General features: G+C 39.3%; 253 protein-coding genes, 5 tRNA genes, 1 rRNA gene and 1 pseudogene (2 of these 260 running past the window's edge). 103 read left to right on the top strand and 157 right to left on the bottom strand.

Annotated features, from left to right (window positions below):
- Positions 1-1,797, bottom strand: the 5' portion of a protein-coding gene (gene alaS / locus RE471_RS02280) for an alanine--tRNA ligase (RefSeq protein WP_309215159.1). It extends 876 nt beyond the left edge of the window; the window shows 1,797 of its 2,673 coding nt (coding positions 1-1,797); it begins with the start codon at positions 1,795-1,797; its stop codon lies beyond the left edge, outside the window.
- A 113-nt stretch (positions 1,798-1,910) separates the two neighbouring features.
- Here alaS and RE471_RS02275 point away from each other — a divergent pair, with 113 nt between their 5' ends.
- The 4 genes from RE471_RS02275 (at position 1,911) to RE471_RS02260 (ending at position 4,196) form a co-directional block, all read left to right on the top strand.
- Positions 1,911-2,429 carry a cytidine/deoxycytidylate deaminase family protein gene (locus RE471_RS02275; protein WP_309215158.1) on the top strand — a complete coding sequence of 173 codons (519 nt, stop codon included), beginning with the start codon at positions 1,911-1,913 and terminating at the stop codon, positions 2,427-2,429.
- A gap of 115 nt (positions 2,430-2,544) precedes the next feature.
- A complete protein-coding gene (hsp20, locus tag RE471_RS02270; RefSeq protein WP_309215157.1) occupies positions 2,545-3,084 on the top strand; it encodes an archaeal heat shock protein Hsp20 in 540 nt (179 codons plus the stop codon).
- 30 nt (positions 3,085-3,114) lie between these two features.
- Positions 3,115-3,696 (top strand): ArsR family transcriptional regulator, encoded by a 582-nt coding sequence (locus RE471_RS02265; RefSeq protein WP_309215156.1) that lies wholly within the window; start codon positions 3,115-3,117, stop codon positions 3,694-3,696.
- Between the two features lie 83 nt (positions 3,697-3,779).
- Entirely contained in the window at positions 3,780-4,196 is a 417-nt protein-coding gene (locus RE471_RS02260; RefSeq protein WP_309215155.1) for an OsmC family protein, read from the top strand.
- Here the strand turns inward: RE471_RS02260 and RE471_RS02255 are convergent.
- From RE471_RS02255 to tuf, 4 genes are all read right to left on the bottom strand, one after another.
- A complete protein-coding gene (locus tag RE471_RS02255) occupies positions 4,193-5,209 on the bottom strand; it encodes a pyridoxal-phosphate dependent enzyme (RefSeq protein WP_309215154.1) in 1,017 nt (338 codons plus the stop codon). The two genes, RE471_RS02260 and RE471_RS02255, sit on opposite strands and share 4 nt — an antisense overlap.
- A gap of 48 nt (positions 5,210-5,257) precedes the next feature.
- Positions 5,258-7,456 carry an elongation factor EF-2 gene (locus RE471_RS02250; protein ID WP_309215153.1) on the bottom strand — a complete coding sequence of 733 codons (2,199 nt, stop codon included), beginning with the start codon at positions 7,454-7,456 and terminating at the stop codon, positions 5,258-5,260.
- An 84-nt stretch (positions 7,457-7,540) separates the two neighbouring features.
- Positions 7,541-7,852 carry a 30S ribosomal protein S10 gene (gene rpsJ / locus RE471_RS02245; protein WP_298275625.1) on the bottom strand — a complete coding sequence of 104 codons (312 nt, stop codon included), beginning with the start codon at positions 7,850-7,852 and terminating at the stop codon, positions 7,541-7,543.
- Positions 7,853-7,858: 6 nt separating this feature from the next.
- Positions 7,859-9,139: a translation elongation factor EF-1 subunit alpha gene (gene tuf, locus RE471_RS02240; protein WP_309215152.1), complete on the bottom strand. Its 1,281-nt coding sequence runs from the start codon at positions 9,137-9,139 to the stop codon at positions 7,859-7,861.
- Between the two features lie 194 nt (positions 9,140-9,333).
- Here tuf and RE471_RS02235 point away from each other — a divergent pair, with 194 nt between their 5' ends.
- Together RE471_RS02235 and RE471_RS02230 are read left to right on the top strand one after the other, a co-directional pair.
- Positions 9,334-9,648: a DNA-directed RNA polymerase subunit L gene (locus RE471_RS02235; RefSeq protein WP_309215151.1), complete on the top strand. Its 315-nt coding sequence runs from the start codon at positions 9,334-9,336 to the stop codon at positions 9,646-9,648.
- The gene (locus RE471_RS02230; protein WP_309215150.1) at positions 9,638-10,609 is read left to right on the top strand and encodes a DNA methyltransferase; all 972 of its coding nucleotides are present in this window, start codon (positions 9,638-9,640) and stop codon (positions 10,607-10,609) included. The genes RE471_RS02235 and RE471_RS02230 overlap by 11 nt, the downstream gene beginning before the upstream one ends.
- Here the strand turns inward: RE471_RS02230 and ileS are convergent.
- The gene (gene ileS, locus RE471_RS02225) at positions 10,602-13,676 is read right to left on the bottom strand and encodes an isoleucine--tRNA ligase (RefSeq protein WP_309215149.1); all 3,075 of its coding nucleotides are present in this window, start codon (positions 13,674-13,676) and stop codon (positions 10,602-10,604) included. The two genes, RE471_RS02230 and ileS, sit on opposite strands and share 8 nt — an antisense overlap.
- Before the next feature lie 71 nt (positions 13,677-13,747).
- Positions 13,748-14,065 (bottom strand): hypothetical protein, encoded by a 318-nt coding sequence (locus tag RE471_RS02220; protein WP_309215148.1) that lies wholly within the window; start codon positions 14,063-14,065, stop codon positions 13,748-13,750.
- 109 nt (positions 14,066-14,174) lie between these two features.
- Here RE471_RS02220 and RE471_RS02215 point away from each other — a divergent pair, with 109 nt between their 5' ends.
- The 8 genes from RE471_RS02215 (at position 14,175) to RE471_RS02180 (ending at position 18,815) form a co-directional block, all read left to right on the top strand.
- On the top strand, positions 14,175-14,456 hold the full coding sequence (locus tag RE471_RS02215) for a 50S ribosomal protein L44e (protein WP_309215147.1): 282 nt from the start codon (positions 14,175-14,177) through the stop codon (positions 14,454-14,456).
- Positions 14,453-14,659, top strand: coding sequence for a 30S ribosomal protein S27e (locus tag RE471_RS02210; protein WP_309215145.1), 207 nt, complete (start codon positions 14,453-14,455; stop codon positions 14,657-14,659). The genes RE471_RS02215 and RE471_RS02210 overlap by 4 nt, the downstream gene beginning before the upstream one ends.
- Positions 14,660-14,666: 7 nt before the next feature.
- Positions 14,667-15,428, top strand: coding sequence for a translation initiation factor IF-2 subunit alpha (locus tag RE471_RS02205; protein ID WP_309215144.1), 762 nt, complete (start codon positions 14,667-14,669; stop codon positions 15,426-15,428).
- Positions 15,425-15,604, top strand: a complete 180-nt coding sequence (locus RE471_RS02200; RefSeq protein ID WP_309215143.1) for an RNA-protein complex protein Nop10 — start codon at positions 15,425-15,427, stop codon at positions 15,602-15,604. The genes RE471_RS02205 and RE471_RS02200 overlap by 4 nt, the downstream gene beginning before the upstream one ends.
- Positions 15,585-16,337, top strand: a complete 753-nt coding sequence (locus RE471_RS02195; RefSeq protein ID WP_309215142.1) for a proteasome assembly chaperone family protein — start codon at positions 15,585-15,587, stop codon at positions 16,335-16,337. Before RE471_RS02200 ends, RE471_RS02195 begins: the two co-directional genes overlap by 20 nt.
- Before the next feature lie 225 nt (positions 16,338-16,562).
- Entirely contained in the window at positions 16,563-17,180 is a 618-nt protein-coding gene (locus RE471_RS02190) for a hypothetical protein (RefSeq protein ID WP_309215141.1), read from the top strand.
- Positions 17,181-17,283: 103 nt separating this feature from the next.
- The gene (locus tag RE471_RS02185; protein WP_309215140.1) at positions 17,284-18,549 is read left to right on the top strand and encodes an FAD-dependent oxidoreductase; all 1,266 of its coding nucleotides are present in this window, start codon (positions 17,284-17,286) and stop codon (positions 18,547-18,549) included.
- Positions 18,546-18,815, top strand: coding sequence for a ferredoxin family protein (locus RE471_RS02180; protein WP_375379260.1), 270 nt, complete (start codon positions 18,546-18,548; stop codon positions 18,813-18,815). Before RE471_RS02185 ends, RE471_RS02180 begins: the two co-directional genes overlap by 4 nt.
- Positions 18,816-18,817: 2 nt before the next feature.
- Here the strand turns inward: RE471_RS02180 and RE471_RS02175 are convergent, their stop codons facing one another.
- Genes RE471_RS02175 through RE471_RS02165 form a run of 3 tightly spaced genes read right to left on the bottom strand, consistent with a single transcriptional unit; the run spans position 18,818 to position 22,145 of the window.
- Positions 18,818-20,212, bottom strand: a complete 1,395-nt coding sequence (locus tag RE471_RS02175; RefSeq protein ID WP_309215138.1) for a hypothetical protein — start codon at positions 20,210-20,212, stop codon at positions 18,818-18,820.
- 40 nt (positions 20,213-20,252) lie between these two features.
- Positions 20,253-20,900, bottom strand: coding sequence for a phosphoribosyltransferase (locus RE471_RS02170; RefSeq protein WP_309215137.1), 648 nt, complete (start codon positions 20,898-20,900; stop codon positions 20,253-20,255).
- Positions 20,901-20,954: 54 nt separating this feature from the next.
- Positions 20,955-22,145: an MFS transporter gene (locus RE471_RS02165; protein WP_309215136.1), complete on the bottom strand. Its 1,191-nt coding sequence runs from the start codon at positions 22,143-22,145 to the stop codon at positions 20,955-20,957.
- 98 nt (positions 22,146-22,243) lie between these two features.
- Here RE471_RS02165 and RE471_RS02160 point away from each other — a divergent pair, with 98 nt between their 5' ends.
- From RE471_RS02160 to RE471_RS02140, 5 genes are all read left to right on the top strand, one after another.
- On the top strand, positions 22,244-23,401 hold the full coding sequence (locus RE471_RS02160) for an acyl-CoA dehydrogenase family protein (protein ID WP_309215135.1): 1,158 nt from the start codon (positions 22,244-22,246) through the stop codon (positions 23,399-23,401).
- Positions 23,402-23,510: 109 nt separating this feature from the next.
- Entirely contained in the window at positions 23,511-23,729 is a 219-nt protein-coding gene (locus RE471_RS02155) for a DUF167 domain-containing protein (RefSeq protein ID WP_309215134.1), read from the top strand.
- A 123-nt stretch (positions 23,730-23,852) separates the two neighbouring features.
- Entirely contained in the window at positions 23,853-24,686 is an 834-nt protein-coding gene (locus RE471_RS02150; protein WP_309215133.1) for an SDR family oxidoreductase, read from the top strand.
- 65 nt (positions 24,687-24,751) lie between these two features.
- Positions 24,752-25,117 carry a hypothetical protein gene (locus RE471_RS02145; RefSeq protein WP_309215132.1) on the top strand — a complete coding sequence of 122 codons (366 nt, stop codon included), beginning with the start codon at positions 24,752-24,754 and terminating at the stop codon, positions 25,115-25,117.
- Between the two features lie 1,072 nt (positions 25,118-26,189).
- A complete protein-coding gene (locus RE471_RS02140; protein ID WP_309215734.1) occupies positions 26,190-26,972 on the top strand; it encodes an MFS transporter in 783 nt (260 codons plus the stop codon).
- Positions 26,973-27,280: 308 nt separating this feature from the next.
- Here RE471_RS02140 and RE471_RS02135 read toward each other — a convergent pair whose 3' ends face one another.
- Entirely contained in the window at positions 27,281-29,044 is a 1,764-nt protein-coding gene (locus RE471_RS02135) for a S9 family peptidase (RefSeq protein WP_309215131.1), read from the bottom strand.
- Between the two features lie 165 nt (positions 29,045-29,209).
- Here RE471_RS02135 and RE471_RS02130 point away from each other — a divergent pair, with 165 nt between their 5' ends.
- From RE471_RS02130 to RE471_RS02120, 3 genes are all read left to right on the top strand, one after another.
- Positions 29,210-30,409, top strand: coding sequence for an amidohydrolase family protein (locus tag RE471_RS02130; RefSeq protein WP_309215130.1), 1,200 nt, complete (start codon positions 29,210-29,212; stop codon positions 30,407-30,409).
- 1 nt (position 30,410) lies between these two features.
- Complete coding sequence (locus RE471_RS02125; RefSeq protein ID WP_309215129.1) at positions 30,411-31,718, top strand: M20/M25/M40 family metallo-hydrolase; 1,308 nt, start codon at positions 30,411-30,413, stop codon at positions 31,716-31,718.
- Between the two features lie 66 nt (positions 31,719-31,784).
- Entirely contained in the window at positions 31,785-32,936 is a 1,152-nt protein-coding gene (locus tag RE471_RS02120; protein ID WP_309215128.1) for an amidohydrolase, read from the top strand.
- 86 nt (positions 32,937-33,022) lie between these two features.
- Here RE471_RS02120 and RE471_RS02115 read toward each other — a convergent pair whose 3' ends face one another.
- Complete coding sequence (locus RE471_RS02115) at positions 33,023-34,261, bottom strand: MFS transporter (protein ID WP_309215127.1); 1,239 nt, start codon at positions 34,259-34,261, stop codon at positions 33,023-33,025.
- Between the two features lie 86 nt (positions 34,262-34,347).
- Complete coding sequence (locus RE471_RS02110; protein ID WP_309215126.1) at positions 34,348-34,539, bottom strand: hypothetical protein; 192 nt, start codon at positions 34,537-34,539, stop codon at positions 34,348-34,350.
- Positions 34,540-34,764: 225 nt separating this feature from the next.
- Between RE471_RS02110 and RE471_RS02105 the strand changes: the two genes are divergently transcribed.
- From RE471_RS02105 to RE471_RS02075, 7 genes are all read left to right on the top strand, one after another.
- Entirely contained in the window at positions 34,765-35,982 is a 1,218-nt protein-coding gene (locus tag RE471_RS02105; protein WP_309215124.1) for a YeeE/YedE thiosulfate transporter family protein, read from the top strand.
- 1 nt (position 35,983) lies between these two features.
- Positions 35,984-36,259, top strand: a complete 276-nt coding sequence (locus tag RE471_RS02100; protein WP_309215123.1) for a hypothetical protein — start codon at positions 35,984-35,986, stop codon at positions 36,257-36,259.
- Positions 36,260-36,432: 173 nt separating this feature from the next.
- Positions 36,433-37,575, top strand: a complete 1,143-nt coding sequence (locus RE471_RS02095) for an amidohydrolase (RefSeq protein WP_309215122.1) — start codon at positions 36,433-36,435, stop codon at positions 37,573-37,575.
- Positions 37,576-37,651: 76 nt separating this feature from the next.
- Positions 37,652-38,254, top strand: a complete 603-nt coding sequence (locus RE471_RS02090) for a hypothetical protein (RefSeq protein ID WP_309215121.1) — start codon at positions 37,652-37,654, stop codon at positions 38,252-38,254.
- Positions 38,255-38,295: 41 nt separating this feature from the next.
- Complete coding sequence (locus tag RE471_RS02085; protein WP_309215120.1) at positions 38,296-39,288, top strand: proline racemase family protein; 993 nt, start codon at positions 38,296-38,298, stop codon at positions 39,286-39,288.
- A gap of 114 nt (positions 39,289-39,402) precedes the next feature.
- The gene (locus RE471_RS02080) at positions 39,403-39,675 is read left to right on the top strand and encodes a hypothetical protein (RefSeq protein WP_309215119.1); all 273 of its coding nucleotides are present in this window, start codon (positions 39,403-39,405) and stop codon (positions 39,673-39,675) included.
- Complete coding sequence (locus RE471_RS02075) at positions 39,648-40,220, top strand: hypothetical protein (RefSeq protein ID WP_309215118.1); 573 nt, start codon at positions 39,648-39,650, stop codon at positions 40,218-40,220. The genes RE471_RS02080 and RE471_RS02075 overlap by 28 nt, the downstream gene beginning before the upstream one ends.
- On the opposite strand, the gene RE471_RS02070 is transcribed toward RE471_RS02075, so the two are convergent.
- Positions 40,210-40,725: a hypothetical protein gene (locus tag RE471_RS02070; protein ID WP_309215117.1), complete on the bottom strand. Its 516-nt coding sequence runs from the start codon at positions 40,723-40,725 to the stop codon at positions 40,210-40,212. The two genes, RE471_RS02075 and RE471_RS02070, sit on opposite strands and share 11 nt — an antisense overlap.
- A gap of 547 nt (positions 40,726-41,272) precedes the next feature.
- On the opposite strand from RE471_RS02070, the gene RE471_RS02065 reads away from it, so the two are divergent.
- Together RE471_RS02065 and RE471_RS02060 are read left to right on the top strand one after the other, a co-directional pair.
- The gene (locus RE471_RS02065; protein ID WP_309215116.1) at positions 41,273-41,509 is read left to right on the top strand and encodes a hypothetical protein; all 237 of its coding nucleotides are present in this window, start codon (positions 41,273-41,275) and stop codon (positions 41,507-41,509) included.
- Positions 41,506-41,913 carry a PIN domain-containing protein gene (locus tag RE471_RS02060; RefSeq protein ID WP_309215115.1) on the top strand — a complete coding sequence of 136 codons (408 nt, stop codon included), beginning with the start codon at positions 41,506-41,508 and terminating at the stop codon, positions 41,911-41,913. The genes RE471_RS02065 and RE471_RS02060 overlap by 4 nt, the downstream gene beginning before the upstream one ends.
- Before the next feature lie 9 nt (positions 41,914-41,922).
- Here RE471_RS02060 and RE471_RS02055 read toward each other — a convergent pair.
- The 3 genes from RE471_RS02055 to RE471_RS02045 form a co-directional block, all read right to left on the bottom strand.
- Positions 41,923-41,994: transfer RNA gene (locus tag RE471_RS02055), tRNA-Ala, on the bottom strand.
- Positions 41,994-42,950, bottom strand: coding sequence for a replication factor C small subunit (locus tag RE471_RS02050; protein WP_309215114.1), 957 nt, complete (start codon positions 42,948-42,950; stop codon positions 41,994-41,996). Before RE471_RS02050 ends, RE471_RS02055 begins: the two co-directional genes overlap by 1 nt.
- Before the next feature lie 45 nt (positions 42,951-42,995).
- Entirely contained in the window at positions 42,996-43,418 is a 423-nt protein-coding gene (locus RE471_RS02045) for an AsnC family transcriptional regulator (RefSeq protein ID WP_309215113.1), read from the bottom strand.
- A gap of 149 nt (positions 43,419-43,567) precedes the next feature.
- On the opposite strand from RE471_RS02045, the gene RE471_RS02040 reads away from it, so the two are divergent.
- From RE471_RS02040 to katG, 3 genes are read left to right on the top strand one after another with little or no spacing between them, the layout of a single operon-like run.
- Complete coding sequence (locus tag RE471_RS02040) at positions 43,568-44,263, top strand: peroxiredoxin (RefSeq protein WP_309215112.1); 696 nt, start codon at positions 43,568-43,570, stop codon at positions 44,261-44,263.
- Position 44,264: 1 nt separating this feature from the next.
- Positions 44,265-44,549, top strand: a complete 285-nt coding sequence (locus RE471_RS02035) for a ferritin (RefSeq protein ID WP_309215111.1) — start codon at positions 44,265-44,267, stop codon at positions 44,547-44,549.
- Between the two features lie 48 nt (positions 44,550-44,597).
- A complete protein-coding gene (gene katG / locus RE471_RS02030; protein ID WP_309215110.1) occupies positions 44,598-46,784 on the top strand; it encodes a catalase/peroxidase HPI in 2,187 nt (728 codons plus the stop codon).
- 137 nt (positions 46,785-46,921) lie between these two features.
- Here the strand turns inward: katG and RE471_RS02025 are convergent, their stop codons facing one another.
- Together RE471_RS02025 and RE471_RS02020 are read right to left on the bottom strand one after the other, a co-directional pair.
- Positions 46,922-47,467, bottom strand: a complete 546-nt coding sequence (locus RE471_RS02025; protein ID WP_309215109.1) for a hypothetical protein — start codon at positions 47,465-47,467, stop codon at positions 46,922-46,924.
- A gap of 3 nt (positions 47,468-47,470) precedes the next feature.
- On the bottom strand, positions 47,471-47,737 hold the full coding sequence (locus RE471_RS02020) for a hypothetical protein (protein ID WP_309215108.1): 267 nt from the start codon (positions 47,735-47,737) through the stop codon (positions 47,471-47,473).
- Between the two features lie 124 nt (positions 47,738-47,861).
- Between RE471_RS02020 and purN the strand changes: the two genes are divergently transcribed.
- The gene (gene purN, locus RE471_RS02015) at positions 47,862-48,470 is read left to right on the top strand and encodes a phosphoribosylglycinamide formyltransferase (RefSeq protein WP_309215107.1); all 609 of its coding nucleotides are present in this window, start codon (positions 47,862-47,864) and stop codon (positions 48,468-48,470) included.
- On the opposite strand, the gene RE471_RS02010 is transcribed toward purN, so the two are convergent.
- Complete coding sequence (locus tag RE471_RS02010; RefSeq protein WP_309215106.1) at positions 48,471-49,034, bottom strand: LysE family translocator; 564 nt, start codon at positions 49,032-49,034, stop codon at positions 48,471-48,473.
- 30 nt (positions 49,035-49,064) lie between these two features.
- Positions 49,065-49,955 (bottom strand): ornithine cyclodeaminase, encoded by an 891-nt coding sequence (locus RE471_RS02005; protein WP_309215105.1) that lies wholly within the window; start codon positions 49,953-49,955, stop codon positions 49,065-49,067.
- Between the two features lie 149 nt (positions 49,956-50,104).
- Here RE471_RS02005 and RE471_RS02000 point away from each other — a divergent pair, with 149 nt between their 5' ends.
- A complete protein-coding gene (locus RE471_RS02000) occupies positions 50,105-51,127 on the top strand; it encodes a nicotinate-nucleotide--dimethylbenzimidazole phosphoribosyltransferase (RefSeq protein ID WP_309215103.1) in 1,023 nt (340 codons plus the stop codon).
- 50 nt (positions 51,128-51,177) lie between these two features.
- Here RE471_RS02000 and RE471_RS01995 read toward each other — a convergent pair whose 3' ends face one another.
- The 3 genes from RE471_RS01995 to pyrF are packed head-to-tail and all read right to left on the bottom strand — an operon-like array spanning position 51,178 to position 53,698.
- Entirely contained in the window at positions 51,178-52,260 is a 1,083-nt protein-coding gene (locus tag RE471_RS01995) for an alcohol dehydrogenase catalytic domain-containing protein (protein ID WP_309215101.1), read from the bottom strand.
- A 57-nt stretch (positions 52,261-52,317) separates the two neighbouring features.
- On the bottom strand, positions 52,318-53,046 hold the full coding sequence (gene sppA, locus RE471_RS01990; RefSeq protein WP_309215100.1) for a signal peptide peptidase SppA: 729 nt from the start codon (positions 53,044-53,046) through the stop codon (positions 52,318-52,320).
- A 16-nt stretch (positions 53,047-53,062) separates the two neighbouring features.
- Positions 53,063-53,698 (bottom strand): orotidine-5'-phosphate decarboxylase, encoded by a 636-nt coding sequence (gene pyrF, locus RE471_RS01985; protein ID WP_309215099.1) that lies wholly within the window; start codon positions 53,696-53,698, stop codon positions 53,063-53,065.
- Positions 53,699-53,775: 77 nt separating this feature from the next.
- On the opposite strand from pyrF, the gene pyrE reads away from it, so the two are divergent.
- On the top strand, positions 53,776-54,276 hold the full coding sequence (pyrE, locus tag RE471_RS01980) for an orotate phosphoribosyltransferase (protein WP_309215098.1): 501 nt from the start codon (positions 53,776-53,778) through the stop codon (positions 54,274-54,276).
- 191 nt (positions 54,277-54,467) lie between these two features.
- Here the strand turns inward: pyrE and RE471_RS01975 are convergent, their stop codons facing one another.
- The 9 genes from RE471_RS01975 to RE471_RS01935 all read right to left on the bottom strand — a co-directional run bounded on the left by RE471_RS01975 (position 54,468) and on the right by RE471_RS01935 (position 60,553).
- Positions 54,468-55,124: a translation initiation factor IF-6 gene (locus RE471_RS01975; RefSeq protein ID WP_309215097.1), complete on the bottom strand. Its 657-nt coding sequence runs from the start codon at positions 55,122-55,124 to the stop codon at positions 54,468-54,470.
- A 4-nt stretch (positions 55,125-55,128) separates the two neighbouring features.
- The gene (locus RE471_RS01970; RefSeq protein WP_309215096.1) at positions 55,129-55,401 is read right to left on the bottom strand and encodes a 50S ribosomal protein L31e; all 273 of its coding nucleotides are present in this window, start codon (positions 55,399-55,401) and stop codon (positions 55,129-55,131) included.
- Between the two features lie 10 nt (positions 55,402-55,411).
- The gene (locus RE471_RS01965) at positions 55,412-55,567 is read right to left on the bottom strand and encodes a 50S ribosomal protein L39e (protein WP_298279604.1); all 156 of its coding nucleotides are present in this window, start codon (positions 55,565-55,567) and stop codon (positions 55,412-55,414) included.
- A gap of 2 nt (positions 55,568-55,569) precedes the next feature.
- Positions 55,570-55,914, bottom strand: a complete 345-nt coding sequence (locus tag RE471_RS01960; RefSeq protein WP_309215095.1) for a DNA-binding protein — start codon at positions 55,912-55,914, stop codon at positions 55,570-55,572.
- Between the two features lie 48 nt (positions 55,915-55,962).
- Complete coding sequence (locus RE471_RS01955; protein WP_309215094.1) at positions 55,963-56,415, bottom strand: 30S ribosomal protein S19e; 453 nt, start codon at positions 56,413-56,415, stop codon at positions 55,963-55,965.
- A gap of 21 nt (positions 56,416-56,436) precedes the next feature.
- Positions 56,437-57,993 (bottom strand): hypothetical protein, encoded by a 1,557-nt coding sequence (locus RE471_RS01950; RefSeq protein WP_309215093.1) that lies wholly within the window; start codon positions 57,991-57,993, stop codon positions 56,437-56,439.
- A 32-nt stretch (positions 57,994-58,025) separates the two neighbouring features.
- On the bottom strand, positions 58,026-58,802 hold the full coding sequence (locus tag RE471_RS01945; protein ID WP_309215091.1) for an ABC transporter ATP-binding protein: 777 nt from the start codon (positions 58,800-58,802) through the stop codon (positions 58,026-58,028).
- A gap of 67 nt (positions 58,803-58,869) precedes the next feature.
- A complete protein-coding gene (locus RE471_RS01940) occupies positions 58,870-59,859 on the bottom strand; it encodes a VIT1/CCC1 family protein (protein WP_309215089.1) in 990 nt (329 codons plus the stop codon).
- A gap of 250 nt (positions 59,860-60,109) precedes the next feature.
- On the bottom strand, positions 60,110-60,553 hold the full coding sequence (locus RE471_RS01935) for an ATP-binding protein (protein ID WP_309215088.1): 444 nt from the start codon (positions 60,551-60,553) through the stop codon (positions 60,110-60,112).
- A 161-nt stretch (positions 60,554-60,714) separates the two neighbouring features.
- Between RE471_RS01935 and RE471_RS01930 the strand changes: the two genes are divergently transcribed.
- Positions 60,715-62,067 carry an acetyl ornithine aminotransferase family protein gene (locus RE471_RS01930; RefSeq protein WP_309215086.1) on the top strand — a complete coding sequence of 451 codons (1,353 nt, stop codon included), beginning with the start codon at positions 60,715-60,717 and terminating at the stop codon, positions 62,065-62,067.
- Here the strand turns inward: RE471_RS01930 and RE471_RS01925 are convergent.
- Positions 62,062-62,577 (bottom strand): hypothetical protein, encoded by a 516-nt coding sequence (locus RE471_RS01925; RefSeq protein ID WP_309215085.1) that lies wholly within the window; start codon positions 62,575-62,577, stop codon positions 62,062-62,064. The two genes, RE471_RS01930 and RE471_RS01925, sit on opposite strands and share 6 nt — an antisense overlap.
- Positions 62,578-62,587: 10 nt before the next feature.
- Positions 62,588-63,070 carry an acyl-CoA thioesterase gene (locus RE471_RS01920; RefSeq protein WP_309215084.1) on the bottom strand — a complete coding sequence of 161 codons (483 nt, stop codon included), beginning with the start codon at positions 63,068-63,070 and terminating at the stop codon, positions 62,588-62,590.
- 62 nt (positions 63,071-63,132) lie between these two features.
- On the opposite strand from RE471_RS01920, the gene RE471_RS01915 reads away from it, so the two are divergent.
- Entirely contained in the window at positions 63,133-63,909 is a 777-nt protein-coding gene (locus tag RE471_RS01915; protein ID WP_309215082.1) for a hypothetical protein, read from the top strand.
- Positions 63,910-63,915: 6 nt separating this feature from the next.
- Here RE471_RS01915 and RE471_RS01910 read toward each other — a convergent pair whose 3' ends face one another.
- Positions 63,916-64,518, bottom strand: coding sequence for a thymidine kinase (locus RE471_RS01910; protein ID WP_309215081.1), 603 nt, complete (start codon positions 64,516-64,518; stop codon positions 63,916-63,918).
- Positions 64,519-64,679: 161 nt separating this feature from the next.
- Between RE471_RS01910 and RE471_RS01905 the strand changes: the two genes are divergently transcribed.
- From RE471_RS01905 to RE471_RS01890, 4 genes are all read left to right on the top strand, one after another.
- On the top strand, positions 64,680-64,979 hold the full coding sequence (locus RE471_RS01905; RefSeq protein WP_309215080.1) for an Lrp/AsnC ligand binding domain-containing protein: 300 nt from the start codon (positions 64,680-64,682) through the stop codon (positions 64,977-64,979).
- A 4-nt stretch (positions 64,980-64,983) separates the two neighbouring features.
- Positions 64,984-65,241, top strand: a complete 258-nt coding sequence (locus RE471_RS01900) for a UPF0147 family protein (protein WP_298279584.1) — start codon at positions 64,984-64,986, stop codon at positions 65,239-65,241.
- Between the two features lie 99 nt (positions 65,242-65,340).
- Positions 65,341-65,697 (top strand): MarR family transcriptional regulator, encoded by a 357-nt coding sequence (locus tag RE471_RS01895; RefSeq protein ID WP_309215079.1) that lies wholly within the window; start codon positions 65,341-65,343, stop codon positions 65,695-65,697.
- Positions 65,698-65,754: 57 nt separating this feature from the next.
- On the top strand, positions 65,755-66,231 hold the full coding sequence (locus RE471_RS01890) for a hypothetical protein (RefSeq protein WP_309215078.1): 477 nt from the start codon (positions 65,755-65,757) through the stop codon (positions 66,229-66,231).
- Here the strand turns inward: RE471_RS01890 and RE471_RS01885 are convergent.
- Positions 66,219-67,391, bottom strand: a complete 1,173-nt coding sequence (locus RE471_RS01885; RefSeq protein ID WP_309215077.1) for an AMP-binding protein — start codon at positions 67,389-67,391, stop codon at positions 66,219-66,221. The two genes, RE471_RS01890 and RE471_RS01885, sit on opposite strands and share 13 nt — an antisense overlap.
- A gap of 23 nt (positions 67,392-67,414) precedes the next feature.
- A complete protein-coding gene (locus RE471_RS01880; protein WP_309215076.1) occupies positions 67,415-68,788 on the bottom strand; it encodes an NAD(P)H-hydrate dehydratase in 1,374 nt (457 codons plus the stop codon).
- A gap of 66 nt (positions 68,789-68,854) precedes the next feature.
- Here RE471_RS01880 and RE471_RS01875 point away from each other — a divergent pair, with 66 nt between their 5' ends.
- Positions 68,855-69,088: a CDGSH iron-sulfur domain-containing protein gene (locus tag RE471_RS01875; protein ID WP_309215733.1), complete on the top strand. Its 234-nt coding sequence runs from the start codon at positions 68,855-68,857 to the stop codon at positions 69,086-69,088.
- 126 nt (positions 69,089-69,214) lie between these two features.
- On the opposite strand, the gene RE471_RS01870 is transcribed toward RE471_RS01875, so the two are convergent.
- The 7 genes from RE471_RS01870 to RE471_RS01840 form a co-directional block, all read right to left on the bottom strand.
- Positions 69,215-69,287: transfer RNA gene (locus RE471_RS01870), tRNA-Pro, on the bottom strand.
- A 38-nt stretch (positions 69,288-69,325) separates the two neighbouring features.
- Positions 69,326-70,399, bottom strand: coding sequence for a hypothetical protein (locus tag RE471_RS01865; protein ID WP_309215075.1), 1,074 nt, complete (start codon positions 70,397-70,399; stop codon positions 69,326-69,328).
- Positions 70,400-70,404: 5 nt separating this feature from the next.
- Positions 70,405-71,904, bottom strand: coding sequence for a cytochrome ubiquinol oxidase subunit I (locus RE471_RS01860; RefSeq protein ID WP_309215074.1), 1,500 nt, complete (start codon positions 71,902-71,904; stop codon positions 70,405-70,407).
- A gap of 118 nt (positions 71,905-72,022) precedes the next feature.
- Complete coding sequence (locus RE471_RS01855) at positions 72,023-72,838, bottom strand: MqnA/MqnD/SBP family protein (protein WP_309215073.1); 816 nt, start codon at positions 72,836-72,838, stop codon at positions 72,023-72,025.
- 78 nt (positions 72,839-72,916) lie between these two features.
- The gene (locus RE471_RS01850; protein WP_309215072.1) at positions 72,917-73,318 is read right to left on the bottom strand and encodes a Zn-ribbon domain-containing OB-fold protein; all 402 of its coding nucleotides are present in this window, start codon (positions 73,316-73,318) and stop codon (positions 72,917-72,919) included.
- Between the two features lie 2 nt (positions 73,319-73,320).
- Positions 73,321-74,493, bottom strand: coding sequence for a thiolase domain-containing protein (locus RE471_RS01845; protein ID WP_309215071.1), 1,173 nt, complete (start codon positions 74,491-74,493; stop codon positions 73,321-73,323).
- On the bottom strand, positions 74,477-75,532 hold the full coding sequence (locus tag RE471_RS01840; protein WP_309215070.1) for a hydroxymethylglutaryl-CoA synthase: 1,056 nt from the start codon (positions 75,530-75,532) through the stop codon (positions 74,477-74,479). The genes RE471_RS01845 and RE471_RS01840 overlap by 17 nt, the downstream gene beginning before the upstream one ends.
- Before the next feature lie 145 nt (positions 75,533-75,677).
- Here RE471_RS01840 and RE471_RS01835 point away from each other — a divergent pair, with 145 nt between their 5' ends.
- Entirely contained in the window at positions 75,678-76,523 is an 846-nt protein-coding gene (locus RE471_RS01835; protein ID WP_309215069.1) for an SPFH domain-containing protein, read from the top strand.
- Here the strand turns inward: RE471_RS01835 and rsmA are convergent.
- The 14 genes from rsmA to RE471_RS01765 form a co-directional block, all read right to left on the bottom strand.
- Positions 76,501-77,220 carry a 16S rRNA (adenine(1518)-N(6)/adenine(1519)-N(6))-dimethyltransferase RsmA gene (gene rsmA / locus RE471_RS01830; protein WP_309215068.1) on the bottom strand — a complete coding sequence of 240 codons (720 nt, stop codon included), beginning with the start codon at positions 77,218-77,220 and terminating at the stop codon, positions 76,501-76,503. The genes RE471_RS01835 and rsmA overlap by 23 nt on opposite strands.
- Positions 77,217-77,765, bottom strand: coding sequence for a DUF655 domain-containing protein (locus RE471_RS01825; protein WP_298279173.1), 549 nt, complete (start codon positions 77,763-77,765; stop codon positions 77,217-77,219). Before RE471_RS01825 ends, rsmA begins: the two co-directional genes overlap by 4 nt.
- Positions 77,766-78,074, bottom strand: a complete 309-nt coding sequence (locus RE471_RS01820) for a hypothetical protein (RefSeq protein WP_309215067.1) — start codon at positions 78,072-78,074, stop codon at positions 77,766-77,768.
- Positions 78,071-78,367, bottom strand: coding sequence for a 50S ribosomal protein L21e (locus RE471_RS01815; RefSeq protein ID WP_298279169.1), 297 nt, complete (start codon positions 78,365-78,367; stop codon positions 78,071-78,073). Before RE471_RS01815 ends, RE471_RS01820 begins: the two co-directional genes overlap by 4 nt.
- 6 nt (positions 78,368-78,373) lie before the next feature.
- On the bottom strand, positions 78,374-79,516 hold the full coding sequence (locus tag RE471_RS01810) for a tRNA pseudouridine(54/55) synthase Pus10 (RefSeq protein WP_309215065.1): 1,143 nt from the start codon (positions 79,514-79,516) through the stop codon (positions 78,374-78,376).
- 13 nt (positions 79,517-79,529) lie between these two features.
- Entirely contained in the window at positions 79,530-79,661 is a 132-nt protein-coding gene (locus RE471_RS01805) for a DNA-directed RNA polymerase subunit P (protein ID WP_298279164.1), read from the bottom strand.
- A complete protein-coding gene (locus RE471_RS01800) occupies positions 79,654-79,911 on the bottom strand; it encodes a 50S ribosomal protein L37ae (RefSeq protein WP_298279162.1) in 258 nt (85 codons plus the stop codon). Before RE471_RS01800 ends, RE471_RS01805 begins: the two co-directional genes overlap by 8 nt.
- A gap of 4 nt (positions 79,912-79,915) precedes the next feature.
- Positions 79,916-80,698 carry an exosome complex protein Rrp42 gene (gene rrp42 / locus RE471_RS01795; protein ID WP_309215064.1) on the bottom strand — a complete coding sequence of 261 codons (783 nt, stop codon included), beginning with the start codon at positions 80,696-80,698 and terminating at the stop codon, positions 79,916-79,918.
- Between the two features lies 1 nt (position 80,699).
- On the bottom strand, positions 80,700-81,422 hold the full coding sequence (gene rrp41 / locus RE471_RS01790; RefSeq protein WP_309215063.1) for an exosome complex exonuclease Rrp41: 723 nt from the start codon (positions 81,420-81,422) through the stop codon (positions 80,700-80,702).
- Positions 81,422-82,090, bottom strand: a complete 669-nt coding sequence (rrp4, locus tag RE471_RS01785; RefSeq protein WP_309215062.1) for an exosome complex RNA-binding protein Rrp4 — start codon at positions 82,088-82,090, stop codon at positions 81,422-81,424. The genes rrp41 and rrp4 overlap by 1 nt, the downstream gene beginning before the upstream one ends.
- A 106-nt stretch (positions 82,091-82,196) precedes the next feature.
- Positions 82,197-82,889: a ribosome assembly factor SBDS gene (locus RE471_RS01780; RefSeq protein ID WP_309215061.1), complete on the bottom strand. Its 693-nt coding sequence runs from the start codon at positions 82,887-82,889 to the stop codon at positions 82,197-82,199.
- A gap of 29 nt (positions 82,890-82,918) precedes the next feature.
- Entirely contained in the window at positions 82,919-83,995 is a 1,077-nt protein-coding gene (locus RE471_RS01775; RefSeq protein WP_375379267.1) for an OFA family MFS transporter, read from the bottom strand.
- 77 nt (positions 83,996-84,072) lie between these two features.
- Positions 84,073-84,315 (bottom strand): hypothetical protein, encoded by a 243-nt coding sequence (locus tag RE471_RS01770; protein ID WP_309215058.1) that lies wholly within the window; start codon positions 84,313-84,315, stop codon positions 84,073-84,075.
- Between the two features lie 31 nt (positions 84,316-84,346).
- Entirely contained in the window at positions 84,347-84,943 is a 597-nt protein-coding gene (locus RE471_RS01765) for a hypothetical protein (RefSeq protein ID WP_309215057.1), read from the bottom strand.
- Between the two features lie 107 nt (positions 84,944-85,050).
- On the opposite strand from RE471_RS01765, the gene RE471_RS01760 reads away from it, so the two are divergent.
- Positions 85,051-85,659, top strand: a complete 609-nt coding sequence (locus RE471_RS01760; RefSeq protein ID WP_309215056.1) for a sulfite oxidase-like oxidoreductase — start codon at positions 85,051-85,053, stop codon at positions 85,657-85,659.
- 4 nt (positions 85,660-85,663) lie between these two features.
- Here RE471_RS01760 and RE471_RS01755 read toward each other — a convergent pair whose 3' ends face one another.
- The 7 genes from RE471_RS01755 to RE471_RS01725 all read right to left on the bottom strand — a co-directional run bounded on the left by RE471_RS01755 (position 85,664) and on the right by RE471_RS01725 (position 92,713).
- Positions 85,664-86,419 (bottom strand): exodeoxyribonuclease III, encoded by a 756-nt coding sequence (locus RE471_RS01755; RefSeq protein WP_309215055.1) that lies wholly within the window; start codon positions 86,417-86,419, stop codon positions 85,664-85,666.
- Positions 86,420-86,528: 109 nt separating this feature from the next.
- Entirely contained in the window at positions 86,529-88,061 is a 1,533-nt protein-coding gene (locus tag RE471_RS01750) for a hydantoinase B/oxoprolinase family protein (RefSeq protein WP_309215054.1), read from the bottom strand.
- Positions 88,058-90,013, bottom strand: a complete 1,956-nt coding sequence (locus tag RE471_RS01745) for a hydantoinase/oxoprolinase family protein (protein WP_309215053.1) — start codon at positions 90,011-90,013, stop codon at positions 88,058-88,060. The genes RE471_RS01750 and RE471_RS01745 overlap by 4 nt, the downstream gene beginning before the upstream one ends.
- Positions 90,014-90,124: 111 nt before the next feature.
- Positions 90,125-91,180 (bottom strand): DUF763 domain-containing protein, encoded by a 1,056-nt coding sequence (locus RE471_RS01740; RefSeq protein ID WP_309215052.1) that lies wholly within the window; start codon positions 91,178-91,180, stop codon positions 90,125-90,127.
- 60 nt (positions 91,181-91,240) lie between these two features.
- Positions 91,241-91,591 carry a peptidyl-tRNA hydrolase Pth2 gene (pth2, locus tag RE471_RS01735; protein ID WP_309215051.1) on the bottom strand — a complete coding sequence of 117 codons (351 nt, stop codon included), beginning with the start codon at positions 91,589-91,591 and terminating at the stop codon, positions 91,241-91,243.
- Complete coding sequence (locus RE471_RS01730; RefSeq protein WP_309215050.1) at positions 91,585-92,142, bottom strand: CDP-2,3-bis-(O-geranylgeranyl)-sn-glycerol synthase; 558 nt, start codon at positions 92,140-92,142, stop codon at positions 91,585-91,587. The genes pth2 and RE471_RS01730 overlap by 7 nt, the downstream gene beginning before the upstream one ends.
- Positions 92,135-92,713 carry an XRE family transcriptional regulator gene (locus RE471_RS01725; protein ID WP_298279121.1) on the bottom strand — a complete coding sequence of 193 codons (579 nt, stop codon included), beginning with the start codon at positions 92,711-92,713 and terminating at the stop codon, positions 92,135-92,137. The genes RE471_RS01730 and RE471_RS01725 overlap by 8 nt, the downstream gene beginning before the upstream one ends.
- Before the next feature lie 94 nt (positions 92,714-92,807).
- Between RE471_RS01725 and tmk the strand changes: the two genes are divergently transcribed.
- Positions 92,808-93,419 carry a dTMP kinase gene (tmk, locus tag RE471_RS01720; RefSeq protein WP_309215049.1) on the top strand — a complete coding sequence of 204 codons (612 nt, stop codon included), beginning with the start codon at positions 92,808-92,810 and terminating at the stop codon, positions 93,417-93,419.
- Here the strand turns inward: tmk and map are convergent, their stop codons facing one another.
- Together map and RE471_RS01710 are read right to left on the bottom strand one after the other, a co-directional pair.
- Entirely contained in the window at positions 93,420-94,295 is an 876-nt protein-coding gene (gene map / locus RE471_RS01715) for a type II methionyl aminopeptidase (RefSeq protein WP_309215048.1), read from the bottom strand. It lies immediately after the preceding gene.
- A gap of 57 nt (positions 94,296-94,352) precedes the next feature.
- Positions 94,353-94,880 carry a DUF6789 family protein gene (locus RE471_RS01710; protein ID WP_309215047.1) on the bottom strand — a complete coding sequence of 176 codons (528 nt, stop codon included), beginning with the start codon at positions 94,878-94,880 and terminating at the stop codon, positions 94,353-94,355.
- Between the two features lie 117 nt (positions 94,881-94,997).
- Here RE471_RS01710 and RE471_RS01705 point away from each other — a divergent pair, with 117 nt between their 5' ends.
- Positions 94,998-95,771: a HesA/MoeB/ThiF family protein gene (locus RE471_RS01705; protein WP_309215046.1), complete on the top strand. Its 774-nt coding sequence runs from the start codon at positions 94,998-95,000 to the stop codon at positions 95,769-95,771.
- Here RE471_RS01705 and RE471_RS01700 read toward each other — a convergent pair.
- The gene (locus RE471_RS01700) at positions 95,766-96,536 is read right to left on the bottom strand and encodes a sulfite exporter TauE/SafE family protein (RefSeq protein ID WP_309215045.1); all 771 of its coding nucleotides are present in this window, start codon (positions 96,534-96,536) and stop codon (positions 95,766-95,768) included. The genes RE471_RS01705 and RE471_RS01700 overlap by 6 nt on opposite strands.
- Before the next feature lie 98 nt (positions 96,537-96,634).
- Between RE471_RS01700 and RE471_RS01695 the strand changes: the two genes are divergently transcribed.
- On the top strand, positions 96,635-97,108 hold the full coding sequence (locus RE471_RS01695) for a PIN domain-containing protein (RefSeq protein WP_309215044.1): 474 nt from the start codon (positions 96,635-96,637) through the stop codon (positions 97,106-97,108).
- 1 nt (position 97,109) lies between these two features.
- Here the strand turns inward: RE471_RS01695 and RE471_RS01690 are convergent, their stop codons facing one another.
- Genes RE471_RS01690 through RE471_RS01680 form a run of 3 tightly spaced genes read right to left on the bottom strand, consistent with a single transcriptional unit; the run spans position 97,110 to position 99,722 of the window.
- Entirely contained in the window at positions 97,110-97,691 is a 582-nt protein-coding gene (locus RE471_RS01690) for a hypothetical protein (protein WP_309215043.1), read from the bottom strand.
- Between the two features lie 40 nt (positions 97,692-97,731).
- On the bottom strand, positions 97,732-99,405 hold the full coding sequence (locus tag RE471_RS01685; RefSeq protein WP_309215042.1) for an FAD-binding protein: 1,674 nt from the start codon (positions 99,403-99,405) through the stop codon (positions 97,732-97,734).
- Positions 99,402-99,722, bottom strand: coding sequence for a Rieske 2Fe-2S domain-containing protein (locus RE471_RS01680; protein ID WP_309215041.1), 321 nt, complete (start codon positions 99,720-99,722; stop codon positions 99,402-99,404). The genes RE471_RS01685 and RE471_RS01680 overlap by 4 nt, the downstream gene beginning before the upstream one ends.
- A 286-nt stretch (positions 99,723-100,008) precedes the next feature.
- On the opposite strand from RE471_RS01680, the gene RE471_RS01675 reads away from it, so the two are divergent.
- Positions 100,009-100,839, top strand: a complete 831-nt coding sequence (locus tag RE471_RS01675) for an SMP-30/gluconolactonase/LRE family protein (RefSeq protein WP_309215040.1) — start codon at positions 100,009-100,011, stop codon at positions 100,837-100,839.
- Positions 100,840-100,930: 91 nt separating this feature from the next.
- Complete coding sequence (locus tag RE471_RS01670; protein ID WP_309215039.1) at positions 100,931-102,328, top strand: MFS transporter; 1,398 nt, start codon at positions 100,931-100,933, stop codon at positions 102,326-102,328.
- 11 nt (positions 102,329-102,339) lie between these two features.
- Here the strand turns inward: RE471_RS01670 and RE471_RS01665 are convergent, their stop codons facing one another.
- From RE471_RS01665 to RE471_RS01650, 4 genes are all read right to left on the bottom strand, one after another.
- Positions 102,340-102,912 (bottom strand): DUF99 family protein, encoded by a 573-nt coding sequence (locus tag RE471_RS01665; RefSeq protein ID WP_309215038.1) that lies wholly within the window; start codon positions 102,910-102,912, stop codon positions 102,340-102,342.
- Positions 102,909-103,772 (bottom strand): ribose-phosphate diphosphokinase, encoded by an 864-nt coding sequence (locus RE471_RS01660; protein WP_309215037.1) that lies wholly within the window; start codon positions 103,770-103,772, stop codon positions 102,909-102,911. The genes RE471_RS01665 and RE471_RS01660 overlap by 4 nt, the downstream gene beginning before the upstream one ends.
- A gap of 92 nt (positions 103,773-103,864) precedes the next feature.
- On the bottom strand, positions 103,865-104,878 hold the full coding sequence (locus RE471_RS01655; RefSeq protein WP_309215035.1) for an alcohol dehydrogenase catalytic domain-containing protein: 1,014 nt from the start codon (positions 104,876-104,878) through the stop codon (positions 103,865-103,867).
- A 63-nt stretch (positions 104,879-104,941) separates the two neighbouring features.
- Positions 104,942-106,351, bottom strand: a complete 1,410-nt coding sequence (locus RE471_RS01650; protein WP_309215034.1) for an MFS transporter — start codon at positions 106,349-106,351, stop codon at positions 104,942-104,944.
- A 240-nt stretch (positions 106,352-106,591) separates the two neighbouring features.
- On the opposite strand from RE471_RS01650, the gene RE471_RS01645 reads away from it, so the two are divergent.
- From RE471_RS01645 to RE471_RS01630, 4 genes are all read left to right on the top strand, one after another.
- Positions 106,592-107,047: a peptidylprolyl isomerase gene (locus tag RE471_RS01645; protein ID WP_309215033.1), complete on the top strand. Its 456-nt coding sequence runs from the start codon at positions 106,592-106,594 to the stop codon at positions 107,045-107,047.
- 112 nt (positions 107,048-107,159) lie between these two features.
- Positions 107,160-107,510, top strand: coding sequence for a hypothetical protein (locus tag RE471_RS01640; RefSeq protein ID WP_309215032.1), 351 nt, complete (start codon positions 107,160-107,162; stop codon positions 107,508-107,510).
- 3 nt (positions 107,511-107,513) lie between these two features.
- On the top strand, positions 107,514-107,750 hold the full coding sequence (locus RE471_RS01635) for a hypothetical protein (RefSeq protein ID WP_309215031.1): 237 nt from the start codon (positions 107,514-107,516) through the stop codon (positions 107,748-107,750).
- Positions 107,719-109,632, top strand: a complete 1,914-nt coding sequence (locus RE471_RS01630) for a type B DNA-directed DNA polymerase (RefSeq protein ID WP_309215029.1) — start codon at positions 107,719-107,721, stop codon at positions 109,630-109,632. The genes RE471_RS01635 and RE471_RS01630 overlap by 32 nt, the downstream gene beginning before the upstream one ends.
- Here RE471_RS01630 and RE471_RS01625 read toward each other — a convergent pair.
- Positions 109,597-110,685, bottom strand: a complete 1,089-nt coding sequence (locus RE471_RS01625) for an orc1/cdc6 family replication initiation protein (RefSeq protein WP_309215028.1) — start codon at positions 110,683-110,685, stop codon at positions 109,597-109,599. The genes RE471_RS01630 and RE471_RS01625 overlap by 36 nt on opposite strands.
- A 280-nt stretch (positions 110,686-110,965) precedes the next feature.
- On the opposite strand from RE471_RS01625, the gene RE471_RS01620 reads away from it, so the two are divergent.
- On the top strand, positions 110,966-112,402 hold the full coding sequence (locus tag RE471_RS01620) for a cytosine permease (RefSeq protein WP_309215027.1): 1,437 nt from the start codon (positions 110,966-110,968) through the stop codon (positions 112,400-112,402).
- A gap of 51 nt (positions 112,403-112,453) precedes the next feature.
- On the opposite strand, the gene lysS (RE471_RS01615) is transcribed toward RE471_RS01620, so the two are convergent.
- From lysS (RE471_RS01615) to RE471_RS01605, 3 genes are read right to left on the bottom strand one after another with little or no spacing between them, the layout of a single operon-like run.
- Entirely contained in the window at positions 112,454-113,968 is a 1,515-nt protein-coding gene (gene lysS, locus RE471_RS01615) for a lysine--tRNA ligase (RefSeq protein WP_309215026.1), read from the bottom strand.
- Positions 113,969-113,970: 2 nt separating this feature from the next.
- Positions 113,971-114,552, bottom strand: a complete 582-nt coding sequence (locus RE471_RS01610; RefSeq protein ID WP_309215025.1) for an orotate phosphoribosyltransferase-like protein — start codon at positions 114,550-114,552, stop codon at positions 113,971-113,973.
- On the bottom strand, positions 114,549-114,974 hold the full coding sequence (locus RE471_RS01605; RefSeq protein WP_309215024.1) for an HIT family protein: 426 nt from the start codon (positions 114,972-114,974) through the stop codon (positions 114,549-114,551). The genes RE471_RS01610 and RE471_RS01605 overlap by 4 nt, the downstream gene beginning before the upstream one ends.
- A gap of 248 nt (positions 114,975-115,222) precedes the next feature.
- On the opposite strand from RE471_RS01605, the gene RE471_RS01600 reads away from it, so the two are divergent.
- Complete coding sequence (locus RE471_RS01600) at positions 115,223-116,119, top strand: ribokinase (RefSeq protein ID WP_309215023.1); 897 nt, start codon at positions 115,223-115,225, stop codon at positions 116,117-116,119.
- A 43-nt stretch (positions 116,120-116,162) separates the two neighbouring features.
- A complete protein-coding gene (locus tag RE471_RS01595; RefSeq protein ID WP_309215022.1) occupies positions 116,163-116,993 on the top strand; it encodes an Mrp/NBP35 family ATP-binding protein in 831 nt (276 codons plus the stop codon).
- A 103-nt stretch (positions 116,994-117,096) separates the two neighbouring features.
- Here RE471_RS01595 and RE471_RS01590 read toward each other — a convergent pair whose 3' ends face one another.
- From RE471_RS01590 to RE471_RS01580, 3 genes are all read right to left on the bottom strand, one after another.
- A complete protein-coding gene (locus RE471_RS01590; RefSeq protein ID WP_309215021.1) occupies positions 117,097-117,675 on the bottom strand; it encodes a class I SAM-dependent methyltransferase in 579 nt (192 codons plus the stop codon).
- A gap of 117 nt (positions 117,676-117,792) precedes the next feature.
- Positions 117,793-120,702 (bottom strand): 23S ribosomal RNA (locus RE471_RS01585).
- A 418-nt stretch (positions 120,703-121,120) separates the two neighbouring features.
- Positions 121,121-121,366 carry a hypothetical protein gene (locus RE471_RS01580; protein WP_309215020.1) on the bottom strand — a complete coding sequence of 82 codons (246 nt, stop codon included), beginning with the start codon at positions 121,364-121,366 and terminating at the stop codon, positions 121,121-121,123.
- A gap of 85 nt (positions 121,367-121,451) precedes the next feature.
- Between RE471_RS01580 and RE471_RS01575 the strand changes: the two genes are divergently transcribed.
- The 3 genes from RE471_RS01575 to RE471_RS01565 all read left to right on the top strand — a co-directional run bounded on the left by RE471_RS01575 (position 121,452) and on the right by RE471_RS01565 (position 122,705).
- Positions 121,452-121,676: a winged helix DNA-binding protein gene (locus RE471_RS01575; RefSeq protein ID WP_309215019.1), complete on the top strand. Its 225-nt coding sequence runs from the start codon at positions 121,452-121,454 to the stop codon at positions 121,674-121,676.
- Between the two features lie 66 nt (positions 121,677-121,742).
- The gene (locus RE471_RS01570; RefSeq protein WP_309215018.1) at positions 121,743-122,357 is read left to right on the top strand and encodes a peroxiredoxin; all 615 of its coding nucleotides are present in this window, start codon (positions 121,743-121,745) and stop codon (positions 122,355-122,357) included.
- Complete coding sequence (locus RE471_RS01565; protein WP_309215017.1) at positions 122,358-122,705, top strand: carboxymuconolactone decarboxylase family protein; 348 nt, start codon at positions 122,358-122,360, stop codon at positions 122,703-122,705.
- Here the strand turns inward: RE471_RS01565 and RE471_RS01560 are convergent.
- Both RE471_RS01560 and purM read right to left on the bottom strand, forming a co-directional pair.
- Complete coding sequence (locus tag RE471_RS01560; RefSeq protein WP_309215016.1) at positions 122,702-123,055, bottom strand: hypothetical protein; 354 nt, start codon at positions 123,053-123,055, stop codon at positions 122,702-122,704. The two genes, RE471_RS01565 and RE471_RS01560, sit on opposite strands and share 4 nt — an antisense overlap.
- Positions 123,056-123,113: 58 nt before the next feature.
- Complete coding sequence (gene purM / locus RE471_RS01555; RefSeq protein WP_309215015.1) at positions 123,114-124,121, bottom strand: phosphoribosylformylglycinamidine cyclo-ligase; 1,008 nt, start codon at positions 124,119-124,121, stop codon at positions 123,114-123,116.
- A gap of 145 nt (positions 124,122-124,266) precedes the next feature.
- Here purM and zfx point away from each other — a divergent pair, with 145 nt between their 5' ends.
- Positions 124,267-124,701, top strand: coding sequence for a zinc-containing ferredoxin (gene zfx / locus RE471_RS01550; protein ID WP_298278018.1), 435 nt, complete (start codon positions 124,267-124,269; stop codon positions 124,699-124,701).
- Positions 124,702-124,713: 12 nt separating this feature from the next.
- On the opposite strand, the gene RE471_RS01545 is transcribed toward zfx, so the two are convergent.
- On the bottom strand, positions 124,714-125,304 hold the full coding sequence (locus RE471_RS01545) for an aspartate kinase (RefSeq protein WP_309215014.1): 591 nt from the start codon (positions 125,302-125,304) through the stop codon (positions 124,714-124,716).
- A gap of 121 nt (positions 125,305-125,425) precedes the next feature.
- Here RE471_RS01545 and RE471_RS01540 point away from each other — a divergent pair, with 121 nt between their 5' ends.
- The 3 genes from RE471_RS01540 to RE471_RS01530 all read left to right on the top strand — a co-directional run bounded on the left by RE471_RS01540 (position 125,426) and on the right by RE471_RS01530 (position 130,436).
- A complete protein-coding gene (locus tag RE471_RS01540) occupies positions 125,426-126,616 on the top strand; it encodes an argininosuccinate synthase (RefSeq protein WP_309215013.1) in 1,191 nt (396 codons plus the stop codon).
- Between the two features lie 21 nt (positions 126,617-126,637).
- A complete protein-coding gene (locus tag RE471_RS01535) occupies positions 126,638-127,957 on the top strand; it encodes a lyase family protein (RefSeq protein WP_309215012.1) in 1,320 nt (439 codons plus the stop codon).
- A 166-nt stretch (positions 127,958-128,123) separates the two neighbouring features.
- Positions 128,124-130,436, top strand: coding sequence for a valine--tRNA ligase (locus RE471_RS01530; protein WP_309215011.1), 2,313 nt, complete (start codon positions 128,124-128,126; stop codon positions 130,434-130,436).
- On the opposite strand, the gene glnA is transcribed toward RE471_RS01530, so the two are convergent.
- Positions 130,433-131,758, bottom strand: a complete 1,326-nt coding sequence (gene glnA / locus RE471_RS01525) for a type I glutamate--ammonia ligase (protein WP_309215010.1) — start codon at positions 131,756-131,758, stop codon at positions 130,433-130,435. The two genes, RE471_RS01530 and glnA, sit on opposite strands and share 4 nt — an antisense overlap.
- Before the next feature lie 356 nt (positions 131,759-132,114).
- Between glnA and RE471_RS01520 the strand changes: the two genes are divergently transcribed.
- Genes RE471_RS01520 through cca form a run of 3 tightly spaced genes read left to right on the top strand, consistent with a single transcriptional unit; the run spans position 132,115 to position 134,713 of the window.
- A complete protein-coding gene (locus RE471_RS01520; protein WP_309215009.1) occupies positions 132,115-133,074 on the top strand; it encodes a hypothetical protein in 960 nt (319 codons plus the stop codon).
- A 24-nt stretch (positions 133,075-133,098) separates the two neighbouring features.
- Complete coding sequence (locus tag RE471_RS01515) at positions 133,099-133,431, top strand: nascent polypeptide-associated complex protein (protein ID WP_309215008.1); 333 nt, start codon at positions 133,099-133,101, stop codon at positions 133,429-133,431.
- 1 nt (position 133,432) lies between these two features.
- A complete protein-coding gene (cca, locus tag RE471_RS01510; RefSeq protein WP_309215007.1) occupies positions 133,433-134,713 on the top strand; it encodes a CCA tRNA nucleotidyltransferase in 1,281 nt (426 codons plus the stop codon).
- 1 nt (position 134,714) lies between these two features.
- Here the strand turns inward: cca and RE471_RS01505 are convergent, their stop codons facing one another.
- From RE471_RS01505 to RE471_RS01470, 8 genes are all read right to left on the bottom strand, one after another.
- Positions 134,715-134,909: a MoaD/ThiS family protein gene (locus RE471_RS01505; protein ID WP_309215006.1), complete on the bottom strand. Its 195-nt coding sequence runs from the start codon at positions 134,907-134,909 to the stop codon at positions 134,715-134,717.
- Positions 134,910-134,911: 2 nt separating this feature from the next.
- Positions 134,912-134,984 (bottom strand) — tRNA-Gln (locus RE471_RS01500).
- A 69-nt stretch (positions 134,985-135,053) separates the two neighbouring features.
- Positions 135,054-135,701, bottom strand: a complete 648-nt coding sequence (locus RE471_RS01495; RefSeq protein WP_309215005.1) for a DUF1641 domain-containing protein — start codon at positions 135,699-135,701, stop codon at positions 135,054-135,056.
- A 6-nt stretch (positions 135,702-135,707) separates the two neighbouring features.
- Positions 135,708-136,943: an FAD-dependent oxidoreductase gene (locus tag RE471_RS01490; RefSeq protein ID WP_309215003.1), complete on the bottom strand. Its 1,236-nt coding sequence runs from the start codon at positions 136,941-136,943 to the stop codon at positions 135,708-135,710.
- A gap of 185 nt (positions 136,944-137,128) precedes the next feature.
- On the bottom strand, positions 137,129-138,199 hold the full coding sequence (locus RE471_RS01485) for an isocitrate/isopropylmalate family dehydrogenase (protein ID WP_309215001.1): 1,071 nt from the start codon (positions 138,197-138,199) through the stop codon (positions 137,129-137,131).
- Positions 138,193-138,675, bottom strand: a complete 483-nt coding sequence (locus tag RE471_RS01480) for a 3-isopropylmalate dehydratase (protein WP_309215000.1) — start codon at positions 138,673-138,675, stop codon at positions 138,193-138,195. Before RE471_RS01480 ends, RE471_RS01485 begins: the two co-directional genes overlap by 7 nt.
- Entirely contained in the window at positions 138,676-139,917 is a 1,242-nt protein-coding gene (locus tag RE471_RS01475) for a 3-isopropylmalate dehydratase large subunit (RefSeq protein WP_309214998.1), read from the bottom strand. It abuts the gene before it with no gap.
- Positions 139,910-141,073 carry a homoaconitate hydratase gene (locus RE471_RS01470; RefSeq protein WP_309214997.1) on the bottom strand — a complete coding sequence of 388 codons (1,164 nt, stop codon included), beginning with the start codon at positions 141,071-141,073 and terminating at the stop codon, positions 139,910-139,912. The genes RE471_RS01475 and RE471_RS01470 overlap by 8 nt, the downstream gene beginning before the upstream one ends.
- 543 nt (positions 141,074-141,616) lie before the next feature.
- Between RE471_RS01470 and RE471_RS01465 the strand changes: the two genes are divergently transcribed.
- Complete coding sequence (locus RE471_RS01465) at positions 141,617-141,787, top strand: hypothetical protein (protein ID WP_309214996.1); 171 nt, start codon at positions 141,617-141,619, stop codon at positions 141,785-141,787.
- Between the two features lie 166 nt (positions 141,788-141,953).
- Here RE471_RS01465 and RE471_RS01460 read toward each other — a convergent pair whose 3' ends face one another.
- From RE471_RS01460 to RE471_RS01445, 4 genes are all read right to left on the bottom strand, one after another.
- Positions 141,954-142,871, bottom strand: a complete 918-nt coding sequence (locus RE471_RS01460; RefSeq protein ID WP_309214994.1) for a carbohydrate kinase family protein — start codon at positions 142,869-142,871, stop codon at positions 141,954-141,956.
- Positions 142,855-143,868 carry an ADP-ribosylglycohydrolase family protein gene (locus RE471_RS01455; protein ID WP_309214993.1) on the bottom strand — a complete coding sequence of 338 codons (1,014 nt, stop codon included), beginning with the start codon at positions 143,866-143,868 and terminating at the stop codon, positions 142,855-142,857. Before RE471_RS01455 ends, RE471_RS01460 begins: the two co-directional genes overlap by 17 nt.
- On the bottom strand, positions 143,865-145,136 hold the full coding sequence (locus RE471_RS01450) for an MFS transporter (RefSeq protein ID WP_309214992.1): 1,272 nt from the start codon (positions 145,134-145,136) through the stop codon (positions 143,865-143,867). The genes RE471_RS01455 and RE471_RS01450 overlap by 4 nt, the downstream gene beginning before the upstream one ends.
- A gap of 182 nt (positions 145,137-145,318) precedes the next feature.
- A tRNA-Phe gene (locus RE471_RS01445) sits at positions 145,319-145,391 on the bottom strand.
- A 115-nt stretch (positions 145,392-145,506) separates the two neighbouring features.
- On the opposite strand from RE471_RS01445, the gene RE471_RS01440 reads away from it, so the two are divergent.
- The 4 genes from RE471_RS01440 to RE471_RS01425 all read left to right on the top strand — a co-directional run bounded on the left by RE471_RS01440 (position 145,507) and on the right by RE471_RS01425 (position 147,484).
- Complete coding sequence (locus RE471_RS01440; protein ID WP_309214991.1) at positions 145,507-145,734, top strand: hypothetical protein; 228 nt, start codon at positions 145,507-145,509, stop codon at positions 145,732-145,734.
- A gap of 94 nt (positions 145,735-145,828) precedes the next feature.
- Positions 145,829-146,002 (top strand): hypothetical protein, encoded by a 174-nt coding sequence (locus tag RE471_RS01435; RefSeq protein WP_309214990.1) that lies wholly within the window; start codon positions 145,829-145,831, stop codon positions 146,000-146,002.
- Positions 145,993-147,099 carry a glycine cleavage system aminomethyltransferase GcvT gene (gene gcvT, locus RE471_RS01430; RefSeq protein WP_309214989.1) on the top strand — a complete coding sequence of 369 codons (1,107 nt, stop codon included), beginning with the start codon at positions 145,993-145,995 and terminating at the stop codon, positions 147,097-147,099. The genes RE471_RS01435 and gcvT overlap by 10 nt, the downstream gene beginning before the upstream one ends.
- A gap of 313 nt (positions 147,100-147,412) precedes the next feature.
- A tRNA-Ala gene (locus RE471_RS01425) sits at positions 147,413-147,484 on the top strand.
- A gap of 138 nt (positions 147,485-147,622) precedes the next feature.
- On the opposite strand, the gene RE471_RS01420 is transcribed toward RE471_RS01425, so the two are convergent.
- Complete coding sequence (locus RE471_RS01420; protein ID WP_309214988.1) at positions 147,623-148,000, bottom strand: type II toxin-antitoxin system VapC family toxin; 378 nt, start codon at positions 147,998-148,000, stop codon at positions 147,623-147,625.
- An 11-nt stretch (positions 148,001-148,011) separates the two neighbouring features.
- Complete coding sequence (locus tag RE471_RS01415; protein ID WP_309214987.1) at positions 148,012-148,209, bottom strand: antitoxin VapB family protein; 198 nt, start codon at positions 148,207-148,209, stop codon at positions 148,012-148,014.
- Positions 148,210-148,324: 115 nt separating this feature from the next.
- On the opposite strand from RE471_RS01415, the gene RE471_RS01410 reads away from it, so the two are divergent.
- The gene (locus RE471_RS01410) at positions 148,325-148,618 is read left to right on the top strand and encodes an MTH1187 family thiamine-binding protein (RefSeq protein ID WP_309214986.1); all 294 of its coding nucleotides are present in this window, start codon (positions 148,325-148,327) and stop codon (positions 148,616-148,618) included.
- A gap of 2 nt (positions 148,619-148,620) precedes the next feature.
- Here the strand turns inward: RE471_RS01410 and RE471_RS01405 are convergent, their stop codons facing one another.
- The 16 genes from RE471_RS01405 to RE471_RS01330 all read right to left on the bottom strand — a co-directional run bounded on the left by RE471_RS01405 (position 148,621) and on the right by RE471_RS01330 (position 163,609).
- Positions 148,621-149,799, bottom strand: a complete 1,179-nt coding sequence (locus RE471_RS01405; protein ID WP_309214985.1) for a mandelate racemase/muconate lactonizing enzyme family protein — start codon at positions 149,797-149,799, stop codon at positions 148,621-148,623.
- Positions 149,800-149,850: 51 nt separating this feature from the next.
- Entirely contained in the window at positions 149,851-151,779 is a 1,929-nt protein-coding gene (locus tag RE471_RS01400) for a V-type ATP synthase subunit I (protein ID WP_309214984.1), read from the bottom strand.
- The gene (locus tag RE471_RS01395) at positions 151,780-152,106 is read right to left on the bottom strand and encodes a hypothetical protein (RefSeq protein ID WP_309214983.1); all 327 of its coding nucleotides are present in this window, start codon (positions 152,104-152,106) and stop codon (positions 151,780-151,782) included.
- 96 nt (positions 152,107-152,202) lie between these two features.
- Positions 152,203-152,835: a V-type ATP synthase subunit D gene (locus tag RE471_RS01390; RefSeq protein WP_309214982.1), complete on the bottom strand. Its 633-nt coding sequence runs from the start codon at positions 152,833-152,835 to the stop codon at positions 152,203-152,205.
- Complete coding sequence (locus tag RE471_RS01385; protein ID WP_309214981.1) at positions 152,835-154,211, bottom strand: V-type ATP synthase subunit B; 1,377 nt, start codon at positions 154,209-154,211, stop codon at positions 152,835-152,837. Before RE471_RS01385 ends, RE471_RS01390 begins: the two co-directional genes overlap by 1 nt.
- Positions 154,204-155,973, bottom strand: coding sequence for a V-type ATP synthase subunit A (locus tag RE471_RS01380; protein WP_309214980.1), 1,770 nt, complete (start codon positions 155,971-155,973; stop codon positions 154,204-154,206). The genes RE471_RS01385 and RE471_RS01380 overlap by 8 nt, the downstream gene beginning before the upstream one ends.
- Positions 155,974-156,282: a V-type ATP synthase subunit F gene (locus tag RE471_RS01375; protein WP_309214979.1), complete on the bottom strand. Its 309-nt coding sequence runs from the start codon at positions 156,280-156,282 to the stop codon at positions 155,974-155,976.
- Positions 156,283-157,344, bottom strand: coding sequence for a V-type ATPase subunit (locus RE471_RS01370; protein WP_309214978.1), 1,062 nt, complete (start codon positions 157,342-157,344; stop codon positions 156,283-156,285). It abuts the gene before it with no gap.
- Entirely contained in the window at positions 157,344-157,913 is a 570-nt protein-coding gene (locus RE471_RS01365; protein ID WP_309214977.1) for a hypothetical protein, read from the bottom strand. Before RE471_RS01365 ends, RE471_RS01370 begins: the two co-directional genes overlap by 1 nt.
- 12 nt (positions 157,914-157,925) lie before the next feature.
- Positions 157,926-158,153, bottom strand: coding sequence for an ATPase (locus tag RE471_RS01360; protein WP_298276489.1), 228 nt, complete (start codon positions 158,151-158,153; stop codon positions 157,926-157,928).
- Between the two features lie 104 nt (positions 158,154-158,257).
- The gene (locus RE471_RS01355) at positions 158,258-159,736 is read right to left on the bottom strand and encodes an ABC transporter permease subunit (protein ID WP_309214976.1); all 1,479 of its coding nucleotides are present in this window, start codon (positions 159,734-159,736) and stop codon (positions 158,258-158,260) included.
- 1 nt (position 159,737) lies between these two features.
- Positions 159,738-160,634 carry an ABC transporter ATP-binding protein gene (locus tag RE471_RS01350; RefSeq protein WP_309214975.1) on the bottom strand — a complete coding sequence of 299 codons (897 nt, stop codon included), beginning with the start codon at positions 160,632-160,634 and terminating at the stop codon, positions 159,738-159,740.
- A gap of 50 nt (positions 160,635-160,684) precedes the next feature.
- On the bottom strand, positions 160,685-161,185 hold the full coding sequence (locus RE471_RS01345; RefSeq protein ID WP_309214974.1) for a ZPR1 zinc finger domain-containing protein: 501 nt from the start codon (positions 161,183-161,185) through the stop codon (positions 160,685-160,687).
- Positions 161,186-162,235, bottom strand: coding sequence for a type 2 isopentenyl-diphosphate Delta-isomerase (gene fni, locus RE471_RS01340; protein WP_309214973.1), 1,050 nt, complete (start codon positions 162,233-162,235; stop codon positions 161,186-161,188).
- Positions 162,236-162,964 (bottom strand): isopentenyl phosphate kinase, encoded by a 729-nt coding sequence (locus RE471_RS01335; protein WP_309214972.1) that lies wholly within the window; start codon positions 162,962-162,964, stop codon positions 162,236-162,238.
- 81 nt (positions 162,965-163,045) lie between these two features.
- A complete protein-coding gene (locus RE471_RS01330; protein ID WP_309214971.1) occupies positions 163,046-163,609 on the bottom strand; it encodes an NAD(P)H-dependent oxidoreductase in 564 nt (187 codons plus the stop codon).
- An 84-nt stretch (positions 163,610-163,693) separates the two neighbouring features.
- Between RE471_RS01330 and RE471_RS01325 the strand changes: the two genes are divergently transcribed.
- Positions 163,694-165,115 (top strand): rhodanese-like domain-containing protein, encoded by a 1,422-nt coding sequence (locus tag RE471_RS01325; RefSeq protein ID WP_309214970.1) that lies wholly within the window; start codon positions 163,694-163,696, stop codon positions 165,113-165,115.
- A gap of 3 nt (positions 165,116-165,118) precedes the next feature.
- On the opposite strand, the gene RE471_RS01320 is transcribed toward RE471_RS01325, so the two are convergent.
- Positions 165,119-165,748 carry an N-glycosylase/DNA lyase gene (locus RE471_RS01320; RefSeq protein WP_309214969.1) on the bottom strand — a complete coding sequence of 210 codons (630 nt, stop codon included), beginning with the start codon at positions 165,746-165,748 and terminating at the stop codon, positions 165,119-165,121.
- Between the two features lie 17 nt (positions 165,749-165,765).
- The gene (locus RE471_RS01315) at positions 165,766-166,398 is read right to left on the bottom strand and encodes a Fe-Mn family superoxide dismutase (protein WP_309214968.1); all 633 of its coding nucleotides are present in this window, start codon (positions 166,396-166,398) and stop codon (positions 165,766-165,768) included.
- Between the two features lie 178 nt (positions 166,399-166,576).
- Between RE471_RS01315 and RE471_RS01310 the strand changes: the two genes are divergently transcribed.
- On the top strand, positions 166,577-167,185 hold the full coding sequence (locus RE471_RS01310; protein ID WP_309214967.1) for a mevalonate-3-phosphate 5-kinase: 609 nt from the start codon (positions 166,577-166,579) through the stop codon (positions 167,183-167,185).
- Here RE471_RS01310 and RE471_RS01305 read toward each other — a convergent pair.
- Together RE471_RS01305 and RE471_RS01300 are read right to left on the bottom strand one after the other, a co-directional pair.
- Complete coding sequence (locus RE471_RS01305) at positions 167,160-168,260, bottom strand: aminotransferase class V-fold PLP-dependent enzyme (protein WP_309214966.1); 1,101 nt, start codon at positions 168,258-168,260, stop codon at positions 167,160-167,162. The two genes, RE471_RS01310 and RE471_RS01305, sit on opposite strands and share 26 nt — an antisense overlap.
- Complete coding sequence (locus RE471_RS01300) at positions 168,253-169,161, bottom strand: homoserine kinase (RefSeq protein WP_309214964.1); 909 nt, start codon at positions 169,159-169,161, stop codon at positions 168,253-168,255. Before RE471_RS01300 ends, RE471_RS01305 begins: the two co-directional genes overlap by 8 nt.
- A 149-nt stretch (positions 169,162-169,310) precedes the next feature.
- Here RE471_RS01300 and vat point away from each other — a divergent pair, with 149 nt between their 5' ends.
- The gene (gene vat / locus RE471_RS01295) at positions 169,311-171,545 is read left to right on the top strand and encodes a VCP-like ATPase (protein WP_309214963.1); all 2,235 of its coding nucleotides are present in this window, start codon (positions 169,311-169,313) and stop codon (positions 171,543-171,545) included.
- Here vat and RE471_RS01290 read toward each other — a convergent pair whose 3' ends face one another.
- Positions 171,546-172,535 (bottom strand): potassium channel family protein, encoded by a 990-nt coding sequence (locus RE471_RS01290; RefSeq protein WP_309214962.1) that lies wholly within the window; start codon positions 172,533-172,535, stop codon positions 171,546-171,548.
- Between the two features lie 76 nt (positions 172,536-172,611).
- Entirely contained in the window at positions 172,612-173,850 is a 1,239-nt protein-coding gene (gene prf1 / locus RE471_RS01285; protein WP_309214961.1) for a peptide chain release factor aRF-1, read from the bottom strand.
- Positions 173,851-173,892: 42 nt separating this feature from the next.
- Here prf1 and pyrH point away from each other — a divergent pair, with 42 nt between their 5' ends.
- Positions 173,893-174,570: a UMP kinase gene (gene pyrH, locus RE471_RS01280; RefSeq protein ID WP_309214960.1), complete on the top strand. Its 678-nt coding sequence runs from the start codon at positions 173,893-173,895 to the stop codon at positions 174,568-174,570.
- Here the strand turns inward: pyrH and RE471_RS01275 are convergent, their stop codons facing one another.
- Genes RE471_RS01275 through RE471_RS01260 form a run of 4 tightly spaced genes read right to left on the bottom strand, consistent with a single transcriptional unit; the run spans position 174,571 to position 177,808 of the window.
- A complete protein-coding gene (locus RE471_RS01275) occupies positions 174,571-175,374 on the bottom strand; it encodes an ABC transporter permease (RefSeq protein ID WP_309214959.1) in 804 nt (267 codons plus the stop codon).
- Positions 175,375-175,376: 2 nt separating this feature from the next.
- Positions 175,377-176,360 carry an ATP-binding cassette domain-containing protein gene (locus RE471_RS01270; protein ID WP_309214957.1) on the bottom strand — a complete coding sequence of 328 codons (984 nt, stop codon included), beginning with the start codon at positions 176,358-176,360 and terminating at the stop codon, positions 175,377-175,379.
- A gap of 7 nt (positions 176,361-176,367) precedes the next feature.
- Entirely contained in the window at positions 176,368-176,784 is a 417-nt protein-coding gene (locus RE471_RS01265) for a PadR family transcriptional regulator (protein ID WP_309214956.1), read from the bottom strand.
- 52 nt (positions 176,785-176,836) lie between these two features.
- A complete protein-coding gene (locus tag RE471_RS01260) occupies positions 176,837-177,808 on the bottom strand; it encodes a BadF/BadG/BcrA/BcrD ATPase family protein (RefSeq protein ID WP_309214955.1) in 972 nt (323 codons plus the stop codon).
- Between the two features lie 120 nt (positions 177,809-177,928).
- Here RE471_RS01260 and lysS (RE471_RS01255) point away from each other — a divergent pair, with 120 nt between their 5' ends.
- The gene (gene lysS / locus RE471_RS01255) at positions 177,929-179,050 is read left to right on the top strand and encodes a homocitrate synthase (RefSeq protein ID WP_309214953.1); all 1,122 of its coding nucleotides are present in this window, start codon (positions 177,929-177,931) and stop codon (positions 179,048-179,050) included.
- Between the two features lie 137 nt (positions 179,051-179,187).
- On the opposite strand, the gene arsB is transcribed toward lysS (RE471_RS01255), so the two are convergent.
- Positions 179,188-180,489 (bottom strand): arsenical efflux pump membrane protein ArsB, encoded by a 1,302-nt coding sequence (gene arsB, locus RE471_RS01250; protein ID WP_309214952.1) that lies wholly within the window; start codon positions 180,487-180,489, stop codon positions 179,188-179,190.
- On the bottom strand, positions 180,489-180,803 hold the full coding sequence (locus tag RE471_RS01245; RefSeq protein ID WP_309214951.1) for a metalloregulator ArsR/SmtB family transcription factor: 315 nt from the start codon (positions 180,801-180,803) through the stop codon (positions 180,489-180,491). The genes arsB and RE471_RS01245 overlap by 1 nt, the downstream gene beginning before the upstream one ends.
- A gap of 88 nt (positions 180,804-180,891) precedes the next feature.
- On the opposite strand from RE471_RS01245, the gene RE471_RS01240 reads away from it, so the two are divergent.
- Positions 180,892-181,581: a metallophosphoesterase family protein gene (locus tag RE471_RS01240; protein ID WP_309214950.1), complete on the top strand. Its 690-nt coding sequence runs from the start codon at positions 180,892-180,894 to the stop codon at positions 181,579-181,581.
- Positions 181,582-181,630: 49 nt separating this feature from the next.
- On the top strand, positions 181,631-182,800 hold the full coding sequence (locus RE471_RS01235; RefSeq protein WP_309214949.1) for an MFS transporter: 1,170 nt from the start codon (positions 181,631-181,633) through the stop codon (positions 182,798-182,800).
- Here RE471_RS01235 and RE471_RS01230 read toward each other — a convergent pair.
- Together RE471_RS01230 and RE471_RS01225 are read right to left on the bottom strand one after the other, a co-directional pair.
- Positions 182,795-183,298 (bottom strand): 3-isopropylmalate dehydratase, encoded by a 504-nt coding sequence (locus RE471_RS01230; protein ID WP_309214948.1) that lies wholly within the window; start codon positions 183,296-183,298, stop codon positions 182,795-182,797. The two genes, RE471_RS01235 and RE471_RS01230, sit on opposite strands and share 6 nt — an antisense overlap.
- Positions 183,291-184,541, bottom strand: coding sequence for an aconitase/3-isopropylmalate dehydratase large subunit family protein (locus tag RE471_RS01225; RefSeq protein WP_309214947.1), 1,251 nt, complete (start codon positions 184,539-184,541; stop codon positions 183,291-183,293). Before RE471_RS01225 ends, RE471_RS01230 begins: the two co-directional genes overlap by 8 nt.
- Before the next feature lie 363 nt (positions 184,542-184,904).
- Between RE471_RS01225 and RE471_RS01220 the strand changes: the two genes are divergently transcribed.
- Positions 184,905-186,014, top strand: coding sequence for an MFS transporter (locus RE471_RS01220; protein ID WP_309214946.1), 1,110 nt, complete (start codon positions 184,905-184,907; stop codon positions 186,012-186,014).
- A gap of 36 nt (positions 186,015-186,050) precedes the next feature.
- Here the strand turns inward: RE471_RS01220 and RE471_RS01215 are convergent, their stop codons facing one another.
- Positions 186,051-186,599: a hypothetical protein gene (locus RE471_RS01215; RefSeq protein ID WP_309214945.1), complete on the bottom strand. Its 549-nt coding sequence runs from the start codon at positions 186,597-186,599 to the stop codon at positions 186,051-186,053.
- A gap of 91 nt (positions 186,600-186,690) precedes the next feature.
- Here RE471_RS01215 and RE471_RS01210 point away from each other — a divergent pair, with 91 nt between their 5' ends.
- Positions 186,691-187,032, top strand: a complete 342-nt coding sequence (locus RE471_RS01210; RefSeq protein ID WP_309214944.1) for a nitrite reductase — start codon at positions 186,691-186,693, stop codon at positions 187,030-187,032.
- On the opposite strand, the gene RE471_RS01205 is transcribed toward RE471_RS01210, so the two are convergent.
- A complete protein-coding gene (locus RE471_RS01205) occupies positions 187,027-188,430 on the bottom strand; it encodes a DNA-directed DNA polymerase II small subunit (RefSeq protein WP_309214943.1) in 1,404 nt (467 codons plus the stop codon). The genes RE471_RS01210 and RE471_RS01205 overlap by 6 nt on opposite strands.
- A 155-nt stretch (positions 188,431-188,585) precedes the next feature.
- Here RE471_RS01205 and guaB point away from each other — a divergent pair, with 155 nt between their 5' ends.
- The 3 genes from guaB to truD all read left to right on the top strand — a co-directional run bounded on the left by guaB (position 188,586) and on the right by truD (position 191,719).
- Complete coding sequence (gene guaB / locus RE471_RS01200) at positions 188,586-190,043, top strand: IMP dehydrogenase (RefSeq protein WP_309214942.1); 1,458 nt, start codon at positions 188,586-188,588, stop codon at positions 190,041-190,043.
- 106 nt (positions 190,044-190,149) lie between these two features.
- On the top strand, positions 190,150-190,398 hold the full coding sequence (locus tag RE471_RS01195; protein ID WP_309214941.1) for a hypothetical protein: 249 nt from the start codon (positions 190,150-190,152) through the stop codon (positions 190,396-190,398).
- A gap of 76 nt (positions 190,399-190,474) precedes the next feature.
- Entirely contained in the window at positions 190,475-191,719 is a 1,245-nt protein-coding gene (truD, locus tag RE471_RS01190) for a tRNA pseudouridine(13) synthase TruD (RefSeq protein ID WP_309214940.1), read from the top strand.
- On the opposite strand, the gene RE471_RS01185 is transcribed toward truD, so the two are convergent.
- Complete coding sequence (locus tag RE471_RS01185; RefSeq protein WP_309214939.1) at positions 191,711-192,265, bottom strand: TATA-box-binding protein; 555 nt, start codon at positions 192,263-192,265, stop codon at positions 191,711-191,713. The genes truD and RE471_RS01185 overlap by 9 nt on opposite strands.
- Before the next feature lie 73 nt (positions 192,266-192,338).
- A complete protein-coding gene (locus RE471_RS01180; protein ID WP_309214938.1) occupies positions 192,339-192,641 on the bottom strand; it encodes a metal-sulfur cluster assembly factor in 303 nt (100 codons plus the stop codon).
- A gap of 120 nt (positions 192,642-192,761) precedes the next feature.
- On the opposite strand from RE471_RS01180, the gene RE471_RS01175 reads away from it, so the two are divergent.
- Positions 192,762-193,670, top strand: coding sequence for a DMT family transporter (locus RE471_RS01175; RefSeq protein ID WP_309214937.1), 909 nt, complete (start codon positions 192,762-192,764; stop codon positions 193,668-193,670).
- Here the strand turns inward: RE471_RS01175 and RE471_RS01170 are convergent.
- Together RE471_RS01170 and RE471_RS01165 are read right to left on the bottom strand one after the other, a co-directional pair.
- Positions 193,646-194,623, bottom strand: a complete 978-nt coding sequence (locus tag RE471_RS01170; RefSeq protein ID WP_309214936.1) for a pantetheine-phosphate adenylyltransferase — start codon at positions 194,621-194,623, stop codon at positions 193,646-193,648. The two genes, RE471_RS01175 and RE471_RS01170, sit on opposite strands and share 25 nt — an antisense overlap.
- Positions 194,624-194,657: 34 nt before the next feature.
- Positions 194,658-195,860 carry a PLP-dependent aminotransferase family protein gene (locus tag RE471_RS01165; protein ID WP_309214935.1) on the bottom strand — a complete coding sequence of 401 codons (1,203 nt, stop codon included), beginning with the start codon at positions 195,858-195,860 and terminating at the stop codon, positions 194,658-194,660.
- Between the two features lie 271 nt (positions 195,861-196,131).
- Between RE471_RS01165 and RE471_RS01160 the strand changes: the two genes are divergently transcribed.
- Together RE471_RS01160 and RE471_RS01155 are read left to right on the top strand one after the other, a co-directional pair.
- Positions 196,132-196,635, top strand: a complete 504-nt coding sequence (locus RE471_RS01160) for a GTPase domain-containing protein (protein ID WP_309214934.1) — start codon at positions 196,132-196,134, stop codon at positions 196,633-196,635.
- Positions 196,636-196,644: 9 nt separating this feature from the next.
- A complete protein-coding gene (locus RE471_RS01155; protein ID WP_309214933.1) occupies positions 196,645-197,511 on the top strand; it encodes a hypothetical protein in 867 nt (288 codons plus the stop codon).
- Here RE471_RS01155 and rpsB read toward each other — a convergent pair.
- Both rpsB and guaA read right to left on the bottom strand, forming a co-directional pair.
- The gene (rpsB, locus tag RE471_RS01150; RefSeq protein ID WP_375379266.1) at positions 197,508-198,107 is read right to left on the bottom strand and encodes a 30S ribosomal protein S2; all 600 of its coding nucleotides are present in this window, start codon (positions 198,105-198,107) and stop codon (positions 197,508-197,510) included. The two genes, RE471_RS01155 and rpsB, sit on opposite strands and share 4 nt — an antisense overlap.
- Positions 198,108-198,150: 43 nt before the next feature.
- A complete protein-coding gene (gene guaA, locus RE471_RS01145; RefSeq protein ID WP_309214931.1) occupies positions 198,151-199,071 on the bottom strand; it encodes a glutamine-hydrolyzing GMP synthase in 921 nt (306 codons plus the stop codon).
- A 165-nt stretch (positions 199,072-199,236) separates the two neighbouring features.
- Here guaA and RE471_RS01140 point away from each other — a divergent pair, with 165 nt between their 5' ends.
- Positions 199,237-200,196 carry an ion channel gene (locus tag RE471_RS01140; RefSeq protein ID WP_309214930.1) on the top strand — a complete coding sequence of 320 codons (960 nt, stop codon included), beginning with the start codon at positions 199,237-199,239 and terminating at the stop codon, positions 200,194-200,196.
- A gap of 6 nt (positions 200,197-200,202) precedes the next feature.
- Here RE471_RS01140 and RE471_RS01135 read toward each other — a convergent pair whose 3' ends face one another.
- From RE471_RS01135 to RE471_RS01120, 4 genes are all read right to left on the bottom strand, one after another.
- A complete protein-coding gene (locus RE471_RS01135) occupies positions 200,203-200,508 on the bottom strand; it encodes a hypothetical protein (protein ID WP_309214929.1) in 306 nt (101 codons plus the stop codon).
- 8 nt (positions 200,509-200,516) lie between these two features.
- Entirely contained in the window at positions 200,517-200,750 is a 234-nt protein-coding gene (locus RE471_RS01130; RefSeq protein WP_309214928.1) for an Lrp/AsnC ligand binding domain-containing protein, read from the bottom strand.
- Between the two features lie 80 nt (positions 200,751-200,830).
- On the bottom strand, positions 200,831-202,120 hold the full coding sequence (hisS, locus tag RE471_RS01125; protein WP_309214927.1) for a histidine--tRNA ligase: 1,290 nt from the start codon (positions 202,118-202,120) through the stop codon (positions 200,831-200,833).
- Positions 202,117-202,314 carry a DUF1059 domain-containing protein gene (locus tag RE471_RS01120; RefSeq protein ID WP_021787545.1) on the bottom strand — a complete coding sequence of 66 codons (198 nt, stop codon included), beginning with the start codon at positions 202,312-202,314 and terminating at the stop codon, positions 202,117-202,119. The genes hisS and RE471_RS01120 overlap by 4 nt, the downstream gene beginning before the upstream one ends.
- A gap of 58 nt (positions 202,315-202,372) precedes the next feature.
- On the opposite strand from RE471_RS01120, the gene RE471_RS01115 reads away from it, so the two are divergent.
- From RE471_RS01115 to RE471_RS01095, 5 genes are all read left to right on the top strand, one after another.
- Positions 202,373-203,329 carry an NAD-dependent epimerase/dehydratase family protein gene (locus RE471_RS01115; RefSeq protein ID WP_309214926.1) on the top strand — a complete coding sequence of 319 codons (957 nt, stop codon included), beginning with the start codon at positions 202,373-202,375 and terminating at the stop codon, positions 203,327-203,329.
- Between the two features lie 88 nt (positions 203,330-203,417).
- Entirely contained in the window at positions 203,418-203,936 is a 519-nt protein-coding gene (locus tag RE471_RS01110) for an HPP family protein (protein WP_309214924.1), read from the top strand.
- A gap of 32 nt (positions 203,937-203,968) precedes the next feature.
- Complete coding sequence (gene metG / locus RE471_RS01105) at positions 203,969-206,074, top strand: methionine--tRNA ligase (RefSeq protein ID WP_309214923.1); 2,106 nt, start codon at positions 203,969-203,971, stop codon at positions 206,072-206,074.
- A gap of 101 nt (positions 206,075-206,175) precedes the next feature.
- The gene (locus RE471_RS01100) at positions 206,176-206,346 is read left to right on the top strand and encodes a DNA-directed RNA polymerase subunit K (protein ID WP_298276774.1); all 171 of its coding nucleotides are present in this window, start codon (positions 206,176-206,178) and stop codon (positions 206,344-206,346) included.
- 77 nt (positions 206,347-206,423) lie between these two features.
- Positions 206,424-206,957, top strand: coding sequence for a cob(I)yrinic acid a,c-diamide adenosyltransferase (locus RE471_RS01095; protein ID WP_309214921.1), 534 nt, complete (start codon positions 206,424-206,426; stop codon positions 206,955-206,957).
- On the opposite strand, the gene lipB is transcribed toward RE471_RS01095, so the two are convergent.
- The 8 genes from lipB to RE471_RS01055 form a co-directional block, all read right to left on the bottom strand.
- A complete protein-coding gene (gene lipB, locus RE471_RS01090; protein WP_309214920.1) occupies positions 206,941-207,600 on the bottom strand; it encodes a lipoyl(octanoyl) transferase LipB in 660 nt (219 codons plus the stop codon). The genes RE471_RS01095 and lipB overlap by 17 nt on opposite strands.
- Positions 207,578-208,867, bottom strand: a complete 1,290-nt coding sequence (gene lpdA, locus RE471_RS01085; protein WP_309214919.1) for a dihydrolipoyl dehydrogenase — start codon at positions 208,865-208,867, stop codon at positions 207,578-207,580. The genes lipB and lpdA overlap by 23 nt, the downstream gene beginning before the upstream one ends.
- Positions 208,868-210,025, bottom strand: a complete 1,158-nt coding sequence (locus RE471_RS01080; protein WP_309214918.1) for a dihydrolipoamide acetyltransferase family protein — start codon at positions 210,023-210,025, stop codon at positions 208,868-208,870.
- Positions 210,026-210,038: 13 nt separating this feature from the next.
- Positions 210,039-211,004, bottom strand: coding sequence for an alpha-ketoacid dehydrogenase subunit beta (locus RE471_RS01075; protein WP_309214917.1), 966 nt, complete (start codon positions 211,002-211,004; stop codon positions 210,039-210,041).
- Complete coding sequence (locus RE471_RS01070) at positions 211,001-212,035, bottom strand: thiamine pyrophosphate-dependent enzyme (RefSeq protein WP_309214916.1); 1,035 nt, start codon at positions 212,033-212,035, stop codon at positions 211,001-211,003. The genes RE471_RS01075 and RE471_RS01070 overlap by 4 nt, the downstream gene beginning before the upstream one ends.
- Positions 212,028-212,882, bottom strand: coding sequence for a lipoyl synthase (gene lipA / locus RE471_RS01065; protein ID WP_375379265.1), 855 nt, complete (start codon positions 212,880-212,882; stop codon positions 212,028-212,030). The genes RE471_RS01070 and lipA overlap by 8 nt, the downstream gene beginning before the upstream one ends.
- A gap of 85 nt (positions 212,883-212,967) precedes the next feature.
- Positions 212,968-213,957, bottom strand: a complete 990-nt coding sequence (gene folP, locus RE471_RS01060; RefSeq protein WP_309214914.1) for a dihydropteroate synthase — start codon at positions 213,955-213,957, stop codon at positions 212,968-212,970.
- Positions 213,958-213,994: 37 nt separating this feature from the next.
- Positions 213,995-215,401, bottom strand: a complete 1,407-nt coding sequence (locus tag RE471_RS01055; protein ID WP_309214913.1) for an MFS transporter — start codon at positions 215,399-215,401, stop codon at positions 213,995-213,997.
- 204 nt (positions 215,402-215,605) lie between these two features.
- Here RE471_RS01055 and RE471_RS01050 point away from each other — a divergent pair, with 204 nt between their 5' ends.
- The 4 genes from RE471_RS01050 (at position 215,606) to RE471_RS01035 (ending at position 220,051) form a co-directional block, all read left to right on the top strand.
- Positions 215,606-216,013: a DUF6015 family protein gene (locus RE471_RS01050; protein ID WP_375379264.1), complete on the top strand. Its 408-nt coding sequence runs from the start codon at positions 215,606-215,608 to the stop codon at positions 216,011-216,013.
- Positions 216,014-216,029: 16 nt separating this feature from the next.
- Positions 216,030-217,802 (top strand): ribosome biogenesis/translation initiation ATPase RLI, encoded by a 1,773-nt coding sequence (locus tag RE471_RS01045; protein ID WP_309214911.1) that lies wholly within the window; start codon positions 216,030-216,032, stop codon positions 217,800-217,802.
- 76 nt (positions 217,803-217,878) lie between these two features.
- Positions 217,879-219,612, top strand: a complete 1,734-nt coding sequence (locus tag RE471_RS01040) for an MFS transporter (RefSeq protein WP_309214910.1) — start codon at positions 217,879-217,881, stop codon at positions 219,610-219,612.
- A 4-nt stretch (positions 219,613-219,616) separates the two neighbouring features.
- Complete coding sequence (locus RE471_RS01035) at positions 219,617-220,051, top strand: MarR family transcriptional regulator (protein ID WP_309214909.1); 435 nt, start codon at positions 219,617-219,619, stop codon at positions 220,049-220,051.
- On the opposite strand, the gene RE471_RS01030 is transcribed toward RE471_RS01035, so the two are convergent.
- The 3 genes from RE471_RS01030 to RE471_RS01020 all read right to left on the bottom strand — a co-directional run bounded on the left by RE471_RS01030 (position 220,032) and on the right by RE471_RS01020 (position 222,741).
- On the bottom strand, positions 220,032-221,036 hold the full coding sequence (locus RE471_RS01030; protein WP_309214908.1) for an alcohol dehydrogenase catalytic domain-containing protein: 1,005 nt from the start codon (positions 221,034-221,036) through the stop codon (positions 220,032-220,034). The genes RE471_RS01035 and RE471_RS01030 overlap by 20 nt on opposite strands.
- Before the next feature lie 251 nt (positions 221,037-221,287).
- On the bottom strand, positions 221,288-222,538 hold the full coding sequence (locus RE471_RS01025; protein WP_309214906.1) for a divalent metal cation transporter: 1,251 nt from the start codon (positions 222,536-222,538) through the stop codon (positions 221,288-221,290).
- A 29-nt stretch (positions 222,539-222,567) separates the two neighbouring features.
- Positions 222,568-222,741: a hypothetical protein gene (locus tag RE471_RS01020; RefSeq protein ID WP_309214905.1), complete on the bottom strand. Its 174-nt coding sequence runs from the start codon at positions 222,739-222,741 to the stop codon at positions 222,568-222,570.
- A gap of 135 nt (positions 222,742-222,876) precedes the next feature.
- Here RE471_RS01020 and tgtA point away from each other — a divergent pair, with 135 nt between their 5' ends.
- Complete coding sequence (gene tgtA / locus RE471_RS01015) at positions 222,877-224,754, top strand: tRNA guanosine(15) transglycosylase TgtA (protein ID WP_309214904.1); 1,878 nt, start codon at positions 222,877-222,879, stop codon at positions 224,752-224,754.
- Here the strand turns inward: tgtA and RE471_RS01010 are convergent, their stop codons facing one another.
- A complete protein-coding gene (locus RE471_RS01010; protein ID WP_309214903.1) occupies positions 224,755-225,384 on the bottom strand; it encodes a GNAT family N-acetyltransferase in 630 nt (209 codons plus the stop codon).
- Positions 225,385-225,565: 181 nt separating this feature from the next.
- Here RE471_RS01010 and RE471_RS01005 point away from each other — a divergent pair, with 181 nt between their 5' ends.
- Genes RE471_RS01005 through RE471_RS00995 form a run of 3 tightly spaced genes read left to right on the top strand, consistent with a single transcriptional unit; the run spans position 225,566 to position 227,688 of the window.
- Positions 225,566-226,087, top strand: a complete 522-nt coding sequence (locus RE471_RS01005) for a magnesium-dependent phosphatase-1 (protein WP_309214902.1) — start codon at positions 225,566-225,568, stop codon at positions 226,085-226,087.
- 52 nt (positions 226,088-226,139) lie between these two features.
- A complete protein-coding gene (locus RE471_RS01000) occupies positions 226,140-226,784 on the top strand; it encodes a hypothetical protein (RefSeq protein ID WP_309214901.1) in 645 nt (214 codons plus the stop codon).
- Positions 226,785-226,794: 10 nt separating this feature from the next.
- Positions 226,795-227,688 carry a hypothetical protein gene (locus RE471_RS00995; protein WP_309214900.1) on the top strand — a complete coding sequence of 298 codons (894 nt, stop codon included), beginning with the start codon at positions 226,795-226,797 and terminating at the stop codon, positions 227,686-227,688.
- A gap of 10 nt (positions 227,689-227,698) precedes the next feature.
- Here the strand turns inward: RE471_RS00995 and RE471_RS00990 are convergent.
- Positions 227,699-229,018: pseudogene (locus RE471_RS00990) on the bottom strand (MFS transporter).
- Positions 229,019-229,193: 175 nt separating this feature from the next.
- Positions 229,194-229,781, bottom strand: the 3' portion of a protein-coding gene (locus RE471_RS00985) for a DMT family transporter (RefSeq protein ID WP_309214899.1). Its footprint extends 294 nt past the window's final position; only the last 588 of its 882 coding nucleotides appear in the window; its start codon lies off the right edge, out of view; the stop codon is at positions 229,194-229,196.

The following is a 229,781-nucleotide window of genomic DNA, read 5'->3' as shown; positions in this document are numbered from 1 at the left end:
ATGGGTTGCAGAGTGGTGTATCATTAACTGCCTTCTTCTGGCATAGTCAATTACGCCCTTTATCCTGGAATTTTGAGGTATATCACCATCGAGAAAATGCACTATGGAGTTGCCGTATTTCTGAACATCCGTGACATTTACCCTTTTCCCGTTTGCAATAAAGTAGCCTAGGTCACATGGCTGGCCCCCTCCTTCCGGGTAAAATGCAGTCTGGTTAGGTATTATTCTTTTATCGCCTGAATACAGTGCAATGGCAGTGAACTCAGAAATTTCCGTGTTGTCATAATAAAGGGGTCTGGTATGGACAGGAGGGTACTGTTCATGCTTTTTCTTCTTCACATTTTTCTTTTCATGCCCTGCAATAACTATTTCCTGAAAATTATCGGGCAGTTCCATGTCATTTCCAGTAATTTTTCTGTAGCTCTCTTTTATGAGTTCCTCATTTATGCCCTCAGATTCATACAGGGTGATCGCATCTTCCAGCCTCAATTCTCCTGATTTTATGTATTTTCTTACCTTTATTTCTGCACTTCTTGTTATCTCTTCATATTTTTCTTTTTCTATGGATATGATATCAGATATGAACCCCCTGTCATAATTTTTAATTATTTTTGAAAATACGCCGTACTGAAAATCCATTAGGTCCATGAAATCCTTTTTGAACCCTGTGTCCTCAATAAATTTCAGGGATCTCCTTATTAGTGTCCGCGCCAGATAGCCTACCTTCACATTAGATGGTATAACATAATCTGAAAACATCAGGAGCAGAGTTTTCGTGTGATCTGCGAGGGAATACAGGGCCCTGAGTTTTTTCAGCCTCTGGAGAAATTCTTCCCCCATTTGCAGATTATTCTCTTCCATATAGGGCCTTAACTGTTTCAGAAGATCGGATTCCCTGTATGGATCTATTTCGGCAGATAGCTCAGATATTTTTTGAATTATCTTATCATCAATGCCACTGACGGAGGAATTCCCCATTATGTGGCTGATGGTTTCCTGGAATATTGATTCATATACTGTGGGAGTTCCGGCGGAGAGCCATACCAGTCTTTCAAGACCGTACCCGGTATCAACGATCTTCAATGGCATGGGAGAATATTTGGTTCCTTCTATGTCTATATCGCCCTCCGGATCTTCTTTCAGATCCATGAAAACCAGTGTGGCAACCTCAAGTCCCCTAACGAAAACCTCAACTGCATTGCCCGCATTGCCACCACCGAACCATGGCTTTTCCTTGTATGTTATTATTTTACCATCTATACCAAGCCTGTCAGTCAAAAATCTGTATGAATACTCAACAGTTTCGTTTTTCCAGTAAACATATTTATCTTCATAATTGAATGCATCATGGCATAGCATCTCGAATGAGGTGAGATGCCTTCCGGTTTTCCCAACAAGATCCAGGTCAAGCATTCTTATACTGGGCTGTGACATTGCAATGGGATTGCCAGGAGGTGGTACCATGCCTGATGTAACCTGGGGCTGGAAGTCATAAATTGAGGCGTTTACAAGCAGCACATCCTCGCGCCATCTCGGAACAACCGGGTAAAAATCAAGGATTTTATGCTTCATGCTGCCTTCCCTGAAAAAGTTGAGGAATTCATCACGCATTTCGTCCAGCGTGTATCGCCGTTTTACAGGAGAGTTCCCTATAAATGAGTAACTTTCACATGCGGGGTCCCCACATGTAGTTTTACCCGGATCCGAAGTCCAGAAGTAGGATGAACATACTGAACATTGCTTCCTGATAAATTTATTATCCCTGAAAAAATCCAGATCAAATTCTCCCTGTGCCATTTTACATATAATGCATCTCCATAAATAAATATAATTGTCATGCTGATTATTTATATTAACTGTATTTCATAATGATAAACAATATTTATATTCTTATTATCTATTTATATAGCATGGAGGAAGAATTAAAGAGGCCCTCATGGGATGAATATTTCATGCGGATGGCATATCTTGCCGCTTCACGTTCTAACTGTACAAGAAGAAAGGTGGGGGCTGTTATTGTCAGGGACAATAATGTACTGGCAACCGGATACAATGGTCCACCAGCACATACTGTCAATTGTGATATAGTTGGCTGCATAAGAGACGAGTTGAATGTCCCCTCTGGGGAAAGGCATGAACTCTGCAGGGGATTGCATGCTGAGCAGAACGCAATAATACAGGCAGCGGTCAATGGATCATCGATTAAAGGATCAAAGATATATGTTACAACACATCCCTGTGTGGTATGTTCTAAAATGATTATGAACTCGCATATTGATGAAATCATATTTGCCGAAGGTTATCCGGATGACCTCGCAGAACTGATGCTTCTGGAAAGTGATATAAAGATCAGAAAATTCAATCTTTCGGACAGGGAGGTAGAATCCATGATCGGTGTCCAGTATATACATAAAACAGGCGAGGATTAATTTTTTACTAATTTTATATATATAATTTTATACTTATTTTGAATATAATAAAAATTTAAATATAAGTTAATAATATACAGTTAACAACTAAAGGTTGTTAACTGAGGTGATAATAATGAATGGAAGAAGAGATGATGACTGGGACGATATATTTAACGACATGTACGATGAGTTTGGCCTGGATATGAGAAAAATTAACAAGGAAATTGCCAGGTTCTGGGAATCCATAATGAAGGACGACTCGAACAGCAAGATAATGGGTCCGTACGTGTATGGGTTCAGCTATAAGGTCGGGCCTGATGGGAAACCGGTATTCCAGGAATTCGGAAATGTTCCAAGAAATTCTATTGGACAGAGAAACGATACCCAGGAAGGTTACAGGGAACCACTGACAGACCTCAACGAGGACAAAGAAAATGTGTACATAACCTATGAACTGCCGGGAGTGGACAAAAAAGACATAGACCTGATTGTAAATGAGAACAACATAGAACTGAAAGTTGACAAGGGATCCAGGAAATACTATAAAAATATTGAATTCAACACAGGCGTGGATATTGACAGTGTAATAGCAAAATTCACCAATGGCGTCCTTGATATAACTATTAAGAAGCTGAACAGCAAAAGCGGTGGAAAGGCAGTTAGAATAGATTAAATATCTATTTTTATTTTTTCGGGTGTTTTTATGGATGACGAACTATGGAATATTTTAATGGCACTGGAAAACGGTACCAGAAGGGAAATGCTGAAAACACTCGCCAATTATGATTCATATGCCCTTGAACTTAGTAAGATGATTGGAGTTTCCCAGCAGGCGATAAATAAACAGCTTGACATTCTGGAGAAACTGGGATTTATAACCACCAGTGGAAGCATCCCATCCACCATTGGCCCGCCAAGGAAAGTGTACAGGTCCATGGGCTTTTCAACCATTACCATAGATTATTCTAGAAATTTCATGGAAATCAAAAAGAGGGAGATAAGTTATCCTGACCAGGATACCGAAGGCGATACAATCAGCCTTATAGACAGGCTTAAATCGGTAAATGATGAGATAGAAACCCTGGACAGGAAAAGGAGTGAGGCTGTGGGAAGGAAGGATTTAATAATTGAAAAACTGCGGCAGCAGGCCTCAGAATACGATGGGTTTTACAGAAATGTGATTTATGAATACCTTGAAAAACTGGATTTCTCTGAAGTTGCTGAAGAAACTGGGCTGCCGGAGGATATGGTTGAAAGGATTATAGGGAAATTTATCTCACCTTAATTTATAATTTGCCTGTATCTGGTATGTGTCATATCCAAATTTCAAAGTTAAATGTTTTATATCAATGATATATATTGTGACATATGAAAGTATCTTTCAAGTTTGATAAGGATGTGGGCTTTATATCAGATGATGGAAAATATGATGTAAAAATAAAGAATTCTATTGTTGGAAATGATCAGTATCATTCACCCACAGAGCTTTTAATGCTGGCCATGGGCGCATGCAGCAGCGATGATGTGCTGAATATACTTAAAAAAATGAGAAAGGATGTAAAAAATTATAGGTGTGAGGTTACCGCTGAGAAAAGGGATACCGATCCAAAAATGCTGAAATTTGGAGAGATACATTATATCTTCGATGGAGATGTTGACCAGGATTCTGTAAAAAAGGCAATAAATCTTTCACTGGAAAAATACTGCTCTGTATCACTTACAGTAAAGAATGCAGGAATACCGGTATCCTACTGTTATACCATCAACGGAAAGGACTACCGTTAATTTTTCAACCCATTTCCAGTTAACACCAGCATGGATTTTCCATTGTAGTGCCCCTTCCTGTATGCAGCATATACCGTGGCGGAACTGTATTCTGTGTAAAAACCTTTCTGGGCAAGGTCTTTCCTTGCATTCATGATTTCACTTTCTGATACAGAAACACAGCTATTCCCACTATTCATTATCCTCATCATGAGCTTCATGAGTACCGGGCGCTTCGCCACAAGAGCATCTGCAATTGAGGAGAGGCTGTTATCTGGATTATACTGCAAACCGTTTGCCAGAGAGCATAGTGGGGAAATATTTTCAGGCTGCACTCCTATAATTTTTGGGATTTTGGCAATTTCCCCTGACATGTAAAGGTGGGAAAGGCCGCTATAAAGCCCAGATAGCAGGGTTCCCGCAGAGACCGGTACAAATATGTTGTCTGGCATCCTCTGAGATTGGAGGAATATTTCATATGCCAGCGTTCTTATCCCATCACGGAATTCAGGATTAAGTATGTGTGATGCGTAAAAACCCGGGGATTTTTCGGCAGCCTCCTGAACAGCATCCCTGGTACCATCAATCTTTATAATGCTGGCACCATAACTGCTTATCTGCCTGAGCTTGTTTTCATTTGCATTTCTGGGCACGTATATGTTTACCCTGTAACCCGCACGGGCCCCGTATGCCGCCACAGAGGCACCGGCGTTTCCAGATGAATCCTCATTTATTGCATCCACATGAAATTCCTTTTCGTTAGTTTTTATATATGATATAAGATTTCTTGTGCCACGGTCTTTATATGAATAGGTGGGAGAAAAATAATCCAGCTTGAGATATAGATTGCTGTCCAGATCAACAACAGGAGTAAAAACTTCGCCCAGTGTTATTCTCTCTTTAACATAATCAAAATTCAGATCCATGTTGTCAGAGAACTTTTTTTCTGGTATGATTTCAAAGGGTTCATTGCACACAGTGCATCTTAATTCATGTTTTATTCTTGGATGTCCGTTCAGACATATTGATTTCATAAAAAATGTAATACGTTAAAAAATAAAATACTATGCAAAAAATATGGTTTATAGAGATGAGTAATAGGTCTCGTCGTATGGTTCTGGCTTGAGTCCCTTCCTCTCCCTTATCTTGGCCACAATTCCAGCCTGCAGTTCATAGGGCACACGCTGGTATCCTGAGTTTTCTGAGCTCCATATGGCCTTTCCACCTGTGGCGCTTCTTATTGCTGAGGCAAATCCGATCATGCCGGATACAGGAGCGTTTGCTACTACTGTGATCTCATCACCGGTCTGCTGCATGTCCTCCACAACGCCACGCCTCTGCTGGAGCTCGCTTGTAACAGGTCCCATTAATTCCTGTGGCACGCTAATGTAAACCTTCTGCATGGGCTCCATAAGAACCCTTCCGGCCTGGCACATTGCACCGTATATTGAATTTCTGCCAGCCGGTATTACCTGTGCCGGGCCCCTGTGTATGCTATCCTCATGAAGTTTAGCATCCATGAGGCTTACCTTTAGTCCATATACCTTTTCATTTGCCAGTGGTCCCTTATCAAGGGATTCATTGAATGATTCTATTAAGAGCTCCATGGTCTCGTCAAGGTACTGTATTCCCTTTGTCATATCTAGCATTATATTGGCTCCGTGCACTGAAACCAGGCTTCTTGCCTCGTTATGATCAAGACCTGCCTCTTCCAGTATTGCTGCAACTGCTTTCTTATCCTTTATTTTGGATCCATCGGGTACCTTACCATCAAGTATTGCCTGGACAACACCCTCCGGCAGTGGCTCTACCTTGAAGTAGAATCTGTTATGTTTGTTGGGTGATTTTCCCTCAAATGGGCCCCCTACTTTATCAACAGTTTCACGGTATACAACAAGCGGTGCAGATGTAACAACGTCAACGTGATAATCATTTTTTATCCTGTACATTGTTATTTCCAGATGCAATTCTCCCATTCCAGATATAAGATGCTCACCGGTTTCCTGGTTTATATCAACCTGTATGGATGGGTCTGCCTTGGACACAGATCTTAAAACATCAATAAGCTTAGGAAGATCTGCAGTGTGCTTTGCTTCAATGGCAAGTGTAACCACCGGGTCTGAATAATGTGACATTGGTTCAAAATCTTCCATTTCTGGAATGGATGATACTGTTGAACCTGCTATTGCGCCCTTGAGCCCAACAACAGCCGCTATGTTCCCTGCTGCTATTTCATCTATAGATATCCTATCAGGACCCACCATCATGGATAGCAACTGAACCTTGGATTTTCCTGCTCCAGTAACATAGAGCTCACTACCTTTTCTTATTATTCCAGAGAAAACCCTGCCAACGGCTATTTCTCCTGCGTGCGGGTCTATAAGAATCTTGGTGATCATCATGCTCACGGGGCCATTATCGTCGCACATTTCCATGGCCTTCCCTATCTCGCTGTTAAGATCTCCATGCCATATCTGTGGTATTCTGTATTTCTGGGCTACTGCTGGATTGGGAAGGTTCTTAATTACCATATCCAGAACTACTTTATGTAATGGGGCCCTTTTGGCCAGTTCCTTCTGTTTGCCAGCTGCAACCAGATCTGCTATATCTTTGAATGTAACCTTAAACAGGCCCATGGCCGGAACTGAAAGTGCCCAGTTATGATATGCAGAACCGAAGGCAACTGTTCCATTTTTTACATTGACGAGCCAGTCGTTTGCAAATTCCTTTGGAGCATATTTTGTTATTAGCTTATTTACATCAGTAATAACTTTTATGAAACGCTTCTGCATTTCGTCGCCATTAAGCTTCAGTTCATTGATCAGCCTGTCAACCTTATTAATGAAAAGTACAGGCTTAACCCTTTCCCTCAGTGCCTGCCTTACAACAGTTTCTGTCTGTGGCATTACACCCTCAACTGAATCAACTACAATGACTGTTCCATCAACTGCTCTCATAGCCCTTGTGACATCCCCCCCAAAGTCAACATGCCCGGGAGTATCTATAAGGTTTATGAGGTACTCTTTTCCCTCAACTTCATGAACCATGGAAGCATTAGCCGCGTTTATTGTTATTCCTCTTGCCTGCTCCTGTTCATCGTAATCCAGCAGCAACTGTTTTCCAGCAAGTTCCTCGCTCATCATTCCTGCACCGGCAATAAGGTTATCACTGAGTGTAGTTTTCCCATGGTCTATGTGAGCCGCTATATCAATATTCCTTATTAACTCTGGATGTTCTACTAATTTCATTGCCTTTGCAACATTCTCTTCTTTTCGCCCCATTAATAACACCGTTTAAATTCTATAATCCTGTATGAAAAATCATTATTTAATTATTGTTAAAATTTATTTAAAAGCTAAAATAATTTAACTTTTTATCTGTATTTCTATTCTAACACCATCAGGTATGGATATCCTCATTAATTGCCTTAAGGTTCTTTCGTCAGCATCCACATCCATCAGGCGTTTATGTACTCTCATTTCCCATCTATCCCACGTGGGAGAACCTTCTCCGTCCGGGCTCTTCCTCACAGGAACCTTGAGTTTTTTTGTAGGCAGTGGAACAGGTCCATGTATCTCTACCCCTGTTCTTTTTGCTATTGATTTGATTTCATCGCAGACAACGTCAACTATTTTGTTTTCTGTGCCACTCAGTGAAATCCTTGCTTTGTATGCCATATATCATCACGCTACAGTTGACTTTTCAAGGTCTATGCACTGACCGGCTGCAACGGTCATGCCCATATCCCTGATTGCGAACCTTCCCAGCTGTGGGAATTCAGATACTTTCTCTATTACAAGAGGCTTGTCCGGTATAACCTTTACCACGGCTATGTCCCCTGCCTTAATGAAATCGGGTTTGTCCTTCAATGTGGTTCCATCCTTAGGATTTATGGTTCTTATGATTTCGTCAAATCTGCATGCTATCTGTGCTGTATGGACATGGAATACTGGTTTGTATCCTGCAGCGATAACACTGGGATGCTGTAGAACCACTATCTGGGCTGTAAATGATTTTACAACGGTAGGTGGTGCAGATGAAGGCCCACAGACATCTCCTCTCTTCAGGTCATTCTTTGCTATTCCCCTTACGTTGAATCCTATGTTATCTCCTGGTTCTGCCTTTGGCATTGTTGTGTGGTGCTCCTCTATTGATTTAACCTCACCGGATTTGTTAGCAGGCATGAATGTTACCTTGTCGTTTATTTTTATGACTCCGGTTTCCACTCTTCCTACAGGGACTGTTCCTATTCCGGTAATGGAGTATACATCCTCAACAGGTATCCTGAGTGGTTTGTCTGTTGGTTTTGGCGGGACCTTAAGGTTGTTAAGTGCTTCCATAATTGTTGGGCCCTTCCACCAGGAAAGGTTTGCACTTGCCTTCATTATGTTGTCTCCCTTGTAACCGCTCATGGGTATGATCGGAACATCCTTGTAACCTATAGGTGCAAGAAGTTTTGTTACCTGATCCTTTACCTCGTTGAATCTCTTTTCACTGTATGGTGGCTGTGTTGAATCCATTTTGTTTATTGCCACAATGAGCTGGGGTACACCGAGTGTCCTTGCAAGGAAAGCATGCTCCCTTGTCTGTGCCATAACTCCTTCTCCCTCTCTGGCTGAGACTACAAGAACTGCGGCATCTGCCTGGCTTGTTCCTGTTATCATGTTTTTAACGAAGTCCCTGTGGCCCGGAGCATCAATAATTGTAAAGTAATATTTGTCAGTCTCGAATTTCCTGTGTGTAAGATCGATTGTAACTCCTCTTTCCCTTTCTTCCTTAAACCGGTCCATAACCCAGGCAAACTCGAATGTTGCCTTGCCCTTCTCCTCGGATTCCTTCTTGTACTCATCAATTATGTGCTGCGGTATTTCTCCGTGCTCAAACAATAGTCTGCCTACGAAGGTAGATTTTCCATGATCGACATGCCCTATTATAACTAAATTCAGATGTGGTAATTCTGCCATTTTCTTTCACCTTTAACCAGGATTAAATATCCTTTCTTTACCATATAATACTTTAATATTTAAATATCTTTCTTTATGTGTTACATATATCAGGAGGGAGTAACGTGACATAGTGTAACATTGACAGATGCCTTAACCTCCACATAAAGGCATATTGATAATAATAAATATATACTAATTTAAAATAAGGCTGTATGGATACCAAATTTAACATTATTTCAAAGGATAAAGATTCAATTAAACTGGAAATGATAAATTATGATAATACTCTCCTCAGGCCCCTGGCCGAAGAAATATTAAAAGATGACAAGGTTGTAGATTCTTATTATTATATAAAACATCCTGAGATCGACAATCCGCAGATATATGTAAAAGTAAGCACCGGAAAACCACAGGCTGCCATAAAGAGGACAATAAAAAGAATGAACAAGATTTATGAATCACTTTACTCGGACCTCGAAAAGGAACTTGAAAAATCAAGCCTGAAAAAAGAAAAAAATGAACAGTAAATACGTTCTTGAAATATCTGGGGAGAACATTGAAATTGCCCGGACAGAGATAGGGTATATAGAGCAGACATACCATAATTTTAATATAATTGAATGCAGGCAAAAATATGTGCTTGTTGAAGGGAATCCTGATAGGTTAAAGGATTCTGCCTTTGTGAATTTTATTTCGCAGGTTATTGAGGAAAACACAGACTACCAGAAATTTACTGGAACAGGAATACCGGATGGGCTATTTTATGTAAGAGTTTCGGGGACCCTGAAGGAAAAGGCAGAAAATCTGGAATCTGAAATAGGAAAACTTATCGGTGGCCCTGGAAGGGTATCTTTCAAAAATCCTGATTTCAGAATAAGGGCAGTATTGATGGATAAATGGTACCTCTGCATGGTGGTTTATGAAAGGAATAAAAAAGCCTTTGAGGAAAGGCGTGCCCCCATGAGGCCGTTTTTCTCACCTGTATCTCTTCATCCGAAATATGCCAGATATCTCGTAAATACTTCAGTTACAGTTGAGGGAGAAACTGTACTGGACCCTTTCTGCGGAACAGGGGGGATACTAATTGAGGCAGCAATGATCGGCAGGAAGATAATAGGCAATGATTCTTCACTTAACATGGTGATGGGGACAAAACTCAATTTCAAATATTTTAAAATTGAAGATTATACTGTTTACAACAGGGACATATCAGAACTTGACACGGGGTATCCTGTGGATGCAATAGTTACAGATATGCCGTACGGGAGGAGCTCTGGCATAGACAATCATGATATAATTGATCTATACAGGGAATCGTTCAAAAAATTCTATGAACTTTTGAAAAGCGGGCGGAGGTGTTCCATTATAATAAATAACATGGAATTCCTTGAATATGCAAAGGATTATTTTTCCATAGAAAATGTTGTGCCTGTGTACCAGCACAAATCACTGGTAAGGCAGTTTGTTGTCTTAAAAAGGATCAACTGACAGGTTTTACATAGATTCCTACATTTTCACCGGAAATATCCCAAACTTTGCCCTGTGGGTTGTTTGAAATTCTTATTTCTGTGCTGAGGGTTTCATTCTTTATCAGATCCATGAACTTTTCAACAGATTTCATAATATCCCCATCTGCATTTATCTCGGTAACAATGTTCTGTGAGTATTCAAGATCCAGGTCCTTTCTCATTATCTGAATTCTTCTTATGATTTCTCTTGCATATCCCGCCAGCATAAGATTTTCATCTATTTTCCTGTTTATATAAACAGATATGCCAGTTTTTTCATCGCCTGCGTATGCATAAGTTTCCAGTGGCTCTTCATGGACATCCAGGTATTCCGCTGTGAATTCATGGCCTTCATATGTTATTTTGCCCTTTGTTTTGAGTTCACTGTATAGATTTGTTTTTGACAGGTATTCTGTAAAATTGTTGGTATCTCCCCTTAATAAAGGTGCAACCTTTGAGAATACCGGTTTTATTGTTACCTTTACAGGTTTTTCGTCCTCTTTGATAAATTTGATTCTCTGTGAATTGAGTTCCGGTGATATTATATCAAGTATGGATTCTTCTATGTTCATGTCACTGTAAATTAGCACCTCACTTACAACCTGCCTTCCCTTTATATTAGATTCCTGCCTGGCCCTCCTGGAAAGCTCCATCACAGATATTGCATATTTGAATTCATTCTCCAGTTCTGTGTCTATATAATAGGTGTCAGGTTCAGGATATTTCTCAGAATGTACTGATCTTTCAGGCCCGGAAAGTTTCAGGTACATATATTCTGTGTAAAATGGTGCCAGTGGCGCGAGCATTTTTATAATGTTTATCAGTGTATAATAAAGGGTTTCGTATGCCTTTCTTTTGCTGTCGTCCAGATTTCCCTCCCAGAATCTTTTTCTTGAGAGTCTCAAATAGTAATTTGAAAAATCATTGATAAGGTCCATAAGGTTCCTGAGGGCTATATGCATATCGAATTCATCCATGTTCTTCCTAACATTTGCAATGGTAGAATTAAGCCGCGAAAGAATCCATTTATCCAGAAGGTTGTCCGGTGCCTCAAGCTTTTCAAATACGAACCCATCTAGATTTGCATTGGAGGCGAAAAACGAGTAGACATTGGACAGGGTGCCGAATACCTTCCTGCTTGTATCATTTATAAGTTTTTTGTCTATGGATTTTGAATTCCATGGTGCCCCGGTATAGAAGAACAGCCTGGCCGGATCAGCACCGTACATGGATATGAAATCATTTGCTGTAACGAAGTTGCCCTTGCTTTTGCTCATCTTCTGCCCATGCTCGTCCAGTATAAAGCTCATGGACATGACATTTTTATATGCATTCCTGCCGAAGAGCAATGAGGCAATTACATGCAGCGTGTAGAACCAGCCCCTTGTCTGGTCGATGGCCTCTGTTATAAAATCTACCGGTATGCTTTCCGTATTGAATTTTTTATTGAACGGGTAATGCATGGCCGCGTATGTTGCACTTCCCGAGTCGAACCATGTATCTATAACATATGGTTCCCTGGTCATGGATTCTGAGCATTCAGGGCATTTAAGCTTCACCTCATCTATGAATGGCCTGTGCAGGTCGTCCGGGACGGTTCCGCCATATTTCTCCAGATCGTCCCTGCTTCCTACTGCAAGGTAATGCCCATTGCTGCATTTCCATACCGGCAATGGGGTCCCCCAGTAACGGTTCCTGCTCAGGGCCCAATCCTTGGCGTCATCTAGAAAGTTCCCGAACCTTCCATACTTCAGGTATTCTGGATACCAGTTTACACGGTCATTGTTTTTCTTGAGCAAATCCCTTATGGTGGACACCTTTATGAACCAAGCATCCAGAGGATAGTACAGGAGCTTTGTTGAGCACCTGTAGCAGAATGGATATGTATGCTTTATTTTCTGGCTTTTGAATAGAAGCTTGTTTTCCTTTAGATAGCCTATGATTTCTGGATTTGCATCCATAACAAATTTTCCCTTCCATGGGACACGGGAATCAAATTTTCCTTCGGTATCCACCGGATTCACAAGCTCAATACCGTACTTTTTTGCTATGTCAAAGTCATCAGCACCGAATGCAGGGGCTGCGTGCACTATTCCTGTTCCGTCCTCTGCAGTTACGAAATCCCCTGTAACAACTTTAAGAGCGTTCTTGCCCACGCCCAGAAATGGCATGAGCTGCTCATATTCCAGCCCCTCCAGATCCTCGCCCCTGACCGTTTTAATTACAGTCGGGTTTTTGAAGAGTGAGCCAACCATGTCTGAAAGGAGATAATACTCATTTCCCTCAAAGGACACCAATGAATACTGGAAATCTTTGTTTACAACCAGAAGTTCATTTGATGGGAGTGTCCAGGGTGTTGTGGTCCATGCCAGCAGGTACCTGTTTGTGCTCCCCTTTATTCGGAATTTTACATAAACTGACGTATCGTCTGTGTTTTTATATCCCTGTGCAACCTCATGCGAGCTCAATGAGGTCCCACATCGGGGGCAGTATGGAACAATTTTATAGTCCTTTACAAGCATGCCCTCGTCGAACATTTTCTTGAGGGCGTACCATTCACTTTCCATATAATCATTTCTCAGGGTAACATAGGAATCCTTTTCATCTATCCAGTATCCTATTTCACTGTCTATTCTGTTCCATTCATCTATATATGTGAAAACACTGTTGCGGCAGTATTCATTGAACTTCTCTATGCCGAAACTTTCTATCTCCTTCTTTGTATTAAACCCGAAATGCTTCTCTGCCTCAAGTTCTACTGGCAAACCATGGCAGTCCCATCCACCGGTCCTTCTTCCTATGTCATAGCCTGACATGTATTTGTACCTCATTACTGTATCCTTTACAGTTCTGGTCATGAGGTGCCCAACATGTGGCCGCCCATTGGCAGTTGGTGGGCCCTCCAGAAATGTGTATTGCTTGAGCCCACGATCTTTATGTAATATATTTTCTATTATTTTATTATCCTGCCAGTATTTCCTGATTTCATTCTCGATATCAATTGATCCCTTATTTACATCTATATTCTGGTAAAAATCTTCAGTCATTAGCAGATTAGTAATAAAATGTATTTATTATTTTTTATAAATGCCGTAATATTAACTGAAAAAGCTTTGCCTCAATTTCTGTACTTACTGTAAGAATATATAAGATCAATCAGGCTTTTTTCCATTTTTTCATTTATTGTGCCATCATTTTTCTTTTTAATTATGTAATCCTTTGCGTCCTTTATCCCTTTCTTGGATGTTATTGAGTATATACTTCCCCTAACCGCCCCTCTAACACTATCGGGCAGTTCTTTCAGGATGGTTCCTAACATATAGTTGAACTCATCTTCCCGGCGCATGTCAAGTTTTTTGACGGCTTTTTCACCATTATTTTCCTTGTAATTCTTATTTACCCTGGTACCATACCTTTTGTATCTGTAATTGGACATTCAATTTTATAGGTTAAATTTATATTTAAGATTTGTTAATTTTTCTTTTGCCTGCTGAATTGTATAAACATTATATATCAGGAAAAAATATAGTTTAAGGTTTGATATTATGAAAATGCCAAAGCAAATAAAAACTTACTGTCCATATTGCAAAACACATACGGTACATGATGTTGAAAGAGTACGTAAAAGAAAGGCCAGCGAATTAAGGGCCGGGCAGAGGAGGTTCAGAAGGGTTACTTCTGGATATGGAGGTTTCCCAAGGCCCAGATACGAAGGAAGGGAAAAGCCAACCAAAAGAATTGCACTGAGATTGAAATGCACAGTATGCAAGAAATCGATAACACCGCCGACACAGAGGGCAAAGAAATTTGAAATAGTGGAGGCATGAATATGGCAGATGAGTTCAAAAAATTAAAGGATACAGGAAACAACTTCCTGAAAATAAAATGCAAGAGCTGTGGAAATGAGCAGATTGTTTATTCAAAGATATCCTCAGTTGTCGTTTGCAATATATGTGGTGCCACTATAGCCAAACCCACGGGGTCCACCCTCGCAACATCAGGGGAACTTGTGGAGAAGGTAAAATTATAGGTATATTATGACCAGAGAAATGCCTGAGGTTGGGGACCTTGTAGTCGTTACAGTAAAGGAGGTACAGAACTACGGAGCTATTGTACAGCTTGATGAATATCCCGGAGTTTCAGGGTTTATTCATATTGCCGAGGTTGCGACAGGCTGGATAAAGCATATAAAAGACTTTGTCAGGGTTAACCAGCGTACTGTGTGCAAGGTATTGAATGTAGACCCGAACAGAAGGCATGTTGACCTATCCCTGAAGAGGGTGAATGAACACCAGAAAAGGGAAAAGATAGAGGAATGGAAAAACGACCAGAAATCATATAAATTACTGGAAATAGTTGCAAAAGAGGCAAACATCAGTGATAACGGTAAGGTAAAAAACATAGAGAATTACCTTATATCTGAATATGGAAGTGTCTATGATGCCTTTTTTGAGGCTGCGTCTTCAAAGGATTTTATGAAAGACAGGGATGAGCCCTGGAAGGATGTTTTTATTAAAGTTTCAAAGGAAAATATATCCATACCCATGGTTAAGATAGGGGGTGAAATTGATATGTATTCACTTGCATCCAATGGAATAGAATTAATTAAAAATGCCCTGGATATAGAGGATGATGACAGTATAGAAATTACATATGCAGGTTCTCCAAGATATAGAATTTCTGTGGTAGATGAGGATTACAAATCCGCCGAGGAAAAACTGAAGAATGTTCTTGATACGGTTTCCACAAGATGCAAGAAAAACAATATATCTTATAGTTTTACCAGGGATGAACAATGAAGACACTTATAAGAAAATGCCCGCATTGTGGATTGTATACAATGAAGGATTTGTGCCCGGTGTGCAGCAGTAAAACAGTGATGGCCATTCCAATGAAATATTCACCATCAGATAAGTTCCAGAAGTACAGAATAAAATTGATAGAGGAGGATAACAGTGCAAAAAATAATGATTAAAACCTATGAAGAACCAGAGTTAAATTCCCCGGTATTCGTAGGAGGACTTCCGGGCATCGGAAATGTGGGAAAGATTACAGCAGATTATTTTATAGATAAACTAAAAATGAAAAAGATGGCAGATATATACTCAGAATTCCTGCCGCCACAGGTATTCATTTTTGATAATGTGATACACCTGGTAAGGGTATCTCTTTATTATAAAAAGACAGGCAAAAAAAACGACCTGATATTCCTGACAGGGGATTTCCAGGGAACAACGCAGGAAGGGCAGTATGAGCTGTCATATGCCATACTGGAATTACTCAAAAAGTACGATGTTTCCAGAGTTTACACACTGGGAGGATACAGTGTTGGAAAAATAGTAGAAAAACCCAGAGTGCTTGGGGCAGTAAGCGATAAAAAGCTCATAAAGCCTCTTGAGAAGAATGGTGTTGTCTTCCCTTCAGGAGAACCCAGTGGCGGGATAGTAGGATCTGCGGGACTTATACTTGGGCTTGGGACCGAAATGTTTTCAGTTCCCGGTGCATGTTTTATGGGTGAAACCTCAGGATATTTTGCGGATCCAAAAAGTGCCAGGGAAATAATAATGGTTCTCTCCAGGGTTTTAAAAACAAAGATTAACCTCAGCGACATTGACGAAAAAACTAAACAGCTTGAGGATATAACAGAGAAGATGAAACAGGAAGCCCAGAACAAAAACTCAAAAGAGGATCTTGGGTATTTCGGATGAATATCTTTCAAATGATGTATATGATAACAATATAAAGTAATTAATGAGGTACCTTGCCTCTTTTTACTATAAATTTAAATTATTCTTAATCGCCCTCTGTATTTACACAGGATATTGTACGAAAACCCTTTCTGATATTAATATCATTCGTAATAATTATCATAGTGTTAGCTTAAAATTGAGATTCGTAATATATTATATATTTTGATTGCATTACAATAACTGATGAAAGCCGAAGTTTTTAAGGCAGGCAATATCAAAAAACTCAAAAAAAATTTTAATGACATTAATGATTCTGAAAAACCTGTGTATGCAATGGTAATTAACCTATTCGATGCATTTCCAGAACGCATATCTGTTATAAAAGTTTACAGGGACAGTGACATAGACCTGAAAATAAGGATGGGGAATAAGGACTATAAATATATAAAAATCCTGACATCCAGTGATGGTATGTTTGAAATCATGAAACTCCCGCTTGACGAACGAAAAATAGGTAAAACCAGCCTTTACGATTTGATTCACAGGGACATGGATGAGGGAAATCAGCTTTCACGTGGAACAAGAAATGAAATACTGAAATACATAGATTTTAACAGAAACAGGAAGAAACTTCTTTACATACTGAATGACAGGGAGAACAACAGCCATTATATTATGAAGGAATCAACAATAAAAGATATAGTCCTGCATGATATTGAATACATGTATGCCAGGGATAGTTCCTACAGGGTTTACAACGGCACTGTGCCTGTTAAATTCATAAACGATTACTGGACTGGCTACCTGAAAAGGCGGAAGAAAACGGAAAAGGACGTGTGGAAATCATTGATTACCGGATGACTACATGGCAGCAGGGACCCATGAATTTTCCCGATCTGCAATGGCATTATAAAGGTTAACATCCAATACCAAAAATTATTAAAGTTATTGATTATACGCAATCATGGATTATGATGTTGATGTGGCAGTGATTGGTGGGGGCCTTGCCGGAATTTCAGCGGCAATTACCGCTGCAAATAAGGGCCTTTCTGTTATAGTTCTTGAACGGGGTGAGCATTCCGGGTCAAAGAACGTATCAGGTGGAAGGATGTATATTCATTCCCTGAAGAAACTTCTGGGTACAAAATTCAAAGATGCACCCCTTGAACTACCAATAAAGAAAGAGACATTTGAGATTTACACTGGAGAAAAGAAGATAAGTTTTTCATTCGAAAATAAGGAAACTGAAAACAGTTATTCTATACTGAGATCAAAGTTCGATGCATGGTTTGCATCAGAGGCGGAAAATCTGGGTGTTCCCATATCATACTCCACACTTGTTAGCGGTATTGACCACGAGGATGGGGGCCTTGTATTGAGAAGCGACAGGGGGGATATAAGAACGCCACTGGTGATAGAAAGTGACGGCGCTGCTGCATTTGCATCCCGGTACCTTGGACTTGTGAAGGAAAGAAAGTTTCCCATGCAGCCTGTTGAAAAAATTGAGGATAACCCGGATTTCATGCCAAAGCAGTTCATGGTGGGAATTAAGGAAATAATAGACAAAAAAACAGAGGAGGATTACGGGGAGGCCAGAACTATTCTGGGCCTTTCCGATGGCATAAAGGGTGGTGGCTTCTCCTATACAAATAAAGAAACAACCTCTATCGGGCTTACACTAAAGCTGGATTCACTGGAAAAGCATAAAGAGAAGGCTTTTAATATAATTGAGGACTTCAGGGAAAAACTTGGGATAGAGGGAAAACTGCTTGAATATTCTGCACATTTGATACCGTTTTACCGTTTTGACAGCCTGCCTCCCAGATATGCGGATAATTTAATGGTTACAGGGGATGCTGCAGGATTCCTGATCAATGATGGCTTCACCATCCGTGGCATGGATAATGCCATAGAATCCGGAAGGCTTGCAGGAGAGGCTGCTAAGAAGATATTCGATTCCGGCAACTACAGGGATACCTTCATCTATGAACAGATGCTGGAGGATAGCTTTATACTCAAGGATATGAAGGCAGCTTCAAGGATATCGACACTGTTCGGAAATGAGAGGACTTTTGATGCATACCCGAAAATGATGGCAGGAATCATGGAGAGAATGTTCTCTGTTACTGATGATCCCAGGGATAACATAAAAGATGTTATTCGTGGTGAGGTCAAAAAGAACGGTATCGGATACTATACCCTTATAGAAGATATGCTAAAGGTGATATGATGGATTTAATAAAACGTCTGGGATTAAATAAGAATGAGGTTGGCAACACCAGCCATATAACCGTAAATACGGATATATGCAAAACATGCGTGGACAAGCCATGCACAAAGGTATGCCCGGCAGGCACCTACGAAGAGGACAAGGAAAATGGAATAACTGTTCATTACGAGAGATGCCTGGAATGTGGTGCCGCACTGTATGCATGCCCATTCGGCGCGCTGGAATTTAAATATCCTGAGAAAGGCGTGAGCTATATATACGGATAAAATTACCTGCTCTTTTCACGACCTTTTATAATCTCTTTTTTGCAGCTGCAGGATGAAAAATCACAGGATTTTATTGCAAATTCAGGGCACAGATCCAGTTTATCTGGATTCCTGCTTTCTATGGCCTCCACTATTTCCCCTATGGCCTTACTGCATATGCCTATAATTTTGTCTGTATCAAAATGGATATCCCTTGCCACCACAATGTTGCCCAGCCTTGGGTAAACAGTTATCAAAGCCCCTTCTTTTCTGTTTCTCCTGGCACACATTATTGCGAGCTCAGAGTAATAGGTATCAGGAAACCTGCCTGGATACATGGAATTGTTAATTTTCAGTAGATATGGCATAATGGAGTTTTCGTCATACATATTTTTAATAATATACTTGTCGTCACCATACAGGGGAAGGGTTGAAACCCTGTTTATCTCTGAAATTTCACTTCCACTTGCGCTGAGAACCGACCCATTGATGGAATCTATGACGAAGAACTTGATATTGTTTTTTTCATAATATGATGATGGTATGGATGCGCCACTGTCGGAATTTCTGGAATCGCCTGTTATTTTATGATAATATTTTCTGGGATATATCAGATCATAAAACCTCAGATCAATATTTTTTGTATCCTCTGTGTACAGTGTTTCCAGGGTTGATTCCATTTCATGATCCTCTGCAACGGTTGCCACATTTTTTATCCATGCTGGATCTTCCGGCCTCAGGGAATGGCACATGCACACTCCCGCCTCTGAGAACTGGCATCCGTATCCGAAATATGAGCATCTTGGAAAATCGCTTATATCCCCATTTTCTATTCCCCTCTTTATAAGAGAAAACCTGAATACCATTTCATTTTCAACGGCTGCAGGGTCTCTGACAGATACGCGGTAAACATGGAATTTTCCCCCGGTGAAAAACACGAGAAAATTATCTGCTGTGAAATTCCTGTTCATGGCTGCATAGAACAGCAGCTGCTCCAGGTCGGATCTGTACACAGTGTATATGTTTTCCATGTTTACCCTGTCCACATTTTTTGTTTTGAATTCCACAATGGAATCGTAAATCATGAAATCCGCTCTCCCAACAACGTTTAATCCTATATGGGTTGCCGTAAGTATTACCTCTGACCCGGAAAATCCTGGCATCTGTTCAAACCACTGCCGGGCAAGGAAATGAATCTCCTCCCCATATTTCATTCTTGAATTGACGCTTTCTGGAACTGCGATATCGGGATATTTTCTTGAAAAATACGAATGAACAGGATTTATCAGATCCGTTACATAAAGGTAATCTGGAACGGTAAAGCTTTTTATCTTTATTCTATCCTCCAGTATCCTTGATATATAGGTATCATCCTCCTCACTTATGATTGAGGATTTTATAGCCTGTAAAAATGACATATTTATATATTGAAACCTGGTTAAATAAATTTTGTTTATTTCATGGCAGGGAAAACTTTTCTCCATGCTTTTTCAGCATTTTCAGTGCGGCTATGTCATTAAGTACTTCCAGGAGATTCACATCCTCCACATTCAGATTGTAGTTTTCACGCAATTTTTCACTTAAGGTGTTTACATCAACAGGCACATCCATGAACTTCTTTGAAAGGTTGTATGTATCCTCATAAACGTTCCAGGGGAATACGAACCATGCCCATTCTTCCTTGGAAAGCCCTTTTCCGTAATAATCAGGTGTATAGCTTGATCCGTTCACATAGAGCATGGATGTTGTCTTCAGTTCTGAGGGATTGAGCGATTTTATATAATTATATGAAAGCCTCATGCTCTCGCCGGTATCGGTTATATCATCAACTATTAGGACCTTCTTTCCAGACACATCATAATTCAATTTTTCCTTGAGAACAGCTTTTCCGTCCATGGTTGCAGTTACTCCCCAGTGCTCGGTTTTTATTGAAAGCAGGTCTTTCTTGAAAAGGTAATCTGCCACCATCCTTGCCGGGACTAATCCTCCTCGGGCAATGCCAACTATAATGTCGGGATTATAGCCATCCTTGACGATCATTTTCATTATTCCCTTTGTCCAGTCCTCTATGTCTTTCCATGAAACATATGTAGCTTTGAATTCCATCCTTATCTATGGATAAGTGGATATTGTTATTTTAATGTTCTTTAATGCATATTATTAAGCCTCCTGAGCCGTCTCAACCGAGCTCTTCCGCCTTCCTGCAAGTATTGTAGGGGAAATCGCAAAAGCAATAAGGACTATGACAACTGCTGGAATTATACCGTATATGGATTTCGTTATGCTGACGAAATCTGCACTGAGAACCACCGGTATGATGGCTACCCCTATGTTTGTGGCAACACTGTACATTGAGGTTGCAAAACCTGCCCTGGCAGGATCATCAACATAGTTTATTATGGAATTCAATGCCATGACCCAGAATGCATTTCCGAAAAATCCGAATATAAAGAAGGATGCCGTGATGATGGATGCAATATCTGTATACACCAGGGTATAGAGCAGTACAATCGCGAATATAAAGGAAACCAGGCCTGCCAGGACTGTACCGGATCTTATTAAGTGGTAGCGTTCAAAAAGGAATGGCAGTATGAGGGCACCCAGGGCTGATCCCATAAATTCAACACCACCCATAACACCGGATAGTTTCAGCAGGAATACACCTGTAAAATGGAATCCCAGTGCAGTGGCTGCTATATCACCGAATAATATGGATATTGAGGCCATGGAAAGCCCTATGTACCAGTTTTTGACCATGCCCGGCTTAAATGCACCCCTCAGTGATTTGCCACGGTATTTTTCCGGGTACTGGGGAAGGTAAACAAAGAGCCATATAGATGCAATTACTGTCAATGCCGCGGGAAATGCCATTATTCCTGCAAGCGAAAAGGCCAGGTATATATATGGGCCAAGGAGTGCTCCGGCTGACATTCCCAGGAAGAGAAAGCCTATGCTCAATCCTGTTATTGTGGCAGATCTTTTTTTATCCATGGATTCTGCTATGCTGCCAACCGGTGCAAGTGAAAATGGATATGCACTTGCAGCTATTATGGATAAAATAAGGAATTCTGAATAATCGGTTGCGAATATCCGTATGAATAGCCCTGCTATGGAGAATGCCATGGCAAGGTATATGGATGATTTTACCGTAAATTTGGCAGAAAGTACGCCGGCTACAAGCCCTATGATGGCCATTGTATACCCGTATACTGAAAGCACCAGCACTATTTCTGACAGTGACGCTGAGAGATGCGCCATAAGCTCCGGAATAACCGGCGAGAGGATGAACCACCCGAAACCTATTGTGAAAACAAAGAACCAGTATGGCACAAGTTTCTTCAAATTATCCATGACAATGTATGTCATTCACATAAATAAAAGTTTACGTTCATGGGCATTTATTTTCAACCTATCAGATATATTTAATAAGGACTAAATAATAAAATCCCATGGACTTTTCATTCAGCGATGAGCAGCAATTATTGAGAGAAAATACGGCAGAGTTTCTGGAAAAAAATCTGCAGCCTTTTGTCAGGTCTATAGATGACAATGGGGAAATCCCGGAAAACTTTTTCAAAAAAGCAGGTGAAAACGGCATTATATCCCCATTAATCAACGGAAAATACGGTGGGCCTGGACTTTCCTTCATGGATTCTGTAATAATATCAGAGGAAATTGCAAAGGTAGATACAAGCATGGCAACCTCTGTCTACTATTTGCTGAATACATCATGGGCATATATATTGCAGAAATACGGAAAGGAAGAACTGAAGGGCAGGCTGCTCCCGGATATTGCCAACGGAAATAGATTCATAGGGATTGCATCCACTGAGCCATCAGGAGGAAGCGATGTGGCAAACATAACCACAACCGGTGAAATAAAGGATGGGAAGGTAATTATCAACGGCGAGAAGATGTACATAAGTGGTGCAGTGGAAGCCAGAAAAAACGGTGGCGGGCATCTGACACTGGTTAAGACAGACAAAAGCAGGGGGCATAAGGGAATAACCATGGTATATGTCCCGGCAGATACTGAGGGTGTGGAGATAACAAAGCTGCAGAACATGGGAAGAATGGGCATATCAACTTCTGGAATCAAATATGATAATGTTGAAGTCCCTGAGGAGAACATAATAGGCAAAATAAACGAGGGGTTTTATTACTCCATGGACGGATTCAACCATGCAAGGATAATGGTGGCAGCGGCATGCAACGGCCTATCAGTAAAGATGCTTGATGAGGGTGTGAAATATATAAAGGAAAGGAGTGCATTCGGAAAGAAACTTGGCGACTTTGAGGCGATAGCCTTCGAGGCAGCGGACCTGAATACAGAAATTGAAATGGCATCACTGCTGAATTATAAATCAGCCTACATGGCAGATATGAATGACCCGGATTTTTATATATTCAGCTCAATGTCAAAGCTAACATCGCCGCAGATTGCAATGGATACTGTAAAAAAGGTAATGATGTGGTTCGGGGCATATGGATATACCAGGGATTCCGGCATAGAAAGAAGTGCCAGGGGCATATTTTCATACCTGGTCGGTGCGGAAGGGGCGTTGAATATAATGAAAATGATAATTTCACGTGCCATGCTTAAATAGCTGCATTTTGCACCCAGGGCAGGAGACAGGAAATGTGGCAATAACACCGCCAACCTTACCTTCCATAATCCCGGGGATAAATTAAATACAGTGGTGCTGATGCAATTTCATGGCTGATTATATCAATGTGCATGTGCACAGGGGAAAATCCAGGATTAGCCCGGAAAAAGAATGGTTCGATGTTTACACCATGGAGCCATTTGAGAATAACAGGGCAAACAGGGATATAATAAACCAGCTTTCAAAATATTTCAATGTTGATTACCGGAACATAGAAATTGTCAGAGGATCAACATCAAGAAAAAAGGTGGTAAAAATAAATGATTAATTTTACTTTTGACGTTTTCTATTTTTATATGGCACCCTAAGGATAGAATGCCAGTGCATAAAATGGGCAATATAATAGGTATCCATCAATAGGATTTTATACAGATAACAGGTATAGAGAATTATGTTCAAAAATAATTTGCTGGAGGGCAAAAATATTCTTATAACAGGCGGCGGCACTGGACTTGGAAAACAGATGTCAGAAACGTTTCTTAAACTTGGAGCATCGGTATCCATAATAAGCAGGAGGGAAAGCCACCTCATAGAGGCGACGGAGTACTTCAATGAAATGGGATACAGGATCGAGGCAGAAAAATGTGATGTAAGAAATCCAGATGAACTGAAAAAAGCTATTGATACTATAGAGGACAGAACAGGGAGCATAAATGTGCTTGTTAACAATGCAGCAGGAAATTTTATCAGCAAAACAGAGGACCTGAGCCCTAAAGCCTTTGATACGATAATAGGGATAGTTCTTAATGGCAGCTCCTATGCATCTCTGGAGATGGGAAAGCGATGGATCAAAAATTCTGTAAAGGGTACAGTGCTTAGTATAGTAGCAACCTATGCATGGACAGGGTCAGGGTATGTTGTGCCATCGGCAGTGGCCAAGGCAGGTGTACTTGCCCTGACAAGGTCACTGGCTGCTGAATGGGGGCATTATGGGATAAGAACTGTTGCAATTGCACCAGGGGCATTCAAAACAGAGGGCGCCTGGTCCCGGCTTTTACCTGGAGAACAGTATGAAAATGAGATAATAGAAGGGAATCCTGAGAGAAGGCTCGGAACAAAGGAGGAAATAGCAAGCATTGCCGCGTTCCTAATATCTGATATGGCGTCATACATAAACGGGGAGGTAATTACAGCAGATGGCGGGCAATCCCTGTATGGAGCCAGCATGTTCAATATGATGGAAAAGCTACCAGAAGACGTATGGAAGATCATGCGACAGAGATAATAAATGAAAATTGTTTTGATAATGTATTTACGTATATTTTTATATAAAGATTATTATGTAGTAGAATGGCCTCTAATGCCAGAATACGGTATCTCATAACAACGCTCGGTTCAATTATAATAATGCTTTCAGGAATCATTGGATTGCTTGTTCTATTTATTTCCGGGCTTGCAGGCGCTGCCCAGCTCATGTTTTTCAATCCGGCCGGATTCTCAGTGATAGGAAGCTCAGTGCTGATGGCAATTTTTCCCGTGATATGGATAATACTTGCCTATATCATATATTCCATGGCCAGGGGAACACGCAGAAAGGATAAACTAGTCAATGGAGTCATTATAATAATTCTCGGTTTCATCATATTATTTATGGGTGGTGGATTTGTGATAGGCCCTGTCCTAGACATAATCGGTGGATTCCTGCTGATACTATGAATTAACACTTAATTTTTTAATGTATCATAAATTTTATTTTGTATTATAACAGTAGGATACCCCAACATACTTAGAATTGCCATGTACATTATTTCCTCTTGGTGTAGCAGCAATTTTATTGGCCATTACCATGCAGTTCTATTCAACTATTATTTGGATCGTTGAATTACCATTATCTCTGTATTTAACATACTAGGTATATCCCATTTCTAACATACAATTAAAAGTAGAAAAAGTCCTTTATAACTCATATCTGAGCCTGCACATGATGATTCCTTTTCATTGTTCCTAGCTATAGTTTCTATCTTATGTTAATTCATTATCAACAATACTTCATTTCTTATCTGTATCAATGACACCAAGATAACATATAATATTAAAAATATACTTATATATACAAGAGGGATCGTCCCGAAATCTGTTAGGTATTCATTATAGTTCGCTATATCTGTGATATCTAGTAGTTCTATGAAATTTTTTGGTTGTTGAAGAAGTACTATTATGACCTGTATGATAATTCGTATATCTCTAAATTACAATAATATTCACAATAAGTTTGGGAGCATACTTCATTACTCAATCTTCATTAACTATTTTATCCCAAATTTGCATGATTAATGAGATATGGTTTTCTGCTATATCCCGCTAATGTTTTTAAAATTAATAAATATGACAATTGTCATACGCATTATAAAAGTTAGGACACATTATAGATATATTAACTTGAACAATCTAAAAATTTAGGTTAGAACAGAGTTCACAGTAAAAATAAATCTACAGTGCCATAGAAAGAATGATTACAAAGTTCATGTCAGATGCAAAAGCATATTACTTCAAAGAGTTTCTTGGTAGCGATGTTTATTTAATAATTACATGGGATAGGAAATGATGCCAGAAATCTTCGAAATAGAAAAGTCTTTAAGCTAAATAAGATTTGGTTTCTATGATTCCTACAGCTAGAGAGTTAGGAGTAAAAAGTAGACTTGGACTTTTTACAATTTTTGTGGCAGGGGCCCTTCCAGCGATAATAGTAGATTTTGATGGATCAGCATATTAATATGCTGCCCCGTTTATTATAAATGCAGTTAACCTTCCCATATTCTATCTCTGTATATTGATCAGTGGTTATGCTGCAGGTATTGCAATATTCAGTGTCATTGGAGGTTTTTTGTTTGATAAGGTTTCACCTAAAATTACAGTTTCATTATCGATAATTATATTTTCAATATTTACTATAACGACAGGCTATTCAACTACTGCTATTGAAGTTCTTCTTTCAAGGTTGATTGTGGGTTTCGGTGTCCGTATGTTTCAGGCTTCGTCAATAGGTGTGTTAGGAGATACAAATCCAGAATTCAGAGGTACAGGGACAATGTTATGGGGTGTTTTTGCTGGAGTAGGAACCACAGCTGCACCATATATATTCCTTCCATTTCTTCCTGCCTATCATATCCCATTTCTTATATCAGGAATCCTTGGATTTATAGTAGCCGCTATTTTCTTCGTAATTATCCCACCAGTGTTTAAAAAAGAAGAGAAAGCCAAAAATCCCTTGAAATTGGCACTTAACCGTTATACAATATTCCCTATAGTTGCAATGTTTTTCTTCGGCTTTACACTGTTAAACATACTTGGATATTATTCAGAATATTTGATCAATGTTGTAACCTTTTCAAGTGCCGAAGCAGCGGTTTTAATTTCTATGCTAGGTGTTGGAGGCATAATTTTTGGGTTGCCTGCAGGATTTTCAAGTGACAAAATAGGAAGAAAACCTATCCTAATTGTTGGCATACTTTTAGTTTTTATATCTATTATTTTCATTACCTATTCACCAAAAATTATATCCTGTTTATAGTTTTAACAATAATGTTCGGTACAGGTTGGTCAATTTATTCTGTTTTAACCCCGACTGCTGGTCAGGATATGGTTAAAGATGAAGCGGTTGGAAGCGCTAGCGGTGCAATACTGATGGCATTCAATATTGGGGGATTATTGGCCCACTTTTACTGGCTTCATATATTAGTATCAAAACGTTCAGAACGGGTATGCTATACTTTATGGTTATTCCTGCGGCTATCTCAGTGATAATCACGATTTTTATGAAATTTCCAGGGAGAACATCGGAAATTGTAAAAGAGCAAACAAAAGAGGGTTTGTAAATATTTAATTTTTCATATATTTATTGAACCATGCAAGTTTTCTCTCAAGCCTGTCGACCATATTGTTAGGCACCCCTGCTCTCGCATGTTCATGGTTATCTCCCTGGTATCTTATCAGTTCGCTATCTACCATATTAAGTTTCAATCCCACAAAAAATTGCTCCGCCTGTTCTATTGGACACCTGTAATCCTCTTCTCCAGTGATTAATAAAACTGGGGTTTTTACATTTTTAACATAAGTTATAGGAGAGTATTCCATGAGTTTTTTCATGCCTTCCTTACTATATGGATCTTTTATATTCATTTGTAGTGAATTGAACCAAAATCCAATATCACTAGTACCTATCATACTCAGCAAATTTGATATGCTCCTTTCAGAGATGGCACATTTAAATATATTACTATGTGTTACGATCCAGTTTGTCATAAAACCTCCATATGACCCTCCTGTAAGGGCAAAACTATCTGATATGCCATATTTATTCACTACAAATTTCATTGCTTTCTTTATATACTCAAAATCATTTCCTCCCCAGTCTCCAACACATTCTTTTTCATATTCTTGCCCGTATCCTGTGCTTCCTGGCGGATTTGTATAAAGTATGTTATAGCCATTAGAATAGAAGTACTGAAATTCAATATAGTATATATGCCCATAGGCCGTCTGTGGACCCCCGTGTATAAATACTATGGTAGTGGAATTTTTATCCTTGAACATAAAGAAAACTTCACCACCATCAAGTGCAATTTTATCTGCTATACTTGGATTAATGCCCTCGTTAAAATTATAACCAGTTTTATATTTAATTATAGATGGGTGAGTGGCATCAGTATAGGTATAAACCAGTTTACCATCATCTACAATGTCAAAATCTATAATTTTCCCATCTATTTCTGTTATTTGGCTTACTGTGTTTCCTGATACACGATATATATTAGATGAAGACTCTTTCTGACCTATGCAGTACAAATCATCACCATAAAATTTTATTTTGTAAGCAGAGGTAAAGAATAGATCTGACAACACGGAATCATAGGAATCGTTTGCAATTTTAATGGTTTTTCCCTCCTCAGGATAAATAATAGTATTGATTTCCCATGGATCAAGATCGATATGCCCACTTAGGGCAATTTTACCAGAATCCGAAACTGCAAACCCATTAATCACCAAAGATTTTTCAGTAATTCTTATCAGCTTGTTCCCATCTTTATCAATCTCATACAGATCCGCCATGCCATAATCATCCATATTTTCTGTTGTTTTTATTACTATCCTATTCTTCCCTGATTGTATATCCTCTACATCAAAATTCCCAGAGTAAATTTTTGAAATGCTCTCTCCTATTTTATACAACGCGTATCGGCTTCTGAATAACCCTACACCGTTGAACCTATATTTAATTTTAGTGGTTATAAATGGTTCATCATTTTTCTCATTTTCACTTGCAATCACAAAAACCCATTCATCCATGACTATAAATTTTTTAATTTTTCTAAATCTAGCAACTTCAATAGGTTCTGATTGGTGATCCATTTTCATTAGGCTTTCTCCTTTTTCGTCATATCTTACATAATACAGCATACCGTCTCTATATGCTGGTAAATGTTCATTTACACCTGAGGTGACCTGTTTTAATTTATCGCCTAATTCCATTATATGTGAGGTATACTTTCCATTCTCTATTCCTCTTTTGGTAAAGAATATTCTCCCCTCACTGGAAAAAATCTCTCCAACTAAGGTTATTTTATAAGCATCGTTCCCTTTCATAATCACTTATTGAATACTAAATTAAATAAATTTACAATGAGTATTGGAAACTCTGATGCGCTCTAATGGAAATTTTGGTATATCAGATTTAATAATATCAGCAATATTATACACAATCAAGGATAGTTACCGATACATTTATAGTTAAATTAACGTTATAATTTTATGAAGTATGTTATAAAGGGAGAAACTCTATTTGATGGAAATAATATTTTGAACGCGAATTCCGTGTTAATTGAAGATGGCATAATTAAAGAGGTGGGGAATAACATTAAATCTGATGATGTGAGAGAGTATAAAGGTGCATTTATAATGCCGGGTATGATTGATTCACATATACATCTTACTGGGGCCAAATCTGGGAATCTGATTATGGAATCGTTAATAGAAGATCCCAATATTAAGCTCCTTGCTACCATTCCATGGCTAAATAAGATATTGAAGGCTGGATTTACCACTGTACGCGACTGTGGTGGAACAAACGCAATCTACCTTAGAAATGCAATAAAAAATGGCTATTTAACCGGGCCAGATATAATTGCAGCCGGAAAACCTTTAAGCCAAACATTCGGACATGGAGAATTTTCACATACTATACCTATAAAATGGAACGAGGATCGTGGAATGTCGGAGATATGTGATGGAACTGAAGGATGCATTAAAGGAGCTAGAACTGTACTAAGGCAGGGAGCCGATTTCATAAAAATTTTCAGTACAGGAGGTGTGCTTTCACAAAGTGATAGACCAGACCAAGAACAATTTACAGTTGAAGAGATAAGAGCCATTGTTAACGAAGCAAGAAAATCTGGAACTTATGTTGCAGCTCATGCACACGGTGATCAGGGTGTAAAAAATGCAGTAATATCTGGAGTTAAATCCATAGAACATGCCACCATGGCATCCGATGAAACTCTTAAATTAATGGCGGAAAAAAATGTATCACTAACCCCAACACTTTCAATACAGGAACTACTGTTTAAATATGGTAGGGAAATCGGCGTAAATTCATGGGGCTTAGAAAAAATTACAAACGTAATAGATGGTATAAAGCAGGTATTACCAAAAGCCAAAAATCTTGGAATAAATATCTTGTGTGGCACCGATCTTGGGTTTGAAACAGGAAAAGATATAGATATTGGAAAAAACTGGAATGAACTTATACTTATGACCAAATATGGCAATATGAATGCCATTGAAGCCTTAAGATCTGCTACAGGAAATGTCAATAATATTGGAATCCACAGAGGGCGTTTATCCATAGGGTATAAAGCAGACGTTTTAATTATTAATGGGGAACCATCTGAAAATATTTCAGATATCGCTAAAATTGACCATGTATACCTAGGCGGAAATGAGGTGTTTTAGAATGGATTTTAATAAAATGCTAGATGAGTACAAAAAAATTCTTAAAATCCCATCGATATCTGCGAAGGCAACAGGTATAAATGAAACAGCATCGTACCTCAATTCGTTACTCAAAAATATGGGAATTAAGGGTGAAATAATGCACACATCAGGAAACCCAGTTGTCTATGGAGAGTATTTTATAGATGCTCCTAGAACACTTTTAGTGTATAACCATTATGATGTTCAACCAATAGACCCAGAAAATAAATGGACACATGCACCTTTCGGGGCAACAGAAGAAAATGGGAGGATTTACGCTAGGGGGGCAGCAGACAATAAGGGAACACTAATGGCTAGAATTTTCGGAGTTATGGAAGCTATCAAGGACAATGAACTACATGTAAATTTAAAATTTTTGTACGAGGGGGAAGAAGAAATCGGAAGTCCGCACCTTAAGGATTTTATAATAAAAAATAAAAATAGGTTTGCTGCTGATGATGTGATAATGGAAGGAAGTCAGATAGGAGAGGAAAATAGACCAGTTATTGCACTAGGAGTCAAAGGCCTCTTATACATAGAACTTAAAAGTAGAACTGGCACAACAGATCTACATTCTTCACTGGCTGCCATAGCACCGAGCCCGGCGTGGAACTTGATAAATGCATTAAAAAGTATACAGGATTGTGAAAAAGTGCAAATACCCGGTTTTTACGATAATATTACTCCATTATGCAATAAGGACATGAACATTTTAAAAGATTACCCGTTTAATATTGAAAAAATGAGAGATTCATACGGGTTAAAAAATTTCAAATTTAATGAAAAAGATAATTTAATTAGAGAATTATTTACAAGTCCCACATGTAATATAGCTGGTATTATATCTGGATACATAGAAGAAGGCACAAAAACCGTATTACCAGCCGAGGCTATGGCAAAAATAGATTTCAGGCTGGTTCCCGATCAGGATCCTGAAACAATATTTAAATCAATGAAAGGATATTTACATAATCTGGGTTTTGATCTTGAAATCAATGCATTAGGTATGGAGAACCCAGTAAGAACAGCACCTGACACAGAGCTGGCGCAAAAAATGATTTCATCGGCTATACAAACTTATGGTAGCAAACCGATTATTATGCTCAATTCTCCGGGTACACAGCCAATGGCCCTATTTACTAGGGAACTTGGAATCAAAAACGCGATCAGTGCCATTGGAGTTGGCGACAACCTATCAAAGGCACATGCGCCCAATGAAAGCATTAGTATAGAAAATTTTAAACTAGCAGTAGAACATACAAAAAACTTTTTATCAAAATTTCAATAATAGAAAACAAAATATATTCCATTAAGAGAATGAATTAGTTTATATACACATAACTATTGAAGATATATGGGTTCAGAAATTGAAGATTATACAGTAAAAATTAGGAGATATATTCATGCCCATCCTGAATTATCCTTTAAAGAAGAAAAAACATCAGAGTTCATTGTAACAGAGCTTAAAAAGATGGGGCTAAAACCAGTAAGAATAGCAGGTACGGGTGTTTATGCCGACGTACTAGGAGAGGGTAAAGGCAAAACTGTTGCAGTTAGAGCAGATATAGATGCGTTGCCTGTTCAGGAAGCAAATAAGTTGGAATATAAATCTTTAAATAAAGGTGTTATGCATGCCTGTGGCCATGATGCCCATACTGCCATGGTTCTTGGTCTGGCTAAGAAATTAACATCCCAAAAAATTAAATTTGGTGGAACTATAAGAGTGTTTTTCCAACCTGCTGAGGAAAACCCCCCGGGTGGTGCAATAAAAATGATAGAGGATGGTCTTTTAAATAATGTAGATTACGTAATAGGTCAGCATGTAGATTCTAGGCTCCAAAGTGGATTTGTTGGGTATAGGGCTGGTCCAGTTTCTGCAAATTCAGATACTTTTTATATTAAAATTAAAGGTAAAGGTGGACATGGCTCCATGCCAGAAAGGGGAATCGATGCAATTTATGTCGCTGCTCAATTTGTTGTTATGCTTCAGTCGATTATATCGAGAATTCTTTCTCAAACATCTGCTTCCACAATAACTGTTGGAACATTTAACGGAGGATATAGACATAATGTACTTGCAGATAGGGTTGATCTATCCGGTACAGTAAGAACAATTTCAGATGAAGAGCGAGATAAGGCAAAGCGATCTATAGAAAATATTATGAACGGATTAAAGGCGGCGTATGGCATAGATTATGAGTACATATATGAATATGGTTATCCAGTGATGATAAATGATTCATATGTAACATCGATACTTAAGGAGGAAGCTGAGAACTTAATTGGCAAGGATCATGTTATAGAAGTCAATCAGGCACTTGGAGGAGAAGATTTTGGTTATTATCTCCAACATAGAAAAGGCACATTTTATCGCTTAGGAATATCAAATAAAGAAAAGGGTATAATTGCACCCAATCATAGCCCGGAGTTTAATATTGATGAGGCTGCTCTTCAAATGGGTGTATGTCTTTTGTTAAAAGTTGCTTTAAGACTTACAGAATCTTAAAAAGTTAAAAATTTTACCAACATGATATTTTTATAAGAATTGAAATATGGATTATTATCTTTATACAAGTATATAAAATAATATTATTACTCCGCCTCCATTGCTTTGTTTGGTTTAGCAGATTTATCTCCCGATGGAATCTTAATCTTTGGGGTTAATGTTATCAATATGAAGCTCAATAACATAGGTATAATCATCACATACAAGCCTGCCAGCTGGTACCCGAATAGACTCACCGCAGCACCCATTAGAGTGCCCCCTATAAGTGAGCCGATATTAAATATTAAAAACATAAAGCCTACAGCAGAGCCCCTCCACTGATCTTCTACTGTTTCCTGAGCAAAGGCTGATACATTTCCATATATGCCATAGCCAGCTCCAAATAGAATTATACTTATTGTAATTACAAGAAATATGGGTGTGTGTACGAACATTATTACATTGGCTATTAACATTATAAGCGCTGAAACTATGATCACAAATTTTCTTTTAAATTTGTCTCCAATAATGCCCCCCGGAAGTGTTGCTATTAGTAGTGCCAGTCCAAATGTCGAGAATGCCACTGCCGCAGCCCCCTTCGAAAATCCATAAAATTCCATGTAGGGAGTTGCATAACTATCAAAAGCAAAATAGGAAATACCAAAAAATAAAAATGACGCTGATATAAATATGAGGGGTTTGTTTATGATTTCAATCATACTTTTTTCTGGCTTCTTATAAGCTTTGTACTTGGATGGAACCAAAGCTAATACAACAACTATTAAAATAGCCCCGGCAATACCCGCTATTATAAATGGTATATCAAAGGTTGCCAAGGTTGAGTACGCAGAAAATATGTAAGGTGCGACAAATAATCCAAGTCCAAATGCTATGCCTTCAGAGGCTATAACAGTTTGTCTTCTTTTCGGCCTTATATCTCCAAGGAAAGCGATTATCTCCGGTTGAATCATGCCTGTTCCGAATCCAACGAGGAATCTATATGCAACAAGTTCATATTCATTTGTCACAAAACCAGTCATTGTAGAAAAAATTGATATTATGGCAAGAGAGATAATTATGCCATTTCTTGTAGTAATTTTATCAAATATAAACCCTCCTATAATACTAAATATTGCAATACCTGCTGCAAATCCAGAGGACGCTACGCCGATATAAAACGCATTTACATGTATTATACTAGTTATAAATGTACCGCCAAAAAAGTACAGATCAGCATCAAAGCCAACAAGGAACATACCTAAAGCCACGGGTATAATCACCTTTAAGGCGCCACCAACTGTCTGCGCCTCCTTAACTACGTCGATTTGCGTGTGATTCTCACTCATATATAAACTAAATCATACATGATATTTAATTCTTCCGTTAATGGGAACCATCATAATAACGGATATTAATACTATAGGTGATTTTTTTAATTTGAATTTCTCAATTTGTATATATGCCTGTGCAAAAGATACAGTGGCACCAGAATTATCAGGGTTGGCAGTGCGGCATAGTAAGTGAAATATTTGAATGAAAAGAAAATGTTTGATATGGCACTGTAAATTACCAGAATAACCGCTACAGCACCGATAGCATAATCTGCCATGGCAAGCCTGTCCATGATAAACCCATTTACACCCTGTATATTAATCTTTATGCTGTTTAAGTATAGCGCTTATTTTTATTTTAGTAGTTGTCAGAGAAGGTGAGTGCCTGTTCGGTTACAACAAAGTAACGTGAATTTAATTGATTCACAAGCTGAACCATTTTAATATTTAAATAAATCAGTTAACATATAAGGTAACGAATTAAAATACTTTTTAGAAATAATTCGTTGTGAACTAAAATGATTTCCGTAACAGCATGGGAATGGATTGGCCTATTCATCGGCATGTTAATTGGTGGCCTGGCAGAGGCATGGGGTATTTCAAACCCGGAAGTTTTGATCAGGCTAGGCAGATGGAAAGACCGTTTATTTGTAGGATGTATAGCAATTGCAATCGGTGCAGGTGCACTGGCATTATACGGACTTGCAGCGCTTGGAGTATCCTTCCACTGGGGAGTTAAGCCTGACTATGTATGGGGAGTTGCACTGGGTGCAGCCATATTCGGAACAGGAATAGCAATATCAGGATACGTCCCGGGTACAGTCTGGATGGCCCTCGGTGAAGGCAGGAGAGATGCGGTATATGCTGTCCTGGGCGGACTGCTTGGTGCGGCATCATGGACATTGATTTATCAGACATCCTTCGGGCACTGGCTTGTAACATACGATAATTTTGGCCAGATCTACTTCGGTGGAACCGTTGACACAGATCTGTATGTAGGTTTCGGTATAGCAATTGTATGGGCAATTATCATGTTTTCAGTGGCGTACTTCCTTCCAAGATATAAGGGCGGGAAAAGCTGTGCTTATAATTCGCTTCACAAGGAGAAAACCCTAAGTCCGGAGGAACAGGGCAAATACGTGGAAACGGCGGGAATGCTTCTTGAAGGTGCCTCAATGCCCCTGGGCAAGCATAATCTTCCGGAGAAGGTGAATTACCATTGGACGGTTTCATCCAAGCTCTTCGGAGTTGTCATGATGTCTGTGGGCATAATAATAGGATTGACTGTGGTGCTTGAAATGTTCCTGCACCAGATATTCGGAGAATCAACAACATATTCGTGGATAGTTGCAAAAATCTGGCTTCCTGCAGGCACATGGAAATACAGCACACTGGTTGTACATACTATAGGATGGGAGCCATTCAGTGATATAGGCACATTATTCGGTGCATTCCTGGCATCCATATTCTTTACAAGGAGGTTCCAGTCATTCAATAATGTGATACCCCCTTCATGGGAGAAGAGATTCGGGAACAGCCAGATAAAAAGAGCAGCAGGTGCATTCTCCGGTGCTTTCCTTATGCTACTGGGTGCAAGAATGGCAGATGGATGTGCATCAGGGCATATACTTAGCGGAGATTTGCAGATGGCAGTAAGCAGCCTGGAATTCTTCATAATCGTGATGATATCACTGCTGATTGTTGCACACATAATATACAGAAAGGTGGTGGATTAAAATGGAAACCATAGAAAATAATGAAAAGGACAGAGAGGAAAAAGAACCTAAATGCAGGAGCGAGGCGGGGATAAAGGCATTTATCATAGTAATGACAGGAATTACCATAATTACCGCAGCACTTACATCGGGAACATACAGCGGTTATGACCCTGATGCCTATTCTGTAGCCATAACCGGCTTCTTTGTAATAGTAACAATAATCATGACTGCCGTATGGTACCGCTCTAAATACAATAATTATGCATACAATCCCAATAAGAAAGGCAAAAAATAATTTTTATTTTTATATTACTCGACACAATTTTTTTGTGATAAATATTCAGGTTCAGGGTAATGAATACAGAGATTTGTGCATAAGCAAGCATGGTAACATATTCAGAAATTGTTTTTACCGATTTGCCGGTTTTAAATCAAAATAATTAATATGCCTTATTGAATTTATTACCTATGGAAATAGATGAATATATAATAAAGACCAGGGAATATTTTCATGAATATCCTGAACTGAGCTTCAAAGAATATAAGACAGCAGATAAAATTGAGGAGGAGCTGAAGGCAATGGGCCTTGCCCCTAAAAGGATAACCGAAACAGGAATAATAGCAGATATAAAGGGGAAGGGAAACAAAACCGTGGCAATCAGGGCAGATATAGATGCATTACCGGTAACAGAGGAAAATAAGGTGCAGTATGTATCCAGGAATGAGGGAGTTATGCATGCCTGCGGTCATGATACACACATGGCAATGCTTCTGGGCGCAGCCAAAATGCTTATTGCAGATAAGGAAAAATTGAATGGGAATATAAGGCTGATTTTCCAGCCTGCTGAGGAATTGCCTCCAGGAGGTGCCGTGGATATGATAAAACACGGTGCACTTGATAATGTTGATTACATCATCGGACAGCATATAATGGGATTTCTGCCAGCCGGCCATGTGGCAATATACTATAAGGAGATGATGGCAAATGCTGATGAGTTTGATATCACAGTACATGGAAAGGGCGGACATGGTTCTGCCCCGCAGGATGCAATAGATGCCATATATATCACTGCACACCTGGTAGAAATGCTGAATACTATAGTATCCAGGGAAATAGACCCCAGGGACCCTGCAGTGATAACAGTTGGAACCATAAATGCAGGATATAGATATAACATAATAGCTGCACATTCCAAACTAACGGGTACAGTGAGAACGTTCAGCCTGGAGGTGCAGGAAAAGATAATAAAAAGAATTAAAGATGTCTTGGAGGGATTGAAATCAACCTATGGAATAGAATATGAGTATGAATATAAGAAAGGTTACCCTGTTTTAATAAATAATGAAAAAATATCCAGAGATATAGAAGAGGTGGCTGAAAAAATTTTGGGAAAGGAGAATATCGAACATCCGAAGCCGGATATGGGCGGGGAAGATTTTGCATACTACCTCCAGAAGATACCGGGAGCCTATTATTTCTTCGGTGCCAAGAATGTTAAGAAAGGGATAAATTCACCAAATCACTCTCCCACATTTGATGTGGATGAGGATCAGCTATATACAGGAGCCAGAATACTGAAAGAGGCGGCAATGAGCATTCTTAATAAATAGTTCAACATTTATTTTTATATTTTCTTCTGAAAATTGTGATTAAATTTATTTACCCTGAAATTATAAAACATATAGAATGCCTGAGGAAATATATACATATGAAAACCGAAAAATCACGGGGGAGAATGGCTTCTCTGCAGAAATTATACAGGAAAACCGCTGGAGGGAAATTTCTATAGAAGGCAGCATCAATATCAGTCTCTCACTTGAAAATGGAGTGTACATAATAAGGCATAATTATCTTGAAGAGGGATATGTTAAAAAGAATTCTGTAATGGAATATGAAGGGAAAACTTTCAATATTGATCGTGAGGGGCTTAAAAATTTAAAGATGAACAAAATAAATTTTTATATCTTTTCAGGAGAAACAGAGGTAGCTTTTATCAATGTTTTCAGAAAAGAGGTAAACATAGATGTGGATGATCCTCAGTATATAGTTCCGGTAATGATTTACATAGCCATACTCTCTAAAAGATTAAAAACCCGTGGAAATAAAATTTACCTGAAGAACAGGAATCTAATAGCTTTCAGTTCTACGATATATCTATTTACCGGCATCCTATCATTAACAGGCCTGGATATCGAGAATAATTATGAGATGTTGCTGGTATTAACCCCGATAGCTATTTTAGCGGTGCAGATGCTTTATTATATTTTAATAAAGGGCCAGTTATTTTAGATGCATCCCAAACTATTTAAGAAAGCAATAATTTCAATATCATGAGCCTCAAATCTGAATTAACCCTTGATGTTATAGATACACATACTGAGGGTGAACCCACACGTATAATTTTCTGGAATGATATACCTAAAAATCTGCCGGACGCATTATCAGTAAGGAACTATTTCATCCAGCACTATGATTATATAAGGACAACTTTACTTCAGGAGCCCAGGGGGCACAAGGACCAGTTCGGTGCTGTGCTGCTTCCTCCGGTAAATCCGGGAAGCAACTACACGGTAATATACCCGACAACAGATTCATATCTGGATATGTGCGGGCATGCCACAATAGGCGTAAGCACCGCACTGGTTGCACTTGGATATGTTGAATATGAAGGAAGTGAAAAAGTAATTACATATGATACCGTGGCAGGTACGGTGAAGGCAAGGGTGAGGGTAGAGAATGGAGAACCGGTCTCAGTATCCATAGTGGATGTAAAATCCTATTTTGTAAAGAAAATCAGCATAGACATTGAGGGAAAAAGCATACCTGTAAACATATCATACGGTGGCAATTTCTATGCCATAGTGGAGTCTGATTCTTTAGGAATTGGTGTTGAACCTGCAAACATAGGAAAACTTCTGGAATACGGAAAAATCATCAGGGAAAAATCAAAGCAGACCATCAGGGAGATGTACCGGGATAGTAAAAAAAATCTCGAGCCTTTAGCGATGATTACAGATAGCAGGCACGATTACCGTGCAGTTGTTACCTTTGCAGGGAATAGCTTTGACAGGTCTCCATGTGGAACAGGTACAGCTGCAAGGGCTGCATTGCTTGTCCATGATGGAAAACTGGATGTGAACGGGCAGTACACCAATGAATCCATAATAGGGTCCAGATTTACGTGCAGAATAATCTCATCTGAAAAGGTTAACGGCAATATTATCATTGTGCCGGAAATTACAGGAAGGGCATGGATTACACAGCTATGCAAAATTATAGTGAATCCTGAAGATCCATTGAAACATGGATTTCTTGTACAGTGATGGTTATGGTTGGAATGGTGCAATAGATTATTCTTGACTATAAGCAGATAACAGGCATAGTTTTTATATTCCAGAATTATTATTAGAATCAATTATAGGGCGGATTACAGATGGATGAACATAAAAATGCTGTATATCAGCAAAGATAAAAATAAACGTAAGAAGGGCATTTCAACTGCACAACTCCTGTTCCATATTGACCCTGATGTGGGTCCAGATCAGGACATAAATAAGTTTATCAGGATACTGGAGGGACAAACAGATTCGGTACTAACAGCCTATGGATGGACATCTGGAAACGAAGTGGCACAGTTGATTCTGGCAGAGGGGCTGGATACTGAAGAGGTAAAGCCAGGATTTTGCAATATAGAGGCAGAAGGCGTTTAGCCGATAAGAAGAAACGTAAGGATCTTAAAAGCGATATTTCTGATTATTTATCCGGGTACTGCCAGAAGTCTAAAACTTATGATGGATTGTTTGATCAGATTCAATTCTTTCCTGAGACCAGAATTAATTATTATGATTCAGATATTCACATAGACAGAGAGAATATAGTCGAAATGATGAAAACATTAACTGAAAAGGAAAAATCAGAAATTGTCAGGAATGTTAATGCAAGAATTGACCAGGGAGATGCCAGTGACAGACTGGGAAATGAATTGGAAAAATATCTCAATGATGTTGGGGAGGAATACGGGATCGAATCCTATATTGATGAATTTGAGATCGAAAGCAAGAATTATTTTTCATTCAAAATTTTTATTGGAAACCGTGGATTACTCAGTTCTTTTTATGGTACTTTCAAAGAATTAGAAAAAGCACTGGGAGAAGAAGTGAAGGTAGAGGCTGCAGATAAAGTGACCTGTCCGTTCTGTAAAAGAAAAATAATTAGGTATGTCGCAAGTTACATGGCGCTAAAGGCTAATTCTTAACAGTAAGCTTATCACCAAATATTTCCCGCAGGATATTTTCATAACTTAAAAATACCTCATCTTGCAGCTTTCCCCTTCCCTTGAAATTATTGTGTACAAGGTGAAATTTAATTTTTTCTCCCTTTGATTCCAGTAAAAGGTGGGGTAAGGAAAATGGAGTTCCGTTTGTGAGTTCAACTCTATCAATACTCGAACACTGGATAACTGTGAATTTTGGGGGTACTTCCTTTAGTTTTGATTCAAGATTGGCTTCTATTTCTTTTCCTCTTTCTAGATTTTCTGTAACCAGGTTTCTAACAGCATCCTGATTTACCTTATAATTTGAAATCTCGCCTTCCACGGGGACCATTCTGGAAGGATTACCCATATATGAATAATACAAATCCGAGCGCCTCTCTTTTTTATCCATTACCAGGAATTGGTATATTTCCTCCTTTGTGAATATAAGATGGTAGGTCGTATCCCATATGGATGCATTATCAATTGATCCGATCACCGTAATCATATTTTCTTAATTAGCCATATATATTAAACTTTTTGATTTTTTGAGGATAGTCAAAATTTGGTCGATTTTTTATGATTAATGAGGGAATATATGTTTATATAAAGTATATGTTATATAATCTCTTTAGGTTTGTTTAACTTTAAACTATCCAGATCTAAGATGGCATAGAAATATCTAGGGAATATTTGGTGTTTGAGCTGGGTTTCAAGCATGGAAATGGTTGTTGTACTTCCAGAACTTGAACAGCCTTTAAGAATATCGATTTATAGTCTTCAAAGTGGATTGATCAGGTGGGGGTATTATGACAGTATTCTCTGGTTAGAATCAGATTTAAGCCATGAAAGGAAATTTAAAAAATCCATAGAAATTCAGTGCAAACAAAGTTTACGAAATGGACCGGTCGGGATCTGATTAAAGTTTTAAGCGAATACCTTGACAGAGAACTTCAAGACTGGCAATAGTATGAAGTTAGTGGAGTGTTTTTGTTGAGTTGTTTTCCTACGCCAGTTAACCGTTAAATGTTTATATGTCAACACAATCAATGTTCATGGTCAAAACTACGATTAATCTTGATGATGAAATCTATGCAGAAATAGTCAAAGAATCAATAGAAAAGTATGGCAGCACCAAGAATATATCAAAAATCATTAACCAGCGCCTTAGGAATAAAAAAGCAGATGCGAGGAAAAGTGGAAAGCGAATCGTGTTCAAGGTCCGGGAAGACCTTGCATCGCTCGATGCGGACAACGAGATAAGAAAGGGATGGGAGGAGAGCAGTAAATGACAATACTGGTTGACACAAATGTTCTGGTATATGACTCTATAGAAAATTCCCCACATCATGACAATGCAAGTAAGATTATCGATAAGTCTGGGGATCCCCTGATAAATTCGCTTTCGATCATTGAACTTGGCTTCGTGCTTCCTAGATACGGACTAGACAATGAAAGTGTTCAGATGAAGCTTGAAGAGTTATTGCACAGCGATTACTTCACAGTTTCCTGGCTATCGAGGGGCATGCTCGAAGGGGCGTCTACATTCATTGCTGAAAACGGCCTCACTTTCAGGGATTTCAACGATTGGATAATCGCCTTTGACGCACATTCAAGAAATGTACCCTTAGTGACTTTTGATAAGACCCTGTCCAAAAAATGCAAGAAGATGGGCGTACAAGTTATTGAGATATGAGCTACAGAATGGACCGGTCGGGATTTGAACCCGAGCCCTCTTGCTTGCGAAGCAAGCGATCTACCGCTGATCTACCGGCCCTAATTGATCTCACTGCCGATGTGGGAAAGCCGGGCAAGAAGTGCATCCATCTGTATGCTGTCAGTTCCACCCTCTACTATCCTGAATTCAGCCTCGGCCAGTGCCATAATAATGGCAAGCTTCTGCTTAGGTGCTATATGCTCTGCCCTTATGGATGAGTGCATACCCTTTATTATATCTATCCCGGAAAGGCCGTATTCAATGAGCATCTTGTCAAGGTAGTTCCTGGCATCGTTGAAATTGCCTTCAACTGCCATATTTATTAAATTCTTGAACTCATCTCTATTTACCTCACCGGAAATTTCGTATATTCCGGTGGCACTGACCTTCCCTGACAATTTAACAGCCTGGAGAATATTTATTGCCTTTCTCATATCCCCATCGGAAATCTCGTATATGGCATCCAGGGAATCATCATCTATTTCAAAACCCTCCTTCGATGCTATATCCTTCAACCTGCCCTTCATTGATTCACGGTCAATGGGCTTGAACCTCAGTACAACGCATCTTGACTGGATCGGTGGTATAATCTTCGATGAGTAATTGCATGAGAATATGAATCTTGTTGTATTGTAGAACATTTCCATGGTTCTTCTCAGTGCTGCCTGGGCATCGCCTGTCAGGTGGTCAGCCTCATCCAAAAATATTATCTTGAAGCCTAGATCGTTGGATGGCCTTATCTTTGCAAAATTCTTGATATTTTCCCTTATAATATCTATGCCCCGGTCATTTGATGCATTCAATTCCATAAAATTTTCTTTCCATGAATCTCCAAATAATGAAATTGCAAGTGCGATGGCAGTAGATGTTTTGCCTGTGCCCTGTGAACCTGCAAATATGAGATGTGGTATATTCTTATCTTTGACATAGGCATTTAATCTGTTGATATTTTCTTTTTCACCTATGACATCGGATAGTTTTGTTGGCCTGTATTTTTCTGTCCAGATATTTAGCATACTTTTTTTTGATAATTACTTTATTTATAAACCTATCTATGCAGTTTATTTCAGGGTGCTGTTTACAATTGAGGGGTAAACATTTCTTACACCGGCTGTGTTTTCTATTTCCAGTATGCACTGGTTAAGATCCATTCCATACAGCCCCGATACAATTATCGCTATTGCAGAATGGTCTCCAGATGTTGAAAATAAGCTCTTTACAAAAACGAAATCCTTTAGTGTTTCCAGTGTCTTTGTATACTGTTCAGGCATGATGTCGAGTCCCAGTATTGCCTCGTCTATGCCCAGTTTTTTGACCTGAAACCTTGTGGTATATGCTATTATTTCCTTATCGCCTTCCATCTTCTGAAGACGATTCCGTATTGTCCCAGGGCTTACGCCACAGAGCTTTCCCAGATCCCTTATTGACAGCTTAGAATTGTCAAGCAGATACCTGGCTATTTCCATATCCAGCCTGTCAGCCATATTACCTCTATTATGTTAAAGAATAAAAATTTATGTTTATAAAGTTATAAATAATAATCAAATGTTCATTAATTTATTATTTAATGTATAATTTTACTAAACAAATACACAATACTTTTATACTTATAACCAATTGAGTATGGATAACAATGGAAAACAGAATGCCTTTGATAGGAGAGAAGTTCCCAGAAATGGAAGTTGTAACCACACAGGGAACAAAGAAATTGCCGGACGATTACAAGGGAAAATGGTTCATGCTGTTCAGCCATCCCGGAGATTTTACACCGGTGTGCACCACAGAGTTCTTCTCATTTGCACAGAGAAGCGATGAATTCCAGAAGCTGAATACAGAACTTATAGGCCTCAGTGTTGATTCAAAGATATCGCATATGGAATGGATCAACTGGATACATGACAACCTGAAAATAGATGTAAAGTTCCCCATAATAGCAGACCCTATGGGTAATGTTGCAAGGTCACTGGGAATGATCCATGCAGAATCTGCAACATCCACAGTAAGGGCTGTATTCATAGTAGACGATAAATCCATTGTAAGGGCAATATTATACTATCCACTGGAAATAGGGAGGAACGTATCTGAAATACTGCGTATGATAAAGGCACTGCAGATGGTGGATAAGTTCAAGGTTGCAACCCCTGCGAACTGGCCTGACAATGAAATAATAGGGAACTCTTTCATAAATCCCCCGCCGGCAACCATGGCTGATATACCGGAAAGAATGAAAAAGTACAAGGGATACGCCTGGTGGCTTACCTATAAGGATGCACCGAAAGAGGATGTTGATGAGGCAAAGAAGGTTTCAAGAATGAAGGAGGTGAATTAAAATGCCAATGTATGAAACAGAAAACAGCTTAGATGAGAAAACAAAGGATATGTCAAGGGCCAGGCAGTCCTTAATAGAGGAAATGCAGGCAATAATGTTCTATGATGAGAGATTAGATGCAACAAAGGACCCTGTATTGAAGGATGTAATAAAACATAACAGGGATGATGAGAAGGAGCATTTCTCGCTTCTCCTTGAGTACCTGAGAAGGAATGACCCTGAGCTAGACAGGGAATTAAAAGAAATACTATTCTCCAAAAAGGAATTAAAAGAACTAGGAGATTAAATAAGTAATAATTTTTTATTTTTTAAATAAAATGAAGGATGTGAAAATATGGAAAATGATGATAATAAATGCCCTGTGATTCATTCAGCAGGAAGAGGAATGTCATTGAGAGAGTGGTGGCCTGAAAGACTTGATCTCTCAATACTGAGGCAAAATTCAGTGGAATCCATTCCATACGGTAGGGATTTTGATTATGCAAAAGAATTTAGCAGGCTGGACCTGGACAATGTAAAGAAAGACATAATTGGCATTTTTAGTGATTCACAGGGATGGTGGCCAGCAGATTTTGGCAATTATGGGCCCCTATTAATAAGGATGGCCTGGCATGCAGCTGGAACATACAGAGTTACAGATGGAAGGGGTGGAGCCGGACATGCACAGCAGAGATTCCCTCCTGTAAATAGCTGGCCCGACAACATTCTGCTTGATAGGGCTAGAAGGATTCTCTGGCCAGTGAAGCAGAAGTATGGAAGGAAACTGTCATGGGGAGATCTGATGATCCTTGCGGGCAATACAGCCCTTGAGAGCATGGGTTTCAAGACATTTGGATTTGGAGGTGGTCGTGAAGACGTATACGAATCGGACATTTCCGTATATTGGGGACCAGAAAAGCAGTGGCTCTCAAACGAAAGACATACAGGTGAGGGTAACCTCATGGTACCTCTAGCTGCGGATCACATGGGACTCATATATGTTAATCCCGAAGGCCCAAATGGAGAACCAGATCCGGAGAAAGCGGCGAGGTATATTAGACAAACATTTGCAAGAATGGCGATGAACGACGAGGAAACAGTTGCGCTCATAGCGGGTGGTCATACCTTTGGAAAAACCCACGGGGCGGGGCCAACATCATATGTGGGACCTGAGCCCGAGGCTGCACCAATTGAAAACCAGGGGATTGGTTGGGTCAGTTCATATAAATCGGGTAAGGGTGATGACACAATAGGCGGTGGCCCTGAAGTAACCTGGACGGAAACGCCTACGAAATGGAGCATGGGGTTTCTGGAAAATCTGTTCAAGTATGAGTGGGAACTAGAAAAGAGTCCAGCAGGTGCGTGGCAGTTTGTTGCCAAGGACGCTGAAGCAAATATACCATACGCGCATGACATCCAAAAGAAAAAAAAGCCAACCATGCTTGTGACCGATCTTGCTCTAAGATATGACCCAATCTACGAGAAAATATCAAGATTTTACCTTGAAAACCCGGATAAATTTGCAGAGGCATTTGCAAGGGCTTGGTTTAAGCTTACACATCGTGACATGGGGCCAAAGTCAAGACTGCTTGGACCATATGTACCAAAGGAAGACCTGATCTGGCAGGATCCCATTCCCGCTGTAGATCATAGATTAGTTGATAGGGAGGATATTTCCAAACTGAAATCTTCTATACTGCGTTCTGGCCTTATCATAAGGGATTTGGTGTATACCGCGTGGTCTTCCGCTTCAACATTCAGGGGTTCCGACTATAGAGGGGGAGCCAATGGTGCAAGATTAAGACTTGAACCGATGAAGAGCTGGAAGATAAATCAGCCTGAACAGTTGAAAAAGGTTCTGCAGACATTGGAGAATATAGGAGAAAATTTTAACGAAACAGCAAAGGACGGCAAGAAGATTTCAATGGCTGATCTAATAGTTCTCGGTGGTTGTGCCGCAGTGGAGGAGGCTGCGAGAAGAGCAGGGTTCAATATTGAAGTGCCATTCATACCTGGAAGAACAGATGCTCGACCTGATCAGACAGATCCTGACAACGTAGCAGTACTTGAACCGAGAGCTGACGGTTTCAGAAACTATCGAGACCCTGAATATATGAGGGGTGTTCAGGACGAGTTTCTCTTGGTGGATAAGGCACAGCTATTAACCTTAACCGTTCCGGAGATGACTGTACTGCTTGGGGGCATGAGAGTTTTAGATTCCAATTATGGACATTCTCAGGATGGAGTGTTTACAGAAACTCCAGGGGTGCTTACCAATGACTTCTTCCTAAATCTTCTTGACATGAACATTGAATGGAAGCCGATGGATGAATCCAGGAATCGCTTTGAGGGAATAGAAAGGAATACCGGGAAACGCCTGTTCACTGCTAATCGTGCTGACCTCATCTTTGGAGCACATTCAGAACTTAGAGCTGTAGCAGAGGTTTATGGAAGCAATGATGGAAAAAAGAAATTTGTCGAAGACTTCGCTAAAGCCTGGGAAAAGGTAATGAACCTTGACAGGTTTGATGTCCACCATTAAAATTTAAAAATTGTTAATTTTTATTAATTTATTAAAAGGATTTCTATAGTCAATATTTTTGAATTTGTCCTGAGAACAGTGGACAAGGATAATGTAATACTTTTACTGTAAATTCAAATGACACTTTACCATTATCCTTAATCAACCTCTATATTTATATATTTCCTTAACAGCCATTCTTCATTGATGCCCATTGCTATGGCAACAACCAGCCTTAGCAGGGAGTCACTAGCAGGAAATGCACCTTCCTCTCCATACACTCCTATTTCATCAAAATTCCACCATTTTGTGCCCCAGCTTACACCCAGGTCAAAATATACTGTAGGGTCATGGTTAGAATGGGCAGATGCACTAAGTGCTACATAGTCACCTATTGGTAATGGTAGAATAGTAACAGCTATTTCTGAACTCACTGCTAAATATGCTGGAATGGATAACCCCTCTACAGTTGACCCGAGTTCCCCTACCCCTCTGGAAACTGATGTCCCAAAAACAGCAATTATATCAGCAGGAGAAACCCCAAATATTTCTGGTATTTTTACAACTTCCAGCGCTGCCTCATGATTTTTGGGTAATTTATAGTAGGTCCCACTGCAGTCACCGGCAACCCCCTTAATATTCTTGGCAATTCTGACTGTTAAATCCATATTTATGGTATTGCCATGAGAATATACAGACACCATACCCTAATCCCCATTTTTAACCACATGCTGGGCACCCAATGGCTTTCCACTGTAATGAAAGGTAAAGTTGATTGTCAGATCATTATTTCTGAAATAATGTGAATATCCCTCAATGGTTAGCAAAGTTTTAACCTGCTTACCATTAAAACTTATTTCCTCCGGTTTGTTAACTATGTGTGTATTGTCAACTGCAGGCATGCATGCCAGTGCTATAAATATTATCACCACCAGAGCACTAATCACCAATTTTTTATTAACCCTTTCTCTCATAATAATATTAATGCATGTTTATATATATTTAGGTAATAATATTAATAAATAGTTTACCAGTATGGTATACTGAATTTATTGAAAATCAGCAAATAATTTTTAACTTAAAAGGCAATGACATGCCATGTTCAGTATAGTGGTACTTGCATCAGGCAATGGTTCAAATTTTCAGGCAGTTGTGGACGCAATTGATAACGGTGTCATAGGCAATGCAAAAATTTCTAAACTTATATCCAACAACAAAAGGGCTTATGTTCTTGAACGGGCCAGGGAAAATGGGATAGAATCTATCATTGTGGACACAAAAAACAGTGATTACAATAAAATTATATCCACAGTTCTGGAGGCAGAAAATCCAGATATCATCCTGCTTGATGGATACATGAGGATTCTTCCAGATTATATAATAGATAGGTATCCATTCAAAATCATAAACCTGCATCCATCACTTCTTCCTGCCTTCGGTGGGAGGGGCTATTATGGGTCAAAGGTTCATGAGGCTGTAATAAAATCTGGTACAAGATATTCTGGATGCACGGTGCACTTTGCCACAAATGATGTTGACAATGGCCCCATCATAGACCAGAGGATTGTGGAAGTAACAGATGACGATACCCCTGAAAGCCTTGAGGAGAAGGTTCACGTGGAAGAGCATAAATCCCTGGTATACTCTATTAATCTGATCATGACAGGAAAGTACAGTATTAATGGAAAAAGGGTTTTAAGAGAATGATCATTTTATAATCAAAAGTGTTCCTGCATAGAGTATGTATATTGCAAAGCCGAATATAATAGCGGCAGAGATAATTTTAATGTATTTTTCGTATCCTGTTCCGAAGCGCCATACCACATAGGGAAATATGAATATCCATATAATTATTCCAGAGAATAATCCTGTAACGGAAAATATGCTTAGCTCCTTCAGTAGAAAGAAACCTGCTGTAAACCACCATATTATCTGGAATGGATTGGTAAGTCCCATTGTCAGGCCAAGAAAGTAATTCCCCTTCCTGGTCTTTGATGGCATTCTTGACCTCATCACGGAGAATCCGAGATAGAGCATGAAAGCCCCTCCGGCAATATAAATTATCTTGAGTATTACGGGGCTTATAATGCCATTTGTTATATACACTATAAAAAAGAAGGTCAAATCGGCGGTCATTGCACCAAATCCTACCCCCATGCCATGAAGTCTTGATTTTAATGATTCATTTGCTATTATAGAATTCACTGATCCTGGAGGGCCTGCCAGCGATAGGCCCAGAATTATACCCAGTGCATAGGAATAAAGGAACATCCTTGTTTATATAATTATGATATTTTAAAATTATAGTAAATTCATATTTTTCAATAATATATACCCGGCAGCAAGATCCTCGAGCCCGATTCCCAGGCATTTGAAAACTGTTTTATTCCCCTGGTATTTGCCTGGTTGCAGCAGAAATTCAGAGAGATTGACAACATTGTGCCTGTTCCCTATTTCAGAAATTTCTGATGATTCCAGCTCAGACTGTTCTGAGTTTTCCTCCAGGACAGTATCGGATTTTTCCATTACATCCTTATCTGCCTCACGGCTTCCAAGAACATTTGCTCCTATTAAGTTTATATGGTAATTTTTCCCGAGCATGGAATAATTAAAAATTGGTTTTACTGTATCTGTTGCCGATGAAATTACATCTGATTCGGAAAGGCATTCCAAACTTTTTACTGGTTTTATTTTATTCCCGAATTTTTCAGCAAATTTTCTTGCATGATCAATGTTCCTTGAATATACATACGCATCATCAATATCATAAAACTCTGAAATTGCTGCGAACTGGGATTCTGCCTGAAATCCAGACCCTATCACTGTATAGTTTATTCTTTTCTTTTTCACAATTTCTGATGTTACCATGGCGGCAACTGCTCCTGTCCTGATCTGGCCAAGTACGTTTGCGTCAATGGCAAACAACCTTTCAGGGTGTTCTGATTCAAATATTAAAACAAAGAATCTGTATCCATTCTTTCCCGCTATATATGTCTTCAGCCCTGCTATTCCACGTTTACCGTAAAATGCAGGCATCGTGCTGAAAACAAAATCCTTCCTGCATATTCTGTCCCTGGGAGAAGAGGATGATTCGTTTTTTCCACATGAGATAAATGCCTCCCTTAGCTCAGAGGCGCATTCTTTCACGGGAAGATTATTTTTAACGTCGGAGTCATTCAGATAGGTTATCATATTACTGATACCAGTGTTAGTTATTATTAGAACTTTATGCTTATTTTCCATATTTACCCTGTTTATTTTCGTGGTCCAGGAAAGATGATTTCAGTAGAAATAAAAGGGATTTCAGCACAAATATTATAATGTGCTGGCAATCAAGCCCTATGGCAATACTGCATGGAAATAAAATATACAGTGAAATAAAGGACAGGAATAGCATATTATTCATATTGCTGGCTGGAACCACTGAAATATCGAAGATACGGGGAATATCTGCTGCAGGGGAAACTCCTGAGTTAACAGCTTTGACACCGGTACTGGATTCCGAAATAATATGGTCCGGAAAATGCATAAGCTATGATGTTGTTCCCATGACTGAAAACGGGATTCCCACACCATCAATAATTACAAGGGCCGCCATAGAAGCATCGAGAATAGAGACACTCATTGTGGATGCAGGCCTGGTGGAAGACCCAAAAATTCCATTTATGAAAACAGGGCTCGGCCCGGCATTGAATGGTTCCGAGAGGACCGCACTTCCTGACTATGACAGGGCACTGGAATTCGGAAAATACATAGGCGGTTTAATTGATGGAAGATACAGATACATATTCATTGCAGAGAGCGTCCCGGGTGGCACAACCACAGCATATTCTGTGCTTTCATCACTGGGTATTATGGACATGACAAGCAGCTCCATGAAAGACTCACCTGACAGCATGAAAAGAGAAATTGCCATGAAAGTGCTTGAAAGAATAGATAAAAAGGCAGGCGTGGAAGAAAAAATAAGGGAAACCGGTGATTACATGATGCCAGTGGCACTGGGCATAAGCAGTGCAGTAAAAAATTCCAGTATATTCTTTTCTGGTGGTACCCAGATGGCCACAGTATTATATCTCGACAGCCTAGTCAATGGTGGAAAAAACAGGTATGTATTCACAACAGGCTATATTATGAAGGATAAAAAGGACCTGATGGAAAAGCTTGCCGGGGATAGGATAATTTATTCTACCACAGATTTCACCGGCATGAGGGGCCTTGAATATTACGAGGAGGGATATGTGAAGGAAGGAACAGGTTTCGGGGCTGCCTTTGGAATTGCACATATTCTTGGAAATGATAGTAAATCTATCTATAACAGTATTGGGAAGGTGTACAGGAGGCTGGCTGGTAGCACCGGTAAGTAAAAGCCGGGAACAACTTTGGGAGATATCCAGTGGGTTGAGTTTTTGTTAATTCAGAATACCACAACCTGCCTGCCCAGCGCCTTTCCATCTTCCAGATTCTGAAGGCCCTTAGAAGCATTTTCCAGGGCAATTCTTGAACTGACAGGCTTTCTGTAATTGATCAGCCCCTTTCTGGCAAGGTCAACCACCTCATGCTGCTCTGACAGGGTGCCCACATATGAACCGGTTATGGTCTTTTCCATAGACACGGTGAAGAAAGGAGAAATTGATTCCTGGATGCCCGTTCCCATTAGCCCGACCATGACATATATGCCCTCCTTAGAAAGGGCCCTGCTGTATATAGATAAAGTTCCTTTTCCCACAAGGTCAATTACTCCCCGGAAACCATGCCCCCTTGTTATTTCTGTTATAGCCTTATTTGTGTCCCCGGAGGCCGGGTTGATGTAACCATCCATCCTGCATATGCCCTCAGCAAATTCAATTGAATCTTCCCTTATATCTGCGCCTATTATATTCACCTGAGGAAACAGCAGGCGCAGGTACTGAACCGCATAAGATCCCAGGCCTCCCAGCCCCACAACAGCAACATAATCATCAGGCTGTAGTTTTCCATCCAGCTTTTTAACTGCCCTGTAGGTGGTAAGGCCTCCACATGAAAGCGGTGCAAGTGCTGGCAGATCTTCGATGCCTCTGGCATCTACAAGGTACCTGTAATGTGATACCAGAAAATATTCCTGAAATCCCCCATCTATATTTATCCCTGGAACCACAGGCCTATCAGGGACGTTGGTCAGCCCTGCTGCAGTGTAGCGGTCGTCCTCAAGCCACTGCCATGGATATACAAGAACGGGGTCTCCAGGCTTAATCCTTTCAGGTACAGAATCACCTATGGCAGCTACTGTGCCTGAAATTTCATGTGACTGTATGTGTGGCAGTTTTCCCGGAGAACCGCCCTTATACCATATACCCTCCCATACATGAACATCACTGTGGCATATTCCTGCCCCACTGACCCTGATAAGTACCTGGTTTCCCACTGGTATGGCAGTATCTGTATATCCCATTTCCAGCGGAGATTTGAAATCGACGAGAAATGCAGCCCTGTGCCTATCGGGTATTCCAATTTTATTCATAAAATAAATGAAGATTACTGGATATATATGTTTTATCAAATGAACAGTTGCATTCCATTATCTAATATTTTCAACAATGCCCGATAGTGCCTCCATAGACATGGACATTATCCTGGATACAAATGGCCTTTTTGGGGTAAGGTTTTTTATGGAACCGGTTCCGGTTCTCTCCTTGAACTGATCCATCACCGTGTCCATATTCCCTATGCCATCAATCAACCCCTCTCCCTTTGCCTGATCCGCTGAGAAAACTAATCCTGTGGCTATGCTGTCCATTTTTTCATCTGTAAAGTTTCTCCTTATTTTCACCTGTTCCCGGAAGGCGAGGTAAATATCGTTCATTATGCTGCTGTATATTTTGCTCTCCTCATCAGTCATGGCCCTGAATGGAGAATTGATATCCTTGTATTTCCCGATTTTATTAATCCTCATTTTGATTCCTAAATTTTCCAGAAATTCAGAGAAATCAGGTGACATGCTTATAACACCTATGGAACCCACAATGGATGTACGCATTGCAAATATTTTCTCTGCCGAGCATGCAAGCCAGTATGCACCGGAGGCACCCACACCCTCTATCAATGCATATACAGGTTTCTTGTCAGATATTTTTAGCAGCTGGTTATATAAAATTTCAGTAGAATTTGCATCGCCCCCACCGGAGTTTATTACCAGCAAAAGGCCTTTTACCTTATTTTTCTTCTCCATATATTTCAGTGCAGGCATATATGAGTTCAGCATCCCTCTGTTAATGGTACCGTTCACATTTAAAATGGCTGTATACATGTATTAATATATACATTCATCTATTTAAATTATTGTTAAGATTTTTATTATAATTATCAAGTGCCCCCACAGGGTCAGGGGAGGAGTATATGGATCTCCCAATTATGACATAGTCTGCACCAAGCATAATGGCACTTACTATGTCTCCCCCCTGAGCACCCACGCCCGGGGATATTATTTTCATGCCCTCTGAGTGTTCCCTTACCTTTTTTAGGTAGTATGGGCGGTTTCCAGGAGCAACAAGCCCGAAAACTCCGGCGTCACGTGAGGTTTTTATTAGTTCTTCAGTTATGCTGTCCAGATACGATTCCTGGGACATTGAAACAACAGAAAAAACCTTCATGTTACCTGCACTTTTTACCACAGCCCTAAGGGATCCCAATCCTGTGAATGAATGGCTGATTATCCCGTAGGCACCGTTATCCCTGGCCTTTTCAGTAATTAATCTTACAGTATTATCTATATCTGCCAGCTTGAAATCACATATAATGCTGGAGTATCTTGACAGTTCATTTACAATTTTAATCCCGTTTTCAAGAATTATGGGCCAGTTCACCTTAATGGCGAATACCCTGTCCCCTATAGATTGGGCCAGGCTTATGGCAGTATCATGGTCATACACATCCAGGGCAAATATGATTCTGTTATCCATTAAAAACTGTATACCAGAACTATATAATAATCCTACCTGTATGAATACAGTTATATAAAAATGAATAATCAGCAGCCATGGACAGGGAAAAATTTATAGAATCAGGAATGATAAAATTCGGTGATTTTACACTAACATCCGGGAAAAAATCCAGCTACTATGTAGACATAAAGGAGGCGTGCACGGATCCTCAGACACTATCCTCAATATGTGATGACCTTGCCAGGCATACAGTATATGAAACAGTGGCTGGCATGGAGCTCGGGGCTGTTCCACTGATAGTTGGGGTTGCCCTCAAGACCGGAAAAAAGTATATTATTGTGAGGAAAGGGGAACGTACACATGGCACAGGCAGCAGGATTGTGGGAAAAGTTGAACCTGGATCCAGAATAGACATCATCGAGGATGTGGTGACCACCGGCAATTCAATACTGAAAACAGCCCAGATTCTAAGGGATGCAGGTGCTGTAATTGACCATGCTGTGTGTGTTGTGGACAGGGAGTCTGGCGGATCTGAACTGCTCAGTGAAAACGGAATCAAACTGGTATCTGTTGCCAAAATATCAGAACTCCTATAATTTTGATGGAAATTTAAGGGAATCTGCAAAAATACCCACCTTAGAGCGGAAATACAATGATTTCCCCGTAGAAAATACAGTATAATTTACTGTAGAATAAGATCAATGCCCCATGGGTAGAAATTTATGCCAGCAATGTCAGGTTTTTCCTGGGGACCTGACATCCAGCATGCCTTAACGGGGAGATGGCCTTAGGAAAAGGTATCGTCGATACGCCCTATTTCTATGGATGTGGTGGCGTTTCCCACCATTATGCCATTGCAGTTTGCCAGTATTGATGCACCGATATAGTAACTTCCGTAGTTGGCTGTTCCGGTTTTAACCTGGACATGGAAGAGCTCACTGAGGTTTTTTATTTCATCCTCTGTCGCCTCAGGAGATACAAGCATTCCTTTATTATTCAGAACCGCAACACTTCCCACTGTTTTTACCCCGGCTATGGTGGATTTAATAACCTCCACTCCCAGTGTATCCGCTATAACTTTTTCAGATGATTCGGTGAAGGAGGGATGTACTATGGCAACCTTATCGCTGGTTATAATATTATTGCCTATTGCATTCAGCCTATCCTTCAGAAAAACTATTCTTCTTCCGCCCAGATCAACATGTGAAAAATCAGCCATTCCGGATAGTCCGGAAACTACTATGCCGTTTGAATTGAAAACAACCATTGTGCCAACTAGGCTGAAGTTATCTACTATGACACCAGCTGTTTTGACCTTTAATGTTTCCTCAATAGAGCTCCTTGCCTCGTCAGAAATGTTTTTCGGGACGAATGCAAAATCGTTGAACACCTTTACGTATACACCAATGAAATCGCTGTCAAATATGGATAATTTTTTAATCATAGGATTACGGGAGAATTACTTCGGTTGTGCCATCTTCGAGTTTGATTATTTTCAGGCTTACCTTTGTAGGTATGTGCTCTCTCCCACGCTTCCATATAAACTCATTAACCTTATTATCCACCCATATCATGCCTGGCTCAGATTTTGTGTATTTGGCTACAGCATCTTTTATTATTTCTATAGCCGTATCTGCCCTTCTTCTTCTGGATGATGCCCTTGCAGGCCTCAGTGATATGTTTATAAGCTCCTCTGTTGATAATTCATTATTTTCTACCATTGCTAACACCTTAAAGTTTTAAGTTTGACCTTCTCCAGTTCTTCCTTTTCGGATTCTGGGTCATCTTCCTGTCGGTTCTAAGCATAACCCATCCGGGTACCCTTCTATTTGAGTTAACGTGTTTCATTAACCTTAATTTTTTTCCAAGTGGTTTGTTTTTACTCATATTCATCTCCTCTCTATTTTTGTTTCCCTTTTAGTTCCTATTAGACGTGATAGTATACCCTTTAATTCCTCGTCTCCTATAACCCTGTTGATTCTGCCCATGCCTGCCAGCTGTATCAACTGGTTTTCAACGTTGTTTACCAGGTCTGGCCTCACGAGTTTTAATGTGCTTAATCTTTCACGTGCTTCAGTGGTTAGTATCTGCCTCAGGATCTGCTGCCTTCTTGCCTCCTCCTGTTCCATCTGCCTTTTGCTTTCATCATCTATTTGATTCTGCTGCTGGGCATTTCTCTGCATTTCCTCGAGTTTTCGCTTCCGGATATTATTTAACTCGTCATCCTCATCCATTTACAACACCAGAGTTAGATATTAATCCAATATTCATAAGATTTGTTATTAAAGGTATTTCTCAAAAACCTTGTCCTTTTCAGCAAGGTTTTTCATTACCTCCTTTGCGGCCTTATCCACCAGGGACTGGCCAGCAGGTGTAAGCGACCTGCCGGTTTTTGTGTCGTTTTTTAAATATCCCAGCTTTTCAAGTGTCTGCAGTATGTTCCTTACTATGTACCTGCTTCCCTCCACCGGGTGGTAGCGTTTTGTGCCCCTGTCCTGGCGCCCGCCATACTCCTGGCTCAATCTGGATATGCCTATGCTGCTGTTCAGCGCAACCTTTCTCATTATGGATGCCATTCTTGTATAATACCAGTCGTCCTGTACCCATGACCTCTCCTTGCCGATGCCATCCTTGAGATAGTTTACCCATTCTGGCATCTTAACATCTTTCTCCTTGAATTCTGACGCAAGCTTATTTAACAATAAATCTGCAGGAACTTCTTTAACATTCACCATATTATCACGATGCAGGTTTATTTATAAACTATTTATAACATTTTCGTTATTTTTAAAAAATTTCGGTTTTGCCATAATAAATAGCAGGATAATTATATTGACAGGAAGATCCATGTAAACATAGTAAAATAAGGAACGAAAAGCAATAAATGATAGGCCAACTGCAAAAACCATGGATATGGCAAGTATCGCCAGTGACAGTATAAAAATAAAAAGCATGGGATATGTACCAAAAGAATAATAATTGAGGTTTGATGTGCCCGGTGGAAGTTTATTTAGAAGCCTGCTGATATTTATGCTTATTATAGCATAAAAAAGGGTAACCCCATCAAAAAATTCAAAAAAGTCATATATGGAAACCTGCCGTGAAATTATTGCAGTAACCAGGACGAAGGCAGCGGCTATCACAGAGAATATAATGAGCCCGAAAATGCTTTTATAGAGAGTTATTTCTCTCTTCGTTACTGGAAGTGAATTCAACACCTCTATGCCCTTGCCCTCAACAACCAGAAGGAAAATGGCATAAAATGATGATACAAACTCCACCAGATAGAGCAGGGAAAAAAACCCGGAATCGAGGGCAGATGCGCTGTCAACTGCGAAGAAGAATGGTATTACGAAAAGCACGGGTAGGAATATATATGAGAGATTCTGTGTTTTCCTGAAAGTGCTCTTTATATCCTTATTCAGAAAAGCCCTTAGCATTCCATGGGTTTTCACAGTGGAAAATATTTTTTCGCTGGACTGGTTCTCCTCGGAAGTCATTAGAATTTCATAAATTTTGTACCTTATTTTTGAATAGACAAAAAGGATAATGCCAAGGAACAATATGGACAGGAATAGTTCCAGAACCCTGTAAAGCAAGGGCAGCTGGTAATTGTAGAATACAATATACTCGGTATTTATGGGAAACGCAAAAATGCGTACGTAATATGGCAGAGAGGATATTGCTGCACTGACATATCCGAAATATGCAGGATTTTCCAGCAGGAGATAAAACAGCCCGAGAAACACAAATAACATCAGGATACGGATGACATTTCTGATTGATGTATGTTTTTTGGCTTTCTTTCCTGAATAGATAAAAAGCACGGATGATATGATAAAGCTGAGCATCATAACCAGAAAAGCATACAGCAATGCAAGGAATATGGTTTCATAATCCCCGGTTAAAATATAAAAGAACACTGCAGATGGAAGTACTACAAAAATGTATGAGGATGAATTGTAAATGAACCATGAGGCAAATGGAACATTGACATTGACCTTTATTGGTATTGATTTAAGTGGGGCCATTATATTATTGTTATATACAGAGTTGAGGAAAACTATTGAATTATATATTCCTATTATGAAAAGATAAAGGAATATTATGAGGCCAAATGATGCCAGGGCCGCGGTATCACGTTCGGCAAAATAAACTGAATCCAGCAGTAGAAATATCATGGTAAAGAGCACTGCATTGGATAAATAGGACATGAGGATGTTTCGCATGAAATATGACTGTTTATTGCCTGAATTCACATTCTGCTGAAATTTCGGCGTATCCTTTAAAGCAAGGTAACGCTGCTCTACCATTATTAGTTTACTCAGAAATAATGTTTTATTATTCATTTTATGGAATCCCTCAACGAATCCAGGAGGTTATCAAGGTCCTCATCGCCTGTTAATTTCAGGAAGATTCCCTCAAGGTCATTATTGCTTGAACCTGCCTCTTCCCTGAGCTGTGCGAGATTACCGGTTCCTGCAATGTTCCCGTTATAGAGTATGGAAATTGTATCACACACAGTTTCCGCTATTTCCATTATATGCGTTGAGAAGATCACAGTTTTCCCCCTTGCCGTTATATCTTTCAGCAGCTCCTTTATTATTTTAGAAGATTTTGGATCAAGCCCGTTCATGCCCTCATCCATTACTATTACCTGGGGATCGTGTATAAGGGAACCTATGATAGCAACCTTCTGCTTTGTCCCGAAAGATAGCGAGCCTATGAATTCATCCAGATATTTTCCTATTTCCAGGGCGTTTGCGAATGCAGTAATCCTGTCCTTGAGTACGTGTTCATCTATTTTAAATACAGAGGCAAGGAAGTTAAAATATTCAACAGGCGTCAATGACTCATAAAGTGCAGGTGTTTCCGGTATATAGCCTGTTATGGATTTTATGGCATCTGGATTTGCATTGACTGAGATGCCATTGACAGATACATCCCCTGATGAGGCAGGCAGTATTCCTGCTATTATCTTTAGAAGCGTTGTTTTTCCAGACCCATTAGGGCCGAGCACACCGTATATCTGGCCACCCTGAATTGATAAGTTTATGCCATTCAATGCATTAGTGGTACCATAACGCTTGTAAATATTATTTATCTCTATGGTGTTCAACACTATAAATAGTGAGCAATATTATAAATATTTTTGTTGCTATATCATTATTTGCTGGATTACTACAAAATTATAATAGAGATATGTGGAATATTAAATGGAATATTTCCCCGGCAGTAAATGTAACAGCGGCCGCCCCCAGTGCCAGAAAAGCTGCCCTCAGTCCTGATTTCAGTATTGGTGTGTTCAGCGAGAGGGCAACGATAGAATTTGAAATGCCCTGTGCAACAAAAACAAGGATTACTGCAAGAATAACTGCTATGAATTTAGAGAGGAATATAAAAGGGAGTATGGGTATAACAGCCCCGGTAATATATGAAAGTGCTGTATTCAATGCCGAATTTGTGGCTTCCGATGAGTAACGATCTATCATTTTCTGGACGCCCTTGCTTTTAGAGAATATATGCTTTCTGTTGAGCATGGCAATCTTATATTCAGATTCTGATTTCTGGGCCAGGTAGGCACCCAGGGTCATGCTAAATGTTCCGCTGATTCCCACCACAACGCCGCTCAATGCAATATCTATATGACTGGTAATTATGGCAGAGAGCCCGGCAAGCGTGGCAAGAACCTCCACCAGCCCGTCACTCATGCCGTAGAGGAAATCCCTGCTCTTTTGAATATTCTTTGCACTGCTTGAAATTTTATTTGCGAATATTTCCTCATGTTGCATTTCCGAGACTATAAGCTCGTTGACTTTGTTCCTGTATTTATCATCCTGTGTATAATTATCTAAATATTCCTTATATTTTTTAATAGACTGGTATTCGCCGTGCTCCAGAAGATTAATAATCAGGCTACCACCAATCAGGTTTCTTATTATTTTCATGAAAAAATACTTTATCTTCCTGTAGGATACCTTATTGACATTCACATCTGTCGACTTTAATTCCTGGCCCCAGAAATTGGCATGCTCATTCTCTGTGGTTGCGAGCTTACGGAAGTCTTCCTTCAGTTCTGGATCACTGGTTTTTCTGTAGAGATAAGTATAAAATACCATATCGGTTAATTCATCACGTAAAAATTTTAGCTGATATTTGGTGTTGGTATCTGTAGCCATATCATGTTATAATATAATTATATAAAAGTCCTTTCAGGAAGTTCGGTGTGCCTATTGAAATTTTTTCAGTAAAGCTTTTGGTTTTATTTACTTCCATTATATATGCAGGTGTTCTGCCATAAACACTATAGTACTTTACAGCTAATTCTGGATCGCCGAAGTAACGTAAGACCTCAACAAATGGGAATTCTTTTAATGTTATCTGTCCGGTTCTTCTTCCATATAATGGAGACCTATAATCAGATAGATTTTACATCATGGATATATTGGACCCAGAAAGTATAAGAAATATTCTTGTGCTTTTCAATTTATTGTCCAAGTAATCCTGCAAAAGGGATTGTAATGACTTATTATTAAGAGCGTATGAAAATTCATCTATTGCTATTATTGATTTTTCATTTAAAGTATTTTTATACCGATATTCGAAAAAGGAATCCCAGCTTTTTATGGAATTTTTAATTATAAAATCATCTTGAAAATAATTTCCCAGAATAATAGAAGACCTTTCAAGCATTAATTTTTCTGATTCCTCCCTGCAGGTAAGCAAAACACCTTTATGTTCATTTATACATTTTTTGATTAATTCGGTTTTTCCCATCCTTCTTCTACCGGTTATCAAAACCAGTTCTGCCATGGATCTTTTATATGCTGAGTAAAGCATATTCAGCTCATTTTTCCTGTCTATAAAAAGCACATATACTCTAAAGTATAATAGCGTATTGCAGTTAATGTATTATTGCATGACTTTGATAATTTATAACAAAAATTGAGAATCCAAATTTATTTAGATAATTTAATAATATTATGTAAATGTATCAATAAGAAAGTATTTAATTATCCTACCATTATATTTTTATGGATAGCAGTGCAGTACTAAAGGGAGTGAAAATTGTTACAGACCTGCCAGGACCAAGGGCAAAACAGGTTATTGCCGAGGATGAAAAATACCTTGCAACCTCCACCAAGTCCCTGCCGGTTGTTGCATCAAGAGGCTATGGATGTTACATAGAAGATGTTGATAAAAATGTATTTCTAGACTTTTCCAGCGGCATAAGCACAACAAATATAGGGTATGGCGATGAATATGTAATTTCTAAGGTCGAGGAACAGTTGCATAAGCTCTGGCATTTTGCCGGCACAGACTTCTTTTATGAGGAGCAGGTAGAGGCTGCAAAGGCACTCATAGGCGTGGCACCCGGGAGCCATGATAAAAAGGTCTTTTACGCAAACAGCGGTGCAGAAAGCAATGAAGCGTCCCTGAAACTTGCCAGGAGTTATACAAAAAGACCCCAGTTTATAGGCTTTATCGGAGGATTCCACGGCAGAACCATGGGCGCCCTTGCGTTCACAGCCTCACAGCCTGTGCATCATGAGGGTTTCTTCCCTGAAATGAATGGCGTAACACATATACCATTCCCTGACCCATACAGGAATCCTTTCAACATAGATGGATATGAAAACCCGGAAGATCTTACAAACGCAGTGCTGGATTACCTGGAGGATTATGTTTTTGGACGCTTCCTGCCATCTAATAGTGTTGCCGGGATACTGGTAGAGCCAATACAGGGTGAGGGTGGATACATAGTGCCTCCCAGGGACTTCCATAAGAGACTCATGGAACTGGCACACGATAATGAGATACTTTACATAATGGATGAGGTACAGACAGGGTTCGGAAGAACAGGGACTTTCTTTGCATCTGAATACTTTGATGTTGATCCGGATATCATGTCAGTGGCGAAATCCATAGCATCCGGCATACCCATGGGTGCATCTGTTGTCAAAAGCAAGTATGATTTTGAGAAATCTGGGCTGCATTCAAACACATTCGGCGGTAATCTTCTTGCTGCTGTTGCAAGCAGGGCGACAATAGAGGAGATAAAGAATAAGGATATGCTTACAAATTCTAAAAATGTCGGAAACTATCTGAATAAAAGACTTAAAGAGCTCAGTGAAAAATATGATGCCATAGGCGATGTTAGGGGGCTGGGGCTCATGCAGGCAATAGACTTCGTTAAAAATAGAAGGACAAAGGCACATTTTGCAGCTCTGAGAGACAAAACTATTGAAAATGCATATAAGAGAGGATTAATACTTCTGGGGGCCGGGGAAAGTGCCATAAGGTTCATACCACCCCTGATCATAAATGAAAAACAGGTGGATGAGGCCATTGACATACTGGACAGCTCCATAAAGGCAGGCCTATGAGTTAAGATAGGATATTAGTGTTGTCAACGGGAGCCCGTCCTCCCATTTCAAAATAAAATTCCCTGTTTTTGTTATTTTCTGTTTAGGAAGAAGCTCATAAAGCCCTTTCATTTTTCCACTGTATTTGTAATCGCTTTCTATTGAAAAGAATCTCCAGAAATCACCCTTATAGTTCTTGAGCCGGTATGCGTAGGTTATAAAAAGTCCAGAGGAAATGCACCTGTTATGAAGTTTTATTGCCTGTTCCTGTTTCGTCCCTGAGGATTCACTGAATGCGAGCTGTTCCCTGGATGAGGATTTTACCTCTATAATCAGGGAATAATCATCCCTGAGCGCGACGAGATCTGCACCGAATGACCCTGCGGCCCTTGCCACATAAAATGGCCTATCCATTATTGTGTATACAGTATCCCTTGATACTGGATCAAGATTTTTGGCAATTCTTTCCACGGTATTCTTTGTGCCATTCAGGATGTTCATTAATTCCCTTTCATATATGCTACCATTCATTATTATCAGCTTATTTCAGGCCATTTTTTATATCGTTCAATAGCTGTAATCTATGTTCGGATCTTAATTTCCCCTCGTTGAATTTTGCTTTTTCAGCGTCATTCTCCGGAATTAACTGTGGTATCTCTACAGCATGGCCGTTCTCATCCAGCGCAACGTAGGTAAAGAATGCCCTTGTTGTGACATTAGTAGTTCCTGTTGTTACATTTTCAGATGATACATCTATTTCTATTTCCATGGTTGATCTGGTAGTAAAAGTAACAAAGGAATGCAGATGTACTATGTAACCCAGTTTAATGGGAGAAAGAAAGAACAGGTTGTCTATACTGCCTGTTACCACCTTCATTCTGCTGTGCTTGAATGCTGTTATGCTGCCTATATTATCCATCCATTCAACAAGCCTTCCTCCGTAAAGGTCCCCGAACATGTTTGTATCTCCGGGAAGAACAATGATTTCAGAATGTACTTCAGATTCGCTAACCTTTTTTCCCATACTAGCTTATTGCAGATAATTTAATAATCTTATCATATATGCATATTTATGGATGGTTTTCCATGGAAAGATTTGTAATAGCAATAGATGGTGGAAATTCGGTCAAAAATGGTGATTGCCAGATTACCAAAAGGCTTGAGGATGTATTCGCTGGCACGGGAAAAATAATATCAGAAAATGAGGTAGCTCTTGTATTGATGAACATGGAAAATAAATACACAGACATGCAGAGTATACTGGAAACCCTGAATAACTATGACAGGGTAAAGTATATAAACGGGTATTCCAGGGACATTATAAGCATTTTTACAAGGGTTGAAGTAGGTGATCCCAAGAGGATAGATGTTAATGAGGATTCAGGAATGGCAGATCGAAACAGCGTGGAAGGACCACACTCATCTTATAAGGGCGATTACCTCGAGCCAGTTGATATACTGGAAAAATCAGCCATAATGGCTCTCATGGCCGATGGCTATCTGCCCCTAATATCTGCACCAGGCGCGCCTGTAGTGAAGAATTTGCAGTACTACAGATTCATTAAGGGGAATGTAGATCCCAATATGTATTCATCACTTCTGGCCACCCTCCTGGAGGCTGATACCCTGATGATTATAGCAGATGTCCCTCTAAAGTCCATAAACACATGGCATAACAATAATGGCGGTGTAATAAAAATAAATTATAAGGACCTGCAGGAAAGGTATGCGTCAGGATATTATAGGGACACTGGTTTCAGCAGCATGATAAAAGCGATTATAAGCTTCATTTCTAAAGGCGGAAGAAGATCATTAATAATACCTGCTGGCAGCATGGATAGCGGCATAGAGATCTCACACTAGCCCATCCTATGCCTTATTAATTTCATTTTCTTCCGGATATACAAAGCATTTTCTGCATCGTGGCTCATAGCTTTCAGTGCCGCCGATTTTTATCTGCTCCCCGAATACCTCTTTTCCATTCATGACCCTCTGGGTGAATGTGGCATCCTCACCACATTTTGCACACACAGCTGTAAGGGAATAAACCTGATCCGCACGTGCAATTATTTCCATTGACGTTTTAAAAGGTGACCCGGTGTGGTTTTTATTCAGGGCTGCAACATAGACAATTTTATCCTCACTGGCTATCCTGTCGGCAACTTCTGGAAGTATGGAATCATGATCCCAGAACTGTGCCTCATCTATTCCTATTACATCCACGTTTTTTGATAATTCATACATCTTTTTTACAGCATCATTATCTGTATTAAGAACAATAGCAGGCAGCCTCATGCCCTTGTGGGTTGTAACAAATGTGGTGTCATATCTTTTGTCAATTTCCGGTTTGAAGAGCAGTGTATTCCTTCCAGCAAGTATTTCCCGCTCAAGAAGCTCAATTAACCGTGATGTCTTTCCAGAGAACATGGGGCCGGTTATAAGCACCAGTCTGCCCATACTGATATTCTTCATACCATTGTATTGTTAACTTGTATATGTTTTTCACTGCAAGATTCTGTGGTGCATTATTTCTATGAAAGAATCGCGGTATAATTACCACAAAAAAGGATTAAATGTATTTTAGAAAATATTATGTGGATGGAAATAATAATGAATGCATAGAGGGTTGATTAATGGAGGCAGAAATAACAAATTTCAGGGAATATTATGATAATAAGATTATAACGGCGTTAATAGGCATAGAGGCTGATGTAAACAATGTTGACAACATAGGTAGGATTATTGGAGAAAACAAGAATGTGGAGGAGGTTTTTGTTGTAACCGGTGAGTATGACCTGATAATAAAGGTGAGATTCCCTGACTATATTGCACTGGAGAAGTTTATAGTTAATAACCTTAATGCAATACAGGGTATAAGGAGATCCAAAACAATGATGGTACTGTCCATCATTAAGGATATTTATATGAGGTGAGACCATGGATGAAGATTTGTATAATGAGGTTATGGCATTGATGGATGATCTGGAGGATGATTCTTCCATACCTAGAAATGTGAGAAAGATGTCTTCGGACGCAAAGGAGAAAATGAAGGATACCAAGGAAAGCCTGGATCTGAGGTGTGCCACTGTCATATCAGAGCTTGATGACATATCAAATGATCCCAATGTACCATCCCATGGAAGGGCGGCTATTTATACCATAATAAGCAAGCTTGAAGCACTTGCAAAGTCATGAGATGCCTGGCAGTATAGGGAAAACCTTTATTTTTATTATATTAATTTTTTTTTGTATAGTTAAATATATATAACATTATAATATTATTATACGATTGGAATGGCACTTTCAGAAGAAGTTAACAAATTAGCCAGGTATTTAATGATGTCCGACATACCCAGAAGCGTGGCATACACACTTGTATATATAAAAGACAAGGGTGAAATAACATCTGTGGAAATAGAGCGTGAAACAGGCCTTAGACAGCCAGAGGTATCTATTGCAATGCAGTGGTTGCGGAGAAAAAACTGGATAGTAAAAAGAAATATGAAGAAGGAAGGCAAGGGAAGGCCGATTCACGGTTATAAATTATCAAGGGACTTCAATGAAATTCTTGAGGAGATAATAAATGAACGTGAGAAAAAAATAGATGACATAAAAAATACCATCAACCAGCTCAAAAATTTCAAGGATTAATGATGATCATGGTATTTTTGATATAAAGGTATTAATCCAATACAGGCATCAGTATATATGTCATCCATAAAGGAAGGTATATTTGCCGGTCTTAAGGCCGGATTTCTATATTTTGTCATTGCCTCAATAATAAATGTTATAGTAATTTATATCTTTACAGGGGAATTTGCCATAGCCTATGGCGTTTCCACATCATCCTCAAAGCTTTCCCTATTATTTACATTACTCACCATATATCAGGTTCGTGATATATTCATACTCGGCCTTCTTTTCGGCGTTATATTCTCCCTGCTTCTTGCCAAATATTTTGAAATTATACCCAGAACAACTTTGAACGGGAAAATCAGATTCATGGTGATAGCATACTGGCTTGTGTTCTTTGTAATAACAACTGCCTACAGCCTTGGGATAACAGGAATATATGATCTGATCTATTATTTTATATCCTACGCTGTTGTCAATTTCTTTCTATCACTTTTATTCGGAAAATTTCTGTACAGGTACAATTCAAGGTATATTGTTCAAACAGAATAGAAATAACCATCCACTATCTTTACCCTTATATGGGTATTGACCCATTCTTCGGAAATTTTTTTGCCATCCATAAAAATCTCTGGCATGTAAGGTGTTTTTACAAGCATTTCTCCAATATTATTAATGTCATATTTCACATAATTCAGGGGCATCCCGAATGACCCTTTCCTTATATCATCGAAGGGGTTCATATGGGTTGTTAATGTTATGTTATCTGATCTTCCTGTTATCAGTGGGACGCCTGTAAATTTATTAAACTCTGTCTCTGTTTTAACATCATTAAATGGCATTATACAGTATTTTACACCATTCAGGTATATGTGTTTGTCAATTATGGAAGAATAGAGTTTTTTATCTCCTATAATAAAATCCGGGCTGTTTTTCAGTATTCCGCCGATTCGGTTAACCACGGTGGCGCCTGAAAATGATACTGGAAGTGTAATTGAATAAACCAGCCCCAGGGGAGTGGAGTGCCTGATGTTTGAATAAAATACCGGCCTGCCATCTATCTTGGGCATCCAGTAATTGAGGATAAAAGTAAAGGAAATTATATCCTTCATGCTGAATTTTATAAGTCTGCTATCACTGTAAAACATAATGCAGGACGTTTCTGGATTCTCGGACTTATCTGATTTTTTGCCGCTATATATAAACTCGTAAAATTTCAGGATATTTTCACTGTACCTGACTCTTGAACGATATTTTATTCTTCTTATTACGGCCTTGCCGAGGGTAAGGAAATCATTTGGGTCTGATATAATATATTTCACATCACTGGCTGTGGCAAGCCTAGCCATTCTTTTGCACATTATGAGAACCTTTATTTTATGATACTCCACATAATTATTTATAATCTTTTCATCCGTGTTTTCATCAATTACCAGAACCTTTGCGCCTATTTTTATGGAAGAAATAATAGAAATAACATATTCAGGGGAAAAATCAAGTAATATTCCCACTGTATCGCCCTTCCCGATATTCAGCCGGTGCTCCAACTGATATGCCATGGAATCTACATATGAGAGAATTCGCGAGTATGTTATGTATTTATCATAATATATCATCACAGGCCTGCTTCCACTTACCTCTGTATTCCTGCTAAGCAGTGTGTATATAGATAAATCAGGTATGTTAACGGGTCCTTTAATGGCACCAATCATTATATTATAATAGCAGGATGGTTTTAAATTTTATTATTTAAAACGTATTTTATATTCTTTATCACATCTGTAATGCTATAATAATATCCATATTTATTATAGGACATTTCCCCGCTCCTTTTATTTACATATGAAGATGCCACTGCAGCCCTGAAAGGAGGCATTCCCCTGGATAATAAGCCTGCTGCAATACCTGCAAGGACATCCCCGGTCCCGCCCATGGCCATCCTGCCATTTCCCCCGGTGGAGTATTTGGTATTTTTCCCATCAGTTATTATATCTGTTACACCCTTCAATAGCACAGTAATGCCATATTTGCCTGCTATTTTAATAGCATTCTCTGCTGTTGGATCAAGTCCCGTAAATGCCCTGAATTCAGCACTATGCGGCGTAATTATTGCATTTCTTCTGGCTATCCTGTCAGGTGAAAGAAGCCTGAGGGCATCCGCATCTACAACCACCTGTCCGGTAAAGTTATCCAGGACATAATTTATAAGTCTCCTGGATGGGTCATTTCTCCCCATTCCCGGGCCTATAAGCATGGATGTGATCCCATCCATATCCTCTTTGCGAATTGTATCAGCGTCATAAAACATCAGTCCAGGATTCCGGGAAACTATCATATCCCTATTTAATTTCGATGAGAATACCTTTACAAGGTCAGGGCCGGTGCTGTATGCTGCCATGGAGGCCATTATAGCTGCACCGGGAAATGTGTTTCCTGCAAAAATTCCTGCCACGCCATTGATGCCCTTATGTGCCATGGGATTATGCGGCGGAATATATACAAGATCTCCCGGCCCGGTAGATGTTTTTACGGCGTCCGGTACACCTATGTCTGCAACTATAATTTTCCCGCTATTTGATTTTTCCATCCCGGTTTTTACATCTGTGAATGTAACAGTAAAGCCAGGTTTTATGGCCAGACCTGATGGGAATCCTGAGGGCACATCTACAGAAACTATAGTTTTTCCAGACCTGTTTATGGTGCTGATAACCTCATTATATGGTTCCCTAGGTTCCCCTTTTATTCCTATTCCCAATATTGCATCTATTATAATATCACTTTGTGATATAACGTTCTCCAGGGATGAAATCCCATAATAGATGCCCTGATAGTCATTAATAGCCCTTCTAGCTTCCTGGGTTTTTAGCCCTGCTATACCCTTTATGAGGGCAACAGAAACTTTATAATTTTCCCTGAGCAACTCTGCACAGCAGATTCCATCACCGGCATTATTGCCAGTTCCACAGACCACAGCCACTGCTTTTCCCTTTGAAAATGTGGTTTCAATGAAATGTGCGATGGCCTTTCCTGCATTCTTCATAAGTTCGTAGGTATCACCGTATATACAGGAATAATTAATATCCATAGACTTCTCATCAAGATTGTCCATAATAAAATATTGAATGGAAATACTTAAATGTACCATATTTAGCTGATAATAAAACGTTAAAAATTTATAGTAATACCATATATTATAACTATGTCCAGAATAGTAATGCATGAAAGAAACAAGCCGTATATGATAAAAGTTGGAGATAAAGAATTGCATCTGTGCGCCTGTGGCCTTTCAGAGAACAAGCCATACTGCGATGGCCATCACATGAAAACCACCGATGAGGGCGACAAGTTATATCTCTACGATCATGAAGGCAACAGAATAGAGGTAACCTCATTTTATAAAAAAGAGTGAAATTTTTAACCGCTCAGCTTGCCCGTCATTAATCATTTTTTCATTTTTGTATAAATATCATCATCGCGGTATTTGATTATTATTTTATTGTATATTAATCTTATAAGATATTATAATATTGAATAATGGGGCTGCCCGAATTTGAATCGGAGTCTCAGGCTCCCAAAGCCCGTAGGATACCAAGCTACCCCACAGCCCCTTGCATCTACAGTTTAAAAAAGTATATAAAATTTATATTTATTGCTTTGGCGCGGGATTTTTATTTTCATCCGGGCGTTTCGGTATAAGCCCAGCAATTCTGTGATTTGATACATAACCATAATATATCATCATCAGAACCAGCCATATTCCGCCCACAACGGAGATTATAAAAGCCAGGTACTCCATAGCAGAATCAGTTGTTACTGCCGGTATATAGGCTGAAATATTGGCATTTCCGAATACGTATGGGTATTCCCTCAATTCAATGAAAGTTAGTGATATTATTGTAACAAGTATAACGAATGGCTTATATGAAGCGATATAGGTTGTCTGCCTGAATGCATAGAGTATTGGTATGATTAAAGCCAGTATTATGGGTATTATTATCAGGGACGAATTAACTGTATAGTCCTTTGATGTGATAGAATAATAGGATGGCATAAATATTGCCAGCCCTATTATAACCAGTATCAGGGGCATGAATCTGCCAAGGGCGGTTTTTATGTCAGAAAGCCTGTAGAATACCATTCCTATTCCATTCGCCAGGATCAATGCGCCTATAATGAACCCTATAACCCCAAGATGTGAATAGAAAACACCAAAGTTTGTATAACTGCTCGAGTAAGCTATTGCTGATTCTGTTCCGAATCCATAAAGATGTACGCCGTAACCACTCGCTATAGCAGCGAGTATTGATAATGCCATAATTCCCATTATGAATGTTGCCACTGAATATATAACATATAACTTCCTTTCATCAAAGTATTTATTCTCATGCCATACGAATTCTGCATATATTATAAAGGAGTTCCGCGTAACCAGGAAAAATATGAATACTGCAAATAATGGAAACAGTGCATATGATATTGATGGCATCAGTATTGGTATTATATTTTCCATATCCACAAGCCACAGGACGAAGAATGTACCTACAACCTCCCATACAGGGACGATGTATGAAAGAACGTTGACACGTATCTTATTATCCCTGAACCTTGTTGCTATGGGAACCACTGCCATTAGCTCGGTTGCAAACATTGTAACCATTGATGCTATTACCACGATTAAAAAGAGCACGTCGAAATTTATGCCATAAAGTAAGTTTGTCATTTAATTCACCTCATCCCTGCCTTTGCTGTAACGCCCTTTCTGTTCTTTCTTTCCTCTTCCATTTTGATATCGTCTTCTCCCAGCTTAAGATCTTCCTCCACATTTGATAGTTTCATAACCTTTGCCGCAAAGTAGAAGGTTACCGGGAAGATGATCAAATAGAACGCTATAATGGCTATGCCAAGCGGGAACACAATTGGAGATGTTGAGGCAGCCTGTGCTATTGTCATGGTACCATAATACTTGACCCCGTTTACGACGAAGCCGCCGGGGACAGGAGATCTAATAATGAATGGAACCCTGCCAACCTCAGCAGTGTACCAGCCATCCTCCATTGTAAGCACACCCATTATTGAAACAACCATACCGCCAAGTAGGGTGAATCTGTGGCTCAACGGATCTTTTTTCCTGAAGTACTGTACTACAACATAAAGCCAGTAGAAGCCCATCAAAACACCAAATCCTACCATGATATCCAGTGTGTCGTGAACAGCGTATGGTGGCCATACACCGTAATCAGTAACCCCTTTATACGTGGTTAACGGAATTAGTCCAGGAATGCTTCCCTTGCCGAATGTCAATGGAAAGGCGAGCAGTGATTGGGCATAAGGAAGTGATGGCGCATATGCCAGTTTATGGTTTATCAGTATTCCAAATATGTGCTCGGGTGCCATTGTAGCAAAGGATGTTCCTACAGTTGCGTGTAAGTCAAGCTCCAGCGCAGTGTATTTTATTGGCTCTATAACCATTAATGTGGACAGCTCGTTGGATCCTGTTATGCCCAGATATATAATATCGAGTATCATGAAAACTGCGGCTATATTTATGCCTCTTCTGTAAATCATTTTTTCTGGCATGTTGTTTGTCTTCATGTATTTATATATAAGATAACCCAGTATCATAGCAATTCCGGCATAATAAACTGCTCCGGACATATGAAGTTCTTCTGCTGCAGTGGACGCTGTTATGAAGGGTGCAAATGGGTTCACGTTTGTAACAGCTCCTGTTGTTACAAATTTCTCCACGTTGAATCCATTAGGTGTGTTCATCCACGCATTTATTTCTGTAACAGTGAAAGCAGAGAGGTAGGTTCCTATAGTCACTGCAAGGCTTAAACCCCAGTGCTCCCATCTATTCTTGAAGTCCTTCCAGAAGTATACGTACATTGGAAGGGCTATGGCCTCAAGAAGGAATGAAAATACCTCCACATAGAATGGCCCCATGGCAACTTCACCAACAAGCTTCATAAACGCTGGCCAGAACAGGAACAACTCCATTGCCATTACTGTTCCTGAGGCTGTACCCACGGCAAAGAAAATAACCAGGGCCTTTGAAAGTTTATATGCCAGCGTATCATAATACTTATCCTTCTTTTTCAGTGCAAGGAATTCTGCAATTGTGACCATAATTGCCAGTCCCATACTAAGGGACACAAGCAGTATGTGCGAGGATATTGTATAAGCGAACATTGCACTATCCCATACCGGATATGATATGTTGAACATGTTTATCTTTTATAAATTACAAAGTCATATTTAAAGGTAATTTTATACTGATAAATAAAGAAATTAATAAAGTATCATATCTATGAATTTTTAGTCATAATAACGCAATTATGAAAAATTAAACTATGGTGGGTGTAAATGGCTTCACAATATTCCTGTCTGCCGCCCTCTTATAGTAGAGAGTCAATGCCTCCCTGCCCTTATCCCCGAAGTCTACAGAAAGGGAATTGACGTACATTAATATAAACCTCTTTTCCAGTTCGAAATCATCATACCTTGAATATTTCATAGCATATTTCACGGCGTCATCCTGATGTTCCTGTGCATATTTTATTGAATTTTCGAAATCCTTTTTATATTTCAGTTTATTTTCAAGGGGCATATTTTTTCTGATCGCATTGAATCCTAGTGGTATGGGAAGGTCTCCTGCGTATTTCTTCCACTCATCGTAAAGTTTCAGTACTGGAACCAGGCCTTTCTCCTGGAATGTGAGCTGTTCATCGTGTATAAGAATTCCTGCATCTACCTCATCATTCATTATAGCATTAACGATCCTGTCGAATCTTATTTCCTTGTATTCGCCTGCTTCAGGTGCGAACATTCTGTATAGAAGTTCAGCTGATGTGTATCTTCCAGGAGTGGCAATTACCTTTCCCTTTAAATCAATATTCTTTTTGGCTATTACCAGAGGACCGTAAGATAAGCCAAAACTTGCTCCAGACGTTGTCAGATCATATATATCAGAAACATGCATGTATCCATTCGCAGATATTGCGGTTACATCATATTTTCCGTCTATTGATTCCTTATTAAGTGTTTCTATATCTTTCACTACCTGTTCATATTCGAAGGAGGTTTCTATTTTGTGTTCGAACATGGCATAAAACATAAATGCATCATCTGGGTCAGGTGTATGTGCTATTATCATTTTCATAAAATATTAATTGCAACATGGTTAAAAGTGTTTTTTATTTCTTTGAAAATTATTCAAAATTTATAAATTTTTTGGCAATCAGTTAACTGCGAACTTATAGCCATACTCAATTATTCCGCTATCGCCATCCTGCCTTATTTTCCTGAATACCATATGCACCTTTGTGCCGATATCGATATTTTCTTCAGGCGAATCAACTATCTGGGCAGTTATAACTGGCCCTTCTGAAAGCTTTATAAGTGCCAGTACATAGGGAACCTGCCTTTTAAAGGATGGTGGTGCATCATGCACAACTGTGTATGATATTACCTCCCCATTGCCGCTGAATTTTACCTTTTCCATTTTTCCTATGGATTCTCTATGGCATTTCGGGCATACGTCCCTGGGTGGAAAATATGAATTCCCACAGTTTTTACATTTATACCCTATAAGATTATACCTATATTCAGTTTCCCTCCATATTCTTGATAGTTCCGTCATTTTTATTCACCCAATATATGAATTATTGATGAGGCACCGGTGCCTGCCATGTTATGCAGCAATCCATATCTTGCGTCCTTTATCTGATTGTCCCCCGCCTTTCCTGTTAACTGGCGGTAAGCATCAACTGCCTGCCCGACTCCAACTGCACCATAAGGGTCTCCCTTTGCCTTAAGTCCACCAGATGGGTTTACAGGGAGGCGCCCTTCAAGTTTAATATCATCGTATACCATTTTGCTGGCCTTACCCTTTTCTGCAAATCCCAGGTCTTCAAGTTCTAGTAGCCCGTATATTGAAAATGAATCATGCACCTCCATGAATGAGATGTCATCCCTCTTTATGCCTGCCTTCCTGAATGCCTTTTCAGCTGCGAGTTTTGTGGATGTGAGCGTATATATTGACTGCCTTGATCCAACAGATAGATAGTCCTCTGCCACTGCTGAACTCAGTATGTGCACTCCCTCCTTTTTATTTTTCTTCATATAATTTTCCGAGGCAAGAACCACTGCTGCAGCGCCGTCGCTCAGGGGGGAACAGTCCATCATATTAAGCGGGTCTGCCACGGCGGTTGCGTTCATGGCCTGCTGCAGTGTCAGTTTGTTCCTGAACTGTGCATCCGGATTTCTAGACCCGTTCAGATGGTCATTAACGGAAAACATTGATAATGCTTCCTTATCAACATTAAAATCATGCATATACTTTCTGGCTATCAGTGCGGCCATGGCAGCAGGTGTGGCACCAAAAAAGGCCTCCCATTCACGATCAAGTATGGAGGATGATTTTTCAAGTATGTCGCTGCCATGGATATCTGTCATTTTTTCAACTCCTCCTACAATCACCACATCATACTCCTCAGATTTTATAGAAAGGTATGCATCCCGCAGGGCAGCTGCTCCCGAAGCTGTGGACGACTCGACCCTCAACGATGGGATTCCATCAGCTGAAAGACCGGAAAAATCTGCTATCAATGCACCAATATTTTCCTGTTTATTTATAATGCCTGCCAGTGAATTGGCACCGTAAATGGCATCCACATCCTTTGAGTATATGCCCGCATTTTCAACTGCCTTCAATCCTGCCTCAACAGCCAGGTTTCTCAGAGACTTATCCCACAACTCACCGAATTTTGTTTCTCCGGCTCCAATAATATATACCTCATTACTCAAGACTTTCACCCATAACAATTATTTTTCTGAACTTTGTGTATATTGCATAATCAATAAATGTAACATTCTCTATCATCTTTCTCACACCAGGTGCGTTTTCCCGCTTATAGGTTTTCATGTTCTCCGTTATGGTTATATCAAAAGCGTCAGAACCTGCCCCGGAACCGAAGGAGACTGCCAGTATTCTATCCCCTGGCTTTGCCTCATCAAGTATTGCTGAAAGCCCGGTCATGGTTGACCCGGAATATGTGTTTCCTATATACGGCGTAAGCAACCCGGTTTTATACTGATCTTCAGTGAAACTCAGCATTTTTGCAACCCTTGTTGGGAATTTCCCATTGGGCTGGTGGAAAACAACGTAATCATAGTCACTGCTCTTTGTCCCCATTCTTGACATCATGGCCTTTGCCGCAGCAACAACATGTTTGAAATAACCAGGTTCGCCGGTAAATCTTTCACCGTGCCTTGGATATGGCTCTCCTTCTCTTCTCCAGAAATCAGGTGTATCGGTTGATACAGATAAAGTATCGTTGATTTCTGCAATAACATCATCCTTGCCAATAAGCATGGCTGTACCTCCTGCTGATGCGCTGTATTCAAGGGCATCTCCCGGGGCACCCTGTGATGTGTCTGACCCTATGGCAAATCCGTATTTTATATAATTGGCATCAACCATTGCCTTTACATTCTGCATTCCTGCGGTACCGGCCTTGCAGGCAAATTCATAATCAGCAGCGAAATATTCCAGCGGCATCCCTATAGCGGCTGCAACAACCGTTGCTGTGGGTTTTACAGCGTACGGATGGGATTCTGATCCGACATAAATGGCACCAATATCATGAGGATTTATCTTTTTTCGCTTCAGGGCATTCCTTGCCGCCTCCACAGAAATTGTGGCAACGTCCTCATCCGGTGCAGGCACTGATTTGCTCAGTATAAAGAGATTGTTTTTCATTTTTTCCGGATCATCGCCCCATATTCTGGCAATTTCCTCGGGTTTAATTCTGTATACAGGAACATATGAACCGTAACTAACTATTCCAGACATAAGTGGATAGTATTAGGAAATATATAAAAATTCACGTTAGATAATTCGTTGATTAACGATTTAAAATTGTTTTTTCTGCCATGAAAGTATTATAGTTTAAATGGTTTATTAAAAATATTTAAATAGAACTTCTCGTTGTTATAGTATGGTAGCTATAGATGTGGGAGAAGTGATATTAATTCTTGTCCTGATAATAATTGTTGCAGTTATACTCTCTGGTATACATATATTAAAGGAATGGCAGAGGGCACCGGTTTTAACACTTGGAAGATACACGGGATTGAAGGGGCCTGGAATTGTTTATGTGACGCCAATTATAAGTAAGATTACAGTAGTTTTATCAACGAGAATACAGGCGGTTGCGTTTAAGACAGAGTCTACATTTACACAGGATAACGTTCCGGTAAATGTTGATGCAGTTATGTATTTCCAGATAATCGACCCGGACAAGGCAGTGCTTAATGTTGAGAATTATGCAGCAGCAACACAGCTTGCAGCACAGACAACATTGAGGGAGGTCCTGGGAAAATCATCTTTCGATGAAATACTGTCAGAGAGGGAGAAAATAGGTGAGGCGGCAAGGCAGATAATTGATGAGAAAACAGAGCACTGGGGAGTGAAGGTCTCATCCGTGGAAATCAGGGATGTCCTTGTACCGCAGACACTGCAGGACGCAATGTCCAGGCAGGCTGCTGCTGAGAGGGAAAGAAGGTCCAGGGTAACACTTGCACTGGCAGAGGTAGAGGCAGCCGGTAAAATGGTTGATGCAGCCAAACAGTATGCAAACAATCCAACAGCCTTCCAGCTGAGATGGATGGATATAGTATACCAGATCGGGCTTGAAGGAAAGGGATCTCTTATAATGATACCTCAAAATGTACCCACAGTAGGAGATACATCACAGTTCTTTACAGCAACCGCGCTGAATAATATATTGAGCAAGAGTACCGGAAATGTTGGCAACAGCACTATATCCGGGAGTAAACCATAATTAACTGGTCTATTGTGAGTTCCCCGGGCCTCTTTTCTGAGAAAGGCCCGTTATAATTTAGTATTGTTGATAATTTTTTTCTTCTCATTGTAAATATTTTTATCAGAAATGCATCAAAATTTTTTATATCAATATCGTAGGGTTTTTTCCTGATTTCTATTATTGAGGAATCCACACCGGGCACCGGAGAGAATACCTGCCTGTTAACACTGGAAATTATTTTTATATTTGACCTTAGGCCAGCGTTTACAGATAACCTGGAATAATCTTTTGTGCCAGGTTTGGCAACCAGCCTTAATGCGAATTCTTTCTGGACCATCATTACTGCCGATTCAAAGTTAAAATCCAGCAAGTGGAAAAGTATTTGCGATGATATATTGTAAGGTATATTTCCTATTATGTGGCTATAATTTGCAGGCTGGATATCCAGGAAACTTTCTTTTAGAATTTTAAACTTACCTGTATAAATGGATTCTGCATGCTTTATTGCAAGGCTTTCGTAAAATCTATGATCAGGTTCAACTGCAGTAAGTTTTACAGGATATGAAAGAAGTATATCCGTAAGTATTCCATCTCCCGGGCCTATTTCAAGAACCTCATCACCGTCCTTAATTGCCAGTAACCTTATCTCCTTGGCCGCAATATTCTTATCCCGTAAAAAAACCTGCCCGAATTTTTTGGGAAAATTTCCGGTCATTTTGCAACAAATAACTTATATTTCTCGTATCTGTTCTGCAGTTCGTCCATGATCCTGTTAACGATCATCTTTTTCGGGTTATGCACGCTCTTCACCCGTTCCATAATATCATCAAATGAGGTGAATGGCCCATTTTTCCGTTCTTCAAGGATGGCCCACATGCTCTTGTTACCCAGCCCGGGAAGGAGCTCAAGGGTATGCATTCTTGTATTAACAGCCTCGGCATTATTGAAGAAATCAATAAATCTCTTCTGGTTTCCATCTATTATATTCTCTATTGCATATGGCAGTTCGCTTACGGCAGCGCTGGTTAGCTCCTTAAATGTGATCCTCCTTTTTATCGAAATAATTTTGTCCCTTTTTTCTGGAGATTTCCCTATATATATCCTGTCTCCAACTGTAATTACGGCATCAGGTTTTGGAACGATTTCAAGAAGCTTGAATTCATTTTCCCCTATTGCTATTATGAGCGGCGACTTCCTGAAATTTTTATCTTCTGCCCTGCCCTGTGGCAGATAATCGATTATATAAGCATATTCTTCCATTTACAAACCCTTGAGTATATCTAATATACTATCTAAAACTTTGTTATCAACGTTGATATTATATGAGTTCAATATGGCTATCAATTCCTCGGGGGTTGCAGGTTTGATGTCAATTATTTTTGTTATTACTTCCCTTGAAAATCTATGTACCTTCCCAATATCAGCATAAAGCTGTGCAATGTCGGTATCACGGCCATACTTTAAAAATTTCTCAACGTATGCGAGGGTGGCGTTCTCCGTGGGGGTTCTGTCTTCCATGCCTGCTAATAAATCGTACACCTCACTGTTGGTTTTATAGGTTATTTTCATTGAGGCAACCTCTTGAGGTGGACAGGAGCAGATATTATCTTTCTCTCGGTGTTGCCTATTTTAATTTTTAAAACGTAGCAACTTCCCTGCATACCTATGATTTTTCCTGTTCTCCCCTGGAAGTTATGGAAAGGCATTCCATTCTGAATTGCTGGGTCTATTACAACAGCCACTGTTTCGCCCACTTCAAATTTCTTTAAAAGGCTGTTTACCTTCGGCATACCCCTCTGTTTTATCTTCTTAGTTAACTTGCTTCTTGAACCGGATCTGGTTCCATTGGACATTCTTGTCATGTTTATTCACCTCATTATTTTTATTACATCAAGGCTTTTTACTCTCAATTCTTTACCATAGATAGATGACATGCTCGGTACTGTTCTGCCATTATCCCCATTGATAAGCTCCTTAATGTATGTTCCTGACTGGGAACAAATTTTTATTGTGGCTTCCTTATCATGTATATCTTCTATATTTATATATTTTATTTCTTTTTTTCTTATTAGGTCAGCACGATTTCCAATTACTCTTGTTGGGGTTCTCTGTGAAATTACAAGATTTTTGAATTGATTGGCGGTATTTTCCATTTTATCTCTGGATATATTCTCATCGCATTCCACCGTTGCCATATATATCTTATCATACGCTGCTTCCTTTATTTCCCGGATTTTATTTTTGCTGGAAAATTCAACATTGGAAATGTATACCCCTGAATCAGACAGGTTAACCGCATTCATGAACTCTTCCAGATTTATATCCCTGTACACAGGATCATCTACTTCCATTACAAATTCACGTCCATTGCCGAGCATCATAACATCCACATCCTCCCTCCCTGAACCGTGAAGCTTGTAATTTTTCCCGCCGGTATATTTTAACAGCAATTCACCTATCACAGATTCTATTGAATCACCAGTGCCGTTTATCCACCTTGTCTGTGGTATGTCCCGGCGTTTTTTTAAGTATGTCCCATATATGTAAAGAGGTCTAACTATTAGGCTCACACTGTCATACACAGTATTTATTTCAATCAGTATATCAGGATTTTTAGAGAATTCTTTCCCTGTATGATCAGAGAAATATTTTCCGAACTCGCGGTTGAATTCTTTCTTTATGCTTTCACCCTTATTCCCGTATTTGTTCTGTATTTTCTGCTCCTGAATCAGTATATCCGGGTCGAACTTGGATCCTATCAAAAATGTGCTGTACTCCATGCTGCCTATGGCATCAACTGCCATGTTCAGATACATGTCCAGGTTACTGAAGATTCCGTTGCATATATAACATTTTTCAGGAATATCAATCTCCCCGAAAAATGCCCGGTAAGTGAATACCAGTTTCTGGCCCCGATCATAGTCTGTCAATCCAGTATCAATGGAGGCGAAAATTCTGCCGGTGCATCTCATGCAAAGTTTATTTGAGAATAAGTCCTGAATATCGTTCATAAAAATAAAAAAATTATCTGGCCTTCACAACTTTTTCAATGCTGGGCCTTTCCTTGATAAAAACTCTTGAACCACATTCACATTCGATATCAGTGGTTCCGAATGATTTTTCAAGCTGTCTACCACATCTTATACATTTATACATGGTTGTTTATCTCCTTTACAGTCTCGCTGCTATATTCCGGTGTATAGGACCCACCGGCAAATTTATAGCCGCAATGCCTGCATTCCCATATCCCATTGGCAACTCTCTTTACCTTTTTCTGCTTACATGAAGGGCATATATAGAAACTGGTTTTCTGCTTGTAGACCTTATTCCATGCCTTTCTTACCGTAACACCGTACCTTGGACCAAAACGACCAGAGGCCCCTACTTTTACTGTGTGTTTTGTCATATATTCACCTTAAATATGTTTCCCTTAACTTGTTACCTATATTACTTGATGTTTTTATAGCTTTCCTTATTTCATCAAGGGAGAATTCTCCTATATCACCCTTCTGCATTGCATGTATATTATGATCCTCTGAGATTGTAACGGTAATCCTGCCATTTGAAACCTGTTCCTCTTCCAGATCTGGATCACACACAAGTTCATCCCCAATTTTTACCATTGTAACAGAAACAGGCGTTGCATTGACCGGAAGCGCATAATCCTTCTGCCCGATCTTTGAGGCGGGTACAACAGTATTTTTCAATGCGGTAACAGCCGCAAGCGTTGCAGCGTCTATTATATTGCCATCGTAGTTCAGGACATCTATATCCACGAATATCATCCAAACACGCTTACCGGATTCTATTACAAGTTTTGATGTGTCTACCATCTTGCTTTCCCTGATACCCCTGTCCACAACTCTGGAGTACTCTATTGCCTGCTCACTTGGAGGGCCTGATTCAAAGGTTGGGAATGCCATGGGGAGCAGCTCTATGTTGAGGGCCATGACGCCACTGTCCGGAGAATCCTCAAATGGGTCTCCCTCCTCCACCTTTATGCCTGCCACAACCTTTGTCTTCCCTATTTCTACCATTGCAGAACCTGCTGCCTTTGGCACAAAATTTTCTGTTATCTTTATTTCCCTGTAATCATCCAGGCGCCTTCCATCCAGGCGCTTTCCTGTTTTTATACTTTCAAGTATGAATCCTTTTCTGATTTCTGATAATACTGCACTTGCATCCATAGGCATTTTATTCACCATCCTCTAAACTGTATTTATCCATCAATGCATTCCTCTGTATTTCTGAAATGCGTGGCATTGCCTCCATCATCATTGAAGTGGCCTGATTAAATTCTTCCTCTGTAACATCCCCATCAAGCTGAAGCAGGACAACCTTGCCTGTTCTTGGCAGGATTGCCATGGGTATATCGGCCTGCCCAAAATTATCCTCATCCTTGGAGAGATCAAGAACAATTTTACCATCCGCCTTTCCAGCTGTGCAGCCAACCACAAGATCCCTCATGGGAACTCCTGCATCTGCCACTGCCACAGAGGAGGCAGTAAGGCTGGCTATTCTTGTACCTGCATCGGCCTCAAGAACCTGAATAAAAACATCCACCTCTGCCCTGGGAAGTTTTTCCAGTACAATAGCAGATGAAAGTGCCTCAGAAACCACCTTTGATATTTCCATGGTTCTCCTGTCCGGGCCCGGGCGCTTCCTTTCCTCCACAGAATAGCCTGACATATTGTATCTTGCCTTTACTATTGCGCGGTCTATATTCTGTGCATGCTTCGGGTATGCTTCCCGTACATAAACTGCCACAATAATCTTGTTTGCACCCCATTCTATAAATGCTGATCCGTCTGCCCTGTCCACAACGCCTGTTTGTATCTTAATCGGGCGCATTTCATTGGTTGCACGGCCATCCAGCCTGAGTCCATCATCTCTTATAAGTTTAATATTTCCTTCCATTAATTTTCACCCTTCATCTTCTTCAGGTATTCTTCCATTCTATCTGTTAAGCCAATTGTATGGGCCTCCTTTTCCACTATTCTAATTGCATCAATAGCCTTTTTCACATTATCTATTTCCCCATCGACCCATATGAATCCATTCTGCCCAACTATTATTTTTGTATCAGTATAGGTCTTTATGATATTGATCATGTTTCCGCCCTTTCCAATAACCCTGGGTACCTTGGGGGGCTTAACCGATATAATTCTTCCTGTTTCAAGCTTTCTCATTCCATTATCCCTCAGTGAAATCCAGCTTTCCTTTATTTCATTGGACACTGATATTCTTGCATAAACGTAGTCCCCGACCTTAAGGTATCTTTCAAGGTCCCCTGAGGAAACATGCCATGGGGTATCGTTCATATGCAGCAGTGAATAATAGGGGGAATTTATATCAACAGTCCACATTGTTGGGCCGATATCCATTATCTTCCCAATGATTTTATCATTTACCCTGGGAAGGTAGGGGCTGTTGAAAGGAGCCACATCAACAAATTTCTCACTTTCCTGAATAACTCCAAAGTATTCAGAGAAGAATTCTGAATTATATTCGTACATGCCATTTCGGGGTTTTAAATCGCCTGTTTCTATTTTATCCCCCGGATAAACTATTTTTTTTGTCTCCAATTGAATACACCTTTTACTTTATGAAATATACCTTCGTAATATATTTATCTTTGTCATTAATTTAAAATTAATATATAAATAATTTTAATACGTGCATGTTTTTAAATTATTTTAGCAGTTTTACGTCTGCCTCTCCGTTTGTTTTCCTGTTGACCAGGTCTATCAGATCGCCCTGCATGCCGGCCGGTATCTCTATAACGCACATATACTCTCCTGCATTTGACCATTCCTCCTTAAGTATAATCCCCATACGTGATAGGTCTCCATAGAGCCTCCCGTAGGCATCCCCGGATAACCTTACAGCCAGCCTGGCCTTTTCCATTCTTATGGGTATTAACGGCCTTATGGCCTTGAGTACCATCTGAACCTGTTCCTCAACACTTTTAAAGGGATCTATGCGGACCTTTGCCTCGTCCATGGCTTCCTCAATCCTTATTGCAGGTATGGGTGTGTTGGTCTGTGGATTTATTGCCTCCCGGACAATCTCATTTATAACCTGCCTCCGTTTTGTCTCCAGTATCTCCTTTCTCTGCTCGGTTGTAAGCTGTATCTGCCCCCTCTTCACTATTTCTATCGCAATCTGGGCTATGTCTGTGGTTTTGAACACCTTCTTGAGTATTTCTTCATTGGTTCTTTCACCTTTCTTCGCGTCCTTGAATACCTCGGGAAGCGCCAGATCATTCTCAATATCTATTTTGCCCTCACGTATTCTGGAAGTTGCATCAGGATCCACGAGAATTTCAAATTTATAACTTTCATATTCAAATCTTGCGATTACTGCCTCATCTGTATTTACCATAAATGATAATAGTTTATTTAAATAAAAAATTATACATTTACCTTTTTTCTTGGTATGGAGGCTATGAGAAAGAATATTGCAGCGACGCTTGCAACAAGGACAAAAACAAATGATAGCCTGTGATCAAAAATAAATAAGGACGCAAACAGTGTACTGCCAAGGAATCCCGATATTGCTTTCCCTGTATAGAATACGCCATTATTTGCTGTTGAGAATTTTGATCCAAAAATATCCCCCACCAGGGAGAAATACATTGATATCATTGCACCGCCAAAAAATCCTATGAATATTATGGCAAAGAGGTATTCATGCAGTATGAGGAATACAGAACCCAGTATAAGAAAGAGGTCTATGATCATAACCACCCTAATTCTGCCTATCAAATCGGATATATAACCCAGTATTGGCCTGCTGACACCGCTGAGCAGTGGAAACAGGGAGACCAGCACCGTGAATTCGAAGAGCGGCAATGTTTCCCCGAGATAGCCAAAGGAGGCTGATACAACTATAAGGGGAACGCTTCCCAGGATGAATGACATGTATAGAATCCAGAATCTTTTGTTTCTAAGGTTTTTTGACGTTTTCTCACCGGTCATGGTACCGGATTCAGGGTATTTTGCCATTATGAGAAGTGCCGGCAGCAGGATTATTTCTGCCACACCTATTATAAGCATGGGAGTTCTGAATGATACAGCACGGGCTATGAATATGTTGGCAATTGCGGCACCAAGGCCGAATCCAAGAGAGACAAAACCCACAGCAAATCCCCTGCGGCCACGGAACCATTTTACTGCAAGGTTTGTGGCTATACCATAAAGGATTCCTTCTCCTATGCTGCCCAGAGACCATAGTATATAGAATAGGTACAGGCTGTGTATAAATGATGTCCCTATAAAGCCGGTTGCAGAGAGCAGGGCAGACAATATGCCTATATTCCTGGGACCGTTTCTATCAGCAAAGTACCCACCTATCCCCTGAAATCCTGTAGAAAATATTGCGAATAATGTAAAGGCAAGTTCAATCTGTACCAGTGATACATTGAGCCCTGTCTTCAGGAGTGGCTCAAAAACATTCCAGGAATACTGGTACAGTGAATTAAAAGACATAATAACTATTCCTATGACCAGATAGCCCCTTCTCACAGCAAGAAATTTAATAACCTGATATAAACGTTACTGACATTTTACTGGGCCTTGGCCTTTCTCCTCCTCTGGATAAACCTGTGAACTGAGAATGCTCCCCAAACAGTTTCTATAACACCGAATGGATACACGCCTGCCAGCGTTCCGTACACTGCTGAGCAGAAACACATAATTGCAAAGAGGAGTGAATAAACAGGAGATCTTGATTCCATCAGATAAAATACCATCATCATGGCAAGCACCGTAGACCCGTATACCGTCAAAGCCGTAATTAACACAGACATATATTTGAATGCAGTAAAAATAATTACGTTTTTAAATTATTACAAAAATTGTGGTTCCCAGCAATATGGCTGCAACGAGGTAATCAATTCTTTTCGGGGTAAGGGTTGAAAGTTTCTTTATCAGTATCCTGCTCAGTGCAATTGTTACCAGAAGGAGTGCAGCTGCCGATGCAATTACAAAAACTGACAGTGTAAAATAAACGAAATGCATGCCGTAGACAACTGCAATCAGTATAATCGGGACTATTGCAGGATCCGGGATAATGCTCACAAATAGTATAGACTTTTCAATTTCCCTGTTTTTTTCAGTTTTTTCTTCATGCCTCGCATTGAATATTATATAAAGGGCAACAAAAACAAGAAGGGCCACGGCAAATAATTTTAAGTCCAGTTCAGGAAAGAAGTACATCCCAACAATTGCTATGGCGAATGAAAGTATGGCAGAAAATATTCCATGAATCAGGCCGAGGCTGAATGAAATAAAACCTGTTTTTCTGGTTTTCAGCTTCCTGCTTATAGAATATGATAAGATGGGGGTCCAGTGGTCCGGTGCAATCATATGCAGGGAGGCTATCAGAATTGATAAACCCAGTACTGCCACGGGAAGAATGAGGTAAAGTTCCATCATAGGCATCGAATAAATATATTGTATATATTGTTATTGCCAGGGGAATTGCATAAAACTCAAAAATTATTTTAAAAAATTGTTAAATATTAGGTAGGTATGGTTAAACAATGGAAAAGATTGAGGTAAAAAATCCTGGCCAGTATTATGTCAACAACTGGATAATTTACGATGCACTGGATGGGCCCGCAATAGATGAGAACAAATGGTCTCTCCGTATCACAGGGCTGGTGGCAAAACCCGCAGAGTATACATATAAAGAACTGAACAGAATGAATGGAATTGAATATATATCCGATTTCAACTGTGTAACAAAATGGTCAATAAAGGAGGCAAAATTTACAGGGCCATCATTGAGGGATCTAATAATGAAATCAGGACCGGCACCTGAGGCCGAGTGGGTTATGTTTGTTTGCGCAGATGGATATGATACACCTGTTCCATTTGATGATGCAGTGGATGAAAAAAGCATACTGGCACTGAAAATAGATGATAAGCCACTTGGAATCAAACACGGGTTTCCAGCAAGGCCGTTTATACCTTCTCTATATGGGTGGAAGAGTGCAAAATGGATAACAGAAATCAGATTGATGGAAAAATATGAGGATGGTTACTGGGAAGCCTATGGTTACCATGAAAGGGGAAAAGTTGAGGACCAGGAACGATTCAAGGGATTTGCCTGGAAGAAGATTAGAAGGCATTCAGAAATAGATAAATGATCTATTATTTTATCAGAAGTTCCAGTGGTGCATGATCAGAACCGGTAACACTTTCCAGTATTCTTGAATCCTCAACGTGACCCATGAAATTCTCACTGACAACAAAATAATCTATACGCCAGCCTATGTTTTTTTCTCTGGCATTGAACCTGTATGACCACCAGGAATAATGCCCTGGCTCTTTATGAAAATACCTGTATGTATCAACATATCCATGTGATAACATTTCTGTCATAGATTCCCTTTCCTCATCAGTGAATCCCGGGTTTCTTTCATTACCCCTGGGCCTTGCAATATCAATTTCCTCATGTGCAACGTTGAAGTCCCCCGTAATTATTACCGGTTTTTTCTCCTTTAGCCTGTCAATATATGCCAGAATTTCCTTATTGAATTTGATCTTAAAATCAAGCCTGGGCAGGCCATGCTGGGAATTGGGGAAATATGAATTTATCACATAAAAATTGTCATATTCCAGGGTCTGCGTCCTTCCCTCGGAGTCAAACTCGGGATTCCCGATCCCTTCCTGATAGTTCAATGGTTCATCCCTTGTCAGGGCCATTGTGCCACTGTAACCCTTCTTATCTGCAGAATTTATATATATTTTATATCCGAGATGATGTATCTCCTCCGGAATATTGAGCTTGTCCACCTTGACCTCCTGCATGAGCAATATATCCGGATTTTCACCTTTAACTGTATCTATAATTCCGTTTTTTATGGCAGCCCTCAGCCCGTTGACATTCCACGACATAATTTTCATGGATTAGAATCGTTACTTTATATATAAAAGCCCATGATCTAAAGAAACATCAAAGGGCAAATGATTTAATAGCTTAAATAAAAAGAGTCATTATAAAAATTATGGAAAACTATTTCTTTTCTCCATATGCTGCCCCTCCAGGAGTTTCTACTATAACCTCATCATTCTCTTCCAGCACAGTGGAAAACTTGCTGGGCATGGATTTTTTCTTTCCATTGCTGATTATATATAGCTTTCCTGTTTTTCCAGGGAATCCTCCCCTGAGTCCCCATGGCGGTATTATGAACCTGTCTGCAATTACAGATATGTATGTCCTGCTTCTCACCTTAAATGACCTCACGATTCCCTCTCCGCCGTGGTATTTTCCCTTGCCATAGCTATTCTTTCTCAGGTTGTTTCTTGTGAAGAAGAAGGGATATTCCTTTTCGGCGATTTCCACAGGTGTATTCAGGGTATTTGTCATATTGCTGTGTATGCCAGATTCTCCATTGGAATCATACCTCCCTCCATTTCCGCCACCTATGGTTTCATAGTAAGACCAGTATTTATTCCCTATCTTGCCGCCCAGCATCATATTCATCATTGTACCTGATGAGGCTGCCGGTATATAATCCAGAAATTCACTCAATGCCCTCAGTGTAACATCTGCTATTCTCTGTGTGGTTTCAACATTTCCTCCGGAAACCGGGTAATTATTCTCGGGGTTTACCAGGGATCTGTGTGGCGCTTTAATTGTAATAATAGAGTAGAAACCATCATTTGTAGGTATGGAATAGCGCATTGCACTTCTTATGGCATACGCCACTGCTGAAAATGTTACACCCTCAACTGCGTTGAGTGGGTATTCTATCTCACCATGTGTGCCCTCAAAATCAGCTATAACGCCCTCGCCACTAATTTTAAGGTTTACATCTATATTGATCTTCTCGATTCCCTTTTCAAGATAGTCCTCAGCAGAGTATTCCCCGGGCTGCCATGATTTTAACGCCATCAGTGAAAGTTCCCGTGAATGTTCAAGAAGGGAATTCCAGGATGAGAGGATCTCATCCGCACCGTATTTTGATTTTAACTCATTTATCCTGCTTATACCCATTTTATTTGCAGATATCTGTGCGTTCAGGTCCCCCCTTGCAGTTTCAGGATCCTTGAAATTTGCCAGGATTATCTTAATTATATCGTCGGTAATAATAACCGGCGGTATGATGAGGCCCTCCTGGTAGAGATTTCTTGCATCCGGGTTAAGGCTTCCGAAAACAGGACCCCCGACATCAACGTTGTGTGCCTTGTTTATTACATAGCAGAATATTTTACCATTGTGGTAAACAGGTGCTATGATTGTGACATCATTGAGATGTGTCCCAGATATGTAGGGATCGTTTGTTATGAGCATGTCATTTTCCTTTAATGTTACACCGTGCTCACGCATGTAATTAATAATATTTCTGGACCCGATTTTAAAAGACCCAAGATGGACAGGTATATGTTCTGCCTGCGCAATGATCCTGCCATCGGCATCAAGAACGGCACAACTATGATCCATTCTCTCCCTTATGTTGGGAGAAATGGCAGATCTTTTCAGTGCAACACCCATTTCCTCGGCTATAAACTGTGTAGCCTTTCCTATTATTTCCCAGTCAGTCATAATTTCACCGCCCTTAATTCATTGTTTTCCCCGCGGAATATCTTCCATTTTGGAGGTACAAAGGTACTTGAACCATCCTCCTCAATTACGGCAGGCCCTGTAATTTCCTTCCCTACTGGCAGGCCTTCCCTCTGGTATACATAAACATTTTCCCATTTCCCATTTATATAGACCTTCCTCTCAACAGGTTTGCTTTCTATATTTTTGCCTGATTTAATATCAGGCTTTATCCTCTTTTTAACAGCAAAAACTCTTATTGTGAGTATTTCAACAGGCCTGTCCAGGGTGAACCCGAATGTTCTGTTATGAGTATCTGTAAAATCAGAGATTATGCTTTCCCTGTCAGCCACTTTAACAGGGATGGTCAGCTCAGACCCCTGACCCACATATCTGCAATCTGCGTATCTCAGGAACTCCGGTTCCTTTACCTGGTATTTCAGCTTCTGCTCCAGCTCTGTAAATCCACCCTCCAGATCCTCTGGATAGGACATCCTTGCCTCGTATTTTATATTGGCAAGCATCAACCCCAGTGCACTGAATACTCCGGGCTCCGGTGGTATTATTACATTCTTTATTCCCAGTTCATCTGCCACGGGCATTGTAACCTGTGGCCCGGCACCGCCGAATCCGAAAAGGGTGAATTCTGCCGGATCCAGCCCCCTCTCCACAGTGACAAGCCGTATTGCCCTGGCCATTTCAAGGTTTGCGAGCTTTATTGCAGATTCTGCAACCTCATAGGGGTCTCCAAGTTTTTCAAGGGCCTTCAGGGCCAGGTCCTTTCTCAGTATTTTATCAGACCCGGACATTTTGTCATTTATGATTCCCATTACAAGGTTTGAATCGGTAAGCGTGGGTTCCTTCCCACCACGGTTGTATGCAACTGGCCCTGGTTCTGATCCAGCACTCATTGGCCCGATATTCAGGGCACCTGTTTTATCCTTCCATATTACAGTGCCCCCACCAGAGGATACCTCGGAGAGATCTATAAATGGGAATCTGACAGGATATCCGGAACCCTTAACTATCCTGCCATGATGTGATGACCCCCCCACCTCATATTCTGCAGTAATCTCAACATTATGATTTATCACAGTTCCGGCCTTGGAAGTTGTTCCTCCCATGTCAAAGCTGATAACTTTGTCGATACCCAGTATGGATGAGAATTCACTGGCTGCTATGACACCTGCAGCAGGGCCGGATTCTATTATATTGACCGGTTTTTTAATTACCTCATCTACTGATACCAGGCCACCGGCATTTGACATCATATTTATTTCAGGAGATCCGAATTTATCCAGAACCGATTTCAATCTCTTGAGATATCCTGACACCACGGGCATCAATACTGAATTGACAACAGTAGTTGACGTCCTTTCATACTCCCTGGGCTCGGGAGATACGCCATATGATATTGATATATTGTCAAAATATTCTGAAAGATAATTTTTGAGGTTAACCTCATTTTCTGGATTCATATATGAGTGTAAAAAGCATATTGCAACAGATTTTACCTTATTTTTTATAAGGGAATTTTTAACGTTTTCCATGCTATCGGTATCCAGCTTCTTAATTATGTGCCCATTGACATCCGTACGTTCATCTGCCTCGTACCTGAATTTTGATGGTATGAGCGTTTTCGGCCTGTGGAAGTCAAGATTGTATAATTCAGGCCGGTTCTGCCTGCCTATCTCAATTACATCCCTGAAGCCCTTTGTTGTAATAAGTGCTGTCCGCGGGAGCTCAAGCCCGTACTGGCCAAGAAGAGAATTTGTGGCAATCGTCGTGGCGTGTATAAACTCATCAATATTATTATGGAGGTATTTACCCAGCCCTTCCAAAACTGCCTGCTCAGGATTGGCGGGTGTTGTCGGCACCTTATAATAGTGTATTTCCCCATCTATTATTATGATATCAGTAAATGTCCCGCCAATATCTATAGATACTGTAACCATGCTATTGGGATTGGTTTTTACGTTATTAACATTTTCCCGAAAACCTAAGAATTTTTGAGGCCATGGATAAAAATTTCCAATAAATGCCATCTGCCCGGAAATTAATAATTATCATGGTGAACCTTCATGGATCATCCTTGACAGCCTCCTTGTTATTCCCCCATAATACCGGTTCCCGTGGAGGATTTCCCTGTAAAAATTTATGGCCACATCGTAATCGTGGACATTTACCGGCTTTGGCACCCCGTCCTTCCCGCCAAGGCAGAAAGAATATTTTACAGGATCTGAAAATGATGGCGCATCCCCGTATATAATTTCTGCGAGGTATGAAAGGGCCCTTATGGTGGACTTTTCCAGCCCAGGAATCTCCATCAATTCCTGAAAAGTCCCTGGATTATACTCATAAAGTTCCCTCATCCTGTTCCAGTCAATTCTATAATTCAAATCCAGAGCCGGTGCTGATTCCATAAAATTATCCAGCGACCTCTGCCTGCTGTATTTTAGGGGATTATCTTTAATTATATCAATAATATCAGACCTATTTCTATCACTTTTCCTGGTGGACAGATCCAGCTTTATCATGTTCTCAAACCCAGAAATACCGTTTCTGGCATCATTATACAGGTCCCTGCTGCTGTTCTTCCAGTGGTACCTTCTCGCCAAATGCGATTCTGAATTCATTCCCTGGTTCACGATTGTATAATTTCCATGATAATCCATTATTATGAACTGCATATACAGGTTGAACCCATCCTGCAGTAGTTTTTCATCAACCCTTCCTATCAATTTTGCATCCTTTCTTATTCTATCTATTTTCCCGGATGGTATGTTTCCTTCCGCTTCAAGTGAATCAAATTCATCCTTTATTGTCCCCATATGCCTGCCCTTCCCGCCCAGTATTTTCAGGCTGTCTCCCTTATTTATGTATTCCTTCAGGGCGCCAAGGGTTGCAGTGGTGGTTCCACTGGAATTCCAGTCAAAGCCAATGGCCAGGGACAGGGAATGGAACCAGAATGGATCTGCAAGCCTGTTCAGATAAAAATCCTCACCGTAATTCCCTATTATTATATCAGAAATTATACCGCCAAGCTTTACCATTCTTCTGTACAGATATTCTGGAGGATGGCCGTAATGCAGGGGCAGTATAGAAGAACCGTGGTTTTCCACATCATGATATTTTAAGAAAGATATATATGTTTTTCTCACGGGAAGCGCTGTACTGTTTAATCAGAGTAAGCCGTAATCTCCGGTTATCTGATCCAGCAGATCATCCTCATCAGGGCCGACGCCTATGCATGTAACAGTTCCAGGGATAATCTGTGTAAAGCCTGCGTCTGTTATTATTTCACTGATAACACCGCGGATTTTGCATTCCTCCTTTATTTTATATATTTCCTGGAGGCTATCCACCTTTACCACAACCTTCTTCTGGCCGGTTGCATACCATTCATTGAACGTTTTCTTGTTTTTTTTCATTGAGATAAGGGTGCATGCAACTGCAGCATGTGCCACCTGTGCAGCAATTTTCCCCTTTCCCATTGAAATATCCTTTCTTACAGCAATAACCATTTTTACCATGGAACATCCTTCATTTTAAATTTGTACGCCAGTATATTCACGCCCCTGTGTATTGGTGGGGTTATAACAAGTATTACAATCACAGGCAGCAGGTCACCGTAAACGGAAATAAAAAAAGGTCTTGCAAATATAAAGACCATGAAAAATGACACCAGAACAAATGGCCACTGGTCCAGTATAGAGCCTTTGGCACCACGCTTCATGCCGATCCTTCTTTTTACGAATGACCCTGTTATATCCCCCAGAAGCGACCCAAAACTCATTGGGATGAGAACCAGCACGGCATCAAGGAGATTTTTGCCATAATCAGGATACGGTATATTCAGAATATGGACAGCATAGTAAATTATAATGCCGGATAGAACGCCGATAAGGGAGCCACCGATGAATCCGGACCATGATTTTCCATCCCCAAGAATTCTCTTGCCCCTGTATGTTTTGCCCATGTCCATTACAAAATGACCGCCAGTAATCACCGCCCCTGGATTTGCTATAAATGCCGGTGCAAAAAGTATTATCCCGTATATTGTGAACAGTATGATATTACCCATAAGTTTCAACTGCCTTTAGTACATCAGCCTTTGTAATTATTCCCTTGAGCTCAGCACCATCTACTATCAGCACAGCGTTGGAGTATTTTAAAAGTGGATATATCATTGATATGGGGCTATTTTTATCCAGCTGCGGCAGGACTTTCCCCATTACCTTTTTCACTGTCAAAAGCTTCAATGATTCTATGCTTGTGCCCTTTATAAGCATGTCATTGATGTCAGACTCGGTAATTGTCCCGATGATCCGTTTATCAGAGGTTACAACCGGAAGCTGTGAATAGCCTTTTTCCCTCATTTTGTTCAATGCGGATATTATAGAATCGTTCATTTCGCATGTATCAACATCCTTTGTCATTATAAATTCGGCTTTAATATCTATATCCCGTGCGCGGTTTCCGGAGGTGTTCAGATATTCAAATATCTTCCTGACCTTATCGTAAGCAGGGTTTATTTCTCCCTTTTCCAGCCTGGCAATGTATGACTGGCTTACACCACTGATCCGTGCCAGTTCCTTCTGGCTAATACCCAGTGATTTGCGCATTTTCCTCAATTCTTCAATACTCGGAAGCATTTAATTGATATAATTAATTACTATTAATAATTATTTAAATTCCATGCTCAATTATCATAAATAATAATTTATAAGCCCTGAATATACCCATATAATGTTCGTAACCATGGAAGGGATAGATGGGTCAGGAAAGACCACACTGATAAACTCACTGAAGCCGGCATTCCCTGATTTTCATTACACAAAAGAGCCAACTGATGCATTTCAATTCGGCGAACTCAAAAAACTCAGCAGCCCGGAGAATTCCTTTTACAACTTCTTTCTTTTTACATATGACAGGCTAAACCACCAGGAGGAACTCAAAAGCAATAAGAAAATAATATGTGATCGTTACCTTGCATCCTCCATAGCCTATGAAGGCCCAATGATTGAAAAGTTGATGGGCGACCAAAAGGAAACGGTACGCTGGATGGTAAATGTATCTAAAATGATGATGATGCCTGATATTATTATTTATCTTGATGTTGATATAGATACAGCAGTGGACAGAATAAGGGCCAGCAGGAAAAACCTTAATTTCCGGGGAAGGCAGTTATCAATACTGGAGGAAAGGCAGGGACTTTCCCGCATAAAAGAGTATTACAACTATTTTCTGGATAATATATCAGAATTCATTGAAAAACCGGTTGATGTAATAAAGATAAATGGTAATGATCCCGCAGAACTGGTTCTTGAACAGGCACGGAAAATAATAGAATCCATTTAATCAGGCTGTTGTTACAATTATTTCGTCCCCAAGTACCATTATCGTATGCTCTGACTGTGCGATCATTGCCTTGCTATGCTCTTTCAGCACTGCAAACCCGGATATGTATTTGCTTGACATTTTCTTTCTTAAATATTCCTGGTCATTATCCATTATCTTTGATACCCATCTTTCAGCGAATGGGGCAGTGTTGAAGTTTTTATAGAGGATTTCTTCCCTGTCCTGCTTTCTGGGCTGGTCAATTATGTATATATTTCCAAGCTGCCCGTTGTGGATCATCCCTAAGCCGGTGCTGGCAAATGGCTCTATTGCTATTACCTTATCTGTTTGAATGGTTTCTCCATTGCCATCGTCGTAATTCGGTATGAAAATTTCTGAATGAAGATCATAACGGTTAATTCCATGCCCACCCAGATTTTTTACAGGCTTGAACCCATGCGAGGTGATGACATTGCCTATTTCCTCTCCGATTCTGTAAATGCTGATCATGGGCCTCAGTATTTTTATGGCAGCGTTGAGCGCCTCCCTTGTTGCATCTATTAAATCACTGTAATTTCCTGTATTCCCAACCTCCATGGTGGCGGCATTATCTGACATATACCCATCCACCATGGCACCCAGGTCTACCTTGACAAGGTCTCCTGTATGAAATTTCTTTTTATCGCCCTCAAATGGAGTGTAATGGGCCGCCTCGTTATTGATAGATAAATTGACCGGAAATGATGGCAGTGCTCCCCTATCCCGTATATACTGCTCTGCCTTTTCAGCGACATCATAAAAAAGGGCCCCAGGTTCTATGAGTGTTTGTGCGTATTCCAGTGCATCCCTTCCGATTTTTCCGGCAAGCATGTATTTTTCCTTTATTTCATGATCCATAAATATCATACATTTATTTCTTCATTTAACATTAACTTAACCTAAAAGTTAGGATTTTTATAATTTTCCTGCGTTGAACTGTTCATCGGTCATTGGTGTTTCTTTCTCTGCCCATCTGCTATATAGTGTTCCGAGCAGGTAACCGAATACCAGAAGTGATATTATCCCAAGCCCGAGCGTTACCACATAGTAAAGAATCCCATAGGAACTTATATCAAAGGCACCGATTAGGAGATCGAATATTAACCACAGAATTAATCCAAAAATCTCGCCCTTTACTATCATATTTTTGCCAGGCAGTTTTCCGTGCACGTAAGCAAATATTATTCCGAGGATCAACCCTACGATCAAGCCGCCTATTATGCCCTCAGCAATGGAAAGATCAACAGCTGTTGCGTACAGTTCAGCCGCAGTGATGTGAATGCTGGAATTAATTGCCGACTCAGCAGCCGCCTCCTTTGCGAGTACTTTCATCACATCAGCCTTAAAAACTGTAAGTGTTACGTAACTGAAAATGCCTGAAAATATGCCATACACAAGCCCCGCAACAATTCCTGCCTTTGCCCCTGTACCTGCCTTACCCATAAAAAAGGATACTGCAGTTGTATTTAAATTTTGTTCTAATCAAACTATAACAATTAGGAATGCCCTTAAAAAAGGCATGTATAAAATTATTTTAACCATGCTGTTGATATCCATACCATGGATATGACCAGATATGCCAGGCAGATGGTACTGAAGCAGATTGGGAGGGAAAACCAGGAGAAATTGCTGGAAAAATCAGTGTTGATTGTTGGGCTTGGGGGTACAGGCAGCGCAGCTGCTGAAATGTTTTCCCGTCTGGGCGTTAAAAAATTGGTTTTAATAGACAGGGATAAAATAGAGATTACAAACCTGAACAGGCAGATTCTTTACAGCATGAATGATCTGAAAAAATATAAGGCTGAAGCGGCTGCAGGCAAGATAAGGGAGGTTAATCCTGATATAGATGTTGAATTTTATAACAGGGCTTTTGATGCTGATATGGCGTACCTGGTTGGCGCAGTAGACCTTGTTTTCGACGGAACAGATAATATGACCACCCGGTTTATAATAAACGACGCATGCGATAAGTACGGAATACCCTGGATATTTACATCTGCAATAGAAACGTACGGGGAATTCAAGGCAGTGATCCCGGGGAAAACCTCGTGCTATGCATGTTTCAATAAGGACCCGGCTGAACTACCATCATGTGAGGTTTCCGGTGTCATGAGCACAATTCCGGCAATTGTTGCAATGTACGGGGTAAACATGGCAGTTAAGGTGCTTCTTAATTATGAAATTGATGGGAGCCTGTATTTCATTGATGGGTTTGCCTTTGAAATAAACAGGATAGGCATAGAAAAAAATATAGGTTGCAGATGCTGCCATGATAAAAACTATATGTATCTGGGCAGGGAGTATTCAGGAATTGGAAAATCAATTTTATTATAACACAGTAATTTTCACAATTTCACTGATTACCACTATTATAAACACCACTCCCAGGAAACGGTAGATAACCTTCTGATCCAGTTTATGCGCCAGTATAGAAAAATAGTATCCTGAGATAAGTGCTATCAATCCTATCACAATTGCAGCGAAAAAGTCTATATGCCCTATCCTGAAGTAGCCAACAGAGCCACTGAAGGCAGAAAGGAACATCGCCAGTGTGGCTGTACCTACCATATTCTGTGCCTTCATGGAGAAAAGCAGAATAATGACAAGGATAAACATTATTCCCCCGCTGGTGCCAATTATCCCGGTCAATGTCCCTATGGGTATGCTCAGGAGGAACCCCAGCAAAAGTGCAACAGGCCTTTTGAGATTGATTTTTCTGATCCCCTTTTCCTCTGCCCTGTAGGATTTTTTTATGACATAATAACTCATATATGCCGCCATAGCCGTGAAGGCGATCTCCAGTGGGAGTACGGGCACTATATGTGCAACGAAGGCCCCTATCTGGGCACCGACTATGGCACCCATGCCAAGGATCAACCCGATTCCTATATCAAGGGTCTTCTTTTTAAGGTAAACGTATATAACTATGGTTGTTGTAATAACATCAACCAGCAGGCTTGTTCCTATTGAAGTTTTAAAATCTATGCCCATATATGATAAAACCGGAACAACAACAAGGACACCACTGCTGCCTGTTATGCCAGTGAGGGCGCCAACAGCGATTCCAACGATTAAGAGTATTAAGAGAAGCAGGTACATACTGGTGAATTGCAGCCTCCCTAAAATATCATATCAAAAATGGCAATATCTTTATACTAATCCAGTTACGTTTATTACTGTTAATAATATTGAACCATGTGGATAAGGTCAAAAAGTATATAATAGACACATCGGCAATACTGTCCGGAAGAATTAACATTTCAACCAGCAATTATATTTATCCGGATTCTGTAATAAATGAAATCAAAAATGGTTCCCTGGAAAAGATTCTTGGCGTGGCGGATATAAATATCCAGGCTCCTGAAAAAAAATATGTGGAAATGGCAGTAAATGCTGCAACGAAAACCGGGGATTACAATGTCCTCAGCAATACAGACATTGATGTGCTTGCACTTGCAATGGAATACAATGGAACAATAGTTACTGACGACTATGCCATCCAGAATGTGGCCAGGCAATGCGGCATAGAGTATTCTGGAAGTGGCATTGAACCCATAAAAAAAAGCATAGTATGGAAATACAGGTGCACAGGATGCCATAGAATATATGATAAATACATGGATATATGCCCCGTTTGCGGCCATACAGTGAAACGTTATTCCAGGAAGTAATCTATCTTCTGTGGAGCTCGTAATCCAGCATATCTATGATTTCCCTGATATTTTCCTTATACCTGGATAGGCTATCGTAGAGATTTACAACCACAGGCATCCATTCAATGAGATTTTCAGGTGGCATCAGTGTAATTTCATAATTGCTCTTGAATTCCTTTACTGTTTTTCCAGAAGGCCCGTACATTACCCTGAACTGTTTGTATATATTTTTATAAAAATCGAATGGTTCGTAAACTGCCGGCTGGATAATGAAGAGATGCTCGAAATATCTTCTTGAAATTTCAATATGGGCAAATATTTTACTGTATTTTTCACCGTTGTTGAAAAGCCTCAAATGCAGTTCCCAGGGAAATGATATTTCCTTTGCAAGGCTGAATACCTCTCCCTTGAAAAAACTGGGCGTTGCGTCATGGAAACCGTGCTTTATCAGGGCAACTGCGATATCATCTGTATGTTTTTCAGGATATAAAAGTGAAAATAATGACTCGTCAGAAATTTTATCCTTATCCACTGTAATTTTACTTCCGTCCTCAAGAACTATTTCCTTTGGGAATTTTACAGTTATATTATTAACCTCCATTATAGTTTATATAAAGGTAGTAAATTATATTTTTCACAGATTAATGGTTAATATTTGAATACAGTTCACCTATAAATTCATGCGAATCCATAACTATCCCAAAATCTGAGTGCCGGAATATTGGCGCATCAGGATTTTTATTTACAGCCATAACCCTGCCTGCATACCTTGTTCCAACTACATGGTTATCAGATCCGGATACGCCTATAGCAATATAAAGTTCGGGGGATACTGAAACACCCGTAAGCCCGATCTGGAACTGCCTGGGAATTCTTCCCATGTCCACCACCCTTCTTGTTGCTCCCACAGATGCCCCTATTTTATCTGCTATATCATATATTTTAGGTATGTCATCTGCCATGACCCCTGTTCCTATACCGAATATAACAGGGGTATCCAGCGGGCGCAGTCCGCTGTCCAGCTTCTTTCTTTCAATAATCCTGTATTCCGGAGCAGCCCTGGACCTAATTTTAGTGGTTTCAAAGGATCTGCTCATAAACCGTACCTGAAACATGCCCTTCCTGACAGTTGCCATATCAGGATCTGTTTTTGATTTTATAACAGCAATTATTCCTCCTCCGAATGATGGCTTGTACTGTATCATTTTTCCATTTTCCATTTTTATGTCAACACAGTCCGCAGTTAAACCCAGTCCCATGGATGCTGCAACAAATGACATTATATCACGGCCATTTAGATTCGATGGGGCGAGAACATGCCTTACCGGGTTGTCCTGTATATACTTTGCCACATATTTCGCCATAGAAACACTGCTATAATCCTCCAGGTATACGTACTGATGACAGGCCATTCCCTGAAGCTGTACTGGATCTATGTTCCCGATCACTGTAATTTTGTCATTTGTGCTTTCGGCTATTTTGGAAGAGATCTCCATGGAGATTTTAGGGTCATCCACGGCAAGTCCCAGGAATATATCTCCAGTTTCTGGTTCACTGATATATTCCCTGTGGGGATCTGAAGGGCCTTGACCTGCCTCATGCAGGATCTCTATAAACTTATTGAAATCTATGAATTTGTTATTCCTGGAGCTGTTGAGTGGAAAGGTATCTACTACCTCAGTGGGCGATTGGCTTCCCTTCCATGGTGTAATATCTGAATCATATACCTCAACATCCTCTATTTTAACTGAAGGATCTATCTGCCTTGCCCTATTGATCTTTTCGCTGACTGAAAAAAATGCCGGAAGCGGTACCTCATATTTTGAGATGCCATCATCCTCATCCCGGGTCACCTCAACACTTTTTTCCATAATCTCTATTCCTGATACACCAGAGAGAAAATTATAACCGGACATCCATGCTGTTTCAGGGGGTACCTGTGACGTTTCCCCATCCAGCGAAGATTTTCCTGTAAGCACAATATCTGGATTTATAATGTTCACAAGGGCCGATAGTATGTGCGATGTTACAAATGTATCAGAGCCAGCGAAATTGCGGTCACTTAATAAAATTCCATGGTTTATCCCCATACGCATTGAATCTTTAAGGATTTCAGCGGCATCTGGTGGGCCCATGGATGCAGCATAGGTCTCATATCCATATTTTTCTGATAACTGCACAGCAGCCTCAACCGCCTTTTTGTCATATGAATTAAATAAGAGTTTTACCCCGCTCCTTATTATTCTCTTTGTCTTTTGATCAAATTTGATTGCGCTTATATCCGGGATTTGCTTAACAAGAACCAGGATTTTCATGGTAGCTCCACCAGTATCATCCCGTTTTCTACCTTTGTAGGGTATGTTTTAAGGTTGTCAATGGGTGCACTCTCATCCTCTGGCCCTGAAACAACATTGCCTGTCTTTATATCAAAGGAGGCAAAATGCGCAGGGCATATTACGTTGCACTTTTCTATAAAACCTTCTGACAGATCTGTCTGCTCATGTGTACAGTAAAGGCCGATTGCGTATATTTTCCCTTTTATATTTGCAATAAGCAGGGGAGTGCCCTTAACTGTAACGGCCTTCAGGGAATTGTCATTAATTTGATCTATTTTAAACACAGTCTCCCACATGGTTATAAATATTTAATCTGATTATAAATATTGTGCATCTGACAGTTCAATAAAATTACCATGTGATGTTATGATTCAAAACATCCTGGCAAGTGAAGATTTTCATTATTTATTTTGAGCTATCCTGCAGTTCAACGACCCCTTGAATCATCTTATGATAAATAGTATCCCACAATTTCAGGATTGGTTATGGGATATTTAGATTGTGGGTATCATGGTCTATCAAAGCAGCTTTTAATTAATATATATTAGCAACTTATATATATGTATAAACTAATAATTACAGATGAAGGCTAAACTAATAAGATCGTCCACACAGTTAAAACTGGGGGAATCCCCGGTATGGCTGAACGGAGTGCTGTACTACGTTGATATACTCGGTGGCAAAATTCATTCCTATAATGGGTCTGTGAAAACACTTTATAGTGATAAGATTATACCATTTATAGTACCGTGCAATGACGGACTGGTTTTTGGGACCAGGGATTCAATAAGGCATCTCTCATTAACCCGGATGGAGGTTGAAACATTGTTTACATTACAGCTCCCTGAAAATGTGAGGTTCAACGATGGGAAATGCGACAAAAATGGTTTTCTTTTTGCAGGAACAATGGACATGAATGAAAAAATGCCTTCAGGAAAACTATACAGGTTTGGCTCAGAAGAGGAAACAGTGCTGGAGAGCATAACAATTTCCAACGGGACAATATGGGATCCTGATATTGAAACTATGTATTATATAGATTCACCCACTAGAAAGATCAGGGTTTTTGATTACGATATGAATAAATCTGCAATAATCTCAGAAAGGAAAAGCTTTGACGTTTCATCCTTCGCAGGTGTGCCGGATGGGATGACCCTTGACTCCCAGGGGAATCTATATGTTGCCTTTTATGGTGGCAATGGCATAATAAAATTCAACAGGTCAGGGGAGGCTGTCAAAAAAATTTTTGTGGGAACAAAAAATGTAACATCGTGCATATTTGGAGATGATGACATGAAAACACTTTACATAACCACCGCAAGTGACAAAATCAACAGGGGAGGCCATTTATACAAGTTCAGAAATGATATACCTGGCATCCCATCAGATGAGTTTAAATTTTTACATCAATAGAGAGTCTAACATTTCTATATATTTTATATATTAAAATATATAGTATATCGATTAATTATATATATAATTACATTATAATTTTCTGAGGATAATGGCAGATATATTTGAAGATCTTGATAAACAGAAATTTGGATGGTTTCATGCAAGGTCAATACTGACTACAGGCATGGGTGCTTTTACCGATGGTTACGACCTTTCATCAGTCGGGATAGTTCTTGCAATAATATTAAGCGCCTACGGAATTACAAAAAGCAACCCCAATTATGTGGTCTTTACCAGCCTTATAGCCGGTTCTGCACTGATTGGGGCAGCAGTGGGTGCAATAATTTTCGGTGAACTGGCAAAAAGAGGGAGGAAAAAGTTCTACGGCGTTGATGTATTGATACTGGGCGTTGCTGCCATAATGCAGATCTTTGCCATAAATGTCTATCTACTTATAGCAATAAGGCTGATACTGGGAATAGGAGTTGGCGCTGATTATGTAATGTCGCCAATGATAATGGGGGAGCATTCAAATGCAAAGGACAGGGGTAAGACAATAGGCTTCGGGTTCGGTATGATGTGGGGCTTCGGCGCGATACTGGCCGCTTTTACTTATATGATCTTCGGCCCTGTTCTTGGAGTTTCCGATGCAATACTCTGGAGGGTAGTCCTTGCAATGGGTGCTGTACCTGCACTCGCAGTGGTTTACCTTAGAAGGAAAATGCCGGAAACGCCAAGGTTCATAGCAAGGATAGCAGGGGACAAGAAGAGTTTCGAGGATGAGGTGAAGTACGTAGCCCACAGAAGTGTAAGAATACAGGGGGATATACAGGATAAGCACAATTTCAAATACTATTTCCATAAATACAAAAGGGAATATATTTCCGCTATGGTTCTGTGGTTCTTCTATGACCAGGTAGCATATGCAGGCATACTATTCGGGCCAACCCTGATTGCTTCCAAGATGGGGCTTTCACCTGATGCGTGGACATATCTAATGGAAGTATTTACAATAGCAGGTGGAATTGTCATGCTTGCACTTATTGACAGAAAGGGCAGAAAACTGCTTCAGATTGTTGGATTCCTTGGTATGGGAGTGTTCCTTCTCATATTCGATGGAATCAGCAAAGTGGGGATTGTTGCAGCGCTTCCAATAGCCGGAATGATGGTATATGGAATAGGGATGCAATTTTTCAACCAGGCGGGCCCGGGTTCAATAACTGCTTCCGGAATGTACGGTGTTGAACTGGCACCTACCAAGATCAGGTCACAGATACAGTCATATACAGTTGCAGCAGGAAGAAGTGGTGCAGCTCTTTCATCCTTTGTATTCCCGGCCCTTTTCCTGGTACTGGGAGAATCATTCGCATTTTATTACCTTGCAGGCCTTGCAATAGCCGCATCTGTAGTAACCCTGATATTCATACCTGAAACTAAAGGCTCACTGGAAAAGGCCACCGGTGAAATAGGGGAAATGGGCGATATCACTGTTGCTGGCGGGAAATAATTTTTAATATTTTATACTCTTCCATGGCTTTCCTTATTTATTATTGCAGTTGCAATTAAATGCGCCATTCTTACAGGTTCTGGAATGTTGCCTGTATTTACTGTATTTTTTATAAGCTCCACGGCACGGTTCAATTCAATGCCTGCCCTGTTTATATACAGTATTCTGTCCCCATATCCTATTTTATCCACAGGAGTTTCTGTTATAATTTTTATTCTTTCCTCACTATCCTTGAAATGAAGTAAAAGTGCACGGGAAATCTTTTCTATTGATGGATTTTTTCTTGTTACTGCTATAACAGGTATGCCGGTCTTGCTGTATACCTTCTGGATGTCCAGAATATTGAAACCTGCAAACGTTATCCCATTGCACATTACAAAATCTATGTCGCCCCTGAACCTGCCCCGGATCATTGACATAACTATTTCAGTGGAGTCCATGCCATCTACTGTGATTTCCCTTACAGAGATACCCTCAACAGGGTAATTCAAACGCATGATTACCCCCACAATAACTGTTTTAATATCTGTAAATTTATTAAATGGGCCATCGTCCAGGCCCAGGACCCTGAGTCCATGTTTCATATGCTTATCTTGCTTTTCAGTGAAGCTGCTATTTCTTCAGAAACTGTAATATTGCTGTATTTTGTTTCTATTGTATCTGTAACGGCAAGTTCGTTTACATATCTCTCTATCTTTTCATTGCTGTTGTTGGCAAACACACCGTGTATTGCACAGGCATATATGTTCCTTGCACCGTGTTCCCTTATGAGGTTTGACGCCTTTATTATTGTGCCGCCGGTGGATATTATATCATCAAGTATTAGAACGTTTTTATTCATATAATCCTCTTCCGGGAGGATCATTTTAACCGTTGTTGAATCTATTCTCTTTTTATCTATATAATACGCCGGAATACCCAGCTTATTGCCCATTATTTTGGCCCGTTCATACCCGCCATCATCAGGTGACATTACAAAGTCTATATTTTTGTTTTTAAAATAATTGTATACAGGGCTGATGATTTTTATATTTTCAAATGGCACGTCAGAATAATCCAGTGTCTGCTCATCATGCAGTTCCACCGTAATAATCCTGTCCGCGTACTGATTTATTGCCTTTGTGAATACCTTTGATGACACGGGCTCGCCGTTGTTATACCTCATATGCTGCCTTGCATATCCAAAAAATGGTATTATGGCTGTTATGCTCTTAGGATCCTCTTCCTTTATGGCATCCAGAAGCAGGAGGTACTCTATAATATCAGAATCGCTTCTTGTATTGCCAACCAGAAGAACGTCCTCTCCACGGACATCATCAATTATTTTGAGGTACATCTCATTATCTGGGAATCTCTTTCTGACCACACCGGAAACATTGCATGAAAAAATATTTGCCAGCTTCCTTGACACATTGTAAGCGGTAGATGAGGGGACAATATACATTTTTATATCTATTCTTTATTATTAACTTTTAAAAAAGGTTTTTGTTTATTTTAAATTTAATATTGCAATATGGCACATAAAAATAGAATAAATTATCTATATTTTATCAAAAGCCTTCCCAGTATCTTTCTGTCCAGCATTTCCCTGTATCCATCGTTTATGGACTCCAGGTTAATTTTGCCCCCGATTTCCGGATGTATTTTTGACCTTAACAGATCAAGCCCCATTTTTAGATCGTCACGGGTTGAACTTATGCTGCCCTTTATGCTGTTTCCCTTAAGTATTATTAATCCCAGCGGCAATTCTACAGGTTCAGGCTTCAGATTTCCTATCACAACCATTCTTCCGCCTGTTCTAATACTCCTCAAACTTTTTGAAAAGGTTGCCATGCCCACATCTTCCAGGACTATGTCAGCACCGCCCCCGGTAATTTCCTTAACCTCTTTGCTATAATCGTTTTCAGGGCTTACAATGTGCTCTGCACCGAGGCGGTACAGTTCCTCCTCCTTCCATTTTGACCCGGATTCTGCAATTGGGTGGCCTCCCAGTGCCTTAACCATTTGAATTGCGTGCACACCTACACCTCCTCCGGCTCCGGTGATTAGAACGTAATCGCCTTTTTGTATCTTTCCCATTTTTGCTATGGCATGGTAGAGCATCCCTATAACACAGGCGGCTATTGGAACTGCTTCCTCCGCGACCTCCGGTGGAACCTTTACAAGTGATCGTTCGCTAACATTTACATAACGGGAATAACCGCCGTTTATTTTTTCACCGTAGGCAATTTTCTCAGTGCAGAGGTTTTCATTGCCTGAGAGGCAGTATCTGCATTTCCCACATGGTATATATATCAGGCTGGAAACACGATCACCAACATGGAAATTCTCTACATTCTTCCCTATTTTAACAATTTTCCCACCAATTTCGTGCCCGGGTATTACTGGCAATGAAACTCTTGGAAAAAATCCCTGCTGTGTAAGTATATCACGGAAACATACACCTGTGTATGTCTGTTCCACTGTAACCTGATCATCTTCTGGCTCTGGAGGATCATAATCACGCAATACAATATCAGAATTCAATTTATCCAGAAATCCCGCTTTCATCTGTTAAAATGCGTAATATATATTTAAAAATTATTAACATGCATAAAGGATTTAAAAAATAAATTAATCTGCTTTTTTGGTTTCCTCCACAGGCCCCTGTGAGGTTTTTTTCATTTGTGTTTTACTCTCAGCACGCATCGCATTTGCCTCCAGTGTTTTATTCTTTGTCTCGAATGATAGCAGGTACAGCACTATTCCCCCTATTATAACCATTATCGTGTCGTATATAAAAGAGTAGAATAATCCGATATACGCGTAAAGTGTCAGCGCAGGCAGTGCCAATCCGAATTCAAAGAGTTTTTCCCATCCCACTGCAAGTCCTCTTGACTTTGTTGTTGACACCTCTGCGGCGGGTAAGTACTGTAAAGTACCCACCAGACCCACGTTGATGAAGAAGAATAAACCGAACATGGCTATTACAAGGGGTATGGTCATCACATGGTATACATCGGCAATTATCAGCACCATAAGTGGAATAGCACCGAGCACGAAACCGAAAAGCCCCATTAAACGCCTCCCTATCCTGTCTACAACAATCAGTGTAAGTATAACACCGAATGTTCCTATTATATCAATTATCAGGGTTCCTTCCTCTGCAAAGAAGGACGATGCGCCAAGATTTTCAAGTACAACACTGGCATACACGCTTACCAGATTTACTGTAAGGGCATATGCTGCACCGATCCAGAATATATAAGCGATTGTCTTTTTATTTCTGGAGTTGAAAAATTCATGCATATTTTCCTTTATGGTCTGGGGTTTGTCAACTTTTATGGTATCCGGATCTATATCTATGCCCTCCTTATGGAGTTTTTTCAATATTTTCGGTATAAGGTCCTTCCTTCCGGATGCCTTTGCCCATCTCAGTGATGCGGGCATATCAAACCTTAAACCGAACAGGATTATCGCAGGAACAGCAGCTATAAGGAAGTCATATCTCCATGCGAGAAGGACCCCCACGTAATATGTAAACGCCATTCCTATTACCACAGTGGCAATTGTCCCGAACATGAAGAATAACTTTTCTGTTGATAGAAGTCCGCCCCTTCTTTTAGAGGGTGAATACTCTGCCAGAAGTGGAACTGCGGCAGCATAATCCATACCAATGAATATTCCCAGTGCAAGCCTCGTAAGAAAGTACATTATATATCCAGTGGAAACCGCACTAAGGACGGCGAAAACAGCCATACCGATGGTATCGTACAGGAATATTTGCTTCCTGCCTATTGCATCTGACGCTATACCGCCAAATATTGCTCCACCGGCTACACCGACCCAGTATGCTGCCGTTGCAGCGGCTACCAGAACTGCGGGAAGGTGAAACAGTATTCCTACAGCTATAAGGGATATGGATGCACCGAACTCATTGAACGCATCCGTAAATGGGCCAAGTGCAGCAGTAACAGCAAGCCGTCTCTGGAACTTTCCCACCTTTGCATTATCCAGAACTGAATATGTGTCACTTCCTATCATAGTTTTACATTACGTCATTATATTTAAACGTAATTCATATTTATGAATAATATCTAAATATTATAATGCATATAAATTGATATTTTTTGTAATTTGCCCTGATGATATTATAATGTTTATGGTATACGCCGTAGATTTTTTTATTGGTATATAATATTAATTTATACGACATTAATTATGTAAAAATAATCCCACAGTTTCCTGTGGAAAACTATATAACTACTGGTAATATTCCATAATATGACAGTGGCAGTACTGGAAACAACTATGGGAACAATAGAAATAGAGCTATTCGATAAGGATATGCCTGTTACTGCAGGCAATTTTAAGAAACTGGTTGAACAGGGGTTTTATAACAATACCATATTCCATAGAGTAATACCTGATTTCATGATACAGGGTGGCGACCCAACTGGAACCGGCATGGGTGGCCCAGGGTATAAAATTAAGGATGAATTCACAAAAAATAACAAAAACAATAGAGGTACCATAGCAATGGCAAATGCAGGCCCTAACACCGGTGGTTCACAGTTTTTCATAAATGTGGTGGACAATAATTACCTTGACAAAATGCACCCCGTCTTTGGAAAGGTTGTCAGTGGCATGGATGTTGCGGATAAGATCAGCAAGGCTAAGAGAGACAGGAACGATAAACCACTGGAAAAAATTGTAATAAAGAAAGCATTTATAAAGTAACATTATTTCCATTAAATATATTTATTATAACTTATGCAATCAATTGATTTTCATTTTCTCATTTTATCAGCAGATGCCAAAACTATTTTTCAGTAAATATTATTTTTACTCTATGAGGCATTTCAGGGTAATAAACAGGAGAGATATAGACATAAATAGGGAAATTGAGAAATACAGTGCGACCAGAATACTGATATCAGATGGGATAAGAGTTGACCGCGGAATTTTAAAGTACAGTGTGAAAATTCAGCGTATTTTAACGCCGTACCAGCTGGAAAGAATAATAGCAAAGAATAGCATGGAAAGGTACGTTATAATAATATCATCGGCTATATTTGATTCGTGGAGCCTGAATGTGGTAGATGATATACAAACAGTTATTGAAAAATCTGCATACAATGGCAGTACCATAGTACTGGAAATTGTAGGTGGAGAAACAGTCAACGGAACGATAATGGTGTAATCTATGGGCAGAAACACACAATCTTCCCGTGAGTATGTGAAATCTATTGAAGAGGAAATACTTAACATGCGTGCATATATGAAGAGGGAGGATATTGAAATCCTGAAAACGGTTCTATCCATGGCTGAAAAGCACTCAAATAGTATACATGAGAGGGATCAATTTTTTATTGCCATTATTCTGGAGCTGTACAAAAAGATAGATGAGTATGGACAGGATAATAAACGCAACTGGTTCTGATACCATATATCTCTGGTACTACAGATCAGGGAAAATAGTAAAAAAAGCTTTCAATAACCGTACATGGATATTTGTTTCCGGAGATAGCTATGATCTGGGCATTCTTGAAAAAAGTCTGGATGCAACCAGTTATATTTACCGGCATACACAGATGAATGATATTTATGGCACACGCGATGGAATACAGATATACCTGAGACCATCTAAAATCCCTGATATTGCTGGAAGAATAGAACAGGCATTCGGATACAGGCTAAAAATATACAATGCAGATATAAACGTTATTTTACGGTTCATGGCAACAAGAAATCTGGAATTCTACGGCCTGAAAAATTTATATGAGGATGATATGGATATCAGCAGCGCTGAAATATGCCCTGTTGCAGAAAACAGAAGAATAAGGTATGTTATAATTAACGGGCGTAAATACAGCAACGATATATACAGGGAGGTTTACAGCTGCATACAGGATAATGATATCATTGTGTACAGAAATTATTCCAGGGAGTTCATAACACTGCTGAAAGATATGAATAGGCATGGTTATATAATAAGCAGCACATTTAACCGTGAAAAATCATTTGAATCCTATGGCAGGCATTCCTATATGCCAGGAACTGTAAGGATTAAAAACAAAATATGCATAGATGCCGATTCATTAATTTACAGGGAATCAGGGCTTTCAGGAATATTTGAACTTTCCAGGGCATCCCTGCTGCCTGCAGAGACGGTATCCACGGTAACACCGGGAACGGTGGTATCTGCAGTTGAAATAAAGGAGGCATTGAAAAGAAAAATACTGATTCCGTTCAGAAAGGATGACTATGAAATACCAAAAACACCCCATGAATTTTTCAGTGCAGATACAGGAGGAATCATTTTCAATCCCGAACCAGGCATATATGAAAATGTATATGAAATAGATTTTTCATCAATGTATCCTGGCATAATAGTCAATTACGGTGTATCCCCCGAAAATATTTCCGGACAAAAAACCTCTTTTCTCTCATCCTTTTTGCGTGGTCTCCTGGAAAGGAGATTGTTTTACAAGGCCATAAGTGATAGGTCTGATACATACTCTAGGAGGAATAAGGCATTAAAAACACTCCTGCTCAACTCATTCGGGTATACAGGTTACAAAAATGCAAAATTCGGCAGGATAGATGCACACGAAAAAATAACGCATACTGGCAGGACAATAATAGAGACAGCAATGAGGATTGCAGAAGATAATAATTTTAGGGTTTTGCACGGGGTTGTGGATTCCCTATGGCTCTCTGGCAATGGCAGCATAACAAAAACCATAAACGACATATGTGAAAAAACCTGTATACCCATTGTCCTGGATTCACATTACAAATGGATTGCATTCATGCCACAGAATAATGGGATAGGGTCTGCAAACAGGTACATAGGGCTGCGCACCGATAATACGTTCAAGGTCAGGGGCATAGAAATGCGCCGGAGAGATTCGCCCCCGCTGGTCAAAAAATTCCAGGAGGATGCGCTTAATGTTTTAAAATGTGAATTCCATGAGTTGCAGGATAGATTAGAGGATCTCCATAGGCTGAAAAAAAGATATATGAAACTTGAGGGGTTTAACATGGATGATTTCAGGATACAGCTTGGCATAAACAGGCATATAGAGGAGTACAGGGTAAAGAATATTACATACCATCTTATGAAAACTGCTGGATATAAGCAGGAATTATATCCTGGCATGTTAATCTCAGGAATTATAATTGATAAGGCGCACAACATTATACTGGACAGGACAGAATTTTTTGACAGGAAATACTATTCCGATCTCCTTGAGAGGGCCTCTAGGCCATTTGATTTTATTATTTCAAAGTCTCGCAATAATGTCCCTTATTTTAATTGAAAGGATGGAAACAGGAACATCATTTATTGATACATGTTTTGAAACGCCGGAACGATTTCCACGGCCCTGGATAGTGGATGACACAATGTCCATGCTCTCAAGTTTTCTTATTATTCTGTACATTTCTGCCTTTTTTATATCAATGCTATACGATTCTCCAGTTAGTTTGACCTGATTTTCTACTGTGTGGACATCCACTGAAAGTTTGTCAGATAGGAGGCTACATATTGATAGCAGAACAAGAAGCTCTCTTCTGTCCAGAAGCGATAGTTTGCTTTCGGTTATATACGGATTGATAAGGGAAACAGCTGAACGCACATCGTCGTTTTCTATTGAATCTGATAAACGGTATTCAGCCATATATGCTGCTTTCTGCAGAAGCTCTATGGCGAATCTTGCACTGCCCACAGGGGCGGATATCTCCGAAATATATTTGAGTATGGAATCAGTATATGCTCCATCTTCAAGGGATAGTGCGGCCCTTTCAGATATGATCCTGTATATTTCACTGCCACTGTATTTATTGAATTTTAGCTCAACGACAGTACCATATTTCCTGTCCATGTAACTGAAGGGGTTTTCCATTGATATCAGTATGGTGCTCAGTGATGTGCCGTAAATTTCAGATGCACGGAACAGATTATATAAACCATCTGTATCGCTTTTCAGAAGGTTGGTTGCCTCATCTATCACAAGTACAGTATTTCCACGAAATGATATTACTGAATTCAGTGTTGAAAAAATGTCTGGAAAGGACAGGCCACGGTATGATACTGGCTTTCCAAGTCTTGATAGGACGTGTTCAAGCAGGGCCTTGACATTTTTAAATGAAAGGGCATTTTCATAGATAATGGATTTGCTGTCCCGCATAAGGAATTTTACTGTTGATGTCTTCCCGGTTCCTGAATCCCCATGTATTATTATGTTGTTTGATATCCCGCTACTGGAAGGGGCCAGAACAGATGATCGTATGGCTGCAATCTTATCATCCCTGAAGAATAATTTTTGTGGAACATATGAAATGTCAAGTGGTACAGGATTTGAAACGATCATGATAAATGAGTTTTAAACAGATTATAAATTTTCCTGTTAAATATATACTAAAAATGCTGATTTATACGGATGCTGCTTTTCCAGAATTCATAAATAAAAATATGCCTGCAAACAGGTATGTTTATTACTATATTAGTATATATGCCCATACCATTATCAAATAATATGTGTAAATCTTTAATAAATAAAGCATAAATTTTATGTATACTGAATATTTATATTAATATATTATGTTTTTTATGAGATAAATATTTAAGTATTTTGGTAGTCTTATCATTCAATGCCAGAGGAAGATAGTGATAATGTAATAATGGATGGATTTGAAGTAATAGGTGTCAATCCAATACCTAAAAAAGAAAGAAACATGACTTCGTGGAAATTTTTTATATTCTGGGCAATGGCCAGTGGCGCAGCACTTGTTCCCATAGCCGGTGAAAAGCTTTACAACATGGGATTGATATATGCAATTATAGCCATTCTTCTGGCAACAGGAATAGGACTAATACCTGCAGGCCTGATATCAGATATGGGAAGGCAGATACCTGTACCATCCCTGGTGGTGGCCAGGAAAACGTACGGGTATATGTCATCTGGTGGCTATTCGCTTATATTCACATTTTTGAATCTGGGGTATTTTGGGCTTAACGATAGTGTGGGGGCCCTTATAATTAGCAGCCTCACCCACACATCAATAATTGACTGGTACATTATTATGGGCGGCATACAGATACTGCTTGTTCTGCTGGGAGCCAGATGGCTTGAATATTTTTTCAGGTACACCGCACCTCTTCTAATAATAAGCTTCGGAATACTGACCTATTTCCTTTTCACCACATACAGGATAAACACTGCATCGTTGCTTTCCCCCATAGGGCCATTTACCTGGGGTGCTGCACTGGATTTCCTGCTGGGTTTTTCCATACTGGCATGGACCTATAAAATATCTACACAGACAAGATTCGGAGTTCCATTCTCCGGCAGGGAAAAAGTAAAAACAAGGGCTGGCTACTTTGTTGCAAGCCCGCTGGGGATAATGCTACCTGTTCTGCTTATGGGAATAGTTGGATTTTTCGGCAACAGCGTTGATCCGGGAACAGGATGGAATGTGGCAGTACTGGCATTTCCAGGCATTCATGGGATTAACAGGATTATAATAATTATAGCTGCTGTACTTCTTGCACTTTCACTGATACATCCAAATGCCATGAATCTTTATCCAGCAACGGCAGACCTTCTAACGTCCCTCCAGCCACTATTCGGGAAAAGCGTATATGGAAAATGGGCTCAGCCGGTGGCAACACTTCTTCTTGGCATAGGCGGAATAGTGCTGGCAATAGCAGGCATTCTCGCACGCATATCATCTTTTATAGATATACTGGAAGCTATCATATTCCCATTCACGTTTATACTAATTTTTGACTGGTTTATGCGCCTGAGGCATACAACAAAAATAAACGATTATTATAAAATACCAAGAACTTTGAAAAATAACGTAAGATCAGGTGCATTAATTCCTGCAATAATAGGCACAGTTATAGCGATATTTGGGATAGGCCCATACGACTATATATTTGCATATTTCCCGGAAGCACTTTTTGGGTCCCTGGTAGGGTTGCTGATTTATGCAGTTATTTACCATTTCAGTGCCAGTGAAACAGAAAAACATGATAGCGAAAAAAAGGTTGATTATGATAAATTTGACATGGAATCAGAATAATAGTGGCATCCCTTCTAAATATCTGGCTTCCAGATTAATAAAAATAAATTGTTATTTCTCTTGAATAAGGCTTTCTATACGGTTGACGACATAGCTTTTATCCATGCTGGAAAGAAAATACCCCAGCCTGGGGCCCCTATCTTTATCTATAAAAATCCTGTAAAATAATGTGAATATATCTTTTGGTGTTAGATTTCTTTCGCCTATTATACTGTAAATTATAGAGTGTATTGATTCAGATGTCCAGTCAGACCTGTTTATTTTATCCAGGAATTCCTGCATTATGGATTTCTGTGCCTCTGTAAGGAGAAATTCCTTATCTGTAAGCGCAAATTTGATGTTATCAGGTGCGTATTTGGACAGCCAGTATTTTGCTATTGTAATCTCATTTTTAAGATAATCGTCTATTTCGTCCTTATCATAGCCACTTCTTTTCAGTGCAGATAGAAGGGAGGAATCATTGCTGTATATCTGAACCAGTGTTACAATATGCCTGAAATTTATTTTCTCAGGGGCATCCAGGATTTTTATTCTGGACATTTCATAGATGCGTTTAAAATTCTCATTGTTAGATTCGTCCAGCCCAAAGTATGCCCGCTCCATTTTTTCATAATCATCTATAAGGTTAAGCAACCCCATACCCGGATCGAAGTCTATATGCCTTCCAGGATCATTCTTCGCTATGAGAAATCTTAATATTTCCGGCGGTGCGAATGTTGTCACTTCTGAGGCAGTTATTGCGACACCGGTAGATGAGTGCATTACCCCGACACCTTTCAAAAGTATCCTCTCATACATAAGGGGAACAGGGGGCGAGATTTTATAGATCTTCTCAGCTATTTCCTTTCCTGTGTCGTATGATCCACCTGCAGCAGCATGGTCTTTTCCGAAGGGTTCTACAGTTACCCCCAGGGTGAACCATTTTGCAGGCCATTCAACACGCCATGGCATTTTTCCGTCATCCTTTCTTATGTCAGCCCTATCTTCATTCCCACATGCACGGCATCTGTAATAGGCATACGGCTCTTCATATTTTGTGACAGTTGATGAGTTAATTTTACCGCACTTTGAACACCTTGGTTCATATGGATACCAGTTTTCGTCCAGATCATAGCCGGCAATGTCATGCATAATTTTTGCAATTTCCTGCCTGTGGTCCATTGCAATATTTATTGCATTTGCAAGTTTTCCATCACGGTAAAGTCCTGTTGTGCTTATTACTTCAACATTGACATTTATTTTTGCAAGGGTCTCCAGGAATGGCTTCAAAAAGTAATCTGAGTATTTCCCGTTGCCGTCAGGAGCCGGTATATAACTGAGGGGCATTCCAACATACTGGGAATAACTGCTATCAAGAAATGGATATACCTTTCTCAAAGGGTCAAGGTCATCGCACAGATAGATAAATCTTGTTTCCAGTTTTTTATCCTGCAAAGCCCTGTTTATTATATCACCGGTGAGGATTTCCCTCATGTTTCCCACATGAATGGGGCCTGATGGTGATATCCCTGTTGATACTGTCTGTTTTCCTTTCAGGTTTTCAACCAAGGCGTCAGCCCAGTACATTATTATCCCACCATTGTGGCCCTTATGAGGGACCTTACACGAACACCGTTGATTTCATCAGTACTCAATTTTGAAACAAGTACAACGCATAATGATACCTCTCCACCCTTATTCCTTACATCGTCAATGGTTCTTTTCATGGTTTCACCAGTGCTGATTACATCATCCACAATAACGATTTTCTTTCCACTTACACCTGCAAAATTACTGCTGAAAAGCCCTTCCTTTCTTGATGGGTGTGGCCTGTATACTATTAACTCCCTATCCAGGAGATCTGACATCATTGTGGCATATGGAATCCCATTTATTGTAATTCCCATAATGGATGTGAATTCATCATCCGGCACCTCCTCCGTAACTATATCCGACATTATCTCCGCAATTTTCTCTATCCTGTTGCCGAATACACCAATGCTTCTCCACCCGATCTTTGTATCAGATATTCTGCTTCCCTTAAGATCCTTGCTTAAAAGCCACGTTATTGTATTCACCGAAAGATGAAGCTCTGTAGAAATTTCCTTATCCGACATGCCCTTATTCTTCAATTCCATTGCCCGGCTGTATAATTCTTCAAGACTTTTCATAATCTTACCTCTTTAATGCCTTCCCTTATCCTGGCTGCAACAATTTCAAGGTCGTCAACGCTTGCAGTTTCCCTTTCCCAATTTATCTTTTTTCGGTAATATCTCGGTATGATGTGTACATGGTAATGCATCACTACCTGGTTTGCAACCCGGCCGTTATTCTGCCCTATGTTCAGGCCATCTGTTTTCAGTGTTTCCTTTACGGCTATTGCTATGCGTTTAACCACAAGCTGCAATTCCATATATATTTCCTTATCAATATCAAATATATTTTCATAATGGTTTCTTGGTATTACAAGAACATGCCCCTCCTCAATGGGGGCATTATCCATAAAGGCCAGTATGTTTGAACTTCTGTAAACAAATGCAGCGTTTTCCTTGACCGCTATTTCCCTGCAGAAAATGCATGTTTCATCGTACATTTAAAGTATATTATATACACTATAAAAAATATTTCCGTTTACGTATCTATTGAGCCATTAAAACTGAATAATTAAAGTTTGCAGAGTATGTTTTTGCTTAAAACAGCCGGCACCACATCTCTGAATAATACCGGCATATTCATAAATATCCTTTATTTTATATAAAATAGGTAGAGCCTACATACAGATAATGCAGGAGTCTTCCGGCTTTCCAGTTAAATATATAAGTTAAATCAATATAATCAGGAATGAAGGATATAAAGGTTATAGGCAGTGTAAACATTGATATAATAATGTCCTCCCAGAAATTGCCCACAACAGGTGAAACTGTAAAGGCTGACAAATATTATTTGTATCCAGGCGGCAAGGGTGCCAACCAGGCTGTTGCCGTTTCACGTACTGGAGTAAGACCAGAATTTTTCGGAAAGCTGGGCAATGATTACTTTGCCGAGATAATAATTAATTATTTAAAAAAAGAAAATATTGATATTGCAATTAAATACGGGCAGAATACCGGCATTGCAATGATAAATGTAGAGGCTTCTGGAAGGAATATGATCACTGTGTATCCCGGTTCGAATGGAAACATGTCCATAGATGATTTCCCTGATGTCAGGATAAAGAACTCTATAGTACTGTTTCAGCAGGAAATACCCCTTAAAACCATAAGGGATTTTATAACAAAATTAAGGGAAGATGGCAATTTCATTATTACTGACCCAAGCCCGTACAGTGCAGATAAATACATACTTGAAAATTCAGACATCCTGACCCCAAACCAGACTGAAGCACAGTTGCTGGCCGGGTGTGATATAAACAGTATTGAAGATGCTAGAAAAGCTTCAGAAATTATAAGGGGAAAATACAGGAATAATGTTATTATAAAACTTGGATCAAGGGGTTCTCTGGTAAATTACAACGGCGAAATAAAATATTTCAGAGCCTATGCCGTAAAGGCAGTTGACACAACAGGCGCCGGAGACTGTTTTAATGGTGCATTCGCATCTGAATTCCTCAGGACAGGAGATGTTGATAAAAGCGTTGAATTTGCAAATATTGCTGCTGCTCTTTCGACAACAGGATACGGTGCGTTCCCATCATTTCCCTACCAGAATCAGGTGATTAGAATCCAGGAAGGCAATTGAGTTAATCCGGGTAATATTATATATCAATATAAAATATGAGATTATGACAGGAACAATAAAAATGAATGACCCGCCACCGAGGGCTTCCCTGCAACCCGGGAAATCTTTAAAGTATAATGTAAAGCACACCATAATGATCATGAGCGGAAAGGGAGGAGTTGGAAAATCCACTGTTGCAACCAATCTGGCCGTTACACTGGCACAGAAGCAGTTTAAGGTGGGGCTACTGGATGCAGATATAAACGGTCCGGATGATCCGAAGATGCTCGGCGTTGAGGAGGAAAAAGCCTTTGGCAATGAGGAAGGAAAAATAGAACCTGCAAAAACAAAATACGGCGTGGACGTAATTTCAATGGAAATGGCTCTCCCGGCCCATGACACGCCAGTAATATGGAGGGGTGCCATAAGGCATAAGGCTGTTCAGCAGTTTCTGGAGGATACATCATGGGGTGACAAGGACCTCCTTGTCATTGACCTGCCACCAGGAACAGGCGATGAGCCACTCAGCATATGCCAGCTGGTGCCTGATGCCGATGGGATTGTAATAGTAATAACTCCCCAGGATGTTGCACTGCTGGACGCTAAAAAGGCGATAAATTTTGCGAAAAAGGTCAACATGCCCGTTCTGGGAATAATAGAGAATATGAGTGGATTTGTATGCCCGCACTGTGGCCAGGAAACAGATATATTCAAGAAAGGGGGAACCGAGCAGATAGCAAAGGAGTATGGCATCCCCTATCTAGGCAATATACCTATTATGCCTGAAATAGTCCAGGACTCTGATTCTGGCATTCCGGCTGTCTCCAACAATGACTATATCAAAAAATTCTTTGATACAGTAGCGGATAATCTCATAAAGAATTTAAAAAAATAAGCATGGAAAATTAATTTTCTTATTTTTATTGAAGGGATATTTTTAAATAAATATTCATGGTAACTATGGAAACGTATACCCAATGTGAGCCATGAGTTTTAATTTATATTCTCTTTAGGATCAAAATTTTGAAACTATTTGAAATTTCATCTACATTTTTCACGGTTACAGGGAGAAACATATCTGAAATTTTTGAAAGTTCAAAATCAACAGGATTTTCATAGTTTCCGGCAAAAAATATATCCCCTGTTATGAAATAATCCGGCCTAAGGGAATATACTTTTTTGTATGCCTGAAATCTTGCACTTCCCATATTGTGGAAAACAAGATTGGATATTACAAGATCAAATTTTCCTTTAAAATCCAGAATGTCTGCCTCTTCAACAGTGCATCGTTTCTTTATTCCAAGTTTTTCAATATTGGTTCTGGCCTTATTCAGTGAGGAGTTTATTAGGCTACCGGAAAAATTATCTATGCCCGTAATTATAGCATTTGTATAAAAATCCGCAGCTACCTTAATGGTGAACCCCAGGCCGCATCCTATATCAAGTATTTTTATTGCGGAATTCCTATCAAGAGATATGGATTTAAATGCTTCATGAAATTTGTTATAAATTATTGTTCGTAATTTTTCTGATTCTTCATATGTGGAATGATGATATGTACCAAAATCTACTGCCATGCTGTAACAATTTTATAGCATATATAATATTTATGAAATATAGAACTAATATAAAGAATCAATAAATAAAATTTAAAATAATACCAATGAAATGGCAATACCGGATAATAGATTTATAGATTGCAATTTTCAACCAGTTAGTAGTCGTGGACTTAATACCTCGCAAAAGCTTGATACTTATATCCCGACTCTATCAACCTCTTCTTTTAAGAGTGGTTTCAGACAATGTCTATTTTCAGGGGCGACTTCAAGCTTAGATGCTTTCAGCTTTTATTCGCGTATGACGTGGCTACTCGGCAACTGCCCTGTCGGACAACCGATAAACTAGAGGTCACGAACCCCCGTTCCTCTCGTACTAAAGGCTCCTTCCCTTCAGACATTGAACACTCCCACAGAGAAGCAACCCTACTGTCTCGCGACGTAGTGAACCCATCTCAGGATCCCTTTTAATGGGCGAACAGCCCCACCCTTGGTGTCTTATGCAGCACCAGGATAGGAACAGACGACATCGAAGTAGCAAACCCTCGGGTCGATGTGTACTCTTACCGAGGACAACTCAGTTATCCCTGGGGTAACTTCTCTCTTATCACCTGCCCTCATAAAGAGGGTACTAGGTGGTTCGTTAGGCCCTGCTTTCGCATCTGCGTTCCCTATTGGCTGGAACACAGTCAAGCTAGCTTTTACCCTTATACTCTTTGAAGGATTTCTGACCCTTCTGAGCTAACCATTGGAGACCTCTGTTTTCTTCTTAGAGGCGTGGCGCCCCACCCAAACTGCCTACCAATAGTTGTCCCTTTATTCAAGGTTAGTGACGCAACTTTCAAAGGGAAGTGTTTCATCGTTGTCTCCATTCCGGCCACGACCGGAATATCTACGACTCCTTCCTACCCTACGCATTGAGAATCGCGTCACAGCCACAGGCTGCAGTAAAGCTCCACGGGGACTTCGCTTTCATGTGGGAGAGACTGGATTGTGCACCAGTACATTAATTTCACGGGGCTGAATGTGGGGACAGTGGGACTCTCGTTGAACCTTCATGCGAGCCGCCAATTAAGCGGCTAGGTATTACGCTACCTTGAGAGGGTCATAGTTACCCCCGCCGTTTATTGGCCCTTCTTCTCCTTGAACAGAGCTTTCAGGTACCAACACTGGGCAGGTTTCGACCGCTATACACATTCTTACGGACTAGCAGCGGTCTGTGTTTTTGGTAAACAGTCGGGGTCCCCTTGCCACTGCGACCTATCCTCTTTCTGGATAGGCATCCCTTCTACCTAAGATACGGGACTATTTGGCCGAGTTCCCTCACATCCATTATTCCCAAACGCCTTAGACTATTCATCTAGGGGCACCTGTGTCGGTTCTTGGTACGAACTCAGGCTTGACCCATGTATATTTTTCACAGACTCCAGGACTCGAAAAAATTCCCATACGGGAACGAATATTACTTTGCAAACTTCTCGTCATTACAACTCTCCATTTGCTTATAAATACCCATACGTAGACAGGCGTACACTCCCTATCCCAAAGCATATATACATGGCAAAACACCTGAGGCGCTGGAATATTGACCAGCTTCCCATTCGATCACTTCCTGTTAGGGGTGACCTTAGGATCGGCTAACCCTCGGCTGACGAACATTGCCAAGGAACCTTTGCCCTTTCGGCGGAATGGATTTTCACCATTCTATTCTGCTACTTTTACCAGGATCCGCGATACTATACGGTCCATCCCTCCTCTCGAAGAAACTTCTATCCATATAGCACGCCCCCCTACCACATCACCTTTCGGTGGTCTAATGTATCGGTAACTGGCTTTAGCCTCTTCCATCTTGGAGGCAAATAACCTCGGTGAGTGAGCTGTTACGCACTCTTTAAAGGATAGCTGCTTCTAAGCTAACCTCCACACTGTCTTTGGTCATTAACCTCTTTAAATCGCACTTAGCCAATTTTAGAGACCTTAACATTAGTCTCGGTTGTTTCCGTCACGGGCGTAAAGCTTATCCCTACGCCCTAGCACCTGGTCTCTACGATTCTAGCAAGTTCGGAGTTTGACAAGGTGGTGCAGTATTTCTACTGCTGGCCACCCAATCGGTCGCTCTACCTCACCAGAAATCTCCACCAAGGTCTACCTGCGGGTAGTATTGGGGGGAACCCGCTATTGCCACTCTAGATTAGCCTTTAACCCCTATACCCAAGTCATCCAAACGATTTGCACATCAGAACTGGTTCGGTCCTCCATCTAGCTTTCGCTAAACTTCAACCTGCTCAGGTATAGATCGAGTGGCTTCGGGTCTGCCACAGATGACTAAACGCATTTATTACGTTACTCCTCCATTGCTGTGCGAGTAATCGCTTTCGCTACGGCTGCTTCTTTTAGAATTAGCCTCGCCATCCATCACAACTCCCTGGCCCGTTCTTCAACACGGACAATAGAACACCGGTCCCTCTTTCGAGATCATTCCTTTAGTGCCCTATAAAGTTTTCACTGCTTGGTTTCAGGCTCTTTTGACAGCCCTTCCGGGTTGCTTTTCAGTTTTCCCTCACGGTACTTCTTTGCTATCGGACTTGAGTAATATTTAGGGTTGGATGTTCATGCCACCCATATTCCCACGCGAATAACGACGCATGGTACTCAGGATATCTTTCCTCGTAGCCACTTTAGTTACTTTCAGGGGACTATCACCCTCTATGGTAAAGCTTTCCAGCTTTTTAAAATTCCTAAAGGAGGCATTGAGAAAGATCCGTACTCCACATATCTATTTCTTTTCAGAAAAGATTCGGTTTGCCCTCTACCGCTTTCGATCGCCTTTACTCACGGTATCTCTATTGATTTCTCTTCCTCCCGGTACTAAGATGTTTCAATTCCCGGGGTTCCCTCTCCTTTCGGAGTGTATGAACAGGAAGTCCCATTCGGAGATCTTTGGATCAACGGCTCCATGCACCTCCCCAAAGCATATCGCAGCTTGGCACGTCCTTCATCGGTTCTCAAACCAAAACCATTCCCCAAGCAGTTTGTATGATACACAATCTATATCTCATTTATTATCCGGTATCATGGGTTATTTCTAACCTCGCCCTTCCTTATTAATTATGAATTAATAAGTGCATTCATTTATTGGTATAATTGATATTACAAACTGTGATATAAACGTTTTGATAATAGCCCGGCGTTGTAAAAATATGGCATTATACGAATAAAATAACCAGTTTTTTAATGTTAAATTTATAAAAATATCAAAATTGCCATGAAACCATTAAAAACGTTGTATAATCAAGAAATCCTAAATATAATATATTATTAGTTAATATAATAACTGAATATTTTAATAATTATATTTTAATTCCAGTAGGAAATTGGATTTTTATAAATGCATTCAAAAACAGTGATATACGGAAACCTTTCCGCATAATTTAACACACAACTAAATGTTGGCATTGGCCTGTTGTTACCGAATTTTACGTAAAAATAAGTATATCTCACCGTTCTCTCTTACAATGCTTTCTATTTCCAGTTGTGAATATCTGGCCATTTTCTTAAATATTTCGTCAGAGTACCTGAATTTCGCATCCATTACCATAAGCTTAACTGTATTTTTCTCTTCCATGGTTATCCCAATAGATTTCATTGTAGAGAGTAAAAAATTAAATGGGTCACCGCCACAGCTGATGTTTCTGTAATCCTCTTCCAGCATAACGTCATATTATATTTCAAAAATTAAACTATAGGTAAACTTGCACCTAACAAAAAAATAATAACACTGTTATTGCTATAACTCTATGGAACAGGAACTCAAAACGCTTACCCCCTCTACAAGGCTGGTTTTAATCACATTGAGGCAGTTTAAGGTTGCAAGGCTGTGCCAGATCATTGAAAGTACAGGACTATCAAAGAGATCTGTTCTATATTCTGTAAAAAAATTGAGCGCCATGGGACTAATAGAGATTAACATATGCCTTTCAGATACCAGGCAGAGGTTTTACTGTATAAAAATAAACGAATAGGTGCAAAATTTGCATCTTAAACAATGATATTATAGAATTTTTATATGTTAGGTAAGAGGTAATAACATGTCAGTTTATTTAGGACAGAAAGCACCGGAATTTTTTGTGAATACAACAAAAGGTCCTGTGTCTCTTGAGGATTATAAGGGAAAATGGGTAATTCTGTTTTCACATCCGGCAGATTTTACGCCAGTGTGTACAACAGAGTTTATGGAATTTGCCAGGAAATATGAGGAATTCAAAAAACTAAATGTTGAGCTGGTCGGGTTAAGTGTTGATAGTATTTACAGCCATATAGAATGGATGAAAGATATTAAAGACAAATTCGGCATAGAAATTCCATTCCCGGTCATAGCAGATATAAATAAAGATGTTGCAAGGGCATATAACATGATGGATGAAAAAACTGGTTCAACCGTGCGTGGAGTATTCATCATAGACCCAAACCAGATCGTAAGGCTTATGATTTATTATCCGGCAGAAACTGGAAGAAACATAGAAGAAATAATTCGTACTGTCAGAGCATTGCAGATTAACTGGAACAGGAAGCTCGCAACGCCTGTCAACTGGAAACCAGGAGAAGATGGAATTGTGTTGGCGCCTGGAACACTGGAAGAGGCCATAGCCAGGGAGAAATCAGGAAATAAAACATGGTATCTTAAGTTCGAGCAGGTGAATTGAATGGATCCTGAAAAGAAAATGGAAGAGGTCAGCAGGGTAATGCAGGAAGCCACTAAAGACAATAAAGAGTTTATGAACTCTTTCATGGGCCTGGTGCAGAATACAATGATGCCGGGATCTCTGTCTTTAAAGCATAAAGAGTTAATAGCACTTGCATTGAGTATGGCGGCAAGATGTGAATGGTGCATTTCATATCATGTAAAAAGTGCCCTGGATGCCGGTGCAACCAAAAAAGAGTTAATGGAAACCGGTTATGTAACCGTTCTCATGTATGGATCTCAGGCGCTCATGGAGATGAACAGCCTGATTGACGCCATCGAAAAGTTTGATAAAAAAATGAAAAATTAATGTTCCCTGTAAAGCACAGGCTCAAGTTCTTCCACTGCCTTGCTTTCAAGTTCTTTTATATTTTTTATTACGTCAGAAATTGGTTTTTCTTCGGTTACAACATATTTTACCCTTCCCAGGGACATATTGTAAGAACCCGGGCAAAGAGAGTTTTCAGTCACAACAAACATGTCAGGCTTCAGTGAAAGGATGCCTGCCATTGCAACCTCCCTTCCCCCATGTGTCCTGCCGAATCCAGGGTTTTCATACTCTTCTATCTTGTTTGTTTCGTCATCTATCAGGAATATTGAATTACCATATTCCAGAGGGCTCAACATATTATCTTCATCTACTACACATGCTACTTTCATGATATAGTATAAGATAACTAAAAATTTAAGGTAATTGTATAATCTAAAACTAAAAAAATTAGTAATACCCGTGCATTTCTACGGAGTATTCTGGTATAATTATCCCACTACCATTTTCAACATGGCCAACTTCCTTTACAGGTACCCTGTTTCTGATTATATTGAGAAAATCAGTTTTATTTTCCGGATCTATAATAACAATAAATCCCATGCCCATATTGAAAATTTCAAACATCTCACTGAATGAAAGATTACCCATGTCCATCAGCCGTGAAAAAACATTCTCAGGTTCAAATGGGCTGTCTATAACGTATTTCATATCCTTCATCCTGGCGATATTTTTGATGCCCCCGCCGGTGATGTTTGCAAGGCCCTTAAGTGGGACGATGCTCATTGCATCTAGGATTTCCCTTACGTATATCCTCGTTGGCTCCAGAAGTACGTCAGCTACCGTTTTATTTTCCCCAGGGAAAGTTTCCTCGTAGCTGATATTATTATCTTTTATTATCTGCCTAACAGTTGTGAACCCGTTGGAATGCAATCCGCTGCTTTTCAGGGCAAAAATCAGGTCACCTTCCGAAATTTTTTCTCCGGTAATTATCTGATCTTTCTGTATGATGCCCAGAGTGGTTGCTGAAATATCTATATTTTTAACCAGATCTGGAACTATGGCAGTCTCCCCGCCAACTATATTGACATTTGCTATCTGGGCCCCAACATTAAACCCTATGCCGAGCTGTCTGGCAACCTCATTATCCATATCCTTCAGGGACAAATAATCAAGCATGGCAATAGGCTCAGCACCAACTGTAATGGCATCGTTTACATTCATGGCAACACAGTCTATCCCTATTGTATTGTATTTGTTTGCCTCTTCAGCTATTATTGTTTTTGTTCCTACACCGTCGTTATTAAAAGAAACTGCAAAGTTTCCCAGATCAATTAGAGAAGTGAATCCACCAAGTGGATTGATAGTCTTGAATTCAGACCTTCTGAACTTTATCTGCCTCAAAAAAGTGGAAACGAATTCTCCCTGTGACTTTCTGTCAATAATCTTCCTTTCCATGTATAACAATTACATTATTAATTAAAAGTTTATATATTTTTATATTAAATTTAAGGCAGTATTTTTTTGATTTTTTTGTTTTGACTTAATAGAAAATGAAAAATCTTTTAAAGAGATAAAGCATTACTCTTTAAAGGTGACATTAATGGTACAGAGAGAAGACGTGGATTTTGATCCAAAGCATATAGATGAGAATTTCCTTAGCGACGAGAAGAATTACCCCGTAACTGGTGAAGAGGACGGACTTAAGGTTAGGGCTGGTGGAATGCAGAGAATGGATGATAATGGAAAACCCTATCCAACAAAATTAGGCATACACGGAACAACTGTTGCTATTGATTGGGACGGGTGCATTGCCGATGGAGCTTGCATGGATGTCTGCCCTGTTGACCTCTTTGAGTGGAAACTCAATCCCGGAAACTCAGGAACTGGAAATGATAAGAAGGTAGAGAAGGGAACTCCTGAATGGGAAAAGTACAGAACAGATAAATCAAATCCTGTAAGGGAAACTGAGTGCATATTCTGCATGGCATGTGTTACAGCCTGCCCGTGGAGTGTAATAAAAGTTAACAACGAATAAATAAATTAATTTTTATTGGTTCATAAGGGCTTCATATGCCCTGATTGCATCTTTTCTGTTTATAATTATTATTGTTTCATTTGAGCAGGAAATAAGTTGCAGTACATTGATTTCATAGGAAAAAAGCCTTTCATTTATTTTCATCACAAAACCTGGTGTCTTGACTATTTCCATGGAAGAAAAAATATGAAGTGAACTAACATTCCTTTCAACAACAGCACTTTTTGGCAGATCAATTTTTTTATTTTTCGTTTCGTCTACAATGTAAACAATGGAATCTGTCAGATATGTGGCTGAGAGGAAATTTAGAGAGTCTATCCTTTTATCCACGGTTATTACCATTATTTTATCCTGAAGCGTTATTTTGCTCTCTGACAGCAGCTTATCAATATGTGTTGTGTCTGCTGCGGAATTTTCCATGAAAATTTTATTCAGAGCAGACCTTATGGAAATTATATTGTATCCTTTCTCTTCCATTGATATTCTTCGTGATAGCTTACTGACATTCAATATTCCCATCCTCATTGAGATTATGAGCTCTGGATTTTTTTTGATATAATCCCTGACCATAGTCTCAACATTTCCCCTGGCTATTCTTTCCATAATATGATATATGTAATTATAATATAAAATTTTATATTAATACATATTTTATATGATTAATTCCACTAATATAGTAAATATTCACAAAAAATATCATATACACAAAAAATATGATTTGTCTATGGATAAGGTATTATTACTGTATTCAGGAGGCCTTGATACCTCTGTTATGGTTAAATGGATTCAGAAAGAAATGAAAAAAGAGGTTGTAACATTAACACTCAATATAGGAAACAGCAATCTTGAGGAAATTAAGGAAAAGGCTATCTCCCTTGGAGTTTCAGATGCAATAGTCATGGATGTTAAAAATGAGTTTGCTGATAATTATATTAAAAAGGAAATTTTTGCCGATGGCATGTACGAGGGATACCCGCTTTCCACGGCAATCGCCAGGCCGCTCATGGCAGAAAAGGCTGTGTATTATGCCAGGGAATACGGCTGTAATACAATTGCCCACGGATCCACAGGGAAGGGAAATGATCAGGTGAGGTTTGAGGTTACTGTAAAGGCGATAGATGAGAATATCAACGTTATCGCCCCTGTAAGGGACTGGAACATGAACAGGCCTGATGAAATAAGTTATGCCAAAAAGAATGGGATAAAAATACCAAAGGATGGGAAATATTCAGTGGATGAAAATATATGGGGAAGGTCTGCAGAAGGATCAACCATAGAAAACATATCAAATCCACTTGAAGATGATGTTTATGAGTGGGTATCACCGCTGGAGGAAACCGGAAACGGCGAAACAGTTGACCTCGAGTTTGTAAATGGGATTCCACATGCTATCAACGGTAATGAATTCAGCCTGGAGGAGATAGTTGAAAAAATGAATATTATTGCTGGAAGGAATGGGATAGGCCTGATAAACCATATGGAAGACAGGGTAACAGGAATTAAGAGCCATGAAGTATATGAGGTGCCCGGGGCTATGGCAATCCTGCATGCCCATAAGATGATTGAATCGCTTACATTGAATAAGTATGAGATCGATCTCAAGGAGTATATGGATTCACAGTGGTCCAATTTTACCTATAATGGATTATGGCATGACCCTGTTATGGAGCACATAAACGATTTTGAGTGCAGTGTAAATAAATACGTCAACGGGAAAATTAAACTTAAGCTGTACAAGGGCAATATGATAATGAAATCCATAGAAAGCGACAATTCCATATATAACTATGAAAAAATCAGTTATGATAACAGCAATTTCAACCAGGATTCCGCTAGGGGATTCATAGATATATACAAGAACAACACTGTATATACAAATAATGCAAGGAAGCAAAAAATTAGTGTTATGCAGTAAACTATATTACAGGTAATTAAAATGAAAATATGGTCTGGAAGCGCATCCCCCGAGGCTGGTAATAAGGCATACAGGATAATGCTTGAGAAGGATATAGAGGTTGACAGGCACCTGATACCCTATGAGATACTTTCACTTTTGGCATATAACCTGAATATTTACAGAAAGGGCATAGGCAGGAAAGAAGATACACTGAAGACCTTGAAGGAACTGTATGGCCTGTACAGCAGGAAATTGGATCTTGACCCGGAACTGGAGGATGTACACGGGAATATAGAAAGTATAGCAATGGAAGAAACAGATGGAAGTGCTAAAAATATGAGGATGTTCCTGTCAAGAAATGAACAGGTACATACAGATGTTGATTTTTTCCTTGTTGATACCCTGATTGATTATGAAAAGATTATATACAGTACGCTCCAGGAGATAAATAAGATCAGGCAGAATGGCATCATGCCAGGATACACACACTACAGGCAGGGGATGCCAGTTACCTTCCAGACGTACATGGACTTTATAAAAAATATATTTGTATATAATTTTAATAAGATCAATAATGCTATAGGTGAATTGAAAGAACTGCCTCTTGGGTATGGTTCAGGGTTCGGCTCAATGTCAGATGTTGATTTTACAGAGGTTGCATCCTATATTGGAATGGAGAAAAATATTAAAAATCCATTATTTTCTTTTATGCTGTACCCTGATAATTATATAATGGTAATGTCCATCATAAATTCCTTTCTTATCGACATATCAAGAATATTCCAGGATATGATAATTTTCAGCGGCGATGAAATGAAAATTCTGGAACTGCCGCCAGGTTATGTTACGGGAAGTTCATTGATGCCTAATAAGGTAAATCCCGATTTTATGGAAATATTTCAGGGCTACGCGGCAAAATCAGTATCCATAATGAACCTTCTTTATTCAGGTATTATAAACAAAACCACAGGTTATCACAGGGATTTTCAGGTGCTGAAGGATGAGATTATTCCATTTATGGTAGAGTTAAAATCAATACTGGGCGGTTTCCCAGATCTTTTTTCGGGGATAAAATTTAATGGTGCCACATCAGAGAAAATACTTGGCAATTCCATATATGCAACCTACAATTCAAAATTAAATTTCAATTCCACGGGAAACTGGAAAGAATCATACAGGATGGTGGGCGATAAGATAAAATCTGGAAACCGGTTAAAATCCTATGTGCCTGCAGATGTAATAACCTACAGGGATTTCAATTTTATTAAACAGATTGTGGATGGGAATACCTCATACTTAGAAACCAGCAGGAAAAGGCTCCTGGATACGATAGGGGATATTGTAAGGGATATAGTATAAAAATTATAAAATTAATAAATCAGTATTAATACACACTTTTTGTCCCAAGTATTATAGAGTATGCCATTCAAAGAAAACAGCAGTATATGAACATTGAATTATAACCACTGGAAGAATGAAATCAGCATAAAAAAATATATAATTGGATGACACATTAAGATGATATATGATTGACACGGGGGCCATGGAAAAAAAGTGGAAGGAGTACTGGTACAGCAATGATATTTTTAAATTCAAAAAAGGGGATAAGAATTATACTATAGACACCCCGCCTCCCACAGTATCCGGAAAAATGCATGTAGGCCATGCATTTTCATATCCACAGCAGGATTTTATTGCAAGATACAAGAGAATGAAGGGATTTAACGTGTTTTATCCCTGGGGATTCGATGATAATGGGCTTCCGACTGAGAGATTTGTGGAAAAGGAGAGGAAGGTAACAATAGATAACACACCATTGAAAGAGTATATACAGATATGCAGGGAGGTGAGCAGGGAGGCAGAGAAGGACCTGTACCAGGCATGGTATGATACAGGATTAAGCGCTGATTTCAAAAATTATATAGACACATCATCGGACTTTTCCATAAAATTATCACAGGAACTGTTCATGGACCTGGCGGAAAAGCAGAGGGCATACAGGGATGAGGCCCCTTACATAACATGTCCTACGTGCCGTACAGCAATTTCCCAGATAGAGATGAAAGATGCCATAATAAACACAGACCTTGTTTATATTAATTTCAACGGGATTGAGATAGCCACAACCAGGCCGGAAATGCTTGGTGCATGTATTGCCATATTCGTAAATCCACAGGATGAAAGGTACAGCAGCATGATCGGAAAGAAAGTTGAGATTCCACTGTATGGATATAAGGTAGAGGTCATGGCTGACGAATCCATAGATAGAGATTTCGGTACAGGTGCCGAAATGCTCTGCACATTCGGTGATCAGAACGACCTGTCACTCTTGAAAAAATATGGCCTTAAAGCCCGTATTATTCTTAAAAATAACAGGATAAATGATGGCAGCATAATAAACAATCTTTCAATCAGGGATGCCAGGAAAACTATTATTGACATGCTGAAGGATAATGGGTATATTATAAAAATAGAAAAAATAAAACACTCAGTAAATACCCATGAAAGATGCGGTACACCAATTGAAATAGGCATCAGCAAACAGTGGTATATAAAGGACCTTGATATAAAGGATGAGCTGATCGAATTCGGAAGTAAAATTGAATGGGTTCCTGCACATATGAAAACAAGATATAACAACTGGGTAACCGGGCTAAAATGGGACTGGTGCATATCCAGGCAGAGGTATTTCGGCGTTCCTTTTCCGGTATGGTACTGCAATCAATGTGGTGAAATCATTTTTGCAGACAGAAAGGATTTGCCGGTAGACCCCAGAATTGATGACAAAAAAAGGAAATGCATGAAATGCGGATCCACGGATTTATCCCCCGAAACGGATGTCATGGATACCTGGGCGACATCGTCTCTCAGCCCAACGCTGTATCTGTCACATATAGATGAGATGGACATGTATCCCATGGATGCAAGGTTCCAGGGACATGACATTATAACATCATGGGCATTCACAACAATACTCAGGTCATACCTGCATTACGGGAAAATACCATGGAAGAAAATAATCATAAGCGGCAATGTTTATGATCCATTCGGACAGAAAATGAGCAAGAGCAAGGGCAACATAGTGGAGCCGAAGGTAATAATAGACAACTACGGTGCAGACGCCCTGAGATACTGGGCATCAACAACAATGCAGGGTGAAAACATAAAGCTGAGAGAACAGGACCTCATGCGTGGCAGGAAAACCGTCATAAAACTGGAAAATTCTTTAAAACTCATAATGCTACTGTCGGATGGCAAAAAACCTGCAAAGGTTGATGTACAGTTTCCAGTGAATAAATGGATAATATCCAAAATGCAACATACAGTGAAGGAGGTAACAGAGTACATGGAAGGCAGTGAGGTTATGAAGGCAAGGATAGCCCTGGATAAATTTTTCTGGAATCTCTACTGTGACAATTATCTGGAAATAATAAAAAGTGAGGCATCAAAGGAGGACAGGAGAAATGAAACACTTTACACAGCTTTTTATGTTATGGAAAATGTACTGAAAATGTACTCCCCCATCATGCCATTCATAACCGAGGAGTTATATCACCAGATGAATCCGGAGGTCTCCAGTATTGCCCTGGAGAGGTATCCAGAATTTGATCCAGATCAGCTGTATGGAGAAGAGGATATAGATTATATTATAGGGATAATAGACAGGGTAAGGAACCTGAAAAGTCAGAAAAAACTCTCAATGGCGGCACCGCTGGAGAGCGTAAGGATACATGGAAATGCGGATTTAATAGAAAAGTATGGCTACCTGATCAGCGGTATAATGCATATAGGCAAAATGGGAATAATAAATTCTGATGAAATTTTTATAGATAATTAATAGATATCCAGATATCTATTAATCTCCCAGTCAGTTACATACTGCCTGAAGTTAGCCCATTCGTTTTCCTTGATCCTGATAAGATTATTATAAATATAATCCCCAAATATTTCTTTCATTAGGCTGCTTTCCTTGAAGGCTGCTATGGCCTGCCCCAGGGATGCTGGCATTGATTCTATTCCGTATTTTTTCCTTTCCTCCTCATTCATCTCAAATATATTTTTCTCAATAGAATCTGGCGGGTCTATTTTATTCTCAATGCCATCCAGGCCCATGCCAATTATTGCTGCAAACTGGAGATACTGATTTCCAGCAGAATCAGGATATCTCAGCTCAAGCCTCTTTCCCTTAGGTGCAGCCGAGGGGATTCTTACCAGTGCACTCCTATTCCTATTTGCCCATGCAATGTATACAGGAGCCTCATATCCGGGAATCAATCTTTTATATGAATTAACAGTAGAAGCAAGTACAAGTGAGGAGGATTTTACATTCTTCAGCAACCCGCCCAGATAGTGCATAGCATAGTCACTTAGCCCGTGTTTTGTTGATTCCTTGTAAAATAGATTTTCATCTCCTGAGAATATGCTCTGGTGTACATGCATGCCATTGCCATTAACTCCCTTTATGGGCTTTGGCATAAAAGTGGCATAGTAGCCGTACTCATTCGCAGTTTCCTTTACAACGCTTTTTATCATTATTATTCTATCAGCCATTGTTATGGCATCTGAATATTTCACATCTATTTCATGCTGCCCGTATGCAACCTCGTGATGTGATGCTTCTGGGAAATAATTTAAGCCCTCCAGCTTTCTTATTATTTCCTGCTTTACGGTGAAAGATCTGTCCAGTGGCTCCTTATCAAAATACCCCCCATAATCGCTGGGCTCAATGGTAGCTTCGCCCTCCTCGTCCTGATTGAAAATAAAATATTCAAGTTCAGGCCCGATATTGATCCTCTTATTTTCCTTTGAAAGCCTTTCAACCTGCCTTTCAAGAATGTATCTGGGATCACCCTCAAATCGTGTCCCATCAGGATTAAATATTTTACAGATAAATCTCACCGTTTTTCCCGCATAATTTTCGTTTGTGAGTATTGTATAGGATGATAACTCCGGTACCGCTTTCATATCAGAGTTCTCAATCTGTTTGTATCCAACAATTGAGCTCCCATCGAACATAACGCCGTTATAAATTACATCCTCAAACCTGTTGTGCGGTATTGTCAATGATTTTACAGATCCAATAATATCTGTAAACTGTAATTGCAAAAACTCTACTTTATCTTCCTTTAATTTTTCAATATAGGATTCTTCATCCTGCATATAACATAATACAAGCGAGTAATAAAAACTTTTATGGCAGCAAAAGAGATATTTGAATTATTTTAACTTGATTGACCGTGCTATTGATAATCATATAATTATGGAACCTGATAAAATGCCATTAATATACGGAAATATTTAATATGGAGCTATGATAATCGGTTACATTGAGAATTTTAGAAAGAAATACTTTAATGGATATAATCAACTCACTGAAAAATTCCGTATTACTTCTATTGTTATTCTTACTTCCTTTACATATTAATCTGGAATCCATGAAAATTGTTATTTATCCGGTACTTCTTATCTGTTTCGGGGTTGTGTATTTTATATCTTATATTATGTCAGGGGCAATTATGCAGTTACTTGGAAAGGGATCGGTTCTTCTTGCTGGCATAATTATTATGCCTGCTATTATTTTTATCTTTTATACACGTGCCCTGCCAGTATTCCTGATAATGACCATAATGCTGTCCCTCGGCAGCGCCATCATCGATTACAGCAGAAGCGGGCATGGGGGGAATGAAACCAGATCCTATCTATATTCTGCTTTTATAATAGGGGTCGTTTTCCTTGCAGAGCATTATAGTGTACTCAAAATTATTTATATATTTTACATAATAGCAGGTTTAATTATGGCTTTTTCACTGGCATTCTACCTTTCCGGGCATATGGAAATAAATTACAGAAAAACCACACTGATTAAAAAACTGAAGAGATATATAATTTCATTAGGTGACATTAGAAGGGTTAGAAACGGCTGGACTTTGATGTATGCCATAATGATAAATGTACTCCTGTTCATATCGGTGGCCATTGCCCTGGTGACTGTCCCATTGCTTGCACTGGGTCATGGAGGATCTGCCACAATTAATGCATTCCTGGGAATTGCAGCACTATCGTTTCTGGCAATTTCACTGGGAAGCTCAATAAATTCACGAGTGTTTAGTGGGATATCTTTCCTGGCGATATTCCCGTTTTTGCTGATCATGGGATTTCTCATTTCTATAAAAAACACAGAATTCAATCTTATCACTGGCTTTTTAATGTTTCCTGCAGTAGCATTATTCTTCCCTGGCTACAGGAAATATTTTACAAGGAAATTCCCCGGGAGTGAGATTTATTATGCAAATAAGTTTGCAAATTTTTTTTCATGGATATTTATACTGCCGGTACCGTTTATAGTGCTGGAATTCCTCCGTATACCAGTATACACCATAGTCATAGAACTAATAGCATCCATGGCAGGCCTGATAATGATACTTAAATTCACAAACTATCCAGAAATAATATGGACAAAAAAACATAAAAATTAATAAAAGAAGTAATAATTAATCCTTATGAATCCGAGAGATGTAAGAAGAATGATGAACCAGATGGGAATAAAATCCACAGAAATGCCTGATGTTAAAGAAGTTATACTAAAGGGCAGGGACAAAGATTACGTAATAGAAAATGCCTCAGTTACCATGATTGAAGCGCAGGGGCAGAAAACATTCCAGGTAATGGGCACATTTAAGGAGAAGGCAAAGGTGCAGCAGGAAGAAGAGTTTAACGATGAGGATATAAAGCTTGTAATGGAGCAGTGCAATGTTTCCAGGGAAAAGGCCATGGAGGCACTTAAAAAAGCAGGAGGAGAACCCGCACAGGCAATTCTTGACCTGGGAAATTGAAATGGATTATCTAGAAGACCTTCTTTCTGAACAGATCCCTACCAGTGAGGAAACAGAAAAGCTAGGCGAAATTTCCTCTGCAATTATCAGGGAAATAAATGATATATGTAGGGCAAATAATATAAATGCGTCCTGCACAGAGGTAGGGTCCGTATCAAAGAATACAAATTTAAAATCAAGTGATATAGACATATTTATCACCTTTGATAAAGCGTATCCTGTAGATTATATAGAGAAGAAGGGGCTTGAAATAGGGCACCGGGTGCTGAAAAACGGCACAGAAAAATATGCTGAACACCCATATGTTTCAGGTTATGTTAAGGGAATAAAGGTAGATATTGTCCCTGCATTTAAAATAAACAATGGTGAAAAGATAGTTTCTACTGTGGATAGAACACCACTGCATACCCTTTACGTCAACAGTAACACCAATGAAGCAATGATTCATGATATAAGGCTTTTAAAGGTATTCATGAAGAGGATCAACGTATATGGTTCTGAGATAGCCAGATCCGGATTCTCAGGGTATCTCTGTGAGCTTCTTATAATACATTTTAAAAATTTTGACCGGCTTATGAAGCATATGGCAAACCTTAGAGGCAAGTTGATCGTTCCTGAAGATGCTGAAGATAAATTCGCTGAACCTGTAATAATAATAGATCCGGTAGACCCTTCCAGGAATGCCGGTGCTGCAGTCAGTGAGGAAAACCTTTCAAGGCTTAAACTCGCCTCTAAAATATACATATCCGGAAGGCTTGATATTCTTAACCACACACCTTCGGTCAACAGGGAGAGAGGAACACACATAAGGGTTTTTGTTATAAAAAAACCGGATATTATAGACGATATTATATATCCGCAGGCGGTGAGATTAAAAAACAGGATATGGGATATACTTCATAATAATGGTTTCATGCCTGTTGCCTCAGAAATATATATGGGTAACGATATAGAAATTTTAATTGAATGTAAACTGGAAAAATTGCCAGGAACAAAAGTGCATATGGGTCCGCCTGTTGAGTCAAATGAGAGTATCAGGTTCATTGACATGTGGAACGGAAATCCAAGGTTAATGCGTGGGCCTTATATCTTAAAAAACAGGGTTTATGTGGATGTAAGAACCGAACAGAGGGATATGGAGGGGATTATCAGAAAAGAACTGAGAAACTCTGACATAGGGAAAAATTTGAATGAGTTCAGGGATGAAATAAAGATCATAAATGGAGAGGATGCTGATCTTGAAGTTGTGCGTAAATTCTTTTCAAAGTATCTTTTCAACTGACCTATCCGCCTGAAAATATCTCCAGGAGAATAAGGTTGTCATCAGGATTTATTATATGATCCGATGTTGCAGGTACACCGTTAAGTATGGCTACAAATCCATCCTCATTGATTCCCATGGAATCGTATAGTTCTGATAGCCTCACAGGCTTTTCTATCCTAATTTTTTCTTTTTTCCTTCCCACTACTTCTATCATGACAGCTCCGGGCAGATTCGAACTGCCGTCATCGGATCCAAAGTCCGGAATGCTTGTCCACTACACCACGGAGCTATAATTAATCATAATAATAAATGGATATTAAAATGTGTTGAGAATGTATATGATATAATAAAAATAAAATTATTTTTTGGCTGAGCAGTTGAATTCATCACTGCATGTTTTGCCAAGGCTTCTTAGTATTGAGAAAACAATACCCAGACCCTTCTGTGCATCCTCATCCTTCATGGCACGAAGTGTCCCCATCATTCCCCCTACAGGTGTAACTGTATCATTCTTGATGGCGTTTTCTACAGCCTTCACCATATTAACATAGTGTGGGGCAACGCTCAGATCCAGTTTTCCAAGAGAATCAAGAATGGGTTTCTCGTTCATGATCAGGTTCATGGTAAAGTCATTGGATAACAGGCCCATAACCATACCCATTGCACCATCGTCGTTTAGTATTCCCATTACAGGATCCAGCAGGCCTTTGTTCTGTATTACAGTAACCATTTCAAGCAGGTTGCTCAGTGCCTTGACGTTCTTTTCCTCTGACATTATCTTCAATAATACCATGACGGAGTCAGTCTTTGTTGTAAGAGAGAGTACGTCATCGCTTGTCAGTAGGGTAAAGATTGTTTTTAATGTTTCATCGTCACTCAATATGCCGGATATTACATCCAGAAATCCCAGGTTATCGAGCTTTCTAATAAGCTCTACTGCCCTGGTCAAACTGGAAATATATTCCGGTTTCATCAATTTTTCTAACTGTTCATCTTCTGACATCATGATTAATCACCAGCTGGCAAGATACTTGTCCAGTGCCATATCTCCATTTGTCCACATGAAGTATTTGGTAAACAGTTCCTTCTTTATATGGTTTGTGGCTGATGGCTGTGCTATTTTTTTGTCTCCGCCATAGAAGGTTGTGTCATCTACTGATATGGCAAATCCTTCAAGAGGGTTGTCTGCTATACATACAACTTCAGGTGTGTATGTATCCATCTTTGTAGGAACTCCAAGCCTGTTAGCCAGGTCCTGCATTGCCACCCTGGATGTCTGGACTGCAAGGAATCCAAGCTTTGGAACAGTTATCTGATTTGAGTCTCCGCATGAATATACGTTCGGATATTTGACAGATCTCATATGCTCGTCTGTAACCATGAAACCTCCATCATCGAATAGGTCAGGTGTGGAATTTTTAACTGCATCGTTTGCCTCATACGGCGGCAGTATCACGGCTATATCAGCCTTTATTGTCTTTCCATCCTCACTTACTATTTCATCTTTCTTTATTTCGCTGACACGGAAATTCCATACCATGTCGAATCCGGCCTGGGTATACATTGTCTTAATGACTCCCCTTGATTCCTTTGAAATATCTGTAAGTACCTCTTCACCTGGTGAGAATATTGTTATGTGTGTCTTGTCCATGACACCCTTCTTCTTCAGGAATGCAGGTATCATAAGTGAAAGCTCGAAAACAGGCCCCTCACATGCAGATTCTGCAACATCCGCCCAATTTTTCGGGTATTTGCCTCTGGGGTTCAGTGTCCCCTGATAGAACACACCGGATCCTATTGCTATATTTCCGCCTTCAAATTTATTTAATCTCTCATAAAGTGCAGTTGCAAAATCAGGTTCGCAGGCACTTGCGCCATATTCGTTCCAGCCCTTCAGGTGCTCTACTCCCAGCTTTGCCCCAAAGGCTACAACAAGGTAATCATATGTGATATTTTCCTTTTTACCATCAGGTGTTGCATATTCAACCTTATTTTTCTTTGCATCTATTGCAGTTGCTTCACCAAGAATAAACTTTATTCCCTTTGCTGGCAGGGCTGTAGCCAGGTCAACTTCTAAATCCTCCGCTTTGAAAACCCCTATACTCACATGTGGCATTCCAGGCCTGAAAGCAGCGTATGGTGTTTTATTAATTAATGTTACATCGATTTTATCTCCAAGCAATCTCTTTGCTGTGTAGGCAGCAGTCAATCCAGCAAACCTTCCCCCTAAAACAAGTAATTTAGTCATATTTCATCACTAGTGTTATAATATTACAGTTATATATTAACTTTTTTATCACAATTATGAAGAAAAATGCTTTTTTGGTAAAAAAATGTGTAGATACTTTATATATACAATAAATATGTTTATATATAGAGATTGAATAAATATTATTATGATTGAACACGTCATAAAAAATAAATAATCAATTATTATATTTCATTTTTTGGAAGTTGTGATATTTTTGTAACCTCTTCTATGAATCTGGATGTGGTATATGAACCACCTGATTCCATAGGTATTATGCCCTTATTTATTATATTTTTCAATGATTTTTCTATAACAGATGCCGTGTCATCCATTCCTATGTGCTTCAGCATCATTATGGATGATAGTATTGATGCCACTGGATTGGCGATATTCCGGCCTGCAATATCCGGTGCACTTCCGTGTACAGGCTCGAACATAGAATTTTTATCTCCTATATTTCCGCTAGGTGCGTAACCAAGGCCACCTGCCAGTGAACTTGTCATGTCTGATATAATATCTCCATAAAGGTTTGGTGCAATAATATATTTATATTTCAACGGATTTTTTATAATGTTATATGCAAGAGAATCTGCATATTCGAATTTTATTTCCTTATTATATATTTCTGACTGCCTACGTGCGATATCCCTCCAGATTGAGTACATTTGCACAGCGTTTGCCTTATCTGTAACAGTAATATTGTCTGAACCTGCAATTTCGTATGCCTTTTTAAAAAACCTAGTCAGATTTCTCTCTGAAAGTATGCCCATTGTATAAAATATTGCACTGTCGGAATCTCCAGAAATATCAACATTATAATTGCATATGCCTTTCCCCATTTCAAAGGTTTGTTTACCAGGAAGCGTGCCTGAAATTCCGGAGTAAAAATCCTCAGTATTTTCCCTCAGTATGGTAATATTAATTTCGTTCCCCGTTATTCGTTTAAATGAAATGGCCGGCCGTATATTCATGTACAGATCAAGGTCTTTTCTTAGCTTTAATATGACATTCTGTTCCATTACTCCTGGCTTAACGCGAAAATCCCCTATAGCCCCAAAAAATATGGATTTATAGCTCTTGAATTCCTCTATCTCATTATCTGTTACTGTTATACCTCTGTTAATATAACGTTCAGATGATATGTCATAATAGACAAAATTAAGAGACTGGTCCACCGAATGCAGCATCCTGCATACCTGAGGGATTATTTCCTTACCAATGCCATCACCCGGTATGACTGCTATATCTACCATTTGCCTGACCTCACGTAGTTGATAAGGCCGTTGCTTTCTATTATATTCTTCAGAAATTCTGGGTATTCTTTGAATTCAACCTCTTTTCCACCGCAAAATATCCTGCTGTTCCTGAAATCAACTGTAATTTTTTCAAGGCTGTTTGCACTGACCTTTGCCTCTATAACCGGTATTCCTGTATTTATGGCGTTTCTGAAGAATATTCTTGCAAAACTTTCAGCAATGATGCATGAAATCCCAAGCCCCTTTATGGTTATTACCGCATGTTCCCTGCTTGAGCCCGACCCAAAGTTTTTGCCTGCAACTATTATATCCCCCTTTTGAATAGATCCGGCAAGGTCAGGATATTCATTTTCCATGAAATGTGGTGCAAGTTTATCCGGCTCTGACGTATTCAGATATTTGGCAGGTATAATCTGATCTGTGTCCACGTTATCTCCTAATATTATTGCCCTTCCGCTTATTTCTTCCATCATTTATATCTCCTCCGGTGTCCCTATTCTTCCAAGTATTGCAGACGCAGCCACTATTGATGGGTTTGCCAGGTATACCTTAGATGTTTTATCACCCATTCTGCCGATAAAGTTCCTGTTTGTGGATGATATGCATACTTCATCCGGCCCTAAAACTCCCATATAACCGCCCAGGCATGCGCCACATGTTGTGCCTGAGAAATAACCCCCTGATTCTACGATGGTATTTATAAGGCCTTCCCTTAGGGCCTGGTTGTAAACCTCCTGACTTGCAGGGACAACCATCAGCCTGACCCTTCTGTCAACCTTTCTACCCTTTAATATTGATGCTGCTTTTCTAATATCTTCTATTCTACCGTTGGTGCATGAACCTATATACGCCTGGTCGATCCTTTCATGTATTTCTGAAACATGCCTAACATTATCCGGAGAATTAGGTACCGCCACTGAAGGCTCTATTTCTGCCATATTTATCTCTATAGTTTGCTCGAAATCAGCATTATCGTCGGATTTTACTATTTTATATTCTCCGGTGTTGCGCTGTTTCAGGTATTCTATTGTTTTTTCATCAGTGTCAAAGAATGAACACTTGGCCCCTGCCTCGGTGGTCATATTTGCCATTGTCATCCTTTCATTGATGTCTATATATTTGATATCCCCTGAAAATTCCATGCATTTGTAGGCAGCACCTCCATTTTTTATTATTGATAAGATATAAAGGATTATGTCCTTTCCCTCCACCCCTTTAGAAGGTTTGCCCTTAAGATTTATTTTAATGGTCTCAGGGATTTTGAACCACATTTTCCCGGTGGCAAATATTACACCGGCCTCTGTGCTGCCGATTCCGGTTGATATAGCAGAAAGAGCACCGTATGTATTGGTGTGAGAATCTGCGCCAGCTATAAGCCTGCCAGGTGCGGCAAAACCTTTTTCCATCATAACCTGGTGGCAAACACCTCCGCTTCCTATATCATAGAACCAGGTTCCATTATCCAGTGCAAAATCTTTTGATTTTTTGTATTGCTTTGCAGAATTTATATCCTTTGGAGGTATAAAATGATCTGGAATAATTATAATTTTATCGCTTTTTGCACTCATTCCAAGGTCATTGAATGCATCAATGGCTATGGGTGCTGTTATATCATTAGCCATAACATAGTCTATATTAGCCACCACATAGTCTCCGGCTCTGGAATCTGTTCCACTTTTTTCTGAAAATATTTTTTCTACTGCTGTTTTACTCATTATTTACCACCTGTAATAAATATTCATCATCAACTGTCCTGTTCTCATTTTTTATTATTTTTAATATATTATTTATTTCATCCTCTGTTTTGTATATGCCCCTGCTCTCAAGTATATACTTCACTGCTGCCTTTCCTGAGTGCTTTCCTATAACAATTCTTCTTTTTACCCCAAAAATTTCAGGATTTATAGCCTCATAGGTTTTTGGATTGTTTATTATGCCATGTACATGTATTCCTGCTTCGTGGGAAAACGCATTTTCCCCTGTTATTGCCTTGTTTTTCTGCGGAATCACCCCGCTGGCACAGGCAACATACTCAGATATGCTGTATAGTTTTTCCATTTTTATATCTGTATAGGAATCAGAAAAACCATAAATAGCAGATACAACCTCCTCCAGTGATGCATTTCCTGCTCTCTCGCCTATTCCATTGATGGTTACCTGAACTTCATCAGCACCTGCCATAATTCCTGCTAATGTGTTTGCCGTTGCCATGCCGAAATCGTTGTGGCAGTGAACGCTAATTTTCTTGTGGGTAAATTCTTTTATTTTCATTATAAAATAATACATAGACATTGGATTCATTATACCAATAGTATCCGGAAAATTTACAGTATCAACGTCAATTGCCCTTATTATTCTTTCCATAAAGTCCATGTTAGTTCTTGTGGCATCTTCAGGAGAAAATATCACATTCAGTCCATGAGATTTTGCATATTCAACAGATTCTATTATCTTATCAAAAACCTGCTCCCGTGACATTGCCAGTTTATACTGCATATGAATGTCTGATGTTGCGATGAATAAATGTATTATTCCAGAGCCTGATTCTATGACACGATCAATATCGTTCCTGTTGCATCTTGCCAGTGAACATATATTTCCTATATCTCTATTAATGTGCTTCACAGTTTTTAGCTCGTCCGGTGAAACTGCAGGGAAGCCTGCCTCGATTATATTTACTCCCGCATCGTTTAATTTTGTGGCAATCTCATACTTTTGGTTCATGGAAAATGAAACACCCGGTGTCTGTTCACCGTCGCGTAGTGTTGTGTCAAATATGCTTATCTTCTTTTTTATCTGATCATATCCCATCCTGCTATACTCTCCCATATTGAAAAAATCGCCATAGCCTCTACTATCATAAAAATACATCTTATTACCTCCAAAAATTTCTAATGAAGATAACGTTTACTCAAGCAACAAAAAGTATAACTGCCTGATGAACGTTATGGAATTCATTGATAAGTTAATATACATGATATTATATAAATTTTGTTATTGAATTTTCTAATTATGTTATCCCGAATTTATATCTGAGAGCCATAAAAATAAATCTCTAATTATTTTCCTTTAATTTCTTTTGATATTTTTGTTATAGATTTCTTTCGCAAACACTCTGGTTGCAAGCTATTTTTTAAATCATAAAAATAGGCCCATAAATAGATAACAATTATAGATGATAGAAAAAATCTAGAATTTTACCAGTGATGCTATGAAAAATTAGGTAAATATGATAACGTTGATTATGAAATGGTTAAAACTAGAGTGTTTACAAGAAATTATTGGCAGAGCCTGAAATCATAGATATTATCAATGATGGATACTGTTCCAAGCAGGTTTACACTGGATTTCATTGCCAGGTCTATCAATACAGAGCACAGTGCAAATATGGAAGATGAATGTTAGCTATTTGAGGTGGTTCAGTCTTCTCCCCAGCTGGAAGCTGGATACGATGTTGCTGGCCCATTTTATTTTATTCTTTCCGGCCACTCAATGACCCACCGTATTGAATGGTATGTGGTAGCAAATATGGTGGAGAAAGCTCTTTCGGCTGCGTTTCTTGATGGAAAAATCCCAGAGATATGATAGCAGGCACGACATATCCCCCTGCAAAGTGCTCTGAATTTGCGTCCGAGATCGCAAATAAAATGGAAAAGGCATAATATATTAATAGAAATTTCCCTACTTCAGGATCAATATAATTCAGCTTTGGTGCTATAATCTTAATTTCCCCTCCGTTTCAATTAAATAGCTATGGAATTATCCTGCCTATGATTTCATTTATAGGCGGTATTGATCTGATACATGAAGAGATTCTCAGGGAAGCTACCATATTTCCAGCCATGCATGCAATTTCCTCTTTATAGCCAGAAAGCAAAGCGGCTATATAACCGGCATCAAATGCATCGCCTGCCCCTATAGTATTTTTAATTCCGTAGGTTTTTAATGCCATGCATGGAATTGTCTGTTTATTCTTTATGATCACTGATCCTTCCCGGTCAAGTTTCAATATATAATCTGCATTGCCTTTTTTTCCTAACATGGCTATTGTATTTTCCAGATTCATTTTTGAATACGCCATGGCTTCATCTCTGTTCAAAAATACTGTACTAGAATAATCAATAAATAAATCTAGCCCCACAATTTCTGATATAAGCGGACCTACGTCAAAGAACACCTGTTTTTTCTGCAAATTTGCCTTCCTTGCAGTATCTAGGATTGTATAATATGTCCTTCCCGTATGCACAAGATTATAACCTTCAAAAAAAATCGATTTTGAATCTGATATCAGTTTGTTATCAATGCTATCCAGCATTGTGCCCGCCCCGAGGTATCCAAGGAACGAATGGTTCTTCATTGAATCGACAACATTAATGGAAGTTGCGGTTGACATACCATTTTCTCTTATTATGTGTTCTGTATTTACCCCACTGGCTTCGAGCTCTTTCACTAGATGATCCCCAATTATATCTGTTCCTATCTTATCTGCAAATGCAACTTTTAACCCAAGCCTCGAAGCGATAATTGCCATGGCGGCAGGTCCACCCGGGTATATTTCCATATCCTCTGAAATATGAGTGGTCCCGGCCATAATGGGAAAATTTTTTATATTAAGGGATATATCCACAACAGCATCCCCGATTATTAGTAGGTCATAATTGCATGGCATCCAAAAATTTACCTCCTAGATCTCTTATATCACGTTTGGAAGAATTGTCAATAGTTTTTACCCATTCATTTGGAATGTTATTAAATCCTGCATAGGATCCAGCCATTGCTCCCACCATTCCCCCAATAGTGTCAGAGTCAGCCCCGAGATTGCATGCCAGTAATATTGAATTCCTGAAATTACCCCCTGAATATAAGAATATTGATATGGCTGCAGGAACCGAATCTTCAGTAAGAGCCCACTGAGGTTTCAATATAAAGTTATAAAGATTGTTGAGGAAAGAATCAAAATTATTGCCACTATTTGCAATACCTATAGCTTCCTTTATCCTGAGGGAAATTGATTTAGCTGGATCGCCCATTAATTGTGCCCCCATGTCGGCACCTTCCAGTGATGCTTCATAAACAGCTTGAGTGTCTTGCCCAACTGAAACAGCTTTTTTCACAGCGAAACTGATAGCCGCAGCCCCTGAAATTGCCAGAGCAGTATTATGGGTACATAAACATGCATTTATTACATCCTGTACGGTCTTTTCGCCATCGGAAAAAGCATCGAAAATTCCGACGGGACTGATTTTCATGGCACAACCATTTGTGGTACCATTTTTTCCGGTCAGGCTGTAAGGGACTCCGGATTTTAAATTTTTAATGGCACTTCTTGTACTCGGTCCTATGAGGGTTGTATTCAATATATCGTTGTCATCTGCCCATTTTACAAGCCTGTTTGCCATGTCTTCAGGGTCTACCTGCCTTCTGGAAATAATAGAATCTGCAACCATATATGTGAGTTCGGTATCATCGGTATATTCTCCACGGACAAGTTTGGAATGCACAGAACCCTCCATAGGAGCTTCCAGAAAGTTTGTTACCTTCCCGTATTTAGCCTTTATCTGGTCTCTGCTCATAAAAGTGGTAGGCATTCCCATTGCATCGCCTATTGCAACTCCATAAAGCACACCTAGTATTTTATTCATTAAATAGTTTTTATCAATATTCATTTCGTATCATCCCATATTCTTACGCTTCTGCCCTTACTGGTTTCTATCCCCCATATATACCAGGCAACTGATGCTGCCAGGCCTGCACTGAAAATTCCGATTCCCAGCCACATATATGATACTATAGGTAAATTAACCGCCAGGAATATAACCGGAATAGACCCACCCAGGGAGATAACCCTTACAATTGCAGAGTAAAGCCCTCTTCTTTTGGTAGCCCACATTTCAGACTTCAATGTATCCTCTGCAAGGAAATATATATTTATGAAAACCGAAACACCTATAAATAAAAACCAGAAGATAAATGTGTTTGTTATCCATATTTTTAATGTTGGTATGAACAGGTATGCAAATACAACAACCAGTATTGCAGAAATCAGCAGAAAACGTTTCCTGCTGAATCTGTCAGCAACAATCCCAAGAAATCCTGCAAGGAATGCTACGATCCCGAATATAAAAATTAACCAGTCAGTAAGTTCCGGGAAAAAGTAAGGGCCCAGTGTCAGCACAATCAGGCTGAATCCTGCAGTATAGGCCCATCCAATTATCCCGCCTACAGCTATTCTGAAATAGAGGGAGGGCAGTTTTCCCGGTTTCTGTAGATGGTCCTGTTCTGGAGATGCCCCGTAATATTTTTCGAGTTCTTTATTGGCACTGTTGAATCTACCCTTTGACTCAAGCCACATAACAGATTCGGGCAACCTCAACCTGATAACATACATTACAAATAGTGATATCAGCAAGGTTATTCCAAGCACAGCTCTCTGTGCAAATATTGATGATATAGCCAGAAGTGCCAGTATAGCTGCTATTGACCCGCCTATATTGGTAAAATTAAGTTCAAGAAATAATGACCTGCTGCGGTATTTCCTGGGAAACAACTCATGTGTTGCTGTAAGAATGGTGTTATATTCACCACCGGCGGCAAATAGAAGCATACCGATAAAGATCAGGATTGTTACATATGTAAAGCTGAAGATTAGGCCTGTAGCACCAACAGCGTATATGGCCAGTGTGATGAATAAGGTTTTTTTCCTGCCGATTTCATCAGCCAGCGGCCCTGATACTGCACCCCCAAGCAGAAGCCATAAAGGCGGCCAGATCGCCAGTAACCCCAACAATGCACGAGGCATGGCAACCCAAGAAGTGGCTATATATGATAGAGAATATATATATGCTTCAACCGCCGTACCTATTGAAAATGCAATAAATAAGAGAGTATGAACAGGGCCCCATTTTAAATCTTCAACCTCAGCCGCCGGATTCATTAAAACAAAAAACATTGTAGCATATAAATCTTATGTAAAGAAATAGTCAGTTACCTAATGCTAAAATAATCGATTAAGTATATAATATAATTTTTATATTATAAAAACATGATCCGAGGTATATAAGTCAATAAAAATTTTCAATGCCTTACAGGTTAACACATTTACTCTTTAATAGTGTATGCCGTGAGCCGGGATTGAACCAGCGACCTCCAGATCTTCAGTCTGGCGCTCTCCCAACTGAGCTATCACGGCGGTAATGGCATATTGCGAATCTTTATTAAAATGTTTTTATCGTAATTAACTTTATACTTGATATTTGAAAATAAATTTGTGAAACTATTTATAGGTTGATTTATTCATTAAAACAATGAAAAAACTCTCAGAATACCTTAATGTATTCTTCTTTTACAGATTAGCAGGGATGATTTTACTACTTAGTGGTTTAATCTTTTATCTTTTCTGGGGAATAGAATATTCAGGATGGAAAGATTCTGGACTTATATCCTTTGTTGTTCCTCTGATACTTCTTGGTCTGCTTACATTATGGCTTGCCAATGAAAAGGAAAAAGAAGCAAGGAAATTGGTAAAGAAATAATAATTTTTAGTTTAATGTTTAATTTTATATTGTTTAAAAATTCTATATTTTCAGTTTATGCATAAATAGAAATAAGGGATTTTATTGTTATATCATGCTAAACAGCAAAAGAGTGAAAGAGTTTAAGGAAATAGACATAACAGAGGTGCATTTCCTTAGGAGAATGTATGTTTTAAAGGGTTTTGACGTGAAAAAAGTAATATATGAAAGTTTGTATAATATGGCCTTATTTAAGGGGGAGAGAGGGGTGCATTTCCTATGGAAGTAAAAAAAGGTATACCCATGCGAACAGCCCTTTATGATGAACATATAAAATTAGGAGCAAAGATGATAGATTTCCATGGATGGGAAATGCCTCTAGAATATAGTTCCATAATAAATGAACATATGTCTGTAAGAAAAAATGTAGGTATGTTTGATATTTCTCACATGGGTGATATAGTTATTTCAGGAAGTGATGCAGATAATTATGTTGATTATATTTTTCCATCCAAAGTTTCATTGTTAAAGGAAAATGAGTGCATGTACACTTCTTTTCTTAATGAATCAGGGAATATGATAGATGATACAATAATATATAGAATATCTGATAATAAATTCTTCTTGATACCAAACGCTTCCAATATTGATAAGATATATAACTGGATGCTTGAAAATAGGAAAAATTATGCAGTGGATATTAAAAATTATTCAAACCAAATAAGCCATATTGCAATTCAGGGGCCTCAGTCAATAAATATTGTAAACAATCTTGGGATGAAATTCCCGGAAACTTTTAAATTCCTATATCATGAAGCGGATGTACAAAATGTAATAACAGGCAATAATAATATTATAATCTCCGGTACTGGATACACTGGTGAAAAAGGAGTTGAACTTGTAGTTCCAAATCAAATTGCAGAGGAAATGTGGAAGTCCGTATTAAAAGAAATAAAAAAGATTGGAGGCATGCCATGTGGACTTGGAGCAAGAGATACTTTAAGAATGGAAAAAGGAATGTTATTATCAGGACAGGATTTTAATGAAAATAAAAATCCATATGAAGCTTCAATTTCGTTTATTGTAAATTTCGACCATGAATTTATAGGGAAGAAAGAATTGTTGAAACAAAAAAATGAATATAAAGATATTTTTAGAGGATTTAAACTAGAAAACAAGAATATACCGAGAAATGGCTTTGGTATATATGTAAATGGATCAAAAGTGGGGAATATAACAAGTGGAACAGTATCTCCAATTTTGGATACAGGAATAGGATTGGGGTATATAGATAGGAAATATAGTAAAACAGGAAATAATGTTGATATCCAGATCCGTGGTAAGTTAATAAAAGCAGAAGTTTCAAAGCCTAAAATTTTACCATAATAATTATTTTTTATTTATTATATTTATATAAATATTATTTATTAGTTTATTACATATATATTATATAAATAAAAATAAGTGTGTCGCTTTATAATATAATAATATAAACTTTTATATTTATTTATATATTACATTCTTTTATTATTATATTATATATTATTATAATTCTAATTTCTTCTACATACCTATACCATTTTTTAGTTCCAGTGGAAATGTACCTCTCCCTCCCTCTACTAAAAATATCTGTTTAGGTTTCCTATTTATACTATCTATTTAGAAACATTTAATAATTGTAGTTTAATTTCCATTAACTGGGCCGGTAGATCAGCGGTAGATCGCCTGCTTTGCAAGCAGGAGGGCTCGGGTCCAAATCCCGACCGGTCCATTTAATTTGTCAATTGTATGCTTAGTATTCTGATAATAATTATATTATTATGATATTGTGTCAAAATTATCAGGAATTAATTTCATGGATAGAAATGGGATTAGGTAGTAATTTATTTTACTAAGGAAATGTTTCTTCCTATTCAAACAGTTTAAGTCCATTTTCTTTAAAAACTTTGAAGTGCTTATCCAATGTATAGAGTGAACACCCGTTGTTTATCGCTATTGATGCTATAATTGCATCCATTCTCGGAACTGCTCTTCCTTTTCTTTCCGCGCTCAACTCCAAAACAGCAGAGAGTTTGTTGTCATTCTCATTGTATCCCAATATTGGTATCTGTAGAACCAAATGATCATCTTTGGAGTATTTTTCTATACCATAAAGTACCTCATGCATGTTAACCGGGGTTGTGCAATATTCTTCTTCACTTTCAATAATTTTAAGCATAAGCATTTCCCATTTTTCTGATTTCTTTTCAAGTATCTCGGTGATGATGTCTGTATCCAGTAGAATCAATTCTTATCCTCTCACCTTTTCTTTTCAATTTCCTTAAGAAGTTCCTCTTTATCTTCAAATTCAATACTTCCCCTTAATAATGTAAGACTCTCCTTCTTGCTCTGCGACTTAATCAATCTTTCTAAAAGTTCGATGAAACTTTCATTATCTTTTTTGAATCCCATTAATTCATCATATACTGACTGTTTGATCGTGATAGTTTTAGGCATAACATATGTTTACGTTTAAACATTATATAAATTTTTACAAATATTATGATAATATCTACATCATCCTATTGATAGATAAACCATTAATTTTTATACGTACTTTAGATTTATTGTTATGATAGTCGCAGATGTTACATTTTATCCTATAGGAAAAGGAGTTTCAGTTGGTGATGCTATAGAAAAAGTAGTCAACCATATGGAAGAAAACAAATCAGTTAGATGCTACCCAAACAGCATGGCCACTGTAATAGAAGGCGATAATCTGGATATACTGTTTGATATCGTGAAGGATGCTGAAAAGTTCCTTGAGAATCTTGGATTTCCACGTATTGAAACTATATTAAGGATTGATAACAGAACAGATGTGGAAAATTCAGTTGAGAGAAAAATAAAACATTTTAATAAATAAAATTATAATTTTTTAAATGTCCCGGAAACTACCCATGGCGGTTCTGTTCCCAGAGGTTCCATCCCAGACACAACACTATTATTCAAAATTTTCTCATTAACCTCTATTCCCAGGCCAGGTTTTCCTGATAGCTTCATATATCCATTCTCTACAGAATATCCGGTAAACAGGCTTTTCTTCCATACAGGCCACGACTCCTCGAAACTTTCCTGAATAAGGAAGTTTGAAAGCGTGTAATCAACATTAAGGGTGGCTGCAGTCTGTACAGGTCCAAATGCATTATGATACGCCACAGGAACACCGAAGGAATCTGCTATTGACGCTATCTTCTTTGCCTCAAGAATCCCCTTTGAATTGGTTATGTCCGGTTGTATTACATCAACCATTCCACCGGAAATATACCTAGCAAAATCCTCCTTATTTAAAAGTCTCTCACCAAGGGCAACAGGTATATTTACCCTTGCCCTGAATTCAGGCAGGAAATGCTCCAGTTCTGGATGAACTGGCTCTTCAATGAATAATGGATTATACTCTTCCAATGCAGTTCCAGCCATAACAGCGTATTTCGGTGCAAATCTTCCATGACATTCAATCAGCAAATCTACATTGTCACCTAATGCATTTCTCATTCCACCAACTATTGCAGCAGATTTTTTAACAGAATCAACTGTAATTTTATCATAACTATTTCCAAAAGGATCAAATTTGAAGGCTGTATATCCTTTTGAAACCAGTTTTTTTGCCTTATTTATAAAATCATCCGGGGTAAGACAGTCAGAATACCACCCGTTGGCATATGCCCTGATTTTATCATTGAATTCCCCTCCAAGCAAATTATAAACAGGAGACCCGAGGTTCTTCCCTATAAGATCCCATGATGCTATCTCAAATGCACTCAATGCGGCTGTTTCCTCTATAGATTTTGTAACATAAAATGCATTCCTGTAATATTCACGGATATTTCTTTCCACATCAAAATAATTTTTATCCTGAAATATTCTTGCAACCTCATTCAAGCTCTCCTTTACAGGAAGTGTCATCATGGTTGTAGGTGCCTCTCCAAATCCCACTCTTCCCTCGGAAGATGTTAATTTCAGTATTAATATTGTAGAGCTCCACGGTGATGATTTCTCCTCTGGAGAACCAAGTTCAAATATTTCAATATTTTTTATAGTTTCCATGAATTAATAAATAGTGAATATAATATTAATCTTTTCAGTATGGATAAAATATTATTTTTTATCAAATTTCTTCAATGTAAAACGCCTGTTACTGCCAAAGGGTGAGAACTGTTTGCCATTTCCAAAGTAAAACTTTGAGAAAAATTCCACATAAAGAAGCCTTGCACCCTGTATTCCTGGCTCAAATACTGCAATCACAAGGTTGAACAGCTGTCCCACAACAAGTATAATAACTCCTAATATGATGAAATAGAAAGGATCGGTAAGTGTGGCCCTGAACACTGTATTGATAACCAGAGCAAGGACAACAGACGCAAGCAATATGCCCACAATCCTCGTATATGATAGTACATGGGAGATGATTGAAGGAATTTCCATCAGGCTCAAGGTTCCCTCAAATATTACAACCATAATGAATCCCACAATAAGCATAACGTATCCTATAAGTGATGAAAACTCAGTGGGGCTGAGGCTTATTTTATGTATAAGGTTGAGTCCCAGTACTGCGAAAGCCCATGCCATAAGTATCCACCCTATCTTTGCTATGGCTGCTTTCCTGTGGTTGATGTAGAAGTTATTGATGATCCCAAGCACAAAGCCGAAGGTTACGAAAGCCAGGCCTATGTATCCAGAAATAACCAGCAATAAACCTATATGTGTAACAGGAACCGGAGCGGGGCTTATCTGGAAAGGAACAGGATATATTGTAAAGCCAAAGAATTCATTGAATACTATCCCGAATATGATTGCTATAATAGAAGCAGGTATCAATGCCTTTGCCAGCGTTTTCAGGGAATTCTTGCCCATTATCATTAACACGAATCTGGATATTTTTTTAGGAATATGGCTTTTTGCCGGTGGGTGATCTATTCTGTGTATTATGAAAAGTGATACAAGCAATATCACAAGGCCGTAACCAGCATCTCCAACCATTAATCCAAAGAAGACGGGGAAAACGAGTGCGAATATAAGTGTAGGATCAAATTCATACTCCTCAGGGAGCGAATAAAATCTTATGAAGAATTCAAATATCTTGAAATGCTTTGGGTTGGATAGCTTTGTGGGCGGATCCTCTTTTGTTTCTATAACTTTTATCATCACAGTGTTATTCGAATCCTTATTTAGTACACTGGAAACATTATCATACTCTGATGCTGGAATCCAACCTTCCATTGCAAATGCATTTTCAGATGATGCTATATTGCTAAGTATTTCTTCCTCCTTGACATATATTTCAAGCTGTTCTGTTATCTGTGCTATGGTTTCATAATATTTATCTGAAAGGGCATTTAAAGAAGAGGCTATTCCACTGAGGTATTCCCTTGCCTCTGTTATAATTTTATTTTGTGTCGCAATATTATCTTTTACTGTGCCATTTAATTCAGGAACTTTCATAATTCCATATGTTTTTGAAGAAATCAATGAAAGAAATTCAGGTTCATTTTTCCTGTTGATTGTAACAATGGAATACCCATTTCCCATATCGGTGACAACTGAATAATCAGTTCTTAGGTTATTATTCTCCTGGTTGCTTTCTATAATGAAGCTTTCCACATAATCATTGTTGAGTATGGACAGGTCTTCCCCGAATCCTGATATAATCTCAAGTGGCTTTAAAATAGTCTGGCTTTCCCTTATTACGGAATTATACCTGTCATCATCATCCTTGAGCCTGGAAAGTTCTCCAGCTATGGTTATTTTTGATATGCTGTCTAAAAGTTCCTCCTGCGATGAAAAATACTTTTTTTCCCTTACAGGCCTTTCTGGAAGAATGGATAAAAATCCCCTGAATTTAGATAAATTATCAGCAAGCATTTTATAGTTGCTGTTTGAAATTGGGACGTTGAATATTTTTGCAACCTCCTGATCTGTATTTTCAATCTGAATTACATTCAGGTCGTGCATATCATCTATTATGGTGCTTTTGTATGTATTCAGGCCGATAACCCTGATCTTTACCATCTTTACGGGCTTTAGCATTCAATCACTTTTTTTGATATATTTTAATATTGTTTCGTATACCATTTCTTCCATTTCACGTTCCTTCAGGTCTATCTTCATAACCTGGGCCCTCGCTTTCTGTGTATCAAGTGCATCTATCATTTTTTTATTTTCTGCCTCCTTTATTTCTTCAAGGCCCTTATTGTAATCATTTATAATCTGATTTTCAACATTTTTAGATTTTTCATTGCACTCTGCAATCTTCTCTGCCAGCTGTTTCTCCATTTCATTTTTTAAATCCTGAATAGCTTTCTTTTTGGCATTTTCCCTGTCCCTGATTACCTTTAACTCATCTATCTCAGTCATTTATATATCACCATAATAATTATGGCAATAAATACTATTGCCATTGTTATATTAACCATAAGCATGATTTTCCTAATTTTTTTAAATTTATCTATATTATTCATCCTGCCCTGCCACCACATGGTTTTTCACAAATTTAAGTGTTGAAAACGAATCCCTTTCCATCTCATCAAGATGTTCCCTTATTATTTTTAGATTTGAACGGAATCTTGGTATCATAATATTTTCAATGGCATTGGACCTCCTGTTTGTTTTGTCTATTTCATTCAGCAGTTTCCTCATGGATGATTCTTTCTGTGCAACTACCAAAAGTTCATTGAATATTCTGTCGAAAATAATCATTGCATCATATATGGATGCGGGAACAGAAGTAGCCATATACTGGCTGTCCATTATTTTTTTTCCAATTTCTGCTGACATTTCTGGAATTTTTACACCCATAATGTTCTTTCCACCTATTTTTATTTCCGGTGAGGAGAACATGTATGATATCCTCTCAATTTCCAGTGTGCCATCAATAACCTCAGCCATTCTAATAGCATTTAAACCATTTTTTATATCATTCTTGATATTTTCCTTAAGGCCCTTTATTTCATTGCTTATTTTGAAAAATTCCATAACCAGGGATTGCCTTTTCATTTTAAGAAGTTCAAGTCCTCTAGAAGCTACCTTTACCCTTTTTTTCGTATTTATTAATTCAATCCTGGTCAATCTGATGTTATTTGCCATTAGTTCTCCCACTTTCCATATTTCTGTATATGAGCGGATTTTACCTTTTTCATTTCCTCCTTTGGAAGTATTGAAAGCATATCCCATCCAAGGTTTAGTGTCTCTGTAATTGACCTGTCTGTATTTTCCTGATTCACATATTTGTTCTCAAAATCTTCAGCAAATTGAAGGTATTTTTTATCCGAATCGCTCAATGCTTCTTCCCCCACAATCTCGCTCAGCGCCCTGGCATCCTTTCCCTTTGCATATGATGCATAGAGCTGATCTGCGAGGCCTCTATGATCTTCTCTGGTGTGGTCTGCACCTATTCCCTGATTCATTAGCCTTGAAAGTGAAGAAAGAACATCCACCTCCGGGTATATATTTTTCCTGTTAAGATCTCTTGAAAGCGTGATTTGACCTTCTGTTATATAACCTGTTAGATCAGGCACCGGATTTGTTATATCATCTCCCGGCATTGTAAGTATTGGTATCTGTGTTATGGAACCCTTTCTTCCCTTTATCTTTCCTGCCCTTTCATATATTGTGCTGAGATCAGTATACATGTACCCAGGATATCCCCTTCTTCCGGGTATTTCCTCCCTTGATGAGGATATTTCCCTTAAAGCCTCGCAGTAATTGGTCATATCTGTAAGTATGACCAGCATATTCATATCCTTTTCATATGCCATATATTCGGCAGTTGTCAATGCAACCCTTGGAAGGATAATTCTGTCCATGGATGGATCGGATGCCAGATTTAGAAATATTACAGATTCTGATAGAGCCCCAGAATTTTCGAACTGTTTCATGAAGTAATTGGCCTCCTCGCTTGTTATCCCTATTGCACCGAATACAACACCAAATTTTTCATTTCCGTTCAATGTTTTAGCCTGTCTTGCAATCTGCGTTGCAAGCCTGTTGTGGGATAACCCTGCACCTGAAAATATTGGCAGTTTCTGGCCCATGACCAGAGTATTCATCCCATCTATTGTAGATATACCTGTTTCTATGAATTCACTGGGTTCTTCCCTGGAATATGGATTTATTGCTGCTCCAGTTATATCTACCTTCTCCCTTGAATAAATTTTTGGCCCCTTATCTATAGGTTCACCGAATCCATTGAATATCCTCCCAAGCATGTCATCTGATACAGGAAGTTTGAATGTGTCCCCTGTAAAAGACACCCCTGTGCTGTCCGGGCTCATACTGGTTGTTGATCCGTAAACCTGTACAACCGCAATACCGTTTCTTGTCTCCAGGACCTGCCCTTTCACCCTTTCACCATTATCAAGTATGACATTTACAATCTCGTTGTATGAGGCATTTTTTACATTGTCCACAAATAGAAGCGGACCGTTAATTTGTGAAATGGATTTATATATAATATCAGACACTTTCAACACTCTCCATTATATTGTTATATTCATTATTTATTTCCTTTATAACATCATTGTAAAACTTATTAAAATCTTCTTCCTTGATTTCTTTCATTCTTGATATTTTCATTCTAACCGGCAATGTTGCTGTCTGTGTGACTTTTAATCCAGCATCTATGGATTTTTCCTGCATTTCATTCAGTGTTTTAATAATCATCAGCATTTCATACTGCTTATTTATTGAACAGTATGTATCTGTATCATCAAAAGCATTCTGCTGCAGAAAATCCTCTCTGATAATCTTGGCAATATCCAGAACGTTCTTCTGCTTTTCCGGAAGTGAGTCATATCCTACGAGCTGGACTATCTCCTGCAATTCCGATTCTTTCTGAAGTATGCCCATCATCAGTGCATGCATCTGTGGCCATTCCGGATTTATATTTGATTTAAACCAGCCGGAAAGGGAATCAAGGTAAAGCGAGTAACTGTTGAGCCAGTTGATAGATGGGAAATGCCTTCTTGAGGCAAGAGAAGAGTCCAGTGCCCAGAACACACGTGTAACCCTTAATGTATTCTGAACAACCGGATCAGACAGGTCACCACCTGGTGGTGAAACAGCACCTATTAGGGTGATTGACCCTGTTCTTTTATCCTGCGGAATTATCTGGGCATTCCCGGATCTTTCATAGAATTCAGATATTCTTCTGCCAAGATATGCTGGGTAACCCTCCTCTCCTGGCATTTCCTCAAGCCTTCCAGATATTTCCCTTAAGGCCTCTGCCCATCTGCTTGTTGAATCCGCCATGAGGGCCACATCGTAACCCATATCTCTGTAATATTCTGCTATGGTAACTCCTGTATAAATACTAGCCTCTCTGGCTGCTACGGGCATATTAGAGGTATTTGCTATTAAAATTGTTTTTTCCATCAGGGGCTTACCGCTTTTCGGGTCCTGCAATTCAGGAAATGTTGTAAGTATCTCTGTCATTTCATTGCCTCTCTCACCACATCCTACATAAACTGTTATATCTGCATCGGACCATTTTGAGAGCTGATGCTGAATTACTGTCTTTCCAGACCCGAAAGGACCTGGTACTGCCACTGTTCCTCCCTTTGCCACAGGGAAAAATGAGTCTATTACCCTCTGTCCTGTGATAAGTGGGATTTCAGGTGCGAATTTCAGGAAAACCTTTCTCGCCTGCCTTACTGGCCATATCTGCTTTAACTTTACCTCCACGACCTTATTTTCTGACTGAATTGTACATACCGTATCTGATACCCTGAATTTTCCAGCCTTAATAGATTTTATCACACCATTAACTTTGTATGGGACCATTATTTTGTGGGTAATTATATCGGTTTCCTTCACTGTGCCAAGTATATAACCTTCTTCAACCTCATCACCCTCTTTCAAAACGGGCTGAAAATCCCACTCCTTTTTCTCATCCAGTGGAGGGGCACTTGCGCCTCTAACTATGAAGTCACCTGTTTCTGACTGTATAATATCCAGGGGTCTCTGTATCCCATCATAGATGGATTTCAAAAGTCCAGGGCCGAGTTCAACGGATAGTGGCTTGCCTGTAGATATTACCGGTTCCCCTGGCTTAAGCCCACTGGTATCCTCATATACCTGAATGGTAAATCTGTTTCCAACTATCTTTATTACCTCGCCAACAAGGCCCAGATTACCCACACGCACCACATCAAACATCTTTCCATCAAGATCTGTCGCTGTCACAACAGGGCCGGATATACTGTATATTTTTCCATTATTTTTCATTCAATCACCAATATCAATTCCCAATATCCTTTTTGCAAGGTCATATACCGATTCTTCCTCTTTAATTCCCGGGATAGGAATAAATATTACAAGTGGGTCCATTGAACCAGCATACTCATTTATTTCATCAACCTTTAAATTTTTCTGGAAGGACTGTGATGCTAATATTACATTATATTTTTTAGATTTATATAATTCCCTGAGCAATTTAGTCCCATCTGCAGGGTCTGCTATGAAGGTATCATTAACCCCAACAAGCTTGAACCCCGTAATTAGTTCTTTTTCTCCGATAATGCAAAGACTGGACATTTATATCAGCATCCTCTCTATTATATTACTATCAAGATTATATGACTTGCCAATTACAATTGCTCTTAGATTGTCCCTTTCCCTCTCTGCCGCCAGGATATATGCAAATATATACTGGGAGGCTGTGTCGCTAAGCATCACAGGAACGTACTGCTGATACAGTGCATTTCTCATTGAAGCCTCAAAGAAACTCAAATTTCTATTTTCCCTATAATAATCAATTGATTCACTTATGTTAAAATTCTTGAATACAGAAAGCAGTTCAACAACATCACCAGACCGGAAAATATCAGCAAGTGCCTGCTTGGAATAATTGCCATTTTCTATAATGCTCTTTTCTATCTTTTCATAATCTACCTTCAGCTCAAGTGCCTTGGCAAGTGTCATTATATTTTTTAAGTCAATTACGCTTTTAATGTATTTTATGATCTGCCCCTCGTCTCCGTTATAGAACAATGCCCTTTCAATTAAATCATTATAATACCTGAAATCCATAGAAGAAAGCAGCATTGATGTATCTCCAGTCTTTTTATATTCTTCAAGATCCTTTAAAAGATAGTTATAACCAAAATTTAATAGATAATTAATCACCGAGTCCACATCATTTTTCTCCAGCAATACCCTGAAATCATCACTGGTTAGATTGCCTGCAAATATTCCCATTGGGATGTCCCTAAAGCTCATTATAAAACCATCACCGGGCTTTATCTCATGATGTATTATCTTTGAGGTTATAATTGCCTTTATGGTTTCTATATCCCATTTGGAGACATATGTTTTCATAAAGGATTTCATAGACGGTGGAATGGCAAATAATGCAAGCTTGGAATTTTTTACCACATGCCGGTTTATTGCAGTTAAAATTATCTGGGTGTCGTCATCACTTAAAGACGTAGCCTTATCAATATCCTCTCGGTAGCTTTTTTCATATAGTTTTAATCTTATATCCTTTATATCAAGTTCCAGCAGTGATTTTACAAACTCATCACTAAGATAGTCACCAAAATGAACTTTTAGCCTCCCATAACTTCCTGAATATGTAGTGTTTATAAGAATCACCACTATTTTATATTCTCATAGAGGTATGTTTCTATGTCATATGAAATGGAATCAAATATGCTGGTTAATCTCATGTCTGCTTCTTTTTTCCCATCCTCACTTCTAGATAATATTCCTGATTTGATAGTTTTATCTACTTCAAATTTTACCGAGTCTGAAAACTTAAGGCTTTCCAGTTTATCTTTATCGTTTTCTGAGCAGTAAACTGTGAATTTTTTTCCAAGTTCCTTTTCAGATTCGATTAACATGGCTTTCAGAAGTTCCGGATAGTTGGAGGATTTATTCAGAGATACAACATAGGATTTTAATCGCTGCATGGTGTTATTAAGGATCTCTTTCTTTCTGTCATCAATAATTTTCTTTGACTGGAGTTTTATCGAATCCTCAGATTGCCTTATAATGTTTTTTATGTCGTTCTCTGATTTTACTGTGTAATCCTGTTTTATTCTCGAGAGTTTATCATTGCAGGCCATGGTAATACTTGTCATCTTTTCTGTATACTCATCCCTAATCTGCTTTAATTCCGTTTCAGTAGAGCTTTCTATTTCATTTAAAATATTTTCAAGAGACATAAAAATCCATTTTCATATTACATGAAGCAGTAATATAATTCCCAGAACAAAACCTATAATCCATAGCGTTTCCGGTATAACAAAGAAGAACAGAACCTGTCCAAATTTTTCAGGTTTCTCGGCTATTATACCCATACCAGCTGCCCCAATACCCTGCTGTGCCATACCCGTCCCTATCAATCCACCGGCGATGGCAATAGAAGCGGCTAAAGCCAAAATAGCATCTGCGTCAGTTATCATAAATATCCTTATTTCCTGATTGAAATAACTTATTTAAAATTATTTATTGCTAAAACATTTATAAAAATTTAATGTTGTTACAAAAATTATAAAGTAAAATAAATTCAATCACGCTTCCCTGCAAAGTAAAGGGCGAGGAGTGATGGTATCAGTACCCATGCAAGTCCTATTAGGACCACAGAGTAAATATTTATTCCGACACTGGAGGCACTCAAACCACTATATACACCCAGGTGATAATCTGCTATGATATCAGGATAGTAGGAAGGTGAAATTGAATCCAGTATCAGAAGATTTTTCAAAAGATGCGTGATTGATTGTATATGTAATAAGAACAATAATGCCTCTGATAACGTTGTCCACATAAAACCGAGAATGAATAACAAACCAATACCAGTGCCCAGTATTTGCCCCTGCGTTTTCTCAAATTGTGTTATTAAATACATTAATCCTGCAAAACCTATTGCCTCGACAAGATATCCAATTAGCATTGTTGCAAAGGTACCTGGGGATATATACACACCTGTATAGTGCTTCAGTATAACATCGGCAAGTCCGAAGGATATTAGAAGTCCCACAAGGAAACTTACAGAATTTCCGGTAAATCTGGATATCATCAATTTTCCCTTTGTAATGGGCCTGGCTATTATAGATTCAAGCACGCCTGAAGTCTTATCCTTACTATAATAAAAGTAAGCCGAGAATATGCTCATAATTGGAATTAATAGTATGCCAAAGTATATGGCTAACTCATTCTGCAATGCAACTCCTGGTTTAATATACGTGTATATGTAAGACACGGTCGGTACAACCTGTTCTGTTTTATTGTTTATAAAGAAATTTACATTTTTATCCAGATCTTTTGTGGTCAAAGACGGTGTAATGATAAGCACTCCTGGATGTGTCATTTCAGTGACATTCCCGCTACCAGCATTATTAGCATTAACTCCCGCAGATGCTGTTGATATATTATAGGAAATGGATAGGGGTTGGTTGTTTATAGAGGAATTAATATAGGGCACGTAAACCATTGTGCTTATCTGTGAAGGGTTTGCTTTATCCTTTAAAATTACAGCGTATATGGGTTCAAAGGAATAATTAAAATATGTACTGTAACATGGATCTATTGTAGAATAACTATCGGACTGACCCATTTTACCATTATAATAACCTATTTCATTATTATGATACGCTGCCGGATTTCCATTTGTATATTTATCAGTGTAAATATAATAAAAATTGGAGGCATTTGAATGTACCGTAAAATTCAGGTATCCATGATCATTTGAGCTTCCTGTGTAATTTTCTATAGTATTTATGGAAGCATTTCCAATAGAGGATGTAATGCTTAAACCACTGACAGGCTGGCCATATCCGTTTATAACATAATCACTTACATGTATGACCCCGCCTGTATCATTTACATATGGCAAAACCAGATCGGTCTGTGCAGGTGCAGCAGTGTCAGAGGAAATACCTGCACCATAGGCAGTTGCAACTGTAATAAGAACCAGAAGAACAATTAGTATAATGGTAAATTTGCCACTCAAAGTTCTTTTAATATCGTATAAAAAACCGTTCATTTTACCTCACCATATTAAGAAAATAGTCTTCAAGTGTTTCGTTTTCCATGCTGATATAATCAACTTTATAATTTGCCGTGACAAGTTCATGGTTTAATTCAGCAGGGTCAGTATTTACATTATTTTTTATCACATAATAATACCCATCAGATTCGGTATCCCCAAAATTTGCAAGAATCCCATTCAATTTATCGTCTGGATTCTTAACATGGATTTTTATTCCAGTTGTTCCTAGATTTTTCAGGTTATCTCTTGTCAGTACCTTAATTATAGTACCATTCTTCACTATGGCTATCCTGTCGGCAACATTCTGCAATTCTGATAGTATATGTGAAGAAAGCAGGATGGATTTTCCCTGTTTTTTGAGTTCTATTATAAAATCACGCACTTCCCTTACACCCTGGGGATCGAGTCCATTAAGGGTCTCGTCGAAAAGAAAATTATCGGGATTGCCCATCATTGCTGCTACAAGAGAAAACCTCTTTTTCATTCCCTGGGAATAATATTTCAACTTTTTATCCCGATATGCATATATGTCAAACTTTTTCATAAGTTCAACGATCTCCTTTTCCGCATCTTCTGATTTTATCCCATAAAATCCCGCATAGTATTTCAGAAGAGGTATGGGCCTTGAATCTGGCTGAAAGGTAGGTAGTTCAGGTACCCACCCTATATGTTTTGATGCATTTGCCTTATCTTTTACCATGTCCAAATCATCAACTATAACTTTCCCTGATGTCGGGAAAATAATTCCTGCTGTAGCCCTGATTGTTGTGCTTTTCCCTGCTCCGTTTAATCCCGCAAGGCCAAGGATCTCCCCATTGTTAATTTCCATATTGAGGTTATTAACAGCCTTGAAATTTTTGAATGTTTTTGTGAGGTTGGTAATTGCAATCATAAAAATGGATAAGAATAACTATATATTAAACTTCCCATAAAAATAAAATGTCATTCTTTTGAAATTACTTCAACCCTGCCGCTATTTATCCTGCTCTTGCCAGAATCATCGTCTATAATTATTGTAATCTTTTCCTCAGCACCGCTGAGAATCCCGTCAATTCTCTGCCTCAGATAATTTACATCCTCTCCATCACCCATTATGGTAAGCTTCTCCCTTATGCTGGTTAAAATTCCCTCAACGGTTGTAATATAACCCTTGGATGCTATCCCTGGAGAGATCTCCGCATCAAGTTCTGGTATCTGTACACTGGCATCAGGAGACCTGTAAACTATGGTTTTAAGGTCGTTCTTATTTTTAATTTTGAATTTGATAATCTTTGGGGAATCACGGTCATGCCGTTCAATTGTAACGTTCCTGTAACTGCAATTCCTGCACAGGTATGTGTGTATTGTTATTTTTCCCTCATAGGGTATATCATTATCTGCCTCAAGGTAAAATAAGAATTCATTGCAATTCGGGCATCTGGCCTCTGTCTTTATTTCTTCCATTTAATCACCCTGCTCAAGCCACGAATATAATGGATCAAACACTATATATTTTTTGCTTTTCAAATCGGAAATATTTTTAGCCGCAGACAGGAACATTGAAATTTTTATATCCTTTATTATGTTGTTTACCTCGAATTTTAACTCCTCATATGATGTATCTGCTGCCTTCAAAAAATTCCTGGCCATGGCACCCATATCCGCACCCATGATTATTGATTTTACAATATCCTCTCCATTTCTTATTCCTCCGCTTCCTATTATCGGAATGCCCACTGAACAGAATTTGATAGAGGCAGGTGAAGGTATCCCCCAGTTCCAGAAGGTTTTGCCGGTGTGCATTTTTTCCCTATTCTGTATTTTTTCTGCCCTGTAATACTCAATAGCAGCGAAGGAAGTGCCACCCAGTCCACCCACATCTATTGCCTTTACACCCGCATCCCTGAGCTCCAGGGCATCCTCCCTGGAAAACCCACTTCCAGTTTCCTTGGCAATTACCGGATATGATTTTGCAATTTCCTTTAACCTTGATAGCACTCCCTTTGCATTTCTGTCTCCCTCTGGCTGTACCATCTCCTGTAGAAAATTGAAATGCACTATGAGATATTTTGCATTTATTAAATTGAATATATATTCAATATCCCTATCTGAAATAGGAGGTTTATCCTGGCCTATGAGCTGGGGTGCGCCGATATTTGCAAACTTTGCAGGAACATTAAAATCGTTTATTACTGAAAATGTACTGGCAATATCCTTTTTTTCAATGGCGGCCCTCATGCTTCCCACACCCATTCCTATATGAAACTCCTCTGCCGCCCTTGCAAGGTTAGCATTGATTTTTCTTGCCTTTTCAGTCCCTCCGGTCATGGAGGAGATCATAAATGGGTAATTAAAATGGGTTCCCAGAAAATCTATTCCTGTATCTATAGAATCATAATCAACTTCTGGCAATGCCCTGTGAATCAGCCTTATGTCATCCCAGAAATTATGCTCGGATGTAACGTTCATATTTTCAGCAATATTAATATGTTCTTCCTTTCTATTTTCTATCATTCAGACCACCGTTCCGGTAAAATTATTCTTCCCTATATTATATATTCGTTCTGGATATAGCCCATTTATCAGATATACGGGTATACCCAGGTCAGAAATGCTTTTCATCTTTGTGTATTTATTCATTATGCCTCCAGTTACATCTGTTATCATCTCATCGTGCTGGAATTCCCCTTTAATATGTGTCAAAAGCCTGGCATCTGGATTGGTCTTGGGGTTTTTATCATAAATGCCATCCACATCCGAAAAGAATACAACTGCAGAGGGGTGAAATCTTCTTGCAACATCATATGCTATGTTATCACCTGAGTATATGCCTATTTTTTTCCCATGAATGTATGTATCCCCATAGGATACCGGTGTTATGCCCAGCTGAAGGTATCTTTTGAATACAGCATAATTTTTTTTGTTATCATAAACAAGTGAGGATACTGGAAGTGGAACATTGTAAATGCCGTTATTATATAATATTTCAGAGATTTTGAGGTTCAGTTCCACCATATCGTTATGGACAATATTCATGCCCATTATGGTTTCCTTACCTGCATAGCCTGGCAGCCCATACTCTTTGGCTTTTATATGCCCGAAGGACCCGCCTCCATGTACGATAATCATTTCATCATTCATGCCCTTAAGTGTTTTAACTATTCTTTCAACAACAGCCCCGTTAAAGGATTTGTATTCTGACTTCTGTGTAATTACACTTCCACCGAGCTTGATTATTATCATTTTATAAATAATATTTATAAAGTTATTAAATTTGACTCCATCAATTTCCAGCTAAAGTATATTTTTTAGGAAAAATAAAAATTAATGGCGGATCTTTTTAATATCCCTTGCCAGATTTACCAGGTTATTCAGCAACTGCCCGGCAAATTTAGCCGTCATATCATCTGTCAGTTTTCCATTTTCATCGAATTTTTGCTGTGCAAATGTAACAAATACCTCAGGCATATTTACTGGAATCATATTTAGAAACACACAGCTCTGCCTGAGATGGTACTGTGCCCTGGAACCTCCCAGCATGCCTATGGATGCACTCATTATAGCCACAGGCTTTCCCTCAAAGGGGTTATCTCCATAGGGCCTCGACGCAACATCAAGTACATTTTTCAGATATCCCGGAACTGAATAGTTGTATTCAGGTGTTACTATGAGCAGGCCATCTGCATCCCTGACCTGCTTCTTGAAGTTTTTAACGTTTTCTGGGTAGTTATTCTCCTCATCCTGGTTCATAAGGGGGAAATTCTTGATGTCCAGTATTTTCAATTCAGAATTTTCTGGCATTAAATTCACAGCGTTTTCCAGTAAATACCTGTTATACGACTCTTTTCTCAAGCTTCCTCCAAATCCTGCTATCTTTATTGTTTCCATGAGGTCTCATAACCTTATCTATTAAATATTTTAGCGATACTTTTTGAAAGTAACACATAAATAGAAATTAAAGATATGTAAACAATGTTTATTGTCAGGTATTCCGAGATAGGGTTGAAGGGAAACAAGACTAGGAGAATGATGGAAAAAACCCTTATGGAGAATATAATTTCATCACTTCCAGAAAATTTTGGTTTAAAATATAAAAAAAGCGACGGGCGAATATATCTGTATTCGGAAGAAAGTTTATTCTTAGAACTTTTACCACATATTTTCGGTATCAGGTCCTTTTCTCCTGCCCGTGAATATACATTTAACACTATAGAGGATATAGTTTCAAAATGTGTGGAATATTATTCAAACTATGTTTCAGGGAAAAGTTTTGCAGTCCGTGCTACCAGAAAAGGAACACATAATTTCACATCAAAGGAACTGGAAATAGCGGTGGGAAATGCTCTTTACAGTAAGTCTTCCGGTGTAAATCTGGAAAACCCGGAGGCTCCTCTTTTCATAGAGGTCAGAGACAAAAATTTCTATACATTTACGGAAAAAATAGGTGGGCCAGGAGGTCTACCATTAAGGTCTGAGGGCAGGGCGATATCACTTTTTTCAGGAGGCATCGATTCTCCTGTAGCCACTTACATGGTAATGAAGAGGGGAATGGCTGCAGACATACTTTTCTGCTCCCTGGCACATCCATCTGATACAATTTTCATGCTGAAATCAGCCAGAAATCTCCTTACAAAATATTCAAAGGGTTACAATGGGAATATATTCATAATGGATGGATCCTCACTGATTACAGAAATCGTTCAGCATCCGTCACAGAAATATGCCAATTTAATTTTCAAGGAATTGCTGTACAGGTACGCCGAGGCCCTGTCCAGGAAGTTTGATTATGATGCAATTGTTACCGGGGAATCAATAGGGCAGGTCTCTTCCCAGATACCAAAAAACCTGAAATCTCTTTCCATGGACATAAGAATGCCCATATTCAGGCCATTAATAGGTTTTGACAAGGAGGAAACAATTTCATATTCCCGGGCTAAGGGATTGTATATGGAAGAATCCATAGGTGAATTCTGCTCACTGTTTTCAAAAAACCCAGGTATCAATACAGATTATATGGATTTAAAGCAGGAACTTGAAAAATTCCCGGTTGAAAACAATTTACATGAAATAATATCAATCAAAATGGATCAGATAGATTCCTATGTTAGCTCAATTCGGGGAAGCAGGATGGACAGGATACCTGAAAACAGCATTATAATAGATTTGAGGCTTCCATCAGAATATGAAAAATGGCATATTCCTGGTTCCATTAACATGGATTTAAAAGGTCTGAATTCTATAACTGAAACTGGAGATAAAAGCAAAAATTACTTCTTTTACTGCAAGAAAGGGCTTAACAGTGCCTATGCATCATCAATTATGATTTCGAAAGGATTCAAATCGTTTTACTCTACAGAAAAGGATTTAAAAAAGGCGTATGCCCTGAATAATTGAATTCTATTTCAGTATTTTCCCTGTTGCAATCTGCCATAGATAAAGATCCAGTATTCCAGGCGCAAGCCCGTAAACAGATGCTATTGAGTTGAAAACCCTCTCCTTTTCCAGGTAATCTTTTCTTGTCCCTAACTTAATATTATCAGTATAACCATAATCCTTCATTAGTTTTAGTATGTGCTTATCCAGTATTGCAAAATCAAATATGCCGATATTCCTCAGAAAATGTGAAGCTTCTTTATACCCAACACCTTTTATATTATTTACCAGGTATTCCCTCAGTGAAAAATGATCCATCCCTGCTATGAGTTTTTTGATGTTTTTCCTAACAGGCCTGGCACCCACAATATATGATGCCCTCTTATTATAGAATCTATATTTTGCAGCTTTTAATTCATCCCTCAGTTTTTCCTCCGGATAATCTATAAAGCCATTCATTATTGTTCTCTGGGTTCTTATTCCCATTTCAGCTGAGGTATTCGCAGTGAGTATGCAGAAGCATAGTTCAATGAATAAGGAATCATTTCTGGATTTTCCCATATTTATAAAATCTATGGCCCTTTCATTGATTTTTTTACCAAAAATAATTTTTGATTCCATTATTTTAATGGATAGTTCATCTTCTTTAATCATAAAAATGAAAAATATTTTTAATCCTTTTTGAAGGCTTCGTATGTTCTTTTGGCTCTCTCAAGTCTCTTTTCCACGACCTTCCAGTCAACATTCTTCATGAATGCATCCAGGTATGGGGCCCTCTTGGCACCGTAGTCTGTGTAGTAAGCATGCTCGTACACATCTAGAGGAAGTATCATGAGTGCATTCCATATTGCTGATGCATTGTGTATATCTGCACCAAGCACTCTCAGTTTGCCTGTGTTAAGGTCAAATACAAGATGTGCCCATCCCCTGAATGCTGTTCCAACTGCCTTGAAAAGGGCAACAAAGTTTTCATAGCTTCCAAAATCTTTCTCTATAGCTGATTTAACTGATTCCGGCATTGCCACATGATCCTTGTTCAATGACTCAAAATAGTATTCATGAAGCATTGACCCATCATAATTGAATGTTTCTTCCAGTTTCATTTCCCTGAGGTCACTGTAATTCTGATTGGCTTTGGTCAGATCAACGCTGGGCAATTTTGACCATATTTCGTTGAGTTTTGCCACATATCCCTTATAATGGAAATCAAAGTGGTAGTCTATCTGCTTGTCTGATATGCCGTCCAATCCTCTAGGTCTTGCATTTTCCTTTACTTCCCATGTTTCTGTAGCCATATTTATCATATTGATATTAGCTTATCATTTAAAAATTTATTGAAATTCCTACAGCTTAAAAGTGGTATAATCCTCTCACAAATATCTGGGTCCCCTATTATTTAAGAGGTAAATTTAGACAGGAATGTGTATAGATTTAATCCATGAATTTAACAAAAATTAATAATCCCATCATGATACTGCAGGCATGATTCCTGTTGTATTGATCGGTGGCATCCCCGGTGTTGGCAAGACCAGTATTTCTGGATACATAGGCAGGGAATTCAATATCAATATCGTGCTGTCAGGAGACTACCTGAGGGAGTTTCTGAGACCATATGCAGAAAGTGGGCTTATGGAAGTAAGTGTTTACAGTGCATATTCCGCATTCGGTGAAAAAAATAATGAAAATATAATAAAAGGTTATGTAGAGCAGTCAAAATCTATGTATCCAGGAATTAATGCAATATTCAGGAGGGCATTAAGAAACGGTGAGCCACTTATACTGGAGACACTTTATTTCATTCCTGAAATGCTTGATGAGGATATCAGGGATAAAATAATAAAGATATATATACACATTTCAGACATGGATTTGCATAGTACAAGGTTAAAGGAAAGGATAAACTATACGCATCTGAATTCTCCCGGAGAAAGGCTTGTTGAGCAGCTTCCAGTCTACAGTGTAATGGAAAAATACTCTATGGAAAGATCTGGTAGCGATGTTTTGATTATAGACAACAAAAATTTTCATGAAACTGAAACTGCAATAAAGGAATATATAAAATCAATTATTGGTGGGAAAGTGCATTATTGATGTCATCCAGAATTTCTTCAGGTTCCTCTATGCCCACCGAGAGCCTTATAAAATGGTCATCCACTCCCAGTATTTTCAGTTCATCAGGTGTTAGAGACCTGTGAGACATTGTTTTGGGTATGGACGCTATGCTGTCAACCCCGCCCATAGTATTGGCCGGAATTATACGTTTTAAGTTCCCTATAAATTTCATGGCATCCATGCCAATTTCAAAGCACACTATTCCGGAATAGCCTTTCATATATTTAACGGCGGTATGGTAATCCCGGTGTTCTGAAAGCCCGGGGTAGATAACCCTTTTTATGTACTTATTGTCTTTAAGCCCTCTGGCAATTTTCATTGCATTTGAATTTATTTTTTCCATTCGTATATCAAGGGTTTTCATGCCTGTCTCTGTGAGAAATGCAGAATTTGGATCAAGTGTGGTTCCCAGCGTTCTTCTCATGGCGTCTATTTTTTCCATTAAATCTCTCCTTCCTGCCGCAAGACCGGAAATAACATTATTGTGGCCAGCAATAAACTTAGATGAGCTATGTATAACTATGTCTGCACCCAGTTTAATGGATTTAATATTATAAGGAGTCGGAACAGTGGAATCAACAATAAGCAGTGAACCCACCTCATTGCAGCGTTCGGATATGGCTTTTATATCATTTACCCTTAATATTGGATTTGTAACGCTTTCAATAAAAACAATTTTTGTATCCTTCTTTATAGAACTTAAAATATTCTCTGTGCCTGGTATGGACACATCTGACCTTACTCCCCATCTACCCATGAATTCCTTTATGAAATGGTATGATCTGGCAAATGTGTCAAGATGCGTAAGTATTCTATCGCCTGGCTGAGAAAGTGCCAGCAACGTTGTTGTTATTGCCCCCATGCCTGACGAAAATACATTATAATCCTCAGATCCTTCTATACGCATTATCTCCCTTCCAAGATTTTCCACGGTGGGGTTGTATTCTCTAGTATACCGGTATTTTTCACCCTCTGGGACAATATATGAGCTTGTCTGGTATATTGGAAATGTAACCGGTTTTGCATATATATTCTCAATACCGTCATTAATCATTATAATCCTCCAGGATTGCTGTTTCCCTGATACTGTATCTTAAATTATATGAACCCATTATTTTTTGTACATCAGATAAAATTTCATCCTTTTTTGTATTCAGGTCTGTGAATATCAGTATAGATGGCCCAGCACCGCTAACGCATGTTGATATTGCATTTCCATCAATGGCCTTATTTCTTATGTCACTATAAAATGGGAACATGGATTCCCTGGACCTTTCAACTATGTCATCCATCATGCCTTCCCGTATGGCATCGCGGTCTCCCTTCATGAATCCATAAAGCATGGTGGAAATCCTCGATGCATGCAGTACATGATCGGCCATGCTGATCCTATCTGGGACCATTGACCTTGCCTGCTGCGTTTTTTTCTTTATGCTTGACTCCGGTATTATAAGAAGTAGCTTCATATCGTAATTTATATTTATCTTCCTTACCCTAACCGGGGAGGCTGAACTTATAAGCGTCAGGCCACCATATATCCCGGATGATACGTTGTCGGGATGTGCTGAACCACAGGCTGCTATTTCCCCGTACATAGAATAGTATACCATTTCATCAGGACTCATATTAAGTTCAAGCAATTCGTTCACTGCCTTTACTGCTGCAGATGAGGATGCCCCGCTGCTCCCCAGCCCAAGCCCAATAGGAACACCCTTTGTAATTTTGATTTCAAGGCCTTCATTTATGCCCTCATCCTCCAGAATCTTCATAACCCCAAGTCCTGCAGAATTGTTTTCAGGCTTCTCTGGAGTGGAATCTGATATGATCTTTATGCCGGATTTTCCTGTTTTTTTTACTGTTACAGAATCAAAAAATGCCATATGGGCCAATGATAGTATGTCATATCCAGGCCCGAGGTTTGCCGATGAGGAATAACTGCGCTTTGTAACTTCCATAGTGATAGCATGAATTCATAAAATAAATTAATTATCTAATGTAATATGATTCCAGGTAATAAAGACATAAACTATCCATTCTCAGTCCCTTTCACTCCATAATAAAGGCATATCAATATTTTAAAATACTATTTAGTAAATATAGGGACATGAAACCAAATGAAGGAATCACTCTCAGGGTTGCTGAGGCGAATGCGGTCGATCCTGGTATGGCCAGAGTTAGACTTGATGAAATATCCCGATTAGATCTTGATGTTGAAATAGGGGACGTTGTGTCCATTGAAAAGGTGAGATCAACCGTAGGAAGGGTATTTCGGTCCAGGCCAGAGGACGAAAATAAGGGTATTGTAAGAATAGACAGTGTTATGAGAAACAACTGTGGGGCATCTATAGGAGACAAGGTAAAGGTAAAAAAGGTTGAGGTTGAGGAGGCAAAGAAGGTTATCCTTGCACCAATTATAAGGAAGGATCAGAAATTGAGGTTCGGTGAGGGCATAGATGATTTTGTTCAGAAAGCTTTAATCAGAAGGCCACTGATAGAACAGGACAGCATAAGCGTTCCTGGATTAACTCTCGCAGGCCATACAGGACTTCTCTTCAAGGTAATAAAAACAATTCCGAGCAAGATTCCTGTGGAGGTTGGAGAGGAAACCAGAGTGGAAATAAGGGAGGATCCGGCATCTGAAGTTCTTGAGGAGGTAACAAAGGTTAGCTACGAGGATATAGGTGGGCTTTCGGATCAGCTGGGCAAAATAAGGGAAATCATAGAACTCCCACTGAAACATCCTGAGCTTTTCGAGCGGCTTGGAATAACACCACCCAAGGGAGTCCTGCTCAATGGTCCACCAGGAACAGGAAAAACACTCATAGCAAAGGCTGTTGCCAACGAAAGCGGAGCCAATTTTTATGCTATCAATGGCCCGGAAATAATGAGCAAATATTACGGACAGAGCGAGCAAAAATTGAGGGAAATATTCCAGAAGGCAGATGAATCTGAACCATCCATAATATTCATAGATGAAATTGATTCCATTGCGCCTAAAAGAGAGGATGTCCAGGGAGAGGTTGAGAGAAGGGTTGTTGCCCAGCTTTTGACATTAATGGATGGGTTAAAAGACCGTGGACATGTTATAGTAATAGGCGCAACAAACAGGCTTGATGCTGTTGATCCGGCACTTAGAAGGCCTGGGAGATTTGACAGGGAAATAGTAATAGGGGTTCCAGATAAAAAGGGAAGGATGGAGATACTGGCCATCCATACAAGAGGAATGCCACTGGGAATGGATGATGAAAAACAGAGCGAATTCTTCAGCAGAATAGCAGATATAACATATGGTTTCGTTGGGGCTGACCTGGCGGCACTTACCAGGGAATCAGCAATGAACGCATTGAGGCGTTATCTTCCAGAAATCGATCTTGATAAGCCCATTCCAACAGATGTCCTGGAAAAAATGATCGTGACAGAGGATGATTTCATGGAGGCACTGAAAACTATTGAACCCAGCAGCTTAAGAGAGGTGACAGTGGAGGTCCCGAACATAAAGTGGTCAGATATAGGGGGCCTTGAATCTGTAAAATCAGAGCTGAGGGAGGCAGTTGAACTTCCGTTGCTGAAACCTGATGTATTTAAAAGGCTGGGAATCAGGGCACCAAAAGGATTCCTTCTTTACGGCCCACCGGGAACAGGAAAAACACTTCTGGCCAAGGCTGTTGCCAACGAAAGCAATGCAAACTTCATATCTGTTAAGGGCCCGGAGGTACTTTCAAAATGGGTTGGAGAAAGCGAGAAGGCCGTCAGGGAAATATTCAAGAAGGCAAAACAGGTTTCACCTGCCATAATATTCATGGATGAAATAGATTCAATAGCACCAAGAAGAGGGGCTTCCATGGATTCTGGGGTTACAGAGAGGATTGTTAACCAGCTTTTAACCTCCATGGATGGCATTGAGGTCCTGAACGGCGTAGTTGTCATAGCTGCAACAAACCGTCCAGACATAATAGACCCTGCACTGCTGAGGGCTGGCAGATTTGATAAAATTATATACATACCACCACCAGAAGAGGAGGGGAGATTGAAAATACTTGAGGTCCACACAAAGAATATGCCTCTGGCAAAAGATGTAAACCTTCAGGAAATAGCCAGAAGAACAGATGGCTATGTGGGTGCTGATCTGGAAAACCTTTGCAGGGAAGCAGGCATGATGGCATACCGGGAAAATCCAGATGCCACAGAGGTTAACCAGGACGCATTTCTGAGGGCAATGAAATCTATAAGGCCATCAATAGATAAAAATGTGGTAAAGTTCTACAATGACCTGGCAGCCACGATGGGAAGGGATATAAGCGAGAAGAAGAAAACAGAGGACATGGGCTTATATCAGTAATCAATTTTTTATAAAAATATAACTCCCAGAACCTATTTTTTCATCAGAAATTTTTCTCAGCACTATTTTATCGTCCTTTCTGAATCCCAGCACTATTTTATCGTCCTTTTCCATTGCGGATACAAATTCCCTGTATGTCTTATTGATATAGCTCTCATCAATATCCTCCTCACCGATATTATTCCCGGCAAGAAGTTCGTTTATGAACTGTGGAATTCCGGGTATCATTATGGAGGAATATATCAGCATGGAAGACACATCTCCTTTTATTACAATATCGTCCATAAAGCCTGAAGCATGTATACGGCTATCCGGGTTCAGAATCTCTCCTATTATTCTTATTCTGGGATTCAATTTCCTTATTATCATGGCCGATAAAATTGTTTCAGCATCCATTGCCATCTGATCCCTGTCCTCCTCCCTGGAGAATATAATCACAGAGGATGCCTTTTTTATCCCCGCCTTTATAAGGTCATTTTCCCTTAAAAAACTCCCCTTGACGAAGGTATATTCATTATCGCCTTTAACCTCATTCTCATTAAGGATTACTATATCTATGCCATCATTCTTTATTTTGTCAAGAACCTTTTTCGTGCTTTCATTGTAATTGCACAGGATTATATGCTTTTTTTCAGTGGCCATTCTATCACCTAGTTTTGAAGACAATCTTATATCTATGAGCATGCTGGTTATCCCTGCTGTAAGGTATCCAAGGGAACCTATGCCCACCACCATTATAACCATTCCATTTGTCCTTCCTAAAAGCCCGTAAACAGGAGTATCACCGTAACCCACGGTTGTAATTGTCTGCATTGTCCACCATAAACTGGTGAATAAGTTATGGATGCCACTTGAGGGTACTGGATTTTCAATATAAAACTCGCTGAATACTGAATAAATTATAACAGCTACGGATAAAATAGAAGCCTTTATTATGTGGTTTCTCGAATACTTCCTAAATTTTTTGAAAAAGAGGAAGAATGGATTCACCGTCTTTTATGGCAAATTTATATTTATTATTTTTTGAAGTGTATTGTGTACCCAGGTTTTAAGGTTTACCGGTCTATTACATGCTGATCTGATTTTCCGGGACATACCTGAGTATACCTGCAACTCCACCGAAAGCCGTTTTCAACAGCCTTCCCTCGTCACTGTCCTCTGATACCATCTCAACCTTTGTTCCAGCCTCTTCAGCCATTTTATAAAGGTCTTCTATGAAATCGTCCTCCTTTTCAAAGTTCATGGGTGTGCCATCATTATCGCATACCGGCTGTTCAGTGGGTTCAGACGTAAATGTTTTCTCCATATTGCATGTGGGGCATCGGTAAAAGTATTTCCTTTTCCTTATGCTATCTGACACTATAAGCAGTTCAAGGTTCTTCATTTTCAGGGCATTCACTATTGCCTCCTCACCGTATACACCCAGTCCGCCATCAGATTTTTTTATTTCCCTGAGAAATCTATTTATTATGTCCTTTTCACGTGTAATACGCATGTCTTTTATTGATTCTGATGCCTTTTCCACAAGCTCTCGCAGCCCTGATTCATCAGTATATCCTATATCAAAAAGATCCTTTATTTTTTCCTTCACTTCATTTCTGAGATAATCCTTTTCAATAAAATACTCCTTGGTTGCCCCGGGACCACCAACAAATATGGTGATTATATCCTTTATCACTGGCATGAATGTGCTGTTTGCTATATCTCCCATTTTTTTGAAGAACTCATTTGCTGCTATTTCTATAAGCCTCTCAAACCTTCGCGATGACTGCCCTCCCTGCCTGTGCTTGCTCGGCACAAGAGAATACTCGTAATCCACAACCTCAATTTTTGTGCCCTTCAAGAATCCTATTGTGGATTCCTTTCGGTCTATTACAATAAGCCCGTACAGTTCCTTTTCCCTGAGCTGGTCAGTGAGCTGCTCCAGGTGAAAGCTGGAATCACATTTATAAAGGAAAGTCTGGATTGGCTGTGGCGGTTCTATAATTTTTGTGTACATCTCTGTCTGATCCCCTCGTGTTGCAACATGCCCCACAAAGAAGACCAGGCCATGCTCAGGTGGCTGTTTATAGTACTTTAATCGGGACATTATCGATTCTATCGCACCCAGTACATTCTTCCTGGTGGTTTTTGATTTTATGTTTGAAGATGTAGAGAACTCCTCCCTTAAATACTGTACAACATCAGAAATTTGCTTGTCGGGAGGAATATAAAGTGATATTAATTCCGTTCCACGCCCATGGAGTTCAGACAGCTCCTCCATGGCTTTTCTAAATTCGTAGCGTTTATAATCCTCGTCGTCCATTATAGAAAATTTTATAATAATATTTAACCTTAATGAAATCAAATGAATAGTGTTGTTATATCACTTGGCGGATCAATAATATCAAAGGATAGGCTTAATCTGGAACTAATGGAAAAATTTTCTGAAACAATGAAGCTTATTTCCACATACGATAAATTCGGGATAGTTGTAGGCGGCGGGAAGCTCGCAAGAACGTATATATCTGATTTAAAAAAATATAATGTCAATGACAACATACTGGATGAGATAGGCATAAATGCAACCAGAATAAATGCACTTGCCATGACAACCTTTTTTGATGACGTAAATTCAAAAATCCCCACAACAATCAACGATGCTGCAGAGATGATACATAATTACAGATATGTTGTCATGGGAGGCACAGAACCCGGGCATACAACAGATACTGTGTCAACCCTCCTTGCAGAGAGAATAGGATCAAAAATACTTATAAACGCAACCTCTGTTGACGGGGTATACTCTGCAGATCCAAAGACAGACCCTGATGCGATAAAATACTCAGAATTATCATATAATGATGCTATTTCCCTTTCCATACAGAACTCAACTGGAGCCGGAACAAACGTTTTTATGGACATAACATCCCTGACCATAGCCAAAAGGGCAGGAATAAAAATATTCGTGGTAAACGGTTTTAACTTAAACGAGTATAAAGATATTCTTTATAATAAAAAATGTGATGGGACAGTGATTCACTGATTATTCCCGTATTTCCTTGTTTGATACAACGTATGTTATGACCAGCATAAAAACGGTCAGCGCCAGCAGCCCCATCATATAGACAAGTACGGTGTGTGCCTGCCCCGAGTTAAGAGTTCCGTTTATAATAACCATCCTTATGGACTGTGCAGACCACGATACTGGGTTGTACCTTGCAACATGCTCCAGCCATCCAGCCATCAGGTCCGGGGGAAACATTGCAAAGCTTGCAAACATAAGAGGGAGGTTGATCAGGTTTACTATTCCGAATACTGATTCCATCTTTGTGGTACGAACTGCAATAATGCTGAAAAGCGATGAAAATATAAATGAAATCATAAGCACCGCAGAAACTATAACAACTATATCCAGAGCGTCTATGCCGTGCTGAAGCTTGAGCCCGTCCGGTATAAGGAAGGCAACTATAAACAGTATAACTATCTGGACAAGGATCCTCACAACGGATGAAAGTATCCTGGAGAATACTATGGATGCCCTGTTAATTGGTGCTATCAGGAATCTCTGGAGTATTCCCAGCCTCCTGTCCCATATTATATTGACACCGGAGAACATGCCGGTGAAAAGTCCGATTATGGTGAGTATTCCGCCCATAAGATATGTAATATAATCCGGGGCACCCTCGAAGAAAGCCGAAGAAGCAGCCCCCCCGAATTTGGCTATATCAAAGGCACTGCCGAAAAGAACAATCCAGAATATAGGTTGGATAACCCCAACCACAGCTGAAACCGGATTTCTGTACCATCTTTTTAAATCCCTTACAGTAAGGGGAATCAAACCGCCCATCTTTATCTCCTCGTCATCATTAATTTAGCATAGTCAACATTGCCCGCCTCGGAGTCAATGTTCCTTCCTGTATACTCTATAAAAACCTCGTCCAGTGATGGTTTCCTTATATTGATCGATTCTGGTGAAATACCGTGTCCAGAAAGGAACTTCATCAATTTGGGGAGCACCTCATCTGAATTATTGACCTTCATCCTTATATCTCCAGTTTCCATGCGTTTTATTTCTATTGCCTCCGGGAAACCCTGAAGCACTTCATACTCTTTATTAGATTTAACCCTCAGGGTAATTATATCTCCCTTGAGGCTCTTCTTTAACTCATCAGATGTTCCGGATATCACAATTTTACCGTGATCTATAATTGAAAGTTCATTGGCCAGCGCATCCACCTCATCCAGATAGTGTGAGGTAAGTATTATGGTGATTCCGAACTCTTTCTGTACTGCCCTTATATATTTCCACAGGTGTTCCCTGGTTGTTACATCAAGTCCGAGGGTAGGCTCATCAAGAAACAGGACTTCAGGAGTATTCATTAGCCCGCAGGCAAGTTCCAGCCTTTTTCTCATACCACCAGAATAATTTTCAGCATGTCTATCCCTGACGTCGTAAAGATCCACCATATGAAGGAGAACATCTATTCTTTCAAGTGCCTCTTTCTTAGGTATATCATACAGATCGGCGATAAGCTTCAAATTTTCCCTCCCGCTCAAATCTCCATCCGTGGTAAGGTCCTGTGGAACAACCCCGGTTATCCTCCTGATTTTCATTGAATCGTCCATGAGGTCAAAGCCGGCAATTTTTGCAGAACCGGATGTTGGTTTCAGGCTTCCTGTAAGCATTTTTATCAGTGTTGATTTCCCTGCCCCATTCTGCCCCAGCAACCCGTATATTTCGCCTTTCTTAATTTTAAGGCTAACAGCATCCACTGCCTTAACCTTGCCGTTAAATATTTTTGTTAATTTATCTATCTCAATACTGTATTCCATTTTCTGTTCATCCCCTTTTTCTAACTTTCTCAGCAATATTGCCTATCTGTTCTATTATTTCATCCTGGTGCGATTTTATATATTCCTTGTCAGCCTCTTTGATGCTGTTGATCAAATCTTTTATGGCTTTTCTCAGGTTTCTGAAAAAGAGCTTGTTATCCATAAAGTTTGATGTGAGAATATCATAGTTTTCCTGGTTGTCTTTGCGGTATTTCTTCCCTGCCTCCGTTATTATAAACCCCTCCGGTGTTTTTTTTATGAATCCTGCCCGGATCAGGCGATCTATAGCCGGGTATATCATACCGGTGCTCGGTTTATAATCCATCTGGAATTTTAAAATAATGCCCTTAATTATTCTGTACGGTTTTTTAGGTTCTGTGGAGACCTGCTCCAGTATTAGCATATCAGATAGATGGTATTTCATCGCACTAATAATACATATATTGTATTTATATATATCTTTTTAAAAAAAGATATTATTTGATAAATAATAAATCTTTTTCAGTCCTTGATAATTTCGGTATTGTCTCATCAAGCTGTGAAACAAGGGAATCCCTCGTATGTTCATCACGTTTATTCATGAGCCGCATTGCATTTCCGATGGCAACGTGGTAACCATAAAAAATTTTTAAATTTTCATATTTATTTGTAAGCAGTTCACTTATTTTTGAAGATTGCATAACTCCTCCAACGCATCCGGTGTTAACAGGAATATCAAATTTTGTTTTCATGCCGTCTATCATAATTTCTATCTCCTTCGCTGCAAGTTCCATGACATTATTTGAAATTTGATCTCCTTCCATTGCAGCCCTGTCAACTATCATTGCCAGTGAAGCCATAATCCTCTTATTGAAATGCGACTCCATATCAGCAACAAGGTCACGTAATGGCAGTTTAAAGTAATCCTCAAATTTTTGAATAAGCGTGGTTTTTTCAATGAAGCCATCATAGCTCTTTTCTGCCATTTCCAGCCCCTTTCTGGCAATCCAGTACCCTGAAGCAGCATCATCAGTCAGGTAGCTCCATCCTCCGACCCTGTGCAGCACTCCGTCTTTAATATATGCGCCAACAGACCCGGTGCCTACTGCAGTTACTATTCCATCATTGCCCATTGTGACTAGATATGCAGCAGCCCCCCCATCGTTTGTTATTACAGGATTTGCAGGAGACAGCTTATCTATTGATTCTATTATAGAATTGATTTCTGCCGTCGCAGCTATGGAATCTCCGTATCCAGCTATCCCGTAAATGGAATCAGAAATCTGAACCATTCCGGCCATCTTTTCTGCGTTTTTTATGGCCTTGAGTATATTTTTTCTGGAGGTAACAGCAGTAACACTCCTTACATTGCTGGGTCCTGAAACTCCGGCCCCCATTAATTTTCCAGAATTTTCATCAACTATTATTGCGACTGTTTTAGTACCTCCCCCATCCACTGCCAGTATCATGGTTCATGTAATAAAAACTGGTTAAAATCCTTTTTTCTAGAATCAGAATAGTGTTAATACGAAATTAGTAAAAATAATACGAAAATTTTATTTATTTGTTTTTAATATACTTTTGATAATATGGCTATAAAGGCAGGAATATTAGATTCAACATTAAGGGAAGGGGAACAAACTCCGGGTGTGCTTTTCAACAGAAGGCAGAGGGTGGAAATTGCCAGAATGCTTTCAGATGCTAAAGTGGCCATGATAGAGGCGGGGCATCCACTGGTGTCAGAGGATATATACTCTGCAATAAAGGAGATCATGGATTTGAAAGCATCCGGTATTATCAAATCAGAAATAATCGCGCACAGCAGGGCTGTGGCTTCAGATGTTGATTCAGCAGCATCCTTGAACGTGGATAGAATTGCTATTTTTTACGGGGTTAGTGACATGCATTTACGCTACAAAACGCATAAAAGCAAGACTGAGGCCATGGACATTATTTATGATTCAATAAGCTATGCAGCCTCTACAGGTATTCCTGTAAGGTTTACAGCGGAGGATGCATCCAGAACAGATATAAATTTTCTCAGAAACATTATAAAAACTGCTGTGGAGGCAGGTGCTGACAGGGTGTCAATTGCGGATACACTGGGAGTTCTTACCCCGGAAAAAACAAGATTCATTTTCAATAACATCTCTGATATAAATGGCGTTGAATACGATTTCCACGGGCATAATGATATGGGGATGGCCCCTGCAAACGGCCTTGCAGCGCTGGAATCTGGCGCAAGCATAGTCCACACTACTGTCAATGGCCTCGGAGAGAGGGTAGGCATAATACCCACCCAGGTCATGGCCGTGCTTATGAAGTACCATATGAATATAGATGCGGCAAATCTGTTAATGATGAAAACTATCTCCAGGAAAGTTGAAGAATACAGCGGCATAAAACTGCCTCCAAATTATGCTATTACAGGCGACTACGCTTTTACCCACAAGTCAGGGGTACACGTGGATGGAATAATCAGCAATGCCAGCACATATGAATTTATGGATCCGGCGATGCTGGGCATGCAGCGTTCCTTTACAATTGATAAATATTCAGGAAAACACGCACTTCGTGAAAAACTCAGGGCAATGGGCATTAATCTAAACGACAGTGGGCTATCAAAAATTCTGGCCCAAATAAAGAACAACAACATGGTTTATTCGGATGAGGACCTTAAATCAATTATAAGCTCATTAAACACACAATGAAATAATTTTCTGGCTTATAAATCTCCACCAGCCAGACGCATCATTTGACCTTCTAAGGGCAGAAATTACCAAGTGCCATATTATATCTCCGTCACGTGATAATTATTACCTACGAATTTAACGTTTTACTTCATGGCTCATGGGATTGGGCCTCCCAGCATTAATGTCAGATAAAGCGATAACAGGGTCATAAAAAGCACGGGGACGGCCAGTATAAACCCGGTTTTCATGTAATATGCCACGGAAATTTTGATTGCATTTTTTCTTTCCAGGGTATAAATCCACAGTAGAGTTGCCAGTGAACCGATTGGGGTGAACTTGGGGCCAATATCATTTCCTATAATATTTGCATACATAAGGGCTCCGGGGTGTACAAGGCCGGATATCGCTATATCCCCGATCATAACAGATGGCAGGTTATTCATGAAGGTGGCATTTAATGCAAAGAAAAATCCACTGAAAATTACCGGCAGAGGTCCTGGAAACATGGTAAAGTAATTCAGTATGCTAATATATACTCCATCAAGACCATTATTACTCACACCGAATACTATTATATACATCCCCAGGGAGAAGAACACCACCTGCCAGGGTGCAATTTTGACCACATGATTCGCATCAATTTTCCCGCCGGTTCTTGCAAGCACATAAAAAAACACGGCAAATGGAATTGCTATAAATGAAATTGGTACATCCACGAATCCTGAAACGAAATACAGGATCATGAGCAATATTATAAGCGGAAAAGCAAGAGTAAATATCCTCCTGTCCTTTATAAATGACGATGGGTCAAAGTTCATGTCAATATGAAAATCCTTAACTATGGTTTTTCTGTAATACAGGTAGAGAACCAGTATGCTTGCAGCAATAGAAACGGCATCAGGAATCATCATGATTTCTGTGTATCTTGAAAAAGTAATATGGAAATAGCCGGCAGTGACCAGGTTTACAAGGTTGCTCACTATAAATGGAATGCTGGATGTGTCTGCAATGAAGCCTGTTGCCATTATGAAGGGCAGGATCCTGTCTCTTGGGGTGCCTGATCTGTAGAGTATGGAATAGACAATAGGCGTGAGTATAAGCGCTGTTCCGTCATTGGCAAAAACAGCGGATATAAGTGATCCAAGAAGTATTATCAGGATAAAGAGCTTTTTTCCACCTCCCCTGGAATATACTGCGATTTTGTATGCTATGTATTCAAAAAATCCTGCCTCATCAAGTATCAGAGAGATGATAATTACAGCTATGAATGTGAATGTCGCATTCCATACTATATCCCACACCTGTATTATATCTCTTAATGTTGAAATACCCAGAACCAGTGTGACGGCAGCACCGGCCATTGCTGAATATCCGATTCCGATATTTCTGGGTTTGATGAGAACCATCAGAAGTGTAACTGCAAAAATAAGCAGGGAAAGGTAAAATAATAATGTCATTAATCATTCTCTTTACATTCAACGCAGTTGCAAACATAGTCGATTTTATTCCCCGCCGATTCAACCACAGAAATAACCTCTTTTAAGGAATCACTGGATAATGAATATATTATACTTTTTCCTGATCTGTAGCTCAATGTTAAACCGTTCTCCCTTAACTCCTTTAATTTATGGGAAATGAGTGGTTGATCCATACCTGTTTTTTCAACTATTTCGCCAACAGCCATGTTTTGTATTGATAGCATCTTCAATATTTTAAGCCTTACTTCATCTGAAAGCATTTTATAAATATTCAGATCTGTGATTTTTTCCATTCAATACAAAATTAAAATTATATATAAATAATTATTCATATGTAAAAATTAACATATATAATAAATATGTAATTATGATAACCGATATATGAAACTTCTAGTGATATCTGATGTACATGGAAACTTTGATGCCCTGGAAACACTGGTGAGTCATGAGAAATACGATAAAATGGTTTTCCTGGGGGATGCTGTTGATTACGGGCCGGAACCGGATAAGGTTCTGGATTTCCTGAAAAGCAACAGCGATGTAAATATAATGGGAAATCATGATAATGCAGTTCTTACAGGGGCTTCATGCAACTGTTCTTTCGATATGCTGGAATTGAGCGATTATACCAGGGAAAACATAAGCATGAAACTTTTGAGTAAAACCGATATGGAGTTCTTGAAAACATTTCACCTTAATTATGAACTGGATACAGGAAATGGCCTGGCATATCTGGTACATGCATCTCCATATAACAATCTGGACGGGTATCTCTTTGCAAATGAGGCAGAAAAGGTTTTCCGGGATAAGCAGTTTTTTGATAAGTATAGATACATACTGGTTGGCCACACACATTTTATGATGGTTTACAGGAATAAGATAATAAACCCGGGCAGTGCCGGGCAGCCGAGGGATTTTTCAGGAAAGCCGTCATATGCAGTGATAGATACAGAAAATGAAACAATAACCATGAGAAAATTTAACTACGATCGTGACAGGGTGCTGGTCAAATTGAAAGCACTGATAAAGGACGAAAATATCTATGAAAAATTGAAAAGATATTATGTTTGATTCTTCTTTCTCTGGGATATATTTATAAATGCGATTTAGATTATCGGCAATGAATTACGGTGCCAGAGCTGGTTTGGTACATGCTGCCAGGGCTCTGTATGCCCTTAACTGGATGGACATGGCGCCTGCTCTTGTGTATATAAAGGCATATATGCACCTGACAGTTGTACAGCTGGGTACCCTCGTAACCGCATTTTACATAGGCATAGCGATTTTCCAGGTACTGGGAGGATATCTATCCTCATATATAGGCGATAAGACAACATCCCTGATAGGACTTCTTTTTGTATCAGTTTTTGCCATTATATCAGGGCTTTCAAACAATTTTACAGAACTTATAATTTCAAGGTTTTTCGCAGGAATGTCTGCTGCACTTTTCTTCTCACCGGCACTCAGCCTCCTTGCATCAATAGTACCGGAAAACAAATATGCGTTCCATATAGGGATATATAATGGTGCGTTTAATGTGGGTGGCGGTGTTGGCATAATAGGATGGGCCATTCTTGACCAGTATATGGGATACAGGATCCCATTCATAATAGCAGGTGTAGCCACCATGGCACTTTTCGCTGTTCTTACCATTCTTTTCAGGGATATTAAAAATGTAAAAACAAACAAATCAGACATATTCACCAGTTTTAAGAAGGTATTCTCCAGCAGAACTATAATCCTTATCGCCTTCATAGGAATAGCAGCCATGGTGGCTGAAACCATAATAGGACAGTTTTTTGTATATTACCTGGAATCCATAAATTATTCGGCAGACCTGGCAGGCGGGATATCTGCACTGTATCTCCTAATTGGATTCTTCGGGGGTGTGATAGGCGGCTACCATTTTTCCAGGACCAATCACAAAATAGGAACATTCATGGCTATAAATATAGTACTATCACTGTCCCTGATAGCGATAGGATTTTTGCACAGTTATATACTCATTATAATACTGGCAATAGCCATAGGAATGATAACCGTCTATGGAATGTCCATTACATACACACTTGTCAGGTATCTGGCCCGCAGGGATCTTGTTTCGTTAACCCTGTCATTTGTAAATACACTGCAGCTTCTGGTGGCAGTGGTCGTGCCTGTTGTATTCACTGTTCTGTATTCAGATTATAACTATACAGTTTCATGGATTGCCATGGGAATAATCGGCCTCATATTCCTGCCATTGATATTCCTGGTCAGGGGGAACCTTATAAAGGCTGTACCATCATAGAGGTTTACCAAGCAAACCCTTTGCCCGCAGTACGTTTATTATACCTCCGTTTTCAATGATTTCCATTAGAAATGGCGGTAGCCCCCTGAAGGCAACCGACCTCTGATTAGTTATATCTGTAATTCTACAATTTTCTAGATCTACAGTAATTGTATCCCCCTCATCCACGACATCATGCACGCCACTGGCTTCAATAGCCATAATTCCGGTGTTCACAGCATTTCTCAGGAAAAGGCCATTGACCGATTCTGCAATAATGCAGGATATGCCAAGCTTCTTAAGATTATCCGCAGCCGGCCTGCTTGATCCGGTTCCAAAATTCCTACCCCCTATTATTATATCACCTGCCCCTACCAGAGTGGCCCAGCCTGGGCGATTTGCCTCCATGGCATGAAATGGTTTTTCGGCTTCTGGAAGTGTGTAGCATATCTGCGGATATATTAGGTCAGTGTTAATATCGTCTCCGAAAACCCAGGCTTTTCCTGTTATGTTATTCATTAAGATCACCTTTTATATATCCATAAAGAGCCGATATGGCAACTGTTCTGGCTGATGCAAGGTATATGCTTGCCCTGCTGGACCCCATCCTTCCTTTAAAGTTCCTGGTTGTTGAGCTTATCACAGTATCACCATCACCCACAACCCCCATGTGCCCTCCGAGGCATGCCCCGCAGGTCGGATTTGTTACAAGGCCATTTGCCTCTATAATTGTACTGAGATACCCGAGCCTTTCAGCCTCCATGTATACCTTTCTGGATGCCGGGGTAACTGTAAGGCGGACATTTCTGTTTATCTTTTTACCCCGCAGGACTTCGGCTACATCCCTGATATCTGAAAGCCTTCCATTGGCACAGGAACCGACCACAGCAACATCCACGTTTACCCTTCCCAGTTCAGAAACTGGCTTCACATTGTTTATGATTCGGTCAGGCATGGCCACCATTGGCTCAACAGATTCCATATCTACATGTATCTCATCAAAATATTCCGCATCGCTATCTGGTGTTATTGCACGGTAGTCCCTGACTCCTGCAGAATCCATATAATTTCTTAGAATATCATCCGGAGGAAACACAGCAAATTCAGCACTGAGTTCAGCACACATTGTTGATATCGCACTTCTCTCATCCATTCCCAGTGTTTTTATCCCTGTCCCCGCAAATTCAACATTCTTGCCAGGTATGTCCCCAGTAATAGATGCTATATGGAAAAACACATCTTTGGCCGACGATCCTCTCCTTACGCTTCCATTTAGCTCTGCCTTTAATGTTTCACCGACCATGAACCAGGTCTTTCCTGTCGCTATTATATTCATGAGCTCTGGAGTTCCAAGGCCTCTTCCCAGGGTATTGAACGCACCTGTTGCTATAGTATGTGAGTCTGTATTTGCAATAAGGCTTCCCGGTTTAAACCATCCGAGCTCACCACCAAGCACATGTGAAATTCCTCCTCTTCCAGTATCAAAAAAATCTTTGATTCCCCACCTGGAAACGAGTTTTCGTAATCTGTTCACCCTGTTTGCTATTTCTATGCTGGGTGCAGGAACGTAATGATCGAACACCAGTGATATCTTCTCTGGGTCAAATGGTCTTAAAGGTGGATTTTCTACAAATTCTGGATGGAGCGCAGCCATATCAACTATTATTGCCCTGTCGACCATGACCGTAGCAATATCTCCTGGGGAAATGGTTTTTACAGGTTCTGTTGAATGGTTAAACAGTATCTTTTCTACTATATTCATTGAATGCTCATGCTGTTCTTTTATAAATCAATTACTATTTTAGTATTAAATTTACGAATTATGCATTCATTATATATAAATTTCTAATAGTATTTATTATAATAATTAATGCAAAACTATTCCCATTATTCATACAAATTTTCAGTAAAGGCCGCGAAACGTTGGGTTTTTGGAATCAGCCTGAACATATTGCTAGAACTTAACGGGCAACCGTTATATGCGGCAGTGTTAAATGCCCCTGAAATCCATGAAAACTCTTACTAAACGTAATGATACCCAACGCCATTATTAATTCCCCCTTTTCATATATAAATAATAATATAAAGAATAACACATAAATATTAATGTCGAATTTCGTATTATATGTTAAACTTACATGTAAATAATTTAAATATATCCAAATCAGAATTCAACAAAATACTGCCAATATTCTCATATTCTATTGCCACATTCTTTTTGATGGATTTTGCATTCTTTATAGAGGATATTGTGACGACCCTTCATTTCTCATACATAGAATCATTCATACTTCTGGGGATACCATTCATTGGAAGGATGGTAACGCCATTTGTATATTCATATGCCGGTAGAATCGGGGTACCAAGGCTGGCTTTACTTTCTATTACCATTATGGCCCTGATTTCATTCGGGATGGGATATGAAACGACATTTGCTGAGCTATTTGCAAGCAGGTTCATGATAGGCGTATTTTTCGGCCTTGCAACATCAGCATCCATAGAGGTATCCTCCATAACGGCTGACAGGAAGGTAATAGGGCTGACAATGGGGGGATGGGCCATTGGATGGCTTCTGGGTGCTATTTTTTTCATGGTACTGGGCTCATGGGAACTGGTTTCAATAGCAGGAATTATATTCGCCCCGGCACTATTATTTTCAAGAAAGCATAATGTTATATCACCCATGTTGCAGAAATTCCATTTCAATTTTTCATTAAAAGTGTTTATCATATTCCTTCTCGGATTTACACCTGCATATGTACTGGAAATAGTTCCATCATATCTTGGGCCCTCATCATTTGTAGAGTCGATAGCAGCATATTCTGTTGCCGTATTTGCATACCTGCTCCTGCCGGCAATGATGGCCCGTTTTTCACTGAAAAAAACACTGTTTTCATCGCTGATAATAGTGGGTATCAGTGGAGTATTATTCTTTGCAACACTGAATCTGGCATTTGCCATAATATTCACCATGTTTGGTCTGGGTGTAAATTCCCTGCTTCCAATTATAAGCAGAAACCTCAATGTTGAGGCGGATAAGATTGGACCCAGCATGAATTTCTCTGCAGTGGCAGGATTTATATTCCCTGTCTTCCTGACACTTGGAAATGAAGCATTGAATGCTGCAGTTGCTGTATTCGTTGCAGCATTGTTCCTGTTACTTTTTGTGGCAATAGAATTCGGAAAGCACGGTTCCAGAAATATAAATTTAAAAAAAATATTCACAAACCACTGAAATCAATATTAGATTTTTAAATATATAGAAATATAATCATATTTTTATGTTATCTATATTGTAAGGGTCATCGGCTGCATATGGGTTCTTTGGCTTCTGTTTTTTTATCGCCCCATAGATCATTACAATAAAACCAATTATGCCTATAAAACCCCCTCCGAGGATAAGCGCTGCCATTGTATCAAACTGTGACCCTGTTATATGCCCGTATTCCGGTGGCGTGGATGTGCTATTAAAGTATACATATCTGTATGTCCCCGGTTTTAAATCTATGAAAAGTTCAAGTCCAGCATCGGATTCGCTGGCCTTCTGTTCCTTTGAATTAAGTGCAGTTACATTTTTTACAGAAGAAAGGCTAGAATAGTTCACCAATCCAGAGTTTGATACAGCACCGTCAACCATGACTATATAACCTGATTTCACAGTTATATTGCCGGATACGTTCAATCCAGTTGCCTTAATTTCAGTGTAATGCGTGCTGGATGTACTTTTAAATGAATCCTCAAAATATTCAGTTCCTCCTGCTGCCATGGCAATTCCCACGATAAGCATGGCGATACCGATTACCAGTATCTTTTTATTCATAAGATACATGAGCATTCTTTTTTATTTAATACTTTTGAATTGAATAAATGATTTTTGTTAAACTTTAATTAGCAATATTGCTTAATGTATTATGAAAAAGGACGTTAATGAATATATAAGCAATATAATAAATTCCGGGCCATCGGAGGAAATGTATTTTGAGGCTATACATGATGTATTCAAGGATTTAATTAAGGAGTATATAAGAAAAAAGATAAATGAAGATGACGAACTGAAAAAGCAGATCACTGAGGTCCTGGAGGAATTCATGGAGGCAAAGGTAAAGGAGTATGATTCCCTGGCCAAGATGGCCAAGGTAACTGCAAAGATAGGCATCATGAGTGCACCGTCAGGAGTAAAGCAGGAGGCATTGAACGACTTCATGGACACATTTAGGAAAGAAATAGAAGAAATAATTAAAAGTACATTATGACTCTTTAAAGTCCTTTATGATCTGTGTTTTTGAATTAAGGTCAAAAAGTGTCATTATTGATGGGTTCGGTGAGAAATTCATCATTTTCTGATAGTCTGTCTGGGACTGCCATGTGGAGGCGTTGATGTACCTTACACCCCTGTAATTTCCCTGCGAGAACGAGTGGATATGCCCTGTTATAAATATATCAGGAACTTCTTCGATGACATGGTAATCCCTCTTTGATGGTATTATGGGAGTTTTTCCTCCATATACGGGAGCCAGGTGCCTTCTCTTTAGGAGTTCCTCTATGGCAGATCCAACACTGGCATAACTGGCACCGGGCACCAGTTCTATCATATCATTGAGTGACATCCCGTGATACACGAGAACATTCTTATTTTCAAGGACAAGATTATATGGATTTGGCAGCAGTGTAACATTTGAATTAAAAAAACTCTTTATCTTCTCAGAAAACACAGGCTGTGGCTCCGCAAGCCTTACAATATCATGGTTTCCGGGCATTACAAATATATTAATATCCTCCGGAACCATGTTCACATATTCTGCCAGCTGCTGATACTGTTCATATGGATTTAATATTTCCAGGTCTCTATCCTGCCCTGGATACACGCCTATACCATCCACAACATCCCCGCTCAAGATTAGATATTTCAGCTTGGATGCCTCATCCCTTGATGCCTTTATCCAGGAGATCATTTTAAGAAAGTCATCTTTCCTGAACGTTTTGCTTCCAACATGTATGTCAGATAGGGACGCTACAAACACAGGATCTTTCTTCTGTTCGTCTATCATTTTATATGGTATATCGGGCCTTATAATTTCATCTGCAAAGAGAACCGGTTCCTTTCCATTTGCGCTTACCGATCCTATAACACCGAGAACTTCATCCTCCAGCACCAGCTCGTTATTTAACCCCTTTCCCTTCAAAAGGAAAACTGTTATGCTATCTTCCAGGTCTTCCAGAAGTAGTTTTTTATGTCCATTTTTTGTGCTGCCCACATCTGACACCATACCAACAATCTTTACCTTTCCCTGGGACTTTTTTGCACTTTTGATGGTGTACGTTCCCCTCATTTCTGAAGACTGGGCAACAATTCTCCTCAAACGCTGGTATCTGTCCACGAACATCTCACGAAAGTCCTCCACTGAGCTATGGGCCTTAATGTCCGGCATATATACCTCAAAATCCATTTTTTTACGTTCAGGCTGCCTTATTAATTTTAAAACATCATTTACTGTGAGAAAACCGGCATCCAGGACCTCCTTTGTAACCAGATGTGGAAGCAATTCACCCATGCTGGAATCAAGTATTCTATCAAGGGCATCCTTTGTCACAATGATTCCCTTCTCCTGAAAATACGCAAGTACGCTTCTACGGTCCTCAATCAAATCCATTGTATCATTAATGCATACTTCCATTAATTTTTATTGATTGCCTGGTGAAAGGATTTATTGTTTACGGTTCATCTGTATTTCCAGGTTATATATGGCACGGGCATAGGCGATAAATTCATGAATAATCTTAAATAGTCTATAAGTCTTACTTTTCCATGTTTAAAGAAAAGTTTCAAAATCTAAAAGAAGGCTATACATTCGACGACGTTCTGCTGAAACCATTGCATTCCTCAATAGAGCCGAAAAATGCAAATGTTTCCAGCAGCTTTTCCCGGCACATCAAGGTTGGAATACCCATAATAAGCTCTCCAATGGATACAGTAACAGAAGATCCAATGGCAATAGCCATGGCACGCTATGGTGCACTGGGAGTTATACACAGAAACATGTCTTCCAACGAACAGATAGAAATGATTAAAAAAGTTAAAAAAGAGGAGAGCATAGTAATAAGGGATGTGTTTTCCATTGATCCTGAAACACCTGTAAATGTGGCCAGGACCCTGATGAAAACCAAAAATATAGCCGGGCTCCCGGTAGTTTCTTCAGGCAAACTTATTGGTATTCTGACCAAAAGAGATCTGGAATTCTCAGATTCCAACGGGGCAGTGAAGGATATAATGACCAGGGACGTTATAACTGCGGACCAGAACGTATCCATAGAGGATGCCAAATACATACTATATAAGAACAGGGTTGAAAAACTTCCACTGGTGGATTCCCGTGGAAGATTGATGGGGTTAATCACTGCAAAGGATATCAAGACCCGTGAACAGTTTCCCAATGCCTCACGTGACGAGCAGGGGCAGTTAATGGTCGGTGCTGCCATAGGCGCCTATGATATAGACCGCGCAATAAACCTAGAAAAGGCAGGTTCAGATTTTCTGGTTATAGATACCGCACATGCCCATAACAATAATGTCCTCACATCATTGAAGAAAATAAGGAAGGAAATCAGTATAGATATTGTTGCAGGCAATATAGCGACCGCAGAAGCAGCCGAGGATCTCATATCAATAGGGGTGGATGGACTCCGTGTTGGAATTGGCCCCGGCTCTATATGCACCACGAGAATAGTTGCAGGTGTGGGAGTGCCTCAGCTTACTGCAATATCAGATGTTGCTGATGTGGCTTCAGAATCGGGCATACCTGTCATAGCGGACGGAGGTATACGGTATTCCGGTGATATGATCAAGGCACTGGCAGCTGGAGCATCAACGGTTATGCTAGGCTCACTCCTGGCAGGCACAGAGGAGAGCCCTGGAACAGAAATGATTATCAACGGGAGAAAATACAAGGCATACCGTGGAATGGGATCAATAGGCGCGATTAAGGCTGGCAAATCAGATAGGTATGGCAAACTTGGGGACAGTGAATTCATAGCAGAGGGAGTAGAAGGATCTGTACCATACAGGGGAAAGGTATCAGAAAACCTGTTCCAGTTCATTGGAGGCATAAGGACCGGAATGGGATATCTAGGCGCAGCTAATATACAGGAACTGAGAGAAAAGGCTGTATTTGTAAAAATTACCAACAATGGCCTAAAGGAAAGCCACCCGCACGATATTAGAATTGTTTCAGAACCTCCCAATTATCAGAATTCTGGGATTTACTGAATATAGCATATTTTAAAATTTTTTAAATTTTAATATTTCCTCTGGGGTTATATATTTATAAACATCTTTTATGAAAACTATTTATAACTACCAGCATTTTAGATACATGGACCGGGAGGATATTATAAGGGTACTCCAGAACCGTGAGATGACCCAGGATCAAATAGCCGATGAAATAATTGGCAAGTACACCACCGATGACAGATCCAGGAAGGGTTACCTCAAGATTGGTGCACAGATACTTGTGGAAAATGAACTGGAATTCCTTTTAAATGAAATGGTAGAAAGCCATATACTGGGTATGAAGAGAATAAACAATGGTCTGCTGGAAAAGATATATTATCATATAATCTGAAAATTTCCATGGAATTCACATTGAATTAATTATCATATTTCCAGTACTTCAATATATTATAAAAGAATGAAGTATAATGGACGATTCTTATATTGGAATAGAGGGTTATTCCACCACCACTCCAGGAATCAGGGCCCAAATTAAGTATGATCCAGAAAGTTTCATTGTAAACGAAATACCCATAGAGTTGCCACAAAAGCCTGACGGGAAATATACTGTGCTGAAAATAAGGCTAACAAACTGGGATACCAATAAATTTCTTATGCACCTGGCGGATAGGTTACATATAAGCAATAAGCGCATAACCTATGCTGGAACAAAGGACAAACTTGGGATCACAACACAGTATTTCTGTATAAACTTACCTGCCGGACAGGATATTGGGGAAATACACATAAAGGACGCTGAGATTTTATCCTGTTTCCGAACGGATCGTATGATCAAACTTGGAGACCTCATGGGAAATCAATTTATAATAGGGATAAAATCCGATGATAGTATTGAAGAAAAAATAAATAATACAGTAAAACAAATCATGGAAAACAGGGGATTCCCTAATTTCTACGGAGTCCAGCGTTTTGGCAGCATACGGGCAAACACCCACAGGATTGGCAAATTGATTTTACAGAATAAATATGCAGAGGCTGTAAAACTCTATATATACGATCCTGAGTTTGATGTTGAGGATTATAGAAAGCATTTTGGAGAAACGGAAGATGCAGAACTTGCATTGAAGGAATTCCCGGAATATTTAACCTTTGAACGATCACTACTTGGGTATATTGCCCGTGAAAAAAAATATGATAATGCATTCAGTGTTTTTCCCAGAAATCTCTCAATCCTTTTTATACATGCATATCAGTCATATCTTTTTAACAGAATACTCAGTGCAAGGATGAAATTAACGGGGAGCATGTACAGTGTTATGGAGGGAGACCTGCTGTACTCTGTGGATTCTTACTGCAATCCTGATAAACGTGAATTAATAAGGGCCACAAAGTATAATATAGATAAGCTGAACAGGCTTTCTGAAGAGGGCAGAATAAGGACAGCCCTGCCTTTGATAGGCTATAATACGGAAATGTCAGGCGGTGTTGAAGGAGAAATAGAATCGCATGTTATGGAATCAGAAATGATTTCCACAGAAGATTTTGATATTTCTTCCAATCAAAAACTGGGTTCATCCGGGGATTACAGGGTAATGTCTGTCCTGCCACTTAATTTTATGGTTCTGGAAAAAAATAGGGTTAATTTTTCCCTGGGGAGGGGTATATACGCCACCTCCCTTTTACGGGAGATAATAAAAGGTAATTTATATTAATCCAACTTTCTGGAGTTCCTTTTTAACCTTTATCACAGCCTGTTCTATTTCACTTTCTTCCTTGGCGCCGGTACATACAACCTTGCCTGATCCGAATAGAAGAAGCACGACCTTTGGCTCCTCCACCCTGTATACAAGCCCCGGGAACTGTTCCGGTTCATATTCTACATTTTCAAGTCCAAGGGACATTGCTATATCTGTAAGATTAAGGTCAGATTCCAAATCGTATACGGCAACAATGTTTTGAACAATTATGTCCGGGTTATCATACACATCGATCTTTGCCTTCTTAAGCTTATCAATAATGATATCTATTGTTTTTTTAACATTTTCAAGGTTTTTAGCCCCGGTGCAGTTAACCTTCCCGCTCCTGAAAATAAGCACAGCCGTCTTCGGATCCTTTAATCTGTATATCAATCCCGGGAACTGTTCCGGTTCATATTCTGATCCCTCAAGTGCCAGTGCAATTTTGCTTAAATCCAGATGTTCTGCAAGTGAGGTTGATGCAACTATGTTTTCAATTGTTATCTTTTCCATTTCGCTCATATTGATCAGTATGTTTATATTTAAAGGGTATATAAAGGTTTTAATTTTGCTTAAATAATTTTGCCTGTTCCTTTTAATACATATTTAACTGTTCCTTTGCATAGTCTGTCATCATTTCAGGATTCCACTGCGGGTCCCAGACAAGCTCTATATCTGCTGCCTCTACATTGGCAAGGTTCTCCACACATTTCTGTGCCTCTGAGAGAATCCATGGAGTCACCGGGCATGTTGGTGCTGTCATTGTCATTTTTATGTAAACCCTGTTTTTATCAGTAATCTCCACATCGTATACCAGTCCCAGGTTTACCACATCCATACCTATCTCAGGATCTGATACCTCTTTTAATGCCTCGAGTACTTCCTCTTTTGTTACCATAATATAATCAATGTTAAATGTGTATTTAAACATTATTTAGTGTTTTAATTCCTAATACATCTTATTAAATATTATAATCGAATAAAAAATCCTTTATTAACCATTATTAATTTCATATGCATGGGTTTAAAGGGAGACATTGCTTTGTTCATGATTATGGCAATCTCATGGGGCCTGAATTACCCGGTGATAAAAATAGCATTGAATTATACAACACCATTCGCCCTTTTGTTTTATAGAATCTTATTTTCGTTCATTTTTATTTATATAATATTCAGGCCAAAACTCCATTTAAAATTATCACGTAATGATATTATCCCGCTTATAATACTATCCCTTCTTGACGTACTTATATGGATGGAACTCTGGTTTGTTGCTGAGACAACCATTTCTGCATCACTTACCTCCATACTCATATACACCTATCCAATAATATCAACATTAATGGCTATAATATTCCTTGGTGAGCATTATAACAGATATGTGTTTCTGGGTATAGCCCTAGGTTTCGGAGGAATACTTGTTATATTCTCCAATTCTCTCAGGGTCGGTGTGAAGCCCGGAATTGTCATAGCAATTCTTGCTGCCATTATGTGGGCAGCTGGAACTATATATTACATGAAATACCACACAAAGCGTGACAGGGAAACAACAAATTTCTATCAGTTTGCATTTGCAGTTCTGCCGGCAATGCTTATAGCAGGTATTGCAAATCCATCTGTCAAAACTTTCCAGTTAACACCATTGCTTACAGGTCTTATATTGATAACTGCTATTCCTGGCACTGCAGTGGCATACTATGCGTTTCTACATTTAAACAGGAAATACGGGGTCTCAACAATATCATCATTTTTATTTATTGTTCCGGCACTCTCTGTATTATTCAGTCTTGTCATACTTAATGAAATACCAACAATTCTGGAAATAGTAGGCCTAATAATGGTTGCCGCGGGCATATTTTTCTCGGCAAAGGGAACGAGGACTAAAAGCCCATCAAAACAGTCTCATGGAGAAAACTCTCTTTCATAGATATCGGGGCGCATTCTTGGTATAAACGCATTCCTGACAGCCTCAAAAATTAATTTACTTCTAGTGACCATACTATCTGAAATCAGGCCGGATATACCATCACCGTGCCCGATTTTTTTGATACCATACATATTTTCTATAAACTGGTTTGTGCTTTTTCCGGACTTGATTGCATCTATGACTGCTGCAGGCATTTCAAAGCCGGATCCAAATCCGGTGGTTATATAACTGTATCTGTCAATTATGGCACAGTAATGCAAATCATAATAAGTGTCGTTTATCCTGTTGTAAAAGATCCCGGATTCTATCCCGATTGAGTAGTCATTATCCTTCAAACCGTACATCGCCCTTGTGGTGGCATATCTCATGGTATCTTCTCCGAATGGCTGCTCGCTATCTGTTCTGTAATCCGTATTTTGTATTAATGTATAATTTTTCATAATGGTTTTTACAAACTCTCCCGCAGCACTCATTTTTAAGCCGTTACATGTAGAAATTGCTATTTTAACGGGAACTCGTCTTCTGCCTGTTCTGGTCAATTCCCCATCAAGAATACGGGAGGAACTTATTGGAAAAAGATCCTCAGCAAGTACATATGGTATTCTAATTACATTTAAGGGCTCCTTTCCCGCTGCAATGCGTTTTTCATTTATCCTTCTGGCGCTGTGATAAGTTTCTGGAGAAACAACGAGATTTGCTTTCTCAACATCCAGGGTATTACCAAATGCAGAGTCAAGAGGATGTATTTCGTAGTTGTCTGTTAATTTCCCCATGAATTTTTTAACACTGGCGAACCTTCTACTATATGAAACAGTCCTTTCCTTATGAGATTTTACATATGCATCGGATGTAACACCTATAATGACCCTTTCACCTGTCCTGTATGCTGCCCGGAGCAATTCCTCATGCCCCCTGTGAAAACTGTTGAATGTACCACCTACAAGCGTTACCATAAAAAGTTAATAAGGAATTGTTATAAAATATTATTCAGAGTGACTGCTTTTCTTCCTTTATTGTTTTAGCAAGTCTTTTTACTCCTTCCTTTATATCCTCGTCACTGGAATATGTAAAATTGAGCCTCATTGTATTAAGTTCAGGTTCGTTGTGATAAAACGCAGACCCTGTAACATATGCAATTTTATTGTTTATTGCACGTTTGAGCATTTTCAGTGCGTCTATGTCCTTGCTTAATTTTACCCACAGAAACATTCCGCCGTCGGGCCTGGACCATGTTGCATCCTCCATTTCATCATCCAGTGCCTCCAGCATTATATCCCTCTTTCTCCTGTAGAGATCTATAGTTTTTGGAATCTGCCTGTATATTATGCCCTTTCTGATATATTCATAGGCAATATACTGGGATAACGAATTTGTTGCAAGGTCCATGGCCTGTTTAAGTTTATCAAATTCCTGAAGCACTTCTGTCTGTGACACTGTAAATCCGGTCCTTAGCCCGGGAGCCATAATCTTGGAAAACGTGCCCAGGTATGACACCATATCATTTTTATCAAGGCTCTTCAGTGTCGGTATTTTCTGGCCTGAATACCTTAAATCTCCGTATGGATTATCCTCTATTATTGGGACATTATACTGCTCTGCAAGCTCCAGAAGGTATTTTCTCCTATCCAGGGTCATGGTATACCCTGCAGGATTCTGGAATGTTGGTATGGTGTATATGAATCTGGGCTTTATTCCCCTGGATTTAAGATCCTTGAGCCTTACCTCCAGGTCACTGACTATCATTCCCTGATCATCGAGCCCAACAGATACCGATTTTACCTGGCTCGCATTGAGCGATGAAAGCATGCCAACATATGTTGGGGCTTCGGTTATTACATAATCTCCTGGATTTGCGAATATCATAGGCAGTGCGTACAGTGCCTGCTGAGATCCGGTGGTAAGCATGATATTTTCGGGCTTTACATTTATGTTCTCATCCCTTTTCAGATACTCAACCAGTTGCTCTTTAAGCTCTGAAAGGCCTTCAGTTTCACCGTACTGCAGTGCTGAAGAAGCATAGTTTTCCATTATGTCATCCAGTATTGACTTTAATTCCTGTGTAGGGAAACTTTCCGGATTCGGTAGCCCGCCACCGAAAGATATCATTCCAGGAACATGCGCATATTTTAAAAGCTCCCTGATTTCAGAGGACTTCAAATTTTTCATGTTGTCAGAAAATTCAAATTTCATAACATCCAATCATTACGAAATATTTAAAGTTCATTATGATATAATAAATGCTGGCTACTAGGTGTGCTAGGCCATAAAATACTATCTGATATAATCGGGATTCTGTAACTTCTAGTTTAACTGTGGAGATATTTAACCTGAACGATGGAACCCCCTAAGCTGTCCGGAAGGAAAAGTAACATTGCACATTATTTATTGTAGAAAACAAATATTCCAATAAATATATGTAGTTAAATAAAAAAATATTTTATAATAGGTATTAATTCAATCCATGATGGCTCAAAAGCTAATATGGAAGGTTACTGTTACGGGCAAAAAAAATTCAGGAAAAAGCTCTATTGTATCAGAGGCGGTATACAGTACAGCAACCCCAATAAACAGCAAGGGCTTTGTAAGGAAAAAGGTAAATATTAATTTCATGTCCAGTGAATATGACATAGATCTCTTATTTCTTGAAATGCCTTACGAGACCCTTAATGAGAAATTTCTTTCTAAATCAACCTTTGTCCTCCTTGTTGTTGATATAACAGATACAGAAAGCCTTCAGGATGCCAGGGAATTTCTTAGTGAATATAACGATGAAATGGAAATATTTATCATAGCAACAAAAGCGGACATGAGATACGCATCCCAGTTCTGGGAACCGGAAATCTCTCAACTGGCAGATGAATATGGCGTGGTGTATTTTATTTACAGTAACAGGGACGATTTTTCCAGCATTTTAAAGGAAATTATTGGATACGCCCTGGCAAAAATTTATAATCCCGGTAAATAATACGATGCAATGGACATAATATGCAATAATATTCATTTTCAGTTTTCAGGCATGGATGCATCACAGATATTAAATAGGTATCACACCGGAAAAATATCTGGCGATAAAATGTTTCTAGAACCATGCGAGTCCATATACCTGTGCATGAAAGGCAAGATATCTCCCGTTGAAAAAATGGGCATGTCCGAGATTATTTCCAGTGTATTCCATGATGATCTGTATATATACTATGTATATTCTGTATTGAAATCCAAGGGTTTCATAGTTAAGAGGGATGGTAACAGGTTTTATTACCGGAGGGTTGGAGAAAATTTCGGCATTCCAGTTATACTGATCAAAGAGGGAGACGTAATTGGTTTTTCCACTTTATATGTGGATTCTCCTGCAATTTTCATTACCGTTGATGAGGAAAAAAGCATAACATATTTCAGGGCAACTCCTGTTGACCCCTCAGGCAACATCAGGTCTCATGTGGTAAAGGGAAGTGTTGGGAAACTAAATAATGTTTATTACACAGTAAACCCGGAACCTGAGTGGTTCGGCCAGGATTTCATGGGTGCCAGGATATTAAATAGATTTGAATCTGCGTATATACTGGATGAAATACATTCAGATGAGGATCTGCTTTACAGGGATCTTGTGGACAGGAATTTCATAGTAAAAAGTGGTTTCAAATACGGGCAGAATTTCAGGATTTATTCTGATTCCATGAACGACCATGCAGAATTTCTGGTGAGCCTCATGAAATGCGATGAATGGTATAAAATAAGCAGGGCCATACGGCTATCAGTTAGTGTAAGAAAGAAAACACTTCTTGCAGGCTTTATTGGAACTAAATTAAAATACCTCTACATAGAGAGGTTGAGGGACATTTAAATCTGTACCTCAAAATCATCTATTTTTGATTTCATTTCGTCGTAGGATTTTATATCTCCCCTGTTCTTTAAAATTTCCCTGGAAAGTAGCCAGTAAATGACTGCAAGGGACATTCTTCCCTTGTTATTCGTTGGTATTATCAAATCTACAAAATCTGTTTTGTTATTGGCATCACACAGGGCAATTACAGGTATCCCTATCCTTATTGCCTCCTTCATAGCCTGTGTATCGGCCAGTGGGTCCGTTATCAGTATAACCTTGGCATCATAGTATGTTTTGAGATTCGGGTTTGTAAGTGTACCAGGGATAAATCTGCCTATTATAGAACTAGAACCAACTATTTCAGAAAATTTCGCAACAGGTTTAAATGCATACTGCCTCTGGGCAACCACCAGTATCTGGTCGGGTCTGAATCTCGATAGCATTTTACCTGCCTCTATGAGTGCATGGTTAGTCTTTTTTATATCGAGTATATATAAACCATCGTTCCTGATTTTGAATATGTAATTATCCATATCCTTTGATTTTACCTGTGTTCCTATATGGACACCGGATTTCTGATATTCCTCCTCCGGTATTAGTAACTGCTCTTCCATCATAATTATTACCTTTTTTATTGAATTATAAATTATTATATAATTATTCCCATTCTATAGTTGCGGGAGGTTTATCCGTTATATCGTACACAACCCTGTTTATTTCCGGAATTTCATCCGTAATTCTTACAGATATGTCAGATAGGAGCTCCCAGTCCGGCCTGGAAAATGTGCCTGTCATCCCATCCAGAGTATCAATCATTCTAATGGCCACAGTTTCCCCGTAGGTTCTCTGGTCACCGTGCACACCTGTTGATTTTACAGATAGGAGGACACAGAAATACTGCCATGGCTTCTCCCCAGCATATTTCTCATTTATTGACGTTTCAAGTATATCTGTTGCCCTTTTTAATATATCAAGCCTGTACTCTGTTACCTCCCCAATAATCCTAATAGCAAGTCCCGGACCCGGAAATGGCATAACCTCGGGCAATCCGAAATATCTGGAAATTTCTCTGACCTCATCCTTGTAAAGGTCCCTTAAAGGCTCAATAAGTTTGAATCCCAGATTCTCAGGAAGCCCACCCACATTATGATGGCTCTTTATTGTATCCCTGGATTGCCCGCCGCTCTCTATCCAGTCAGGGGCTATGGTTCCCTGGAGTAGATACGTTGCGCCGTAGGAAACAGCTTCCTGATGAAAAACATCAATGAATGTTTTTCCTATAATCTTCCTCTTTGTTTCCGGGTCTGTTACACCTTTCAGATTCTCCAGAAAAATCTTCTTTGCATCAATCAACTTATATGGTATCCTGAATTTTTCAAAGAGGGATTTGACCCTTTCCACCTCATTCAACCTCAGAAGCCCGGTGTCAACGAAAACAATCTCAATGTTTTTAATAGGGGCCGCTATCATTGAAAGCAATGTGCTGTCCTGTCCACCTGAACATGCAAGAATGCCCTTTCCATGCAGGTTTGATATGATCATTTCCCTGCTCTCAGCCACAAATTTTTCAGCGTCCATATCACGTAATAAAATTATATTATTAATCCTTATACATATCAATAAAGAATAGTATGTTTTATATCTGCATATATTATCTTAATGCAGATGAATATACTAAAACGTATTATCATAAAATTAGGCCGGTTTTTCAGTTCAAATGTGTTTAAAACCGTTTTAATTCTGATGATAATAGTTTTAATTGGGTCGTATCTGGAGTACATCTCCCAGATAAACATACAGGGAAGCCAGATAAAGAGCCCTGAACTGGCAATTTGGTTTGTTTTTCAAACTGTTACCACTGTTGGATACGGGGATGTTGTCCCGGTTAACCTAACAGGAAGAATAATTGCCATTATAATAATGCTTGCCGGTATAGGAACTGTAAGTACACTTACGGCATCCACCGCGGCATACATGACCAATGTTAAACTGAAACACAGAATAAGGAGGATTAAAATGAAAAATCATACAGTAATATGCAACTATAATGATTATTCCAGCAATATAATATCAAATTACCTGAATAGAAAATTAAAAATAGATTCGCTGGTCTTGATTGCAAATATGAAGGAAAACCCGGTAAAATCTGATTATGTCTTTTTTACCCCCGGAGATCCGGCGGATGAAAAAACACTGGAGGCTGCAAATGCCGCAGAGGCGAAGCGTTTTATTGTTACCGGTGATTTCAATTCGGATATACCACCAAATCTTATAGATGCAAAGACCATACTGAATATTTTCCAAATAAGAAAATTAAACAAATCTGCAGAAATTATCGCGCAGGTGGCAAAATCTGAGAACGTGCCCAATGCAAAGAATGCAGGTGCAGACGAGGTTATAACCTTAAATGAATTAAGCGCTCTCGTAATATCAAAATCTATAATGAACCCAAAGCTGCCGGATTTTGTTCTGAAATTGCTATCCTCAGGCAATGGGCCAAAAATTTATTCGGTAAAAATACCTGAGAAATACATCGGCCATAAAATCATTGATTTCCTTAAAGTCTTCAATAAAATAATTATATTATCTGTGCTGAAGGATGACAGTTATATATTCCCGGTGGCAAGTGGATATGAATTTGAGGAAAATGATGTAATTTATTTTGTCTCAGAAGAAAGTGAAATTAAGGGTTTGTTAAAATAATTTAATTTATGTTTTCATTATGGCCCCAAGGAATATCAGGAGGCCTATTACCACACCTATGATGGCGGCAATTATGTAAAATACAGTGGGCTCAAGGACTCTCGTAATGAAGCTGACACCGAACACATCATGTGAACCCAGTATTACAAATATTCCTATTAATAAACCTACAACCAACAAGCTGGCTCCAACTATCCTGCTTTTGTTGCTTCCAAAATATGCGGTTAAAATTCCGAATATTATGAGGGACAGGGCAAGCAAGGCAAGCAATACTAGAAAAAATACATCCCAATTCCAAGAAAAACCTGTCATATCATCACCTATAACTTAATCTCCGCAAGTGTTTTTGTTTCAACAACGCCATTGATGCTTCTTATATCCTGGATAACGAGTTTCCCTATCTCGGTCATTTCATCTGTGTCTATTTTAAGTATAAGGTCATATTCGCCAAGTAGCGGATGCACCTCTGTTACATATTTTAATTTAGACACCTTATCATATATTTCATGTTCCTTACCTGGTAAAACTCTTATAAGGACAAAAGCAACTGACATTTATGGATAAGGTATTATTTCAATATAAATTTTGTTGTCATGTGTTTTATGGAATTAATAGAAATCCAACCTATATAATTTTAGGAAGTTCTATTTCTAAGGTGCAGTAGAAAGTCATCATATCCCACAGTTGATTGCTCGGAAGTTTCCATATTCTTTACTGTAACTGTATTCTCTTCAACTTCCCTATCACCTATTATTATGGCATAATTACAGCCTGAGGCACTTTTTATCTGTGATGATATCTTTCTATGTGTCATGTCTACCAGTGCTATTTTATTAAGGCTTCTGATTCTGCTTGCTATCTTGAGTATATATTCATCATCTGAACTTGAAAGGTTGCATATATAATAAGATTCCTTTACATTACGTTTGACCCAAAGATCCTGCCGTTTGAGAAGTAATTCAATTACTGCATCACCAATGGCGAATCCTACAGCCGGTATTTCCTCATCTGTAAATAGTTTTGACAGGCCGTTATACCTCCCCCCTCCGAGAATTGCCCTCAACTCTCCCTTAACGTCAAAAGCCTCAAAAACAATACCTGTATAATATGAAAGCCCCCTTACTATAGAAAAATCAAAATTTATTGTGCTTTCTGTGTAAAGCCCTATCAATTCAAAGGTTTTCTTAATCCTATCAACCCTGGGTTTTATTTCATCATAATTCTTTACTATCTTTTTTACCTTTTTTTCAAGTCCACCTGTATCTGTTTTCTCAGACAGAAGCGATAAAATTTTCTTAACCACATCCTCTCCAGCGCCTATACCGTTAAGCATTGATGAAAAACTGGCTCTGTCCAGCTTTTTATATTTGTCAATAATTGAAAAGGCTTCAGGTATATTTTCAATTCCCAGGTCATTCAGTATATATTCCATGAGAAATCTGTCATTTATGTTGATTTCATATACCCCGGAGAGGCCTAGATAGTCCAGTATGCTGGACGCAAGCCCTACAATTTCTGCATCAATTTCCTCAGAATCTATGCCGAACATGTCTGCATTGAACTGGTAGTGTTCCCTGAATCTTCCCTCCTGCGGTTCCTCGTACCGCCACACTTTTGGAAATGAATACCATCTTATAGGCCTTGGCAGGTCCTTTCTTGCTGTCAGAAGCCTGACGGTAGAAGGCGTTGCCTCCGGTATCATTGTGACCTCCCTGCCACCCTTGTCAACAAAAGAAAATGTTTGATTTACAAGCTCTGTGCCTGATTTTAGCCTGTATAGATCCAGTGGCTCCAGGCTAGGGAAATCTATTCGCTTATATCCAAAGTTTTCAGCAGTGTCTGTAATTTTTTTGAAAAAATATTCCCTGATCTCCATGTCCTCTGGATAATGATCACGGAATCCCTTTATTTTTTCAATTTTCATATTTCCCCTTTGTATTCTTCACCCTCGTATATTACGGATTCTATTTTTTTCATGGTTTCTTCGTCTATATCATTTGTTGCATGTGCATAGTGGAAATGGATTCTTATTCTGGGAAATATGTCCTCCCTCTTCTCTGCATGGTTTTCAAATGAGCAATTCCATCCTAAATCCTTACACTTAAAGTAATAGGTCATGGTACCATATTAATTTTTAATATAAAAACAATTATTATTTAATAAGCCATCTCCTTTTATGCATGAAAAAAATATTTTGATAACCGGTGGTGCAGGTTTTATCGGTTCAAACATGGTAGAAAAATTACTGCCGGATAATAGGGTTACCGTAATAGACAATCTTAACAACCATGTGGGTGAAAGGTTCATAAGAGCTTTCAAGGGAAATAAAAATCTGGAATTTATCAACGCTGATCTATTATCCTTTGATTTCAGCAAATTGAAAAATATAGACGTGGTCATTCATTTAGCAGCCAATTCTGATGTCCGGTATGGATCAGAGGACCCGGTAAAAGATTTTGAAAACAATGTTGTGGTTACCGAAAATATACTTGAATATATGAGAAAGAAAGACGTAAAGCAGATCCTCTTCGCCTCTTCCTCAACCGTGTACGGTGAGGCCTCAGTTATGCCAACACCTGAAAATTATGGTCCTTATATGCCTATATCATCCTACGGTGCCTCTAAAATGTCCAATGAGGGTTTTATTACGGCATACTCCCATTATTATGGCATGAGGGGTACAATTTTCCGTTTTGCAAATATAGTTGGAAAAAATTCCACACACGGTGTTATATATGATTTTATAAACAAGCTTATGAAAAATCCCAGTGAGCTGGAAATACTTGGGGATGGAACACAGAGAAAATCCTACATGCATGTTACTGACTGCGTTGATTCAATGATATACGTTCATGAAAAGTTTGACAAAACTGATATAATAAATCTGGGCAACAGGGATACAACATCTGTTAAAACCATTGCAGATTACGTTGTCAAGAGAATGGGTTTAAAGAATGTTAAATATAACTACACCGGGGGAATTGGAGGTAGGGGATGGAAGGGAGACATAAAGATAACCCACCTCGCCATTGACAAACTTCTTGCCACAGGATGGAAGAGCAAGTACACAAGCGATGAATCCGTGGATACAGCTGTACAGGAAACAATAAAGCAGTTGAAAAATACTGATTAAAGTTTCAGATCTGCATATCATAAATTTATTATTTTAAAATGCAGGACATATAGATTTATTTATAAACGGTAAAGGAATTATTTGAACGATGAAATATGTTCATAGCAACAATGAAATCCGCATTAGAAACAGTATAATTCCTGCAATTTTTATCGGGATAACCATGTCAATTACTATATTTTCTCTTTCCCTTATACATATATACGTTATTCCCATAGCAAAATTTATAGTTTTTTCGTCCTTTGCATCAAGTTCCTTTCTACTATTCATGGAGCCACACCAGGAATCGTCCCGAATCAGTAAATTTGTCAAAAGCTATATAATCTCCGGGATCTGTGGAATTATAGGATTCGTTGTTTCTTTGCACATAGGATTATATTCAACTCTGGCACTGGTTGAGACCATGGTTGCGCTTTTACTGGTTGCCTTTAAGGCAATGCACCCCCCTGCAATGGGCATAGCCGTGGTTTTTATACTGGAACGTGCAAATGTGTTCGCACTGCTTTTTCTATTTGCCGGAATGCTCCTTATAATTATATTTGACCGGTTTCTAAATAAGTTTGTCTATATTATAGAGGATGAGTTTAAGATAGATACCCAAAAATAAAGGCTTAAATTTCAGTTTAAACTATCCTTCTGATGGAGTCCGAAAAAATTCTTGTAAACTGTGCATTACCTTACGCTAATGGGCCATTACACCTCGGGCATATTGCGGGAGCATACCTCGGTGCAGATATATTTGTACGCTTCAGCAGGATGGTAGGCAAGGAAGTGCTTTTTATCTCTGGAAGTGATGAATACGGTACGCCAATTACAATCAGTGCTGAAAAAAACCATGTAACACCGCAGGAAATAGCAGACAGGTTCCACAATATGCAGATTGAAACATTCAATTCACTTGATATAAATTTTGATAAGTTTATGAGAACCAGCGACCCTGAGCACGATATAGACGTGGACGAATTCTTCCTCAATCTTCTCGAAAAGAATTACCTGGTAAAAAGATACATGGTTTCACCATTCTGCAAAACGCTTAATAAATTCATGCCGGATAGGTATATAGAAGGAACATGCCCATACTGTGGGTATGATGGGGCCAGGGGGGACCAGTGCGATAACTGCGGTAGAACACTGGATCCAATAGAATTAATCGATCCTGTCTGCACTCTTGTTCATGAACCCCCGGTTTTTCGTGTTACAGAACATTTCTTTCTTACCCTTGACTCACTTCAGAAGGAACTTTCAGATTATATAGATTCAAAAACATACTGGAAACAGAACGTTTTGAAATTCACGCAGAATTTTATAAATGAGGGGCTTCATCCCCGGGCAATAACCAGGGATCTGGACTGGGGGGTTAAAATTCCCCTACCCGGCTATGAGAATAAAAAGATATATGTGTGGTTCGAGGCACTTATAGGTTATATAACAGGCGCAAGAGTATACTCAAAGGAAATAGGCAAGCCCGATTACTGGAAAGAGTTCTGGATGAATAGAAATGTCAAATCATATTATTTCATAGGAAAGGACAATATACCATTCCATACAATAATATGGCCTGCAATGCTCCTGGCACATGGAGAGTACAATCTGCCCTACAACGTTCCTGCTAATGAATACCTCCGTTTTGAGGGAGAGAAATTCTCCAAAAGTCGTGGCATAGGATTTACAGCAGATGAAATGTTAAAATTTGTTGATAAGAACTCATTGCGGTATTATATGGCATCCATACTTCCAGAAACCGGGGATTCAGACTTTTCACTACACGAATTTCAGTATAAAGTGAATTCTGAACTGGTAGATAAGTATGGAAATTATATATACCGCGTGGAGAGCTTTATCGAAAAAAATAACCTTTCCCCGACTGTACCTGAATCTTTTGATAAAAACGATAATGAAATACTTGATTTGCTTCGCAATAAATTTTCTGCATACTGTGAGGAAATCGGAAATCTGCACATTAAACGGGGACTTTCTATATGGCTTGAAGTGGTAATGATAGCAAATAATTATTTCACAGAGGCTGCCCCATGGAAGCTCATAAGGGAAGATATGAAAAAACTTAATGAAAAGCTGTACACATCCCTGAAGATAGCCCAGTACCTTACAGCCATGTTATATCCATATGTGCCCTCGGCTTCGATCAGCATCATGGAATCACTTGGAATGCAATTAATACCCGGGGAATCTACATTTTTAGAGCTTCTGGAAAATAACAATTTCCATGTAAATAAGGGAAAAATACCATTCGAAAAAATTGATTTAAGCAACCCAAACATACTTGATATACAGCTTGCAACAGTCATATCGGTGGAGAACCATCCCTCGGCTGACTCCCTTTACGTTATAAAAGTTCATGCGGATAGGGTTTATACCTCAGTATCTGACTTAAAAAAATATTATTCCACTGATGCGCTTATTGGCAGGAAGGTACTGGTGCTTACCAATATGGATCCTGCCACAATCAGGGGGATAACATCGGAGTGTTTAATCCTGACATTGAAAAATGGGGATTCAGTGGAACTTCTAACTGCCAGGGGTGAAGATGGGGACCAGGTTGCAGCCGATAATTATACCTATAACGGGGATGGAACATTAACTTACAAGGAGTTTCAGAAGATAGGGTTCAGTGTATTGGACCACCATCTTATGGTAAAACTGGGAGAAAGCCAGTATCCCTTAATGCTGAATGGCACGTATATTAATTTATCTATCAATAAACTGGATAATGCGGTAATAAAATAAATATAGAATGGGGTATAAAGTCATATTCCCCACTAAAAACCCGGATAATACAAATGTTTATTTATGATTATTTAATACACTTTATACTTTAAATGATTTCTATGATGCTGACTAAATTTGAAAAAGCGAGGATTATTGGGGCCAGAGCATTGCAGATAGCAATGGGCGCTCCTGTGATTTTGGATGTTTCGCCTGACATGATAGATCCCATAGATATCGCAATTTGTGAGTTTAATAACAATGTTATACCGATTACAATAAGGCGGAAATAAAATTTTATAGTATTTTTGAAGCTTAATTCGCTGACGCTTTAAACAAAATATTAAATCTCTAATAGGAATTTGCTCCTATGTTTACAAGGCGTGGAGATCAGGGGGAAACCGATAATGGCCTCAGAATCAGGGTAGGGAAGGATTCTCCGATGGTAGATTTACAGGGCACACTTGACGAATTAAACTCATTTATAGGAAATGCACTGATAAATACCAAATGGGATGATATTAAAAATGATTTGATTAAAATTCAAAATGATGTTTTCGTAATAGGTGAGGATTTAACTGCAGAAAGCCAGCATAGAACCATAAAGGAGGAGGATGTGAAATGGCTTGAGCAGAGGGTGTTTGAATATAGAAAGGAAATAGGAAAAATAAAACTCTTTGTCATACCTGATGGCAGCGTGGAGGCAGTGTCGCTGCATATGGCCAGAACCGTTGCCAGGAGAACAGAAAGACTTTCTGTATTCGTCTCAAAGCAAATGCCAATGAATAAATATATCATGATATACCTTAACAGGCTTTCTTCAGTACTTTTTATGCAGGCACTTGCATCAAACAGGCGTCTTGGAATAGTGGAGCGTATATGGGATATTAAAAGGGAATCCTGATTATATTCCTGCTCTCCACCTGTGTAAATTTTCCGAAATGCTCTGAAAATTCATCTATTAAAGAATGTATGGCCTTTTCCCGGGGTATATCAACGTATGATATGACACTACTGTTCATTCCACACGGATTTATAAGCCTGAAACCCTCAAGGACCTCTGGAGATATATTCAGTGCCATTCCATGGTATGAAACATAATCATCCACAGCCATTCCCAGCGACGCAACCTTCCTTTTCTGTCCATGATCATCGATCCATATTCCAGGTTCTCCATAGAGCATAGCCCTGTATCCATATGATTTTAGCATATCTATATACGACTCCTCTATATTTTCAAGCAGTTTCCTGATCTCCTTTTTGCCGTTTATCCGTACATCGAAAATAAAATATGCAACGAGCTGTCCTTCACCATGGTATGTAACATCCCCACCACGATCGGTTTTTATTACATCTACATTGCTGTAATTGGACGGCTCACTTTTCCTTCCGATGGTATAAACATTGTAATGCTCAAGGAACAGTACGGTATCTGGAATCTGGTTATCCTTCCTGGCCCTCACCAGCCTGTACTGTAAATCAAGTGCATCATTGTATTTTATTTTACCAAGGTCAGTCCAGTAGTTAGTCATTTCTCTCAGAAGCATCCTTTAATCCCTCAGAAACTGTTGGATGTGGATGTATTGTCAGGAACAGATCATCTATGGAAAGCCCGGATTCAACTGCGAGGCTGATCTCAGTTATAGATTCAGAAGATCTTGGTGCAGCAACCCCGGCCCCTGTTATGCTCCCATCATCGTCATAGTAAATCTTGAAGAATCCCTCCTTCTGATTCATGGTCAGTGATCGCGGGTTTGCAAGTACCGGTACCTTGTTGTATTTGGCTCCTGGCTTACCTGTAAAGGCAATCTCCGGATCTGTATACACAACAAATGGCAGTGCCCTGTAATCCACAACTGTATCATTTCCCAGTATATTCTCTGCTGCAACATACCCATCATAAAATGCCTTATGTGCAAGCATGGGACCTCCGGAAACATCTCCTATTGCATAGATATTGGGTACGCTAGTTCTTTTATGGCCATCAGTGTGTATGAATTTTCCGTCCATCTGGATTCCGAGCTTTTCTATTCCTGTATTCGCTGTATTGGCCACACGCCCAACTGACATGAGAACTGTATCGGCTTCCATGCTCTCACTGCCCTCTATTGCAACAGTGTACTTTCCATTTTTCTTCACTGACTGAACCCTGCTGCCGGTCATGATCTTAACTCCCAGTTTCCTGAGTTTTTTATCAACCTCCCTGGCAAGGTCCTCCTCTATCTCAGGCAGTATCCTATCCTTCATTTCAACTATATAAACATCGGACCCCAGTTTCCTGAAGGCAGTTCCCATTTCCACGCCTATATAACCGCCGCCTATTATAACAAGTTGTTCAGGGATCTTTTCCATGGCAAGTATTTCCCTGTTATAGTATACATCGTCTATTCCCTTTATTTTAACAGGCACAGACCCTGTATCTATGACTATATTCTCTGCTGAATAATCTGTTCCATTGACTGTGACGGTATTTCTGTCCTTTATGCTACCCTTGCCATAAACTATTTTGGCTCCCAGGCTCAGGCATAGCTTTTCCGCACCACCGGTTATTCTGGTAACCACGGATTGTTTCCATTTCTGCCATTCCTTCATATCAAGACTATAATTCAAGGAAACTCCTGGCATATCTTTTAAATATTCTATGCCCTCGCTGAGTTCTATAAGTGCCTTGGATGGAATGCATCCATAGTTCAGGCATTCCCCACCGAATTTTTCCTTCTCAATGATCAGGACCTTCTTTTTATGTTTTAATAGCCTCAGGGCAGAATAATAACCACCAGCTCCTGACCCTATAAATGCAGCATCGAAATCCATTCAATCACCAATATACAATAATGGATATTCCAGTACTTCTTTTAATCTTCCCAGGAAACGGGCGGCCTCAGCACCGTCTATAAGCCTGTGGTCGCATGCAAGCGTGAGGTATAATCCCTGCTTCAGCTCTCCATTTTCGAAGGCTGATGTTCTGGAGTTGACTTCAAGTATTGCAACCTCAGGATAATTGATTATAGGTGTGGCCATTATACCTCCTATGGACCCGATATTTGTTACTGAAAATGTTGATCCCTGGACATCCTGGAGCTGCAGCTTGCCTGTTCTTGCACGTTCTGCCATATCCTTTATCTCATCCGATATCTGGAAGATACTCTTTGATGCAGCATCCCTTACAACCACAACAGTTAATCCTGTAGGTGAATCTACAGCGACACCTATGTTATACGTCTTCTTGACTGTATATGTTTTATTGCTCTCATTATAAACAGCATTCAGCTTTGGAAAATCCCTGAAGGCAACACTTACGGCCTTTACAAAGAATGCCGTAAAGCTCAGATATCTTTTTCCAGTATACTGTTTTATGGCCTTTTCTATATTCCCTGTGTCTACGAAATCAGTGATGGTAAAATGGGGTATTATCTGTTTAGATTTTGTCATTTTATCAAATATTATCTTTCTTATCCCTGTAGGCGTGATTATTTCATCCTCACCGGCTTTACCAGCAGGTGGTTTCGGAGCCTCCACAGGCTTCTGGGATGTGAAACGATCTATATCCTCCCTGGTTATCCTCCCATCTGGAGATGAGGGTTTAACCTTAAGGAGGTCAACATTTTTTGATCTTGCATAGGCACGGACTGCAGGAGTGGCCTTAACATTTGGTATCTTTTCATCGGTGCTTATGGAAACTTCCTGTTTGGGGGCAGATTCCACATTCTTATCCGAAGCGGGGCTGTTTGACTCGTCAGGTGAATCAATTTCAAGGATAGCATCGCCTATCATTGCAGTTTCCCCCTCGCTGACAAGGGTTTTAACAATCTTGCCGGCAACAGGTGAAGGTATCTTAACGGTTATTTTATCCGTCATTACCTCTACCAGCTCATCATCTTTCTTTACCATGTCACCAGGTTTCACATTCCACTTTACTATTTCTCCTTCCTGAATACCCTCCCCAATGGGAGGTAAACTAACAGTATACATTTATATCACCAAATTAGTATTTCAACAGTTTCTCTATTGCTGCCATTATTCTCTTCTCGTTGGGCACGTAATAATCTTCCAGTGCAAAGGGTATCGGTATATCAAGCCCTGTAACCCTGAGAATAGGTGCTGCAAGGTAATCAATGGCCCTCTCCGAAATTGTGGCTGAAAGCTCAGCTCCAACACCAAACATCTTTGGGGACTCATGAACTATGAGAACCTTTCCAGTTTTTTTTACGCTGGCCATGATGGTATCAAGGTCGAAGGGGCTCAGTGTCCTTAGATCTATTATCTCTGCATTTACACTGTTCTTCTCTACAGTACTTTTAACAAGCGGTACAGATGGTCCATATGTTATAATGGTAAGGGCATCACCCTCCTTTACAACACTGGCCTTTCTGAGATCAATTTTATAATAATCATCAGGAACCTCCATTTTTCCTGCATAATAAAGCCTCTTTGGCTCCAGGAATATAACAGGGTCGTTCAATTCTATGGATGAAAGCAACAATCCCTTTGCATCATAGGGATTTGATGGCGTCACAACTGTAAGCCCCTGTGTATGGGTAAAGTACGCCTCTCCGCTCTGTGAATGATAGGGTCCACCATGAACTCCACCTCCATAGGGTGTTCTCAGCACCATGGGAAGTGTGTAATCCCCATTTGTCCTGTATCTGAGTTTTGCCATCTGGTTGATTATCTGATCCATGGCAGTGTAGATAAAGTCCTGGAACTGGATTTCCGGTATGGCCTTCAGACCTGCCATGGACATTCCTATTCCGAATCCTACAATTCCAAGTTCGGCCAGGGGAGTATCCATAACCCTCTCCTTTCCATATTTTGCCAGAAGGCCATCCGTTACCCTAAAAACTCCGCCATCTGTTCCAACATCCTCTCCAAGAAGTATTATCGAATCATCTCTTTCCATTGCATTATTTAATCCACTGTTAAGTGCCCTTACCATGGTCATCTGGGTCATTGTATATCACTCCTTTCTTCACTTATATACCACGGTTCCTCCTCATACAGGTTTCCCATCATGGTACTCTTATCAGGTTTCGGTGCCTTTTCATATTTGTCTATAAGCTGTGAGGTTGTTTCTTCCATCTCAGCATTTATGTTGCTGATATCCGTATCAGTTAAAATTTTCATGTCCTTTAGCAATTTCTGGCTCACAACAAGGGGATCCTTATTACCTCCTTCTATTACAGTTGTAGTTCTGTACTTATTAGGATCATCTGCTGTTGAATGTGGTCCCATCCTGTAACTCATCGCCTCTATAAGTATGGGCTGATTTTCAGCACTTTCCAGGGCTTTTCTCGTTGCACGGTAGACCTCTATGAAATTGGTGCCATCTATCCTTATCCCGCTAAATCCATATGCATCTGCCTTCTTATATATAGCCCCCCTTGTTTCTTCATAAGTGTTGCTGAAAGCTTTATCTTTGGTAGGATATGTCGGAACGGATATTGCAAACTGATTATTTTCCACAAAAAATACCATAGGTAAATTATAAACTCCGGCAAAATTCATGGCAACATGGAAATCAGGGGTCGATGTGGCGCCGTCTCCGAATGTTGTTATTACGGACCCCTTCTCTTTCCTGTATTTCTTCGCATATGCAATCCCTGTTGCTGATGTTAAATGCCCTGCAACAGGAGTTATAACTGCACCTATATTGTATTTCTTTAAGGAGAAGTGATCAGGCATATCCCTTCCTATCTCATTGTCTGTGGCGGTTGCAAATACCTGGGAAAGTATTGTATCCACTGGAATCCCCATCTGAAGAAGGACACCAAAATCCCGGTAATATGGATAAAAGAAGTCCTCCTCTCTTATTGCCATTCCCAGACCAATGTGTATTGCCTCATGCCCCATCAGTGGAATATAAAACGGTAAAAATCCCTGCCTGCTGGCATTGAGCATTTTCTTATCAAAAAGCCTCTCCATTACAATATTTTTATATGCTGTTAACAAACCTTCCTTACTAATATCAGTTTCCTCAATCATGCTTATCCCTCATTTTTATGTACCCTTCAGCTGCCCTGTAAGATGTCCTCACAAGTGGACCGGAGGCAACGAAAGAAAATCCTATTTCGTAACCTTTTTCCTCAAAGAGTTTAAATCTCTCCAGGGAAGAATATTCCTCCACCTCCAGCTGTTTTTTGGTTGGCCTGAGATACTGCCCAACAGTCAGTATTTCAACTCCTGCCTCCCTCAGGTCTCTCATGGCCTCTATAACCTCTTCATCTGTTTCTCCCAGGCCAATCATTATGGACGACTTTGTTATGGCATTTTTATCATGTTCCTTTATATATTTAAGTACGCCCAGGCTCTGATCATAACCCGCACGTGGATCACGTACTGATGGAGTTAATCTTCTAACTGTTTCAATATTATGTGCTATTACATCTGGCCCTGATTTTATTATCTTATCTATATCTTCATGATTTCCACTAAAATCCGGAATCAAAACCTCAATTTTTATTTTAAGCTCCCTGACCTTATTCACAACAGCAGCAAAGGCTGAAGATCCTTTATCCGGGAGGTCATCCCTGTCAACAGATGTTATTACAACATAATCAAGTCCCATAAGTTTTGCTGACTCGTATACCTTTTCCGGCTCCATGGGATCCAGTGGCAGCATACCACCGTGAGTCACGGCACAGAACCTGCAACCCCTCGAGCAGTTGGACCCAAGTATCATGAATGTTGCCGTGCCACTTTCCCAGCACTCGCTTATGTTCGGGCAGTGAGCCTCCTCACAAACCGTGTAAAGGTCTCTTGTTGCCAGAGTGTTTTTTATGAAAGTATAACGTTCCCCAGTAGGAAGTTTAACCTTGTACGGGACTCTCATCATGTTTCATCCATTGGTAGAAAATATATAAACTTCACGTTATTAACATTAACAATTGCCGACCTGCCCACAGCAAACTGCATGATCAAAAATCATTAATATACCTGTACATCTTTATGGCATCCCTGTTTGGCAAAACATCATGTACTCTTATTACATCAACCCCGTTGTTATTAAGATAAATTGATGTTGCAACTGTTCCTCCTACTCTATCATCAATGCTGCTTCCGGTTACCTTTCCTATAAACCCCTTCCTCGATGTGCCAAATAACGTATCAAATCCAAGGAAAAAAGACCACGGGAATCTGAGAATAGACATATTCCCTTCAAAATCCTTTGAAAACCCTATTCCCGGGTCCAGTATGATATTATCAGGGTCTATGCCTGCATTAACCATTGAATTAGCCCTATCATAAAAAAACATATTGATCTCTGCAAAAATATTGTCATAGTGCGTTAACTGGCCCATATTCTGCGGTGTGCCTCTCATGTGCATGAGTATGCATTTTGCCCCGCTGTCCCTTGCCACATCAATCATGCGCCTATCCTCAAATCCTGATATATCGTTTATGTAATCGATTCCATAGGCTATTGACCTGCTTATTGTTTCATAGTGCCTGGAATCCACAGATACCGGTATATTTGAAACTGATTTTATATATTCAATTATACCCTTTATCCTGTTAAATTCTGTTTCCGGGTCAACCTCAGAGCTACCCGGCCTTGTACTTTCACCGCCTATATCAATTATATCTGGCTTCGAATCTATCATCCGGTCTACTATTTCAGTACTGGTAATTCTGGACCCTCCAAAAAAGGAGTCCGGTGTTGCATTGAGTATTCCCATAATTTTCGTTTTTTTATTCTTTATTTTCATTTCAACTTTTCTGGAAAGTTTATCCTCAAAACCCTGAAAAAGGCTGTTTTTAAAATAAAACTCTTTAACTGTATCTAAGGACAGACTTTCAGAACTATAATTATATTGATTTCCGGCAATTTCCACCATGCCGTTCTCTGATTCTATGTAATGGCTGAGCTTATATTTATTTTCCGGGTCAGGAAAAATAATCTCCATATGCTTACAGATTATGCTTAAGGATTATTAAGTCTTTTCACTTTCCCGTACTTGTAAATTCACCCTCTCTGGATATTTCTCCCAGATCTTTCCTCTTTGTTTCAGGAAGCAACAGGATTGTTATTATCATCCCGGCGAATGCAATAATCGCAAGTATCCCCAAGAGAAAGTGAATCCCGGTTACAGATAGTATGATGGTGTCGGCAAATGTGCCTATAAATGCCCCCGTTTTCCCACCAGCAGAGGAGATGCCAGTTCCAAGCCCCCTTGTGGAAATGGGAAATACCTCCGGTGGATATACAAACGTTGTCACATTGGGGCCGAACATTATGAAGAAATAGCTTATTCCATATATTAATAGAAAATAGTCCAGGAATTTATATGTAGTAAGGAAACTTACTAATGATATGGTTGCGAATGAAATTGCCATCATTGCAAATCCTGCAACCTGCACAGGCTTTCTCCCTATCCTGTCTATTGTAAATGCCGCAATCCAGTATCCTGGAAAAGCTGCAATACCGAATATCATGGCAGAATATTCATTTGTAAGGATAATTGCATGTATGCCGGAAATCGATGCGGGAACAAGAAAGGAAAGTATGCTGTTGGACATTATAGAATTCCCATAAAAGGCCCAGTCCATTAAAAACCATGCTCCTGCTGTGCCTATAAGTGTTAAAAGGAATTTTCTGTCCTTGAAAAGAATATACCAGGGGGCCTTTACAGTTTTCCCCTGTTTTGCATCAGATTTTATGCCCGTAAAATTTTTCAAATTCTGAGCTGCCTGGGCATAATCACCCCTTACATCTGCTGTATATCTGGGTGGTTCAGGCATTTTTCTCCTGAAATAGATTACGATAATTGCCGGAAGTGCACCTATGGCCAGTAAAAGACGCCATGTTATGTAGGGCGATACCGCATTGGAGAGAAATGCCATGGATATGAGGGGCCCCGCTATCAACCCGAAACTCTGCATAGAAAATACCATACCAACAAATTTCCCCCTGTTCATTGTATTGGAATATTCTGTCATTATCGTTGAACTGGTTGCATAATCACCCCCTATACCTATGCCAAGTAGAAACCTCCAGAATATGAGTAAGAATATATTATTAACAGGAGTTAGAAATGCACTTCCCAGGGCACCTGCTATCAGGGCAATTAGTTCAAGCCCATATATGGCCTTCCTGCCAGAGTAGTCGAGAAGGCGCCCGAAAACTACAGCACCTATAACGGCTGCCAGAAGAGCTGTGGATGTTAATAACCCCTCATAAAATACACCGATGCTGTGCCAGCCTGCGTATGGAAGCAAAAGTATAACCACACCTATAATAAACAGATCATATGCATCAGTGAAAAAACCAAGCCCTGAAATGAATAATACCTTATAGTGAAATCTGGACGATTTTGCCATATCCATAGATCTATCTATATCTGAACTCATTACATATCCAATCTTATGAGACTTCTAAACATTATAAATATTACCTATATATTCTATATATGCTATATAGGTTGATTTTTCTCTTTGCGGGAAACCTTAATATAATACGAATACCATATTATTATTCAAAATTAAATAACCTTATTAATTCACATGTAATAAGGTATGTTTACTTTAAAGGTGATTAATGTGGCAACAAGTAACATGGAAATGGTAAAATTAAGAAACAGGACATATGTTAAAATAGATGAACTGTCAAGGGCAATAAGCAATGGATTGAGTCTTCAGAATCGGAAGATGGGTATTGAGGAATCAGAATCCTCAGCAGAGCACATTATTAATTTCTTCGGGTACAGTACAAGGGTTATTGATAATATGCTTGAGCCAGAAGATAGGGATGTTTTTTATACAATGGAAGATCTGGGAATACTTGAAACCGAGAGAGAAGAAACAACACTTTTTGATGGAAGGGAATGGCGTATACATTACTGGATACTGAATGTACTCAGGGTGCTGGAGCTATCCGAGATGAATATAAATACACCAGCGGATCATGATAGACAGTTCGATATATACAGTGAGATACCGGACGAATACTGGAAATCAAATTAAATTTTGAGAATATAATATGCATATAGCTATTTTAGACAGGGAAAGATGCCATCCGAAAAAATGCAACCACGAATGCAGGTATTACTGCCCCCCTGTCAGGAACGGGGCAAAGACAATAGAATTCCCAGGGCAGTCCGATGACTTTCCGGTAATTACGGAATCACTGTGCATTGGCTGTGGTATATGCGTGAAAAGATGCCCATTTGATGCCATAAAGATAGTTAGCATACCAGATGAACTGAATAAAAACATAGTGCATCAGTATGGAATAGACTCTTTCAGGCTTTATTCACTGCCTGAGCTGGGAACTGGAAGGGTTAATGCAATTCTAGGGCAGAACGCCCTTGGAAAAACCACAACCATGAATATATTGTCCGGAGTTCTGATACCAAATTTCGGTGATATAGAAAGGAAGGATGACCAGGATTTTGTAATAGATAAATTTTCAAAGAGCATAATGGGCCAATATTTCAGGGACTTATACAGCGGAAAAAAGAAGGCAGTGCTCAAAAACCAGTATGTAGATCTCATTCCCAGAGTTGTGAAAGGCACTGTTCGCGAAATCATGAAAAATAATGATCATGGAAACATGGATATAATAATAGATGAACTTGCAATGTCCAGTTCCCTTGACAGGGATATAAAGGAACTTTCTGGTGGGGAATTGCAGAAACTGGCAGTTGGAATCACGCTGATGAAAGATGCAGATATTTACCTCTTTGATGAGGCTTCCTCATACCTTGACATAAACGAGCGACTGCGCATATCAGAAATAATAAGGGAACTTTCAAAATCTAAAACTGTACTTGTTGTTGAACATGACCTTGCCATTCTGGATAAGATGGCAGACCAGATAAACCTTGTTTATGGAAGCCCGGGGGCATATGGTGTAATTACCAAGGAAAAATCAACGAATAAAGCTATAAATGCTTTCCTTTCCGGGTATATAAGGGAGGAAAATGTGAGGATCAGGCCAGCATCCATTGATTTTACTGTTAAATCAAGCAAAAGAACATCTGTAACAACAAGGGTTACATCATGGACTGCAATGGAAAAACAGTATGGGAATTTTAAGTTGAATATAGGGGAAGGATACATAAACAGGGAGGAAATAATTGGTGTCCTGGGCCAGAATGCACTGGGAAAAACAACCTTTGTTAAAATCCTTTCAGGAGTTATCAAACCCGATTCCGGTTCTGTGGAAAATGAGCTAAGAATAGCATACAAGCCACAGTATATATCCAGTGATTATGATGGCACGGTTTACGAACTCCTCTCCAATGCGTTGAAGGAAAAAATGGAGGACGTCTTCATAAAGAATGAAATCCTTTCGCCGCTTAATATTGAAGAGCTGTATGATAAGGATATGGGAGACCTTTCCGGCGGGGAACTGCAGCGTACGTCCATAGCCCTGACGCTGGCTACAGATGCCGATCTTTACCTTATTGATGAACCATCTGCGCATCTTGACTCTTCGTACAGGATGAGTGTTGCAAGAATAATAAGGAGGGTAATGGAAAACAATAAAAAGAGTGCCATAGTTGTGGATCATGATATTTATCTTATAGATCTCATATCTGATGCACTTATAGTTTTCAAGGGTGATCAGGGGGTATACGGTGAATCTATTGGTCCAATGGGGATGAGGGAAGGAATGAATACATTCCTTAAGGAACTGGGAATTACATTCAGGCGCGATGAAATTACAAAAAGGCCAAGGATCAATAAATTGAACAGTGCACTGGATCGCCAGCAGAAAGCAGAGGGAGAATATTATTATATGAAATAATTCTTGACTTCATGATTGTTTATTAGTAAATATTTTTGTAAAATAACCTTTAAATAATAAAAAATAATTAGCTAGTATGGTTCAGGAGAAATGGGTAGCTTTATCAAATACTACAATGGGAGTATTGATGGCCACTATAAACATGAGCATACTTATAATAGCACTACCGGCAATATTTACCGGAATTAAATTAAATCCTTTACAGCCAAACTCATTTGTATACCTTCTATGGATACTCATGGGATACATGATAGTAACAGCAGTACTTCTGGTTACAATAGGCAGATTATCAGATATGTTCGGCAGGGTCAGGCTTTTCAATATGGGTTTTGCCATATTCACTGTTGGCTCCATACTGCTTTACCTAACTCCGGGAAAAGGTGACACTGGTGCACTGGAGTTAATATTCTTTAGGATTATTCAGGCTGTAGGCGGGTCGTTCATATTTGCAAACAGTTATGCAATTATTACTGATAATTTCAAGAAGGAAGAAAGAGGGTTTGCACTGGGGATAAATGCCATCGCGGCCACAGCTGGAATGAGCATAGGAATAGTTGTGGGTGGAGTTCTGGCAACAATTAACTGGAGATACATATTCCTTGTGAGTGTTCCTGTGGGAATCCTGGGGACTGTGTGGTCTTACCTCAAACTGAAGGAAACATCCCCAAAAAAGAAACAGAGGCTGGATATCCCCGGAAACATAACATTTGCAGGTGGTTTAATTATATTCCTTGTGGGAGTTACATACGGGATAGCTCCATACAAGAGCAGTGCAATGGGATGGGGAAATCCGTGGGTACAGGTAGCGCTTATTGTGGGTGCCATACTTCTTATAGCATTCCCATTTGTTGAGAGAAAGGTTAAACAGCCAATGTTCAATCTCAGCTTATTCAGAATCAGGGGCTTTACTGCGGGGAGTTTCGCAGGAATGATATCCAGTATGGGGATGATGGGTTTCATGTTCATGATAATTATACTGTTCCAGGGCATATGGCTTCCTATACATGGATACCATTATGCATCAGTGCCATTCTGGGCAGGAATATATATGCTTCCAATGACAGTAGCCATGGGAATATTCGGTCCCATAGCAGGAAGATATTCTGATACACATGGTCAGAGATGGCTTGCATCATCAGGGCTCATAGTTTCCGGCGTGGCCCTCCTCCTGCTGGTACTGCTTCCTGCCGATTTCATTTATATATTCATGGCTATACTTCTCTTCATGTTTGGGGCAGGAATGGGTATGTTCACTGCACCGAATACATCTGCGGTCATGTCATCTGTGCCAGCTGATGTCAGGGGTTCTGCTTCCGGCATGTTAACAACACTGAGAAACGTCGGCACAACAGCAAGTATGGGCATATTTTTCTCAATACTTATACTTGGATTAACAACAACACTGCCCCACACTCTATCCTCCGCTGTTTATGCCGCAGGAGGAGGAAGCACACTAGCAGTAGAAATGTCAAAGCTCCCTCCCACAGAGGCTATATTCGGTGCACTTCTGGGAATCAACCCTGCAAAGGTAATACTGGGACTGCTGCCGACCAGTGTCGTTAGCAGCATTCCAGCAAGCGCCATAGCAACCATGACTGCCAGAACATGGTTCCCTACTATATTTGCACCAGCCTTCATTAAATCGCTGCACATAGTTTTCTATGCTGGTGCTGCAATAGTTTTTGTTGGGGCACTTGTATCAATTTTCCGTGAGCCGCTTAGAAAGTCAAAATCAGAAAAAGCAGATAAGGCTGAAGCAAAACCAGAAAGCTCTGACATATCTGACAGGGCAGTGAAGATGAAGAGGTAATATTATGGAGAGAACTATTACAATATGGTCACTGCTTGATAGCATCCTTACAGAATACGGTTCAAGGATAAAAGATAAAATAGGGGAATACTCTCTTACCAGAACTGATTATAAACTCCTGTATCTGGTAAGCAATGAGCCAAGGAACATGAAATACCTTGCTGATGAACTTTCCCTAGCAAAAGGCTGGGTCACTGATATCACCGATGGCCTGGAACAGATGGGGCTGGTCAGAAGGATACACAGCAACGATGACCGCAGGGTAATAAATATACAGATAACAGATAAGGGTCTCAAAGTATTTAACGAAATACAGTGCATAATTAAAACAATTATAAACGACTCTGTTTCATCACTTCCTCCAGAGGATGTTGAACAGCTCTGCAATATTCTAGAAAAAATAGATATAAACTTAAAATCTACGAATAATAAGAAATAACAGGCTTGATAAAATCCTTTTTTCCAGATTTAAATAAAGTGCCTATATCATTTAATCCTATTATATGGTCTTCCATTCCAGTGCAATCAATAAGCCCGGAGCTTATCATGTTTATTGCTTTCTTCATTGTATATGGATTTATGAAATCACCGAAGATGGAAATTTCTTTGCTGTAAATTTTATTTGCATTTATGCCTACATTTTCTCCAGGAGGATATACAGAGAAGGCAAATATCTTTCCAGAGGGGGCAACCATATCAACTGTTCTGGCCAGTACACTGTTATCCCCTGTTGCTTCGATTACTAAATTTGCTTTCCCAATAAGTGGGCTGTTCATTATCTCATCAGCACTTGTATACAGGGCATCTGCTCCATATTTTGCAGCAAGTTTATTTCTGATCGGATTTCGACCCATTATATGTACTGGATAGTAACCCATGCCCTTTAAGATTTGAAGAAAGGTGAGTCCTATAAAACCTGTACCGAGAATAATTGCAGATCCTCCGAGATGGACATCTGTTGTTTCAAAAGCGTGTATAATGCATGCTACCGGTTCTGACATTGCTGCATGCTTAAAATCCATGCCATCAGGTACTCTGTAAACCACCTTTTCCGGCACAGTAACATACTCTCCGTATCCGCCAGGGTAGTTTATTCCAACGCTTCTCATATTCTCACAGAAATTTTCCTTTCCCTCCTTACAGTAATCACAGTGCCCGCATGTAATATTCGGATCAACCACAACATGATCACCTGGATGGAAAGATTTCACGTTCCTTCCGGTTTTTGCCACGATGCCGCTTAATTCATGGCCTGGGATTACCGGGTATGTCACTGCAAGATGCTTTCCATGATATGCATGAAAATCAGTTCCACATATTCCACATGCCATTGTTCTAATCTGGACTTCGTTATCATCCGGTTCTTTAGGTTCTATATCTACAATTTCAAGCTTTTCCGGTTCTTTCAAAATAAAAGCTTTCATAATGTTTAATGGGATTATCTTTATTATAATTTTTCCGGAAAAGGACCAGATATCATCTGGTATATTGACCATAGGTACCAATTAACAGGATAATTAAATATTACAATCGTGGCAATTCCTCTGAAAAATAACCGTGAAGTTTTACAAGGAATAAAAACCTTGCAAATTTTCAGTATATACTGGAAATAAAATTTTTATAATGTATAACCCTTAAACTTCAAGTTTGCCACATAGAACCTGTTATCAGGCCATTATAATGAAGTTGCCACGGCGATGACAGCAGTTGATATAATAAGAATAAACATGGCCAGATACAACGCCTCATTTTTCCTTGATAGGACAAGTTCCCCCATTATTTTTTTGTTTCTTCCTATAATCCATAACATTATCATTGGTGCCACAAGTGTAAAAACAAAGAATATTAGAAGATAAAGAACCAATGCTATTAAGCTTGAGGGGTTAATAATGATGACTGCAATGACGGCGGGTAAACTTTCAAGTACATATACAAGCCAGTAAGATTTTTTAGAAATATTCAGGGATTCAGCAATTCCCCAGGCACTTCCCAGCGATATAGTAATCAGTGCTATAAATCCTGCGGCAATAATTCCTATCCCGAATATGAAGGGCGAAAGGGAACCGGCAATTGGAACCAGGACTTTGCCAAGTTCCTGGGGTGTTGCAAAGAACGATGAACTCGCTGCATGTGGTATTCCTGTAAACGCCATCTCAGCTATTACCATTAATAACTCTGTCACTATGGCTCCAACCAGGGTCTCCCTGCGCATTATTTTCACCGATCTGTGACTCTTTATGCTGATACCAATCTTACTCATATCCGTTAATTTTAATCCCGTTGCAGATGCCTGAAAGAATATCATAAATGGCATTATTACTGCGCCCACATTTGCAGCAAGCAAAAAGAAATAGCCTGCAGCAGGTTTAATAAGCAGTGGATTTGACATTGGTGATGATAATGGCATAATTCCACGATAGAATAAGGAGGCCAGAAGAGCAACGATAAGTATAAGTGATATTATGAGTAAGGGTTTTTCGGCCTGGTTATACCTTTTTCTGGTAACAATCAATATATGGATAATATATATCACCGGGATAGTATAATATAGGGACAGGCCCATTATCTCCAGCCCGATGCCTATCCCCAGATATTCGATTCCGTAGGTAAACATATCAGTTAATGCCATGGGCATTGCAACAATTGATGCTACCCTCTTCCCATAATTTTCCCTTACCACCTCTCCCAATCCACTTCTTGTGGCAATGCTGATCCTGCCTGCAAGCTCCTGGACCACATAAAGAGGTATAATAAGTACCAGCATAAGCCATATTAATCCGTATCCAAGGGTTGCACCGGTTTGTGCCGCTCCTATATACGACGACGCATCCATGTCTGCCATCATGACAAGCCACGCCGGGCCGAACATGAGCAGTGTATCCTTGCTAAGGAATTTTTTTCTTTTTGTTAGGGCATTTGCATCCATGTTAAGTCATCATCTTTCTACGATACATGCTATATGTGGAATTTTTCCCATTTCATCTCAACCACTCCTGAACAATTTGCACCTGTATGTAATGCATCCAGTATAAACTGCTTTTGTTCGGAATTTTTAACTGCATCCGCAAAAATTTTAAATGGTGAAAATAGGACTTCTAAATAATTCCTTCCCTTACTGCTAAATTCCATGGGAAGGTAATTAGGTGTGCCTAAATAAACTTATTGTGATTGCCAGCAATACGGTATTCAGGCTAAACATCCATTCGTTGCAGGTACAATTTAATTTTCAACTAATAATTATATAGAAAGTTAAAATTAGCCATAATGCAGATGTTTTTCAAGGAAGGGCTGGCAAGGATAGGAAAATTCACCACACCACATGGTGATATAGAAACACCAACAGTAATGCCGGTCATAAACCCGAATCTAAACTTTCTCTCGCAGGAAGAATTAAAATCTATAGGAGTCCAGGCAGTTATTACCAATAGTTATATTATAAAACGAACGGCATCACTTGAGCAGGAGGCCCTAAAATCTGGGGTGCACAGGCTCATAAATTTTGATGGTCCCATAATGACCGATTCCGGCACATTCCAGAGCTATGTTTACGGGGACATAGAGTACAGTAACAGTGAAATCGTGGAATTCCAGAAAAAAATAGGAAGCGATATCATCACGATTCTTGACATATTCACCAAACCACAGGATAGCTACGATCAGGCAAAAGCTGCAGTATATGAAACCTATAGAAGGCTAAGGGAGGTAAATACAGAGGACTCCATAATAGCAGGGCCGATTCAGGGCTCAGTGTATCCGGATTTGAGAGTTGAATCTGCAAAAATGATGTCTGAGGCATCATATCTCCCCATCGGCGGGGTGGTACCACTCCTGGAGTCATACAGATACAGTGACCTTGTAAATGTAATTATAAACTCAAAGATAAATTCAGACTTTTCAAAACCCGTGCATCTTTTTGGTGGCGGCCATCCTATGTTCTTCGCCTTTTCTGTTCTGCTGGGTGTGGACATATTTGACTCCGCCTCATACATAAAATACGCAAAGGATAATCGTGTGCTATACACAGAAGGCACCAGAAACCTGAAGGAAATCAGGGATTTTCCTGAATGGAGCCCTCTTTTTAATAAATATTCCCCTACGGAATTGATCAGGGCAGATGAAAAGACCCGGCTGAAATTACTTTCCATGCATAATCTCAAGGCAATATTCAACGAAATTACGGAAATTAAGGAGCGTATTTATGAAAACACACTATATCAGTATGTGGAGGAAAAATCAATGGCACATCCTGCACTTTATAGTGCATATATGGAAATGCTGAAACACGACCTTAAACCATACTGGAACATTTCACTGAAATCCCCCCTGTACTTTTTCAACTATATAACATATAAAAACATCTTTATCAGGCGCCTTGCTGATTTTACTGAATCCTACATAAGCAATGGCAAAAAAACATTACTTATTAACTCTAAACAGTGGAGGCATGGATTTCCCGTATCCAGTGACATAATAAACTCTTACGAAACAACTGATTATAACTTCCTTGTCCAGTGGAATGATATATTCATTCCCATAGAACTTGAAAATACATATCCTGTAAGCCAGATGGTTTCCTCAGGAATTGTGGATCGTGATTATACAGAAAGGTATGTGAACTGGTTGAAATCAATAAATTCCGATATCCATTCATACAGCCCATCAATATGTGGTAATTCCCGTATCAGAAGATACACGCATACAAAAATAAACACAGTATTTAAATTTCAGTTTCACACTGAAATGGATCTTTTTAAAGAATCAGATTTTATTGTGAAATCCCGTGCCACAGGGCATATAAGGAATATCAAGAGGGATGGCAAAATTATTGCCACCATGAGAAACGACGGATTTTTGACACTATCTATCTATGGCGGGGTACTTCTCAACGATATGCTTGACTTTCCATATTCAAGAGTGATAGTTAGCCAGGACAGTGGGGAGTTCAATTCACAGGGATATAATGTATTCTTCAAATTCATTGAAGACTGCGATAAGGATATAATCCCCGGGAATGAGGTTATGGTCACTGATTCCGGTGGAAATCTATTTGCAGTAGGGCACGCAACAGTATCTGGAAAGGAAATGAAATTTTACAGGGAGGGGATAGCTGTAAAGGTTCATGAAGGCATTAAAAAATTCTAATCATTCCAGCTGTATATCATCTGGAATATTGTCAAGTATACCATTGAGTGTTTTATCATCACTTCTCCTTTTGTATATATGTGTGTAAATTTGTTCCAGCACTACCTGTATTTTCTCTCCCTCAAGCTTCTTAATATTCTTTCTGGACATTATCATGAGTTTCATTTCCTGTGATTTGTTATTGTTCCTGGGGGGAAGGAAATATTTAAAACCTGTCAATGTTTTTGCACCCGCCCGGCGGTAAAATTTTATTCTCTTCATTCTCTGATTCTTATTGTCTCCCTCACCGGGATTTTCCACCTCGAATATTACGTGATTATACCCTTCCTCTATGTCGAATATTTTTTGAAGAAACAGTGATCCAAGCCCATTCCCCCTGTACTCTTTCTTGACAGCAATATAATCCAGAAATAAAAAATCAGAATCATTAACTGGCCACATCATTATAAATATTGCCGGGTTTCCATCGTATTTTCCAATAAACATTTTTTCATGGTCTTTTTCTATATTCCTCCTTATATCCTCCACAGGTCTTTTCTCTGATGCCGGGAACGCTTCCTCGTAAATATTTATGCCATTACTAAAGTCCTCCTCTGATTTTACCTCTGATATAACAACATTGTTTAACATACCTATCTATCCGGTTATGCTATATGTAATTTGTTATGAAATATCTCTCTAAAAAGCTACGGGCCTATAAGTTTACTGTCTAGCAATAATTATTTAAAAATATGCATTAATAATATTTTTTTGGGCTAAAAATTTCACATTTTATACGATAAATTTAATTTATATTTGTAATACACTCATGATGATTAGACCTTGGATTCTGGCCATGGATCTTGACGGAACCGTATGGGACCATCTGAATATCTCTGGGGTTGAGCCGCCATATACAAGAATCAATGCAATAAGTATAAAAAACAGGGATAATGTAACTGTTACAATTTTCGAAGATGCAGTACGATTTATTAAATGGGCAAGGGAAAATGGTGCTATTACAACAACCCTGAGCTGGAATCGAAGGGATTACGTTGATGAGGCACTGGAAACCTTTGGCATCGCGAGTTTATTTGACTACAGCTCAACTGACCACACACCTGACAAGGATCAGAGATTATTAAAATTAATAAACACCCTGGGGGAGATAGGAGTTTATATACCTGTAGATAGGGTTGTGTATATCGATGATAGGGATATACATATGGAAGCAATTAAAAAGAATGTGGGTGATATAGTTTTCATAAATATCTGGAAATCCACCAAAAATTATGATGATGCAAGCAAAATAATTAAAGAGCGGATACTGGCAGATGGTACTGTACCCATTTAACGCCGGCAAATTTGAAACATTTTAAATATTAAATAACGATATTAAAATAAATATGCAATCAAACATCCCTGTAATATGGTTTAAAAGTTATCCTGATCCACAGGCATCCTTTGCAGGCAGTCTCTGGATAGCTATACACACCCAGATTTATAACTATATGCATATTAGCAATTACATAATAAGAATAAATAAGATTAACAGTATAATTTCATATAAAGATTATTTTGGTTTTCTGGTAGAGGACAGCACACTGGACAGGATATCATCTGCTGTTAATCGCAATCTGAGAAAGTTAAAAAACAGTGAATTCAAATTGCTGCTTTCTGAAGATGGCGACCCACAAAGGGCGATAAACTACATGGAGAAGGGCAGGGTAATAGTAATCGGGATACCAGCCGGCGATATTAACCGGTTTACAGGATACAATACTATAAACGAGGGCACCCCATCCAGCATTATTTATTATCTTGTTGCTGCCATAGATGGTGACCGTGTATATTTCATACCCGGGATGGACGGAGTGGAAATAAAAGCAGGGCTGAAAGAACTCTATAATGAATATTCAGATACCATGGTAAAAATGCATGTAAATGAGTTTGTGGAATACTGCGAAACGAACAGAAACGCTATAAAAATTATATATGCCAGCGTACTTACAAAGACAGGGGAAGAGGTAAGATCATTAAATGAATATTAGGTGTGTATAAATGCTTGAAGCCAGGGGATCTGTGACCCGTAAATATGATGCAGGAAACGATGACATCCAAACACTTGTGAGGCTGATGGGGCTTTTCATTTCTGAAACCTATGGCAGCTCACTTTCCATTGATCCAGATTCCATTGAAACCATAGGTAAATTGCATTCCTATGTTGATGTTTATTATTCTGAGCTGCTGGATGGTTATATGTTAATAAGAAAGTATAGCCATATATTTTTCATATCCGCAGAGCAGGTTGATGGCAAAGCATCATTTACTGGGCCAGATAGAAACACTGCACTAAAAATGCTGGAAGAAGTAAAATACAACACCATAAGAACAGGTGAAATGGCGATCATGGAAGCCATAGCGGAGGAGCTTTCAGGGATTCATGAAATAATGCTTTCCATGACTCCGGTAATGGAGATTCTTAGGGAGCTTCTGGATAAGGGCAAAATCATACTTGTTTCCACAGGTTCCGATGACAAGAAACGCCTGAAATATTTTAATGAAATCAGTGACCTTTCTATATTTAAATATGAATACAAATACAATGCATGCATAATAGAACGGGGGCCGGAATTCAATTCCATTGCAGATGGAAACATAGAGAATTTATTCGCATATATAATAAAGAGCAAAACCGGTTATGTATCAGATATCTCTTCAGTAAAGCCTTATCTCAGAACTGCATATTCATACTATTCCTTATGCATGGTCTCTAAATCTCTAATAGAAATAAAAATGGAAACATTGCGTAATGAATACGGTAGGCTATACGGTAAGACACCGGATACATTAAAATTCAAAAATTATGTAGAATCTTTATGCAATGTTAATATATTCCAGTATAAAAACGATAAAATAATAGGTATAGAAAAAATTTTTAAAAAATTACTGTAAAAATTAAAATTCACTGTAACGTCTGTGTGTATTCTTTTTCCCTTGATATCTCCTCCACTGCCCTTCCCTTTGTCTCGGGCAGGCATAGTACAGTTATCATTAAAGCCGCTATGGAGAAAACAGTAAGCACGCTCATTAACGCAGAAAGACCACTCACTATTATAAACGCATCAACAAATGTACCAATAAATGCCCCTGTTTTTGCCCCTGCAGCTGAAATTCCTGTACCCAGGCCCCTGGTTGTTGCCGGGAACACCTCTGGCGGATATACAAAGGTTGTTACATTCGGGCCGAACATCATAAAGAAATAGCTCATTCCGTACACTATCAGGAACTCTGCAACATATCCTGGCGTATCCAGAATCGGAAATGCCGCAAGGATCATATAGGACACTGCCAGCATTGTGAATCCTATTACCTGTATGGGCTTTCTCCCGATTTTATCCAGCGTGAATGTTGCAAGCCAGTATCCAGGGAGTGCAGCTACCGTAAATATCAATGCTGCATATTCTGTTGATATTATGAGCCCGGAAAGGCCTGTCTGGGTTATGATTGTTTTGAATATATCATGGGACATTATGGAATTCCCATAGAAAGCCCAGTCCATTAAAAACCATGCACCTGCTGTACCTATAAGGGTTATCAGGAATTTCCTGTCAGTAAAAAGTGTGTACTAGGGAGCATTTATCTTTTGCTTCTTTTTATCCATCTTCACATCAATTCCTGTGTAGGATTTGAGATTCGCGGCCGCCTCATCAGCCCTGCCCTTTGCAACGGTGAATCTTGGTGGTTCAGGCATCTTTCTTCTGTAATATATTACAGCTGCAGCCGGTATAGCACCAACAGCAAGAAGTATCTTCCAGGCATCTACCAGGGGTATGATTTTTGTGTTCAGCAGGAATAGCAGTGCAAGCAGGGATGATACCACCAGACCTATGCTCTGCATGGAAAGTATGCTGCCCACGTATTTACCCCTGGATTTTATATTTGAGTATTCACTCATTATTACAGAGGACGTTGCGTAATCTCCTCCTATTCCAATTCCAAGTAAAAATCTCCAAAATATAAGTGCATCTACATTCCTGAATGATAGGAATGCGCTTCCTAATGCACCCACAACCAGCAATACCAGTTCAAGCCCGTAAACTGCCTTTCTTCCGAGATAGTCAAGTAACCTACCGAAGGCAAGTGCCCCCAAAACGGCTGCTATTAAGGATATCGATGATATCAATGCAACATCTGTTGTGGTGAGAATCCAGCCAACCATGGGAAGTATTGCAACCACAGTTCCGATAATAAATAAATCATAGGCATCTGTAAAAAATCCCATGCCTGCTGTCAGAAAGGTCTTGAAATGGAACTTTCCGGTGGCATTATCCAGTGCCTGATTTATTGTGCTTATATTTCCATTATCTTTATCGCCCATATTTTTTCCGAGCAAATATTCCCGGCATATGAATAAATATTTCCCATATAAACTATATATATGTATATAGTAAAATATATTATATATTCATGGAGCCTCTGGTTTCTATATATTTATGGACAGTCTCCATAAGCATTGCCAGTACTATTATAATGCCACCTGCGATAATGTACAGTGTAGGTATTTCCCTCAATATAAGTATGGACGCAATAACAGCAAACACCGGCTCACCCACATATACCACCCCAGCGGCGGTGGGCTCAATATACATTAATGCCTTCGTGTTTATAAGTATGGCAAAGAAGCTGGCAAAAATGGCAGTAAAAACAATTGTAAAAATAACTATAGGTTTTGATAGGCCCGATGGCTCCCAGCTGAATGGAAGGAAGATTGTTGAGAGAACTCCTACTATGACTAGCTGGTAAAATGTGAAAACCATACTGTCCAGGAATTTTGTATATTTGAATACATAGGCCGTCTGAATTGCATAAAATATGGCACATATAAATGTCAGAAGGTCACCGAATGAGTCGGCTGAATTGAATTTCAGGGACGACATTAAAATAAGTCCTATAAACCCAACTGAAACTGCAATCACATCAATTTTATTGAGCTTTATCTTTAGGTACAGGAGAGAAATTATGGGAAGCAATACAACATACATCCC

This window comes from Ferroplasma sp. (genome assembly GCF_031200575.1).
Lineage (GTDB): Archaea > Thermoplasmatota > Thermoplasmata > Thermoplasmatales > Thermoplasmataceae > Ferroplasma.
Note: the sequence above shows the minus strand (reverse complement) of the source record. Positions and strands in the feature narration are given on the sequence as shown.

Excerpts from the sequence above, each read along its gene's own strand:
- RE471_RS02060 (WP_309215115.1), top strand. The coding sequence starts at position 41,506 with ATGACAATACTGGTTGACACAAATGTTCTGGTATATGACTCTATAGAA.
- metG (WP_309214923.1), top strand. The coding sequence starts at position 203,969 with ATGGAGTCCGAAAAAATTCTTGTAAACTGTGCATTACCTTACGCTAAT.
- tgtA (WP_309214904.1), top strand. The coding sequence starts at position 222,877 with ATGCAGATGTTTTTCAAGGAAGGGCTGGCAAGGATAGGAAAATTCACC.
- RE471_RS01160 (WP_309214934.1), top strand. The coding sequence starts at position 196,132 with ATGATGGCTCAAAAGCTAATATGGAAGGTTACTGTTACGGGCAAAAAA.
- RE471_RS02130 (WP_309215130.1), top strand. The coding sequence starts at position 29,210 with ATGAAGTATGTTATAAAGGGAGAAACTCTATTTGATGGAAATAATATT.
- RE471_RS02150 (WP_309215133.1), top strand. The coding sequence starts at position 23,853 with ATGTTCAAAAATAATTTGCTGGAGGGCAAAAATATTCTTATAACAGGC.
- RE471_RS01315 (WP_309214968.1), bottom strand. The coding sequence starts at position 166,398 with ATGATAAATATGGCTACAGAAACATGGGAAGTAAAGGAAAATGCAAGA.
- RE471_RS01475 (WP_309214998.1), bottom strand. The coding sequence starts at position 139,917 with ATGAGTAAAACAGCAGTAGAAAAAATATTTTCAGAAAAAAGTGGAACA.
- RE471_RS01505 (WP_309215006.1), bottom strand. The coding sequence starts at position 134,909 with ATGATAGAAGTAGTGGGAAGGAAAAAAGAAAAAATTAGGATAGAAAAG.
- cca (WP_309215007.1), top strand. The coding sequence starts at position 133,433 with ATGGATTATCTAGAAGACCTTCTTTCTGAACAGATCCCTACCAGTGAG.
- RE471_RS01195 (WP_309214941.1), top strand. The coding sequence starts at position 190,150 with ATGGACCGGGAGGATATTATAAGGGTACTCCAGAACCGTGAGATGACC.
- RE471_RS01900 (WP_298279584.1), top strand. The coding sequence starts at position 64,984 with ATGGATGAAGATTTGTATAATGAGGTTATGGCATTGATGGATGATCTG.
- RE471_RS01600 (WP_309215023.1), top strand. The coding sequence starts at position 115,223 with ATGAAGGATATAAAGGTTATAGGCAGTGTAAACATTGATATAATAATG.
- lipA (WP_375379265.1), bottom strand. The coding sequence starts at position 212,882 with ATGAGAGTCCCGTACAAGGTTAAACTTCCTACTGGGGAACGTTATACT.
- RE471_RS01115 (WP_309214926.1), top strand. The coding sequence starts at position 202,373 with ATGCATGAAAAAAATATTTTGATAACCGGTGGTGCAGGTTTTATCGGT.
- RE471_RS01300 (WP_309214964.1), bottom strand. The coding sequence starts at position 169,161 with ATGGAAGTTACAAAGCGCAGTTATTCCTCATCGGCAAACCTCGGGCCT.
- RE471_RS01595 (WP_309215022.1), top strand. The coding sequence starts at position 116,163 with ATGACAGGAACAATAAAAATGAATGACCCGCCACCGAGGGCTTCCCTG.
- RE471_RS01910 (WP_309215081.1), bottom strand. The coding sequence starts at position 64,518 with ATGAAGAATATCAGTATGGGCAGACTGGTGCTTATAACCGGCCCCATG.
- RE471_RS01725 (WP_298279121.1), bottom strand. The coding sequence starts at position 92,713 with ATGCTTCCGAGTATTGAAGAATTGAGGAAAATGCGCAAATCACTGGGT.
- purN (WP_309215107.1), top strand. The coding sequence starts at position 47,862 with ATGTTCAGTATAGTGGTACTTGCATCAGGCAATGGTTCAAATTTTCAG.
- RE471_RS02045 (WP_309215113.1), bottom strand. The coding sequence starts at position 43,418 with ATGGCTGACAGGCTGGATATGGAAATAGCCAGGTATCTGCTTGACAAT.
- RE471_RS02120 (WP_309215128.1), top strand. The coding sequence starts at position 31,785 with ATGGGTTCAGAAATTGAAGATTATACAGTAAAAATTAGGAGATATATT.
- RE471_RS01140 (WP_309214930.1), top strand. The coding sequence starts at position 199,237 with ATGATAATAGTTTTAATTGGGTCGTATCTGGAGTACATCTCCCAGATA.
- RE471_RS01535 (WP_309215012.1), top strand. The coding sequence starts at position 126,638 with ATGAAAATATGGTCTGGAAGCGCATCCCCCGAGGCTGGTAATAAGGCA.
- RE471_RS01530 (WP_309215011.1), top strand. The coding sequence starts at position 128,124 with ATGATTGACACGGGGGCCATGGAAAAAAAGTGGAAGGAGTACTGGTAC.
- RE471_RS01095 (WP_309214921.1), top strand. The coding sequence starts at position 206,424 with ATGTTTACAAGGCGTGGAGATCAGGGGGAAACCGATAATGGCCTCAGA.
- lipB (WP_309214920.1), bottom strand. The coding sequence starts at position 207,600 with ATGCTTCTGAGAGAAATGACTAACTACTGGACTGACCTTGGTAAAATA.
- RE471_RS01955 (WP_309215094.1), bottom strand. The coding sequence starts at position 56,415 with ATGGTGAATGTTAAAGAAGTTCCTGCAGATTTATTGTTAAATAAGCTT.
- RE471_RS01850 (WP_309215072.1), bottom strand. The coding sequence starts at position 73,318 with ATGACGGAACTATCAAGAATATGGAGGGAAACTGAATATAGGTATAAT.
- lysS (WP_309214953.1), top strand. The coding sequence starts at position 177,929 with ATGGCTATAAAGGCAGGAATATTAGATTCAACATTAAGGGAAGGGGAA.
- RE471_RS02050 (WP_309215114.1), bottom strand. The coding sequence starts at position 42,950 with ATGCTAAATATCTGGACAGAAAAATACAGGCCAACAAAACTATCCGAT.
- RE471_RS02250 (WP_309215153.1), bottom strand. The coding sequence starts at position 7,456 with ATGGGGCGAAAAGAAGAGAATGTTGCAAAGGCAATGAAATTAGTAGAA.
- RE471_RS01775 (WP_375379267.1), bottom strand. The coding sequence starts at position 83,995 with ATGTCTTTTAATTCACTGTACCAGTATTCCTGGAATGTTTTTGAGCCA.
- RE471_RS01630 (WP_309215029.1), top strand. The coding sequence starts at position 107,719 with ATGGACAGGATAATAAACGCAACTGGTTCTGATACCATATATCTCTGG.
- RE471_RS01640 (WP_309215032.1), top strand. The coding sequence starts at position 107,160 with ATGAGGCATTTCAGGGTAATAAACAGGAGAGATATAGACATAAATAGG.
- guaB (WP_309214942.1), top strand. The coding sequence starts at position 188,586 with ATGTTTAAAGAAAAGTTTCAAAATCTAAAAGAAGGCTATACATTCGAC.
- tuf (WP_309215152.1), bottom strand. The coding sequence starts at position 9,139 with ATGGCAGAATTACCACATCTGAATTTAGTTATAATAGGGCATGTCGAT.
- RE471_RS01765 (WP_309215057.1), bottom strand. The coding sequence starts at position 84,943 with ATGATGGAACTTTACCTCATTCTTCCCGTGGCAGTACTGGGTTTATCA.
- RE471_RS01940 (WP_309215089.1), bottom strand. The coding sequence starts at position 59,859 with ATGGCTACAGATACCAACACCAAATATCAGCTAAAATTTTTACGTGAT.
- RE471_RS01925 (WP_309215085.1), bottom strand. The coding sequence starts at position 62,577 with ATGAATGGTAGCATATATGAAAGGGAATTAATGAACATCCTGAATGGC.
- RE471_RS01575 (WP_309215019.1), top strand. The coding sequence starts at position 121,452 with ATGGAACAGGAACTCAAAACGCTTACCCCCTCTACAAGGCTGGTTTTA.
- RE471_RS01975 (WP_309215097.1), bottom strand. The coding sequence starts at position 55,124 with ATGATTAAAAAATTATCCATATTTGACAGCGATTTCATTGGTGTATAC.
- RE471_RS01045 (WP_309214911.1), top strand. The coding sequence starts at position 216,030 with ATGCATATAGCTATTTTAGACAGGGAAAGATGCCATCCGAAAAAATGC.
- RE471_RS01390 (WP_309214982.1), bottom strand. The coding sequence starts at position 152,835 with ATGGCAAATAACATCAGATTGACCAGGATTGAATTAATAAATACGAAA.
- hsp20 (WP_309215157.1), top strand. The coding sequence starts at position 2,545 with ATGAATGGAAGAAGAGATGATGACTGGGACGATATATTTAACGACATG.
- RE471_RS02065 (WP_309215116.1), top strand. The coding sequence starts at position 41,273 with ATGGTCAAAACTACGATTAATCTTGATGATGAAATCTATGCAGAAATA.
- purM (WP_309215015.1), bottom strand. The coding sequence starts at position 124,121 with ATGGAAAGGAAGATTATTGACAGAAAGTCACAGGGAGAATTCGTTTCC.
- prf1 (WP_309214961.1), bottom strand. The coding sequence starts at position 173,850 with ATGGACGACGAGGATTATAAACGCTACGAATTTAGAAAAGCCATGGAG.
- pth2 (WP_309215051.1), bottom strand. The coding sequence starts at position 91,591 with ATGGTAAAAATGGTTATTGCTGTAAGAAAGGATATTTCAATGGGAAAG.
- pyrH (WP_309214960.1), top strand. The coding sequence starts at position 173,893 with ATGAATAGTGTTGTTATATCACTTGGCGGATCAATAATATCAAAGGAT.
- RE471_RS01760 (WP_309215056.1), top strand. The coding sequence starts at position 85,051 with ATGGAAAAGATTGAGGTAAAAAATCCTGGCCAGTATTATGTCAACAAC.
- RE471_RS02170 (WP_309215137.1), bottom strand. The coding sequence starts at position 20,900 with ATGGAATTCAAAGCTACATATGTTTCATGGAAAGACATAGAGGACTGG.
- RE471_RS01885 (WP_309215077.1), bottom strand. The coding sequence starts at position 67,391 with ATGATTGGTGCCATTAAAGGACCCGTTAACATACCTGATTTATCTATA.
- RE471_RS01495 (WP_309215005.1), bottom strand. The coding sequence starts at position 135,701 with ATGATGTCAGAAGATGAACAGTTAGAAAAATTGATGAAACCGGAATAT.
- RE471_RS02010 (WP_309215106.1), bottom strand. The coding sequence starts at position 49,034 with ATGTTCCTTTATTCCTATGCACTGGGTATAATTCTGGGCCTATCGCTG.
- RE471_RS01155 (WP_309214933.1), top strand. The coding sequence starts at position 196,645 with ATGGACATAATATGCAATAATATTCATTTTCAGTTTTCAGGCATGGAT.
- lysS (WP_309215026.1), bottom strand. The coding sequence starts at position 113,968 with ATGTACTGGGCTGACGCCTTGGTTGAAAACCTGAAAGGAAAACAGACA.
- RE471_RS02040 (WP_309215112.1), top strand. The coding sequence starts at position 43,568 with ATGGAAAACAGAATGCCTTTGATAGGAGAGAAGTTCCCAGAAATGGAA.
- RE471_RS02265 (WP_309215156.1), top strand. The coding sequence starts at position 3,115 with ATGGATGACGAACTATGGAATATTTTAATGGCACTGGAAAACGGTACC.
- RE471_RS01310 (WP_309214967.1), top strand. The coding sequence starts at position 166,577 with ATGATTCCTGTTGTATTGATCGGTGGCATCCCCGGTGTTGGCAAGACC.
- RE471_RS01780 (WP_309215061.1), bottom strand. The coding sequence starts at position 82,889 with ATGGTAAATACAGATGAGGCAGTAATCGCAAGATTTGAATATGAAAGT.
- zfx (WP_298278018.1), top strand. The coding sequence starts at position 124,267 with ATGGTACAGAGAGAAGACGTGGATTTTGATCCAAAGCATATAGATGAG.
- RE471_RS02070 (WP_309215117.1), bottom strand. The coding sequence starts at position 40,725 with ATGATTACGGTGATCGGATCAATTGATAATGCATCCATATGGGATACG.
- lpdA (WP_309214919.1), bottom strand. The coding sequence starts at position 208,867 with ATGGATTTCGATGCTGCATTTATAGGGTCAGGAGCTGGTGGTTATTAT.
- RE471_RS01405 (WP_309214985.1), bottom strand. The coding sequence starts at position 149,799 with ATGGAAACTATAAAAAATATTGAAATATTTGAACTTGGTTCTCCAGAG.
- rpsB (WP_375379266.1), bottom strand. The coding sequence starts at position 198,107 with ATGGAAGAGCAGTTACTAATACCGGAGGAGGAATATCAGAAATCCGGT.
- ileS (WP_309215149.1), bottom strand. The coding sequence starts at position 13,676 with ATGACTGAAGATTTTTACCAGAATATAGATGTAAATAAGGGATCAATT.
- RE471_RS01215 (WP_309214945.1), bottom strand. The coding sequence starts at position 186,599 with ATGAATAAAAAGATACTGGTAATCGGTATCGCCATGCTTATCGTGGGA.
- RE471_RS01965 (WP_298279604.1), bottom strand. The coding sequence starts at position 55,567 with ATGAGTAAAAACAAACCACTTGGAAAAAAATTAAGGTTAATGAAACAC.
- RE471_RS01485 (WP_309215001.1), bottom strand. The coding sequence starts at position 138,199 with ATGGTAGATATAGCAGTCATACCGGGTGATGGCATTGGTAAGGAAATA.
- RE471_RS01400 (WP_309214984.1), bottom strand. The coding sequence starts at position 151,779 with ATGCTAAAGCCCGTAAAGATGGTAAAGATCAGGGTTATCGGCCTGAAT.
- RE471_RS01270 (WP_309214957.1), bottom strand. The coding sequence starts at position 176,360 with ATGGAATACAGTATTGAGATAGATAAATTAACAAAAATATTTAACGGC.
- RE471_RS01240 (WP_309214950.1), top strand. The coding sequence starts at position 180,892 with ATGAAACTTCTAGTGATATCTGATGTACATGGAAACTTTGATGCCCTG.
- RE471_RS01655 (WP_309215035.1), bottom strand. The coding sequence starts at position 104,878 with ATGAAAGCGGGATTTCTGGATAAATTGAATTCTGATATTGTATTGCGT.
- RE471_RS01480 (WP_309215000.1), bottom strand. The coding sequence starts at position 138,675 with ATGATGGAAGAAATAAGCGGAAGGGCAATAATATTAGGAGATAACGTG.
- pyrF (WP_309215099.1), bottom strand. The coding sequence starts at position 53,698 with ATGGATAACAGAATCATATTTGCCCTGGATGTGTATGACCATGATACT.
- RE471_RS01710 (WP_309215047.1), bottom strand. The coding sequence starts at position 94,880 with ATGGGTAAGGCAGGTACAGGGGCAAAGGCAGGAATTGTTGCGGGGCTT.
- RE471_RS01230 (WP_309214948.1), bottom strand. The coding sequence starts at position 183,298 with ATGAATAACATAACAGGAAAAGCCTGGGTTTTCGGAGACGATATTAAC.
- RE471_RS01175 (WP_309214937.1), top strand. The coding sequence starts at position 192,762 with ATGGGTTTAAAGGGAGACATTGCTTTGTTCATGATTATGGCAATCTCA.
- RE471_RS02160 (WP_309215135.1), top strand. The coding sequence starts at position 22,244 with ATGGACTTTTCATTCAGCGATGAGCAGCAATTATTGAGAGAAAATACG.
- RE471_RS01610 (WP_309215025.1), bottom strand. The coding sequence starts at position 114,552 with ATGAAAAGTCTTGAAGAATTATACAGCCGGGCAATGGAATTGAAGAAT.
- RE471_RS01010 (WP_309214903.1), bottom strand. The coding sequence starts at position 225,384 with ATGTTAAACAATGTTGTTATATCAGAGGTAAAATCAGAGGAGGACTTT.
- truD (WP_309214940.1), top strand. The coding sequence starts at position 190,475 with ATGGACGATTCTTATATTGGAATAGAGGGTTATTCCACCACCACTCCA.
- RE471_RS01815 (WP_298279169.1), bottom strand. The coding sequence starts at position 78,367 with ATGACAAGAATGTCCAATGGAACCAGATCCGGTTCAAGAAGCAAGTTA.
- RE471_RS01030 (WP_309214908.1), bottom strand. The coding sequence starts at position 221,036 with ATGAAAGCTTTTATTTTGAAAGAACCGGAAAAGCTTGAAATTGTAGAT.
- RE471_RS01810 (WP_309215065.1), bottom strand. The coding sequence starts at position 79,516 with ATGAACGATATTCAGGACTTATTCTCAAATAAACTTTGCATGAGATGC.
- RE471_RS01100 (WP_298276774.1), top strand. The coding sequence starts at position 206,176 with ATGATGCTGACTAAATTTGAAAAAGCGAGGATTATTGGGGCCAGAGCA.
- RE471_RS01855 (WP_309215073.1), bottom strand. The coding sequence starts at position 72,838 with ATGAAAATGATAATAGCACATACACCTGACCCAGATGATGCATTTATG.
- RE471_RS01645 (WP_309215033.1), top strand. The coding sequence starts at position 106,592 with ATGACAGTGGCAGTACTGGAAACAACTATGGGAACAATAGAAATAGAG.
- RE471_RS01930 (WP_309215086.1), top strand. The coding sequence starts at position 60,715 with ATGGATAGCAGTGCAGTACTAAAGGGAGTGAAAATTGTTACAGACCTG.
- RE471_RS01335 (WP_309214972.1), bottom strand. The coding sequence starts at position 162,964 with ATGATAATAATCAAGCTCGGTGGAAGTGTAATTACACAGAAGTCAGAA.
- RE471_RS01235 (WP_309214949.1), top strand. The coding sequence starts at position 181,631 with ATGAATTACGGTGCCAGAGCTGGTTTGGTACATGCTGCCAGGGCTCTG.
- RE471_RS02080 (WP_309215119.1), top strand. The coding sequence starts at position 39,403 with ATGAACATAAAAATGCTGTATATCAGCAAAGATAAAAATAAACGTAAG.
- RE471_RS02200 (WP_309215143.1), top strand. The coding sequence starts at position 15,425 with ATGAAGACACTTATAAGAAAATGCCCGCATTGTGGATTGTATACAATG.
- RE471_RS01950 (WP_309215093.1), bottom strand. The coding sequence starts at position 57,993 with ATGGTAGAGCAGCGTTACCTTGCTTTAAAGGATACGCCGAAATTTCAG.
- katG (WP_309215110.1), top strand. The coding sequence starts at position 44,598 with ATGGAAAATGATGATAATAAATGCCCTGTGATTCATTCAGCAGGAAGA.
- RE471_RS02230 (WP_309215150.1), top strand. The coding sequence starts at position 9,638 with ATGAACAGTAAATACGTTCTTGAAATATCTGGGGAGAACATTGAAATT.
- RE471_RS01560 (WP_309215016.1), bottom strand. The coding sequence starts at position 123,055 with ATGAAAGTAGCATGTGTAGTAGATGAAGATAATATGTTGAGCCCTCTG.
- RE471_RS01800 (WP_298279162.1), bottom strand. The coding sequence starts at position 79,911 with ATGACAAAACACACAGTAAAAGTAGGGGCCTCTGGTCGTTTTGGTCCA.
- RE471_RS01685 (WP_309215042.1), bottom strand. The coding sequence starts at position 99,405 with ATGAAAATCCTGGTTCTTGTTAAGCAAATCCCGGATATAAGCGCAATC.
- RE471_RS01415 (WP_309214987.1), bottom strand. The coding sequence starts at position 148,209 with ATGCCTAAAACTATCACGATCAAACAGTCAGTATATGATGAATTAATG.
- RE471_RS01265 (WP_309214956.1), bottom strand. The coding sequence starts at position 176,784 with ATGAAATACCATCTATCTGATATGCTAATACTGGAGCAGGTCTCCACA.
- RE471_RS01025 (WP_309214906.1), bottom strand. The coding sequence starts at position 222,538 with ATGGATGCAAATGCCCTAACAAAAAGAAAAAAATTCCTTAGCAAGGAT.
- RE471_RS01185 (WP_309214939.1), bottom strand. The coding sequence starts at position 192,265 with ATGAGCGAAATGGAAAAGATAACAATTGAAAACATAGTTGCATCAACC.
- RE471_RS01165 (WP_309214935.1), bottom strand. The coding sequence starts at position 195,860 with ATGAAATTTGAATTTTCTGACAACATGAAAAATTTGAAGTCCTCTGAA.
- RE471_RS01360 (WP_298276489.1), bottom strand. The coding sequence starts at position 158,153 with ATGATAACTGACGCAGATGCTATTTTGGCTTTAGCCGCTTCTATTGCC.
- vat (WP_309214963.1), top strand. The coding sequence starts at position 169,311 with ATGAAACCAAATGAAGGAATCACTCTCAGGGTTGCTGAGGCGAATGCG.
- RE471_RS01450 (WP_309214992.1), bottom strand. The coding sequence starts at position 145,136 with ATGAATCCGGCGGCTGAGGTTGAAGATTTAAAATGGGGCCCTGTTCAT.
- RE471_RS01960 (WP_309215095.1), bottom strand. The coding sequence starts at position 55,914 with ATGGATGAGGATGACGAGTTAAATAATATCCGGAAGCGAAAACTCGAG.
- RE471_RS01675 (WP_309215040.1), top strand. The coding sequence starts at position 100,009 with ATGAAGGCTAAACTAATAAGATCGTCCACACAGTTAAAACTGGGGGAA.
- RE471_RS02085 (WP_309215120.1), top strand. The coding sequence starts at position 38,296 with ATGAGCCTCAAATCTGAATTAACCCTTGATGTTATAGATACACATACT.
- RE471_RS02105 (WP_309215124.1), top strand. The coding sequence starts at position 34,765 with ATGATTTCCGTAACAGCATGGGAATGGATTGGCCTATTCATCGGCATG.
- map (WP_309215048.1), bottom strand. The coding sequence starts at position 94,295 with ATGGATCATGAAATAAAGGAAAAATACATGCTTGCCGGAAAAATCGGA.
- RE471_RS01305 (WP_309214966.1), bottom strand. The coding sequence starts at position 168,260 with ATGATTAATGACGGTATTGAGAATATATATGCAAAACCGGTTACATTT.
- rsmA (WP_309215068.1), bottom strand. The coding sequence starts at position 77,220 with ATGACCGGAAATTTTCCCAAAAAATTCGGGCAGGTTTTTTTACGGGAT.
- RE471_RS01625 (WP_309215028.1), bottom strand. The coding sequence starts at position 110,685 with ATGATCGTTTCAAATCCTGTACCACTTGACATTTCATATGTTCCACAA.
- RE471_RS01170 (WP_309214936.1), bottom strand. The coding sequence starts at position 194,623 with ATGGTAACGCTTGTAGGTGGTACATTCAACAGTTTTCACAGGGGGCAT.
- RE471_RS01750 (WP_309215054.1), bottom strand. The coding sequence starts at position 88,061 with ATGACTGACTGGGAAATAATAGGAAAGGCTACACAGTTTATAGCCGAG.
- RE471_RS01545 (WP_309215014.1), bottom strand. The coding sequence starts at position 125,304 with ATGGAAAGAATAGCCAGGGGAAATGTTGAGACTATGGTCAGGGATTAT.
- RE471_RS01805 (WP_298279164.1), bottom strand. The coding sequence starts at position 79,661 with ATGTATAAATGTATAAGATGTGGTAGACAGCTTGAAAAATCATTCGGA.
- RE471_RS01690 (WP_309215043.1), bottom strand. The coding sequence starts at position 97,691 with ATGGAGGTTAATAATATAACTGTAAAATTCCCAAAGGAAATAGTTCTT.
- RE471_RS02020 (WP_309215108.1), bottom strand. The coding sequence starts at position 47,737 with ATGAGAGAAAGGGTTAATAAAAAATTGGTGATTAGTGCTCTGGTGGTG.
- RE471_RS01920 (WP_309215084.1), bottom strand. The coding sequence starts at position 63,070 with ATGGGAAAAAAGGTTAGCGAATCTGAAGTACATTCTGAAATCATTGTT.
- RE471_RS02185 (WP_309215140.1), top strand. The coding sequence starts at position 17,284 with ATGGATTATGATGTTGATGTGGCAGTGATTGGTGGGGGCCTTGCCGGA.
- RE471_RS02275 (WP_309215158.1), top strand. The coding sequence starts at position 1,911 with ATGGAGGAAGAATTAAAGAGGCCCTCATGGGATGAATATTTCATGCGG.
- RE471_RS01915 (WP_309215082.1), top strand. The coding sequence starts at position 63,133 with ATGGAAAGATTTGTAATAGCAATAGATGGTGGAAATTCGGTCAAAAAT.
- RE471_RS02205 (WP_309215144.1), top strand. The coding sequence starts at position 14,667 with ATGACCAGAGAAATGCCTGAGGTTGGGGACCTTGTAGTCGTTACAGTA.
- RE471_RS01355 (WP_309214976.1), bottom strand. The coding sequence starts at position 159,736 with ATGAACGGTTTTTTATACGATATTAAAAGAACTTTGAGTGGCAAATTT.
- RE471_RS01260 (WP_309214955.1), bottom strand. The coding sequence starts at position 177,808 with ATGATACTGGCAGTGGATGGGGGAGGTACTAAAACAGTCGCAATAATA.
- rpsJ (WP_298275625.1), bottom strand. The coding sequence starts at position 7,852 with ATGGCATACAAAGCAAGGATTTCACTGAGTGGCACAGAAAACAAAATA.
- RE471_RS01325 (WP_309214970.1), top strand. The coding sequence starts at position 163,694 with ATGTTTATTGTCAGGTATTCCGAGATAGGGTTGAAGGGAAACAAGACT.
- RE471_RS01365 (WP_309214977.1), bottom strand. The coding sequence starts at position 157,913 with ATGTCTCTTGAAAATATTTTAAATGAAATAGAAAGCTCTACTGAAACG.
- RE471_RS01650 (WP_309215034.1), bottom strand. The coding sequence starts at position 106,351 with ATGATAGGAAGTGACACATATTCAGTTCTGGATAATGCAAAGGTGGGA.
- RE471_RS02095 (WP_309215122.1), top strand. The coding sequence starts at position 36,433 with ATGGAAATAGATGAATATATAATAAAGACCAGGGAATATTTTCATGAA.
- RE471_RS01000 (WP_309214901.1), top strand. The coding sequence starts at position 226,140 with ATGCAATCAAACATCCCTGTAATATGGTTTAAAAGTTATCCTGATCCA.
- RE471_RS01730 (WP_309215050.1), bottom strand. The coding sequence starts at position 92,142 with ATGGGTAATATCATACTGTTCACAATATACGGGATAATACTTTTTGCA.
- RE471_RS01410 (WP_309214986.1), top strand. The coding sequence starts at position 148,325 with ATGATAGTCGCAGATGTTACATTTTATCCTATAGGAAAAGGAGTTTCA.
- RE471_RS02035 (WP_309215111.1), top strand. The coding sequence starts at position 44,265 with ATGCCAATGTATGAAACAGAAAACAGCTTAGATGAGAAAACAAAGGAT.
- RE471_RS01470 (WP_309214997.1), bottom strand. The coding sequence starts at position 141,073 with ATGTATTTTTATGATAGTAGAGGCTATGGCGATTTTTTCAATATGGGA.
- RE471_RS02260 (WP_309215155.1), top strand. The coding sequence starts at position 3,780 with ATGAAAGTATCTTTCAAGTTTGATAAGGATGTGGGCTTTATATCAGAT.
- RE471_RS02220 (WP_309215148.1), bottom strand. The coding sequence starts at position 14,065 with ATGTCCAATTACAGATACAAAAGGTATGGTACCAGGGTAAATAAGAAT.
- RE471_RS02215 (WP_309215147.1), top strand. The coding sequence starts at position 14,175 with ATGAAAATGCCAAAGCAAATAAAAACTTACTGTCCATATTGCAAAACA.
- RE471_RS01035 (WP_309214909.1), top strand. The coding sequence starts at position 219,617 with ATGGAGAGAACTATTACAATATGGTCACTGCTTGATAGCATCCTTACA.
- rrp41 (WP_309215063.1), bottom strand. The coding sequence starts at position 81,422 with ATGGAAGGAAATATTAAACTTATAAGAGATGATGGACTCAGGCTGGAT.
- RE471_RS02000 (WP_309215103.1), top strand. The coding sequence starts at position 50,105 with ATGGCAATACTGCATGGAAATAAAATATACAGTGAAATAAAGGACAGG.
- RE471_RS00995 (WP_309214900.1), top strand. The coding sequence starts at position 226,795 with ATGCTTGAAGCCAGGGGATCTGTGACCCGTAAATATGATGCAGGAAAC.
- RE471_RS01180 (WP_309214938.1), bottom strand. The coding sequence starts at position 192,641 with ATGGTAACAAAAGAGGAAGTACTCGAGGCATTAAAAGAGGTATCAGAT.
- RE471_RS01135 (WP_309214929.1), bottom strand. The coding sequence starts at position 200,508 with ATGACAGGTTTTTCTTGGAATTGGGATGTATTTTTTCTAGTATTGCTT.
- RE471_RS01665 (WP_309215038.1), bottom strand. The coding sequence starts at position 102,912 with ATGAAACATGGACTCAGGGTCCTGGGCCTGGACGATGGCCCATTTAAT.
- RE471_RS01620 (WP_309215027.1), top strand. The coding sequence starts at position 110,966 with ATGCCAGAGGAAGATAGTGATAATGTAATAATGGATGGATTTGAAGTA.
- RE471_RS02145 (WP_309215132.1), top strand. The coding sequence starts at position 24,752 with ATGGCCTCTAATGCCAGAATACGGTATCTCATAACAACGCTCGGTTCA.
- RE471_RS02115 (WP_309215127.1), bottom strand. The coding sequence starts at position 34,261 with ATGAGTGAGAATCACACGCAAATCGACGTAGTTAAGGAGGCGCAGACA.
- RE471_RS01040 (WP_309214910.1), top strand. The coding sequence starts at position 217,879 with ATGGTTCAGGAGAAATGGGTAGCTTTATCAAATACTACAATGGGAGTA.
- RE471_RS01080 (WP_309214918.1), bottom strand. The coding sequence starts at position 210,025 with ATGTATACTGTTAGTTTACCTCCCATTGGGGAGGGTATTCAGGAAGGA.
- RE471_RS01375 (WP_309214979.1), bottom strand. The coding sequence starts at position 156,282 with ATGTCCAGTCTTTGCATTATCGGAGAAAAAGAACTAATTACGGGGTTC.
- guaA (WP_309214931.1), bottom strand. The coding sequence starts at position 199,071 with ATGGACGCTGAAAAATTTGTGGCTGAGAGCAGGGAAATGATCATATCA.
- RE471_RS01075 (WP_309214917.1), bottom strand. The coding sequence starts at position 211,004 with ATGACCCAGATGACCATGGTAAGGGCACTTAACAGTGGATTAAATAAT.
- RE471_RS01345 (WP_309214974.1), bottom strand. The coding sequence starts at position 161,185 with ATGGAAGAAATAAAGACAGAGGCCAGATGCCCGAATTGCAATGAATTC.
- RE471_RS02255 (WP_309215154.1), bottom strand. The coding sequence starts at position 5,209 with ATGAAATCAATATGTCTGAACGGACATCCAAGAATAAAACATGAATTA.
- RE471_RS01605 (WP_309215024.1), bottom strand. The coding sequence starts at position 114,974 with ATGTACGATGAAACATGCATTTTCTGCAGGGAAATAGCGGTCAAGGAA.
- RE471_RS01905 (WP_309215080.1), top strand. The coding sequence starts at position 64,680 with ATGGAGGCAGAAATAACAAATTTCAGGGAATATTATGATAATAAGATT.
- RE471_RS01700 (WP_309215045.1), bottom strand. The coding sequence starts at position 96,536 with ATGTACCTGCTTCTCTTAATACTCTTAATCGTTGGAATCGCTGTTGGC.
- RE471_RS01110 (WP_309214924.1), top strand. The coding sequence starts at position 203,418 with ATGAAATATGTTCATAGCAACAATGAAATCCGCATTAGAAACAGTATA.
- RE471_RS01755 (WP_309215055.1), bottom strand. The coding sequence starts at position 86,419 with ATGAAAATTATGTCGTGGAATGTCAACGGGCTGAGGGCTGCCATAAAA.
- RE471_RS01005 (WP_309214902.1), top strand. The coding sequence starts at position 225,566 with ATGATTAGACCTTGGATTCTGGCCATGGATCTTGACGGAACCGTATGG.
- tmk (WP_309215049.1), top strand. The coding sequence starts at position 92,808 with ATGTTCGTAACCATGGAAGGGATAGATGGGTCAGGAAAGACCACACTG.
- RE471_RS02180 (WP_375379260.1), top strand. The coding sequence starts at position 18,546 with ATGATGGATTTAATAAAACGTCTGGGATTAAATAAGAATGAGGTTGGC.
- hisS (WP_309214927.1), bottom strand. The coding sequence starts at position 202,120 with ATGAAAATTGAAAAAATAAAGGGATTCCGTGATCATTATCCAGAGGAC.
- RE471_RS01205 (WP_309214943.1), bottom strand. The coding sequence starts at position 188,430 with ATGGATTTGATTGAGGACCGTAGAAGCGTACTTGCGTATTTTCAGGAG.
- RE471_RS01455 (WP_309214993.1), bottom strand. The coding sequence starts at position 143,868 with ATGAATATTGATAAAAACTATTTAATGAATAAAATACTAGGTGTGCTT.
- RE471_RS01860 (WP_309215074.1), bottom strand. The coding sequence starts at position 71,904 with ATGTTCAACATATCATATCCGGTATGGGATAGTGCAATGTTCGCTTAT.
- RE471_RS01670 (WP_309215039.1), top strand. The coding sequence starts at position 100,931 with ATGGCAGATATATTTGAAGATCTTGATAAACAGAAATTTGGATGGTTT.
- RE471_RS01580 (WP_309215020.1), bottom strand. The coding sequence starts at position 121,366 with ATGCTGGAAGAGGATTACAGAAACATCAGCTGTGGCGGTGACCCATTT.
- RE471_RS01660 (WP_309215037.1), bottom strand. The coding sequence starts at position 103,772 with ATGTATATTGTCCCCTCATCTACCGCTTACAATGTGTCAAGGAAGCTG.
- RE471_RS01130 (WP_309214928.1), bottom strand. The coding sequence starts at position 200,750 with ATGTCAGTTGCTTTTGTCCTTATAAGAGTTTTACCAGGTAAGGAACAT.
- RE471_RS01210 (WP_309214944.1), top strand. The coding sequence starts at position 186,691 with ATGAAAAAGGACGTTAATGAATATATAAGCAATATAATAAATTCCGGG.
- RE471_RS02100 (WP_309215123.1), top strand. The coding sequence starts at position 35,984 with ATGGAAACCATAGAAAATAATGAAAAGGACAGAGAGGAAAAAGAACCT.
- RE471_RS01055 (WP_309214913.1), bottom strand. The coding sequence starts at position 215,401 with ATGAGTTCAGATATAGATAGATCTATGGATATGGCAAAATCGTCCAGA.
- RE471_RS01515 (WP_309215008.1), top strand. The coding sequence starts at position 133,099 with ATGAATCCGAGAGATGTAAGAAGAATGATGAACCAGATGGGAATAAAA.
- RE471_RS02005 (WP_309215105.1), bottom strand. The coding sequence starts at position 49,955 with ATGATAACCTATCTGAATGACTCCGACGTTAAAAATAATCTTCCCGTG.
- gcvT (WP_309214989.1), top strand. The coding sequence starts at position 145,993 with ATGGAAGTAAAAAAAGGTATACCCATGCGAACAGCCCTTTATGATGAA.
- RE471_RS02110 (WP_309215126.1), bottom strand. The coding sequence starts at position 34,539 with ATGGACAGGCTTGCCATGGCAGATTATGCTATCGGTGCTGTAGCGGTT.
- RE471_RS01895 (WP_309215079.1), top strand. The coding sequence starts at position 65,341 with ATGGCACTTTCAGAAGAAGTTAACAAATTAGCCAGGTATTTAATGATG.
- RE471_RS02025 (WP_309215109.1), bottom strand. The coding sequence starts at position 47,467 with ATGGTGTCTGTATATTCTCATGGCAATACCATAAATATGGATTTAACA.
- RE471_RS01770 (WP_309215058.1), bottom strand. The coding sequence starts at position 84,315 with ATGTCTGTGTTAATTACGGCTTTGACGGTATACGGGTCTACGGTGCTT.
- RE471_RS02090 (WP_309215121.1), top strand. The coding sequence starts at position 37,652 with ATGCCTGAGGAAATATATACATATGAAAACCGAAAAATCACGGGGGAG.
- RE471_RS02155 (WP_309215134.1), top strand. The coding sequence starts at position 23,511 with ATGGCTGATTATATCAATGTGCATGTGCACAGGGGAAAATCCAGGATT.
- RE471_RS02235 (WP_309215151.1), top strand. The coding sequence starts at position 9,334 with ATGGATACCAAATTTAACATTATTTCAAAGGATAAAGATTCAATTAAA.
- RE471_RS02135 (WP_309215131.1), bottom strand. The coding sequence starts at position 29,044 with ATGAAAGGGAACGATGCTTATAAAATAACCTTAGTTGGAGAGATTTTT.
- RE471_RS02165 (WP_309215136.1), bottom strand. The coding sequence starts at position 22,145 with ATGGATAATTTGAAGAAACTTGTGCCATACTGGTTCTTTGTTTTCACA.
- RE471_RS01320 (WP_309214969.1), bottom strand. The coding sequence starts at position 165,748 with ATGATTAAAGAAGATGAACTATCCATTAAAATAATGGAATCAAAAATT.
- RE471_RS01440 (WP_309214991.1), top strand. The coding sequence starts at position 145,507 with ATGAAAAAACTCTCAGAATACCTTAATGTATTCTTCTTTTACAGATTA.
- RE471_RS01745 (WP_309215053.1), bottom strand. The coding sequence starts at position 90,013 with ATGGTTACAGTATCTATAGATATTGGCGGGACATTTACTGATATCATA.
- RE471_RS01890 (WP_309215078.1), top strand. The coding sequence starts at position 65,755 with ATGTCATCCATAAAGGAAGGTATATTTGCCGGTCTTAAGGCCGGATTT.
- RE471_RS02190 (WP_309215141.1), top strand. The coding sequence starts at position 16,563 with ATGAAAGCCGAAGTTTTTAAGGCAGGCAATATCAAAAAACTCAAAAAA.
- RE471_RS01020 (WP_309214905.1), bottom strand. The coding sequence starts at position 222,741 with ATGGAATTTAGCAGTAAGGGAAGGAATTATTTAGAAGTCCTATTTTCA.
- RE471_RS01120 (WP_021787545.1), bottom strand. The coding sequence starts at position 202,314 with ATGACCTATTACTTTAAGTGTAAGGATTTAGGATGGAATTGCTCATTT.
- rrp42 (WP_309215064.1), bottom strand. The coding sequence starts at position 80,698 with ATGCCTATGGATGCAAGTGCAGTATTATCAGAAATCAGAAAAGGATTC.
- RE471_RS01705 (WP_309215046.1), top strand. The coding sequence starts at position 94,998 with ATGGATATGACCAGATATGCCAGGCAGATGGTACTGAAGCAGATTGGG.
- RE471_RS01490 (WP_309215003.1), bottom strand. The coding sequence starts at position 136,943 with ATGACTAAATTACTTGTTTTAGGGGGAAGGTTTGCTGGATTGACTGCT.
- RE471_RS01590 (WP_309215021.1), bottom strand. The coding sequence starts at position 117,675 with ATGGCAGTAGATTTTGGTACATATCATCATTCCACATATGAAGAATCA.
- RE471_RS01350 (WP_309214975.1), bottom strand. The coding sequence starts at position 160,634 with ATGATTGCAATTACCAACCTCACAAAAACATTCAAAAATTTCAAGGCT.
- RE471_RS01565 (WP_309215017.1), top strand. The coding sequence starts at position 122,358 with ATGGATCCTGAAAAGAAAATGGAAGAGGTCAGCAGGGTAATGCAGGAA.
- RE471_RS01820 (WP_309215067.1), bottom strand. The coding sequence starts at position 78,074 with ATGAAAATAACCTATAAAACCAACAGTGAGGTGTACGATTTATTAGCA.
- RE471_RS01395 (WP_309214983.1), bottom strand. The coding sequence starts at position 152,106 with ATGACTGAGATAGATGAGTTAAAGGTAATCAGGGACAGGGAAAATGCC.
- RE471_RS01330 (WP_309214971.1), bottom strand. The coding sequence starts at position 163,609 with ATGGAAACAATAAAGATAGCAGGATTTGGAGGAAGCTTGAGAAAAGAG.
- RE471_RS01070 (WP_309214916.1), bottom strand. The coding sequence starts at position 212,035 with ATGATTGAGGAAACTGATATTAGTAAGGAAGGTTTGTTAACAGCATAT.
- RE471_RS01835 (WP_309215069.1), top strand. The coding sequence starts at position 75,678 with ATGGTAGCTATAGATGTGGGAGAAGTGATATTAATTCTTGTCCTGATA.
- RE471_RS01050 (WP_375379264.1), top strand. The coding sequence starts at position 215,606 with ATGGAAATGGTAAAATTAAGAAACAGGACATATGTTAAAATAGATGAA.
- RE471_RS01840 (WP_309215070.1), bottom strand. The coding sequence starts at position 75,532 with ATGTCTGGAATAGTTAGTTACGGTTCATATGTTCCTGTATACAGAATT.
- RE471_RS02210 (WP_309215145.1), top strand. The coding sequence starts at position 14,453 with ATGAATATGGCAGATGAGTTCAAAAAATTAAAGGATACAGGAAACAAC.
- RE471_RS02125 (WP_309215129.1), top strand. The coding sequence starts at position 30,411 with ATGGATTTTAATAAAATGCTAGATGAGTACAAAAAAATTCTTAAAATC.
- RE471_RS01435 (WP_309214990.1), top strand. The coding sequence starts at position 145,829 with ATGCTAAACAGCAAAAGAGTGAAAGAGTTTAAGGAAATAGACATAACA.
- RE471_RS01995 (WP_309215101.1), bottom strand. The coding sequence starts at position 52,260 with ATGAATAAAATTGGAATACCCGATAGGCACAGGGCTGCATTTCTCGTC.
- RE471_RS01225 (WP_309214947.1), bottom strand. The coding sequence starts at position 184,541 with ATGAATATAGTAGAAAAGATACTGTTTAACCATTCAACAGAACCTGTA.
- sppA (WP_309215100.1), bottom strand. The coding sequence starts at position 53,046 with ATGTATACAGCCATTTTAAATGTGAACGGTACCATTAACAGAGGGATG.
- RE471_RS01220 (WP_309214946.1), top strand. The coding sequence starts at position 184,905 with ATGTTAAACTTACATGTAAATAATTTAAATATATCCAAATCAGAATTC.
- RE471_RS01245 (WP_309214951.1), bottom strand. The coding sequence starts at position 180,803 with ATGGAAAAAATCACAGATCTGAATATTTATAAAATGCTTTCAGATGAA.
- RE471_RS01865 (WP_309215075.1), bottom strand. The coding sequence starts at position 70,399 with ATGACAAACTTACTTTATGGCATAAATTTCGACGTGCTCTTTTTAATC.
- RE471_RS02175 (WP_309215138.1), bottom strand. The coding sequence starts at position 20,212 with ATGTCATTTTTACAGGCTATAAAATCCTCAATCATAAGTGAGGAGGAT.
- RE471_RS01880 (WP_309215076.1), bottom strand. The coding sequence starts at position 68,788 with ATGGACAATCTTGATGAGAAGTCTATGGATATTAATTATTCCTGTATA.
- folP (WP_309214914.1), bottom strand. The coding sequence starts at position 213,957 with ATGGAGATTATTTTTCCTGACCCGGAAAATAAATATAAGCTCAGCCAT.
- glnA (WP_309215010.1), bottom strand. The coding sequence starts at position 131,758 with ATGCAGGATGAAGAATCCTATATTGAAAAATTAAAGGAAGATAAAGTA.
- pyrE (WP_309215098.1), top strand. The coding sequence starts at position 53,776 with ATGGACAGGGAAAAATTTATAGAATCAGGAATGATAAAATTCGGTGAT.
- RE471_RS01970 (WP_309215096.1), bottom strand. The coding sequence starts at position 55,401 with ATGGTAGAAAATAATGAATTATCAACAGAGGAGCTTATAAACATATCA.
- RE471_RS01825 (WP_298279173.1), bottom strand. The coding sequence starts at position 77,765 with ATGGAAGAATATGCTTATATAATCGATTATCTGCCACAGGGCAGGGCA.
- arsB (WP_309214952.1), bottom strand. The coding sequence starts at position 180,489 with ATGACATTATTATTTTACCTTTCCCTGCTTATTTTTGCAGTTACACTT.
- RE471_RS01570 (WP_309215018.1), top strand. The coding sequence starts at position 121,743 with ATGTCAGTTTATTTAGGACAGAAAGCACCGGAATTTTTTGTGAATACA.
- fni (WP_309214973.1), bottom strand. The coding sequence starts at position 162,235 with ATGATAGAAAATAGAAAGGAAGAACATATTAATATTGCTGAAAATATG.
- RE471_RS01680 (WP_309215041.1), bottom strand. The coding sequence starts at position 99,722 with ATGTGGGAGACTGTGTTTAAAATAGATCAAATTAATGACAATTCCCTG.
- RE471_RS01275 (WP_309214959.1), bottom strand. The coding sequence starts at position 175,374 with ATGGGCGGTTTGATTCCCCTTACTGTAAGGGATTTAAAAAGATGGTAC.
- RE471_RS01520 (WP_309215009.1), top strand. The coding sequence starts at position 132,115 with ATGCAGTTACTTGGAAAGGGATCGGTTCTTCTTGCTGGCATAATTATT.
- RE471_RS01540 (WP_309215013.1), top strand. The coding sequence starts at position 125,426 with ATGGATAAGGTATTATTACTGTATTCAGGAGGCCTTGATACCTCTGTT.
- RE471_RS01635 (WP_309215031.1), top strand. The coding sequence starts at position 107,514 with ATGGGCAGAAACACACAATCTTCCCGTGAGTATGTGAAATCTATTGAA.
- RE471_RS01380 (WP_309214980.1), bottom strand. The coding sequence starts at position 155,973 with ATGAAAAATAATGGAAAAATATACAGTATATCCGGCCCTGTTGTGACA.
- RE471_RS01460 (WP_309214994.1), bottom strand. The coding sequence starts at position 142,871 with ATGCCATGCAATTATGACCTACTAATAATCGGGGATGCTGTTGTGGAT.